Consider the following 220,799-nt stretch of genomic DNA (forward strand, 5'->3'; position numbering starts at 1 on the left):
CGTAGTGCTCCGCGTCGTCCATGAGGCGGCTCACCTCGGTGACGATCCTGTCCTCGTCCGTCCCGATGAGCAGCACCGTGCCGGCCTCGACGGCCTCGGGCCGCTCGGTGTTCTCCCGCATGACGAGCACCGGGCGGCCCAGGCTGGGGGCCTCCTCCTGGACGCCGCCCGAGTCGGTGAGCACGATGCGGCTCACCGCCAGGAGGCGGGTGAACTCCCCGTAGGCGAGGGGTTCCGTGACGAGGACGTTGTCGAGCCCCTCGAGGTGCGGCAGCACCGCCTCCCGGACCACGGGGTTGCGGTGGGCGGGGAGGACGACCAGGTGGTCCGGGCGGTCCGACGCGATGCGGCGCAGAGCGCGTCCGACGCCCTCCATGGCCCCGCCCCAGCTCTCGCGCCGGTGCGTGGTGACGAGCAGGACCGGCCGGCCCGACGACGCGGCCTGCTCGAGACGCGGGTCGGTGAACGCAACGTCCTTGGCGACGGTCGCGAGGAGCGCGTCGATGACGGTGTTGCCGGTGACGGCGACCGTCGCCGCGTCCACGGACTCCCGCACGAGGTTGTCCCGGCTCTCCTCGGTGGGTGCCAGGTGGAGCGCCGCGACGCGCGTGGTGATGCGGCGGTTCGCCTCCTCGGGGAACGGTGAGGCGATGTCGCCCGACCGGAGACCCGCCTCGAGGTGGACCACCGGGAGCTGCCGGTAGAAGGCCGCGAGCGCCGCCGCGGTCGACGTCGTGGTGTCCCCCTGGACGACGACGGCCGCGGGCCTGCGCTCGACGAGCACCGGGTCGAGGCGTTCGAGGACCCGTGCCGTGACCTGGGCGAGCGACTGTCCGTGCTCGAAGACGTCCAGGTCCACGTCGGGGACGATCCCGAAGAGCTCGTTGACCTGGTCGAGCATCTCGCGGTGCTGGCCGGTGACGACCGTGACGACGTCGAGCGCGGTGCTGGCCTCGAGCGCGCGGATGAGCGGCGCGACCTTGATGGCCTCGGGTCGGGTGCCGTACACGACCATCACCAGGGGCTGCATGCGGCACATGCTGCCAGCGGGGCGCGACGGCGGGGAGGTCTCTGCGCGGCGCGGCGGGGCGGCGGGGTGAACTTCACCCACCCCGGGGGGTCCGTGGTCCTCCTCGGGCGCGGTGCTGGTGGGGTCTGCAGCGTGTGGCGGACCGCCGGGCGGGTCGTGGCGTGGCAGCATGACGGCGACCGCAGGGACGAGGGCGTGGGAGCACGATGCGAGCGACGGACGACGAGACGACGGACCGGCCGGACGACGGGGCTGCGCCCCGCACGAGGTCGCGCAGGTCCGCGCGCGGCGCCCGGATGTCGCCGCGGGCGCGGCGCACGATCACGACGGTCCTCGTCGTGCTCGGCTGCCTCGTCGTGGTGCTCGTGGGGCTCGGCGTGTGGGTGGCGCGTGACGTCCTCGCGGTCCGTGACGACCTGACCGTGGCCGCGGACCTCGTCCCCGAGCTGGAGCAGCAGGTCGAGGACGGTGCGCAGGACGAGGCCGCCGCCACGCTGGAGGCCTTGCAGCAGCGTGCTGCGAGCGCCCGCGAGTCGTCGACCGGTGTGCACTGGTCGGTGGTGTCCGTGCTGCCGGTGGCGCGCCCCAACCTGCAGGCGGTGCAGGTGGTCACCGAGGTGGTGGACTCCCTCGCGGTCGATGCGCTGCCGGCGTTCGCGGATGCGGCCCGGCTTGCCGGCCCGGGTGGGTTCGCCCAGACGGACGGGCGGGTGGACCTCGGTCCGCTGGTCGAGGTCGCGCCGCGGGTCGTGGCTGCGGACGCCGCGGTGCAGGCGGGCCTCGACGACATGGTCGCTCTCGACCCCGACGAGCTCGTGGGTCCGCTGGGCGACGCGGTCACCGAGCTCACCGACGTCATGGCGGAGGTGGGGTCCACCACCGCGACGGCGTCGCGGGCGGTGCGGCTCGCCCCGCCGATGCTCGGCAGCGAGGGGCCCCGCCGCTACCTGCTCCTCGTGCAGAACAACGCGGAGCCGAGGGCGACGGGAGGGCTGCCCGGCTCGGTGATCCTGCTCTCCGCCGAGGACGGCCGGGTGACGATCGAGGACCAACGCCCTGCGAGCGAGTTCCAGTCCGACACCACGGTGCTCGACGTCGGCGAGGCGGAGCGCGCCCTCTTCGGCGAGGACCTCGCCCGCAAGATGGCGGACGTGAACTTCACGCCGGACTTCCCGCGTACCGCAGAGCTCGCGGTCGCGTTGTGGGCGCAGAAGGACGACCGGGCCGTCGACGGTGTGCTCTCGATCGACCCGGTCGTCCTCGCGGGGATCATGGGGGCCACGGGTCCCATCGATCCTCCTGTGGGGCCGCGCCTCACGTCCGACAACGTCGTCGACTACCTGATCAACGGCGTGTACCTGGACATCGCCGACCCGGACCAGCACGACGTGTTCTTCCAGGTTGTCGCCGCACAGCTGTTCCAGGAGGTGCTCGCCGGAGCGGGTGAAATATCGAAGATCATCCCCGCTCTCGCACAATCCGCACGTGAAGGGCGTGTTCTTCTGTGGTCCGCCCATCCGGAGGAGCAGGAGCTTTTGGCTCCGACGGTCCTCGGCGGGGAATTGGTGGGAAGCGTCGCCGCAGGTCAGGACGGCGAGAGGCGACCTGTCGTCGGTATCTTCCTCAATGACGGAACTGCGGGGAAGATGGGTTACTACCTCGACCGTTCGGTGACGACCACCGTCCTCGAGTGCCTCGCGGACGGTTCGCAGAGGCTCCGGGTGGACGTGTCCCTGACCTCCACGGCCCCGGTGGATCCGGGGGTTCTGCCCCAGTACGTGACGGGCGTCGGCGGCATCGTGACTCCCGGCGACGTCCGGACGAACCTCCTCGTCTACGCGCCCGACGGTGGCCGCATCGAGGACGTCACCGCAGGTGGGAACCCTGTGGGGGTGCAGTCGCAGCTGCACGAGGAACTCTTTGTCGCCGGAATTACCACCCTATTGTCGCCGGGTGCGTCCCAGACCTTCTCCTACACCATTGTCACGAGCCCGTCACAGGGTGGTGACGTGATCTTGCGCTTTACGCCGGGCCCACGGGATACTCGGACGCAGCTCAGGGGTGCCTCGTGCGCGACATCATGAGGATGATGCGTCTGAGGTCGCACCAGACTGCACGGGCAGTCCACGAACACGAAAATGGGGAATCGCACATGAACCGACGTATCGGAGCCACCGCAGCAGCGGCCGCGGCACTCGTCCTGGCGCCGGCAGCGGCCGCGTCCGCCTACGAGGCGAGCGACTTCGACTCGACCGTGACGGCTACCAGCGTCGCCGCGGGCCAGGCCGTCAACTACTACATCGACGGCCCCGTGGTGAACGACGAGATCACGGTCACCGTGACCTCGTCGCCCACCTCCATCCCCGACAGCGCCATCGCGATCGCCGGTACCGCCACCATGACGAAGGCGACCGACGCCAACGGTGACGCGTCGTTCGCGATCACGCTCTCCGCGGCCGGCACCTACACCTTCACCGCGGTCGACGCCGAGGGTGACGTCATCAACACCCAGGCCGTCGCCGTCGCAGCGGCCGGCTCGCCCTCCGCGACCCTCCCCGTGACCGGTTCCTCGGCCACGCCGCTCGCCCTCGGGGGAGGCGCGCTGGCCCTCGCGGGCATCGGCACCGTCCTCTTCGCGAAGCGTCGCAACCAGGCGCGCATCTGATCCACGGATACGCTTGACGAGGGTCTCCCGGTCACCCGGGGGGCCCTCGTGCCGGTTGCAGGCACCTCAGGCCCGACGACCACAAGGGGGAACTCGTGGACGCTCGCCATCGTAGGTTCGTCGTCCCGATCGGTGTGCTGCTCGCCGTGATCGTCGCCGCCGTCGTGTGGGGCGTGACGCGGGGCGCCAGCGGTCCGCAGGAGCCAGAGGCCGCGCCTCCCTCGCCGGCCCCGTCGCCCTCGGCGTCGGTGGAGCCCTCACCGTCGACCCCGCCCGACGAGGGCCCCGCGGCGGACCCCGCGGTCTACGACCTCGCACCGCTGCCTGTGGTCGACGTCTACGCGGTCCTGCCCGCGCTGCCGCTGGACTCCGACCCGCAGGCTCCCACGCTCGGCGCCGTCACCCCGGCAGGGGTGAGCGCCCCCGTGTTCTCCGAGCCCGGGAGCCCGCCCGTCGCGCAGCTCCCCGCCCAGCAGCAGCACGACGGGACGGTCGTCCCGGTGATCGAGCAGCACGAGCACTGGGCGAGGGTCCTGCTCCCCGCACGGTCAGGGTTGCCGTCCGAGGGCGTCGTGGCCCAGCCGCCCGGGTGGGGCCGCACCACCGACGTGCGGGACATGACGAACGCGGCGTCGGTCGAGGTGAGCCTCGCCGGCGAGGTCCGGATCCTCGCCGGCGACGAGGTGGTGCACAGCACCACGGAGTTCGGGTACGGAGCCCCGGCGACGCCCACACCCCTGGGCCGGACCTTCATCATGACGACGTTCACGAACCCGGAGGCCGCGTACACGCGCGGGCTGCCGATCGTCGCGCTCGCCGTCCAGTCACCGACCCTCGACGGGTTCCTCGGAGCGCCCGTGGCGGTGACCGCGTTCCATTACCACGACACCAGGGAAGGGCCCGTGTCCAACGGGTGCTTGCGGATGGACGAGGACACCATGATCCGGCTCGCGGCCCTGCCGCTCGGTACCCCCGTCCGGATCGTCGCGTGAGGCGCGCACCTGCCGGGGTCCTCCTCGCCGCCGCCGCAGGGCTGCTCCTCGGGGCGTGCGGCCAGGCCGACGGCCCGACGACCACGCCGACGCAGGCCCCGTCCACCCAGAGCGTGGCACCGGTCTCCCCGGGCACGGACGACGCGCCCGCCGACCTCGGCACGCCCGAGGAGTACGCGCAGCAGGTCGTCGACGAGACCAACGCGGCCCGGGAGACCGAGGGCCTCGAGCCGCTCGCCCCGTCGTCGTGCGCCGAGGAGCAGGCCCTCCCGCGTGCGGAGGCCCTCGTCGCCGACGGCGGCGAGCTCGTCCACGCCCCGCTCGCCCCCGTCTCCGCAGCGTGCGAACCGGCCTCCAGGGCCGGCGAGAACCTCTCGCGGGCCGCCGCGTCCGCCGCTGACGTCGTCGACGCGTGGCTCGGGTCGCCCGGGCACCGGTCCAACCTCCTGTCGCCCGAGTTCACCGAGCTGGGCGTCGCGTGCACCCCGATGACCGTCGACGAGGTCGACGAGATGCTCTGCGCCCAGATCTTCCTCGGTCCGTGATGCGGGCCGTGGGGGACGCGAGGGCGCTCGTCGTGGAAGGATCGCGCCCGTGACGGACACGACGGCTGCGGACGCCCAGCCCACCAACGCGATCGACCGGTACTTCAGGATCACGGAACGAGGATCGACCATCGGCGCCGAGGTGCGCGGCGGCCTCGTGACCTTCTTCACGATGAGCTACATCATCGTCCTCAATCCCATCATCCTCAGCACCGTCCCCGACGGCACCGGTGCCTACCTCGGCGGCGGGACGGAGCCCGACCTCGCGGCGATCGCCGCGGTCACCGCCCTCGCCGCGGGCGTCCTCACGATCCTCATGGGGGTGGTCGCGAACTTCCCGCTCGCGCTCGCCGCAGGGCTCGGCCTCAACGCCGTCGTGACCTTCTCCATCGCGAGCCTGCCCGACATGACGTGGGCGGACGCCATGGGCATCGTCGTCCTCGAGGGCATCATCATCCTCGTGCTCGTCCTCACGGGGTTCCGCGAGGCCGTCTTCCACGCCGTCCCCGTGGAGCTGAAGACGGCCATCAGCGTCGGGATCGGCCTCTTCATCGCGTTCATCGGGCTCGTCGACGCCGGCTTCGTGCGGATCCCCGCGAGCCTCGCCACACCCGTCGAGCTCGGGGTCGGCGGCTCCGTCGCCGGGTGGCCGCTCCTGGTGTTCGTCGTCGGGCTCCTGGTCGCCGTCGTCCTCATGGTCCGCAAGGTCCACGGCGCCATCCTCATCGCGATCCTCACGTCCACCGTCCTCGCGGTGATCATCGAGGCCGTCGCGACCGTCGGCCCCCAGGGCACGGACGGCACCAACCCGACCGGCTGGGAGCTCAACTCGCCGGCCGTCCCGGACAGCATCGTCGCGCTGCCCGACTTCTCCCTCCTCGGCCAGTTCTCGCTCTTCGGCTCCTTCGAGAAGATCGGGGTGGTCGCCGTCGTCCTCCTCGTCTTCACGCTCCTGCTCGCGGACTTCTTCGACACGATGGGCACCATGGTCGCCGTCGGCGGCGAGGCCGGCCTGCTCGACGCCGACGGCAACCCGCCGCGCACCCGCCAGATCCTCGTCGTCGACTCCCTCGGCGCGATCGCCGGGGGCGCCGGGTCCGTGTCGTCGAACACCAGCTACATCGAGTCCGCGGCGGGCGTCGGCGACGGTGCGCGCACCGGTCTCGCGTCCGTGGTGACCGGCCTCGCGTTCCTCCTGGCGACGTTCCTGTCGCCCGTCGTCGACATGGTGCCGTTCGAGGCCGCGACGCCCGCGCTCGTGGTCGTCGGGTTCCTCATGGTCATGCAGGTGTCCGGGATCGACTGGAAGAACTACGAGATCGCCATCCCGGCGTTCCTCACCATCATCCTCATGCCCTTCGCGTTCTCCATCACCGCAGGCATCGGTGCGGGCTTCATCGCGTTCGTCGTCATCAAGGTCGCCGTCGGCAAGATCCGGGCCATCCACCCGCTCATGTGGGTCGCCAGCGTCCTGTTCGTCCTCTACTTCGTGCGCGGGCCGCTCGGTGACGCCCTCGGGGCGTTCTGAGAGCCGTGGCTGACCTGGGGGGGACCAGCCGTGCATACCGTCTGACCAACGGTGTGCAGAACTACGCGTGGGGGTCGCCGACGGCGATCCCCGACCTGCTCGGCGTGCCCGCCGACGGGCGACCCGTCGCGGAGATGTGGCTCGGGGCCCACGCGGGGCTGCCGTCCTCGTGCAGCCCGTGCGACTCCGAGGACGCCACGCCCGTGGCGCTGTCCGACCTCCTCCGCTCCGCACCCGACGCGCTCCTCGGGCGGGCCGTCGTCGAGGAGTACGGACCACGCCTGCCCTACCTCCTCAAGGTCCTCGCGGCCGACCGTCCGCTCTCCCTCCAGGTCCACCCCGCCCCTCACGTCGCGCGTGCCGGGTTCAGCCGGGAGAACGCCGCCGGGGTGCCCGTCGACTCGCCGGATCGCAACTACAAGGACGACCAGCACAAGCCGGAGATGCTCCTCGCCCTGACACCCTTCGAGGGTCTGTGCGGGTTCCGTCGCCCCGCCCGCGCCCTGCAGCTCCTGGACGGCCTCGACGGCGACTGCGTCGGGCGGATGCGCGACGAGCTCACGGCCTCGCCCGACGCGCGCGGCGTGCGGCGCGCGTTCGAGGTGGCGCTCGCGGCCCGCGGGACGGACTGCGCGGAGGACGTCGCCCGGACGGCGGCCTCCGTCCGGGCGCGGATCGCCCGCGGCGAGTTCCGGTCGCGCGGCGACCGGACGGCCGTCGAGCTCGCCGAGCACCACCCCGGCGACCCCGGTGCGCTCGTGTCGCTCATGCTCAACCGGGTGTCCCTCGCCCCGGGGGAGGCGGTCTTCCTCGCCGCGGGCGAGGTGCACGCCTACCTGAGCGGCGTGGGCGTCGAGGTCATGGCGAGCTCGGACAACGTGCTCCGCGCGGGGCTCACCCCCAAGCGGGTGGACATCGAGGCCCTGCTCGGCTGCGCGAGCTATGTGCCCCGGCCCCCGGTGCGTCCCGTGCTGCGGGCCGAACCGGGCGGGCTCACCAGGTACGTGGCACCGGCGCAGGAGTTCTCGCTCCTCTACGGCAGGGTCGCCGGCGAGGCGGTCGTCACGCACACCGGTCCCAGGATCCTCCTGTGCCTGGACGGGCAGGTGGAGCTGTCGAACCTTGCCGGGTCGCTCGGGCGGGTGGGGCGCGGGGAGTCCGTCTTCGTGGCCCACGACGCCGGGCACGTCACGGTGCAGGGAGAGGGGACGGTCGTCGTCGCGTTCGTCCCGTGACCGGGTGAAGAGCGCGCGCAGCGGTATCGTTTCCTTAGGTAATGACCTACGGTAAGAACATGTCGATCCCGCCCGATCCTCCCGTCGTCCCCGACCCCGACCGACTCGCGGGCGAGCTGCGCGTCGCCGTCCTGCGCACCGCGCGCTGCCTGCGCAACCAGCGCGGCGAGGCCGACCTCTCCGAGAGCCAGTTCTCCGTGGTCGCCGCACTCGCCAAGAAGGGCCCCATGACCCCCGGGGCCCTCGCCGAGCACGAGCACACGCGCCCCCCGTCCATGACCCGCACCGTGAACACCCTCGTCGAGCTCGGCCTCGTCACCAAGGTCGGCGACACCGAGGACCGTCGCCTCGTGGTCGTCGACCTCACCGACGCCGGCCGTGACGAGGTCGACGAGACCCGACGCCGCCGCGACGCGTGGCTCACCCGCCAGCTCGGCCTGCTCACCGACGACGAACGACGGACGCTCCTCGAGGCGAGCGCCCTGCTTGCACGGGTCGCCACCCGATGAGCCCCACCTTCGCGTCCCTGAGGTACTACAACTACCGGCTCTGGTTCTCCGCCGCGTTCGTCGCGAACATCGGCACCTGGATGCAGCGCGTCGCCCAGGACTGGCTGGTCCTCACGGTCCTCACCGACAACTCCGGCACCGCCGTCGGGGTCGTCACCGCCCTGCAGTTCGCGCCCGTCCTCGCGCTCTCCGCCTGGGCCGGGGTCCTCGCCGACCGGGTGGACCGCCGCAAGCTCCTCATGACCACCCAGGGGACCATGGGCGTCCTCGCCCTCGGGCTCGGTGCGCTCGTCCTCCTCGGCCACGCCGAGCTCTGGCACGTCTACGTCTTCGCCACCCTCCTCGGCTGCGCGTCCGCGATCGACGGCCCCGCACGGCAGACCTTCGTCGCCGAGATGGTGCCCATCGAGAAGCTCTCCAACGCAGTCGGCCTCAACTCGGCGTCCTTCAACGCCGCGCGGCTCGTCGGCCCCGGCGTCGCGGGCCTGCTCATCGCGATGGTGGGGACCGGCTGGATCTTCGTGATCAACGGCGTGACGTTCGCCGCGACCATCGCCGCGATGATGCACATGCGCGTCCGCGAGCTCAACCGGATGCCCGTGGCCTCACGGTCCAAGGGGCAGATCCGCGAGGGCATCCGGTACGTCCGCGGGCGCTCGGACATCGTCGTCATCCTCGTGGTCGTCGGCGTCGTGTCGACCTTCGGGCTGAACTTCCAGCTGACGTCCGCCGTCATGGCGACGGAGGAGTTCGGCAAGGGCGCGGGGGAGTACGGCGTCCTCGGGTCCGTCCTCGCGGTGGGCTCGCTCACCGGCGCGCTCCTCGCCGCCCGGCGCGAGCGTCCGCGCGTGCGCCTCGTCATCGGGGCCGCGTTCGCGTTCGGGGTGGCGACCGGCGCCATGGCCCTCATGCCCACCTACGAGTCGTACGCGCTCGCGAGCATCCCCGTGGGCCTGGCGAGCCTGACCATGATGACCGCCGCCAACACGACCATCCAGATGTCCACCGACCCGCAGGTCCGGGGGCGGGTCATGTCCCTCTACATGGTGGTCTTCCTCGGGGCGACGCCCATCGGGTCGCCGATCGTCGGGTGGATCGCCGAGGAGCTCGGGGCCCGGTGGGCCATCGGCATCGGGTCGATCACCGCGCTGCTCGTGTCCGTGGGCGCGGCGGTGTGGACACGGCGCAGGTGGCGGTACACGGTCCGCTACCAGGTGTTCCACCGCCCGCACGTCGAGGTCATGTACCACGAGGCCGACGACCTGCGGACGGACGGGCCCGAGACGCGGCGTCGGGCGGCGGACCGCCTGGGCGTCCAGGAGGCCAGGGACCGGAGCTCCTCGCGCTGAGCGCGGAGCGGCTCAGCCGTGCTCGACGAGGTGGTCGACGCAGGCGGTGAGCGCCTCGACGTCCGAGGGGTCGATCGACGGGAACATGGCCACGCGGAGCTGGTTGCGGCCGAGCTTGCGGTACGGGTCGACGTCCACCACGCCGTTGGCCCGGAGCGCGGCGGACAGGGCGGCGGCGTCGACGTCGTCGGAGAAGTCCACGGTGCCGACCACCGTGGAGCGGGACGCCGGGTCGGTGACGAAGGGCGTCGTGTACTCGCGGTCCTCCGCCCACCGGTACAGGTGCTCCGCGGACCGGGCGGTGCGCTCCGTCGCCCACGCGAGGCCGCCCTGCTCGAGCATCCAGTCGAGCTGCTCGGCGAGGAGGAACAGGGTGGCGACGGCGGGCGTGTTGAGGGTCTGGTTCGCGCGCGACGACGTCACCGCCGTCTGCAGGGACAGGAACTCCGGGATCCACCGCCCGCTCGCGTGGATCTCCGCGACCCGCTCGACCGCCGCCGGCGACAGGACGGCGAGCCACAGGCCGCCGTCGGACGCGAAGGACTTCTGCGGGGCGAAGTAGTACACGTCGCTCTCGGACACGTCCACGGGCAGGCCGCCCGCGCCCGACGTCGCGTCCACGACGGTGAGCGCGCCCTGCTCGAGGGAGCCGTCGACCCGCCGCACGGGGGCCATGGCGCCCGTGGACGTCTCGTTGTGGGGCCACGCGTAGACGTCCACGCCCTCCGTCGCGCCCGGCAGCACGACCGTGCCCGGGGCGCTCGTCGTCACCAGCGACGGGGCGAGGAACGGGGCACCGGAGGTCGCTGCCGCGAATTTTGCGCCGAACTCGCCGAACGCGGCGTGCGCCGCACGCTCCCGCACCAGTCCGAACGTCGCCGCGTCCCAGAAGGCGGTGGAACCACCGTTGCCGAGCACGACCTCGTACCCGTCGGGCAGGGAGAACAGCTCGGCGACACCGGTGCGCACCCGGCCGACGAGGTCCTTCACCGGGGGCTGCCGGTGCGAGGTGCCCATGAGCGAGCGGCCCGTCGCGACGAGCGCCTCCAGCTGCGCGTCGCGGACCTTGCCCGGCCCGCTCCCGAAGCGGCCGTCACGGGGGAGCAGGTGGGCGGGGATGCGGGGTGCGGTCGGGGTCACGAGGCACAGGATACGCGTCCGTCCCCAGCCGGACCGGGGCGTCCCGGCGGGAACGATAAGGTGGGACCCGGAGACCTGCGTCGGCTCCCGGTGGGCTCCGGCCGTGCCGGCTCGGCGCTGCTGCGGGGCCCGGCGCCGCCGCGGGCCGGCCCCACCTGACGCACTGGAGGAACGCGTGAGCGACCTGATCGACACCACCGAGATGTACCTGCGGACGATCTACGAGCTCGCCGAGGAGGGCATCGTGCCGCTGCGCGCACGCATCGCGGAGCGCCTCGGCCACTCGGGGCCGACGGTGTCGCAGACCGTGGCACGGATGGAGCGTGACGGGCTCGTGGTGGTCAGCGGCGACCGTCACCTCGAGCTCACCGAGGTGGGCTACGGCAAGGCGATGCGCGTCATGCGCAAGCACCGGCTCGCCGAGAGGCTCCTCACCGACGTCATCGGTCTGGACTGGGAGTACGTGCACGACGAGGCGTGCCGCTGGGAGCACGTGATGAGCGACCGCGTGGAGAAGCGCCTGGTGGATCTCCTCGACCACCCGCAGTTCTCCCCGTACGGGAACCCGATCCCGGGTCTCGGCGAGCTCGGGGAGGTGGCCGAGCCCGGCGGGTTCCTCGACGGCGTCATCCCGCTCAAGGCGTTCCTCGCGGCGCGCTCGGCCTCCGGCGGGGTCGACGCCGACGCGGTCCTCGCGCGGGTCGCGCGCCTCGGGGAGCCGCTGCAGACGGACACCGAGCTCCTCGCCCGGCTGTCGTCCGCGGGCGTGGTCCCGGGCGGGTCCATCACGGTGGAGCGCACCGAGGACGGCACCGGGATCGCGGTGACGTCCGAGGGCGCCGAGGTCGTCCTCGACCTCCCGGACGAGGTCTCGCGGCACATCTTCGTCGACGCCTGAGAGGACCGTCACGCGTGCAGAACGGTCACACGTGATCGGAGCGTGACATTCCCCCGGTACGTGGGGTACGGTCAGCATGCTTCGGCGGGTGAAATTTCGACGGAGTACGTGTGCGGAACGCCGAGCCTTGTCACCGCGCTCGTTCTACTACAACCCGTAGGCAAGGACGGGGGACCCACATTCGGGTGCTGCTCGCAGCATCCTCGGGGTGAAGCCACCGGACCTCGGTCCGGAGGCCGGGTGTTTCTCCTACCCGAACCCGACAGCTGACCTCGTAGGCGACTTGGAGAGAACGTGACCACTAGCACCACTCGTGCCCGTCACCGTGCGGCACGGCGTCCGATCACCCCGCTGACCACTCTCGCGAGCGCTGCGACGGAGAACGCTGCCGTCGTCGGCCGCCGGACGGCTATCGTCGCCGCCTCCTCCGGGATCTTCGTGTCCCTTCTCGGCTCCGCCCCGGCGTCCGCCGAGGTCGGCAGCTCCGTCGACGTGTCCGCCCTCGCCACGGAGGCCCGCACCGCGCTGAGCACGGCTCCCGCGGTAACCGTGGCCGCCGACGCGTCGTGGACCATCGAGCAGACGGACCTCGCGGTCACCCCCGCGCCCGAGCCGGAACCGGAGCCCGAGCCCGTCCGTGAGGCGCCCGCAGCCTCCCGCACCGCCGAGCGCACCGCGATCCCCACGACCGGCGAGACCGCCGCAGCCGTCGAGGTCACGCAGGCCGCAGCCGAGATCCCGGCCTCCGCCGCAGGCTCGGCCATCATCGACATCGCCGGTCGCTACGTGGGTGTCCCCTACGTGTCCGGCGGCTCCACCCCGGACGGGTTCGACTGCTCCGGCTTCACCGCGTACGTGTACGCCCAGGCCGGCATCTCCCTGCCGCGCACCTCCACCGCGCAGCGCGACTCGGGGACCATCGTGTCCCGCGACCAGGCGCAGCCCGGTGACCTCATCTACTCGCCCGGCCACATCTCGATCTACGCCGGCGGCAACACCCAGATCGACGCCCCGCGCCCCGGCAAGACGATCCAGTTCCGTGACATCTGGCAGTCGAACCCGGTGTTCATCCGCATCGGCTGACCATGCCTCACCTCGCACGACGACGAGCCCGGACCACCACGTGGTCCGGGCTCGTCCGTGTTCCGGGGTGTGTCATGCTGGGCGTTCTCGGCGTCATGAGAGAGTAAAGTCGGAGCAAGTGAACGCCCTGATCGACGACCCCAGGGAGACATGACATGACCAGGTCCGCAGGCATCCTCGTCGGAGTCGACGGCTCCGCCGCGAGCCTCCACGCGCTCGACTGGGCGACGTCCCTCGCCACACGCAGCGGTCAGGCCATGACCATCGTCTGTTCGTACTCCCTCCCGTCCTTCGCGGCGGCCTCCCTCGACGGTGGGTACGCGGCGCTCGACGACTCCGCCATCCAGGACGGCGCCAAGGTCGTCCTCGAGGAGGCCGTCGACCGCGCAACCCGCGCTGGTGTCACCGTCACCCCCCGCATCGCCACCGGCGATGCCGCCGGGGTGCTCGTCGAGATGTCCAAGGACTTCGAGCTCGCCGTCGTGGGGACACGGGGCCGTGGCGGGTTCGCCGAGCGGCTCCTCGGGACCGTCTCGTCGGCGCTCCCCGCGCACGGCCACTGCCCGACGGTCGTCGTCCCGCTGCGCAACGACGACGAGGGCCGCTCCTCGGCGGCCGACGCCGGGTCCGCCCCGCAGCGACCGCGGTGGCGCCGCGACCCCGAGCACCCGGTGCGACGCATCGTCGTCGGCGTGGACGGGTCGCCGTCGGCCGCCGGTGCGCTGCACCACGCCGTGCGTCACGCGCAGACGTGGGACGCGGAGCTCGTCGCCGTCGCCGGCGTGCCGGTGGGGTCCGGGGCCGGGCTCCTCGCGTGGCTGCCGGCCGCCATCGACCACGAGCAGGTCCTCGCCGACGTCGCGGCCGGGCTCGACGCGATCGTCGACCCCGTGGAGGCCGAGCACCCGGGCGTGACCATCCGACGCATCGTCCTCGACGGGACCGGCGCGGAGCTCCTCACCGAGTTCTCCTCCGCGAGCGACCTCCTCGTCGTCGGGTCGCGTGGCCGCGGCGGCTTCGCCGGTCTGCTGCTCGGCTCCACGAGCCAGGCCGTGCTGCACCACTCGGACTGCCCCGTCCTCGTCGTGAACAAGCACTGCGACCAGGACGCCTGAACGAGCACCGCGACCAGGACGCGTCGCGGGATCCCGCCCAGCGCAGGAGCTCAGCTGCGCGTGCGGTAGATCCGCATGGTGATCGGCGCGAAGACCGCGGTCATCACCGCGGACACGACGAGCACCCACAGGACGTCCCCGAAGGTCGCGGTCCCGCCCATGAGCCCACGGATGGCCGTCACCAGGTGCGTCACCGGGTTGACGTCGACGAACGCGCGCAGCACCGACGGCATGGTCGCCGGGTCCACGAAGATGTTCGACGCGAAGGTCAGTGGCATGAGCACGAGCATGGACACCCCCATGACGGCGTTCGGGGTGCGCATGAGCAGGCCGAGGATCGTGAACACCCAGCTCAGGGCGAACGCGAACACGAGGAGCAGGCCGATGGCCGCGAGGGTCCCGAGCGCGCCGCCCGCGGGCCGGTAGCCGAGCGCGAGCCCCAGGGCGAGGGTGACCGCGGACGCGATGGTGTACCGGACCGCGTCGCCGAGGAGCGGTCCCACGATGGGCGCCGGGCGCCAGATGGGCAGCGAGCGGAAACGGTCGAACACGCCCTTGGTGATGTCCGTGTTCAACGTGAAACCGGTGTACACGGTGACGACGAGCACCGTCTGGACGATGATCCCGGGCAGGAGGAAGTCCAGGTAGGTGGAGGTGTCCCCGGCGATGGCGCCACCGAACAGGTACGTGAACATGAGCGTGAAGATCACGGGGGTCAGCGTCACGTCGAAGAGCTGCTCGGGTACGTGCTTGATCTTCAGCAGCGCACGCCACGCGAACGTCAGGGTGGTGCTCAACGCCGAGGGTCGAGCGGGCCGCTCGCTCAGGGAGACCGCCGCCCGCAGCGCGGAGGGGGAGGGGCGGGCGGCGACCAGGTCGTCGGCAGGACGGGCGGTGCTCATGACGCCTCCGTCGAGAGCTCGGGTGCGGTGGGGGAGGGCGGGTCCGTGGGTTCGCCGGTGAGGGCGAGGAACACCTCGTCGAGGCTCGGCTGCCCGAGGGAGAACTCGGGGACGTGGATGCCGGCGTCGTGCAGCCGCGGGAGGATGGTGTGCGCGCGGGCGCGTCCCTCGGGGGACGAGTCGACGCGGGCGGAGAGCGCGTAGGTGTCGGCAGGCAGGGTGACGACACCGATGTCCCCGGCGTCGTCCCTGATGGGTGTGCCGTCGTGGAGGGCCTCGGCGACGATCCGCGCGGCGTTCTCCCGCTGCGCCGCGTCGGCGAGACGCAGGTGCACCGTGCCGGAGCCGACGGAGCTCTTGAGCTCCGACGCGGTGCCTTCCGCGATGACCCTGCCGTGGTCGATGACGGCGATGCGGTCCGCGAGCTGGTCCGCCTCGTCGAGGTACTGGGTGGTGAGCAGGACGGTGGCGCCGTCGGCGACGAGCACGCGGACGATGTCCCACACGTCGTTGCGGCTGCGCGGGTCGAGGCCCGTGGTGGGTTCGTCGAGGAACAGCACGACGGGGCTCATCACGAGGCTCGCCGCGAGGTCGATGCGTCGCCGCATGCCCCCGGAGAAGGTCTTCACCTGGCGGCCTGCGGCCTCGGTGAGCTCGAACGCGCCGAGGAGGTCGGCGGCGCGCGCCCGCGCGGCGGGCCTGCTGAAGCCGTAGAGGCGGGAGAGGACGACGAGGTTCTCGGTGGCGGTGAGGTCCTCGTCGACGGAGGCGTACTGGCCGGTGAGGCCGACGAGGCCGCGGACGGCGTCGGCCTCGGTGACGACGTCCCTCCCGAGGACGCGTGCGGTCCCGGCGTCGGGGCGCAGGAGGGTGGCGAGCATCCGGACGGCGGTGGTCTTGCCCGCCCCGTTGGGGCCGAGGACCCCGTAGACGGTGCCGGCGCGGACCGAGAGGTCGATGCCGTCGACGGCGCGCGTGGTGCCGAAGTGCTTGACGAGGCCGTGCGCCTCGATGGCGAGCTCTGTCATGCCGACATCGTCCACCTGCGGGCGTCCCGCTGGCTACACCTTTCCTACGATCCGTCAGGAAAGTGGTCTGTCGGGAGGACGCTCGGGTCGCCCGACGCGCGGTCCGGTCAGAGGGCGGAGAGGACGTCCGCGAGGTGCTCGAGGCCGTCGTCGAGGTCACGTTCCGCGATGGTCAGCGGTGGGGCGAGGCGCAGCGTCGACCCGTGCGTGTCCTTCGCGAGCACACCGCGCTCGAGGAGGGCCAGGCACACGTCGCGCCCCGACCCGCGGGTCTCGTCGACGTCGATCCCCGCCCAGAGCCCGGCGCCGCGGACGTCGACGACGAGCTCGTCCGCGACGAGGTCGTCGAGGCGCGTCTGCATGCGCTCGCCCAGGCGGCGTGCCTCCTCGACGACGCTGCCGTCGGCGAGGAGCTCGACGACGGCGAGGCCCACCGCGCACGCCAGGGGGTTCCCCCCGAACGTCGAGCCGTGCGTGCCCGGGGTGAAGACGTCGAGGACGTCGGAGCGGCCCACGACGGCGCTCACGGGGACGATGCCGCCGCCCAGGGCCTTGCCGAGGGTCACGAGGTCGGGCTGCACGCCCCACAGGTCGCACGCGAGGGTGGTGCCCGTGCGTCCGAGACCGGACTGGATCTCGTCGGCGACGAGGAGCACGTCGGCGTCGTCGCACAGCGCCCGCAGGGCGGGCCAGAACCCGGGGGGTGGGACGACCACCCCGGCCTCGCCCTGGACGGGCTCCATGAGGACGGCGACGGTGGTCTCGTCGATCGCGGCGGCCACCGCCTCGACGTCACCGAAGGGCACGACGCGGAAGCCGGGGGTGTACGGGCCGTAACCTGCCCGGGCCTCCTCGTCCGTGGAGAAGGACACGAGCGTGGTGGTCCGGCCGTGGAAGTTGTCCTGCGCGACGACGACGGTCGGCTCGGTGATCCCGCGGCGGTGGCCCCACTTGCGGACCGCCTTGATCGCGGTCTCCACGGCCTCGGCACCGGTGTTCATGGGGAGCATCATCGGTTCGCCACGCAGGGACGGCCCGACGAGGGCGCACAGCGCAGACGCGAACGGATCGAGGAGGTCGTGCCGGAAGGCCCGTGACGTGAGGGTCACCCGACCCAGCTGGTCCTGGGCGGCCGCCACGAGCTGCGGGTGCCGGTGCCCGAAGTTCAGCGCCGAGTACCCGGCGAGGAGGTCGAGGTACCGGTGCCCGTCGTCCCCGGTGACCCACGCCCCCTCCGCGGTGACGACCGTCACCGGGAGGGGGTCGTAGTTGTTCGCCAGCCTGCCGTGCGCCCCCACGCCCGTCATGGTGTGCTCAGCGCCCGCGGAGCTCGAGGGTGCAGCACTTGGCGCCACCCCCACCGAGGAGGAGCTCGGACGTGTCGACGCCGATCGCGTCGTAGCCGCGCTCGGTGAGCTGCGCCATGAGGCGCGTGGCGCGCGGGTTGAGGACCACGTGCTGCCCGTCGCTCACACCGTTGAGGCCGAGGACCACGGCGTCGGCCTCGCTCGCGCGCACCGCGTCGGGGTAGAGCTCGGCGAGGACCTCCTGGGCGGCGGGGGAGAACGCCTCCGGGTAGTAGGCGATCTGACCCTCGGGCGACGTGCCGCGCTGGTTGTCGGTGCTGACCGGCTTCCCGTCGGTGCCCTCGAGGACGATGATCGCCGTGTCGAGGTGGTAGAAGCGGGGGTCGACGAGCTCGAGGGTGACGACCTCGCGGTTCCACAGGCGGGCCGCCTCGGCGTGGGCCGTCACGGACGTGCGGAACCCGGTGCCGGCGAGCACGCGGGGGCCGACGGTGAGGATGTCGCCCTCGCCCTCGTTGCGCTCCACCGCGTCGTGCACCTCGTACCCGCGGTCCGCGAACCACTGGAGGAACGCCGGTCCCTCGGGCTGGCGCTCGGGGTACGTGAACCGTGCGCCGTAGACGATGCCGTCGACGACGGTGGCACCGTTCGCGGCGTACACCATGTCCGGCAGACCCTCGATGGGGTCGATGTACTCGATGGTGTGACCGAGGTCGAGGTACGTGTCCCGCAGCGACTCCCACTGCTTGACGGCCAGAGCGGTGTCCGTGGGGTTGTGCTTGTTCATCCACGGGTTGATCTCGTAGCTCACGGTGAAGTGCTCGGGCCGGCACATGAGGTAGGTGCGCGTCGTCATTCTGGGGGCTCCCGGGGTGTCGGAGGGTGATGCTCGTGGTGAGAGGGTACGCCGCGTCGGATCTCGCGTGCGGCGCGCCAGAGGGCGAGGGTGGTCATGCCGAGGAGGGCGGGGGCCGCCGCAGCCCGCGTGAGCGCCGCGGGGACCGGGCCCGCGAGGTGCACGTCCTCCCACCAGGTGACCCGGCTCGAGGTGGGCGTCACGGGTGCGGCGCTGATGCCCGCGACCCCGAGGAGCAGGGGGCCGACCTTGCGCAACGTCGTGCGGAGCATCGGCGGACCGTCGCCGTCACGGGGCGGGACGGTGTCGAGGGTCGTCACCCGCATCCGGTCGACGATCCCCGGGGTGCTCACCATGGTGAACTCCGCACCGACGGGCAGCGGGCCCGGCGGGTGGTCGGGGAACGTCCCACTGGTCAGCGGGATCCACCGTCCGTGGTGGCGCGGGTCCGCGAGGAGCGCGAACGCCTCGTCCGCGGGCAGGGGCACCACGCGGGAGACGTGGACGGGCCGGCGGGTCACTAGCCCTCGATCACGGTGGGCCGCACGAACTCCGCGGGCGGGGGACCGAAGGCCTTCGTGGCCTGCTCGACGACGGTTCGCGCCAGCGCCCGGCCGCCGGTGATGCCGATGACGGCGCCGATCCCGAAGGGGATGATCCGGCCGACCGTCAACGAGCCCTGCTTGACGAGCTGCCGCTTGACGAACCGCTTGGCGAGCACCCGGTTGACCTGCTTCAGGGTGCTCCGCGGCATGGTGGTGAGCAGCGCCGTCCCCCACGCGTTGACGGACCGGCCCGACGCGTCGGTGACGGCCTGGGCGCCCGAGTCCCCGAGGACCGTCGCGAGGAGCAGCGCGCGGCGCCGCTCGACGTCGTGCACCTCGATGCCGTGGACCTCGGCGACGGCCAGCGCGTACGCCGACGACGCCGCGAAGAACGTCGCGACGTCACCGCTGCTCAGTGCGAGGCTCACGCCCGTCCCGATGCCGGGGACGGCCGCGGCGGCACCTACCGCCCCGCCGGCGCCCTGCATGACGCGCACGTACTCCTTGCCGAGGAGCTCGATGATCCGCTCCGGCGTCGCCTCCGGGTTCCGGCGTCGCAACGCGTCGACGTGCCCCCGGATGGTCGCCGACGGCATGGTCACCGCACGGTCGAGGGCGGCATCGATGACGGGGGTGCGGTACGGGGTGACGCTCGCGGCCACGCTGTGCCTCCTGGGGACGGGTGGGGACTCGTGACCCTGGCGGGTCAGTCGTGCTGGTCGACGGAGTCGATGCTCAGACTGACGGTAGCCCCGCTCGTGAGCGTCCGCCCGACGGTGCACGCCTGGTCGATGGCCCTGCGCACCACGGTGAGCAGGCGCTCGCGGGACTCCTCGTCGAGCCCGCTGAGGTCCACCTCGAGGCGCTCGACGAGCTCCGGGTAGCGCTCCTCGTCGGCGTCCTTGGCGCCGGAGACGTGCACGACGGACTCGAAGTCGTCGCCGAGGCGGCGGGCGAGCGGCGCGTCGGAGGAGAAGGCCGTGCACCCGGCGAGGGCGATCTTCAGCAGCTCTCCCGGGGTGAACGTCCCCGGGACGTCCGCCCCGCCGAGCTCGACGACGCCACCGCGCTCAGAACGGCCGACGTAGCGGCGCGTCCCCGTGCGCTCGACGTGGAGGGCCGGCTGCGCGGCCTGCGCGCTGGCGGTCGGGTCGACGGCGGTGCCGGGGGAGGAGGGGGACGTGGGCGGCGGGGTCTGCGGCATGCGCCGATTCTGCCACCGGGCGCTGACCGTGTCGGGCCCGCTGGTAGCGTGACCCGCCGATCCGCTCGTGGCACTGCCGCGGGCACGAGGCTCAGGGAGGGGCACCTGTGGGGCGTCCGGTGAGGATGCACGCCGACGAGCTCGACATCGACGAGGAGCTGGTGGCCGCGCTGGTCGCCGACCAGCTCCCGGCCTGGGCCGACCTCCCGGTCGCACGGGTGCCGTCGTCCGGGACCGACAACGCCATGTTCCGGCTGGGAGACGAGCTGGTGGTCCGCCTGCCCCGGATCCCGTCGGCGGCCCGCCAGGTGGCGAAGGAGCAGCGGTGGTTGCCGCACCTCGCCCCGTCGCTGCCCCTGCAGGTGCCGGTGCCCGTCGGTCTCGGGCGCGAGAGCGAGGCGTTCCCGCTGCCGTGGTCCGTGTACCGATGGCTGGACGGCGTCGACGCGACGGTCGCGCCTCCCGACGACCTCGAGGCGGCCGCGGAGGTGCTGGGGCGCTTCGTGCGCGCGCTGGAGGGGGTCCCGCTCGCCGGTGGGCCCGTGTCGTTCCGCGGCGGGCTCGCGTCCGCGAGCGATGAGGGCACGCGGGAGGACATCGCCCGTCGGGGTGACGCCGGTGCGCTCGACCCTGACCTGGCCTTCGCGTACTGGGAGCACGTCCTCACGCTGCCGCCGTGGACCGGTGACGCGGTGTGGGTGCACGGCGACCTGCTGCCCGCCAACCTGCTCACGGTCGACGGGCGGCTGAGCGCGGTCATCGACTTCGGCGGGTGCGGCACGGGCGATCCGGCGTGCGACCTCATGCCCGGCTGGACCGTGCTCGACGCGGACACCCGGCAGGTGTTCCGGGAGGCGAGCGGCGCCGACGACGGCACCTGGGCGCGAGGCCGGGCCTGGGCGTTCCGCTTCGGTGTCGGCGCCTGGGACTACTACGAGGTGACGAACCCCGCCCTCGCCGCGGTGGGCAGGCGCGCTGCGCTCGAGGTCCTCGACGAGGTGCGCGGGTGGCCCCTCTGAGAGGGCTGACGGGTCTGACGGGTGGTGCTGGTCCTGCACTGTGCGCCCGGGCAGATTCGAACTGCCGACACCCGCTTTAGGAGAGCGGTGCTCTATCCCCTGAGCTACGGGCGCGGGGAGCGCCTCAAGGTTACCCGACGTCCTCCCGTCGGCCATGCCGCCGGTTCTGCCCTGGTATGCCCGGGAGCGGCGTGTCATCATGGTCGCGCCGAGGATGATCTCGAACTCGTCGACCCGAGGTCATTGACTCTGGGTATGTGAAGGTGCATCATTTTCTTTGACAGCGCGTGCCGCCTGCCCCCTGCGCGGCACGCGCTGTTCTCATGTCCGGTGACAGCCCCCGCCCGCTCGCCGCCGCACCTAGAGTTGGCGTCGTGGACGACGTGACTGACGAGGCTGCGCGCGATGCCGCCCTCCTGAGCGAGCTCGTCGACCCGGGCGCCCGGCAGATCCTCGAGGCCGAGGATCCCTGGCAGGCGTACGAGGTGGCCAACGCGCTCTTCCCACCCCTGGTGCATCAGACGATGACGCTCTGCGGAGGCATGTTCATCGCCTGGGCGGAGCTCGTGGACGTGTTCGAGACAGGGAAGACGCCCGTCGCGGACGCCCATGCCGCTTTGCGTCGTGCTGCCGCCGAGTGGCTCCGGAGGACCGGCCCTCCGACGGAGGAGCACGTCCGGCGCTGGGTGTCGCTCGCGGGCGACGAGGTCGCGTTCCTCTTCGACAGGGACGGGACCTTCTGGCAGGGTCCTCGGGCCTGACGCGACCCCACCCACCTCACCCGCTCCGCGCACGGCGCGCCACGAGGCCATTCCACGACGTTCCCGTTAGCGTTCCAGGGTGACTGTTCCCGATCGCACCAAGGCGGCGGGCACGCGGAGTGCCACGCCGGACGACCCGACGAGCACGCCCGCCGGCACACCGCAGTCCACGGAGGGACACGCCGACATGAACGACGCACACGCGGCGACGCCCGTCGAGGAGCACGACCACCCGAGCACGCCCGTCGCGGTGCCCACCGTCGTCCGCGCCCCCAGCACCGGCGACCTCGTCGCCGCAGCCGTCGACCGGTGGCGCGCCACCCTCGTCTCCCTCGCCGGTGGGTCCACCCTCGCCGACATCTCCCTCCTCGGCGACGCCGTCCTCGACCTCACCGCCGCGCACCCCTCCGGCATCGCCCAGCTCTTCGCCGGGCGCAGCACCCGCCTCGCCAACGTGTTCCGCGAGGGCGGCTCCCTGCCCGTCGCCCGACGCCGCGCCCGGGCCGTCGCCCAGCGCTCCCAGGAGCAGGCCGAGCGCTACGGCATCGCGCCCACGTACCTCGCCATCGGCGTCGCCACATGGACCGAGTACGGCGACGACGACACCAACGACGACGTCGCCGCCCTCGCCCGCGCCACCGGCAGCCGCAGCCTCGCCCACGACAGCGTCTACGACGACACCGCCATCGCCGACGCCCGTCGCCGCGGCCGCACCGTCCGCGCACCCGTCCTCCTGCGTCCTATCACCATCCACGCCCGCGGCGGCGGCGAGACCGACTTCGAGCTCACCCTCGAACCCAGCGCCGAGATCAACCCCGTCCTCTCCCGCGCCCTGCGCTCCCGGGGCGCCCTCCTCGACCCCGGGGCCCTCGCCCGCGGCGCCTTCACCGGGTCCGGGTTCGACCCCTCCACCGCGCTCGACCGCATCAACGCCCTCGGCACCGCCGTCCTCAACGACTTCGCGCTCGCCGACAAGCTCCTCGTCGGGACCTTCGTGCACCCCGGGCAGATGCTCGTCGACGACCTCGACGACCTCTCCGCAGGCCTCGAACGTCACGAGATCGTCGCCGCCCTCGCCGGGGACGTCCCCGCCGCCGAGACCCTCGCCCACCCGCTGCCGGCGCCGCGGCCCGGCGACGCCGAGCCCAACATGGAGCGCGGCGTCGGCGATCTCGACCCCTCCGGGCGCAACGTCCTCGACGCCCTCGCCACCGGCAGCCACCTCTTCATCGACGCCCCCGTCGGCGCCGACTCCACCGGGGCCGTCGCCGCCGTCGTCGCCGAGGCCGCAGCCATCGGCCGCAGCGTCCTCTACGTCCCCGGGCACCGCCGCGCCGCCGACGCCCTCGGGCTGCGCCTCGCCGAGCTCGGGCTCGACGACCTCGTCCTCGACGTCACACCGCACCCCAGCTGGCGCACCGCCGTCTCGCGCCGTCTCCTCGGGGCCATGACCCTCGAGGCACCCCAGGTGGACGCTGCCGCGCTCGTCGACCTGCGCCTCCAGCTCGTGGAGACCCGCACGCGCCTCACCCGCATGATCGACGGCCTCCACCAGCAGCGCGAACCCTGGGGCATCTCCGCCTACGACGCCCTCCAGGCCCTCGCCCGCCTCACCGCGGGCCGCCCGGCCCCCGGGACCACCGTGCGCCTCGACGCGCCCACCGTCGCCCGCGTCGGCGCGGTCCGGCCGGACGCCGGCGAGAAGCTCGTGCGCGCCGCCGAGCTCGATGCCTTCACGCTCCGCCCCGCGTCGACCCCGTGGTACGGCGCGAGCATCGCGACGCAGGACCTCGCAACCTCCACCGTCGAGCGCATCGAGCGCCTCCTGGGCACCACCCTCGTCGACCTGCGCCAGCACATCGAGACCGTCGTCGACGACACCGGCCTCGTGACCCCGCGCACCGTCACCGAGTGGGGCGAGCAGCTGAAGATGCTCGGCGGCATGCGCTCCACCCTCGACGTCTTCCAGCCCCTCGTCTTCGAGCGCACCGCCGACGACCTCGTCGCCGCCACCGCCACCCGGCAGTGGCGGACCGAGAACGGCGTCGAGATGAGCGGCCTCCACCGCCGTCGCCTCGTCAAGCGCGCCAAGGACATGATCCGCCCCGGCACGCGCGTCCCCGACCTCCACGCCGCGCTCCTCCAGGTGCAGCGGCAGCGCGAGGCGTGGGCCGCCCACTGCCCCGGCGGCGGCTGGCCGCGCCTGCCCGAGGGACTCGCCACCATCGAGGCGACCCACGACTCGGCCGTCACCGACCTCCTCGCCCTCGACGCCGTGCTCGCCACCACCCCCGGCGGTGCCGGCCTCGCCGACCTGCCCCTCGGTGACCTCGCCGAGCGGCTCCAGCGCCTCCTCGACGACCGCGCCGCGCTCGACACCCTCCCCGAGCGCACGGTCGTCGTCCGCGAGCTCGCAGGCCTGGGCCTCGGGGAGCTCCTCGACGACCTCTCCCGGCGACGCGTCGACGGTGCGCTCGTCGAGGCCGAGCTCGACCTCGCGTGGTGGAGCTCCGTGTTCGAGCAGATCCTCGCCGCCGACCCCTACCTCGTCGAGGTCGACGGCTCGAGCATCGCGGCCCTCGCCGACCGCTTCCGCCAGCTCGACACCGCGCACGTCCGGTCCCTCGCCACCCCCGTCCGCGCCGCCGCGATCCAGCAGCTCCACGGCGCGCTCCGCGACAACCGCGAGCAGGCCGAGGGCCTCTTCGCGCTCCTCGTCGACGAGCAGCTCGCGAGCGTCCGGACCGCCATGGACGACTACGGCGACGTGCTCCGCAAGCTCCGCCCCTGCCTCGTCGCCACCCCCACCCTCGTCCCGCACCTGCTGCCCGCGCACCGCACCGTGGACCTCGTCATCCTCGACGCCGTCCAGCACCTGCCCGTCGAGTCCGTGATCTCCGCGATCGCCCGCGGCCGCCAGGTGGTCGTCGTCGGCGACCCCCGCTGCGCCTCGGGGGAGGCCGTGCGCCAGCTGGCCGAGCTCCTGCCGACCGTCGCGCTCGCCGGCGACGCGTCACGCCGCGACCCGCAGCTCACCGCCTTCCTCGCCGAGCACGGCTACGAGGGCGTCCTGCACCCCATGCCGCTGCCCTCCACCGAGCAGCTCGTGACGTTCGACGCCGTGGACGGCGCCGGCATGCCGGACTCCGCGTCCGGTGCCGTGGAGTCCACCCAGACCGAGGTCGACCGCGTGGTGGACCTCGCCATCAACCACGCCCTCGACCACCCCGAGGAGTCCCTCGCGATCATCGCCGGGTCACGCGTCCACGCCGACCGCATCCGCGAGGCCGTCCTCGCGCAGGTCCGCCAGAACGCCGGACTCGCGACCTTCTTCGACCCCCGGCGCCGGGAGCCCGTGGTCGTCGCCGACCTCATGGGCGTCGCAGGACTGTCCCGGGACGCGGTGATCTTCTCCGTGGGCTTCGGCCGCACCCCCCACGGGCGCGTCCTGCACCGCTTCGGGGACATCTCCGGCCCCACCGGCGACGCGCTCCTGCTCAACGCGATCGGTGCGTCCCGTCGTCGCCTGTCCGTCGTGAGCTGCTTCGGCAGCGCGGACCTCGACCCCGACCGGCTGCGCGGCGCGGGCGCGCAGCTCCTGGGGTCCCTCCTGGAGTTCGCCGAGCACCGCCGCACCACGACGACCGTCCCCGAGGACACGGAGACCGCGAGCCAGCCCCACCCGGACCGGCTCGTCATCGACCTCGCGGAACGCCTCTGGCGGACCGGGCTCACCGTCGAGACGCAGCACGGCGCCCCGGGCGGGGAGCAGATCCCCCTCGTCGTGGGCCACCCCGACCTTCCCGGTGAGCTCCTCGTCGCGGTCCTCACGGACGACGACGCCTACACGGCCGAGCGCAGCGTCCGCGTCCGCGACCGGCAGCGTGCCGAGCGCCTCGAACGCCTCGGGTGGCACGTGGTCCAGGTGTGGTCGGTCTCGCTGTTCCTCGACCCCGAGCGCCAGGCCAACCGGGTCCGGGAGGCCGTCTTCGAGATCGAGGCGCGCCGCCGCGCCGCACGCCAGCCTGTCACGGGTGCGCTTCCCGTGATCGGGCTCGCCGCAGGGCCCGTGGTCGACGACACCGACCTCACGGGGGACGACCTGGTCGACCCGTCCGCGCCTGTGCTGCCCGGTGTGCCGTCCACGCCGACCGGGCAGGTCCGGCCCGACGGCGACACCGACGGGCCGACGGGTGAGGCGGACGGAGCAGGCTCGGCCGCGCTGCCGTCGCCGCTGGCGCGCACCGCGCGGCCCGACGTCGAGATCGGCCTCCCCATCGCCGCGTACGGGGACGACGAGCTCGACGACCTCGCCGCCTGGATCGCGTCCGACGGGGTGCGCCGCACCCCGGACCAGCTGGCCGCCGCCATGCGTGACGAGCTGGGGATCCGCCGACGCTCCCAGCGCGTGGACACCGCGCTGGCGAGCGCGGTCAGCCGGCTGCTCGGCTAGTGGGCGGCATGGACGTCGCGGACGCTGGTGACGAGCGACCCCCTGGTGTCTCCCGACGCCGCGGTCACCGTCGTGCGGTCCGCCAGGGCACCGAGCAGGGAGCGGTGCCGGGCGTGAGCAGCGACGAACGTCCCTCGGGGTGGTCGGAGCCCTCGGCAGAAGGGCGGGACGACAACGACGAGAGGCTCGTGCGCGACGTCCCGCCCCACTGGTGAGGCTGGGTCAGTAGCCGGTCGGCGGTGCCGGCGGCGCCTTCGGGGTCGTGGTCTGGCCGGGCCCGCGACCGCTCTGGGCCGCGAGGAGGTCGCGGATCTCCTGGAGGAGGATGACGTCCTCGGCGGGCGCCTGGGGCTCTGCGACCTCGCCGCGCTTGCGCAGGCGCTGCAGGTGGTTGATCGGCAGCACCACGAAGAAGTAGACCGCTGCGGCGATCGCCAGGAAGTTGATGAGCTCGCCGAGGATCAGACCGAAGCTGAACTGGGCGTTGTTGATCTCGAAGGACATGGTGCTCGCGAGGTTGGGCTTGCTGAAGAGCATCGCGATGAGCGGGTTGATGAAACCGTGGACGAGGCTGTCGATGACGGCCGCGAAGGCGGCACCGATGACGATCCCGACCGCGAGGTCGATGACGTTGCCGCGGGTGATGAACTCCTTGAAACCGTTGAGCACGTTCTTCACAGGGGGTCCTTTCGGAAGGTGGCCCGAGCCGGGGCGGAGGGGGGCGCCGTGCGGCGATCCGGACGGAACGGGCGTCGAGCGCGGCCGATCATCCCACGACGACCGCGCTCAACGCACCCTTTCCCACGGCGGCCGCCAGGTAGGACGCCTCCTCGGCCGTGACCGCGACGAGGAGGATCGTCTCCGGGACGGCGGTGTCTCCACCGAGGTCCAGCCCACCGGTGCTCTCCGGCGACGGTGCGCTCGGTGTCGGGACCACGAGGGCACCGCGCGCGAGGTGCACCGCCGGCGTGGCGTGCCCCGCGCCGTCCCCCGGCACGGGGACAGGGTCGGGGGAGAGGGCAACGAGGTCCGAGGCGGGCTCGGGAGGTGCGAGGAGGTCCACCCGTGTCCCCGGCGTGAGCATCCCCACGAGCGCCGGGTCGGCGAGGCGGACTGCGGCGATCACGCGCCCCGGAGGGGCGACGAGATCGGGGGGGACGAGGAGCGACGAGCCGAGGACGGTGCCGGGGGCGACGTCGACGGCGAGCGTCCACGACAGCGTGCTCCCGGCCCCGGGAGCTGCTGCGCTGTCGGGACCGGTGAGGTCCGCCATGCTCAGGGCGTCGTCGGCGACGAGGTCGACGGGAACGCGCACGGTGCGGACGTCGGACGGGCGGACGACCGACCCGGCGGTGAGCTCGCGGTCGACGACGAGGACGTCGTGGAGGTCGGCGGCCGGTGGGCGCAGGGCCGCGACCGCCGCGGCCGCGGCCGTTCCCCACAGGAGGGCGGCCATGAGGAACCGTGACCGCCATACCGCCGACCGCCACCTGCGGCGCACGCGGGGACCGCGCAGCGGTGGCAGAGGGCCGGTCGGGACGAGCGGGAGCGCGAGGGAGGACATGCCCGGACGCTACGAGTCCGCTCCCCGGCACACGGTCGAGGCGGCGGCTCCCTGTGGATCAGGGGTGCGGCTCAGCGCCCTGTGGGCGAGCGCGGGCGGTCAGCCCGCGGTGGCCGGGGCGCTCGAGGAGGACGACGTGGTCGACGAGGTCGACGAACCGCTCGACGAGGAGCCCGAACCTGACGAGGTGCCCGAGTCCTTGGACGCGGATCCGCTGCTCCCGGACGAGGCGCCCGAGTCCTTGGGGCCGGCGTCCTTCGAGGAGGACTCCTTCGAGCCCGAGTCCTTGGAGCCCTCGGAGGAGGACCCGGACGAGGTGCTCCGGGTCTTCGACGAGTTGTCCGTGCGGTAGAAGCCCGAGCCCTTGAAGACGACACCGACGGGGGAGAAGACCTTGCGCAGGCGGCCCTCGCACTCGGGGCACACGGTGAGCGCGTCGTCCGCGAACGACTGGTGGATGTCGAAGCTGTGGCCGCACGCGGTGCAGGTGTACGCGTAGGTGGGCACGGGATCTCCTCGGGGACGTGCTGGGGCGGGGCGAGCGATCTGGCACTCGCGAGTTCGGAGTGCTAATCATACGCGAGGGCCGACCCCTCGATCACGGCCGGGCGCACGAGCAAGTAGTCTCGCACCGTGTCCCGTCGCCATGTCATCGCCCGCCGCGCCCTCGTCGGGGTCGCGGTCGTCGTCGTCCTCGCCCTCCTGGCCGCCGTCGTCGCGGTGGTCGTCGTCGCGCGCCAGCCGCTGCCTCCTACGGGCGGTGAGCTCTCCGTCCCGTCGCTCGAGGCGCCGGTCCGCGTGGTCCGTAACGAGCAGGGCGTCCCGGACATCTACGCCGAGAGCGCCACGGACCTCTTCACGGCGCAGGGGTACGTCCAGGCGCAGGACCGCTTCTTCGAGATGGACTACCGGCGCCACGTGACGTCCGGCCGTCTGGCCGAGCTGGTGGGTGACAACCCCGACGCGATCGCGGCCGACAAGGTCATCCGGACGTTCGGCTGGCGCAAGGTCGCGGAGGAGGAGTGGAAGATCCTCGACCCGCAGACGCGCGCCTACCTCACCGCCTACGCCAACGGTGTCAACGCGTACCTCGACGGCCGGGCGACGGGCTCGGTCGCGGTCGAGTACACCGTCCTCGGGATGCAGGTGGAGGTCGGGTCGCCCGAGCGCTGGGACCCCATCGACTCGCTCACCTGGCTCAAGGCGATGGCGTGGGACCTGCGCGGCAACTACGACGCGGAGCTCGGCCGCGCCCAGGCGTTCGCGAGCGTGGGCAGCGTCGAACGCGTCGAGGACCTCTTCCCCGCGTATCCCGACGAGGTCAACCCGCCCATCCTCGACGCCGCGGCCGGGGCCGCCAACCTCGACGCCGTCCTCGCCGCCCAGGCGGCCGAGGCGCAGGCTGCCGCCGAGGCGGCGGCAGCGGCCGAGGCGGCCGACGACTCGGGAGCGTCCACCGTCGCGAGCCCGTACGCCGGGACGGAGACCGCGTTCGATCAGGCCATCTCCTCCGCGGTCGAGGCGATCGACGCGGTCCCCACGCTCGTCGGCGAGGGTGAGGGTGTCGGTTCCAACTCGTGGGTCGTCTCGGGCGAGCTCACCGACACCGGTGCACCGCTCCTCGCCAACGACCCGCACCTGACCCTCGGGGCGCCGAGCATCTGGTCGCAGGTGGGGCTGCACTGCGAGGAGGTGAGCACCCGGTGCCCGTTCGACGTCTCCGGCTTCTCCTTCGCGGGCTTCCCGGGCGTCATCATCGGCCACAACGACTCGCTCGCGTGGGGCATCACGAACCTCGGGGCCGACGTCACCGACTTCTTCGTGGAGCGTGCCGACGAGACCACGTACGAGCGCGACGGCCTCCGGGTCGAGTTCGAGACCCGCACGGAGACCATCAAGGTCAACGGGGGCGAGGACGTCGTCATCGACGTCCGGTCCACCGTCCACGGGCCCGTGATCTCGGACGTCCTGCCCATCGACGCGGCCGAGGACACCCCCCTCCAACCCCCGTCGGACGCCGCGTCCGACTACGTCGTCTCGCTCGGGTGGACGGCGCTCACGCCGGGCCTGACCGCGGAGGCGATCTTCGCGATGGACCTCGCGAAGACCGCCGAGGACATCAAGGCCGCAGCCACCCTCTTCGAGGTCCCGTCCCAGAACATCGTCTTCGCCACCACCGACGGGCACATCGGGTACCAGGCCCCGGGGCGCATCCCCGTGCGCGCCGAGATCCCCGGTCCGGTGCCCTCCGACGGGACCTGGCCCCGCCCGGGCTGGGACAGCCGCTACGACTGGCAGGGCTGGGTGGACCCCGCGGCCATGCCGTCGGTCCTCGACCCGGCGGAGGGCTTCATCGTGGCCGCCAACCAGGCCGTGGCACCGCAGGGGGCCGGGCCGTTCCTCGCGGCCGACTGGGACTACGGCTACCGCTCCGAGCGCATCCGTGAGCTCCTCGAGAGCGAGATCGACCGCGGTCGCAAGATCAGCGTCCGCACCATGACCGCCCTCCAGGCGGACACGTACAACCCGTACGCCGAGGTCCTCGTCCCCACGCTCCTCGAGCAGGACATCGACAACGCCTTCGAGCGCAACGGCCAGGACCTCCTCGTCGACTGGGACTACTCGCAGGCGGTCGACTCCGCCCCTGCGGCCTACTTCGCGGCGGTGTGGGTCGAGCTCCTCGACCTCACCTTCAACGACGAGCTCCCCGACGCGGCCTCCCCGACGGGCGGCAGCAGGTGGCTCGAGGTCGTGCGGACCCTCCTGGACGAACCCGAGAGCCCGTGGTGGGACGACCGCACCACCGTCAACGTCGTCGAGACCCGCGACGAGATCCTCACGCAGGCCCTCGTCCGCGCGCGGTCGTCGCTCACCACCTCGCTGGGGCGCGACGCCGACGAGTGGGAGTGGGGCAAGCTCCACCGCCTCGCGCTCGAGCACCCCGTGCTCGGCGGCGAGGGTGCGCCGAGCGTCCTCCACGGGTTCGTCAACCCGGGAGCAGTGGAGATGCCGGGCGGGTCGTCCATCGTCAACGCCACGTCGTGGGACGCGTCGTCGGGGTCCTTCAACGTGACGTCCGGTCCGTCCATGCGCATGGTGGTCGACCTCGCGTCCCTCGACCGGTCGACCTGGGTCGTGGTCACGGGCACGTCGGGGCACCCGGCGAGCGACCACTACGACGACCAGCTCGAGGCCTGGGCGGCCGGCGAGGCCTTCCCGTGGGCGTACTCGGAGGCCGCGGTATCGGCCGCTCAGGCGGACGAGGCGACGCTCACGCCGTGAGCCAGAACCACTCCGTCGGGGTCGCGATCCCGTCGACCCGGTGGTCGTGGTCCTCGAACGGCAGCGGGCGGTCGTCGGCGTCGTAGACCTCCTCGGGGAAGACGAGCGCCACGACCTTCACGCCGTCCCGCATGTGCGCGAGGGCGCGGTCGTACCAGCCGCCGCCCTGGCCCAGGCGCGTGCCCGAGGTGTCGACGGCCAGCGCGGGGGCGATGACGACGTCCGCCATCTCGAGCGCCGCGGGGCCGAGGGACGGCGTCCCGGGCTCGGGCGGGCGCCCCGGCGCACGCTGGGTGAGGTCGTCGGGCCCCGCGTACTCGGCCCAGTCGCGCTGCAGGCCGGCGCCCAGGACGGGCAGGAGGATGCGCGTGCCGAGGTCGTCGAGACGCTGCAGGAGCGGCAGCGTGCCGGGCTCGTGCGCCCGGGCCGCGTACAGGCCTACGCAGCGCGCGGCCCGCACCTCGGGGATCGTGAGGACGACGTCGGCGAACATGCGGGCCGCCTCGTCGCGTCTGCGTTCGCTGCGTCCTTCGCGCGCCGACCGGACGGCCCCGCGGAGGGAGTTCTTCGCGTCCTCGACGTCGAGGGAGCCGTGGGGCGGGTAGGGCTGACGTGTGCCGCTCATGGTCAAAGTATCTCAAAGAAAAGGTCGGCTCGGGTCCTCCCGGTGGGGGAGATTCACCGCCGCTGATCTGCACTAGCCTGTCCTGCATGACTTCAGCCGCACGTCAGGGAGTTCTGCGATGAGGAGCGTGCAGGACCAGCTGGCGGCGGTGCTGGCCGTGGCTCGGCCGGTGCCCGCCCTCGACGTGGTCCTCACCGACGCTGCCGGCTGCATCCTCGCTGCGGACGTCGTCGTCACCGAGGACGTCCCTGCGCGCGCGGTCGCGACGTGCGACGGGTACGCGGTGCGTGCCGAGGACGTCGCGGGTGCGGACCCGTCCCGCCCGGTGTCGCTGCCGGTGGTCCACGACGTGTGGTCGGCGGCCGACGAGCCCTTCCGCCTGGTGCCGGGGCAGAGCGTCCTGCTGGGCTCGGGTGTGCCCCTCCCCGTGGGCGCGGACGCCGTGGTCCCCGTGTGGGCGACCGACCGTGGGACGGCGCGGGTCCGTGTCACGACGCCGTTCGCGGCAGGCTCCAACGTCCGCCTGCCGGGAGCGGACGTGCGGGCGGGCAGCACGGCGCTGCGGGCCGGTCAGCGTCTCGACGCCCGGAAGCTGTCCCTGGCGGCGAGCCTGGGGTACGCCCGCATCCGCGTCCACCCCGCCCCGCGCGTGGTCATCGTCCCGGTGGGCGACGAGCTCGTCCCGCCCGGGTCGTTGCGCCCGGGTGTCTTCGACGCGAACGGCCCGTCGTTGCGGACCGCCGTTCAGGACGCGGGAGCGGTGGCCATCCAGGTCGCGCCGGTGAGCGACGACCGCTCGACGCTCCGGGAGGCCATCGAGGACCAGCTGGTGCGCGCCGACCTCCTCATCACGACCGGGGGCCTGAGCGAGGGGTCGCACGACACGCTGCGGGACGTCCTGTCGCCGCTGGGCACCGTGCGGTTCGACCACCTCGCGATGGTCCCGGGGCGCAACCAGGGCTTGGGCACCCTCCGTGCAGGCTTCGGGGAACCGGGGGAGCAGGGTGTCCCCGGGGACACGGTGCCCGTGTTCTCCCTCCCGGGCGACCCGGTGGCCGCGCAGGTCTCGTACGAGGTGTTCGTCCGGCCCGCCCTCAGGGCCATGGCGGGCTACACGGAGATCTACCGCCCGTCGGTGGCGGCCCACGCGTCGGTCGGGTGGCGCAGCCCGCAGGGCGTGCGGCAGTTCGTGCCGGCGACCCTCGTGGGGTCGCCCGACGAGGGGTACCACGTGAGCCCCGTGGGCGACCCGACGCGCCTCGACGAGCTCTCCGTGGCGGGCCTCGCCCAGGCGAACGCCCTGGCGGTCGTCCCCGAGAACGAGTCCGAGGTGCGCTTCGGCGACCGCGTCCACTGCCTGGTGCTCGAGGCGTGAGCCCCTGGTGGTCCGGGTCGTCGACGTGGCCGGTGACGCTCCGCGAGAAACCCGGCGACGGCGCCCCGGTCACCGGGCTGACGCTGCGCCCGCTGCGCCGGTCCGACGCGGACGACTGGCTCGCGCTGCGTGCACGCAACGCCAGGTGGTTGGACCGGTGGGAGGCGACCACCCCGGAGGACCTCGGCGGCGACCGCCGGCCGGGGAGGACGCGCTGGCAGCGCGCCGGGAGGCCGCCGACGTTCGCGGAGTACGTCGCGGCGCTCACGCGTGCCGCGAACGACGGGTCGACGCTGCCCTTCGCGATCGAGCTGCACGGCGAGCTCGTCGGCCAGCTCACGGTCTCCTCCATCACCTACGGGTCGTTGTGCTCGGCGAGCATCGGCTACTGGGTGAGCGAGCACGTCGCCGGCCGGGGGGTGGTGCCCACCGCGGTGGCCATGGCCACCGACCACTGCTTCTTCGAGCTCGGTCTGCACCGCATCGAGGTGAACATCCGTCCGGAGAACGCGCCGAGCCTGCGCGTCGTCGAGAAGCTCGGTCTGCGGGACGAGGGGGTGCGTGTCGCGTACCTGCACATCCAGGGCCGGTGGTGCGACCACCGGACGTTCGCGCTCACGGCGGAGGAGGTCCCCGACGGCCTCCTGGCCCGCTGGCGACGCGCCCACCAGGGGTGACGGCGCGTCGGCCGGCGGTGACGCTCCGTGCTCGGTCCGGTCCTGCTCCCGGGCGCGGCCCGGGGCCCTCGTGGCAGAATCACATCGATGTCACTTGCACCCCCGACACACCGCGCGGCGTGCGCTCCCGGTCCGAGCGCCTCGCCTAACGTCGTGGTGTGGACTCACCAGCCGGCATCGTCGTCCTGGCAGTGGTCGGTCTGTGGTTGGCCTATCTGGTCCCGCAGCGGCTGCGTCAACGACAGCAGATGGCCGACTCGCGGGTCGACGACCGGTTCTCCGGGAACCTGCGGGTCCTCGCCGTCGCGACGGCGGGCGGGCCGCGGGTCACCTCGGCGGGTCTGCCACAGCGGACGACGAAGGCTGTCGTCCACCTCTCGCACGGCGACCGCGCGTCGTCGGGCACCTCTGCAGCACCACTGTTGACACCGCCTCACGGCATGACCGTGAGGCCCCGGCGCCGCCCCACGGAAGGAGAGCAGGACATGGAGCGACCAGACCACCCCTCCTCCCAGGCGCTGCCGGTGCGCGAGGCCCTGCACGAGCGTCGCGCCGCCGCGGCACGGCGCCGGGCGATGCTCACGGCGGTCCTCCTCGTCCTCAGCGTCGCCGTGGGGGCGCTCGCCGCGCTGAGCGTGCTCAGCGCGTGGCTGGTCCTCGTCCCCGCCGCGCTGCTGGGTACCGTCCTCGTCCTCGGCCGCCGCGCGGTGGTGGGCAACCAGCGGGCCGACGCGGCGTGGGAGGAGCGCGAGCTCGAGCGTCGTGCCGCCCGGGCCGCAGCGGCGGACCGCCAGCTCCACGGCCGTCCGCCTGCTGTCGGTCGCCCGACCGTCACGGGGCGCGCCGTCCACGGCTCGCAGTCCCACACCCAGATCATCGCCCGCGTCCGGACCGGCGAGGACGTCACACGTGGCGACGACCACGACCACGGCGGCCCGGATCACGTGGCGTCCGCAGCAGACGCTCCGGCGACGACAGCGGGCGAGGTCGTCGTCGAGCCGTCGTCCACCGCCAGGACGGGTGACGCGGTCGTCGTGCAGGACGAGGGCCCTCGCCCCTCCGCGGGCGTGGTGCAGCCCGAGGACGCGGGCCACGCGCCCCTCGCTGCGACAGGGACAGACGGGCCGGACGAGTGGCAGCCCGTCCCCGTGCCGCGGCCTGTCTACACGATGAAGGCGGCCGCGCAGCGTTGGGAGCCGGCGCCGCTCACCGCCGAGATCCTCCAGGTGACGCAGGCGCGCCTCGCCGAGCTGGCCGTCGGCCACGACGACGTCGCAGAGCCTCAGCCTGCTGCTCCCGCCGCTCCGGCCCGCACGAGGGGTGCCGACAGCCTCGGGGTGAACCTCGACTCCGTCCTCGCCCGACGCAGGGCTGCGGGGGAGTAACGTCCGTGTGCGGAGCACCCGTCACGTGGTGCTAACCTAGGTAGCGCTTCACAGGCTCCGGTCTGAGGAGCGGAGGGGCTATGGCGCAGTTGGTAGCGCGCTTCGTTCGCATCGAAGAGGTCAGGAGTTCGAATCTCCTTAGCTCCACCACAGCATCACCGAGGCCCCGACCGGCACCGCCGGTCGGGGCCTCGCGCGTTGTAGGGCGGGGGCGCGTCAGCCGGTGGGGTCCTCCTCCCAGCGGAGGATGTCGCCGGGCTGGCACCGCAGGACGCGGCAGATGGCGTCGAGCGTCGAGAAGCGGACGGCCTTGGCGCGGCCGTTCTTGAGGACCGCGACGTTCGCGGGAGTGATGCCCACCGCCTCGGCGAACTCGCCGACGGACATCTTCCGTCGGGCGAGCATGACGTCGAGGTCGACCACGACAGGCATCAGATGACCTCGTCGAGCTCGGCCCGGTCGTCGATCGCCGTGCGGAGCAACCGCCGCATGACCCCCATGAGCAGCGCGAGCGCCGCGCCGCCGGCCACGCACACGGCGAGGAGCAGCACGACGCCGGGCCCGCCGGTCCGCAACACGGCGAGCACGTGCACGAGGACCGCGGCGGACAGCGCCGAGACGCCGACCGCGCTGGCGATGACCACGTCGACCCACCGCACCGCGGCGTCACCGAAGACCTCTCCCCGCTCGACGAGGGAAAGCAGGCGCCAGACCGCCGCACCGGCGACCTCTGCGCAGAGGATCGCCAGGATCGCCGCCACCGAGTACGGCACCACGAGGTGCTCGACCTCCGGTGCGGTGCGGGCGACGTCGGACGCCATGATCGGCATCTGCACCTGGTAGAGCAGCGCGACCAGCAGCAGGACGACGAGCGCGACGCGGAGGGCGATGAGCACCGATCTGTTCATGCATCGATCGTCGATGGAGATCTATCGAAAGTCAATAGATCAGCGAGGCCATGGTCATCGTCTCCGGACGTCCTCAGGGACATACGGGGGACAGCCCCCTGATCATCGCCGCGCTACGCACGTACCGTCGGAGGAGCTGCCGGGACCCCGCCAGCGTCACCGACGACGAGCGGACGACGATGACAACTGTCCTCGACACCACCGAGACCATGTCGCCCCGTGACCGCCAGGTCAGCGACTTCTCTGCCCTGACGCGCACGGTCCAGGAGACCGGCCTCATGCGTCGGCGCTACGCCTACTACTGGGGACGTTTCGCGCTCCTCGTCGGCCTCCTCGCCGGTGCCGTGGCCGCGATGGTGCTCCTCGGCGACTCGTGGTGGCAGCTCGCCGTCGCCGCCGGCCTCGGGGTCCTGTTCACCCAGTTCGCGTTCCTCGGGCACGACGCCGCCCACCGGCAGATCTTCAAGTCCGGGCAGTGGAACGACTGGGCGAGCCTCGTCATCGCCAACCTCTTCGGAGGCATGAGCTACGGCTGGTGGCTGCACAAGCACTCCCGCCACCACGCCAAGCCCAACGTCGTCGGCACGGACCCCGACATGCTCAACGGCGTGCTCACGTGGGAGACGGAGACCATCACCAAGCCCAAGACGGGCATCTGGGCGTGGCTCGCCGCGAACCAGGGCTACTGGTTCTTCCCCCTGCTCCTCCTCGAGGGCCTCAACCTCCACGCCAACGGGATCAAGACCATCCTCGGCAAGGGACCCGTGAAGCGTCGCGGCATCGAGATCACGTTCGTGGGGATCCGCCTCGTCGGGTTCGTCGTCGCCGTCTTCCTGCTCATGCCCGTCGGTATCGGCTTCGCGTTCCTCGGCGTCCAGCTCGGGGTGTTCGGGTTCCTCATGGGTGCGTCGTTCGCCCCCAACCACAAGGGCATGCCCGTCGTCGGCCCCGACGTGAAGATCGACTTCCTGCGCCGCCAGGTCCTCATGAGCCGCAACATCACCGGCGGCCGCTGGATCGACGTCTGGATGGGCGGCCTGAACTTCCAGGTGGAGCACCACCTCTTCCCCAGCATGCCCAGCCCCGCGCTGCGCCAGGTGCGCCCCCTCGTCATGGAGTTCTGCGCCGAGCGCGGCATCAAGTACACCGAGACCTCGCTCATCGAGTCCTACCGGATCGTCGTCGAGTACCTCAACCGGGTGGGCCTCGCCGCGCGCGACCCCTTCCAGTGCCCCCTCACCGCGCAGTTCCGCTCCGCCCGCTGACCGCACGCGGCACCCGCGAGCCCTCGACGCCCGTCCTCCCCCTCAGGGGAGGGCGGGCGTCGGTCGCGTGAGGATCTCCGCGCCGTCCTCCGTCACCGCGACCGTGTGCTCGCTGTGCGCCGTCCGGCAGCCCGTCGCGCTGCGCAACGTCCACCCGTCCGCGTCGGTGACGAGGTCGGCGGTGTCCGCCATGATCCACGGCTCCAGCGCCAGGAGCAGGCCCGGGCGCAGCACGTACCCGCGCCCCGGCCGCCCCGTGTTCGCGACGTGCGGGTCCTGGTGCATGGTCGACCCCACGCCGTGCCCGCCGAACTCCGTGTTCACCTGGTACCCGGCCTCGCCCAGCACCGTGCCGATCGCGTGCGAGAGGTCCCCGACCCGTGCGCCGGGACGCACCGCCGCGATCCCCGCCGCCAGGGCGCGCTCCGTCGCCGCGATCATGTCGAGGCTCTCCTGCGGTGCCGAGCCGCCCACCACGAAGCTCACCGCGGAGTCAGCGACCACGCCCTCGAGCGAGACGGCCAGGTCGAGGGTCACCAGGTCGCCGTCGGCGAGGTCGTAGTCGTGCGGGAGCCCGTGCAGCACCGCGTCGTTGACCGACGTGCAGACGTGGTGCCCGAACGGTCCGCGGCCGAACGACGGCGCATAGTCGACGTAGCAGGACTGTGCACCGGCGCCGTCGATCATCTCGCGCGTCCAGCGGTCGATCTCCAGGAGGTTGGTGCCGACCCCGGCCCGCGACCGCAGGCTCTGGAGGATGTCGGCGACGAGCGCGCCGGACCTCCGGGCCCTCGGGAGCTCGGTCGGGCTGAGGATCTCGATCATGCGGTGCCTCCAGGGGTGCCGGATAACTATCCCGGTCATACTATCCCGGGTTAGGATCGGCCCATGGTCAGGACGCCGCTCACGCCCGCAGAGATCGAACGAGGCCAGCGCCTCGGTGCTGCTCTCCGCCGAGCACGGGGCGCACGGCCCATGCTCGACACCGCGCTCGAGGCGGGCATCTCCCCGGAGACGCTCCGCAAGATCGAGTCCGGCCGGGTGGCGACCCCGGCGTTCACCACCGTCGCGGCCGTCGCCGCCGTCGTCGGGCTCTCCCTCGACGAGCTCTGGGCTCAGGTGACGCTCAGCATGGAGGACGGGCCGGTGTCCGACGGGCGGACCCGCATCGCCTCGTAGGTCAGATCCAGCTGTCCAGCCACATGTGGGCCTGCCAGAACCAGTACGGGACCTCCATGCCGGTCCACAGCGGGTAGAAGAAGACGCTCGCCGCGAGGACGCACCCGAGGACCACTCCCACGGCGCGTCGGTACCGACGGCGTGCGACCTCGCCCCGGTCCTCGACCAGCTCCCAGCCGAGCGCCACGACGTACGCGAGGGACAGGTACATCCACGGCGCGAAGGCGATGACGTAGAACGTGAAGACCGTGCGCTCGGTGAGGAACAGCCACGGCACCCAGCCGGCGATGACTCCGGACAGGACGGCGCCCGCCCGCCAGTCGCGCAACCGGACCAGCGCCCAGATCGCGACCAGGAGCCCGAGGGTCGCGAGCCACCAGATGAGCGGGTTGCCGATCGACGTGATCGCCCGGGCGCACTCCTCGGCCCCGCAACCGCCCTCGCCCATGGTGGTCTTGCGCCAGTAGAACGACGTGGGCCGCCACTGGATCAACCAACCCCACGGGTTCGCCTCGTACGTGTGCGGGTTCGTCAGCCCCGTGTGGAACTCCCACATCTTCGTGTGGTAGGCCCACAGGGACTCGAACGGACCGAGCCTGCCCGAGATCGCCTCCGGTACCCACGACGGGTACTCGACGGGGTGCTTGCCCGCCCACCACCGGTTGTACGACCGGGAGTCGGCGAACCACCCGGCCCACGACGCCAGGTACATGACGAGCACCGTCGGGAGCACCACGGCCATCGCTGGGAGGGCGTCGCGCACGAGGGCCGCGACGGGCCACGCGCGCACCCCGATCGTGCGGCGCGCCGTCGCGTCCCACGCCACCGACAGGACGCAGAGCACGGCGACGAAGTACAGGCCGGACCACTTGGTGCCGCACGCCAGCCCCAGGGCCACCGCCGCCGCGAAGCGCCACCAGCGGAACCCCGTCGTCGGGCCCCACCTGCCGAGACCTCGCCCGGAGTCGACGAGCACCGCCGCGCGTTCCGCGAGCCGCCGCCGCGACCACTCGCGGTCACGGACCAGGCACGCGAAGGCCACGAGGACCCACAGCATGAGGAAGCCGTCGAGCAGGCCCGTCCGGGCGTGCACGATCGCCACCCCGTCCAGCGCGAACAACGCCCCGGCGAGGATGCCGGCCGCCGTCGACCCGAAGAGTCGCCGTGCCGTCCGGGCGAGGAGGAACACCGCCACGGCGCCCAGGACGGCAGCGGACAGCCGCCACGCCCACGGGTTCTCCGAGCCGCCCAGGCGCATCCCGACGGCGATCATCCACTTGCCCAGCGGCGGGTGCACCACGTAGTCGGGCCGCGCCACGTAGATGTCCTGGTTCCCCGACTCGAACGCCTCGTTCGGGTCGTCCGGCCAGTCCGCCTCGTACCCCAGGGTGAGCAGGGTGTACGCGCCCTTGACGTAGTACGTCTCGTCGAACACGAGCGTCCTGGGGTTGCCCAGGTTCACCAGGCGCAGGACCGCGGCCACGAGAGCGACCGCCAGCGGCCCCGCCCACCCCCAGAACCGGTCCGACGCCGTCGAGCCCAGCGCGAGGCTGCGCCGCGAGAAGAGGTCGCGCACCATCCGGCTGCGCGTCGACTCCGCACCCGCCTTCACGAGGTCTGGGCGACCAGCGCCACCGACACCGCGCGCACCCGTCCCAGCGGTCGCAGGAGCCGCAGCCGTCTGCCCGTCGTCGGTCCTGTCGCTCCCGGTCACGCCAGTCATCGTAGGTGACGTCCTTCACACCTGGGCCGCCATGGCACGCTTGGACGCATGACCGGCCGCCTCGTCCTCGCAGCGACACCCATCGGAGACGTCGAGGACGCCTCGCCGCGCCTCCGTCGCCTCCTCGTCGAGGCCGACGTCGTCGCCGCCGAGGACACCCGACGCCTGCACGCCCTCGCCGGACGCCTCGACCTGCGCCCCGGCGGGCGCGTCGTGAGCTGCCACGAGCACAACGAGACCGCCCGCGCCGACGAGCTCCTCGACGTCGTCGAGGGCGGTGGCACCGTCCTCGTCGTCACCGACGCCGGGATGCCCAGCGTCTCCGACCCCGGGTACCGGATCGTCGCGCGCGCCATCGAGCGGGACCTGCCCGTCACCTCGGCCCCCGGACCCAGCGCCGTCCTCACGGCGCTCGCCGTGTCCGGGCTGCCCACGGACCGCTTCTGCTTCGAGGGGTTCCCGCCGCGCAAGCCCGGCGAGCGGGCCCGCGCGTTCCAGGCCCTCGCCGACGAGCGCCGCACCATGGTCTTCTTCGAGTCGCCGCACCGCGTCGACCAGACGCTCGCCGCCATGGCCCAGGCCTTCGGCGACGACCGCCCGGCCGCGGTGTGCCGCGAGCTCACCAAGACGTACGAGGAGGTCCTGCGCGGCACCCTCGGCGACCTCGCCGAGCGCACCGCCGCCGAGCAGCTGCGCGGCGAGATCTCCGTCGTCGTCGCCGGGGCGCCCGACCGAGAGCCCGCGTCCACCGCCGACCTCGTCGCCGAGGTCCTCGCCCGGGTCGACGCGGGGGAGCGCCTCAAGGAGGCCGTCGCCGACGTCGCGACCGCCACCGGCGCCGTGAAGCGGGACCTCTACGCCGCGGCGCTCGCCGCCAAGCCTGGGCGCTGACCGCAGACACCGAACCCGCCCGCCCCAGGTCTATCGAATCGATCCGATCCTGCGGGAGGATGGTCCTCATGACCCGCACCCGCACGCCCGTCGAGGAGTGGTACGACGGCACCCACCCCGTGCGGACCACCGTCCGCCTCTTCTCCGACCAGCGGTGGAGGATCCTCGGCGCCGCCCTCGCCTATGCCGTGAAGCACTCGCCCGTGTGGGTCATGCCCGTGCTCACCGCCGAGGTCATCGACATCGTCGTCGAGGAGCGCCCCCTGTCCGAGCTCTGGTTCGTGGCCGCGTTCATGACCGTGATCATCGCGCAGAACCTGCCGCTCACCGCCGTGTACGTGCGGTTCCTGTCCCACTCCGTGCGAACCGTCGAGACGAACCTGCGCATGTCCCTGGCGCGGCGTCTCCAGGAGCTGTCCATCGGGTACCACCGGCGCACGAGCGCCGGCGTGCTCCAGGCGAAGATCGTCCGCGACGTGGAGAACGTCGTCGAGTCGTCGCGCCAGACGTTCGACTCGTCGATGGGCGCCATCACGACGCTCGCCGGGGCGCTCGTCCTCACCGCGGTCCGCACCCCGGAGTTCCTCCCCGTCTTCCTCCTCGCCGTCCCGGCGTCGGCGGCCCTCGTGGTCACCATGCGCAAGCGCATGGTGAGCCGCAACGCCGACTTCCGGCGGCAGGTCGAGGCGATGTCCGCCCGGGTGAGCGAGATGACGCACCTCATCCCCATCACCCGCGCGCACGCCCTGGAGCACCGCGAGCTCGACCGCCTGGACTCGACGCTCCTGGGCGTCCGCGAGGCGGGGATCCGGCTCGACGTCCTCAACGGGCGCTTCGGGGCCCTCGCGTGGATCACGTTCCAGCTGTTGTCCGTGGCGTGCCTCGTGGGAGCGGCGTGGGCCGCCTACACGGGCCTCTTCGACCTCACGCCCGGCGACGTCGTCATGCTCTCCGCGTACTTCGTGCAGCTCACCGGGTCCGTGACGGTCCTCATGACCCTCGCACCCATCATCACCAAGGGTCTCGAGTCGATCCGGTCCATGGGGGACGTCCTGTCCGAGCAGGACCTCGAGCGCAACGAGGGCAAGGAGCAGGTCACCGAGGTGCGCGGCGCCGTGCGCTTCGAGCACGTCGCCTTCCGGTACGACGACGCCACGGCGCCCGCGATCGAGGACCTCACCCTCGACGTGCGCGCGGGGGAGACCATCGCCCTGGTGGGCCCCTCGGGCTCCGGGAAGTCGACGGTCCTCAACATGGTCATCGGCTTCCTCGCGCCCACGTCGGGGCGGATCCTCGTCGACGGTCACGACATGGCCGGCCTCGACCTGCGCACGTACCGCAGGCACCTCGCCGTCGTCCCGCAGGAGTCGCTCCTCTTCGAGGGCACCGTCCGCGACAACGTCACGTACGGGGACCACGACCTCCCGGACGACGTGGTCCGCACCGCCCTGGACGACGCGAACGCCCTCGGCTTCGTCGACGAGATGGGCGGCCTGGACGCCGTCATCGGCGAGCGTGGCTCACGGCTCTCCGGCGGGCAGCGCCAGCGCATCGCCATCGCCCGGGCGCTCATCCGCAACCCCCGCGTCCTCGTGCTCGACGAGGCCACCTCCGCGCTCGACGCGACGTCCGAGCGCCTCGTCCAGGGTGCCCTCGAGCGCCTCATGGCGGGGCGCACGACGTTCGTCGTCGCCCACCGCCTCTCCACGATCCGGGGGGCGGACCGGATCGCCGTCATGGAGGCCGGGCGGGTCGTCGAGGTCGGGTCGCACGGCGAGCTCGTCGCGGCCGGCGGGGCCTACGCGACGCTGCAGACCTGACGCTGCAGACCTGACGCTGCAGACCTGACGGTCAGGCGGACGTGCTGGGCGCCAGGTGCACCCCGGCGGCCCGCAGCTCCTCGCGCGCCTGCACGCCCAGCTCCTCGGAGACCGGGGCCGTGAGATCGGTGAGGACGCGGGTGGCCAGACCGAGGGCGTGCGCGTCGAGCGCCGTCGCCTTGACGCAGTGGGACTCCGCCAGACCGACGACGTCCACACGGGTGATCCTCGCGTCGAGGAGGATGTCGGCGAGCAGGCGCCCCTCGCCGTCGCGCCCCTCGAAGCCCGAGTAGGCCGCCTGGTACTCGCCCTTCTTCACCGACACCTCGGGGACCATCGCGGACAGCGCCGGGTGGAGCTCCGCCTCCGCCGTCCCCGCGACGCCGTGCGGCGGCCACGAGTCGACGAAGTCCGGGGTGTCGCTGAAGTGGTCGCCCGGGTCCACGTGCCAGTCCTGCGTGGTGACGACGAGGTCGTAGTCCGGTCGGTGCTCCGTCGCGTAGAGCGCGATCGCGCGGGCCACGTCGTCGCCCCCGGCGACGGGCAGCGCGCCGCCCTCGCAGAACGTCGGCTGCACGTCGACGATGATCAGCGCGCGGTGGGTGAGGTCGCCTGTGCTCGTCATGGGTCCACGGTAGTCCGCGCCGCCGCGTTCCGCGGGCCGGTCGCCCTCCTGCCGCGACCGTGCGGCGGCGATAGTGTGCACGCATGCCTCGTGAGATCGAGTTCCGCCGCATCCCCGGTCTGCCGCCGTACGTCTTCACGATCATCGACTCCCTCAAGCTCGAGGCGCGCCGCGAGGGCCGGGACGTCGTCGACCTCGGCTTCGGCAACCCGGACCTGCCGAGCCCCCAGGTGGCGGTGGACAAGCTCGCCGAGGCAGCGCTCAACCAGCGCAACCACCGGTACTCGTCGTCCCGGGGCATCCCCAAGCTGCGCGAGGCCGTCGCGAGCCTCTACCAGCGACGCTTCGGGGTGACGCTCGACCCCGAGACGCAGATCATCTCCACCATCGGGGCCAAGGAGGGCTTCAGCCACCTCATGTGGGTGCTGCTGCAGCCCGGGGACAGCGCCATCGTGCCCACCCCCAGCTACCCCATCCACATCTGGGGCCCGTACTTCGCCGGCGCCGACGCGCGGCAGGTGCCCATCGGCGACGGGACCGACGCGTCGGGGTTCATCGACCGCGTCATGGAGGCGTGGGAGCTCGGCTGGCCCAAGCCGCGCGTCGTCGTCCTGTCCTTCCCGCACAACCCCACCACCACGGTCGCGTCCCTCGAGGACCTCCAGCGACTCGTCGACTGGGCGCGCGAGCGCGACGTCGTGCTCGTCCACGACCTCGCCTACGCGGACATGACCTTCGACGGCTTCACGCCCCCGTCGATCATGCAGTGCGAGGGCGCCACGGAGGTCGCCGTCGAGCTGTACTCCATGACCAAGTCGTACTCCATGGCCGGGTGGCGCGTGGCGTTCCTCGTCGGGCGCAGCGACGTGGTGGGCGCCCTCGGCAAGCTCAAGAGCTACCTCGACTACGGGACGTTCCAGCCCATCCAGATCGCCGCGACCGTGACGCTCAACGAGGCCGTCGACTTCCCGCGCGAGGTGTCCGACGTGTACGAGTCGCGCCGCAACGCCCTGTGCGACGGGCTGCAGCGCATCGGCTGGCCGGTGGAACGGCCCGGCGGAACCATGTTCGTGTGGGCGCGCATCCCGGAGGCCTACCGCGAGATGGGGTCCATCGAGTTCGCCCGGCACCTCGTCCACGAGTGCGACGTCGCCGTGTCGCCCGGGGTCGGCTTCGGGGCGGGCGGTGACGAGTACGTGCGCTTCGCGCTCATCGAGAACGAGCACCGCATCGGTCAGGCCGTGCGGGGCCTGAAGAAGGGGCTGACGCGGCTGTGAGGGCGATGCGCAGCACGCGGACCGCGCGCGTCGCCGGGGTCGTGGCGGTCGCCCTGGCGCTCGCCGCGTGCGGCGGGGACGACGACCGGGCGGCGGAGCCCACGGGCGGCTCGACGTCCGCAGGGGCCACGACGGAGCCCGCGGAGGACGCGCCCACCGACGCCGCCGGCGAGGGGGACACCGGTGAGGACGGCGACCGCACCGTCCCCGAGGTCCCGCTCGTCACCGCGGACGTCGCCGAGGTCGTGGCGACCGGGCTCGCGGCCCCGTGGGGTCTCGCCGAGCTGCCCGACGGGGCGTGGCTCGTCACCGAGCGAGACGACCGCAGGCTGCTGCGCGTGACCGACGGTTCCACGACGCCGGTGACGGGGGAGGGCGCGGACGACCTCGCCGAGCTCACCGTCACCGACGGTGAGGGCGGGCTCCTCGGGGTGGCGGTCTCACCGACGTTCGACGAGGACGGCCTCGTCTTCCTCTACCGGACCGCGGAGGGCGGCAACCAGGTGCTCCGTGGCGAGCTCCAGGGGACGCGGCTCGGAGCGCTCGAGGTGATCCTCGACGCCGTCCCCGCGGCGGCCACGCACGACGGCGGGCAGGTCGCCTTCGGGCCCGACGGCCACCTCTACGTCTCGACCGGCGACGCCGGGTCGCCGCGACTCGCCCAGAACCCCGACTCGCTCGCCGGGAAGATCCTGCGCATCACCCCCGACGGGTCCGCGGCTCCCGGCAACCCGATCCCCGGATCACCCCTGTGGTCCCTGGGGCACCGCAACGTCCAGGGCCTCGGGTGGTCCGAGGACGGCCGGATGTTCGCGTCCGAGCTCGGGCAGAACACCGCCGACGAGCTCAACCTCGTGGTCGCCGGCGGCAACTACGGGTGGCCCGACGTCGAGGGCGTCGGTGCGGAGGCGAGCACCGCCGCCGGGTTCGTCGACCCTCTCGTCACGTGGGACACCGCCGAGGCGTCCCCCAGCGGGCTCGCCGTCACCGGCGAGGGCGTGTACCTCGCCGCGCTGCAGGGCGAGCGTCTGTGGCGCGTCCCGCTGGCGGCCCAGGGCGTCGGGCAGCCGCAGTCGCTGCTCGAGGGCGGCACCGGTCGGGTCCGCACCGTGGTCACGGGCTCCGACGGCGACCTGTACGTCCTCACGAGCACCACCGACGGCCGTGGCGAGCCCGGCCCAGACGACGACCGCCTGCTCCGCGTCACCGTCGACGACTGACGGCGTCCCGTCGGTGGAACCCTGACCTCCACCGGGCGCGTGACGCCCTAGCATTGCCCCATGGCCCACGACGAGAACGCAGCGCCCGCCGGGGCGCAGAGCTTCTACCTCACCACCCCGATCTTCTACGTCAACGACGCCCCGCACATCGGGCACGCGTACACCACGGTCGCGGCCGACGTCCTCACCCGCTGGCACCGCCAGCGTCAGGAGGACGTGTGGTTCCTCACCGGGACGGACGAGCACGGGCAGAAGGTCATGCGGACGGCGGAGGCTCACGGGGTCACGCCGCAGGAATGGGCCGACCGCCTCGTGGAGAGCGCCTGGGAGCCGGTGCTCACCACCCTCGACGCGCGCAACGACGACTTCATCCGGACCACGCAGCCCCGTCACACGGAGCGGGTCCGGTCCTTCATCCAGAAGCTCTACGACGACGGCGAGATCTACGCGGGCTCCTACGAGGGCCCGTACTGCGTGGGCTGCGAGGAGTACAAGCTCCCCGGTGACCTCGTCGACGGGACCGGAGACCTCGAGGGCTCGAAGCTGTGCCCCGTCCACGGCAGGCCCGTCGAGATGCTCTCCGAGCAGAACTACTTCTTCCGCATGAGCGCCTACGCGGACCGCCTCCTGGCGCTCTACGAGGAGCACCCGGAGTTCGTGCAGCCGGCGAGCGCCCGCAACGAGGTCGTCGGCTTCGTCAAGCAGGGCTTGCAGGACCTGTCGATCTCCCGGTCCACCTTCGACTGGGGCATCCCCATCCCGTGGGACTCCTCCCACGTCCTGTACGTGTGGTTCGACGCGCTGCTCAACTACATGACCGCCGTCGGGCAGGGGTCCGCGGACCCCGCGGACGCGGAGAAGTTCGCGCGGACGTGGCCCGCGGACGTCCACCTCGTGGGCAAGGACATCCTCCGGTTCCACGCCGTTATCTGGCCGGCGATGCTCATGGCCGCCGGGCTGCCGCTGCCGAGGACCGTCTTCGCGCACGGGTGGCTCCTCGTGGGCGGCGAGAAGATGAGCAAGTCCAAGCTCACCGGCATCGCCCCGAGCCAGATCATCGACCACTTCGGGTCCGACGCCTTCCGGTACTACTTCATGCGGGCCATCCCCTTCGGGCAGGACGGGTCGTTCTCCTGGGAGGACCTCTCGGCCCGGTACAACGCAGAGCTCGCCAACGGGTTCGGCAACCTCGCCTCCCGGGTCGCCGCCATGATCGGCAAGAACTTCGGGGGAGCCCTGCCCGCCCCCGGGTCCCCGACGGACGCCGAGGAGGCGCTGCAGGCGGTCGCCACCAAGGCCGTCGCGGACGCCGAGGACGCGATCGACCGCATCGCACCGCACGAGGCCATCAACGCGATCTGGACCCTCGTCGACGCCACGAACATGTACCTCACGGAGCAGGAACCGTGGAAGGTCGCCAAGCTCCCCGGGGAGACCGCCGGCGGAGCGGGTGTGGAGGGCGGTCGCCTGGCGACGATCCTCGTCACCGCCGCCGAGGCGCTGCGCGTCCTCGCGGTGCTCCTCAACCCCGTGGTCCCCAAGGCCGCGACCGGCCTGTGGACGCTCCTCGGCGCCGAGGCCGCCGTCGGCCCGCTCGACGCCCAGGACGTCCGCACCGTGGCTCCGTTCGGGCAGCTCCCCGCCGGGACCACCGTCACCAAGGGCGACGCCCTCTTCCCGAGGCTCGAGGACCCCGAGGAGATCCCCGGCGCCCCCACCACGGCCTGACGTGGCGAGGCGCGAGCGCGACCGCAGCCGCCCCCCGGCACCCGAGCCGCTGCCGGGGGAGGTCGTCGACAACCACACCCACCTCGACTCCGTCGGCCACGTCCTGCCCGACGGGATCCCCGTCCCCGGGGTGGCCGAGCTCGTCGCGGAGGCCGCCGCCGTCGGGGTCACCCGCATGGTGCAGGTCGGGTGCGACCTCCCGGCCGCCCGGTGGACCGACCGCGTCGTCCGCGAGCACGACGCGCTCCTCGGCGCCGTCGCCATCCACCCCAACGAGGCGCCCCTCCACGCGGGCGTCCGGGACGTCGGGCCCGACGGGCTGCCCCCGGCGCCCCAGGAGCACCACGACGTCGACCTCGACACCGCGGTCGCGGAGATCGCGGACCTCGCGCGCGGCAACGAGCGCATCCGGGCGATCGGCGAGACCGGCATGGACCTCTACCGCACCGGTGCTGCCGGGCTCGACGCCCAGCGCAGGTCCTTCCGTGCGCACGTCGCGCTCGCCAAGGAGCTGGGCCTGGCCCTGCAGATCCACGACCGTGACGCGCACGCCGAGGTCCTCGAGGTGCTCGCCTCGGACGGGGCGCCCGAGCGGACCGTGTTCCACTGCTACTCCGGGGACGCCGGGATGGCGCGGTTCTGCGCCGAGCAGGGCTGGTACCTGTCGTTCGCAGGGCCCGTGACGTTCTCGGCGAACGACGGGCTCCGCGAGGCGCTGCGCAGCGTGCCGCTGGGGCAGGTGCTCGTCGAGACCGACGCCCCGTACCTCACGCCGCACCCCTACCGGGGGCGGCCCAACGCCCCGTACCTCGTGCCGGTCACGGTGCGAGCCGTCGCGGACGTCGTCGGGGTGGACGTCGCGACGGTGTGCCGGACCGTCACGCAGACGTCGGAGGCCGTCTACGGGCGGTGGTGACCCCACCCGGCCGGCAGTTCATGGAGAGTTCGTGAGAGGTCGGGCCGATCGTCACCCGGGGGATGATCCGTGGTCGGCGCTCCGCTACGGTTGACCAGCCCCCACCCACAGAGGAGAACGACCCGCCCGTGACCGTGACCCTGCGCACCGGAGGCGTCCCCGGCGTCGCCCGCACCGTCGCGCACGCCCTCGTGCTCGTGTCGGTGGCGGCGGGCACCACGACGATCACGGCCATGCACAAGACGGTGACGATCGAGGTCGACGGGGACCAGCGCACCGTCTCCGCGTTCGGGCGCACGGTCGAGGACGTCCTCGCCGGCCACCGGGTCGAGGTCGCGGCCGACGACCAGGTCTTCCCGTCGGTGCAGAGCTCGGTCTCCGACGGAGACCTCATCGTCGTCCGGACTGTGCGCATGGTGGAGGTCGAGATCGACGGCGAGGTGCAGACGATCGCCTCGACGGCCCTCACCGTCGGCGAGATGCTCGAGGAGCTGGGGCCCCGCACCCGGGGTGCGGCCGTGAGCGCGTCGCGCTCGGACGCGCTCGGACGGGACCGCCTGCGGATCTCCACGCTCAAGGAGGTCTCCGTGGCGATCGACGGCGGCACGAGCAGCATGGAGACGGCCGCGGGCACGGTGCGCGAGGTCCTCGAGTCCGCGGGCGTGGTCCTCAACCCGGGCGACGTCGTGGACCCTGCGCTCGACAGCGTCCCGGTCGACGGCGGCGTCATCACCGTGGGCCGGGCCGCGAGCTCGACGGACACCACGACGGAGGCGCTGCCCTTCGAGGTCGAGGAGGTCGAGGACCCGACCCTCGTCGTCGGCCAGCGCGTCGTGTCCCAGACGGGGCGCGTGGGCCAGGCCGTGACGACGTACGACGTGACGCTCGTCGACGGCGTGGAGACCGCACGCACGGTCCTGGCGCAGCAGGTCACGGTGAGTCCTCGCAACGAGGTGGTCAAGGTGGGGACGCTCGACCTGCCCGACCCGTCGACGGTGGTCGTCGACCCCGGGTCCGCGCGGGCGCTCGGACAGTCCATGGTCCTCGAGCGCGGGTGGGGCGCGGAGCAGTTCACGTGCCTCGACTCGTTGTGGACCAAGGAGTCGAACTGGAAGGTCACGGCCGAGAACGCGTCGAGCGGCGCCTACGGCATCCCCCAGTCGTTGCCCGGCACGAAGATGGCGTCCGTCGCCGACGACTGGCGCACCAACGCGGCCACGCAGATCACGTGGGGGCTCGGGTACATCGAGGGCCGCTACGGCACACCGTGCGCGGCGTGGGCGCACTCGCAGCAGAAGAACTGGTACTGACGCACCGGTCGGTGATCCGCGGACCGGGTGAAAAGCGCGACTCGCCGACGTCGTGAGGGCTCCGTCCTCTTCCGCGGCATTATGCGCCGCAGCGCTCGTGGCCCGTGACCGGACGGACCGGGACGGGCCCGTTCGCCCGCAGCGCAGTCCGCCCGGACCTGTTGGCGGTTGATCACGGATCGGTTACGGTCGACTGTCGCCACGACGCCGAACCGCTCTCCCGAGCGGAGCGCGGGCGGCGCCCGGACCTCAGGCGCACCTCGCGTGCGCCGCTCCACGGCTCGGGCCGACGGCCGGATCAGGACGACCGCGTGGCACCCCGTCGGGGTGAGGGGATTCCCCGCCCACGGTCCTGTGCCCGGGACGCACCACGTCTGGACACCTGTGAAGAACCTCCTGAGCTCCCTGCCCTCCCGCCGCGCACGCGAGACGGACGCGGCACCTCGCCCGAACCGCCGGACCCGCGCCCTCGTGACCGGTGGCGTCGCCCTGGCCCTCGTCGGCGCCGGGTCGGCCGTGTACGCGACGGCGCACAAGACCGTGACGCTCGACGTCGACGGCGAGATCCAGACCGTCACCACGTTCTCCGGATCCGTCGAGTCCCTCCTCGAGGAGAACGGTGTCACGGTGTCCGACGGCGACGTCGTCGCACCGTCCGGCAACGCGAAGCTCTCGGAGGGTTCCGACGTCGTCGTGCGCTACGCCCGCGAGATCACGATCATGCAGGACGGCGAGACGAGCACCACGACCACCACCGCCGTCGACGCCGACGAGTTCCTCGCGGCCTTCGCCGACCGGGGCGACGCCGTGCACCTCGTCGCCTCCCGCTCCGACTCCGCGGGGCGTGCCGACATCGGTCTGCGCCTGTCCCTCGACGGGCCCGTGACGCTCCGGGTCGACGGTGAGGACACCGAGGTCGAGGACGGCAGCGTCGGTCTCCCGCAGATCCTCGAGGACCACGACGTCACGCTCGGCACGCTCGACCGTCTGTCCGTCCAGCACCTGCCCACCGAGGCCGCGCTGGCCGCGCAGGCACGCGCCGAGAAGGCCGGGAAGGTTGCTGCTGAGGAGGCCTCGTCGGCCGGGACCGCACCTGCCGAGGGCGAGCCCACCGCGGACGCTTCCGCGGCTCCCGAGGCCGGGAAGACCCCGGACGTCATCGAGGACCCGACCGCCGACGAGACCCGGGTGACGGTCGTCATCGAGCGCGTCGTCGTCGCCGAGGAGGCCGTCGAGCACCCGATCCCGTTCGAGTCGGTGACCGAGGAGGACGCGACCCGCTTCGAGGACCTCCCCGTCGTGACGCGCACCGAGGGTGTCGCCGGTGTCCGCACCGAGGTCTTCAGCGTGACCACCGTCGACGGTGTCGAGGAGTCGCGTGAGCTCGTCTCCGACGGCACCACCGTCGAGCCCGTCACCGAGGTCCTCGTCCAGGGCACCAAGGAGCGCCCGGTCGTCGTCGCCCCCAGGCCGAAGAGCCCGTCGACCTCGACGTCCTCCTCGGGTGGTTCCACAGCCGCAGCCCCGGCAGCCCCGGCGCCCGCCGCACCCGTGGTCACCGGTGACGTCTGGGGCCAGCTGGCCCAGTGCGAGTCCGGTGGCAACCCCTCGATCGTCAGCAGCAACGGCCTCTACCACGGCCTCTACCAGTTCTCGGTGGGCACGTGGCAGTCGGTCGGCGGCAGCGGTCTGCCGTCGCAGGCCAGCCCCGAGGAGCAGACCCAGCGCGCCCAGGCCCTCCAGGCCCGCTCCGGCTGGGGCCAGTGGCCGCACTGCTCGTCCAAGCTCGGCCTGCGCTGAGCCCACGACCGTCGGGTCCTCCGTGACCCTCTAGGCTCATCAGTATGAACGACACCCCTGGCGCCCTGCTCGGTCCGGCTCAGATCCGCGACCTGGCAGGGCGCCTCGGCGTCCGCCCCACGAAGACCCTCGGGCAGAACTTCGTGCACGACGCCGGCACGGTCCGCAAGATCGTCCGCTCGGCGGGCCTCACCCCGGGGCAGCGGGTCGTCGAGGTCGGACCCGGCCTCGGGTCGCTCACCCTGGGCCTCCTCGAGGCGGACGTGAGCGTCGTCGCCGTCGAGATCGACCCGGTCCTCGCCGCGCAGCTGCCCCTCACGGTCCGCGAGACGGCCCCCGACCGCGCCGACCGGCTCGACGTGGTCCTCCAGGACGCCCTCACCGTCACGGAGCTGCCCGGACCCCCGCCCACGGCGCTCGTCGCGAACCTGCCGTACAACGTTGCCGTTCCGGTCCTGCTGACGTTCCTCGAGCGCTTCGACAGCCTCGAGCGGGTGCTCGTCATGGTCCAGGCCGAGGTCGCGGACCGCCTCGCCGCACCCCCCGGGTCCCGCACGTACGGCATCCCGTCGGTGAAGGCCGCCTGGTACGCGACCGCGCGCCGCACCGCGACCATCGGGCGGTCCGTGTTCTGGCCGGTGCCCAACGTCGACTCGGCGCTGGTCCTCCTCGAGCGGCGTCCGGCGCCCGTGACGCTCGCCTCGCGCCAGCGGGTGTTCGCCGTCGTCGACGCCGCGTTCGCGCAGCGTCGCAAGACGCTGCGGGGCGCCCTCGCGCAGATCGCCGGGTCTCCTGCGGCCGCCCAGGCCGCCCTCGAGGCGGCGGGCGTCGATCCCGGGGCGCGCGGTGAACGGCTCACGGTCGAGGAGTTCGCACGGATCGCCGAGGCGCTCGATGCCGCCGGACCTGGCACAGTGGTCCCGTGAACCCTCCCTCGTACCTGAGCAGCGTCGCCACCCGCGGCCCCGCCGTTCGCGTCCGGGCGCCCGGCAAGGTCAACCTCTCCCTGCACGTCGGCAGCCCCGGGCCCGACGGGTACCACCCGCTCATCACCGTGTTCCAGGCCGTCTCGCTCTACGAGGACGTCACGGTGACCGCCGCCGACGAGCTCACGCTCTCCGTCACCGGCCACGGCGCGGAGCTCGTGCCCCTCGACGGCACGAACCTCGCGCTGCGTGCCGCCCACGCCCTCGCCGAGCGCGCGGGCGTCGACCGCGGCGCCGACATCGAGATCGTCAAGGGCGTCCCCGTCGCCGGGGGCATGGCCGGCGGGTCCGCCGACGCGGCCGCGACCCTCGTGGCTCTCGACGCCCTGTGGGGCACGGGCCTGACGCGCGACGAGCTGACCGACCTCGCGGCGGGGCTCGGCTCCGACGTGCCCTTCGCGCTCCACGGGCACACGGCCGTGGGCACCGGTCGTGGGACGGCGCTCACCCCCGCCATGGTCCGCGGCGAGTTCCACTGGGCGTTCGCGCTGCGTGCCGAGGGGCTCTCCACGCCCGACGTGTTCCGCCGCTTCGACGAGCGCGCCGGGGGACTGGCGCACGAGCTCGACGTCGAGACGGACACCGACGTCATGGCCGCCCTGCGCGCGGGGGACCCAGCCCGCCTCGGGCAGGCGCTGAGCAACGACCTCCAGGACGCCGCCGTGGACCTCGCCCCGGACCTCGCCGGCACGCTCGACGCCGCGACGTCCGCCGGTGCGCTCGGCGTCGTCGTCTCCGGCTCCGGCCCCACAGTGGCCGCGCTCGCGCGCAGCCACCAGCACGCCCTCGCCATCGCGGCAGCGATGACCGCCGAGGACGCGTGCGAGCAGGCGGTGTGCGCCTCCGGCCCTGTGGCCGGCGCCCGCATCGTCCCCTGAACTCCACGAACACCGATCGAGAGAAGCACATGGCTCACCTCCTGGGCGCCGACGGCCTGCGCCTCGTCGCCGGAACTCGCACCCTGCTGGACGCCGTCAGCCTCGGTATCGACGACGGGGACCGCGTGGGCGTCGTCGGCCCCAACGGTGCGGGGAAGTCGACCCTGCTGCGGCTGCTCGCCGGGACCACCACCCCCGACGACGGGCGGGTCACCCGCGTGGGTGGGCTCGACATCGGCATGCTCGACCAGCGCGACGAGCTGGTCCCCGGCCTGAGCGTCCGGGACGTCGTCCACGGCGACGCCCCCGAGCACACGTGGGCGACGGACTCCCGCATCCGGTCCGTGCACGCCGGCCTGCTCGCCGACCTCGACCTCGAGCAGAGCGCCGACGCGCTCTCCGGCGGGCAGCGCCGACGCGTCGCGCTCGCCGCGCTGCTCGTGGCCGACCACGACGTGATCTTCCTCGACGAGCCCACGAACCACCTCGACGTCGAGGGTGTCGCGTGGCTCGCGGAGCACCTGCGCGACCGGTACGCGCGCCCCGGGGCGCGGGGCGCGCTCGTCGTCGTCACCCACGACCGCTGGTTCCTCGACGCGGTCTGCACGCGCATGTGGGAGGTGACCGGCGACGGGACCGGGGCGGTCGAGGGCTACGAGGGCGGGTACGCCGCGTACGTCCTCACGCGCGCCGAGCGTGCGCGGTCGGCGGCGGTCTCCGCCGAGAAGCGCAACAACCTGCTCCGCAAGGAGCTCGCGTGGCTGCAGCGCGGCGCGCCCGCCCGGACGTCGAAGCCGAAGTTCCGGCTGGACGCCGCAGCCGCGCTCATCGCCGACGAGCCCGCCCCGCGGGACCAGCTCGAGCTCACCCGCATGGCGACCAAGCGCCTCGGCAAGGACGTGCTCGACGTCGAGTCGGTGACCATGCGGGTCCCGTCGGCGGACGGCCGACCCGACCCCGAGGGGCGCGTGCTCTTCGACGACGTCACGTGGCGCCTGGGCCCGGGGGACCGGTACGGGATCGTCGGCGTCAACGGTGCCGGGAAGACCACGCTCCTCAAGCTCCTCTCCGGCCGCGCCGAGCCCGACGCCGGCCGGGTCAAGCGTGGCAAGACCATCGACGTGGCCGAGCTCACCCAGGACGTCGACGAGCTGGACGACGTCGGGGGGTTGCGCGTCCTCGAGCTCATCGAGCGCGAGAAGCGCACCGTGGCCGTCGACGGCAAGGAGCTCACCGCCGCGCAGCTCGTGGAGCGCCTGGGCTTCACGCGTGAGCGCTCCTCCACGCTCGTCCGCGACCTCTCGGGCGGTGAGCGTCGACGTCTGCAGCTCCTGCGGCTGCTCGTCGGCGAGCCCAACGTCCTCCTCCTCGACGAGCCGACCAACGACCTCGACACGGACACCCTCGCCTCGCTCGAGGACCTCCTCGACGGGTGGCCCGGCACGCTCATCGTCGTGTCGCACGACCGGTACCTCCTCGAGCGGGTGTGCGACCGTCAGGTGGCGCTCCTCGGTGACGGCTCGCTCCGCGACCTCCCTGGGGGCGTCGAGCAGTACCTCGACCTGCGCCGCGCCGCCGTCGCAGGTGGCGCGGCTGCTGACGGGACGCCGTCGTCCGGGGCGCCCGGAGGCGCAGCACCGAGCGGGGCAGCACCGGCCGAGCGGCCGAGCGGTGCCGAGGTGCGGGCGGCCAAGAAGGAGATCAACCGCATCGAGCGACGCCTCACGAAGATCTCCGAGCTCGAGGCGCGCATCCACGAGAAGATGGCCGCCCAGGCCACCGACGTCTCCGCCGTGACCGCGCTCGACGCTGAGCTCAGGGTGCTCGCCGACGAGAAGGAGACGCTGGAGACCGAGTGGCTCGACCACGCCGAGGTCGCGGGCTGACCGTCGCCCGCCCGGTCGAGCGGGCGACCTCCGGACGGCGGTCCGTGCTGCTCAGGTGAGGCTGTCGAACTGCGCCACGAGACGGCGCAGGAGGTCCGCGATCGCGGGCTGGTCCTGCGCGTCGAGGACGGACAGCACCTGGTGCTCGACGTCGAGGAGGTCGCTGAACGCGGCGTCCACGCGTTCCCCGCCCTCCGTCGTGAGGTGGACGAGGACGCCGCGCCGGTCGGCGGGCGAGGGCTGCCGCACCACGAGGCCCCGCGTCTCGAGGCGGTCGATGCGATTGGTCATGGTGCCGCTCGTGACCATGGTCTGCGTGACGAGCGTCCCCGGGGAGAGCGAGAACGGCGCGCCCGCACGGCGCAGCGCAGCGAGGACGTCGAACTCCCACGGCTCGAGGTGGTGGCGTGCGAACGCCCCGCGGCGTGCCGTGTCGAGGTGCCGGTCGAGGCGGCTCACCCGGGAGAGGACGGCGAGCGGCGTGACGTCGAGGTCGGGGCGGACTCGACGCCACGCCGCGATGATGCGGTCGACCTCGTCCTCGTGCGGCTGCTCGGACTCCATGGTCCGAGATTACTTGACGTCAAGAGACCTCGACGACGGTGCCGGACGTGGTCAGGCCGCGCGGAACGCGTCCTCGATCCGGACGCGGCTCCCGGTGACGAGCGGCGACGTGGACGGCAGGTAGGAGAGCCAGAGCACCAGCGGGTTCTCCGAGGCCCAGGGTGCCCCCGTAGGACTTGGACAGCCTGTCGATCTCGAGAGCGGGCATGGTGCTCCTCGTCGGGCGTGCGGTGCCGTGTCAGGTGCGGGCGGCCGGCGCGTCCCGGTCGTGCCGATCGTCCCGGTCGGGCCGGTCCGGCCGGTCGGGTGCGGTGGCGCGCAGGGCCGGCTGCTCCTCGAGCCCGGAGAGGCCGTTCCACGCGAGGTTCACGAGGTGCGCGGCGACCTCGGCCTTCCCGGGGCTGCGCGCGTCGAGCCAGTGCTGACCGGTGAGCGCGACCATGCCCACGAGCATCTGCGCGTAGATGGGCGCGATCCGCGGGTCGAGGGCGCGCCGCTGGAACTGGTCGGCGAGGAGGTGCTCCACCTGGGTGGCGACGTCGCCGATGAGGCTCGAGAACGTGCCGGTGGCCTGGGCGACGGGCGAGTCGCGGACGAGGATGCGGAACCCGTCCTCGGACGTCTCGATGTAGGTGAGCAGCGCGAGGGCGGTGCGCTCGAGCAGCACCTTCGGGTGCCCACCCGCCGTGAGGGCACCGGTGAGCGCCGCGGTGAGGCCCTCGATCTCCCGGTCCACCACGACCGCGTAGATGCCCTCCTTGCCCCCGAAGTGCTCGTAGACGACCGGCTTGGAGACCTGCGCGCGCGACGCGATCTCCTCGACGCTCGTGCCCTCGAACCCCTTCTGGGCGAAGAGCGCCCGGCTCACGGCGAGCAGCTGCTCGCGGCGCTCCTTGGCCGTCATCCGGGACCGGGGGGAGCGTTTGCTGTCGGAGGCCACCCGACCATCATGCCGGACGTCCTGCGCGGACGTTTGGTGCTCGTCGAAATCCTGGCAGAATGAGCGGCGGACCCGCGGGCCCGGCGGTGACCGTGCCGCACGCACGAGCCGTGCGGCGGCCACGGGACCCACCGGTGCACCGGTGTCGTTCCGCCTTGGTGTAATCGGCAGCACAAGGGTTTTTGGTGCCTTTAGTCCAGGTTCGAGTCCTGGGGGCGGAGCTGCGTCACGTACCGTGATGCGCAACAGCAGATGATCTCGAGCACCCGGGAGTCCTACGTGACCACCGCTCAACCCGCAGCCGTCGTCGTCCTCGCCGCAGGGGAGGGGACGCGGATGCGGTCTGCTACCCCCAAGGTCCTTCACACCCTCGCGGGGCGCACCATGCTCGGGCACGCCCTCGCCGCCGCCCGGGGGCTCGACCCCCGGCGCGTCGCGGTGGTCGTCCGGCACGAGCGGGACCTCGTCGCCGCGCACGCCACGAGCGTCGACCCCTCCGTCCTCGTCGTCGACCAGGACGACGTTCCCGGCACCGGTCGCGCCGTGCAGTGCGCCCTGGGTGTCCTCGACGCCGCAGCGCACGCCCAGGCCGCGCAGGCCGGCATCCCCGAAGGCGAGGAGGGCCGCGGCGTCGGCGACGGCGTCCAGGGTGCCGTCGTCGTCATCGCCGGCGACGTGCCGCTGCTCGACTCCGAGACCCTCGCGCAGCTCCTCGCCGCGCACACCGCGGACTCCAACGCCGTCACCGTGCTCACCACCGAGGTGGACGACCCCACGGGGTACGGGCGCATCGTCCGTGACCCCGGCACCGGCGAGGTCCTGTCGATCGTCGAGGAGCGCGACGCCGACGACGTCCAGCGCGCCGTCCGCGAGATCAACTCCTCGATCTACGTCTTCGACGCCGCCGTCCTGCGCCACGGCCTCGCCAACCTCGGGCGGGACAACGCCCAGGGCGAGGTCTACCTCACCGACGTCCTCGCGATCGCCCGGTCGCAGGGCGGGGCGGTCCGTGCGCTGCGCACCGACGACCCCGTCCTCGTCGAGGGCGTCAACGACCGCGCCCAGCTCGCCGTGCTCCGCGCCGAGCTCAACCGCCGCGTCCTCGCCGACTGGATGGCCGCGGGCGTCACCGTCGTCGACCCCGCCACCACCTGGGTCGACGTCGACGTCGAGCTCGAGCGGGACGTCACCCTCCTGCCCGGGACCCAGCTCCACGGGACCACGGTCGTCCGCGAGGGCGCGACCGTCGGTCCCGACACCACGCTCACCGACGTCGAGGTCGGCGTCCACGCGACCGTCGTCCGCACCCACGGCAGCAGCTCCGTCATCGGTGACGACGCCACCGTGGGCCCCTTCGCCTACCTGCGCCCCGGCACCGTCCTCGGCACCGCCGGGAAGATCGGGACGTTCGTCGAGACCAAGAACGCCACCATCGGGGACGGCTCCAAGGTGCCCCACCTGTCCTACGTGGGCGACGCCACCATCGGCGAGCACACCAACATCGGCGCCGCCACGATCTTCGTCAACTACGACGGCGTGAAGAAGCACCGCTCGACCGTCGGCTCGTTCTCGCGCACCGGTGCCGACAACCTCTTCGTCGCGCCCGTCCACCTCGGCGACGGCGTCTACACGGCCGCGGGCTCCGTCATCCGCAACGACGTGCCCTCCGGCGCGCTCGCCGTCTCCGCCGGGACGCAGCGCAACATCGAGGGCTGGGTGGAGCGTCGCCGTCCCGGCACCGACGCCGCCCACGCCGCCGAGCGCATGCGCCTCGAGACGCAGGGCGACGCCTCGACGCTCGGCGCCCAGGCGCGCGCCGAGCGCGCGCTCGCCGACCACCAGGCCACGCTCCCCGTGCCCAGCCCACCGACCGCCACCCCGGACCAGGCAGCGCCGTTGCCTGCGACGGGCGGCACCACCGAAGGACACCGCGACTGATGACCACCGGAATCGTCTCCCCCGACGGCGAGAAGCGCCTCGTCTTCGTCTCCGGGAGGGCTCACGCGGAGCTCGCCAAGGACGTCGCCCGCGAGCTCGGCACCGAGCTCGTCCCCACCACCGCGTACGACTTCGCGAACGGCGAGATCTACGTGCGCTTCGGCGAGAGCGTCCGTGGCGCCGACGTCTTCGTGCTCCAGTCGCACACGGCTCCGATCAACCAGTGGATCATGGAGCAGCTCATCATGGTCGACGCCCTCAAGCGGGCGTCCGCGAAGACCATCACCGTGGTGCTGCCCTTCTACGGCTACGCGCGCCAGGACAAGAAGCACCGTGGGCGCGAGCCGATCTCCGCGCGCCTCATGGCGGACCTGTTCAAGACGGCCGGCGCTGACCGCCTCATGAGCGTGGACCTCCACACCGCCCAGGCGCAGGGTTTCTTCGACGGCCCCGTCGACCACCTGTGGGCCATGCCCATGCTCACCGACTACGTGCGCACCCGGGTGGACGTCTCCAACGTCACGGTCGTGTCGCCCGACGCCGGCCGCATCCGCGTCGCGGAGCAGTGGGCCGCGAAGCTCGGTGACGCCCCGCTCGCGTTCATCCACAAGACCCGCGACGTCAACGTGCCCAACCAGTCGGTCGCGAACCGCGTGGTCGGTGACGTCGAGGGCCGCAGCTGCGTCCTCGTCGACGACCTCATCGACACCGGTGGCACCATCGCCGCCGCGGTGAAGGTGCTCATGGACGCCGGCGCCAAGGACGTCATCGTCGCCGCGACCCACGGCGTGCTCTCCGACCCGGCGGCGCAGCGCCTCCAGGAGTGCGGGGCGCGCGAGGTCGTCGTCACCGACACCCTGCCGATCGCCCCGGACAAGGCGTTCGACAAGCTCACCGTGCTGTCCATCGCGCCGCTGCTCGCCCGGGCCATCCGCGAGGTGTTCGACGACGGGTCCGTGACGTCCCTGTTCGACGGGAACGCCTGACCCGCGGGGTTCGACGCGACCCGCCGTCGGCGGGTACAGTAGCCAGGTTGCCTCGGCGAGGGACGTCTGACGGGCCGGATCACCGGTTCGTGCAAGCCCAGCGATGGGCCAGATGGTCAGCAGACCTCCGTTATCGACTGGGCGGTCGCTCCCGCGCGTCCGTCACGTGTCCCGCGCCGATGCAGCCGCCCGTCACCCGGAGAGGTCGCTTCCGATCCTCAACCCCTCCGGATGACAGCCGACGGTCTCCCACTGGCTGCCGGCCCATCAACATCCCTGGAGTTCCACGTGTCTGAGATCAAGCTCGCCGCCGAGGCCCGCACCGAGTTCGGCAAGGGCGCCGCCCGCCGCATCCGCCGCAACGACCAGATCCCCGCCGTCCTCTACGGGCACGGCACCGCGCCGCTGCACGTGACGCTGCCGGGTCACGAGACGATGCTCGCGCTCAAGCACGCGAACGCGCTCTTCCGCATCGACCTCGACGAGACCTCCGAGCTCGCGATCGTCAAGGACGTCCAGCGTGACCCGGTCAAGAACGTCATCGAGCACGTCGACCTCCTCATCGTGAAGACCGGCGAGAAGGTCAGCGTCGAGATCGCCGTGAACGTCGTCGGCGAGTCCGCCCCCGGCACCATCCACATCGTCGAGAACCAGACGCTGTCCATCGAGGCCGAGGCGACGCACCTCCCCGAGTCGATCGACGTGTCCATCGCGGGCCTGCCCGCCGGGTCGTACGTCCGTGCCGGTGACGTCGCGCTCCCCGAGGGCTCCGTCCTCGAGGGCGACGCCGAGCAGACGATCGTGTCGATCACCACGCCGCAGGACAACTCCGCGGACGACGCGGCTGCCGCCGAGGTCGCCGCAGGGCAGTCCGCCGCCGCTGCTGCCGCCGCGGACACCGCAGCCGGCCTCTGACGCCACGCGCCGCCGCCCTGTGCGGCGGTCGGAGCCCGCTCCAGGAGCGCCCGGTACCGTATGGTGCCGGGCGCTCCGGCGTTCCCGAGCGCCCCAGACCCAGACAAGGACCTGACCTCCCATGACCGATCAGCTGTGGCTCGTCGTCGGCCTCGGCAACCCCGGCCCCCAGTACGCCGGGAACCGCCACAACGTGGGCCACATGGTGCTCGACGTGCTCGCCGGACGGACCGGCGCACGGTTCAGCACCCACCGTTCGCGGGCCGCCGTCGCCGAGGCGCGGCTCGGTGTCCTGCCCGGAGGCGTCCCCGGGCCCCGGGTCGTCCTCGCCAAGCCGAGCACCTACATGAACACCTCCGGTGGGCCCGTCGCCGGGCTCGCCCAGTACTTCCAGGTGGCGCCCGACCACGTGCTCGTCGTCCACGACGAGGTCGACATCCCCTTCGGTGACGTCCGGTGCAAGTCCGGGGGCGGCGAGGGCGGTCACAACGGCCTGCGTGACATCACCAAGTCGCTCGGCACCCGGGACTACGTGCGTGTCCGCGCCGGGGTCGGGCGTCCTCCTGGTCGCATGGAGACCGCCGACCACGTCCTGCGGGACTTCTCGGGGAGCGAGCGCAAGGAGCTCCCGTTCCTCCTGGACGATGCGGCCGACGCCACGGAGATGATCCTCACCGAGGGTCTGCTGGCAGCGCAGGGCAGGTTCCACGCCCCGCGGGACGGTCGCTGAGAGGGCTCGTCCCGCCGCCGCGGGAGAGGTGCATGCGCGTCCCACCTGCGGTGACACGTCCCCGGGGGTGCCGCAGGGGCGCCATGTAGCGCTACGCTCTGGCGTCATGGGGGAGGGCGGCGCCCGGACGGCGCACAGCAGCGGACCGGGCTCCGTCGTGCCCTCGGGGCGCGACGGCGAGGTCGTCGTCGAGGTGGAGCGGCCCGGGTCACCCGTGCTGTTCGGCGTGTGCGCCATGGCGGTCGCCGCGGCGGCCGTCGCTCTCCACGTCGATCTCGTGTCCCTCCACTCCGCGGGGGTCCTGTACTACCGGTGGGGCGTGAGCAGCGTCGACGTCGAGGTGCTGGCTCTGGCCGCCTCCGTCCCGGCGCTCGTCGTCGCGGTGTGCGCCCTGCTCCCGCCGGCCGTGCGTCTGGTCCGTCCCACCTGGGCCCGCGTGGCGCTCGGGACGTTGTGCGCCGTGCTGGTGACCGCCGGCGCGTTCGCGGCGGGTGGTCTTGCCATGTACACGGCGGTCGTCCAGGGACGGGACATGGTCCTCATCGCGTCGCCCGACGAGGACCGCACCCTTCTCGTGCACAACCGGTCGGTCCTGCACGCCGGACGCCACGACCTGTACGAGGGGGTCGGTGGCGGGCGGTTCGAGTCGCGCGCCACCCTGCGCACCGCCGACGGGTACGACCCGTTCATGCGGCGCGACTACACGATCGACTGGCACGACGGCTCGGCGACCCTCGCCTACCGCGACGACGCGGGGTGGCACGAGGAGGAGGTCGCTCTCGCGTCGCCGCTGGTGCCGTGACCCGCGGGCCGCGGGCCGGTGGTCTCAGCGCACGGAGCGCCAGATCTTCGCGTGCTCCAGGGCGCTGCGCTCCCACGTGAACCATCGGGCGCGTCGCCGTGCCCGGACCACCATGCGGTCGACGGCCGGGTCGCCGCTCGTCGCGAACACGACGCCCTCGGCCAGACCCCGTGCCGTGGGTGCCACGAGGATCCCGGTGTCACCGACGATCTCGGGCAGGGCGCCCGTCGCGGCGGCGACCACGGGTGTGCGGGCGGCCATGGCCTCGAGCGCCGGGAGCCCGAACCCCTCGTGGAGCGACGGGACGACGACGGCGAGCGCCCCGGCGACCAGTCCCGGGACCGACGCCGGTGGGACGCGCCCGGCGAGCAGCGTCCCGGGCATGCCGGCGAAGAGCCGTGTGCGCTCGGGGTGACCCTGGCCGGTGAGGACGAGGCCGAGGTCGGGTCGTGCGGACCGGATCGCGGGCCACGCCTCGGCGAGGGCGGCGAGGTTCTTGCGCTGCGACGCACCGCCGGCGTGGAGCACGTAGGGTCCGGTGACGCCGAGCGACGCGACGTACGCGGAGGGCACGCGGTCGGCGTCGAAGAACTGCTGACCGACCCCGTGACGGACGACGTGGGGTTCGTCGATGCCGAAGAGCTCGGCGACCTCGTGGGCGGTGTACCGGGAGACGCAGATGACGGCGGCCGCGCGTCGGACCTCCTCGGTGGCGGCGCGGACCGGGGCGCCCTCGTCGGGGAACTGCCAGGGGGCGACGTCGTGGATGGTGAGCACCTCGCGGTGCGGGGCCGGGGGGAGCCTGAGGTCGGTGCGGTGCACGACGGCGTCGTGCGGGTAGAGGGAGAGGCCGGCCATGGCGCGGGACCGGGGCGACGCGCGGGTGAGGTAGCCGAGGGGGAGCCGCGCGGTCCCGGCGAGCGTGGACCGGAGACCGCGCACGACGGTGCGCTCCACGGTCCACGGGTCGTGGAGCCCGGGGGCGGCCGCGCGCAGGGCGTCCTGCGCGCGGGCCGCGATCTCGCCCTCGTACGTCTGGGCGCCGCGCGGCACGTCGACGGCGACGGTGGCCAGGACGAGGCGCGACGAGGGGACGAGGGACGGTGAGGGCAAAGGACCACCAGCTCCAGGTCGACCGGACCGTCGGGGGCTCGACGTGATGCCCATCATGCCGGACGCGGTGCCAGGAGGCCCGGGGAACGGGCGCGGGCGGGTGCGGGGCGTCGTACGCTTGGCTGGACGCCTGGGTCTGCCCGACCCGGGCCTCTTCGCGTGCCCGGCTGTCGTCCGCCCGGCGCGTGGAGCACCTCGACCGTCGAACCAGAGGACACCATGAATCTCACGGGAATCCTGTCGGCGCTGCTCGCCGACCCGGCTGCTGCGGAGGCCGTCGACCGCGTCCGGTCCCGGGGCTTCCTCGACGTCGTGGGGCCGGCCGGCGCGCGGCCGCCGCTCCTCGCGGCGATGGCCGGGTCGCGGGCGGGCGACGGGGCGGTGCCCGGCACGGCGGCGGGGTCCCGTCCGCTCGTCGTGGTCACGGCGACCGGGCGCGAGGCGGACGACCTCGCCGCGGCGCTGCGCTGCTACCTGCCGTACGACGACGTGGCGGTCCTCCCGGCGTGGGAGACGCTGCCGCACGAGCGGCTCTCGCCGCGCTCCGACACGGTGGCCCGACGGATCGCGGTCTTCCGTCGGCTCGCCCACCCCTCCGCTGACGGGGGGATGACCGGCGAGATCCGCGTGCTCGTCATGCCGGTCCGGGCGATGCTGCAGCCCGTGGTGGACGGTCTCGGGGACCTCGAGCCGGTACGCCTCGAGGTGCGGGACCGCGCGGACCTCACGACGGTCGCGGACCGTCTCGCCGCTGCGGCGTACGCGCGTGTCGACATGGTCGAGCGCCGAGGTGAGTACGCCGTGCGCGGCGGGATCCTCGACGTCTTCCCGCCCACGGAGGACCACCCGCTGCGCGTGGAGTTCTGGGGCGAGGAGGTCGAGGAGATCCGGTGGTTCGCCGTCGCGGACCAGCGCAGCCTCGAGATCGCCGATCACGGCGTGTGGGCGCCGCCGTGCCGGGAGATGCTCCTCACCGACGAGGTGCGCGACCGGGCTGCGGCGCTCGTGGAACAGCTGCCGGGTGCTCAGGAGATGCTCGACAAGATGGCCGCGGGCATCGCGGTCGAGGGCATGGAGTCGCTCGCGCCGGCCCTCGTCGACGCGATGGTCCCGGTGCTGGACCTGGTGCCGGACGACGCGCTCGTCGTCCTGAACGACCCGGAGAAGGTGCGCCGACGCGCCCACGACCTCGTCGCCACCACCGAGGAGTTCCTCGCCGCGGCCTGGACGTCCGCCGCGGCGGGCGGTGCGACGCCGATCGACCTCAGCGCGGCGTCGTTCGCGACCATCGAGGAGGTGCGGGACCACGCGGCCCGCCGCGGCCTCGGGTGGTGGACCCTGAGCCACTTCGGGCTCGACGACCCCTCCACGCCGGACAGCGGCGCGGAGGACGGGACGGCCCCGGGCGTGTCGGGGCACGACCTGGCCGACGTGGACGTCCTGCGCCTCGGCGCACGGGACGTCGAGAGCTACCGGGGCGACGTCCAGCGGGCCCTCGACGACGTCCGTGGTCTCCAGCTCGCCGGGTGGCGTCTCGTGCTCACCACCGAGGGTCACGGGCCGGCGAAGCGCATGGTCGAGCAGCTGGGCGCGGCGGAGACCGCGGCCCGCCTCGTGGGCGAGATCCCCGGCGAGCCCGAGGGTGGCGTCGTCCTCGTGACGCCCGCCCCGGTGGGCCCCGGGTTCGTCGCGCCGGAGCTGCGGCTCGCCGTGTTCTCCGAGTCGGACCTCACCGGGCGTGCCGGGTCGTCGACGCGCGAGATGCGCAAGATGCCCTCGAAGCGGCGCAACGTCGTCGACCCCCTCCAGCTGCGGGCCGGTGACTTCGTCGTGCACGAGCAGCACGGGGTGGGACGGTTCGTCGAGCTCGTCCAGCGCACCCTCGGCGCGGGGTCCGGTGCCGCAACCCGCGAGTACCTCGTCATCGAGTACGCGAGCTCGCGCAAGGGCCAGCCCGGCGACCGCCTGTTCTGCCCCACCGACCAGCTGGACCAGGTGACCAAGTACACCGGGGGCGAGTCGCCGTCGCTGAACAAGATGGGCGGTGCCGACTGGGCGAAGACCAAGGGGCGCGCCAAGAAGGCCATCAAGGAGATCGCGGGCGAGCTCATCCGCCTGTACTCGGCGCGCATGGCGACCAAGGGGCACGCGTTCGGCCCCGACACCCCGTGGCAGCGCGAGCTCGAGGACGCGTTCGCGTACGTGGAGACGCCCGACCAGCTGGCGACCATCGACGAGGTCAAGGGCGACATGGAGAAGACCGTCCCCATGGACCGCCTGGTGTGCGGCGACGTGGGCTACGGCAAGACGGAGATCGCGGTGCGGGCCGCGTTCAAGGCGGTGCAGGACGGCAAGCAGGTCGCGGTGCTCGTCCCCACGACCCTCCTCGTCCAGCAGCACTTCGACACGTTCTCCGAGCGGTACGCCGGGTTCCCCGTGGTGGTCAAGGGCCTGTCCCGCTTCCAGACGGACGCGGAGGCCAAGGAGGTCGTCGAGGGGCTCGCGGACGGCTCCGTCGACGTGGTCATCGGCACCCACCGTCTGCTGTCGGGGTCCATCCGGTTCAAGGACCTCGGGCTCGTCGTCGTCGACGAGGAGCAGCGCTTCGGGGTGGAGCACAAGGAGACGCTCAAGCAGCTGCGCACCAACGTCGACGTGCTCGCCATGAGCGCCACGCCCATCCCGCGCACCCTGGAGATGGCCGTCACGGGTATCCGGGAGATGTCGACGCTCGCGACCCCGCCGGAGGAGCGCCACCCCGTCCTGACGTACGTGGGCGCCTACGAGGAGAAGCAGATCTCGGCGGCGATCCGCCGCGAGCTGCTCCGCGAGGGCCAGGTGTTCTACGTCCACAACAAGGTCGAGTCGATCGACCGGACGGCCGCACGCCTCGCGGAGCTCGTCCCGGAGGCCCGTGTGCAGGTGGCGCACGGCAAGATGGGTGAGCACCAGCTGGAGCGCGTCATTATGGACTTCTGGGAGAAGAAGTTCGACGTGCTCGTGTGCACCACGATCATCGAGACGGGGCTGGACATCTCCAACGCCAACACCCTCATCCTCGAGCGGGCGGACATGCTGGGCCTGTCCCAGCTGCACCAGCTCCGCGGCCGGGTGGGGCGTGGTCGGGACCGGGCGTACGCGTACTTCCTGTACCCCGCGGAGCGGCCGCTCACGGAGACGGCGCACGACCGTCTGGCGACCATCGCGGCGAACACGGACCTCGGGTCCGGCATGCAGGTGGCCATGAAGGACCTCGAGATCCGCGGCGCGGGGAACCTCCTCGGCGGCGAGCAGTCCGGGCACATCGCGGGGGTGGGCTTCGACCTCTACGTGCGCATGGTGGGCGAGGCCGTGGCGTCCTTCCGTGGGGAGAAGGAGGAGGAAGCCCCGGAGGTCACCATCGAGCTCCCCGTGGACGCCCACCTGCCCCACGAGTACGTCGCCCACGAGCGCCTGCGCCTCGAGGCGTACCGGAAGATCGCGGCGGCGCAGACGGCGGCGGACCTCGACGACATCCGCGCCGAGCTCGTCGACCGCTACGGTCCGGTCCCGGAACCGGTGGCCGCGCTGTTCGACGTGGCGGCGTTCCGCAACCACGTGCGCGCCGCAGGCCTGTCCGACGTCACCGCGCAGGGCAAGTTCGTGCGGTTCGCGCCCGTCGAGCTCGCGGAGTCCGCGCAGCTGCGCCTCAAGCGCCTCTACCCGGGGACGGTCCTCAAGCCCGCGGTGCGCACCATCCTCGTCCCGTTCCCGACGACGGCCCGCATCGGGGGACGTCCGCTGCGCGGTGCGGAGGTCCTCGCGTGGGCGACGGAGCTCGTGGACGCCGTCATCAAGGGCGACGTGTCGGCAGCTGTGGGGGTCGGGACGGCGTCCCGGCGCTGACGGGTCCTGGTCCCGGTCCCGGGGGCCCAAGGTCCTGGGCTCGTGAGTGTCTTCCGGGGCACCATGGGCACGTGACCTGCCCGACGAGGGGACCTGAGACGTGAGTGGAACAGCTGACCCGGCCGTGACGGTCGGCGTGCTTGCCGAGGCAGACCTGGGGGAGCGCAGGGTCGCCCTCGTCCCCGAGATGGTGACGAGGCTGGTCGACGCCGGTCACCGCGTCGTCGTCCAGTGGGGCGCCGGTGCGGGTGCGCACCTGCCCGACGGCGAGTTCGTCGCGGCCGGTGCCGAGGTCGTCTCCTCGAGCGACGTGCTCGCCGCCGCCGACGTCCTGCTCGCCGTGAACCGGCCACCGGCCGCGGTCCTCGCCGCGCTCCGGGAAGGGACCGTTCTCCTCGGGCTGCTCGGAGCGCGCGGGGACCGCACCGAGCTCGACGCGCTCGCCCGGCGTGGCGTGCACGTCCTGAGCCTCGACCTGCTGCCCCGCACCCTGTCCCGCGCGCAGACCATGGACGCGCTCACCTCGCAGGCGTCCATCGCCGGGTACCGGGCGGCGATCGTGGCCGCGGAGGCCTACCAGCGGTACTTCCCGATGATGATCACGGCCGCGGGCACCGCCCGTCCTGCGAAGGTCCTCGTCCTCGGAGCGGGCGTCGCCGGGCTCCAGGCCATCGGGACGGCGCGTCGGCTCGGTGCCCAGGTGTTCGGGTACGACGTGCGGCCCGCGGCCCGCGAGGAGGTCACGTCGCTCGGTGCCCAGTTCCTCAGCACCCCGCTCGACGCGGAGCTCGCCGCCGCCCAGGCGGAGGCGAGCGCGGCAGGTGCCGCGGAGGGCGGCTACGCCCGCGCGCTCACCCCGGAGGAGTCGGCGCGGCAGCAGGCCGAGCTCGCCGAGCAGGTCGCAGGCTTCGACGCCGTCATCACCACCGCCCAGGTCCCCGGAGGACGCCCGCCCGTGCTCGTCACCGCGGCGACCGTCGCCGCGATGCGCCGCGGCTCGGTGGTCGTGGACCTCGCGTCCGGCCCCTCCGGCGGCAACGTCGAGGGGTCGGTGGCGGGGGAGCGGACGCTCACCGAGTCGGGGGTGACCCTGATCGGGGCGCCGAACCTGCCCGGTGACATGGCCGCGGCGTCCTCCGCCGCATACGCGCGGAACGTGGTGGCGGTGCTCGGCGCCGTCGTGAGCGACGGCGCCCTCGCGCTGGATCCCGACGACGAGGTCGTCGGTGCGCTGCTCGTGACCGTCGACGGGGCGACGGACGACATCGCGGACGAGACCGCGGACGACTCCATGGAGGTGAACGCATGAGCCCCGAGCTCCTGAGCAACCTCGGGTTGTTCGTCCTCGCGCTGCTCGTCGGCTTCGAGGTCATCAGCAAGATCCCCGCCACGCTGCACACCCCGATGATGTCGGGTGCGAACTCGATCCACGGCGTCGTCCTCGTCGGCGCGGTCCTCCTCGCCGGCGTCGCGGACAGCCCCGCCGGGTACGTCCTCACCTTCCTCGCAGCGGCGTTCGCCGCGATGAACGTCGTCGGCGGCTACGTCGTCACCGACCGGATGCTCGGCATGTTCCGGGCGAAGGCCCCCGCGCGGCCCGCAGCGGCCGGCGACGGGCAGCAGACCTCGGAGGTCGCACGATGAGCACCACCGCAGCCCTCGTCGGGCTCGTCTACCTCGTGGCCGCGACGACGTTCGTCCTCGGCCTGCACCTCATGCGCTCGCCGGCGACGGCGCGCCGGGGGAACCTCCTGTCCGCGGCCGGGATGACGGCGGCTGTCGTCGCGAGCGTGCCTCTCCTCCTCGACCACACGAGCGAGATCGGCGGGAAGGTGCTCGTCGGTGCGGTCGTCGCCCTGGTCGCGGGGACGGTCGTCGGCGGTGCCGCCGGGTTCGTCAGCGCCCGCCGCGTGAAGATGACGGCCATGCCGCAGCTCGTGTCCGTGTTCAACGCGGTCGGCGGCGGGGCCGCCGCCCTCGTCGGCGCGGTGGAGTTCGCGCGGGCCGTCACCGAGTCGCGGGCCACCGCCGGGTTCGCGGTCCCCGTGGTGCTCGACGTCATCATCGGGTCGGTGACGTTCTCCGGCTCGATCATCGCCGCGGGCAAGCTCCAGGGCCTCGTGTCGGGCGCACCGGTGTCCTTCCCCGGGTCGCGCGCCCTGACGATGCTCAGCACCGTGGTGGCGCTGGGCGTCGGTGTCTGGGTCGTCGTGACCCCGAGCACGTGGCTCCTCGTCGTGGTCGTCGTCGCGTCCCTCGTCTTCGGGGTGCTCATGACGCTCCCGATCGGCGGGGCGGACATGCCGGTGGTCATCTCGCTGCTCAACGCGTTCACCGGGCTCGCGGTCGCGATGGCCGGGTTCGTCGTCGACAACGAGATCATGATCATCGCCGGTGCCCTCGTCGGGGCCAGCGGTGCGATCCTCACCCAGCAGATGGCCGACGCCATGAACCGGTCCGTCCTGTCGATCATGGTCGGCGGGTTCGGCACCGGTGATGCCGCGGGCGACGCGGCCGCGGGCGCCGGCGGCCAGCAGTCGGTGCGGCGCATGGACGCCGACGACGTCGCGATCCAGCTCGCCTACGCCCAGAAGGTCGTCGTGGTCCCCGGGTACGGCCTCGCCGCAGCCCAGGCGCAGCGCGAGATGGGCGAGCTCGGCTCGCTCCTCGCGTCGCGCGGGATCACCGTCTACTACGCCATCCACCCGGTGGCGGGACGCATGCCGGGCCACATGAACGTGCTCCTCGCGGAGGCCGACGTCCCGTACACCCAGCTCAAGGAGATGGACGAGGTCAACCCGGAGTTCGCCACGGCGGACGTCGCCCTCGTGGTCGGGGCGAACGACGTCACCAACCCGGCCGCCCGCCGCCCGGGGAACGCCATCTCGGGCATGCCCATCCTCGACGTCGACCACGCCCGGTCCATCGTCGTCATCAAGCGGTCCCTCGGTCACGGGTACGCAGGGCTCGACAACGAGCTGTACACGGACCCCAAGGCCGGGATGCTCTTCGCCGACGCCAAGAAGGGGCTCACCGAGCTCCTCGCCGCAGTGAAGACCACCGTGGGCTGAGCAGCGTGGAAGCATAGGGCTCATGTCGTCCGACCCCCAGCAGCTGTTCCCCGGGAAGCTCTTCATCAGCACCATCCTCGAGGCCCTCGAGACGAAGACGGCGCTCTCCGGGCGGCTCGTCCAGCGGTACCTGCAGCGCGCCGCCATGGCGGGGATCGTCATCGGGGTGCTCTACGCGAGCAACTTCGCGGTGGTCGCGGCGTTCGACGCGGTGGACATCGGCCCGGGGAGCCTGCGGTCGCTCGGGCGCATCGCGGGGGCGCTGCTGTTCGGGTGGGCGCTCGTCTTCATCTACTACACGAAGTCCGAGCTCCTCACGTCGAACATGATGATCGTGTCCATCGGGGCGTACCACCGGCGGACGTCGTGGAGCAAGGCGCTGCGGCTGCTCGGCCTGTGCCTCGCCGGGAACTTCCTCGGCGGCGCTCTCGTCGCGCTGCTCCTGCGGTTCAGCACCCTCACCGACGGTGCGGCGGGCACGGAGATGACGGCGGCCGTGGACCACAAGCTGTCCTACATCACGGACGGCGCGGCCGGCATGGGTGACCTGCTCGTCCGCGCGATCCTGTGCAACTTCCTCATCAACATGGCGATGCTCCTCGTCTACAACGGGCTCATCAAGGACGACCTCACCAAGAGCCTCGCCATGATCGTCGCGGTCTTCATCTTCGCGTTCCTCGGGCTGGAGCACTCCGTGGCGAACACCGTGCTCTTCACGATCGTGGGGTTCGGTGAGGGGATCGACGTGGGGCTCGCCGCCGCGAACGTGGGCATAGCGCTGGTCGGCAACTTCCTCGGAGGAGGGGTCCTCATCGGCTTCTACTACGCGTACCTCAACGACGACGTGCGGTACCTCGCACGCCGGAGCCCGCTCGACGACTGATCGCCCACGACGGCGCTCACCGTTGCAGGTTCGGGGGTTCCGGCGGGTCGAGAACGCCCTGACCAGGACCTCTCCTCGCAACGTTTTGCAGATCTTGCCAGACCGTTGCACCGCGTCTGGATCGGGTACTAACGTCCAGGTCTGTCGCCCTTGCGACGGTGCCACGACGAGGTGGCACCGCGACACGAGGCCCCCGCCCCGGCGAGGACCTCCGGCGCAGACCACCCCACGGAGGAACTCGATGACGAGACAGCCCGCCCGAACCCCGCGCCCGCACGGCGCACCCCGCCCACCCGTGACCGGACGTCGACCGTTCGTCCGGTCGGTCGCGCTCCTCGCCGCGAGCGCGCTCGCGGCGGCCGGGCTCGCGACCGCCGGGGTCGCCGCACCAGCCACGGCCACGGCGACGGCCGCGGCTCCGACGGTCCAGTCCGCCGTCGTCGGCCGGCCGACGGTGCCCACCGCACCACCCGCGGTCCCCGGCAGGGGCAGGACCGCGGTGGTCCTGTTCCAGTGGACGTGGAATTCCATCGCCCGCGAGTGCACGAGCACCCTCGGCCCCGCCGGCTATGCCTACGTCCAGACCTCGCCGCCGCAGGAGCACGTGCGCGGCCCCCAGTGGTGGACGTCCTACCAGCCCGTGAGCTACCGGATCGAGTCCAAGCTCGGCACGCGCGCCGAGTACCGGGCCATGGTCCAGGCGTGCAACGCCGCCGGGGTGCGCGTCATCGCCGACGCGGTCGTCAACCACATGAGCGGGCAGTCCGCCGGGGGCACGGGCTGGGCCGGGACCCGGTTCCAGCACTACGCCTACCCGGGCCCGGAGGGTGGGTACGGTCCGCAGGACTTCAACGCCTGCCGCCGGGACATCGCGAACTACGGCGACCGGTGGGAGGTGCAGAGCTGCAACCTCGTCAACCTCGCCGACCTCGACACGGGGTCGAGCTACGTGCGCGACGAGATCGCCGCGTACCTGAACGACCTCATCGGCCTCGGGGTCTCGGGCTTCCGCATCGACGCGGCCAAGCACATGCCCGCCGCCGACCTCGCGGCCATCAAGGGCCGGCTGGCGAACCCGAACATCTTCTGGGTCCACGAGGTCATCGGTTCCCCGGGCGAGCCCGTGCAGCCGTCCGAGTACCTGTCGAGCGGCGACTCCCACGAGTTCGGCTACGCCCGCACCCTGGCGAGCAGCTTCGACGGTCGCATCTCCTCGTTGCGCACCCTCGGATCGGGCCTCCTGCCCTCCGACCGGGCCGGTGTGTTCGTCGACAACCACGACACCGAACGTGACACGCACGGCACGATGAACCACACGTGGGGAGCGAAGTACAGGCTCGCGAACGTGCTCATGCTCGCCCACCCCTACGGCTGGCCGAGCGTGCACTCGGGCTACCGTTTCACCGACCGTGACGCGGGCGCGCCGCAGGAGGGCGACGGCGGGGTCCGCGACGCCGTGTGCGGCACCACGACAGGGACCTTCACGTGCGCGCACCGCTGGCCGGAGATCAAGAACATGGTGGGCTTCCGCACCAGCGTAGGTGACGTGCCGCTGACCGACTGGTGGGACGACGGCGGCAACCAGATCGCCTTCGGTCGCGGGGACCGCGGGTTCGTCGTCATCAACAACGGGGCGTCCTCGATGACGAGGACGCTCCAGACGTCGCTCGCCGCCGGAAGCTACTGCGACGTCGTCGCCGGCGACGGCTGCACCAGGACGGTCACGGTCGACGGGTCGGGCCGGACCACGGTGACCGTGCCCGCGTACGGCGCGCTCGCCCTGCACGTCGGCGCCCGTGCGGGCGGTGGGACCACCCCGCCTCCGGCGACCTCGACGACGGTCTACTACTCGACGACCGCCGGGTGGTCGGGCTACAACGTCCACTACCGGGTGGGCAGCGGGAGCTGGACGGCGGTGCCGGGCGTGGCGATGGCCCCCGCGTGCACCGGCTGGGTCTCACGGACGATCCCGACGTCCGGGGCGGCGGTCACCGCGGCGTTCACGGACGGCCGGGGCAGGTGGGACAACAACGGCGGGCGGGACTACACCCTGAGCGGGGCGACGGCCGCCGTGCGCGGCGGGACCGTGACGACCACCGACCCCTGCAGGTAGTCCTCCTCGTGCGGACGGGGGCGCGGTCGCGCGTGACCGTGCCCCCGTCCGCGGGCAGGATGGACCCATGACCGACCCCTTGCGCCACCTCGTCGACGTCATGGACCGCCTCCGTTCGCCCGGTGGCTGTCCGTGGGACGCGGACCAGACCCACGAGAGCCTCGTCCGTTACGCGCTCGAGGAGACGTACGAGCTCGTCGAGGCCGTCGAGACGGGCGACCGGGCGGGGATGCGCGAGGAGCTCGGCGACGTGCTCCTCCAGGTCGTGTTCAACGCCCGGGTGGCGAGCGAGCACCCGGACGAGCCCTTCGGCATCGACGAGGTGGCGTCCGACCTCGCCGCCAAGCTGGTCCGCCGTCACCCCCACGTGTTCGGCGACGACGAGTACGTGGACCACGAGACCCTCCGGGTGAGCTGGGACGCCATCAAGCGCGAGGAGAAGGGCCGCGCGTCGGTCCTCGAGGGCATCCCCCTCGCGCAGGGCGCGCTGTCCCGGGCCCAGAAGGTCGTGTCCCGCGCCGAGCGCCTCGAGGGTACCGCCGGTCCGGCGGTCCCGGAGCCGGTGGGGGACACGCCGGGGGCCGTCGCCGACGACCTGCTCGCCCTGGTCCGCCGCGCGCACGCCCTCGGGGTGGACGCCGAAGGTGCCCTCCGCGAGCGGGTGCGCGCCCTGGAGGCCGAGGTGCGGACGCTCGAGGCGGGGACGCGTCCGGAGGAGTCCCCGACGAGGGGTCCCATAGGCCAAACATCCTGAACCGGTCGGCCGGGTTCCCGTAGGCTGGGGCGGTAAACCCCGACGTCTTACCAAGGAGCAGATGTGGCCAGCATCGAAGTTGTGTACGCACGCGAGATCCTCGACTCGCGCGGCAACCCCACCGTCGAGGTCGAGGTCGTCCTCGACGACGGTTCGTCCGCCCGCGCGGGTGTGCCCTCCGGTGCGTCGACCGGTGCGTTCGAGGCCGTCGAGCGTCGTGACGGCGACAAGGCCCGGTACCTCGGCAAGGGCGTCCAGCAGGCCGTCGAGGCCGTCAACGAGCAGATCGCTCCCGAGATCATCGGCCTCGAGGCCGAGGAGCAGCGCGAGCTCGACGCCACGCTCATCGCCCTCGACGGCACGCCCAACAAGGGCAAGCACGGTGCCAACGCCATCCTCGGTGTCTCGCTCGCCGTCGCCCAGGCCGCCGCGGAGTCCGCGGGCCTCGAGCTCTTCCGCTACGTCGGCGGCCCCAACGCCCACGTCCTGCCCGTCCCGATGATGAACATCCTCAACGGTGGGTCGCACGCCGACTCCAACGTCGACATCCAGGAGTTCATGGTCGCCCCCATCGGCGCCACGACGTTCCGCGAGGCGCTGCGCACCGGTGCCGAGGTCTACCACTCCCTCAAGTCCGTCCTCAAGAGCGAGGGCCTGTCGACCGGCCTCGGCGACGAGGGCGGGTTCGCCCCGAACCTCTCGAGCAACCGCGCCGCGCTCGACCTCATCCTCGTCGCCATCGAGAAGGCCGGCTTCAAGCCCGGCGTCGACGTGGGCCTCGCGCTCGACGTCGCCGCGACCGAGTTCTTCAAGGACGGTGCCTACCAGTTCGAGGGCACCGCGAAGACGCCGGCCGAGATGGTCGCGTACTACCAGCAGCTCGTCGCGGACTACCCGCTCGTGTCCATCGAGGACCCGCTGAGCGAGGACGAGTGGGACAGCTGGGCCGACCTCGTCGCGACCACGGGCGACAAGGTGCAGATCGTCGGTGACGACCTCTTCGTCACCAACCCGGAGCGCCTCGCCAAGGGCATCAAGCTCCGCTCGGCCAACTCGCTCCTCGTCAAGCTCAACCAGATCGGGACGCTCACCGAGACCCTCGAGGCCGTCGAGCTCGCGCAGCGCAACGGCTTCACCGCCATGGTGTCGCACCGTTCCGGCGAGACCGAGGACACGACGATCGCGGACCTCTCCGTCGCGACGAACGCCGGCCAGATCAAGACCGGTGCACCCGCGCGCGGCGAGCGCATCAACAAGTACAACCAGCTCCTGCGCATCGAGGAGAGCCTCGGCGACTCCGCACGCTACGCCGGCGCGACGGCGTTCCCCCGCTGGAACGCATGACGTCCGTCCCCGTGAGGGGACGTGCGTGACGGCCTGACCGGCCCGCCCACGATGCCCGGGCCCCGCGAGGGGTGCCGGGCATCGTGGTGTCCGGGGACGATCTTGTGTGAGCCGTGTGTACGTCCGGCGAGTCGACGAGCGAGGGTCTCGGGGAGCAGGGGAGAATCACGTCGTGCCCCCGTCCTCGCGTCCTCCGGCCCCCCGCCCCTCGGGCGACGGTGCGGCTGCGCGCAAGAACCCCCGCACGGGCTCGGCCCCCCGCACCGGTTCGACCCCCCGCAGCGGGTCCAAGCCCGCCGCGCCCCGCCCCAGCCGTCCACGCCCCGACGCTTCTCGCGCGGACCAGGCCACGTCGTCGACCCAGAAGCAGTCGCCCCAGAGGCAGTCGAACCAGAAGCCGTCGGCCGCGAAGCCCGCGTCTCCCAGGCCCGCCCCCCCGAAGGTGACCCCCACGGGCAGGACGTCGGGCGGTCGGACGACGAGCACCGCACGGAAGCCGTCGGCGGGGCCGTCGTCCACCCGTCCGTCAGCGACGCGCGGCGCGGGCGCAGGCACCGCGCCGCGGGGGCGGCGACCGGCGGACCGCCCCCGCGGGTTCCTCCGCGTCCTCACGGTCCGGGCGGCCGTCCTGCTCCTCGTGACCCTCGTGGGGGTCGCCCTCGTCCTGCCCACCGCGGTCCAGTTCCTCAAGCAGAGGGCGGAGATCCGCGCGGACCGGGAGGAGGTCGCCGAGATGCGCGCGAGCAACGAGGAGATGGCGAACGAGCTGAGCCGGTGGGACGACGACCGGTACGTCGTCGCCCAGGCGCGCGAGCGCCTCACCTTCGTCTTCCCCGGCGAGACGCCCTTCCGGGTGATCGACCCCGAGGTCGTGCCCGTCGAGCCCGACGCCACCGCGGGTGCGCCCCTCGGCCCGGGAGCGGTGACCTCCGGCATCGAGGAGGACACGCCGTGGTTCGAGTCCGTCTGGCAGAGCGTGGAGATCGCGGGCAGCGGGCACGAACCCACGCCGTGACTCGGGGGACAATGGTCCACGAACCCCGCCCAGCAGCGATTGGACCGCGCACGTGACCGACCACGCCATCCTCCCCGACCCGCAGCGCGTCACGGACCGCGACCTCGAGGTGCTCGCCGAGCAGCTCGGCAGGGTGCCGCGCGGCGTCGTCGGGATCGGCGCCAGGTGCGTCTGCGGCCGCCCCCTCGTCGTGCGCACCGCGCCGCGCCTCGACGACGGGACGCCCTTCCCGACGACGTACTACCTCACCAGCCCCGGTGCCGTCGCCGCGGCCAGCACGCTCGAGGCGAACGGTGTGATGCGGACCATGTCGCAGCGCCTGCTCGAGGACGACGAGCTCGCCGCCGCGTACGCGCGGGCCCACGAGCACTACCTCGCGCAGCGAGAGGAGCTCGGGCACGTCGAGGAGATCGACGGGATCTCCGCGGGCGGCATGCCCACCCGCGTCAAGTGCCTCCACGTGCTCGTCGGGCACGCGCTCGCCGCCGGGCGCGGGGTCAACCCGCTCGGCGACGAGGCGCTCGACCTCATCAGCGACACCTGGCGTCCCGACCGCTGCACCTGCTGACCGGGTGACGTGGGAGGTGGCAGGCTTGGCGCATGACCTCCCAGCCCGTCTCCCGCTCCGCAGCTTCTCCCGCACCCGGCTCCGTCCGCGTCGCCGCGATCGACTGCGGCACCAACTCGATCCGTCTCCTCGTGGCCGACGTCGACCCGGCGACGGGCACGCTCGTCGATCTCGACAGGCGCATGGAGGTCGTCCGCCTCGGCCAGGGGGTCGACCGCACGGGGCGTCTCGCGCCGGAGGCCCTGGCGCGGACGCTCGACGCCACCGCACGCTACGCGAAGGTGTGCCGGGAGCTGGGTGTGCAGCGGACCCGGTTCGTCGCGACGTCGGCGTCCAGGGACGCCGAGAACCGTGAGGACTTCGTGGACGGTGTCGTCGCGGCGCTCGGGGTCGAGCCCGAGGTGGTCTCCGGCGACGAGGAGGCGGCGCTGTCCTTCCGTGGTGCGACGAGCGTCCTCGGGGGCGATCACCCGGCCCCGTACCTCGTGGTCGACCTCGGTGGTGGGTCCACCGAGCTCGTCCTCGGCCGAGAGGCACCTGAGGCAGCCCGCTCGACGGACGTCGGGTGCGTTCGCATGACCGAGCGGCACCTCGTGAGCGATCCGCCGACGGCGGAGGAGGTCGCCGCGGCCCGCGCGGACGTGCGGGCCGCTCTCGACGAGGCGGCCCGGACGGTCCCGCTGGGGAGGACCGGGACGCTCGTCGGGCTCGCGGGGTCGGTCACGACGGTCACGGCCCACGTCCTCGGCCTGGAGCGCTACGACAGGGACCGGATCGACGGTGCGGTGCTGTCGGTGGACGACACGCTCGCGGCGTGCGAGGACCTGCTGGCGCGGACCCGCGAGGAGCGGGCCGCGCTCGGGTTCATGCACCCGGGTCGCGTGGACGTCATCGGTGCGGGGGCGCTCGTGTGGTCGGAGGTCGTGGCGCGCGTACGGGACGAGGTGGCGGCGTCCGGCGGTGCTCTCACCGACGTGGTGACGAGCGAGCACGACATCCTCGACGGCATCGCCTGGAGCCTCGTCTGACGTGACCCGACCCGCCGCTGTAGCGCGGTCTGGCCGGTAGTGCGCTTTACGGAGTACTGTGTGTCGTGCGACAGCGTTCCCTGCCGTCGCGCGGCGCCCAGGGGTGGGGCGCTGGTCGCCGCCGACCACCCGGAGGTCCCATGGACACCACCCAGCTGCTCAAGGGGGTCCTCGACGCCGCCGTGCTCGCCGTCCTCGACGACGCCGACGGGTACGGGTACGACGTGGTGCGCAGGCTGCGCGCCGCAGGGTTGGAGGGCGTGGGTGACGCCTCCGTCTACGGGACCCTCCGACGCCTCTACGCAGGCGGGTCCCTCACCACCTACGTGGTGCCCTCCGACGAGGGTCCGCACCGCAAGTACTACGGGATCAACGCGCACGGGCGGGCCACGCTCGAGACCCAGCGCGCCGAATGGCACGAGTTCTCGAGCGCGATGACCGCGCTCCTGCTGACCGAAGGAGAAGCGCGATGAGCGCCGCCGTCCTGCCCGACCACGTCTCCGCCTACGCGTCGGAGGTCCGCCGTCACCTCGCGGACCTCCCGCACGAGCACGTGGACGACCTCACCGACGGGCTGGAGGCCGACCTCACCGAGGCCGTCGCGGACGCCGCGGGCGCCGAGGGGGATGCTGCGGCCGTCGACCTCGCGGCGAGGTTCGGCCACCCCGAGGAGTACGCGGCCGAGCTCAGGGCGGCCGCAGGCCTGCCGGAGCGGCGCCCCGACGAGGCTGCTGGCCGTCCGACCGGTGGGCGTGTGCGCAGGTCCGTGCGGTCGATGATGGATGACGTCGAGTCCGCCGTCGAGGAGATGACCAACCAGGTCTGGTGGCCGTGGGTGCGGGACCTGGCGCTGGCGCTGCGGCCCGTGTGGTGGGTGGCGCGCGGGTGGGTCCTGTTCAACTGCGTCGCCGTCGTCCTCGGTCTCGGTGGCGGGCCGGTCCCGGTGGTCCTGCCGGCCGACCCGTTCGGTCTCCTCGTGCTCGTGGTCCTCGTGCTGACCAGCGTCCAGCTCGGGAGGGGGGAGTGGCGACTGCCGGCTCGTGCCCGATGGGTGATGGTCGTCGTGTCAGCCGTCGCCGCCGTCGTGCTCCTCCCGATGCTCGTCGCGGCAGGGTCCGCCCGGACCGACGTCCGTATCGAGGAGATCTACTCGCAGGCCTCTCCTGACGACGGCGTCTACCGCGACGGCGAGCCCGTCCGGAACCTCTTCGTCTACGACGCGGACGGCGAGCCCGTGGACGGTGCGCGGATCCTCGACGACGCGGGGCGCCCGGTGGAGGTCGAGCGTGGCGAGGGCTACGACCCGGAGACCGACGTGACCACGTACCTCGAACCGCGCCTCGACGCCTCGGGCCGTGAGGTGTGGAACGCCTACCCCCTGTGGTCGTGGACCAGTGACGAGGGGACGTGGGACGACGATCTCGGCATCGTCCGGCCCGAGGAGGGAGCAGCGCCTCCTGCGCTTCCCGTGCCGCGGCTCGCGCCCCTGCCCGCTCCCGACGTGGACGCCGGTGACGACTCGGGGGACGAGGCGCCCTGAGGGGCCCGCGAGGTGTCTCGGAAGGGCGCTGCCGAGGGCGATCGTCCGTGTGCCCGGGATCACCTCGGCCACGTTTCGCCGGACCAAAGGCCCGGTAATACGATGGAAGCATGCCTCAGACTGACCTGACCACGGATTCCCCTGTCCACGTTGACTCGGCGGCGTCCGGCGCGGCCGCCCCGTCGCGCCCCCGCAAGGTCCCGCGCATCGTCGTGCTCGGTGGCGGGTCCGTCGGGCTGTACGCCGCGAAGCGCCTCCGCAAGCGCCTCGGGCGCCGCGAGGCCGCGATCGTCGTGGTGGACCCCCGTCCCTACATGACGTACGCGCCGTTCCTCCCCGAGGTCTCCGCCGGCTCCATCTCGGACCGTGACGTCGTCGCGCCGCACCGGCGCGCGCTCAAGCACGTCGACACCCTCCAGGGTCGTGTCACGAACATCGAGCACGGTGCCCGCAAGATCGAGATCACGCCGGAGGAGGGGGACGCGTACGAGATCACGTACGACCACCTCATCGTCGGCCTCGGGTCCGTCGCCCGCACGCTGCCCATCCCCGGCCTCGCGGAGCAGGCGATCGGGTTCAAGAACGTCGAGGAGGCGGTCGCGGTCCGCAACCACATCCTCAACCGCATCAACCTCGCGAGCTCGACGTGGGACCCGGAGCTGCGCCGCAGGATGCTCACCTTCACGTTCGTCGGTGGTGGCTTCGCGGGCATCGAGGCCATGGCCGAGACCGAGGACATGGCACGCGCCGCCGTGAAGAACCTCCCCGGCGTCGACCAGTCCGACATCCGCTTCGTGATGATCGAGGGCACCGACCGCATCCTTCCCGAGCTCACGCTCGAGATGGCGAACTACGCGCTCGACGAGATGAAGAAGCGCGGCATCGAGTTCCACCTGTCGACGTTCCTCAGCTCCTGCGTCGACGGTCACGTCGTGACGTCCACGGGTGTCGAGTTCGACTCGGACACCATCGTGTGGACCGCCGGGGTCAAGGCGAACCCGGTGCTCGGCACGTCCGACCTCCCGCTCGACAAGATGGGCCGCCTCCAGGTCCTCGCGACCCTGCAGGTCGCGGACGACAACGGCACCGTGGTCCCAGACGCGTGGGGTGCCGGCGACTGCGCGGCCGTCCCCGACCTGTACAACCCGGGGAAGTTCTGCCCGCCGAACGCCCAGCACGCGATCCGCGAGGCCAAGGTCCTCGCGGACAACCTCTACGCGACGCTCCGCAGCGAGGACGTCGAGGAGTACAAGCACAAGAACCTCGGTACCGTCGCCTCGCTGGGTCTCCACAAGGGTGTCGCGATCCTCTTCGGGAAGATCAAGCTCAAGGGCTTCCCGGCGTGGCTCATGCACCGCATGTACCACGTGGCCGCCATGCCGACCGCGAGCCGCAAGATCCGTATCACCACCAACTGGATCGGGACGTGGCTTCTGCGCCGCGAGGTCGTCTCGCTCGGACCCATCCACGACCCGCGCGCCGAGTTCCGCGCCGCGTCCGCTGCGCCGCCGGCGAAGAAGGGCGAGGAGAAGAAGCCGGACGAGAAGAAGTCCGACGACTCCAAGTCCGACATGGACCGGGCGCCCGAGCACCCCACGGGCACCGACGAGGCACCCAAGGCCTCGGCCGTCATCCCGGGCGAGTCGCCCGACGACTCGGTCCAGCCGGGCTGACCTGCATCGCTCAGCGGGAGCGCACCGACACGGTGCGCTCCCGCTGTCGTTCCCGGAGGACATAGGGTCTGAGGTGCACCGGCCGCGCCTCTTGCACCCGGTGCGCGCCCCCATAGCCCAATCGGCAGAGGCATCCGACTTAAAATCGGCGCAGTCAGGGTTCGAGTCCCTGTGGGGGCACCACGAACCGTTCCGGTCCGCGGCGATGTTCGTCGAGACGCTTCCCGAGGAGGCAGAGATGCCCAGTGCGATGAGTGCCGCGCGCAGATCGACGTTGGACAGGTTCTTGCGGATCTATGAGCCCGGATCGGTGGGGTCCTGGGTGAGTAGCACGGGCGAGACTCTGCTCCACTGTGCGTTGCAGAATGGGCAGCCCGAGAACAGGGTGGCGATCGCCATGCATCTGCTCGACGACAACGCCGATCCCGCCGCGCTGATCCTGCCGGAGCGCTACACGACGCTGCATCTCCTTTTCGCGCACAACGTTCATGACGTCGAGGCTGAAGTGCCTCTGTTGAAGCGACTGATCAGTGGCGGCGCTGATGCGAATATCGTCGCCGGGCGAGGGTGGGGAACGCCTCTGCAGACGCTGGCTTCACGGTTGAAGTTCAGCGACGAGGAGCTGGAGCCCTTCTACGACGTCCTCTTCGCTCAGCCGGACCTTGACCTCCTGCGCGAGGGAGAATCAGGACGATCCACGCTGGAGAGCGCGCGGCTGATGGCGAACGACCGTCAGAAGCTGGCGGAGCGGATGGAAGACTACCTCCACGCGCACGGCCAGAGTGGCCCCGACAGCTGAGGGGGCGCATCACGAGCTACCCGGAGTTCATCCTGAAGGCTGGGGCGTGCCTGCGCGCTCGAGCCCGCCCTGATCGGCATCTACGACATCCCGGTCGGGTCCGACCTGCAGATCGTCGACGAGGGACAAGGGATCCGCATCGTCGAGACCGCGACAGGCCGCGAGATCCCGCTGGAGATCCGCGAACGAGGATGGGCGTCGCACGCGGTGGCTTGCGGCCGTGGGATCCCGGCGAAAATTGGCAGAACTACTCTCCCCAGGGCACATAGCCACTCATGTCAGGGATTTGGGCAACATTCAGCGGCTCTTCGACATCGGTGCTGAGCTTCCAATCGCCATCCTGCCATACCAGTTCATAAACTCCTGAGGCGAAGATGGCCCGCCCGCCGCTCGAGGTGGTAATAGCCAGATCGATGCGGGCAGAGTCGCCATCATACTTGAGGACGCGAAACCCCACGAGCTTGGTGCGGCCTTCACTTCCTTCAGCAGGGCCCATCTCGGCTGTCAGTTGGTCGCGATACTTGCCTTCCGCGAGAACGTAATCAGCCCACTCCATCGACGTGGCAGCGTCAGAGCCCTGGGTGATCGCATTTGCTGACATGAACAGGGCCCCCGAGGGCGAGCGTTGGAAGCACGTGCGGATTCCGTTCTCGGCGCTGTCGGCCGGGCCGAACTCCTCGGACGTCGGGTAGGCCGTCGTTCCCTGGTAGTGCCACTCGGCGTCTGGGGCGGCGGTGAGGGTGCCTTCCAGCTCTTCACCGTCTAGGCCGCACACGCTCGCGTCCTCCGCGACGTCAGTGCCCGCTGAGGGGTTCACGGTAGGGGCGGCGCGATCGCTCGTGGTCGTGGTCGTAGCAGGCTCCGCTGTGTCGGCGCCCCTTGTCGCCATGTTCGCCACCACGACGACACCGGCCACGATGAGCGCGATGACGGTGACGGCCGCGACGACGAAGCTCGGGCGGTAGTGAGGGTTCTTCTCGGTCATTTCGTCAGCCATGATCGACTTTCTCTCAGGATCCAGTGGTTTTCGTGAACCAGGCGACCGGCTCCGATGACGTCGGTCCAGCCTGGCATACCTGCTGAACGGATGACACGGGAGCGTACCGGACGGCGCACTCCCGTCGTCGTCCCCGGAGGACGTATGGTTTGAGGTGCAGCGGCCGTGCCTCTGGCACCCGTGCGCGCCCCCCGTAGCCCGGTCGGCCGAAGCATCCGACCTACAATCGACGCGCCGGGCTTCGACTCCGTGTGGGGCCACCACAAGCCGTTCCGGTCCGCGGTGATGTTCGTCAAGACGCTTCCTGGGGAGGGAATGTTGCCCAGTCTGATTACTGCTGCACGCAGATGCAGTCTGGACGAGTTCTTGCGGATTTATGAGCCCGGTTCGGCGCAGTCGTGGGTGAGCGGAACGGGTGAAACGCTGCTCCACTTCGCGCTGCAGAACGGAGAGCCCGCGAACAGGGTTGCGATCGCCATGCGCTTGCTCGATGATAACGCCGACGCTGCAGCGCTGGTACCGCCGGAGCAATACACGACGTTGCATCTATTGTTTGCTCACAACTCCCACGACTTCCAGGCCGAAGCGCCTCTTTTGGAACGACTGATCGCTGGGGGTGCCGATGTGAACATGGTCGCCGGGCGAGGGTGGGGGACGCCCCTCCAGGCGTTAGCCTCGCTGGGCAAATACAGCGACGATGAGTTGGAGCCCTTCTACAACGTTCTCTTTGCACGACCCGGCCTGGATCTCCTGCGCGCGGGCAAATCGGGCCGAAGTACACTCGAGAGTGCGAAACTGCTGGGACCCAGACGTCAGAACCTGGCGGCGCGGATGGAAGACTATCTCAACGCGTACGGCATCACTACTGAAAACAGCTGAGGAGAACGCACGATGACGAGCTACCCGGAGTTCATCCCGAAGGCCGGGGCGTGCCTGGTGTCCAAGAACGCGTTGTCGAGGGCCGGGCGCGTGCGGTGGATGGTGCGTGTCCCGTCGCAGGCGCCGGTCGACAACGGGTGGCGGATCTTCAGTCACATCGACTCCCAGGAGTACCTCGCCGACACGAGCAACCTCCAGATGACCGACTTCAATGCCGTCTGCGCGCTTGAACCGGCCCTGATCGGCATCTACGACTTCCCGGTCGGGTCCGACCTGCAGATCGTCGACGAAGGTCAAGGGATCCGCATCGTCGAGACCGCGACGGGCCGCGAGATCCCGCGGGAGAACTTCTACGTCCCGCCGACGATGCGCGCGGACGGGTGACCCAGGTCCAGAGGGATGCAGCAGACCGGATCACAGCGATGAGCGCCCCCAAGGTGTTGTGGCTCATCGCGATCGTCTCGGGGTTCTTCCTTGCCGGGGCCCTCGTCGCTCTTGGCTACGAAGCCGACCGGGAGAACACCGGTGGGCAGGTGGGCCCTGGTGAGATCTCGTTGCTCGTGGTCTTCCTCGTCGCGACGTCCGCGGCGGTCCTGACCACGGTGCGCCGCCGACGGCACCTCCGTCCCACGGGGCCGGCCATCTCGCGCGCGGAGCTCGCCGTCGCGCTCCTGGGGCTCGTGGCCAGCGTCGTCGTCCTGCCGGCCGCGCTCCTCGCCGTGGGCGTGCTCGTCCGCGTCGTGCACCGGGCTCTGCAGACCGAGGACGCCACCACCTGACGCCCCGCCGCCGGACCGGGCCGGAGTGGTACCGGAACGCGTTCGCATGGACGTCGGCGCTCCGTCGGTGCACACTCGGGGCATGGCTACCGAGCGACCCAGCGTCCTGTTCGTCTGCGTGAAGAACGGGGGCAAGTCCCAGATGGCCGCGGGCCTCATGCGGGCTGCCGCCGGCGACGCGGTCGACGTGTTCTCCGCAGGCACCCACCCCGGCGACTCCCTCAACGCCCAGTCCGTCGAGGCGCTCCTCGAGATGGACGTCGATATCCGCGACCAGCGACCCCAGGCGATCGACCCTGTCCTCCTCGCGAGCGTCGACGCCGTCGTCGTCCTCGGCTCCGAGGCGCGCGTCGACGCCCCTGTCGGCGTCACCGTCGAGACGTGGGAGACCGACGAGCCGTCCGAGCGCGGCATCGAGGGCATGGAGCGGATGCGCCTCGTGCGCGACGACATCGCCGGCCGTGTCGCCGACCTCCGCACCAGACTCGGACAGACGCTGTGACCGAGGACGAGGGCGCGTCGCCCTCGGAGCAGCCCTCGGAGTCGTCCTGGTCCGTCGTCGTCATCGAGGACGACCTCGACGTCCGCACCCTCGTCGCCAACCTCCTCGAGCGCGCCGGCGTGACCGTGCACACCGCCGGGACGGGGGCCGCGGGCGTGGACCTCGCGGCGCGCCTCGACCCCGACCTCGTGACCATCGACCTCGGGCTGCCCGACATGGACGGCTACGAGGTCGCCGAGCTGCTCCGCGGGCCCGACGGCACCCGCCCCAGGTTCCTCGTGCTGTCCGCGCGCGCCGAGGAGATCGACGAGGACCGGGGCGCGGCCGTCGGCGCGGAGGCGTACATCGCCAAGCCCTTCCGGCCCAAGGACCTCCGCGAGAAGGTCCTCGAGATCCTCCGCGGCTGACCTCCCGTCGCTCAGTGGCCGCGCCCCGGGGTGACGCGCGGCAGCGTGACGCGGACGGTGGTCCCCACCCCGAGGACGCTCTGCACGTCGATGTCCCCGTGGTGACCGTTGACGATGGCCTTCGTGATGACCAGCCCCAGACCGACGCCGGGGATCGCGGCGTCGCGCGCCGAGTCCGCGCGGAAGAACTTCGTGAAGAGGTTCGTGAGGTCGTGCGCGTCCATCCCGATCCCGGTATCGCTCACGGTGATGGTCGCCCCGGTCTCGTCCGCGTGCACGATGACCCGCACGGTGCCGCCGCGCTCCGTGTACTTCACGGCGTTGGACAGCAGGTTGTCGATGACCTGGGAGATCCGGGCGTGGTCCGCGTGCTGCGTGGGTGTCGGGTCGATGTTCTGCTTGATCGTGATGCCGGCCGTGTCCGCCCGGGGCCGGAAGGACTCCACGGCCCGCTCCACGAGCTGGTCGATGCGCACGTCGGACATGCGGAAGCGCAGGGCCCCGGACTCGGCCTGGGCCGTGGTGAGGAGGTCCGAGACGAGCATGAGGAGCTGCTCGGCGTTCCTCGAGATCACCGTCATGTCCGTGAGCACGGAGCCCGGGAGCTCGTAGTCGCCGTCCTCGTGCCCGTCCTGGATGAGCTCGAGGTACCCGATGATCGACGTGAGCGGGGTGCGCAGCTCGTGGGAGACGGTCGCCACGAAGCTGTCCTTCGCGGTCATGGCGTTGAGGATGTCGGTGATGTCGTAGAACGCGATGACGGACCCGTCGGGCGTCCCGTCGTCCGCGAAGATCGGGCGCGACGTCACGGAGATGGCGCGGCGCTCCATGCGGTCGTCGCCCACCCACATCCGGAAGTCCGTGACCATCTCGCCGCGGATGGCGCGCATCACTGGGCGCTCCTCCGGCGGGACCGGTGTCTCGCCGTCCAGCTGGAAGAGGACGTGGCCGCGCTCAGTGGGGTCCGGGTTGTCGTTCGGTGACGCGAGGGCGTGGATGTCGCGGAGCTTGCGGTTGTAGAGGACGTCATTGCCGTCCGAGTCGACCGTGAGGAGCCCGATCTCCACGGTGTTGAGGACGGTCTCGAGCAGCGCGGACGTCTTCCGGCTGGCCCTCTCCTGGGCGGTGAGCAGGACGCTCTGCCGTCGCCAGTGCTCGGTGAGGATGGCGACGGTCCCACCCATCATGAGGACGATGAACGGCAGCATGAGGATGCGCAGCGCGAACTGCAGGCCGGTGGTGCTGCCGACGAGGACGTCGGGGACGAGGAGCACGAGGAAGCTCGCGAGGGTGGCGATGGCCACACCGCGCCAGCGGTACGCGGTGGCCAACCACACGACGGGGAACACGACGAGCAGCCCGAGGGTCGCGATCTCCTGGAGCACGGCGTGCCGGGCGAGGCCGATCGCCACGTAGTCCAGGGTGGGGATGAGGAGCGCGTACGGGCTGCGCAACGACTTCCAGGGCACGGCGAACGCGAGGAGCGACGCGACGGCCGCGACGGCGAACCCCGCCATGTAGGCGGGGTCGAGGAAGAGGTGTGTCGCGAAGATCCCGACCGCGATCGACACGATCGTGAAGGTCAGCGCGAAGGGGATCTGGTGCGCCGAGACCGCCGCCCGGGGGGAGCGGCCCACGGCGCGCGTCAGCCGCTCGTACACGCCCGGGTCGAGATCGCCGTCGGCGGAGAGGTCCCCCATGCGGCGAGTGTAGGTGTGGCGTCGTGCCGTCGCCCGGTTGTGCGGCCGTGTGTCGCTCAGGCGTCGCGGCGGCGCAGAAGGACGACGGCGGCCGTGGCAGCGACGGTGGTCCACACGAGGAGGACGGCGTAGCCCTCCCACGGGGAGAAGGAGTTGTACCCGGGGACGGAGAACACGGACTCGGCGGCGTTGGGCAGGTACGCGGCGGCGTCCTTGATCCACTGCCACGGGATGAGCGGCAGGAAGATGGGGAGGATGAGCACCAGCGCGACGACGACGGAGATGCCCGCCGCGGTGCTCCGCACGACCGTCCCCACCGCGAGGGAGAAGACCGTCATGGTCGCGAGGTAGAGGGCGCCGCCGAGGAGCATGCGGGCGACGTGCGTGTCCCCGAACGTCGAGTCGAGGCCCTCGGACGCGAGGAGGGGTTGTGCGACGACGAAGGCGAGGACCATGGAGACGGCGGCCACGAGGAACGCGACCGTGCCGTAGACGAGGGTCTTCGCGGCGAGGGCGGGGACGCGGGTGGGTGCCGCGGTGAGCGTCGAGCGGATCATCCCGGTGCTGTACTCGGACCCGATGGCGAGGACGCCGAGGACCACGAAGACGAGCTGTCCGAGGAACACCCCGAACACGGCGGCGGTCGCCCCCACACCGGTGCTGAGGTCGAGTCCCATCTCGGCGCCCGGCACGCCGCCGGCCGCGCGGACCTGCTCGGTGATGCCGTACGCCATGAGCGCGGCGAAACCCACGAGGACGACCACGGCCACGGACAGCGACCAGACGGTCGACCGGACCGACACGAGCTTGATCAGCTCGGAGCGGACCAGGCGAGGGAACGTGACCCTGCGGTCGGCGCCGCCGGCGGTGGCGCCCTTCCTCGGGCTGGTCGGTGAGGTCACGAGGGGCTCCCTGCGTCGGGGCGGGCGGTGGAGTGGTACTCGACCGAACCGGCGGTGAGCTCCATGTACGCCTGCTCGAGGGTCGAGCTGACGGGTGTGAGCTCGTGGAGGACGACACCCTCGCGGGAGGCCAGCTCGCCGACGCGGGCGCTGTCGACGCCGGTGACCGTGAGGAGGTCCGGTGCGGCGGCGGTCACGGTCGCGCCCTCCTGCTCCAGCAGCGGGATGAGCTGCGTGGCCCCGGGGCTCCGGACGCGGACCGCGGTGCCCGAGGCCGCCCCGACGATCTCCGACACGGGGGCGTCCGCGAGGATCCGCCCGCGCCCGATGACGACGATGTGGTCGGCGGTGAGCGCCATCTCGCTCATGAGGTGGCTCGACAGGAACACCGTGCGCCCGCCGTCGGCGAGCTCGCGCACGAGCCCGCGGACCCACAGGACGCCCTCGGGGTCGAGCCCGTTCACGGGCTCGTCGAGGATGAGCGTCCGGGGATCGCCCAGGAGGGCCGCGGCGATCCCGAGGCGCTGTCCCATGCCGAGGGAGAACCCGCCCACGCGGCGTCGGGCGACGCTCGCCAGGCCCGTCATGTCCACGACCTCGTCGACGCGGGCGCGCGGGATGCCGTGCGTCGCGGCCATCGCTCTCAGGTGGTTGCGGGCGCTGCGGCCGGTGTGCACGGCCTTCGCGTCGAGCAGCGCCCCGACCTCGGTGAGCGGGGAGCGGTGCCGTGCATAGGGCGCCCCGTTCACGGTGACGGTCCCCGCGGTGGGCCGGTCGAGCCCGACGATCATCCGCATGGTCGTGGACTTCCCGGCGCCGTTGGGCCCGAGGAAGCCGGTGACGAGGCCGGGCGAGACGGTGAACGTCACGTCGTCGACGGCGGTCTTGTCCCCGTACCGCTTGGTGAGTCCTCGAACCTCGATCATGGTCGCTCCGTCCGGTCGACGAGGTGCGCCCCACGGCTGCGGCGCACCGGTCGTGCACCCCCACCGTAGGCCCGGACGGGCGTCGTGGGGAACGGCCGCGAGGTGGAGGCCGAACCCTCCCGGGGCGGGGAGGTCGTCGACGATCGGCCAGCCCTGGGAACAAGGCCCGGAGACCGCTCGTTGGGTAGAGTTGGAAGGACATCCGGCCAGCGAGACCCCCTCGGCTGGCGCCGCGAGAGCGACGTCGGACCGGAACCGCGACCAGGAGGCACGAGTGGGAAGCCCAGTATTTTCTCGGAGCAACGTCTTCAGCCCGAACGCGAGCCCCGCGGCCGGGACCCAGCAGTACGGTACGCAGCCGCAGTACGGCCAGTACACGGCCGGGCACGCCGGCATGGACGCCGCGAGCATGAACAGCATGTACGACGCGCCGTCGGCGACCACCGCCCAGACGGGGCGCCTGACGTACGACGACGTCATCATGAAGACCGCGGGTCTCCTCGGCATCATCGTCGTGGTCGGGGCCATCACGTGGTTCACCGCACCGGAGCTGTTCTTCTTCGGTGCGATCGCGGGCCTCGTCCTCGGCCTCGTCAACGCGTTCAAGAAGAACCCGAGCCCTGCGCTCATCGTGGCCTACGCCGTCGCCGAGGGTGTGTTCCTCGGCGGGATCAGCGCGTTCTACGAGGCGCAGTTCGACGGGATCGTCCTCCAGGCGGTCGGTGCGACCGTCGCGACGTTCGCCGCGTGCCTGTTCCTCTTCCGGTCCGGTCGTGTGCGCGTGACGCCGCGGTTCACCCGCTGGTTGATGTTCTCCATCGCCGGGTATCTCGCGTTCTCGCTCCTCAACCTCGTCTACGTGGTGTTCCTCGGCGGCGACGGCTGGGGCATGCGGAACGGACCGCTCGGCGTGATCATCGGCCTCGTGGCCGTGGGCCTCGCGTCGGCGAGCCTCATCGTCGACTTCGACGCGATCCAGCGCGGCGTGCGCAACGGCGTCCCCGCGAAGTTCGCGTGGACCGCGGCGTTCGGCCTGGTCGTCACCCTCATCTGGCTGTACCTCGAGTTCCTGCGTCTGCTCGCGATCTTCCAGAGCGACTGACCGCTGGGGTCCCCGTAGTCTGGGGGCTCACCACCATCGAGGAGAGGTAACCGACCCATGTCGATCGAACTGCCACAGGCCAGCGGAGCATTCGGCGAGAAGCCGCAGCTGACGTTCCCCGCGTCGGGCGCCCCGGAGGGCCTGCAGGTGCAGGTGCTCTCGGAGGGTGACGGTCCCCAGGTCGCCGCCGGTGACAACATCGTGGTCCACTACCTCGGCCAGTCGTGGGGCGGGGGAGTGTTCGACAACTCCTACGACCGCGGTGCGACGATCGACTTCCCCATCGGTATCGGGGCTGTCATCGGTGGCTGGGACCAGGGGCTCGTGGGGCAGAACATCGGCTCCCGCCTGCTGCTCTCGATCCCGCCGGAGCTCGGCTACGGCGAGCGCGGCGTCCCGCAGGCCGGCATCGCCGGCGGCGCGACCCTCGTGTTCGTCGTCGACATCGTCGACGTCGCCTGAGCGGACCAGCACCGCACGAGCGCAGCACGGACCCGCAGAGTCCGTGAGGAGGCCGCCGCCCCCCTGGGTGCGGCGGCCTCCTGCGTGCCCAGGGCGTAGCCGACCTCATCCGCAGGGCCCAGGTGGTGGGCGCGCATATCCGACCTGGGAGTGATGCACCGCGCGTGGCGTCCGCGAGACGCTGGACGGGTGCTGACGATCCGACGTGCCCTCGTGGGCCTCCTCACCCTGGCCACCGCGTCGGTGCTCTCGGGCTGCGTGAGCGCCGACCCGTGGGAAGAGGTGTCACCGGTTCCCGTCGACGCGGACCCCGTCGTCCTCGCCGAGCAGGCGTCCGAGCAGGCCGAGACCCTCGGGCGGCTCCTCCAGGAGGTCGAGGCGCGGTTCGCCCTCGAAGCCCCCGACCTCGAGATCCTCGACGCGGGGACACCGGCCGAGGACGTCGCGACGGTGCTCGCCGAGACCGTCCCCGTGAACAGCCAGGCACGGGCTTTCCTGTGGTCGCACGCCGAGTACGTGGAGCAGCAGTGGTCCCGGGACGCGCCGGCCCGCGAGGTCATGGTCGTCGCCGGCGACGCGGAGGTGCTCGGGGTGGCCGGCGGTGACCCCGTCGCGTCGGTTCCCGTGCGCACCACGTACGTCCTCGACGACGGGACGAGTCACGAGACGGCCGTCGACTACGCGGTGTCGTGGCGGGAGACGACGACCTCGGGGGAGGTGCGCCTCATGACGGTGCGCCCGCTCTACGAGGACGACGACGTCGCCGCCCTGGACAGCGGGGCAGGACGGGGGTCGCCGCTCGGGGCGGTCCACGACTACGTGCGTGCCGTCACCCACGGGTCGAGCGGCACGATCGACCGTTTCGAGGGGACGGTCCGGACGTCCGAGGAGCTCCGTTCGGCGCTCAAGGACCGTCTGCTCGCCGTCCCGCGCTACACCCCGGTCGAGGTGCCCTGCGCCCGGATGGGCAGCACGCACGTCGTGTACCTCGTCCAGGACGGCGCGGACGAGCTCCTGCGCTTCGACGTGGACGTCTCCGGGGACGACCCCGTGCTGGTCCCGTACCTGTGACGCGGTCGGTACGGTGAGCGCATGAGATATGCGGACCACGTGAGCGAGCTCGTCGGCGACACCCCTCTCGTGCGGCTGGGCACCGTGACCGAGGGCCTCGCTGCGACGGTCCTCGCGAAGGTCGAGTACATGAACCCCGGCGGCTCCGTGAAGGACCGCATCGCCCTGGCCATGGTCGAGGCGGCCGAGGCCTCCGGCGAGCTCCGGCCGGGCGGCACCATCGTCGAGCCGACGAGCGGCAACACCGGCGTCGGCCTCGCCCTCGTCGCGCAGCGCAAGGGCTACCGCTGCGTCTTCGTGTGCCCGGACAAGGTGTCGGTCGACAAGCGGGACGTCCTGCGCGCGTACGGTGCCGAGGTCGTCGTGACGCCCACGGCCGTCGCTCCCGACCACCCGGAGTCCTACTACTCCGTCTCCGACCGCCTCGTCACGGAGATCCCCGGGGCATGGAAGCCCAACCAGTACGCGAACCAGAACGGACCGGCCAGCCACTACGCCACGACCGGTCCGGAGATCTGGGCCGACACCGAAGGGCGGGTGACGCACTTCGTCACCGGCGTCGGCACCGGAGGGACCATCACCGGGACCGGCCGGTACCTGCGTGACGTCTCCGCCGACCGTGACGGTGGCGAGGTCCGCGTGGTCGGTGCCGACCCCGAGGGCTCCGTGTACTCCGGCGGGACGGGTCGCCCGTACCTCGTCGAGGGTGTGGGCGAGGACTTCTGGCCCTCGGCGTACGACCCGGCCGTCCCGCACGAGATCATCGCCGTCTCCGACGCCGACTCGTTCGCGATGACCCGTCGCCTCGCCCGGGAGGAGGGCCTCCTCGTCGGCGGGTCGTGCGGCATGGCCGTCGTCGCCGCCCTGCGTCTCGCCGCGCGACTCGAGGCGGAGGACCCGGCGGCCGCAGCCCGGGCCGTGATCGTCGTCCTGCTCCCCGACGGCGGCCGGGGATACATGTCGAAGATCTTCTCGGACGCGTGGATGCGCTCGTACGGCTTCCTCGACGCGGAGCAGGGCGTGACCGCCGGTGACGTCCTGCGTGGCAAGTCCCGGGAGATGCCGTCCCTGGTCCACACGCACCCCACCGAGACGGTGCGCGACGCCGTGGAGATCCTCCGCGAGTTCGGGGTCTCGCAGATGCCCGTGGTCCTCGCGGAGCCGCCCGTCGTCATCGGTGAGGTCGCCGGGTCGGTGAGCGAGCGGGAGCTCCTCGACGCCGTCTTCTCCGGGCGGGCGGCGCTCACCGACACCGTCGAGAAGCACATGGCCGACCGCCTGCCCATCGTCGGGGCGGGGGAGAGCGTCGACGAGGTCCGTCGCGTCCTCGAGACCCACGACGCGACGATGGTCGTCGAGGACGGCAAGCCCGTGGGCGTCCTCACGCGCCACGACCTCCTCGGGTACCTCGCGAACTGACCGCTGACTGACACGGCCCGGGCCCGCGGCTAGGGTGGTCGGGTGATGAGCTCCGAGCACCCCGACTGGTCCACCGCGGGCTTCGCGACCCGCGCCATCCACGCCGGCCAGGATCCCGACGCCACCACGGGCGCCGTCGTCCCGCCCATCTACCAGGTGTCCACGTACAAGCAGGACGGGGTGGGCGGGCTGCGCGGCGGGTACGAGTACTCGCGCTCCGGCAACCCCACCCGCACCGCTCTCGAGGAGGCGCTCGCGTCCGTCGAGCTCGGTGGCCGGGCGTTCGCGTTCGCGTCCGGCCTCGCCGCCGAGGACACCCTGCTGCGCGCCGTGCTCCGCCCGGGCAGCCACCTCGTCATGCCCGACGACGCGTACGGCGGCACGTACCGCCTCGTGGCACGGGTCCTGGCCGCGTGGGGCGTGGACCACACCCCCGTCGACACGTCGGACCTCGCGGCCGTCGCCGCCGCCATCCGGCCCGGCGTCACCGGCGCCGTCTGGGTGGAGACCCCGTCCAACCCGCTGCTCGGCGTGAGCGACATCGCGTCCCTCGCGGACGTCGCGCACGCCGCCGGCGCGCTCCTCGTCGTCGACAACACCTTCGCGACGCCCGCCCTGCAGCGCCCCCTCACGCTGGGCGCCGACGTCGTCGTGCACTCGACCACCAAGTACGTCGGTGGGCACTCGGACGTCGTGGGCGGCGCCGTGGTCACAGCGACCGGTGCCGTGCTGCCCCTCGGGGCGACGGGACCCACCGGATCCCAGTCGCTCGCCGACGCCGTGGCGTTCCACCAGAACGCCGTGGGCGCCGTCGCGGGCCCGTTCGACGCCTGGCTCACCCTGCGCGGGCTGAAGACCCTCGGTGTGCGCATGGACCGGCACAGCGCCAACGCGGCGCGGATCGCGACGTTCCTCGAGGAGCACCCGGCCGTGGGCTCCGTGATCTACCCCGGCCTCGAGTCCCACCCGCAGCACGCCATGGCGAAGGCGCAGATGTCGGCCTTCGGCGGCATGGTCTCCTTCCGGACCGGCACGCTCGCCAAGGCCCTCGACGTCGTCGACCGCACCCGGGTGTTCACGCTCGCCGAGTCCCTCGGCGGGGTCGAGTCGCTCATCGAGCACCCCGGGAAGATGACGCACGCGTCCGTGGCAGGGTCTGTCCTCGAGGTCCCGGACGACCTCGTCCGGGTGTCCGTCGGCATCGAGGACGTCGACGACCTCCTCGCGGACCTCGACCAGGCCCTCGCGTGACCACGGAGCCCGCCGCCGCGGGCACGTCGTCGACGGTCACGGGAGTGGCGAAGGTGTCGATCGTCTACTGCACGCAGTGCCGCTGGCTCATGCGGGCCGCGTGGATGGCGCAGGAGCTGCTGAGCACGTTCTCCGACGAGCTCACAGAGGTCGCCCTCGTCCCCGCGACCGGGGGCGTGTTCCGGATCTCCGTGGGCTCGGAGACCATCTGGAACCGCAAGACCGACGGCGGCTTCCCGGAGATCACGCACCTCAAGCGCCTCGTCCGTGACCGCGTCGCCCCGGGGCGCTCCCTCGGTCACTCCGAGGCGACGGCCACGCCCGACGCCTGATCAGTTGCGGCCGGAACGCTCCGCACGCTCGGCCTTGTCGGCCTTCGCCGCGATCTTCGCGTCACGCTCGGCGATGCGCTCCTCCTCCTCGCGCACCTGGGCCTGGACGGCGCGCTCGCGGACGAGCCAGTCCGGCTCCTCCTCGCGCAGCTCGTTGATCTGCTCGGTCGTGAGGGCCTCGGTCACACCGCCGCGGGCGAGGCCGGCGATGGACACCCCGAGACGTGCCGCGACGGTGGGGCGCGGGTGCGGGCCGTTGCGGCGCAGCTCGGACAGCCACTCCGGGGGGTCGGACTGCAGGGTGTTGAGCTCCTCGCGGGACACGAGGGACTCCTGGAACTCCTGCGGCGTCGCCGGCAGGTACACGCCGAGCTTCTTCGCCGCAGTCGCGGGCTTCATGGTCTGGGGCGTCTTCGGCGGGGTCATGCGCCCAGGATATCGGTCGGGGCCCGGGTAGCCTGACCCCGTGAGCCCTGACGACAACCCCACCGCGCCGCCCTCACCCGACGGGCGCCGCTTCCGGCTCGGGTTCGTCCCCGGGGTCACCCCGGCCAAATGGGTCTCGGTGTGGCGAGAGCGCCTGCCCGACGTCCCGATGGACCTCGTCCCCCTGCCGGTCCTCGAGGCGGACGCAGCGGTCCGAGAGGGGACGGTGGACGCCGCGCTCCTGCGGCTGCCGGTGGACCGTGAGGCGCTCAGCGCGATTCCCCTCTACGAGGAGACCCCCGTCGTCGTCGTCCCCAAGGACCACGTGGTGAGCGCCTTCGACGCCGTGCCCGTGGACGACCTCGACGACGAGGTGTTCCTCCACCCCCTGGACGACCGCCTGGGGTGGGCGCAGCTGCCCGGGAGGCCGGCCGCTGAGCGCCCGGCGACGACGGCCGACGCCGTCGAGCTCGTCGCCGCGGGCGTCGGGCTCCTCGTCGTCCCCCAGTCCCTCGCCCGGCTGCACCACCGCAAGGACCTCGTGTTCCGCGAGGCCACCGGTGCCCCTACCTCCACGGTGGCCCTCGCGTGGGTCGAGGACCGCACCACGGACCTCGTCGAGGAGATGATCGGCATCGTGCGGGGCCGTACCCCGAACAGCTCGCGGGGACGTGGGACCCAGCAGGACGCCGACGCACCCACGAGAGCGGCCCCGTCGAAGGGCGCACAGGCGGGCAGGGCCAAGCCGCAGAAGGCAGGCGCCCGGTCCGCGGCCGCGCGCGCGGCTACGGACCGCCAGCAGGCCGCCGCACGGAAGGCCGCCGCGAAGAACAAGCCCCGCGGCGGCAAGCGCGGCAAGCGGTGAGCCGCCTCCGTCAGGCCGACGGCACCGAGCAGGCGACGCCGGTGGAGTGGACCGGGCAGTAGCCGTTCGGGTTCTTGTGCAGGTACTGCTGGTGGTAAGCCTCCGCGTAGTAGAAGGGGCCGGCGTCCTCCGCGGACCTCAGGTCCGTCGTGATCTGCCCGAAGCCACGCTCGGTGAGGCTCGCCTGGAAGACCTCGAGCGTCCCGCGGGTGGCCGCCTCCTGCTCCGGCGTCGTCCAGTAGACCGCCGACCGGTACTGCGTCCCCACGTCGTTGCCCTGACGGAACCCCTGCGTCGGGTCGTGCGACTCCCAGAACGTCCGCAGCAGGTCGACGTCGCTCACGACCGTCGGGTCGTAGGCGACCATGACGGCCTCGGTGTGCCCCGTGAGCGCGGTGCACACCTCCTCGTACGTCGGGTGGGGCGTGAACCCACCCTGGTACCCGGCCGCCGTCGTCACCACGCCCGGCAGCTGCCAGAACTCCTTCTCCGCACCCCAGAAGCACCCGAGACCCAGGTACACGACGCGCGTCCCCTCGGGCCACGGGCCCGCGAGGGGCGTGCCCAGCACGGCGTGCGTCTCGGGGACCGTGTACACGGGGTCCGGCCGGCCGGACAGGGCGCGCTCGGGGGAGACCATCGTGGTCTTCAGGGACGAGCCGAACAACGAGCCGAACATGCGACCTCCAGGTGGACCGTGCCTCCGCGGGGCGGTGACCTGCACGGCTCTCGCTCACGCAGGGCGGACGTCACAGGACAACGCGCCGGGTGTCCGCCCTGTTCCCGGCGGCGACGCACCGTAACCTGTCCACTGAGACGCCACCGGGACCCCGCCATGTGGCACAGGACGCGTGGGGCAGGCGCACCACGGACGACGAGGAGACGCACCGCATGGAAGCTGGACCGGGCGAGGAGCCCGCCGCCGCACCGCAGACCGGCCCCGTCGACAGCCGTGCCGTGCGGGTGACGAGCGAGAAGCTCGGGACCAGCGCGCAGGCCCGCACCCGGACGCCCGCTGCCGACAGCGTCGCGGGCAGCGTGCAGGCCGCCGCCGCGTGGTCGTGGCGGTTCCTCGCGATCGCGGCCGCCGTCGCCGTCATCGTGTGGGCAGTGTCCTACCTCAAGGTCCTCGTGATCTCCGTCGCGATCGCGCTGCTGCTCACGGTGCTCCTCCAGCCGCTCGCCGGGTTCCTGCGCACCCGGCTGCGCTTCTCCGCCGTCCTCGCGTCCGCGACGTCCGTCGTCGCGCTCATCGGCGCGGTGGTGGGGCTCGTCGTCGTGGCAGGGCGGGAGATCACGCGCGGCCTCGCCGACCTCAGCGACCAGGCCGTCCAGGGATTCCAGCAGCTGGTGGACTGGCTGGCCGACGGGCCGCTGCAGATCGACAGCGTGACCCTCGACGCCTACTGGGAGGAGCTCCTCGCGACGGTCCAGGAGAACTCCTCCTCGCTCGTCTCCGGGGCCCTCGTGGTCACCTCCACCGTGAGCCAGGTGTTCGTCGGGACGCTCATCGCCCTGTTCTGCACCCTGTTCTTCCTCATCGACGGCCGCCGCATCTGGACGTGGCTCGTCGGTCTCCTGCCCCGCCACACGCGCGAGCGCACGCACCAGGCGGGCCGACGCGGACTCGTCACCCTCGCGTCCTACGCCCGTACCCAGATCCTCGTCGCGTTCATCGACGCCGTCGGCATCGGTGTCGGGGCGGCGATCATCGGGGTCCCGCTCGCGCTCCCGCTGGCCGTGCTCGTCTTCATCGGCTCGTTCATCCCGTTCGTCGGTGCCATCGTCACCGGCTCCATCGCCATCCTCGTCGCCCTCGTCGCCAACGGCTGGGTCGCCGCGTTCATCATGCTCGGCGTCGTGCTCCTCGTGCAGCAGATCGAGGGCAACGTCCTCCAGCCGTGGCTCATGGGCCACGCGGTGTCCCTCCACCCCGTCGCGGTCCTCCTCGTCGTCACCGGCGGGACGCTCGTCGCGGGCATCGGCGGGGCGCTGTTCGCCGTGCCCATCGCGGCCGTCCTCAACACCGTCGTCCTGTACTTCCACGGGCACGACAAGTTCCCCGAGCTCGGCTTCGAGGACCACGTCGCGATGAGACCCAGCGGTCGCCGCGCGATCATGATCACCTCGGCGGAGCGACACGTCGGCGGGGTCCAGGGCTGGCGGCCCGCACCCGGCGACGACGACGGTCGCGACCGCCTCGCCGCGACCGCCGAGGCGGGCCGCGCCGCGCTCGACAAGATCCTCTCCCTGAAGAAGCGCTCCAAGGACGGCACCGATGGCACTGCCAGCACCGACGGCGCTGCCAGCACCGATGGCACTGCCAGCACCGACGGCACTGCCAGCACCGACGGGTCCGACGAGACGGATCCCCTCGGTGCGGCCGAGGACCGGGCGAAGGACGACCGCGAGCGAGAGCCCGGCGATGAGCGGTGACGTCCCTGCCGGGCACCCCGTGCCCGACGTGACGATCGAGAGCATCCAGGACGCCGCACGGATGCTCGACGGCATCGCCACCGTCACACCCGTCGAGCCCAGCAACGCCCTGAGCGCCGTCGTCGGGACGCGCGCCTATCTCAAGTGCGAGAACCTCCAACGCTCCGGCTCGTTCAAGATCCGCGGCGCCTACGTGCGCATGGCACGGCTCACCGACGAGGAGAAGTCCCGGGGCGTCGTCGCCGCGAGCGCGGGCAACCACGCCCAGGGCGTGGCCCTCGGCGCACGACTCCTCGGCATCAGGTCCGTCGTCTACATGCCCACCGACGCCGCGCTGCCCAAGGTCGCCGCCACCAAGGACTACGGCGCCGAGGTGCGCCTCGTCGGCACCAGCGTCGACGACGCGCTCGCCGCCGCACGCGACGAGGCCGACCGCACCGGTGCCGTCCTCATCCACCCCTTCGACCACGCCGACATCGTCGCCGGGCAGGCCACCGTCGCCCTCGAGATCCTCGAGCAGGTGCCCGACGTGCGCACCGTCGTCGTCCCCACGGGAGGCGGCGGGCTCACCGCCGGGGTGGTCGCCGCCATGGCCGCCCTCGCCCCGCACGTGCGCGTCGTCGGCGTGCAGGCCGCGCGCGCCGCGGGCTACCAGGTGTCGCTCGCGGCGGGGACCCCCACCCGCACCGTGCCCCTGTCGACCATGGCCGACGGCATCGCCGTGAGCACACCGGGCGACGTGCCCTTCGGCATCATCCACGCGGGCGGTTGCGACATCCGGACCGTCACCGAGGAGGACCTCTCCCGTGCGCTCCTCTTCGTCGCCGAGCGCGCCAAGCTCGTCGTCGAGCCGTCGGGTGCTGCTGCCGTCGCCGCGCTCATGGCCCACCCCGAGGAGTACGAGGGGCCCGTCGTCGCCGTGCTCTCCGGCGGGAACGTCGACCCCCTCGTCCTGCTGCGCGTCGTCCGCCACGGACTCGCGTCCGCGGGGCGGTACCTGCAGGTGCGTGTGCGGCTCGTCGACAGGCCCGGGGCGCTCGCGGCGCTCCTGCAGGACCTGGCGCACCACGGGGGCAACGTCATGCACGTCGACCACGTCCGGACGGGCGTGGACCTCGCGATCGACGAGGTCGAGGTGACCATGCAGGTGGAGACCAAGGGGCCGGAGCACCGTGCGAGCCTCCTCGACTTCCTCCGCGGTGCGGGGTACCGGCTCACCGAGCACTGACGGCACCAGGGCGCCTGGGGTGCGGGGCCGCCCAGGGCGCCGACGGCGACGCCCGGATGCAGCAACGGCGGTCACCGGGTTCCCGGTGACCGCCGCTGTGTGCCGCGGGTGTGCGCGAGGTCAGCCCGTGTAGGGCTTGGCGTCCGTGACCTCGACGGAGATCTCGTTGCCGTTGGGCGCCGTGTAGCTGGCCTTCTCGCCGATCTTCTTGCCGTTGATCGCGGCACCGAGCGGGGACTTCTCCGAGTACACGTCGATGTCCGTGGTGTCGGCGATCTCCCGCGAGCCGAGGAGGAAGACCATCTCGTCGCCGGCGACGAGCGCCGTGACGACCATGCCCGGCTCGACGACACCGTCGTCGGGCGGGGTGCCGATGCGGACGCTGCGCAGCTTCTCCGTGAGCTCACGGATGCGTGCCTCGTTCTTCGCCTGCTCCTCGCGTGCCGCGTGGTAGCCGCCGTTCTCCTTGAGGTCCCCCTCGTCGCGAGCCGCCGCGATGCGGTCGGTGATGTCCGCCCGGCCCTCTCCGGTGAGGTGGGCGAGCTCGGCCTGGAGTCGGTCGTGCGCCTCCTGGGTCAGCCAGGTGACGGTCGTCTCGGTCACAGGTCGCTCCTTCCTTGCGTCGGACACGGGCGTGTCCGTGATGGGCGTCGTCGACGGTGCGTGCGTGCGCTGCGGTCCGGCCCTGACGACGCGCCTCGGCACGGGCCACGCCGCGGGACCCCGGAGGGGTACGCGCACGGAGTCCCGGCTTCGGTGCTGCTGCCGTCGATCGAGGCGGAGCACGCAGACCAGCCGGGGCACCGCCCGGGTCAACGTCTGAATTGATCAGTATAACAACTGGGGCTCTCGCGATGAGTGCGTGCGCGCGGGTCAGACGTCCGAGCGGAATCCGTTCACCTTGTGGGTGCCGTCGCAGAACGGCTTGATCGCGGACGCGCCGCACCGGCACAGGGCGACGGTCGAGCGCCGGGGCTCCACCCTCTCGCCGTCCGCGTCGAACAGCTCCACGTCGCCGCGGACCAGGAGCGGCCCGTCCGGGCACAGCGTGATCGTCGTGGAGGACGCCCCTCGGGGGGCCGTCGGCTCGTCGGCCGTGGCTGCGCCAGGCGGCGCGTCCTGCGACGAACGGTCGGGGACGGCGCGGATGCTCGCGCGGCTCACCGCGTCACGCACCCTGGAGGAGCGGTTGCGCCGACCGGTGGGTGCGCAGCGACGACTCTCCTGCGGACCAGCGCTCGATCATGCGCTCACCGGACCACCCGTCGACGGTCAGGCACGCCGCCGCACCGAAGAGGATGTCGGGGAGGAGCGCGGGCTCCGCCTCGGCGAGGCGTCCCGCGAGGTCACGGCCGGCGATCTGCTCGTGGACGGCGTCCGCCTCGACGTGCTCGTCGAAGTACTCGGTGGCGCCAGGGCCGAGCCCGACGCGCTGGAGACCCGTGCTGTAGAGGCGGCAGGGGATGGACGACGTCATCTCGTACGCCGCGAGGTGGCCGACGATCGCGCCCCGCAGGCGGCGCTGGAGGCCGAACATGGACATCATGTTCACGGGTGCGAGCGTCGAGGCGGGGACGTCGTCCAGGTAGGCGCCGTACGTGTCGTCGAGGCCCGCCTCGCGCATCGTCTGGGCGAAGAGCGTCGAGTGGACGCGCTCGGGGCGGCCGCCGCCGTACTCGTCGGTCTGGATCTCGACGAGCGCCGCCTTCGGGGCGCCGCTGAGCCGTGGGATCGCCCACGTGTGCGGGTCGGCCTCCTTGAGCTGGTAGACCGAGCGGTGCATGAGGAGCTCGTCGACCTGATCCCGGGTGGCGCGCTTGGCCACGAAGCGGGCGACGCTCGGTCCGGAGTCCGCCGCCGCGAGCTCGAAGAGGGTGGCGGCGACCTCGGACGCCGTGGTGGCCGAGGTCTCCGGGACGGTCACGCGGGAGCGGAGCTCGGCCTCGAACGGTGCTTCGATGTGGCGCCGGGCGTCGATGACCGACGGGTGCCACTCCCATGCGTCGTCGACCCCTGTGAGACCTCGGTGGTGGAGCTCGTACAGGCACAGGAGCGTGACCTGGACGTCGTCGTCGTCGACGAGGTCGGAGCGTCCTGCGACCTCGTCCTGCGTCGTCCGGGCGAACGCACGGGCTGCGGCGTCGTCCACGTCGCGGGTGAGGAGGTCGAGGAGTGCCGTGCTCAGCGGTCCACGGGGACTCGGCAACGGCATGGTGAGGGCTTGATCGAGCACGTGCTGCTCCTGTTCTGCGCGTGCCTGCCCGCCGCGGGGCGGTGGTGGCACGCAGGGGGAAAGGCCGACGCGGTGCGGCGGCCCGGACGGGGACGGGCCGTGGGCCCGTCCCCGGTGCCGTCAGGAGACGGCAGGGCCGGACTCGTCGCTGCCGGAGAGCTCCTTGATGAAGCCGTGGCAGCGCTCGGCGCGCTCGGAGTCCTGCGCCATGACCTCCTCGAAGAAGGTCGCGATGTCCTCACGACCCGCGTTGCGTGCGTCTCGCACGTACTGGCCGTAGTCGTGCCCAGCCTTGAGCGAGTGGTACTGCACCGAGATCAGGTCGAAGGTGACGTCGTCGAAACCGGTCTCTCCCGTTGCCATGGGTCCTCCTCGTGGTGGATGCGATGGTCGCAGGACCTGGTCGGGCGGCTGTCGCCTGTCCCGACGGGTCCCGGGCTCTCCTGGGTAGGAGATCGTTACCGCGCCGCGTCTTGACGCCAGTTCTCACACGCTAACCCGACGTGCGGGGAGCGGCACCTGGAACGTCGGGGGCCCCGCCGAAGGGCACGGGGCGTGCGTTCGTGGACGGGGCGTGGCCTTGAGCGCGCGCCCCGTCCACGAGAGCACGCCCCGTCGGCCGACGGCGCGCCTGGGACGCTCGAGGGTCCCGCGTCAGTCGGCGATTCGGCAGGAGTCCACCACTGCCGTGACGGCCTCCTCGGGCCTCGCGATCATCGACCTGTACCGGCGCCGTCGTGCAGCGGCGCGTGCTCGGCCGGTCGTCAGTCGTCGGTGAGGAGTGTGCGGCGTTCTTCGATGGTGAGGGGGTCGGTGGTGGTCGTGGTGGTGGCGGTGCCGGGGATGGGTTGGTAGGTGGTTCCGGCGTCGAGGGAGTATTCGCCGGTCCATGTGGTGGTCAAGGTGATGGTGTACGTCCCGGTGGTCGTGTAGGTGCGCGCCACGGTGTGGTCGGGGTACGGGTTGCCGGGGTCCGTGGTGACCAGGGGCGTGGACCCGTCGCCGAAGTCCCACGTGAACGACGCCGGTGTGGCGCGCACCCGCACCGGTTGGCCCAGGATCGTGGTGTCGAGGATCTGGGGGGTGTTGTCGGTGTAGGTGATGGTCGCGATGTTCACCAACGACACCAGGGTCGGTGGTTGGACCTGCACGGGGGACGCCGTCAATGGCAACGATCGGAAGTCGACCTCGGTCACGGTGACTGGGATGGCACCGGCTTCCGTCAGGCACGTGGCCAGGCTCACCTCCTCCACCACCCAGTCCTCGCCCTCACGAACCTCCCGCGCAATGGGGTCCAGCTCGAACCCCAGTTCCGGATCACACTCCCGCAAACCCTCCGCCATCCCACCTATGGGACACATGATGGAACCCGCCGCACCCCCGATTCCACAATCCGCAGCGACCCACCGCACATTTGGATCCCTAGGGACTGGAGCCGTCGGATTCGCGAGTAGCGCGTCCTCGGTCGCTTCTGTCCAGATGCCGAAAGTGCTTCCGTGCGCATGCGAGTTGAAGCGGCGATCATCTGGTCCTGGGAGTTCTGCTGATAACGTCAGGAATGACAATATGAGCGCAAGAGGAGTCGCCCCTCTCATGTCAGGATCCGCTTGACATATCGTAGAGAACCCACTCTTCTTCCTTATAGACGAAGGCGTGTATCTCGAGAGGGCCAGGTGAGAATGTCTGGATGATCTGTCCACCTGGGTCTAGGACGTAACCTTCTGCCTGGTCGGCGTCGAACTGGACCTCGTAGGCCCGGGTTCCCTCCACGCGGGTGACAGCCGGTTCCTCGTTCCAGGCGATTACTCCACCAGTTGTTCTTTCACCCCTCCTTTGTTCCTCTGCTACGTCCTCCGTGACCTTGGTGCAGAAGTTGCACGAAGGTCCACTTGCTTCGGACCACGCGGTGAGGTCACCTGACTGGAGCGTGTAGGTGTAGAGCTCGAGGAAGTACCCCGCCGCGGCCTTGGCGGCTTCCTCGTCGATGCCGTTCATGGCGGCGGGGCGCTCGGGGGGCTGAGGTGCGGGGGTTTCGGTCGGTTCCGGTGTGGTGGGTGCCGCCTCGGTGCTCGTCGTCGCGGCATCGCTGGGTGTGGGTGCGGGGTCGTCGGTGCACCCGGTCAGGACGAGGACGGCCGCCGTGAGCAGGGCCCAGCCGGCGGGTCGTCGGGTGGTGCGCGTCGTCCTGCGGTGAACACTCATGCGCAGGACCCTAGAGGGCGAGGGCGATGCGCCGCAGGAGAGGCCCTGTCACCTGTGGACAACCCCGGGGTGCACAACCTCCGGACCGACAACAGCCTGATCGATCATCACCGACCCCGCTCAGACGCCCCTTGGGCAGGACAGAGAGGGCTCACAGCGCTCACGGGGCGTGCTTACGTGGACGGGGCGTGCGCTCGAGGCGCCGCATCGTCCACGAGAGCACGCCCCGTCGGGTCGCACGAGGTTGAGCGGGTCGCAGGTCCAGAGGGGTGCGCGGATGCGTTGCCGACGAGTGCCCGGGAGGGGCTCCCGGGTCAGTCGGCGATTCGGCAGGAGTCCACCACTGCCGTGACGGCCTCCTCGGACGTCGCGATCGTCGTCGTGTACCGGCGCTCCGGGGCGTCGGACGGGCCGATGGTCACGTCCTTGGTGCCCACCTGGGCGTACCCGGCGTTCATGGCGTCGAGGGTGCAGACGACGGTGGCGTCCTGGGGTTTGGCGACGTCGAACCGGATCTCCACCTCCTCGCTGCTCAGCACCGAGAACCCGAAGGTCTTGCCACGCACCCCGTCGTCGGACGGGCCGAACGCGAGCCACGCCGCCCCCGCCACGCCGCAGGCGAGGAGGATCGCCCCGACCACCACGAGCGTCCGACGTCGGGGAGCCCGGGGTGCCCCGTAGCGGTCCGCGAGCCGAGCCGCGTCGTCCGGCCCGTGCTGCGGGCCGGTGGCGCCCGACGCGCGCGGACCCCCGGCGCTCTCCGGACCGTCGGCCTGGGCGGGGTGGTGTGCGGGGCGCTGCTCGGTCACGGGGACGCCTTTCCTGGTCGACCGTCCGGAGCTGGCGCGAGCGGTCCGCCCCTGGGTGGGATCATGGGGTGTCGTTTGATTATTGTCGTGTTCGCGCCGCAGCCGAAATCTGTGCCGTCGGACGATCGAGGAGGAACCGGTGACCACTCCGCCGTTGCGGCTCATGGCCGTTCACGCGCACCCGGACGACGAGTCCAGCAAGGGCGCGGCCACCACCGCGAGGTATGCGGCGTCGGGCGCAGAGGTCCTCGTGGTCAGCTGCACGGGCGGTGAGCGGGGGAGCGTGCTCAACCCCAGCTACGGACGTCAGATCACGGACCTCGAGGAGATGCGCCAGGTGCGCACCGTCGAGATGGCCGCTGCCGCGGAGGCGCTCGGCGTGCAGCACCGGTGGCTCGGGTTCGTCGACTCCGGGCTCCCCGAGGGCGACCCGCTGCCCCCGCTGCCCCCGGGGTGCTTCGCGCTGACCCCGCTCGAGGAGGCAGCGGCCCCGCTCGTGGAGATCGTGCGCGAGTTCCGCCCGCACGTCATCACCACGTACGACCCGACGGGCGGCTACCCCCACCCCGACCACATCATGTGCCACCGCGTCGCCAAGGAGGCGTTCGAGACGGCCGGTGACCCCGAGCGCTACCGCGACCGTGGCGCTCCCTGGACGCCGCTGAAGCTGTACTACAACCACGACTTCTCGATGACGCGGATCCGCACCATGCACGAGGCCATGATCGACGCGGGCCTCGAGTCGCCGTTCGGCGACTGGGTGGAGTCCCGTGCCGCCCGGGAGATCCCCGAGCGCGAGGTCACCACCCGGATCCCGTGCGCGGAGAGCTTCCCGGCCCGGGACGCCGCGCTCGTCGCGCACGCCACCCAGATCGACCCGGACGGGTTCTTCTTCGCGACGCCCCGCGACCTCGAGGCCCAGGTGTGGCCCGTGGAGGAGTACGAGCTCGCGGCGTCCCGGGTGGCGACCACGCTGCCCGAGGACGACCTGTTCGCCGGGATCGCCGGCGACGAGGGCGGCGCCCCGTGATCGCCCCGGGTGTCCCGGTGGCCGTCGTCCTGGGCGAGGGTGGGTTCATGCTCGAGGGCGACCTGGAGCCCGGCAGCACCGAGACGCAGGCGCCGACGCCGGCACCGATGCGTGAGGACCTCGAGGAGACGGACGTCTCGCCGGGACTGCCCGGCTTCCTCGCGATCTTCGCCGTCGCGCTCGTGACGGTCGCGCTCCTGCTGTCCATGACCCGCAAGCTGCGACGGGTCAACCACCGGGCGGGCGCGGAACCCACCGTCACCGCGACGTTCGAGGACCGCTCCGCGCCAGGCCCGTCCGGCGAGGCCCCAGGGTCAGGCACCGCGGGCCCCGCCGACCCCACAGGGAACCCGGGCGAGGACAGGCGCTGACGTGCGGGTGACCGTCGGGCAGGTGGAGGTCTCCGCCGACGCGGGGGCCAACGTCGTCGTGGCCCGGTCGGTCGTCACCGAGGGGGCGCGGCTGGGGGCGGACCTCGTGGTGCTGCCCGAGTACGCGAGCGCGTACGACCACCGTGGTGTGGGCCCCGCCCACGCGCAGCCCTTCGACGGTCCCTTCGTCCGCATGCTCGAGGAGGAGTCGGCGGTCGGTGGGCTGGTCGTGGTGGCGGGCGTCGTCCTGCCGTCGCGCAGTGAGGGTGACGACCGGGCGAGCAACGCCGTCGTCGTCGTGGACCGCGGCACGGTGGTGGCGACGTACCGGAAGGTGCACCTCTACGACGCCTTCGGCGGGCGTGAGTCCGAGCGCCTCGAGCCGGGGGACCCGGCGGCCCCTGCGGTCGTCGTCGACGTCGCGGGGCTGCGCCTGGGCGTGATGACGTGCTACGACCTGCGGTTCCCCGAGTCGGCCAGGCGCCTCGTCGACGCCGGGGCGCAGGTCCTCGTCGTCCCGGCGGCGTGGGTGGACGGGCCCCTGAAGGCCGACCACTGGCGGACCCTCGCGCAGGCGCGCGCGATCGAGAACGTGTGCGCGGTCGTGGCCGTCGGGCAGGCGGGCAAGGGCCTCGTGGGCCGGTCGTTGGTCGTCGGGCCCGACGGGCAGGTGGGCCTCGAGCTCGACGAGCGTGCAGGGGTCCGTACCGTCGACGTCGACCCGGACGCCCTCGTGGCGGCGCGCGATCGCGACGCCACCCTCACGAACCGCCGCTACGTCGTCGTCCCGCGCTGACGAGGCACGCCTCGACGCCTGCGGTTCAGGCCGCGTCGAGCGCGGCGACGAGGATCGCCGCGTAGTGCGTCCCGTAGCCGATCACGGTGAGCACGTGGAAGATCTCGTGGAACCCGAACCAGCGCGGGCTGGGGTTCGGTCGCTTGAGGGCGTAGACGACCGCGCCCACGGTGTACGCGAGGCCCCCGACGGCGACGAGCCACACGATCACCGGCCCGTTCTCGGCCTGCCAGAACTGCGGCATGTAGCCGACGGCGACCCAGCCGAGCGCCAGGTAGATGGGCACGTACACCCACCGGGGCGCGGAGAGCCACACGATGCGGGCGGTGAGCCCCACGAGCGCCCCTGCCCACACGACGACGAGGAGGGTCGTCGCGGTGCGCTGCGGCAGGAGGAGCACGGCGAGCGGCGTGTAGGTGCCGGCGATGATGAGGAAGATGTTGGAGTGGTCCGCGCGGCGCAGGAGCGCCGCCACCTTCGGTGACCAGGTGCCCCGGTGGTAGACGGCGCTCGTGCCGAAGAGCAGGATGGCGCTGACCCCGAACACGGTGGTGGAGACCTTCCCGGCGACGGGCGGTGCGAGCGCCACGAGCACGATGCTCGCCACGAGGGCGAGGGGGAACGTGCCTGCGTGCACCCAGCCGCGCAGCCGCGGCTTCACGGCGTCGGCGACGCTCTCGGCGGCGTCCTTGAGGTGGTCGACGGCGCCACGGTCGTCGTCCGTGGTGTGGGGCGCCATGAGGTCTCCTCGCGGTGGTGGGTCTGTGGGCACGACACTAACCTACGGGTCCGTAGGTTACGAACGTGCTGGTAGGGCTCCTGCACGGGGCCGGGCGCGGCTCCGGTACGGTTGGGACATCGACTCACCACACGGAGGACCCGCGTGCGCATGCCCCACCTGCTGTACGGGCTCTACGAGAAGCGGCTCGCGGCATCGCTGGACACGCGGGCGACCCCCCGCCATGTCGGGGTGATCCTCGACGGGAACCGTCGGTGGGCGAAGTCCTTCGGCGAGCCCGCGGCCACCGGCCACCGCCGCGGCGCGGACAAGATCCAGGAGTTCCTCGGGTGGAGCGAGGAGCTCGGGGTCGAGGTCGTCACCCTGTGGATGCTCTCCACCGACAACCTCTCCCGCTCGGCGGACGAGCTGGGGGCGCTCCTCGACATCATCAAGGACGCGGTCTGCGAGCTCGCGAGCGCGGGACGGTGGCGCCTACGGGTCGTCGGGCGCCTCGACCTCCTGCCCGACGAGGTCGCGCAGACCCTGCGGTCGGCACAGTCGCGGACGGACGCCGTGGACGGCCTCCACGTGAACGTGGCCATCGGGTACGGGGGGCGGCACGAGATCGCGGACGCCGTCCGGTCGCTCCTCAAGGAGCGCGCCGCGCAGGGCGAGTCGCTCGAGGAGATCGCGGCCAGCATCGACGTGGAGCACATCGCCGAGCACCTCTACACGCGGGGCCAGCCCGATCCGGAGCTCATGATCCGAACCTCCGGCGAGCAGCGGCTCTCGGGTTTCCTCCTGTGGCAGAGCGCCCAGGCGGAGTTCTACTTCTGCGAGGCGTACTGGCCGGACTTCCGGCGGGTCGACTACCTGCGCGCCCTGCGCGCGTACGCGACACGGGAGCGCCGGCTGGGCCGTTGCGGGTTCCCGTGGGGGGGGGGGGCGCCGGCCGCTCAGGGGTCCACGACGGTGAGCAGGCCGTGGGCCCCGCGCTCGGCGTCGACCATCGAGTGGGAGACGAAGGGGTAGGTCCCTGCCTCGGGCAGCTCGAGCTCGACGAAACCGCCCTGGGCGACGGTGAGCCCCAGGGCCTGGGCGCCTCCACCCGCGGCAGCCGACTGGGTGCCGGGGCGGAGCGTGTAGACACCCTCGTGGAACACGGTGTCGAACTGCCCGCCGACGACGTGGAACGACGTGCCGCGGCTGGGTCCGGCGGCGAGCACCCAGATGCGGACCCGTTCCCCGACGCGTGCCTGGAGCGGCGCGTGGTCGTACTGGTTCGCGTAGCCGTTGAAGACGACGAGGTCGGGGGCCTCGGCGGCGATCTTCGCGGCGTCGACCTCGCCGCCGGGAGCGCCGAGGTACAGCTCGGACTGGACGAGGACGTACTCGCGGTCCACGGGGGCCAGGCCGTCGGGCTCGATGACCACGGCACCGAACATGCCGTTGGCGATGTGCGCGCTCATGGGCATGGTGCTGCAGTGGTACATCCAGATCCCGGCGCGGGTCGCGGTGAACGTGTACTCGAGCGTCTCCCCGGGGGCGATGGTGCGCATCGGCCGGTCGGGCGCGAGGGCGCCGGCGTGGAAGTCGATCGAGTGACCGATGCTGCCGTCGTTGACGAGCGTCACCTCGAAGCGGTCCCCGATGCGCCCGTGCAGGGTGGGCCCGGGCGCCACCCCGCCGAACGTCCACAGCGTCTGTGTGACCCCGGGCGCGACCTCGGTCAGCTGGTCGGAGACGTCGAGCCTCACGCGGTGGGTACGGGTGCCGTCCGCGGCAGTGGTGGTCGTGGGGCCGTCGAGCGGGGGGAGGGTCGCGTCGTAGGGGTCGACGCCTGGGCCTGGCTCGTCGGTGGTCCCGAGGAGGGCAGCCGCGTCGTCGGGCGCACCTGCGGGACCGGGCGGCTCGCCGTCGGCGTGCCCATCGTCGGTGTGCCCGGCGTGCCCGGCGTGCTCGCCGGCGTCGGCGAGCGGCTGCTCCCCGGTGACGTCGATGCCGAGGACCATGCCCATCTGCCGGTGCCCCACCACGCTGCACCACCCCTCGAGGTCACGACCCACGACGTCGACGACGAGCGTGACGGTCGCCCCGGGGGACAGGCGGCCGGTGGTGTGGCCGCTGTCGAGCGTGAGGTCGTGGACGTCGGTGTCGACGTTGGTCACCTCGATGACGAGCCTGTCGCCGGCGGGGACGGTGATGCTCGCGGGCTCGAAGCGCATGGCGTGCGCCTCGACCCGGACGGTGGTGGTCCGCCCGGAGGCGACGGTGGTGCTGTCCGACGCGGCGGGTCCGAGCCCGGCCGCGGCAGGATCGAGCGCGACGCCTGCGGCGACGGCGAGGACGAGCGACGCCGTGGCGAGGGCTGCGGCACCCGTGCGTCGGCGCTCCGGGGCGGCGGGCTCGGCGGGCACCGGGGTGCGCCGGGCGACGTCGGTGGCCGGCGCCTTGGCGTCACCGTCGCCGCGGCGCACCCCGCGCACGGCTGCGACGAGCAGCACGACGGTGGCCAGCGCGCTCCCGAGGACGAGCATCGACGCGACGGCCCGGACGAGGCTCGGGACGGGCAGGACGCACAGGAGGAGCCCGCCCTGGAGGAGGACGAGCCGCACGGTCGCCCCGCGCTCGACGGTCGCGACGGACGCCCGCACCCGCGCGGGGCCACCGCCGAGGACGACGGGGCCCAGGGACGACAGCGCGCCGAGGAGGACCTGGAGGGCGAACCCGACGACGAGGGGGACCGTCGCCACCCCGACGCGGCCTGCCGCCTGCGTCCACGTGCCGGCCGTCCCGACCCCGACGGCCAGGGCGACGAGGCCGCCGAGGAGCCACGCGCACGACCACGCCACGGAGAGCGCCGGGAAGGTCCGCGGCGGAGCCGACCTGGCGGCTTGGGCCAGAGGCCGACCGGCCACGCCCAGCCCTGCGAGGTAGACCAGGACTCCGGCCGCAGCGACGAGGGCCAGCCCGCCCAGGGCGCCGCCGACGACCACGGCCAGGCCGGTGAGCAGCACGGGCAGGGCCCGGCGGGTCGCGCGCTCGGCCCCGTCGGGCACGCGTGTCCGCAGGATCGTGGGCCACAGGGTCAGGAGGGTGCCCACCACGGTGAGCGCCACGAAGCCGAGGAGGTTGATCGCCCCGTGGGCGGCGACCACCCGTGAGTGCCACGTCTCGTCGAGCCCGCGGGCGAGCAGAACGCCGGCCGCTGCGCCGAGGGGGAGGAGGCACGACGCGGCGACGTAGTAGCGGATCGTGACCGTGAACCTCCCGGCGAGGGTCCCGGCGGACCGCACCTGCAGGGCGAGCGCAGCGCCGTGCGCGGCGACGACCCCACCGACGAGGGCCGCGCCGACGAGCGTCATGGTCCACCGGCCGGTGAGCACACCGGCGACGACGAGGACGACGGCGGCCTGGAGGGCCACGAGCCGTGCCGCCGCCCACCGGCGGGAGCGGTCCGTCACGCGCCGTCGCAGGAGCGCGTCGGTGAAGTGCGCGCTCCACACGAGGATCGCGGACGTCACCGCGCCGAGCAGGAGGAGGTGGACGAGCAGCCACCCGGCCTCGGGTAGCGCGCGGTGCGCGAAGGCGACGACGACCGTCGCGAGCAGCCAGCCGAGGACGGGCACGTTGGCGCGCAGGTGCCGGCGGGTGCGCGCGCCCGACGCGGCGCTCACGTGTGCACCGCCGACGTCGTGCCCAGGGGTGTCGCCGGGACGGTCCGTGGCGCTCTGCCGCGTGTCCCGCGGACCGCCGAGGCGGCGGCGACCACGACGAACAGCAGGACCGCGACGACGTTCAGCGCGCCGCCGGCGGTGTGCGCACCGGGCAGCCCCCACGCGTCCCCGCCGACGACCCGGACCACGAGAGACGCGTGGAGCAGCCCCGCAGGGAGGAGCATCACCGGGTGGTACGGGAGGCGCACGGTGAGCACGGCCGGGAGGATCACGGGTGCGTGGGCCATGATCATGGAGAGGGTGAAGCCGAGGAACACGGCGTGCACCACCGCGTCGTAGGCCGGCCCCTCACCGACCCGGCCGAGGACGAACCACGTGGCCCCCGCCGCGGCGAGCCACGCGTACCCCGCGAGCAGGCACACCGCCATGAACCGGGGGAGCCCCGTGGAGCGCACGGTCCGCCGGGCGACGTCGTGCACCGTGAGCCACCCGACGATCCCCAGCAGCGCCGCCCCGAGGAGGGGCGTCCCCACGGCGGGCCACAGCACCCCGGCCGTCACCCCGACGACGAGCGCCAGGCAGAGCGCGAGCACGGTGTCCACCGTGCCGCGCGCGAGGAGGACCACGCGAGCGAGCTCGAGCCGCTCGCCGACGATCGTCAGGACGATGAACCCGGCCAGCCAGGGCAGCACGTCGGGTACGGGCACACCGGTCGCCCAGAGGAGCGCGCCGCCGGTGGCGAGCGCCGCCCCGAGCGCCTGGACGACGACGGCGTCGTCCCGTCCGCGCAGGTACAGCGGGACGTAGAGCGCACCGAGCGCGAGCGAACCGCACACGAGAGCCGCCTGCCCGACGCCGAGGGGGAGCGGCGAGAGGAGCGCGAGCCCGCCGCTGCCGAGGAGGACGGGCGCCAGGTAGCCCCAGGTGCGTCGGAGCGCGACGGCGCGCTCGAGCGCGACGAGGGTCCCCACGAAACCGAGGACGAGGAGCACCCCGTGGACGACGGGCAGCCGATCGGTGGTCACGGGTGCGGGCAGGCCGAGGAGCAGGAGGGCCGCGTCGAGGCCCGCGAGGAGGCACAGCCCGGCGGGCAGCGCGAGCAGCAGCCGGCGGCTCATGCGCGGGCGGTCGGGAGGTCGGCGGGCAGGTGGAGGCGGCAGGCCCCCCGTTCGGAGAAGGGGTGCAGCGAGGTTCCCTGGGAGGGGGCGCCGAGCTCGTCGAGGAGGCCGCGCGCGAGACCGAGGTGCACGCCGCAGACGACCTCCGGGTGCTGGTGCGCCGCCTCGAGGAGGGGGCAGCGACGGAGCCGGACGTCGGTGGCGTCCGTGGTCGTGTCGACCTCGGGGTCGAACCCGAGGGAGTCGAGGACGGTCACCAGACGGTCCAGGGGGCGCGCCGCGTCGCCGTCGTCCGGGCCGACGTGGGTGCGTGCGAGGTCGCGGCCCCATCCGGTGCCGGCGGTGGTCGCGTCCTCCGCGGGGCTGCTGCTGGTCCGGGCGATGTGCCCGGCGAGCGCGGCGGCGAGGCTTGCGTACTCGCGGGCGTCCTCGGACAGCCCGGCGCGGGCGGTCGCCCGGTAGAGCCAGGCCGGGCGTCCCCGGCCGACGGCCTCGGCGCGCTCCCGCTCCACCTCGCCGACGGCGACGAGCGCGTCGAGGTGCTCGCGGACCGTGTTGGTGTGCTGGTGCAGGGCGGCTGCCACCGTGCCGGCGGTGCACGGCTCGGGCTGGTCGACGAGCTGGGCGAGGACGTCGGACTGCGCCCGGGTGAGGCGGACGCGGCGTCGTCCGGAGAACCGTGCGGGACGCGGTCCGAGCGGCTCCTCCGGGAGGAGGGCCACGAGTCGGTTATTTTCCACGGGATCGAGTGTATTAAAGTCCGCTGCACCCGCCTAGGACGATGGCCCTGCAGGCACGGCCCCGTCGTCCCCACCCCGACCGGAGGTCACCGTGACCGCACACCAGCCCGCGCACCAGCCCGCACCGCAGCCCGTCGAGATCGAGCCGCGCCCCGACGCGCACCGCTCCTCGGGCGCGGAGGGCGGGTCCGGCTGCGCCTGCGGCCACGAGGCCGAGGCGCTGCCCGAGCTCGACGCCACGGCGATCCCCCACGCGCTCCGGCACGCCACGATCTTCGGGGCGCTCGGCTCCCTCGCGCCCGGGGCGGGTCTCGTCCTCGTCGCGCCGCACGACCCCCTCCCGCTCCTCGCCCAGCTCGAGGACCGCTGGCCGGGACGGTTCGACGTCGTGCGCACGGAGACAGGCCCCACGGTCTGGCGCCTGCGATTCACCCGCACCCGGGGATGACCGCCGACGGTCACCGTCACGACGTCGGTCACGTCCCGGCGTCGTGACAGGCTGTCGGGTCAAGGTCACACCGGAGCCCCGCGTCCTGCCGGAGAACCTTCGGCGCCCTGGTGGGATGATGTGGGGTATGGCTCCCAGCACCGAGACCCCGCAGGCCGCGCTGCCCTACGACGCGCTCCTCCTCTACTCCTTCGGAGGACCCAACAAGGCGGAGGACGTCGTGCCGTTCCTGCGCAACGTCACCGCGGGCAAGGGCATCCCCGACTCCCGCCTCGAGGAGGTCGGCGAGCACTACTACGGCTTCGGTGGCAAGAGCCCCATCAACGAGCAGAACCTCGCGCTCAAGGCCGCGATCGAGGCCGAGCTCGCCGCGCGCGGCATCGAGCTGCCCGTGGTCTGGGGCAACCGCAACTGGGAGCCGTACACCCGCGACGCCCTCGACGAGCTCAAGGCGATGGGCGCCTCACGGGTCGTCGCCCTCGTCACGAGCGCCTACTCGTCGTACTCCGGGTGCCGCCAGTACCGCGAGGACCTCGCCGTGACCCTCCAGGGAGCGGGCGACCTCGACGAGGAGGGGTCCACGAGCGTGCAGTTCGACAAGGTCCGCTCCTACTTCAACCACCCCGGCTTCGCCCAGGCGAACGTCGACGCGATCGTGGACGCGTACCGCGAGCTCGCCGCCCGCGACGGTGTCACCGCCCAGGACGCGGCCGGCGCCACCCTCGTCTTCGTGACCCACTCCATCCCGGACACCATGGAGGCCGCCTCCGCCGTCTCCGGCGCCACATACTCCGAGCAGCACCTCGACCTCGGTGCCGTCGTCGCCGAGCGGGTCGAGGCCGAGCTGGGCCACCCCGTCACGTGGACGCTCGCCTACTGCTCCCGCTCCGGCCCGCCCACCCAGCCGTGGCTCGAGCCGGATGTCAACGACCTCCTCGGCCAGCTGTCCGAGGCCGGGACGAAGGCCGTGGTCCTCTCACCCATCGGGTTCGTCTCCGACCACATGGAGGTCGCATACGACCTCGACACCGAGGCCCTGGCGACCGCTGCCGAGCTCGGCCTCGCCGCGGTGCGGGCCGGCACCGTCGGCACCCGTGCGCCCTTCGTGGCCGGTCTCGTCGACCTCGTCCTCGAGCGTGCGGCGCTCGCCCGCGAGGAGGACGTCGTCGAGGCCGCCGTGGGGAACCTCGGCGCCTACCGCTCGGTGTGCCGACCCGGCTGCTGCCGCAGGCGCGACGGCGAGGACAGCGGCGTGCCCGCGCTGTGTAGCGTCGGTCTCTACACCTGACGTCCCCGGCGGCCCAGCCCGTCGACGTACCCGCACCCCGCACCCACCGAGAGAGAAGGACATGACCGACAGCACCCACGGACACCACCGCGCCGACACCGACGAGGTCGTCGACACGACCGACATCAACTCCACCGTGCGCTACGCCATGTGGTCCGTGTTCTCCACCGTGCAGACCCTGCCCACGGACGACGTCGAGCGCCGCGCCCTCGTCGACGACGCCCTCGCGGCAGTCGGCGGCGCGTCGAGCGGCACGGACACCGAGCTCACGGTGCGCGGCTGGTACGACGTGGGCGGCCTGCGGTCCGACGCCGACCTCATGGTGTGGTGGCACGGGCCCACCATCGAGTCCGTGCAGGGCGCCTACCAGCGGCTGCGCGCCTCCGACCTCGGCCGGCACCTCGAACCCGTGTGGTCCGTGGCGGCCCTCCACCGCCCGGCGGAGTTCAACCGGGGGCACGTCCCGGCGTTCATGGCCGACGAGGCCCCCGAGGCGTACCTCTGCGTCTACCCGTTCGTCCGGTCCTACGAGTGGTACCTGCTGCCCGCTGCCGAGCGCAGCACCATGCTCCGGGACCACGGGATCGCCGCCGCCGGGTACAAGGACGTGCGGGCCAACACGGTCTCCGCGTTCGCGCTCGGGGACTACGAGTGGATCCTCGCCTTCGAGGCCGCCCGCCTCGACCGCATCGTCGACCTCATGCGGGACCTGCGCGACACCGAGGCGCGGCGCCACGTCCGGGAGGAGATCCCCTTCTTCACCGGGCCGCGCACCGATCTCCACGCGTGGGCGGACCGTCAGCCGCTCGCCGACGACTGACGGTCCTGCCCCGGCCGGTCAGGGCCGACGACGCGAGGTGATCAGGGGTAGAGCCCGCGGATCTGGTGCGCCTCCGCGACCCTGCGCACGCCGATGGCGAGGGCAGCGTCGCGCAGGGTGACGCCCTCGCGGCGGGCCAGCCCGGCGACATCCTCGTACGCCGACCGCATGCGCCCGCCGAGCTTCTCCTCGATCTCGGCGAGCGTCCACCAGTACGCCTGGTTGGCCTGCACCCACTCGAAGTAGGACACGACCACACCGCCGGCGTTCGCGAGGATGTCCGGCACGACGACCGTGCCCTTCTCCGCGAGGATCCGGTCGCCGTCCGCCGTCGTGGGACCGTTCGCACCCTCGACGACGAACCGCGCGCGCACCGAGGGGGCCGTCGACGAGTTGAGGACCCCGTCCACCGCGGCGGGGACGAGGACGTCCACGTCGAGCGCCAGCAGGGCCTCGTTGTCGATCGGGTCGCTGGCGTCGAACCCCTGCACCGTGCCCGTCTCGGCGACGTGGTCGACGAGACGCTGGACGTCGAGCCCGGTGGGGTTGGTGATGCCTCCGTGCTCGTCGCTCACGGCGATGACTCGCGCGCCCTCGGCGGCGAAGATCGACGCCGCGTGCGCGCCCACCTTCCCGAAGCCCTGGACGGCGATGGTCGCGCCCCGCAGGTCGTGACCGGCCTCCACGAGCGCTGCCTGCGTCACGTGCACCACGCCGCGCGACGTCGCCGTCGGGCGACCCAGCGACCCGCCGACCGCGAGCGGCTTGCCGGTGACCACGGCGGGGATCGTGTAGCCCTGGCTCACCGAGTAGGTGTCCATGACCCACGCCATCGTCTGCTCGTTCGTGCCCATGTCGGGCGCCATGATGTCCCGCTCCGGACCGATGACCGGCATGATCTCGCTCGTGTACCGACGGGTGACGCGCTCCAGCTCGTCCTGGCTGTACTCGCCGGGGGTGATGCCCACACCACCCTTCGCGCCACCGTAGGGCAGCTCCACGACGGCGCACTTCCACGTCATGAGCATCGCGAGGGCACGGACCTCGTCGATGTCGACGCTCGGGTGGTACCGGAGCCCGCCCTTGCCCGGCCCGCGCGACACGTTGTGCTGCACCCGGAACCCGTGGAACAGCTCGGTGGTGCCGTCGTCCCGGCGGAGGGGCACCGCGACGTTGATCTCCCGCCGTGGGGTGGCGAGCATCTCGTGGAGCCCCGGGCCGTAGCCGAGGATGTCGACTGCCCCGGCGAGCTGCCCGAGGGCGTTCTGCCAGGGGGTGGGCTGCGCGCCGGTGGGCGCGGTCTGCTGGTCCGGCGCGGGGATCGCGCTCGTGGCGCTCCCCGATGCGGGCTGGGTGTGCGTGGTGGTCACGTGTCCTCCGTGGTCGGTTCCGACGCCGTCAACCTACTCGCCGACGCCGCCTTCCGTCTCGGGCTGCGTCCCGAGGCGGTCGATCCGTGCGATCTCGTCAGCGGTCAGGGTGAGGTCGAGGGCCCGGAAGTTCGACTCGATGCGCGACGGGGTCACCGACTTGGGGATGACCACGAAGCCGTGGTCGACGTGCCAGCGGAGCACCACGTGCGTGGGGTCCACCTCGTGGGCCGCGGCGACCTCCGCGAGGACCGGGTCGTCGAGGTCGGTGCGCTTGAACGGGCTGTACCCCTCGAGGACGACGCCGCGCGCGCCGAGCTCCTGGGCGACCGTCGCGTCGTAGTCCTTGGGGCTCCACGGGATCTGGTTCACGGCAGGGGTCTCCCCGGTGGCCGCGACCAGCTCGTCGATCTGCGCCACGGAGTAGTTGCTCACCCCGACGGACCGTGCGAGGCCCTCGTCCCGGAGGGAGAGGAACTCCGACCAGGTCTCGGGCCGTGCCTCGCCGTTCGGCGGCCAGTGGACGAGCCACAGGTCGACGTGGTCGAGACCGAGGTCCGTGAGGGACTGCTCGAGGGTGCGTCGCTCGTCGCCCGCGTTGTCCGGGGGGAGCTTGGTGGTCACGAAGATCTCGCCGCGCGGGACGCCGGAGTCGGCGATGGCGCGACCGACCTGGGTCTCGTTGCCGTACCCGGTCGCGGTGTCGATGTGTCGGTACCCGGTGCGCAGCGCGTGCAGGACGGACGTGTATGCGTCGTCGCCCTCCGACTGCCAGGTGCCGAAACCGAGGAGCGGGATGTCTCCGCCGCTCAGGGGTGTGCTGGGGCCGTGTACTGGTGTGTCCATCACCTCAGTGTGCCCTCGGCCTCGCGACAGCGCACGAGATCGGGAGCGGCGTCCAGGTGCGCGGCTCAGGTCGAGGAGCGCTCGACGAGCTCGGGGAGCAGGACGATCTCGCTCTGCGTCCGGCTCACCGTGCGGAAGCCCTCGAGGTCCGGGCTGAACGCCTCGTCCGTGAGGATCCCGAGGGTCGACAGGAGCTCCTCGGTCGCCGCCCGCGCCATCCGGACCACGGGGTTGCTCACGGTCGTCAGGGCCGGGACGGTGCCCTCCGCGACGCCGAGGTCGTCGTAGCCGACGACGGCGACGTCCCCGGGCACCGACCGTCCGTGCTTGGCGAGGACGCGCAGGGCGCCCACGGCCATGAGGTCCGACGCGGCGAACACACCGTCGATGGTGGGGTCCGCCTCGAGGATCGCCTCCATGGCGCGCACTCCCGCGGCCGTGGTGAAGTCCCCGCGCTCCACGGGCCCGTCGGGAAGTCCTGCGGCTCGCAGGGCCTCCCGCCACCCCTCGAGCCGGTCCTCGCCCGCAGTCATGTCTCCGGGACCGGCGATGTGCGCGACGTTGCGGCACCCGCGCGACACGAGGTGCTCCGTGGCGAGCCGTCCTCCGGCGAGGTTGTCGACGTCCACGAAGCGCAGACCGGACAGGAGCCGGAACGGTCGCCCGACGAACACGGCAGGCAGCTGGGACGCCACGATCGCCGTCTCGAGGTCGTCCTTGCGGTGGTGCGAGACGACGATGGCACCGTCCACGTGCCCGTTGCGCAGGTAGCGGCCGAGGCGGGACGTGCTCTCTCCCGGCTTGGCGATGAGGAGCACGAGCTGAAGGTCGGAGTCCTTGAGGGCCGTGTTCATGCCCCTCAGGGTCGCCGCGAAGAAGGGGTCGTTGAGGACCCGCTCGTCGGGTTCGGGCACCACGAGGGCGATGGAGTTGGTGCGGCGCGTGACGAGCGAGCGCGCCGCCCGGTTCGGGATGTACCCGAGCCGGGCGATCGCGTCGTCGACAGCGGCCTGTGCCTCGGGAGAGACCCGTGAGCCACCGTTGATGGCCCTCGACGCCGTGGAGCGTGACACTCCGGCTTCCTGCGCCACCTCTTCCAGCGTGGGGATCTGCGTACTCATGGTTCTCCTCAGGACCGACGACGTCGTCGGTCCGTCGACGGGTCGTGCGTGGTCAGGCCGGGGCCGCTCCGCGCGTCTCGAGCGTGTTCGTCCTGGCGACCTCCGCGTACCAGCGGCCGCTCGCCTTGACCGTGCGTGACTGGGTCTCGTAGTTCACCCGGACGATGCCGAAGCGCTTGTGGTACCCCCATGCCCACTCGAAGTTGTCCATCAGCGACCAGGCGAAGTACCCCCGCACGTCGGCGCCCTGCTCGATGGCGTCGTGCATCGCACGCAGGTGCACATCGTAGAACGCCAGCCGGTCCTGGTCGTCGACGTGGTCGTCGGCGTCGGCCACGTCGTCGTAGGCGCAGCCGTTCTCGGTGACGTAGAGGCGCACGCCGGCCGGGCCGGTGTAGTGCTCCTGGAGGCGCAGCAGCACGCGCGTGAGGCCCTCGGGCTGGACCTCCCAGCCCATGGCCGTGGTGGGCAGCCCGCGCGGGTGGACGTGGACGCCGTCCGCGGCCGGGTAGGGCGACCGCGTGGGCCGCTCGGTGGGCGCGACGCCGTCGAGCGCGGCGGGCGGTGCCGTCCGGCTCACGGCCTCGCCGTGGTAGTAGTTCACGCCGAGAGCGTCGATGGGTGCCGAGATCGTCTCGAGGTCCCCGTCGCGGACGTGTGCGAGGAACCCGTCGGCGAGCCCTTCTGCCTCGAGGTCCTCGAGGAGGTCCACGGGGTAGGCACCCTTGAAGATCGGGTCCGTGAACACCCGGTTGATCTGCGCGTCGATCCGCCGTGCGGCGTCCACGTCGCCGGCGTCGGCCGGGTCGACGGGGTCCGCCACGGTGAAGTTCAGCGTGATCCCGAGGTCGAGGGACGCGTCGCGCGACCGCAGCTCACGGACGGCCTGCCCGTGGGCGAGGAGCAGGTGGTGAGCGGCCGCGAGGCCGTCCGCAGGGGACTGCCGGCCCGGGGCGTGCGCCCCGGCCGTGTAGCTCACGAACGACGCGCACCACGGCTCGTTGAGCGTCGTCCACACCTTGACGCGGTCACCGAGCGCGTCGTGGACGGTGCCCGCGTACTCCGTGAAGAGGTCCGCGGTGTCCCGGTTGGTCCAGCCGCCCTTCTCCTCGAGGGCCTGCGGGAGGTCCCAGTGGTAGAGCGTGAGCCACGGGAGGATGCCCTTGTCGAGCAGGTCGTCGACGAGACGCGAGTAGAAGTCGAGCCCTGCCTGGTTGATGCCGGCGCGCCCGCTCACCCCGTCGGGGCGGATCCGCGCCCACGACGTGGAGAAGCGGTACGCACCGATGTTCATGCTCCGCATGAGCTCGACGTCGTCCGCGGACCGGTTGTAGTGGTCGCACGCGACCTCACCGTCGTGGCCGTCGATGACCGCGCCGGGAACCCTCGCGAACGCGTCCCAGATGGAGTCGCGTCGCCCGTCGACGTGGGCGGCGCCCTCGATCTGGTAGGCGGCAGTGGCCGCCCCCCAGACGAAGCCGTCGGGGAAGCGCAGGGCGCCCGGGGAGGCGTCGTGCGCGGTCGAGGGCGCGCTCGTGGTGGTCGAGGTGGTGGTCATCCCTTGACCGCTCCCTGCATGATCCCCGTGACGAGGTGACGGCCGGCGAAGATGAACACGATGACCAGCGGTGCGGTCGACAGGAGGACACCGGCCATGATGAGCGAGTAGTCCTGGAAGTAGCTCGCCTGGAGCTGGCGCAGGACCAGCGGGAGCGTGGGGTTCTGGTTGTTGAGGATGATGGACGGCCAGAAGTACATGGTCCAGCTGCCGATGAACGTGAAGAGCGCGAGCATCGCCGCCGCCGGTCGTGCCGCGGGCATCGCGACGTGCCAGAAGGTGCGGATCATGGACGCGCCGTCGACGCGCGCGGCCTCGATGAGCTCGTAGGGCAGGGCGCTCTCGAGGTACTGCGTCATCCAGAACACGCCGAACGCGGTGACCACGCCGGGGAGGATGACCGCGATGAGCTTCCCGGACCAGCCGATCTCCGACATCACGATGAACAGCGGGACGATGCCCAGCTGGGTGGGGACGGCCATCGTCGCGATGACGAAGACGAGGAGCGGGCCGCGCCCGCGGAACCGCAGCTTGGCGAAGGAGTACCCGGCGAGCGTCGAGAAGACGACGACGGCCACGGCCTGCGTGACGGCGACGATCGTCGAGTTCACGAGCCCCTTCATCAGCGGGATGTTCGACTCGAAGATCCGCTGGAGGTTCGCGAAGAGGTTCCCGTCCGGGACCAGGCCCGGGATGGGGTTCTGCGAGATCGTCACCTGGTCGGAGGAGGCGAGGAGGAACGAGTAGACGAACGGGTACGCCGAGATGAGGAGCACGATCCCGAGGATCGTGTAGGTGACCCACCCGGGGCGACGCTCGGCGCCGCCCACGCGGGAACGGCGACGGCGTGCGGCGGACCGGGCCGCGCCCTTGCCTGCGGTCTGGGCGATGACGGGGACCGAGCTCATCGTGCCCTCCTGGAGTTCTTGCGTGCCTTGGCCTTGGCCTGGGCGCCGTCGGACGAAGAGATCTTGGTCGTGATGAAGAAGTTGATCATCCCGATGACGATGATGATGAGGAAGAGGATCCAGGCGACGGCGGCCGCACGGCCGAAGTTCTTCTGGTTCCCCCACCCGATGTCGTAGAGGAACATCGTGATGGTCATCCACTGACGGTCCGCGCCACCGAGGCCGGTCGGGTCGAACACGCGGGGCTCGTCGAAGATCTGGAGCCCGCCGATGGTCGACGTGATGACGACGAAGATGATCGTCGCGCGCAGCTGGGGGATGGTCACCGACACGAACTGGCGCAGGCGCCCGGCACCGTCGATGATCGCGGCCTCGTACAGCTCGCGGGGGACCGCCTGCATGGCGGCGAGGAAGATGAGGGTGTTGTAACCGGTCCAGCGGAAGTTCACCATGGTCGAGATGGCGAAGTGGCTGGCGAGGACGTCGGCATGCCAGCGGACGGGCTCGATCCCGACGTAGCCGAGGACCTCGTTGATGAGGCCGTACTGGTCGGCGAAGAGGCGACCGAAGATGAGGCCGACGGCCACGGGTGCGACGACGTAGGGGAGGAGGACACCCATGCGCCAGAACGTCTTGGCCCGGATGTTCGCGTCGAGGAGGGCGGCGAGCACGATCGCGATGAGGACCTGCGGGACCGACGACAGCAGGAAGATCGAGAACGTGTTGCGCAGCGACTTCCAGAAGTTGGGCTGTCCGAAGACGTCGACGTAGTTCTGCAGCCCGACGAACTCGCCCTGACCGGTGAGCAGGTGCCACTGGTGGACGGAGACGACCGCGGTGTACACGAGCGGGAAGAGGCCCGTGATGGCGAACAGGATGAAGAACGGCGAGATGTACAGGTACGGGGAGAGCTTGACGTCCCACTTGCCACGCCGCTGGTTGAGCGCGATGCGCTTCGCGGTGCGTTGTGAGTCGGGGGCGGGCTTCGGTGGGGACAGGACAGCCATGGGGATCCTTCTGAGATGCGCGGGGGAGACCGGGGGCTCGCGCGGATGAGCAGAGGTGTGACGCCGCGGGCGTCGGCCTGATCGGGTGATCCGGCCGACGCCCGGGGCGGTCCTTCAGGTGGTGACTGGCTCAGGCGGTCCCGAGACTCAGAAGCCGAGGTTGGCGACCTCGGAGACGGCCTGGTCCCAGGCGGCCTGGGGGTCCTGCGAGCCGTCCACGTCGACACGCGTGATGGCGTCCTGGACGGTCTGGTGGATCGCGAAGTAGTTCGCGCCCTTGAAGGGCTGGGCGATCTCGTCGAGCGCCTTGGCGCGGCTCGAGAAGATCTGACCCGTCGGGGCCTCGTTGAAGAACTCGTTGGTCGCGGCCTGGAGCTCCTCGGAGTCCTGGGCCTCGATCTGGCTCGGGAACGTCCCGGCGTTGCCGAACGCCTTGATCTGCTGCTCAGGGGCGGTGAGCCACTGTGCGAGCTTCGTGGCCTCCTCGACGTGGTCGCCGGTCGCCGGGACGGTCAGGAACGACCCGCCCCAGTTGCCGCCGCCGCCGGGGAAGACGTCCGCGATGTCCCAGCCGGTGACGCCACCGGAGCGCTCCTCGATGGGTCCCTGCATCCAGGCGGGGCAGAGCATCGTCGCGAAGCCGTTGTTCTGGAACGCGTTGTCCCAGTCGGGCGTCCACTGCGTGAGGCCCGCGGAGAGGGTGTCGGAGGCGGCGAGCAGCTGCTCGTAGATCGCCTTGACCTCGGTGTTGGAGGCGAGGTCGGTGGGCTCACCGGTCTCGGGGTCCTCGTAGGCTGCCTCGACCTGGCCGATCATGCCCTGGAGGGTGGCGACGGAGGAGTCGAACCAGGGGACGTCGGACGCTGCGGCGAAGGTCTCGCCGGCCTCGAAGTAGTCCTCCCAGGTGCCGTCGGCGCCGCCGAGGAACTCGGCGACGGACTCGCGGTCGGAGGGCAGGCCGGCGGCCTCGAAGAGGTCGGCGCGGTAGCAGATGGCCTCGGGGCCGATGTCCGTCCCGTAACCGATGAGCTTGCCGTCGGGCGTGCGGCCCTGGTCTTCCTTCCAGCCGAGCCAGCGGCCCTCGACGGCCGGGTCCTCGAGGTCCGCGAACGCGTCGGGGATCTGGGAGAGCTCGGGCATCCAGTCGATCTCGATGCCCTCGATGTCGGCGAGGCCGTCACCACCGGCGGCAAGACGCGTGGTGAGGTTGGTCCGGGCGTCGCCGGACTCGGCGGCCCGGGTGTGCTCGATCTTGACGCCGGGGTTGGCGTCCTCGTACTCCTTGAGGAGCTCGTCGGTGTACCCGAAGTCGTTGAAGGTCGCGACGGTCAGCGTGATGTTGCCGTCCGCGTCCGTGCCGCCGTTGTCGTCGTCGCCGCCGGAGCAGGCCGAGAGGGTGAGCGCGAAGATGGACGCGCCCGCGACAACTGTGGTCAGCCGTCGGTTGCGGGTAGAACGGGTCATGTCGAGGACTCCTTTGTCGACGGTGGCGGCACCTGCGCCGCGCAGTCCGGTCTGTGACGATCGCGAGCGGGCACGGGGGTGAGCCTGCTCGTCCTGCGGCACGGTGACGCTCCCCAGGATTGGGAGCGCTCCCATGCGTCAGGCATGATCCTGATGGGAGCGGTTCCACATGTCAAGCACCGTCCCCGCCGACTGCGCTGCAAGCGTTGCAGAAATCGCAGAACCGCAGGTCAGAAGCCTGCAGCCATGCGGGCCTATGCGGAATCGTTACGTGCGACACAGTGCCCTCCGCGCCGGAGGCGGCGACGTCAGACGGCCCCGTCACGTCCCAGCCACGTCGCGAGGTGCACGGCCTGCTCCTGCAGCGCGCGCTCGATCGCGTCGGCCGCGGCCTTCTCGACGGCCGCACCGAACAGCGGGACCGAGGACCGCACCTCGCCCGCGTACGTCATCACGGAGGCTCCGTCGTCGGCCGGCGTCAGGCGCACCGTGCCTGTCATCATCACCGGCGCTCCGGTGATCTCGACCGCCACCGTCGCATGGCGCTCGCCCTGCCCCGCCTCCGGTGCGGCGGCCCACGCCTCTGCCTGCCGGATCTCCAGCTCGGTGCCCACGAACGAGCGGACGTGCGGGGGGATCTGGTCGCTCGCGATCGTCCGGCGCACCGCGGACGTCGCCGACCCGTCGGCCCCCGCGGTCACGTCGACCTGGACGAGGCGGGACCCGGTGCGCTCGGCCGTGAACCGGATGAAGTCCTCGTCCGTCACCGCAGCCACCACCGCGTCGGTCGTCGCAGGAAGGTGCAGGTCGATGCTGAGGTCCATCAGGGTTCTCCTTCGCGGGTGTCCTACGGGCCCGAGCCTACCGAACGGCACCCCTGCGGAGAGTGCGTACGCTCGTGGACGTGTCGACAATGAGTGATCTCGTCTCCAAGCACAGCACCCTCGACGCGGTGGAGGCCGAGTGGTTGCACCTCCTCGTGGGGGACTGGCAGCTCATCTCGGACCTCGCGTTCGCCGACCTCGTGCTGTGGCTGCCGACCTCGGACGGTGGCTTCGTCGCGATCTCGCAGTGCCGTCCGAGCACCGGGGCGACCGTCCACTACGACGACATCGTCGGGACCTTCGCGCCCGAGGGCCTCCGCCCCCAGCTGGAGCGGGCGATGGTCGAGGAGCGCACCCAGCGGTCGCGCGAGCCCCGCTGGTTCGGCACGTACGCGGTGCGGGAGGAGGCCGTCCCCGTCGTGCACGCCGGCCGTCCGGTCGCGGTCGTGGCGCGGCAGACGAACCTCGGCAGCGGGCGCACCCCCAGCCGGCTCGAGCTCAACTACGTGGAGGCCGCCGACGACCTCATGAGCATGGTCGCGTGCGGGGACTTCCCGTCCCCCAACGCCGCGACGGGCCCGCGCCGCGGCGCGCCGCGCGTGGGGGACGGTCTCATCCGCCTGAACTCGGAGGGCGAGGTCCTCTACGCGAGCCCCAACGCACTGAGCTGCTTCCACCGCCTCGGCGTCATCGGGGCCCTCGTGGGCGAGTCCCTCATCGAGGTGACCGCCGAGCTCATCGAGCACAAGATGCCGGTCGACGAGTCGATGCCGCTCGTCGTCATGGGACGCGCGCCGTGGCGGACGGAGATCGAGTCGCGGGGTGTGTGCCTGTCGGTCCGTGCCGTCCCGCTCACCGACCGGGGCAAGCGCATCGGTGCGGTGCTCATGTGCCGCGACGTGTCCGAGCTGCGCCGCCGGGAGCGGGAGCTCATCACCAAGGACGCGACCATCCGGGAGATCCATCACCGGGTGAAGAACAACCTGCAGACCGTCGCCGCGCTGCTGCGCCTCCAGGCGCGGCGCATGAAGGTCCCGGAGGCCAAGGAGGCGCTCGAGGAGGCCATGCGACGGGTCGCGACGATCGCGCTCGTCCACGACAGCCTGTCGCAGACGCTCGACGAGGAGGTGGAGTTCGACGTCATGGTGGGGCGTGCGCTGCGGCTCGCCGCCGACGTCGCCTCGGCCGACGTGAGCGTGCGGACCGTGGCCAGCGGGTCCTTCGGTCTGGTGCCCGCCCAGGACGCGACGGCGCTCGCCCTCGTGCTCACCGAGCTGGTGACCAACGCGGTGGAGCACGGCCTGACGACCACCGGTGGCGGGACCGTGGAGATCCGTGCGGCTCGGGACGGCAACGCCCTGTCGGTCACGGTGTCCGACGACGGGTGCGGGATGGCGGACGGGCATCAGCCGGTCGGGGGGCTCGGCACCCAGATCGTGCGGACGCTCGTGACGAACGAGCTCCAGGGGTCGATCGAGTGGCGGCCGCGGGACGGCGGCGGCACTGAGGTGGCCGTGTCGATCGAGCTCCGCGGCGTCCGGTCCTGACGCTCCTCCGGGAGGTGCTGGACGCACGGGAGCCCCGCACCCCTCGAAAGGGGGCGGGGCTCCTGGCGTGTCTCGCCGCTCTGCGGCGACCGGCCTCAGCTCGCGCGGCGGGCGCGGGCGGTGCGGCGCTTGAGGGCGCGGCGCTCGTCCTCCGAGAGGCCGCCCCAGACGCCGGCGTCCTGTCCGGACTCGATGGCCCACTTGAGGCAGGTGTCGACGACGTCGCAACGGCGGCAGACAGCCTTGGCCTCGTCGATCTGGAGGATCGCCGGGCCGGTGTTCCCGATGGGGAAGAACAGCTCCGGGTCCTCGTCGAGGCAGGCTGCGCGGTGACGCCAATCCATGGGCACTCCTAGGCAGGGGGGAACCAAGCCGATGGGTACGGGGGCTTGGTGGGGTGTGTAACTGCTGGTAACCAGTTCACACCTCGTGGGACGGCTGCACAAGGGTTACGGGAAGGTTTCCTCTGGGTGACGGCTGAGGTCTTCGTCACATCTGTGGTCGGAAGAGGGTCGAGTCTGGGGTATAAGGGACGGCCGGTGCGGTGTTCTCGGCGCGGGATTCCGCGGTTCCTGGGTGAAGCGCGAGTGTGTGCTCCGCGACGCTGCTCGGGCGGGTGTCACGAGCAGCCCTCCGCTTCAGATATTCTCCTGGCACCTATGGACACCGACGGGCCTGGATCCTTCTTCCGCTCATGCGCGACGCCCGGGGTGGCGCGGTGAGCGGCTCGACCGGTGCCCGCGACGGAGGGGACCGCCACGGTCTCGCCGGTTGGTTCCGGTTCCCACGGCCGCGGGCTGCGCTCCTCGCCTCCGTGGTCCTCGCCCTCGAGGCGCTCGTGCTCGTCGCCCTGGCGGTCCGGGGGATCGTGTCGCTCGTGCACCCGCAGGGCGACGGGTCGGTCCCGGTGGCCGTGGCCCTCGTGGTGTGCGCCGGGCTGGCCGCCTGGGTGCTCCTGGCGGGCGCCTGGGCGATCGGGCTGGGCCGCTCGTGGGTGCGCGGGATCGCCTCGACCGTCCAGATCCTCGGTCTCCTCGTCGCCGTGAGCTTCTTCCAGGGTGGGCTCGTCGCCCTCCCGAGCGCCATCGCCGTGGTCTCCGCGGCCGGCCTCGTGGGACTCTTCGCACCGTCGGTCGTCGAGTTCACGCGCCGCGAGGGATCACCCTTCGACGAGGACTGACCGCCGCGGGATCGCCACCTGGAGCGGGACGATCGTGGAGCCCTCCACGAGCACACCACGTCCTGGGACTCGGACCTGCGGGTCCACGTGCCAGGCGAGGTCGACACCGAACACCTCGGCGCTGCCCTGGGCGGCCGGGTCGAGGACCAGGCCGCGCCGCCGGTTGCGGAGCTCGGCGACGAGTCCCCGGAACGCTCCGGCCGCGGTGCCGGTCGCGCTCGAGGCCACCACCCGGAGCGTGGGCAGCTGGCCCAGCGTCGCGTGGAGGGCGTCGACGGCAGCCGGGGCGGCGAGACCGAGGGCGTCCAGGTCGTCGAGCACCACCGTCGTCGGACGCGTGCCCCCGGCCTGCCGCGCCGCCTGGAGGATCCCCTCCAGGAACTCGGCGGCCGCGGCGGGTCCGTAGCTCTCGAGCGCCGGTACACCGGGAACGGCGACCGCGGACTCCCGCGACGCGACCCCCAGCAGGTGTCCGTACCTCCTCGCGTGGTCGGCCACCACCTGGAGGGCGCTGCTCCGGCCGGAGCCCGGTGGGCCGCACACGAGCATGTGGCTCCCGGCGGGAAGGCCGACCGGGAGGCCGTGGTCGCCCCCCGCACCGAGCGTGACCGTACGGCGTCGGCTCTCCTCGTTCTCGGGCTCCACGTCCAGCCGGACGGTCCGGGGGAGCGGCAGCAGGCGTGTGGGCTCCTCGACGGGCGCGTCCGACCGTGGTGGGTCGGGTGGGAGGGCCACCTGACAGTGGGCGGGCCCGTGCTCGGTGAGCACCACCCCGCGGCCCGGGGCTCCGCCCTTCCCGGCGAACGCCGCCGGGATGCCGAGGAAGGTGTCGTCCGCGCGGTCGCGGCCCGCGAGGTGGAGGCGCACCCCGACGAGCGAGGACACGCTCGAGGCCGGCGGGTTCGCCGCTGAGACCGCGACCAGGACGCCCCGCGCGGGGCCCTCCCGCAGGACGCTCACGAGGAGGTCGACGCCGGCACCGCGACGCACCATGCCGAGCGCCGTGAGGGCGTCCTCGAGCCCGTCGACGACGACGAGGTGCCGGGGCGTGCCCTCGTCGGTCACCCCCGCCCTCGCCCCGGAGGGCGCAGGCGTCTCGGCGAGGAGGACCTGCAGGAGCCGCGCGAGCCGGCGTGGGTCCGAGCGGTCCACCCACGTCCCCGTCCCCGCGGTCCCCGGCGCCAGACCGAGGTCGTCGCGGCCCACCACGTGGACCGTGGTCCCGCGCAGCGCGGCCGCGCGGGCCACCGTCCGCAGGGTCGACGTACGCCCGGTCCCCGCCCGCCCGAGCACGAGGAGGTGCCCTGCCCGCACGTCCCACGACCACGTCCCGTGCTGCTGCGCGTCGGGCTGGTCGACGAGCGCGACCGGGAGTCCGGCCGCACCGGTCACCCCGGGCAGGGAGTCCCACGCCACCCGGGTGGGCAGGGCGGGCGTCCACGGCACCCTGGGCGTGCCGGTGCCCCGGGCGGTCGCCGCCGAGCGCGCTGCTGCGACGAGGAGGCCCACCTGGTCCACGGGAGCCCGGGCCGCACGCTCCGGTTCGCCGAAGGACGACCACGCGGCGCGGGACGGTGCGGACGGGACCCGCCCCCATGCCGGGGCAGGCGTGATGCTCGCCCCGCGCTCCGACGGAGCGCCCGCCGCGTAGAACGTCTGCACCGCCTCCGGCTCGTCGAGCCCGCGGCGGAGCAACGCCCGCCCCGGGTGTGTCGCGCTGATCCTCGCGGCCCCCGGGTGGTCGATCACGTCGGTGGAGTCTGCGTCGTCGACGACGCGCAGCGCGATCCGCAGGGAGATGTTGGCGCGCATGTCCGCGGTGATCGCCCCGCTGGGGCGCTGCGTGGCGAGCACCAGGTGGATACCCAGCGACCGCCCCTGGGCGGCGATCCGCACCAGGCCGGGGATGAAGTCGGGGTGGTCGTCGGCCATCGCCCGGAACTCGTCGACGACGACGAGGAGCCGGGGGAACGGCTCGTCGTCAGGCCCCGCGAGGTCGCGGTAGGAGCCCAGGTCCCGGGCGCCCACCGCCGCGAAGGCACGCTCCCGGCGCCGCAGCTCGGCGCGCAGCCCGGCGAGGGCGCGTCCCGCCACACCCGGGTCGAGGTCCGTCACCTGCCCGACGACGTGGGGGAGCCGGGCGCACGCACCCAGGCTCGCCCCGCCCTTGTAGTCGACGAGTGCGACGGCGAGCGCGTCCGGCGGGTACGTGAGTGCCAGGCCGAGGACGAGGGTCTGCAGGAGCTCCGACTTGCCGGCGCCCGTCGTGCCGGCCACGAGGGCGTGCGGGCCGTCGCGCAGCAGGTCGACGGTGACCGGCGCACCACCGGGCCCTGTGCCGAGCGGGACGACGAGCGACGAGGAGGGCGCATGCTGCCAGCGCGCGGCGATCCCTCGGGGAGTGGTGGCCGCGCCGAGGACGTCGATGAGCGCGACCGATCCGGGAAGGTCCTCCTCGAGAGGCGGCGACCCGTCGCGCCGGTCACCGGCCCGTGCGGTCACCGCGGGCCAGCGCCCCCGGTCCGCGAGCCCCGCGACGCTGCGTGCGTACTCCTCGAGCCACGCGGCGTCGGGTGCCTCGAGAGGGCCCGTCCGCGGCCGCCGCCCCGGGGCGCTCCACCGGACGCTGCCCTGCGCGACGTCGGCGCGGGTCGTGCACCAGGACGGGACGTGGTCGCCGGCCGCGACGAGGAGCACCGTCGACCCGGGGTGCGCGGCGCACCACGCCCCCAGGCGTGCGTGCAGCTCGGGGTCCTCGGTGGCGTCGACCACGACGACCGCGGTCCCCGGAGGCACGGGCAGCGGTGCCGGGGGTGCCTGCCCGGTACAGCCCGGCAGCCAGCGCGCCCACTCCCAGTCCGGCGCCCGGTCGGGCTCGTGGACCACGGTCACCGGCCCGGCGTCCGTGGCGTGGAGGTGCGTCACGAGGCGTCCGACGACCGCGAGGACGTCCGGCCGGTCGCCGACGACGGCGACGCAGGACCCGGCCGGTCCGGCGGGGAGCCGCGACCGCTCGACCGGTCGGACAGGTGGCCCGACGGGACGGTCCCGCGGTGCCGTGAGCGCGCTCGCGGCCACGGCGGTGGCGAGGTCCGCCGGGTGCAGCCCGTCGGTGGCGGCACCCGCGTCGTCGGGGGGTGCGGACCGTGCGGCGCGGCCCCGCAGCAGCGCCGGGCCGAGCACGGCCAGCGGGCCGACGACGGCGAGGAGGATGAACAGGGGGTTGCCGAGCGCGACGGCGAGGACGACGGACCCGATCGCGGGGACGGCGGCGGCTGCGATCGTCGGGCCGGTGATGCCGTGCCCGGCGGCCCGGTCGGAGCCCGACGCGCTCTCCGGGGGCTCGAGGAGCGCGTCGAGGGTGACGTCCTCGAGGGTCGGTGCATCCCTCAGCTGGAACGTCCGGGGCGCAGGACCGGTGACGTGGATCCGGTCGCCCGGGTGCCACCGCCGCCAGGACCGGCGGACGGGCCGGGAGCGGCGGCCCGCACGGGACCGGACGTGGTGTGCGCCCGGTGTCGCCCTGGTCGGACCGTCCGCCCGTACCTCGACGACCACGGGGTGCCGTCGGGTGGACCGCAGCCGGACGGAGAGTCCGGTGCCGTCGAGGAGGTCCGGCTCGTCCGGCCGACGGAGGCGACCGCACCCCGGTCCGGCGAGGACCGCCACGTGGACGGATCCCTCGAGCGCGCGCTCGGTCGCGCTCGGCCGGGACGGCGAGGTCCGCAGGGTGGCACCTGCCACCAGCGGGGGGTGCCCGACCACGTGGTGCTCGTCGAGGCGCCGGTCGGTGACGTGCAGCGCGGAGTCGAGGAGCTCGGCGCGTCCGGTGCAGGCGGCGAGGGCGGGCCTGAGGTCGGACAGGGGGAGCCCGCGCGGGACGAGGACGTCCTGGCCGGGGTGGACGGTCACGCGGACCGTCCCGTCGGCGGTGGAGGGAGACGGTGTGGGGTGCACGCCCTCATGGTGCGGGAGAGCCCGGACGTACGGCGCGGGCCCGTGGACGATGAGGATGACGTCCTCCGTCCACAGGCCCGCGCTCGGCTCTTCCCGCGGGAAGCCGCGGCAGGGGTGCCCGGACGACGGCTCACTCCACGGCGAGCGCCTCCACCGGGGAGGTCCGTGCCGCGGTCCGGGCTGGCAGCACCGAGGCAGCCAGCCCGGCGGCGAGAGCCACCACGAGGACGAGGGTGAGGTCCCGCCACGGCACGGTGAGGGTGACGTCAGCGAAGGTCCCGAGCGCGATCACCGAGCCGAGCCACCCGTACACCAGCCCCAGGAGCACCCCGAGGAGCGCCCCCACACCGGCGATGAGCATCCCCTCGACCGCGAGCGTCGCGCGCAGCTGCCTGCGGCTGAGCCCGATCGCCCGGAGGGTCGCCGACTCCCGGCGTCTCTCGATGACCGACAGGGCGAGGGTGTTCGCGACACCGATGAGCGCGATGATCACCGCGATCGCGAGCAGCCCGACGATGACCGCGAGGAACGTGTCGATGATCTCCTGCATCGTCGCCCGTTCCACCGCCGCCCCGGAGATCTCCACGGCGGTGTCCGAGAACACGCCACGGATGTCCGTGACCGTGTCGGTGGTGGCGTCGAGGTCCACCAGCCGCACCCACGCGTGGTCGACCACGGTGCTCGTGTCGAGCGCGGCGAGGGTGGCCGGGGTCACGAGCGCCGCGTACCCGGGCACGTCCACCTCGCGCACCGTGAGCTCCCGCTCCCCGTCCGGACCGGTCACGGTGACCGTCGCACCGTCGGTGATCTCCCCGTACCCGACGTTCCACGGGAGGAGGATCGTGTCGTCGTCGAGTTCGGAGAAGAGCTCCGACGCCCGGACGGCGTCGGCGGCGTCGGCGGCGCTCACCCCGCGCACCGTGGCGGTCGTCTCCGACTCGCCCACGACGAGGTCCGCGTCGGTGCTCTCCAGACGGGTCACGTGAGCCACCCCGTCGAGCTCGTCGACCTCGGCGAGCGTCGCGGCGGGCAGTGCGGCGTTGCGCTCCTCGGTCTCGTCCCACGTCTGGCTGCCGATGGAGACGTCCACCGGGTACGTGTCGTCGAGGGTCCCCGTGAGGGACGTCCGAGCCGTGGCGGCACCGACGGACATCATCGCGACGAGCGTGACACCGATGAGCAGCGCCGTGCTCGTGGCCGCGGTCCGGCGCGGGTTGCGCCCGGTGTTCGCCGCGGCGAGGCGCGCGCTCACACCGCTGCGGGCGAGGACGGCCCCGATGCGGCTCACGACACCCGGAAGCCAGAACACGGCACCGAGGAGGATCCCCACGAAGGACACCGCACCACCGGCGATCCCGATGACGAGGGCGATCTCGACGTTGCCCCCACCCCTCCTGCTCAGCAGGAGGGCACCCACGAGGGCGACCGTCCCGCCGACGACCAGGAGCAGCGAGGCGGCCCCGCGGAGCTTCCCCGCGCGACCCGTGAGGGCAGGGGCGTCCGCAGGTCGCAGCGCGGCGAGCGGAGCGACGCGCGTCGCCGCCCGGGCGGGCACGAGGCTCGCGACCACCGTGACGGCCGTCCCGATGAGCACGGGCCACAGCAGCGACGCGACCGTCACGGCGATGGTCCCCGGGACCGGGATGCCCACGTCCATCCGCCCGACGACCACGAGCGCGACCTGCACCAGACCCGCCCCCAGGACGAAACCGGCGACCGAGGACACGATCCCGAGGATGAGGGCCTCGAGGGCCACCGACGCGCGCAGCTGCGCCTTCGTGGCGCCGACGCACCGCAGCAGGGCGAGGACCCGGGTCCGCTGCGCGACGAGCACCTGGAACGTGTTGGAGATGACGAGCGCCGCGACGAGCAGCGAGATCGCCGCGAAGCCGAGGATCACGCTGGTGAGGACGTTCGCCCCGCTGGTCAACGAGGAGATCGCGCTCGCAGCGGCCTCGTCCTTGGTGAGCACCTCGTAGCCGTCCGCGACCTCCGCCTCGACGGCGGCACGGACCTGGGCGACGTCCGCACCGGGCTCGGCGAGGACGAGGACGGTGCTGAAGATCTTCTCGGAGTCGTTGTTGTGCTCGAGCGTCTCCTCCAGCGCCTCGTCCGTGAGGACCGCTGCACCGCCCTGGGTGGCGAACGCCCCGTACGGGTCGTCGACGACGCCCGTGACCGTGAGGTCCTGGGTGCTCGACACCCACTCGCCGCCGTCCTCGTCGTCGGGGTCCGGCACGAACGTCTCGACCTGCTGCTCGACGGTGCCGCCCACGCTGGCGTTCAGCAGCTCCAGCGTGCTGGCGGGCAGCGCCACCTCGACGGCCGACCCGGGGAACCGGCCCTCGGTGACCGTGAGCGGCTGGAGCGCAGGGTCCGGACCCACACCGATCGCGGGTTGGAAGACCTGCGACGTGCCGGAACCGAGGGTGAGGTACGCGTTCTGGCGGCCCGCGACCGCCTGGACGCCGTCGACGTCCCCGAGGGCGTCGACCTCCTCGGCGGTCAGCGACTCCGGAGCGGAGTAGGGGTCGGTGACGACCACCGCGAGCGTCGCGTCGGCGTAGGCCGCAGCCACGGAGTCGTAGCTCGCACGCTTGAGCACGTCCCCGGCGAGCAGGGTCGCGGCCACGAACGCCGTGCCGATGACGATCGCGATCCCGGCCGCCGTGAGCCGCCCGACGCTGCGACGCATCTGGGCGAGAGTGATCCTGATCATCGGCCGGCCACCTGCGACTGCGTGCCCTGGGCGGTCGACTCGAACGTGCGCAGCGCGTCGAGGCCCGCGAGCACCGACTCGGGAGTCGGGTCGGCGATGTCACCCGCGATCCGCCCGTCCGCGATGAGCACCACCCGGTCCGCGTACGCCGCGGCCGCCGGGTCGTGCGTGACCATGATGATGGTCCGGCCCAGCTCACGTACCGACCGGCGCAGGAAGCTCAGGACCTCCGCACCCGACCTCGAGTCGAGGTTCCCCGTCGGCTCGTCCGCGAACACCACCTCCGGCCTGGCGATGAGCGCCCGCGCGATCGCCACCCGCTGCTGCTGCCCGCCCGACAGCTCCGAGGGACGGTGGGCGAGCCTCTCCGACAGGCCCAGCGTCTCCACGAGAGTGCCCAACCATTCCTTGGTCGCGGCGTCCACCTTGGCTCCCGCGAGGGTGACCGGCAGCGTGATGTTCTGCTCCGCCGTGAACATCGGCAGCAGGTTGAACGACTGGAAGACGAACCCCACCCGGTCCCTGCGCAGCCCCGTCAGCTCGTTGTCGTTCAGCTGCGTCACGTCGGTGTCACCGATGAACGCCTGCCCCGACGACGCCGTGTCGAGACCTGCGAGGAGGTGCATCAGGGTGGACTTCCCCGAGCCCGACGGACCCATGATCGCCGTGAAACGACCGGCGGCGAAGTCGACGTCCACCCCGTCCAGGGCACGCACCGTCCCCTCGCCGCGTCCGTAGAGCTTGGTCAGCGCGCGGGCGCGCACGGCCGGGCTCGTGCCGGCGTCGGGCTGGTCAGGGCGGTAGACGGTCGTGTCCACGAAGATCTCCAAGGTCGAGTGCGCACCGTGCATGTCTGGTCGCCGGGGAGCAGGGGGCTGCCTCCCCGACGCACCGACGACGCTACCGACGCCACCCGTGCCGCTGCGTCGGACCCCGGGCTGGTCCCTCCACCAGGCCGTCATCCCGTGGGGGGAGCCGCCTCGACGCAGGTCCTCCGCCCGTGGACGGTCACTCGCCCGGCCGCACCAGCCCTGCCTCGTAGGCCGCGACGACGGCCTGCACACGGTCCCGCGCGCCGAGCTTCGCGAGGATCCGACCCACGTGCGTCTTGATCGTCGCCTCGGCGACGAACAGGTCCCGCGCGATCTCCTGGTTGGACCGGCCCCGCGCCATGAGGACGAGGACCTCGCGCTCGCGGTCGGTGAGCCCGTCGACGGCGGACGCCTGTCCGGAGTCGACCAGCTGCTCCTCGGGCAGGGTCGTGACGAGGCGGTCCAGGAGGCGCCGGGTCGTGGACGGCGCGATGACGGCGTCGCCGGAGTGGACCGTGCGGATCGCCGCGAGCATGTCCTCCGGCTGGGCGTCCTTGAGGAGGAAGCCGCTCGCCCCGGCCCTGATCGCCTCGAGGGCGTACTCGTCGAGGTCGAAGGTCGTGAGGACGATGATGCGGGGGGTGCGGCCGGTGGGAGCCGCGCTCCAGGCCTCGGTGAGACGCGCGGTCGCCTCGAGCCCGTCGAGGGTGGGCATGCGCACGTCCATGAGGACCACGTCCACGACGTGGTCCGTGAGCAGCCGCACGGCCTGCGCCCCGTCGCCGGCCTCGAGCACGACCTCGAGGTCGGGCTGGGAGTCGATGACCATCCGGAACCCGGCGCGCAACAGCTGCTGGTCGTCGACGATGGCGACGCGGATGGGCGCGCTCGCAGGGGTGTCGTGCATGGTCGGGGAGCTCCTGTCCGGTCAGTCCCGCTGCTCGGGCAGCGGGAGGTCAAGCATCACACGGAAGCCGCCGCCGGGACGGGGACCGGTGACGACGGTCCCGCCGAACATGGCGGCGCGCTCGCGCATGCCGAGGAGGCCCTGCCCGGCGCCGTCGCTGTCGGCCGACGCGCCCCGGCCGTCGTCGTCGACCTCGAGGCGGACGCCTGCCCGGGCCCAGGTGAGGACGACGGTGACGCCCGGGTCGGGCCCGGCGTGCTTGAGGATGTTGGTGAGGGCCTCCTGGCAGATGCGGTAGAGCGTCAGTCCGGTGCCCGGCGGGAGCGTGCGGGCGGTGCCCATCCGCACGAGGGAGATCCGGGTGCCCGACGCACGCACCTGGGCGACGAGGCTCTCGATGTCCCCTGCTGCGGGCTGCGGGGTGCGGTCCGCCGTGAGCGCCGCCCCGTCGTCCTCGTCGTCGCCGTCGGAGCGGAGCACCCCGAGCAGCCTGCGCATGTCGGCGAGGGCGGCGCGCCCCGTCTCGCCGATGGTCGTCAGGGTCCGTCCGGCCGCCTCCGGGTCGGTGGTCGCCATGTACCGGCCCCCGTCGGCCTGGGCGATCATCACCGAGAGGGAGTGGGCGACGATGTCGTGCATCTCGCGGGCGATGCGGGAGCGCTCGGCGGCGGTGGCGATCTTCGCCTGCTGGTCACGCTCCACCTCGAGCCGCAGCGCGCGGTCGCGCAGGGCGTTGATGGTGTCTCGTCTGCCGCGCCGCACCAGGCCGAAGGCCCAGGTGGCGAGGAAGAGGGACCCCACGAAGAGCGACGTGATGAAGACGAGCACGACGATGTCCCCGGTGATCATCCCCATGAACACGCCGAGCATCATGCAGCCGACGAGACCGGACGCGATGGCGACCAGGTGGGCCCACCGCGGCCCGTACACGGTCACCGAGAAGAGCGCGACGAGGACGAGCATGTCCGCAGGCATGAGGAAGGGCAGGCCGAGGAGCTGGTGGAAGAGGGTGGCGCCGTACACGAGGGCGACGGACAGGACCGGGTGCGACCGGCGGATCGCGAGCGGAGCGACCACGAGCGTCGAGAGCACGGCCACGGTCCAGCCGTCCCGACCGGTCTCGAGCGACGTCGTGTCGTTGGGTGCCAGGGCCACGGTGAGCGGGACGACGACGAGCAGCGCGAGGCTCGTGCCCACGGCGTCCACGAGGGTCCTGCGGTCCTCCATCCACCGCCCGACGGCGTCGTACCAGTTCATCGCGCCAGCGTAGGCGGGCCGCGGCCGTGGGCGCGTCAGACCGGGGGAGGACTCGCGGGTCGAGGAGATGGTCCGCGAGGGTGATTCATGACCTAGCATGGGCGAATGACCCACGTACTTCTGGCAGAGGACGACCCGGCGATTGCCGAACCCTTGGCCCGTGCCCTCTCTCGCGAGGGGTACAACGTCGTTGTGCAAGGGACCGGTCAAGGCGCGATCGACAACGCGTCCGGAGCGGACCTCGTCGTGCTCGATCTCGGCCTGCCTGACATGGACGGCCTCGAGGTCGCCCGTGCCATCCGCGGGCAGGGGCTGACCACTCCCGTGCTCGTGCTCACCGCCCGCGCCGACGAGGTGGATCTCGTCGTCGGGCTCGACGCGGGGGCCGACGACTACGTCACCAAGCCCTTCCGGCTCGCCGAGCTCCTCGCGCGGGTCCGGGCGCTCCTGCGCCGCACCCACGGCGACCCCACGGAGGCCGAGGAGCTCCAGGCGCAGGACGTGCGGGTCGACGTCGCCGCGCACCGGGCCTTCCAGGGCGACCGCGAGCTGCACCTCACCACCAAGGAGTTCGAGCTCCTGCGTGTGCTCGTGCAGGGTGCGGGGACCGTGGTCGTGCGGGACACCCTCATGCGTGAGGTCTGGGGGTCGGAGCCCATCGGCTCCACCAAGACCCTCGACATGCACGTGTCGTGGTTGCGCCGCAAGCTCGGGGACGACGCGAACTCCCCGCGCTACATCACGACGGTCCGTGGGCTCGGGTTCCGTTTCGAGTCGGGTGAGCACTGAGCGCACGCCCAGGTCCTGGGCGCCGTCCGTGACCCGTCCTGCGCGGACCCGACCTGCCCGGACCCGACCGACCGGAGGCACGCCCCATGCGTCGTAGGGTCCTCGTCGCGACGGTCTCGGCCGTCGCGGTCGCCGTCATCCTCCTCGGTCTGCCGCTCGGCATCCTCGGGGGACGGCTCGTCTACGACACGGAGATCCGCGCCCTCAACCAGCGCACCTCCGAGCTCGGGCGGTTCGTCGAGGGACGCCTCGACCGGGGCGAACCGATCACGCAGGACCTGCTCGAGCGGTACGTGGGCGGTGAGGACGGCCGCCTGCTGGCGTACGTCCTCGTCATCACGCCCGACGGCACCCAGACCACCGCAGGAGAGCCCGTCGAGGGGCGGGTCGAGGAACGGCCCATCCGGACCCAGTCGAACGCCCTCGTGTTCGTCTCGGTGTCCTACCTCCAGCTCGTCCTGCGGAGCGTCCAGATCGTCGTCCTCGTCATCGCGGCGGCCATCGTGGCCTTCGGGGCAGGGATCCTCACGGCCGTCTGGCAGGCCAACCGGCTCGCCGCGCCGCTCGTGTACCTCGCGGCCTCGGCGGAACAGCTGGGCTCCGGGCAGGTCCGACCACGCGTCGAACCGTCCGGCGTGGAGGAGATCGACCTCGTGGCCGCCGAGCTCGCGCGCAGCTCTGACCGCATGGCGGGACGCCTGGCCGCGGAGAGACAGTTCGCGTCGGACGCGTCCCACCAGCTCCGCACGCCCCTCACGGCGCTGTCCATGCGCCTCGAGGAGATCTCCTACGCCGCGGGCGACAACGAGGAGGTCAAGGAGGAGGCGCGCATCTCCCTCGAGCAGGTCGAGCGTCTGGTGCAGGTCGTCGACGACCTCCTCGGGCGATCGCGCTCGACCGGTGGGACCACCGAGGCCGTGCACCTCGTCGAGGTGGTGCAGCAGCAGGAGGAGGAGTGGGCGCCCACCTTCGCGCAGCACGGGCGCAAGCTCGAGGTGGACGTCTCCCCGGAGGTCCACGTCCTCGCGACGCCGGGTGGCCTCGCCCAGGTCCTCGCGACCCTCATCGAGAACTCCCTCAAGCACGGTGGAGGCACCACGACCGTGAGGGCCAAGCCCTCGGGTCCCAGCGGGGCCATGGTCATCCAGGTGTCCGACGAGGGCCCCGGCGTTCCGGACGACCTCGCGCCGCGGATCTTCGAGCGTGAGGTGACGTCGGGCAACGGCACCGGTCTCGGTCTCGCGCTCGCCCGTGACCTCGCGGCCGCGGACGGAGGGCGCCTCGAGCTCTCCCAGCGTCAGCCCCCCGTGTTCTCCCTCTACCTCGCGGGCGTGCCCCGCACCATGGACCCCGACGTCGTCCTGCCGCGCGGGATGGCGATCTCGAGCAGGAACCGCCGTCGTCGCGTCTGGTGACGGGGGTCAGCGGGCGGGTGCTCCAGGTGCCGTGAACACCCAGCGCCGGTAGGCGAGGTACCGGAACGCCGTCCCCAGGACGAGGCCCACGCCGTTGGCCGAGATGTTGTCGGCGAGCGGTGAGGTGAGCCCGAGGACGTAGTGCGAGATCCCCAGGCACGCGACCGCGATGCCCATCCCGGCCACGTTGACGAGGACGAAGACAGCGAGCTCGCGGACGTGCTGTTCCGTCCGTCGACCGGAGAACGTCCAGTACCTGTTGCCCAGCCAGCTGACGAGGGTCGCGACGGCCACCGACACGACCTTGGCGGTGATGGGCTGCTCCTCGAGGAGCGCGCCGGGTCCGAACCTCAAGAGGTTGAACAGGCCCACGTCGACGACGAACGCGACACCGCCGACGGTCCCGAACCGGACGAGCTCGACGAACCGGGCGACGAGTGCGGCGCGGCGCGAGCGAGCGCTCGTGGCGCCACCGGGTGCACGCCGCTCCCCGACGTCCGTTGTCATGGAGGAAGGTTATCCCGCAGGCCGACGGAGGCGGCCCGGCGTCCGCGTCGAAACCTTTAGGCGAGGGCCGCTCCCGCCGTGCAGGTCGACTAGGGTGATCGCTTGTGGCAGCACCGGTGATCACAGTGATAGGTGGCGGGCAGCTCGCCCGGATGATGGTTCCGGCGGCGGTCCGCCTCGGCGTGCACCTACGGGTCCTCGTGGAGGACCCCGGCACGTCCGCGGGCCAGGTCGTGGCCGACGCCCCCGTGGGGGCGGCCTCCGACGAGGCCGCCGTGCGGGCCGCGGCGGAAGGGTCCGTCGCCGTGACCTTCGAGCACGAGCACGTGCCGGATCCTGTGCTCCAGGCGTTGCTGTCGGACGGACGGTCCGTGCAGCCCGGCCCGGAGGCGCTCTCCCGGGCGCAGGACAAGATCGTCATGCGCCGCACCCTCACCGACCTCGGGGTGCCGTGCCCACGCTGGGCGGCGCTCTCCCGCGACACCGCCGAGGCGCGGCGCGAGCTCGCCGATTTCCTCGCCGGATCCCCGGACGGGTCCGCCGTCGTGAAGACGTCCCGCGGAGGGTACGACGGCAAGGGGGTCCGCGTGGTCTCGTCCGTCGACGACGTCGTCGACTGGTTCGAGGGCGTGGAGGCGGGTGGTCCGGCGCTGCTCGTCGAGGAGAAGGTGCCGTTCGTCCGTGAGCTCGCGGTCCTCGTCGCGCGTCGCCCGAGCGGCGAGACGCGGACGTGGCCCGTCGTGGAGTCCGTCCAGCGGGACGGGGTGTGCTCCGAGATCATCGCGCCGGCGCCGGGGATCACGGCCGACGAGGCGCGTCGGGCCGACGAGGTCGCCGTGGCGATCGCCGAGGGCCTCGGTGTCACGGGTGTCCTCGCGGTCGAGATGTTCGAGGTGGCGGGAGCAGGGCCGGACGGCACCCCGGGGGTGCTCGTCAACGAGCTGGCCATGCGACCGCACAACTCCGGGCACTGGACCATCGACGGGTCCGTGACCAGCCAGTTCGAGCAGCACCTGCGGGCCGTCCTCGACCTGCCCCTCGGTGACACCGCGGCGACGGCGCCCTGGACGGTCATGGCGAACGTCCTGGGCAGCACCCTGCCGGACCTCACCGACGCTCTCCCCGGCGTCCTCGGGTCCTTCCCGGACGCGCGGGTCGAGCTCTACGGCAAGGCCGTGCGCGAGGGACGCAAGCTCGCGCACGTGAACGTCCGTGGTGACGACCTCGACACCGTCCGGCGCCGGGCGCAGCAGGCCGCCGCGGTCCTCCGCGGCGAGTGAGTACCAGGACGAACCCCCACCACGGCGCGGCTCCGGCCTCGCCCCCCACCACGAGGAGCACACGATGACCAGCGCGACCGTAGGGATCGTCATGGGGTCCGACTCGGACTGGCCCGTCATGGAGGCCGCCGCGACAGCACTGGGCGAGTTCGACGTCCCCGTGGAGGTGGACGTCGTCTCGGCGCACCGGATGCCGACGGAGATGATCGAGTACGGTCGCCAGGCCGCCGGCAGAGGACTGCGCGTGATCATCGCGGGCGCCGGTGGCGCGGCGCACCTTCCTGGCATGCTCGCTGCGGTGACCCCGCTCCCGGTGATCGGGGTGCCCGTGCCCCTCGCGCATCTTGACGGCATGGACTCGCTGCTGTCGATCGTGCAGATGCCCGCGGGTGTGCCGGTGGCGACGGTGTCCATCGGTGGGGCGCGGAACGCGGGGCTCCTCGCGGCACGAATCCTCGCCTCCGGCACGGACGACGAGGCGGTCGCCCTGCGGGACAGGATGGTGACGTTCCAGGAGGACCTGGGCGACCAGGCCCGCGCCAAGGGCGCACGGCTGCGGGCGGGACGTGAGCGCAGGACGGGGTTCGGCGTCTGAACCACGCCGGCCGGCGGCGGGGGGACCTGGTCTCCGGCCGGGACGCGTCGACTACTGCGGCATTCCGCCGACGGTGCCGGCGGGCAGGTCGCCGTCGCGGACGTCCGTCCAGAACTGCGGTGTCGCCTCGGGGTCCAGCAGGATCGTGGAGCCTACGCCCCCGGGGCGGTAGTCGGGGTTGCTGATCGGCGGGGTACCCGTGACCCCGTCGGCGCCGTTGGCGTCCCGGAACGCGAGGGCGAGCCGCCCGAGGTCGATGATGTTCGTCTCCTCGTCGGTGCTCACCGCTCCGAGACCCGACCCGACGAGGTCCACCTGTGCGCCGGGCTTGAGGAGGAGCGACGGGTCCTGGAGCTTCGACGTCACCGCCCCGATGACCTGTCGCTGTCTCTCACCACGCCCGATGTCGCCCGTGATGTCGGCGTAGCGCATCCGCGAGAACGCGAGCGCGGTGGTGCCGTCCGCGGTGCTGCAGCCGGCGGTCCACACGAGGCCGCTCATGGGCTCGTTCACGTCGTAGTCGAGGCACAGCTCCACGCCACCGACGGCGTCGACGATCTGCTCGACGCCTCCGAAGCCCACCTCGACGTAGTGGTCGACGGTAAGACCGCTGAGACCTTCCACCGTCTCGACGAGCAGCGGCGCACCACCCCAGGAGTAGGACGAGTTGAGCTTGCTCGCGCTGTTGCCCGGGATCTCGGTGTACGTGTCACGGGGCAGGCTGATGAGGGAGGTCGTCCCGGTCTCGGGGACGTGGAGCAGCATGATCGTGTCGGTGCGGGCCCCCTCGGTGCCGTCCTCGCCGACGGTGCCGTCGGCCCGCGAGTCGGAGCCGGCGAGGAGGTAGGTGGTGCCGACGGTGTCGGGTGCACCGGAGAGCGCCTCGATGTGGTTGATCTTGCCGTTGGCCCAGATGAGGAGCCCGATGGGCCATGCGAGGGCGAGGACGAGGACGAGGACCAGCCCGATGCCGATGATCCGACCCCAGCGCGGACGCACGCGCCCGGGCGCGTGCGGTGCGCCGGGCGCCGGAGGACCGCCGGGCCGGGTGTTCTCGCGCGACGGTCCGCCGGGACGCGGGGCGCGTGCCACTGGTGCCGCTCCGCGGCTCGGGGGAGCGGCGCTCGGTGCGGGGCGTCGGATCTCGTTCCGCTGCTGTGCGCTCCGACGGGGTGCGACGGCACCTGGGGCGGCGTTCGCGGGCGTCGCGGACCGGGACGGGGGGGCCTGCCGCGGGGCGCGTGCTGGTGCGGGGCGGTCGGACGGCGCGAACGACGCGGGCTGCGCGGGTGAGGGCGCCGGGCTGCGCCCGGCGGGCCGGTCGTGCGTGGGGATGCGGGGCTCGCGCGGCGGGCGAGGAGCCTGCGGGGACGGTGCTCCGGGCGAGCTCTCGCCGACCGGGATCGCCTCGTCCGCGGCCCCGGGCCGGGAGGGGCGACCGGACTGGGGGGTGAAGCTCGGCGGGGTGACGCGACGCCCGGAGGGCTGCTGGTTGGGGACCATGGAGGTGAACGCTCAGCAGCCGTCGATGACGGTCGCGGCCGACGTGACGCCCTCGGGCGTCTCGGGGGCCGGGGCGGGTGCCGTCGGTTCGACGGGTGTCTCGACGACGTCGGGCGCCTCGGGCGCGGGGGCAGCGGGGTCGGGTGATGGTTCCACGGGGACGACGGGTTCCACGAGGGGGGTGTCGGATGCGATCTTGCCCCAGATCGTGTCTGCCTCCGACGTCATGACGACGCGGTTGTGGTCGGAGGGGGCCTCCATGATGGGGATCGTCATGAACGTGATGTTGTTCTTGTCGATGCCGCGCAGCGCGAACGCGAGGCCGGACAGGTTCTGGATGGATGCGAGCTCGGGGCTCGCTGTGATGGACGAGGTCGCGGCGTTGAGGAACGGGAGCAGCGACGAGGGGTCGAGGAGGGTGTTGCGGTCGAGCACGGCGCTGGCCGTGGCGCCGAGGAGCTCCTGCTGGCGGTCGATGCGCTTGAGGTCCGAGCCGTCCATGTTCGTCCCCTTCCGGGCGCGGGCGAGACCGAGGGCCTGCGCGCCGTTGAGGGTCTGGTAGCCGGCGGACAGGTAGAGGCCGGCATCGGGAGACTCGATGTTCTCGGGGATGCACATGGGGACGCCGCCGATGGAGTCGATCATCGACTGGAATCCTGCGAAGTCGACGAGGGCGAAGCCGCTCAGGGTGACCCCGGTGACCTCCTGGACGGTCTTCATGGCGCACCCGACGGCGGAGGTGATGTCCCCACCGTTGTCCCAGCCGATCGCGAACGCCTTGTTGAACATTGCGTCGGACTGTGCCCAGGTGGTGGTCCCGTCGGTCATGGTGCACGACGGGATGTCGACGAGGGTGTCGCGGGGGATGGAGACGAGCTCGACGCGGGAGCGGTCCGCGGAGATGTGCATGACGATCGACGTGTCCGACCGCATCCCCTCCTCGACGCCACCGATGTCCGCGTTGACGCCCGAGCGGTCGTCGGACCCGAGGAGGAGGATGTTCAGCGGGGTTCCCGCGTTGGGGTCGACAGGGTCCGGCTGCGCCTCGCCGGCGTCGCCGAGGAGCGCGCTCACGTCGACCGACGTGATGTTCCCCTGCATGGTGTAGTAGACGGCCCCGGCCCCGGTGGCGACGAATGCGAGCGCACCCGTGAGGACCAGGCCGAGCGTCCGCATGAGGCGGTGCGACCGGCGGAACCTCGCGTGCGCGGGGAAGCGCTGCTCGGAGAGCGCCTGCTCCTCGCGGATCTCCGCGCGCGAGCGCGATTCGGTGGGGGTCACAGTCGGCAATCCTAGGGCGCGACCTGGTGGGTGCGAAGAACGTCGCGGGACAGCGCGGTGGAGGGATTGTGGAGATCACTTGCCCTCAGGGGCAGATTTTCGCCCCTTGCTCACCCTCCGGAGGAGTGGTCCCGGGGGTGGCCGACGGCGTGTCGGACGTGGTGGGGGCGCCTGTGCCGGGTGCTTCGGCCGACGGTGGCCGGGCCGCAGGAGGAGCTGCTGCGGTGTCGGGCGCCAGGGCGACCGTGGTGGGGACGTCGTCGCGGACGGCGGCCCACAGCACGTCCGCCTGCGACGTCCACTCGACGCGGTACCGGTGGGTCGGCGAGTCGACGACGGGCACCTGCGTGAAGGTGATGGCGGCGGGGTCGATGTCCTTGAGGCTCAGGGCGATCCCCGCGAGCTCGAGCCCGGAGCCGAGGTCGGAGCTCACGGTGAGGGACTGCGTGACGGCGCTGACGAACCCGGTGAGCCGGGGCAGGTCCGAGACGAGGTCCTTGTCGAGGGCGGTCGACGCCATGGCGCCGAGGAGGGCCTGCTGCCGGTCGATGCGCGACAGGTCGGACGCGAGCTCGAGGCCCCACCCGGTCCCGGACCGGGCGCGGGAGAGCTGCGTCGCCTGCGTGGCGTCGAGCACCTGTGGTCCTGCGGGCAGGGTCAGACCGCCCGCCTTCGGGGAGGAGACGGGCTCGGGGATGCAGATCGACACGCCGCCGAGCGCCTCCACCATGGACTGGAACCCTGCGAAGTCCGCGACGACGATCCCGTCGAGGCGCACACCGGTGAGCGATTCGACGGTTGTCGCGGCGCACGCTGCAGCCGAGGCGACGTCACCGCCGGTGGCCCACCCGCGGGCGAATGCGCTGTTGAACATCGCCTCCGGCGCGGCTCCCGTGATGCCGTGGGTCGTCTGGCAGGCGGGGATGTCGACGAGCGAGTCCCGGGGGATGGAGATCATCTCGACGCGAGAGCGGTCGGCGGACAGGTGCATGACGAGGGTCGTGTCGGACGCGACCCCGTCGTTCTCGCCACCGAGGGCGGCGTTCTCACCCTCGCGGCTGTCGGAGCCGAGGAGCAGGACGTTCATCGGCAGGCCCGCGCGGGGGTCGGACGGGTCCGGGGGTGGCGGTGCGGGGGGACGGTCGGTGCCCATGAGGGTCTCGACCTCGATGCGCTCCACGTTCGAGTCGAGACGGACGTACGTGGCCCCGGCCGCGACGGCGCCGGCGGTGAGCATCCCCGTCGCGGCGAGGGCGGCGACCCGGAGCACGGGCCTCCGGCGGGGTCCTCGCCGGTGGCGCCTCGCAGCTGTCATGCGTGAACGTTAGCGGCGTGCCCGGCGGGGTCTGGGGACGGAGTGTGCGTCTCCCGTGAACATCACGCGTCCTCGGGCATCTCGGGCTCCTCGGTGAGGCCGTGTCCCTGGTCGGCCGCACGGGCCTCCGCGAGGGTGAGCTCCCGGGTGAGGGCCGTGATCTGCCGCGACATCCGGTTCATGCGCCGGTGGCTCGTGGAGATGTAGCTGAGGAAGGCGATGACGAGCGCGTAGAGCAGGAGGTCCGCCCCACGTCCGACACCGACGGCGTTGGCGATCCGGGACAGCCCCTGGGGGAAGAGGATCGAGGCGACGGCGGCCGTGATGAACACGACGAGGCCGAGCCGGCGGATCGCCTGGTGCCGTGCTCCCGCGGTGGAGCGGGTGAGCAGCAGCGTCACGACCGCCACTGCGACGAGGAGGATGACCTGGATCAGCAGGGTGTTCCCGTTCATGTCTCTCCTCTACTTGAACAGCAGGTCGACGAGGATGTTCACCGAGTTCCACACGGACTGGCCCTTGCTGCGGGAGTAGTCGGTGTAGAGGACGTGCACCGGGTGCTCCGTCCACGGCAGGCCGGTCCGCCCCAGCTGGAGCACGATCTCGCTCGCGTGGGCCATCCGGTCCTGCGTGAGGTGCACCTGGCGGGCGGCGTCCACCCGGACGGCCCGCAGGCCGTTGTGCGCGTCGGTGAGGCGCATGCCGGTCGACTGCTTGGTGAACCACACGGCGAAGGTGAGGACCACGCGCTTGACCGCGCCGGGCCGGGTGCGTCCGTCGAGGAACCTCGACCCGAAGACGATGGCCGCCTCGCCCCGGGCGATGACGTCCACCATGGCGCGCGCGTCGGCCACCTGGTGCTGGCCGTCCGCGTCGAAGGTCACGACGGACCGGACTCCCGGCTGCTCGCACGCGTAGCGGATGCCGGTCTGCAGGGAGGCGCCCTGCCCGAGGTTCGTGGCGTGGGTGAGGACGCGGGCCCCGGCCGCGCGCGCCGCGTCGCCCGAGCCGTCGGTGCTGCCGTCGTCGACGCAGACGACGTTGGGGAACGTCCTCCGGGCCTCGCGGACCACCTCGCCGATGACCGAGGCCTCGTTGTAGAGGGGGACGACGAGCCAGTCGTCGGGGTACCGTGCGCCGTCCTCGTCGGGCAGTGCCGTAGCAGCAGGTCCGGCGGGTTCTCGCATGTCGCCATTGTTGCACCCGGGTTCCGTTAGGCTCGAGAACGTGCCCGGACGCCTGGTTCGCGCGCACCGACCAGGGGACGGAGCAACCATGCCGGTGAGGATCGCCGAGTCTGCCGACGTGGACCCGCGCGCCCAGGTGGGCGACGGCAGCCAGGTGTGGCACCTCGCCCAGGTGCGTGAGGACGCCGTGCTGGGCGAGCGCTGCATCGTCGGGCGCGGTGCCTACGTCGGCACCGGCGTCCAGGTGGGCTCCGACTGCAAGATCCAGAACTATGCCCTCGTGTACGAGCCCGCGTCCCTCGCCGACGGGGTCTTCGTCGGCCCCGCGGCCGTCCTCACCAACGACCAGTACCCGCGCGCCATCAACGCCGACGGGTCGCTCAAGAGCGCGTCGGACTGGCAGGCGGTGGGCGTCGAGGTGGGACGCGGGGCGTCGATCGGCGCGCGTGCCGTGTGCGTCGCGCCCGTCCGGGTGGGGGAGTGGGCGACGGTGGCGGCCGGCGCCGTCGTCACCAAGGACGTCCCGGACTTCGCCGTCGTCGCCGGTGTCCCCGCCCGTCAGGTCGGGTGGGTCGGCCACGCCGGTCGGCCGCTCGAGCAGCTGGACGACGGACGATGGTCCTGCCCTGCGACAGGCACGGTGTACGAGGCTGTCGGTTCCACGTTGAGAGAGGTCGTGTGAAGGTGAACCAGTCACTCATCCCCGCCGCGAGGCCCATCATCGGAGACGAGGAGCGGGAAGCGGTGGACCGGGTGCTGCGCAGCGGCATGGTGGCCCAGGGGCCGGAGGTCAAGGCCTTCGAGGCCGAGTTCGGCGAGCAGCTCGTCGGCGGGCGCGAGTGCGTGGCCGTGAACTCCGGCACCGCCGGCCTGCACCTCGGCCTGCTCGCGTGCGGCATCGGGCCGGGCGACGAGGTGATCGTCCCGTCGTTCACCTTCGCCGCCACGGGCAACTCCGTCGCCCTCACCGGGGCCACCCCCGTCTTCGCGGACATCGAGCCCGACCACTTCTGCCTCGACCCGCGCTCGGTGCGCGAGTCCGTCACCGAGCGGACGCGGGCCATCATGCCCGTGCACCTCTACGGGCACCCGGCGGCGATGGCCGAGCTCCGCGCCATCGCCGACGAGCACGACCTCCTGCTCTTCGAGGACGCTGCCCAGGCGCACGGCGCTCGCCTCGACGGAGCCCCGGTCGGGACGTTCGGCGACTTCGCCATGTTCAGCCTCTACCCGACCAAGAACATGACCTCCGGCGAGGGCGGCATGGTCTCCTGCGGCTCGCCCGAGGTCGCCCGGCAGCTGCGCCTCCTGCGCAACCAGGGCATGGAGGTCCAGTACGCCAACGAGATCGTCGGCTTCAACGCCCGGATGACGGACCTCCACGCAGCCATCGGGCGCGTCCAGCTCACCAAGGTGGGCGGGTGGACGGATCAGCGCCGCGCCAACGCGGCCGTGCTCGACGCCGGTCTCGCCGACGTCGACGGCGTGACCACGCCTCCCGTGAAGGACGGCGCCACGCACGTCTACCACCAGTACACGATCCGCGTCGCCGAGGACCGCGACCGCGTGGTCCAGGCCCTGCGCGAGGAGCACGGCGTCGGGTCGGGCGTCTACTACCCGATCCCCAACCACCGTCTCCCGTCCCTCGAGAGGTACGCGCCCGGCCTCGACCTGCCGCGCACCGAGGAGGCCGCCCGGCAGGTCATCTCGCTTCCTGTGCACCCGTCGCTCACCGAAGGCGACCTCGAGCGCGTCGTCGAGGGTGTCCGCGCGACCGTCCGGGCAGGTGCCTGATGGCCGCCACCGCAGGCACCGCCCTGCGCGCCGGACTCATCGGCCTCGGCGCCATGGGGCGCCACCACGCCCGAGTCCTGAGGGAGACGCCCGGCGTCGACCTCGTCGCCGTCGCCGACCCGGGGGGCGACCCCCACCGGGTCGCCGGCGGGCTCGAGGTCCTCCAGGACGTCGAGTCGCTCGTCGCGGCAGGTCTCGACATGGCCGTCGTCGCCGTCCCCACCGTCTACCACGAGGGCGTGGCCCTCGCGCTCGCCGAGGCGGGCGTCCACACGCTCATCGAGAAGCCCGTGGCCGACACGAGCGAGGCGGGAGCGCGGATCGTCGAGGCGTTCGCGTCGCGCGGCCTCGTCGGCGCCGTCGGGCACATCGAGCGGTTCAACCCGGCCCTGCAGGAGCTCCGCCGTCGTCTGGCGGCCGGCGAGCTCGGGGAGATCTACCAGATCGTCACCCGGCGTCAGGGACCGTTCCCGGCGCGCATCGCCGACGTGGGCGTGGTCAAGGACCTCGGCACCCACGACATCGACCTCACGTCCTGGGTGGCGCAGAGCCCGTACGAGACGATCAGCGCGCAGGTCACGTACCGCAGCGGGCGCCAGCACGAGGACATGGTCCTCGCGACCGGGCGCCTCGCGAACGGGATCGTCGTCAACCACACCGTGAACTGGTTGTCGCCGATGAAGGAGCGCGTCACCGTCGTGACGGGGGAGCGGGGAGCGTTCGTCGCCGACACCGCCAGCGCCGACCTCACTTTCCACGCGAACGGCACGGTCGCCACCCAGTGGGACTCCATCGCGGCCTTCCGCGGCGTCTCCGAGGGCGACGTCATCCGGTACGCCATCGCCAAGCCGGAGCCGCTGCGCGTGGAGCACGAGGCGTTCCGCGACGCCGTCCTGGGGGTGCGCCACGACGTGGTGACCCTCGAGGAGGGCCTGCAGACGCTGCGCGTCGCGGAGGCGATGATCACGTCGTCGAGCACGGGCACCGTGGTGCAGCTCGGCGCACCGGGGCAGGCACCGGGCGGCGCGTGACCCGCGTCCTGCTCGTCTCACGGATCTTCGCCCCCGAGGCCGCGGCGGCGTCGTTCCGGCTGCGCGCCCTCACCCGAGCCCTCGACGCCGCCGGGGCGCGAGTCACGGTGCTCACGTCCCGCACCCCGCTCGGGGACGACGCGGGCACGCCCGACGGTGTCCCCGTCCGGCGGTGGCCCGTGCTGCGCGACGCCGACGGGTACGTCCGCGGGTACGTCCCGTACCTGACGTTCGACGTGCCCGCCTTCTTCCGGGTGCTCCTCGCCCGCGGCGTCGACGTCGTCGTCTGCGAGCCGCCGCCCACGACGGGCACCGCGGTGCGGGTCGCGTGCGCCCTGCGCCGCATCCCGTACGTGTACTACGCGGCGGACGTGTGGTCCGACGCCGCCGGCACGACGGGCGCCCCGGCCGTCGTGCTGCGGGTGCTGCGCGCCGTCGAGAGGTGGGTGTGGCGCGGCGCGGCCGGGGTCCTCTCGGTGTCGGCCGGGGTCACCGGTCGCCTCGCCGAGCTGGGCGTCACCGACCGCGTCCACGAGGTGGGCAACGGCATCGACACGGACGCCTTCGCGCTCGAGGGCGACGTGGCGTGCCTGCCCGACGCGGACGGCCCCTACCTCGTCTACGCCGGCACCGCGTCGGAGTGGCACGGGGCCGGGGTCCTCGCCCGCGCCATGACCACCGTCCACGAGGTGCGACCGGACGCGCGTCTGGTGTTCATCGGCCAGGGCGCCGAGAAGGCCGCCATCGCCGCGGAGTGCGCATCCCTGCCCGACGGCGTGGTCCGCTTCCTCCCGCAGGCCCCGCCTCAGGACGTCGCGCGGTGGTTGCGGGGCGCGGTCGCGAGCCTCGCGAGCGTGCGGCCCGGCCGCGGCTACGACTTCTCCTTCCCCACCAAGGTCTACGCGTCCGTCGCGTGCGGGACGCCCGCCGTGTACGCCGGTGTCGGACCGGCACGCGACCTCCTGCGGGACCACGACCTCGGCCACGCCGTCGACTACGACGCGCAGGAGGTCGCAGCCGCTGTGCTCGAGGTCCTCGACCGGGCCGCCCGCGAGACGCCGCAGGACGTCGCGGACCGCCGGGCACGGCTCGGTGCGTGGGCCCGGGAGCACGCCTCCCTCGCGTCCGTGGGCGCTCGCGCTGCCGACGTCGTCCTCCGCGCCGCCCGCGAGTCCCGCCCGGCGACCCGCCGGGGGCCCGCCACCCGGGACGGGTAGGCTCGCCGCATGTCTGCTCTGTGGCGCACCGTGCGGGACATCCTGCCCGTCCTGCCCGAGGGGAGCCGCCGCTTCCTCGTGACGTTCGCCCTGCTCTCGGGGGCGTCGTCCATCCTCGACGTGGTCGCGCTCGGGCTCCTCGCCCTGTGCCTCGCCCCGATGGTCGGCGAAGGCTCGATCGACCTCCCGGTCCTGGGCACCCTGTCGGAGCCGGCGGACTTCCAGCCAGTGCTGATCGTCGTGTGCCTGCTCATCGTCGGCAAGTCCGTCTTCCAGGTGACCCTCCAGTGGTTCGCCACCCGGCGCTTCGCGACCTTCGAGCTCGCCATCAGCCGCGAGCTCCTCCGGGGCTTCTTCGCGTCCCCCTGGACGGACCGCCTGCAGCGCAACTCCACCGAGCTCGTCCGGTCCACCGACGTGGGCGTCGCGACCACCGTCTCCGGTGTCCTCATCCCCTTCGCGATGCTCGCCGGCGAGCTGTGCACCTTCGTCGCGGTCCTCACGGTCCTCACCGTCGCCCAACCGCTCATGGCCCTCGCGACCGTCGTGTACTTCGGGATCATCGGCGCCGTCCTCCTGCGCTGGGTCCTCGCCAAGTCCGTCCAGGCCGGCCGCGTCAACCGCAGCCACTCCACCCGGTCCGCGCGGCTGCTCTCCGAGATGGTCCAGTCGCTCAAGGAGATCACCCTCCGCGGCCGCTCCGACGCGGTCGGCGAGCTCGTCCTCGGGGTCCGCCAGCACAGCTCCCGGGCACGCGCCAACATGTCGTTCCTCGCCGTCGTGCCCCGGTACGTCCTCGAGGCGGCGCTCATCGGGGGCTTCGCGCTCGCCGCGGGCATCGGGTACCTCACCGGCGGGCCCGACGGGGCGCTGAGCTCCGTGGCCCTCTTCGGGGTGGCGGGGTTCCGCATCATCCCGTCGCTCACGCGCTTCCAGGGCATCATGTCCCAGACCTCGGCGGCGCTGCCCTTCGCGCAGACCGCCATCGAGGACATCCGGCGGGGGCGCGCGTACATCGACGCCCGGCAGGACGGGCCGCCGCAGGTGGCCGTCCCCGACGACGCGGCGGACCTCGTCCTCGACCGCGTGACCTTCACCTACCCGACGGGCGTCGAGCCCGCGGTCCGCGACGTCTCCCTCACCATCCCCTTCGGGTGCTCCGTCGCGCTCGTCGGCGCCTCCGGGTCGGGGAAGTCGACGCTCGTCGACGTCGTCCTCGGCCTCCTAGAGCCCTCCGCGGGCGAGCTCCGCGTCGGCGGGGTGCCACTCGTCTCGGCCCTCGACTCCTGGCGCTCCCGCGTCGGGTACGTCCCGCAGGACGTCTCCCTCTTCGACGCCACCGTCGCCCAGAACGTCGCCCTCGAGTGGGACGACGCCCTCGTCGACAAGGACCGGGTCCGCGACGCGCTGCGACGCGCCCAGGCGCTCGACGTCATCGAGGCCCGCGGCAAGGGCATCGACTCGCCCGTGGGGGAGCGCGGCCTCGCCCTCTCCGGCGGGCAGCGCCAACGCATCGGGATCGCCCGCGCCCTGTACTCCGACCCCCTCGTGCTCATCATGGACGAGGCCACGAGCGCCCTCGACACGAGCACCGAGGCCGCGGTGACGAGCGCCATCACGGAGCTCCGTGGTGAACTGACACTGGTGGTCGTCGCGCACAGGCTCTCGACCATCCGGCACAGCGACATCGTGTGCTTCATGCGGGACGGCGAGCTCGTCGCCCACGGCACCTTCGACGAGGTGGTCGCCGCAGAGCCCGACTTCGCGCGGCAGGCCGCCCTCGCGGGCCTGTCGCCCACCTCGCCCGGGGCCGCCGACGCCGCCCCGCCCGAGAACAGCAGCACCTGACCAGCACCACCCTGAGGAGCACCACCGTGAACCACCCGGCCCAGCAGGCCTCGACGGCCACCCGCCCGGGGGGTCGACGGCCGCGCGTCGCGGTCCTCGTGTACAACGACTGCCATGCGGACACCCGCGTCCTCAAGTCCGCAGCGACCCTCGCCCACGCCGGTGCCGACGTGCGGATCTTCGCGGTCGCCCGGCCCGCCGCCGGGTACCCCGTCGGGGTGCAGCGCCTCGACTCCGGGGTCGTCCTCGAACGCCTCCCGCTCTTCGAGCTCGCTCGGGCGCTCGAGCCTGCCGCCCGCGTCTACCGCGTCCTCGCCGGGCGAGGCGCACCCGCGGCCGTGGGCGTCACCGAGGACCCCCTCCGTGACGCCACCGGCGGGCCCGCCGACCGCCAGGCCGCACAGGTGGGACCACCCGCCAGGCCGGCCGCCCCCGCGTCGCTGCGGACCCCGACCCTCGCCGACCGTGTCCTGCGGTCCCGCGTCGCCAAGGTCCTCCTCAAGCCCCTCGGAGCCGTGATCCTCCACTCCTACTGGCGGCACGCCCGCAAGGCCGTCACCCGCTGGGGCCCCGACATCGTCCACGCCAACGACGGCAACACCCTCCAGCCCGCCATGGCCCTCGGCCGCACCCTCGGTGTGCCCTACGTGTACGACTCCCACGAGCTGTGGACGCAGCGCAACGTCGCAGGCCCACGCCCTCTCGCCACGGTGGTCGAACGACGGATCGAGACCAGGGGCATCCGGCGCGCCGACGCCGTCGTCACCGTCTCCCCGAGCATCGCCCGCTACCTCCAGGACACCTACGGTCTCGCGGAGACGCCCACCCTCGTCCGGAACGTCCCGCCCGCCGCGCAGGCCACGAGCGACCCCGCCGACGGTCGCCTCCGCGCCCTCGCAGGCCTCGCGCCCCACCACAAGGTCATCGCCTACGGAGGCCGGATCACCACGAACCGGGGCCTCGAGGAGACCATCGCTGCGCTCGCAGCCCTCGACGACGACGTCCACCTGGTCGTCCTCGGCTACGGAGCCCCGGCGTACCTCGCGGCCCTCGAGGCGCACGCCACGGGCCTCGGCGTCCGCGACCGCATGCACCTCGTCGGGAAGGTCCCCTCCGCCGAGGTGTCGGCCGCCCTCGCCGACGCGGACGCGTCCGTGGTCTTCGTGCGGCCCACGTGCCTGAGCTACCTGTGGTCGCTGCCCAACAAGCTCTTCGAGTCCATCCACGGCGGGCTCCCCGTGGTCGCCGCCGACCTGCCCGACACCCGACGCATCGTCGAGGAGCACGGCGTCGGGGAGGTCTTCTCCTCCGACGACCCCCAGGAGATGGCCCGCACCATCGCCCGCGTGGTCGCCCACCCGGAGCGATACCGGGCGGCCGCCCGGCTCGCGGCCGGCGAGCTCACGTGGGAGCGTGAGGCCGAGCGGCTCCTCGACGTGTACCGCAGCGCCCTCGGTCCCGCGTGGCACGGAGCCCTCGACCCCCTCCTCGACCGGGAGGACGCAGCATGAGACCCACCGTCGTCGTCCTGTCCTTCTCACCGATCGCGCGTGACCCGCGCGTCCTGCGGCAGGTGCGTCTGCTGTCCGCGGTGGCCGACGTCGTCACGTGCGGCTACGGCCCCGCACCTGAGGGCGTGACCCGGCACGTCGAGGTCCCCGAGCGGCTCGCACCGTGGCGCTCCAGCCGCGTGGCCGTGCCCGTCCTGCTCGCCCTGCGACGCTTCGACCGTCTCTACTTCGGGTCCGAGCGCATCCGCTTCGTCCTCGAGCACCTCCCGCCCGGGTCCATGGACGTCGTCATCGCCAACGACGCCCTCGCAGCGCCCCTGGCGCTCGCGCTCGAGCCCCGCGCGGGCGTGCACAGCGACCTCCACGAGTACGCGCCCAGGCAGGGCGAGAACCGCCTCGTGTGGCGCGTCCTCGTCGGGCCGCTCATGCGGTGGGCCTGCCGCGCGGTGCGGGACGTCGCGTCCGTGACGACGGTGGCGCAGGGCATCGCGGAGGAGTACCGGCGCGAGTACGGGTTCCGGGCAGACGTCGTGCCGAACGCCACGGCGTACCGTGCGGACATCGCCCCCACCCCCGTCGAGTACCCGGTCCGGCTCGTGCACATCGGGGTCGCGGGGCGCGCCCGGTCGCTCGAGACGATGATCGACGCCGTGTCACTCGTGGAGCGCGACGCCCCCGGGTCCGTGACCCTCGACGTGGTCCTCGCCCCGGGTGACCCCACGTACATCACCGAGCTCCGTGCCCGGGCCGATGCCGTCCCCGGGGGCGTCGCCCGCGTGCTGCCGCCGGTGCCGTTCGACGAGATCGTCCCGCTGCTCGCCACCTACGACGTGGGCGTGTTCGTCTGCCCCCCCGTGACGTTCAACCTGCGGCACGCACTGCCGAACAAGCTGTTCGAGTTCGTCCAGGCGCGGCTCGGCGTCGTCGTGGGGCCGTCTCCCGAGATGGCCCGGGTGGTCCACGACCACGAGGTCGGGGTCGTGGCGGACGGGTTCGGGGCGCAGGAGACGGCGCGTGCGCTCGCGACGCTCACGATCGAGCGCGTGGAGTCGTTCAAGGCGGCGAGCGACACGGCCGCGGAGCTGCTCAGCGCCGAGCGGCTCTCCGCTCCCTGGCTGCGCGCCGTCGAGGACCTCCTGGGTGCGGAGGACGGGACGGCACGGGACGATGGCCAGGTGCCTGCCGCCGATCCTGCTCCCGCTCCTACCGCCGACGTGACCCGAGAGGAGGACCGGTGACCCGGATCCTCTGCATCTCCCTGTCGCCCCTCCGGTCCGACGCCCGCGTCCTGCGCCAGCTGTCCGTGCTCGCCTCCCACGGGCACGTCACGAGCGTGGGGTTCGGTCCCGCGCCCGACGGTGTCGACGAGCACCTGCGGGTGGCCGACGGCGCGGCGACGCTGCCGCAGACGCCGCGGGGCGTCGTCCGTCTCGCGCTCCGCCGCTTCCGCGCGGCCGAGCTCGAGGCGCCCGCCGTGCGCCACGCCCTCGAGCTCCTCGAGGGGCGCACGTTCGACCTCGTGGTGGCCAACGACGCGCGGGTCCTCGACCTCGCGCACGCCGTCGCCGCACGCTCGGGTGCGCCGGTGTGGGCCGACATGCACGAGTGGGCCCCGGAGGAGCGCACGCACGTGACGTCCTGGCGGCTGCTCGTCGCTCCGTTCATGACTCACCTGTGCCGGACGTACCTACCGCGCAGCGGAGCCGTGACCACGGTGTGCGGGTCCATCGCCGACCTGTACCGCGAGCACTTCGGGGTCGACGCGGCCGTCATGCGCAACTCCTCGCCGTGGAAGGACCTGCGCCCGTCGGACGTGTCGCCGGACGTCGTGCGCCTGGTGCACAGCGGGGCGGCGATCCACGGGCGAGCCCTCGAGACGATGATCGACGCGACGCTCGAGCTCGGCGAGCGGTACACGCTGGACCTCTACCTCGTGCCGGGCGGCGACGGAGGGAAGTACCTGAGGGCGCTCCAGGCCCGAGCGGCGGGCTGCGACCGCATCCGGTTCCGGGACCCCGTGGCGCCCGCAGACCTCCCGTCGACCCTCAACGCGTACGACGTGGGCGTCTTCTGGATCCCGCCGACGCACACGAACGCGCGGCTCACGCTGCCCAACAAGTTCTTCGACTACGTCCAGGCTCGCCTGGCGGTCGCGGTCGGCCCGACCGTGGAGATGGCGAACCTCGTGGAGCGCTACCGGCTGGGCGTGGTGAGCGAGGACTTCTCCGTGGCGGCGTGCGTCGCGTCGCTGCGGTCGCTCGACGTCGCGGCGGTCCGCGGGGCCAAGGCTGCGGCGGACGTCGCGAGCGCAGAGCTGTCGTTCACGACCGACGCGCTCGTCGCGGACCGGATCGTCGCGCGGCTGCTCGGCTGACCCGTCGTCCGCCCGCTCGCGGGCCGGGCCGCTCGGGTGTTCCTCGCACGGAGCGACGGCAGTGCGAGGAGCCAGGGTGCGCGGGTCCGGAGGGCCCTGTCGTGCAGCACGAGGGGGAGTGCGACGCCCACGACGGTGAGGACGGGGACCACGAGGACGACGACGCCGAGCCCGGTGAGCGTCTCCGTGCTCGGGGTGCGCGCGCCGTCGGGCAGGGCGTGCGCCGCCCAGAGGACCAGGTGGATGAGCACCGGGTGGATCAGGTAGACGGGCAGGGTCCGGGACGCGACGGAACGGGCGAGGTCGGCGAACCGGTCGGAGAGCAGCCCGCTCAGGGCGACGGCGGCCACGATGCCGGCCGCCGACAGCACGGGCCGCCACGCGGACGTGGCGGCGTCGGTGCCGACCCACGAGGAGACGAGCGCGAACGCCGCGGTGCCCGCGACGAGCGTCGGGACGCGGGGGAGGGTGGCGACTCGTCGGACGGCGCCTCCGGCGAAGCAGCCGACCATGAACCAGAAGGCGTTGAGGCTCCACCGGGAGAGGCTCGCGACGCTGCTCGGCTCCCATCCCTCCGCGACGGCCCACGCCGTGGTCGCCGGGGCGAGTAGGAGGGCGACGAGGGAGACGGCCACGAGCGTGGGCCCGTGCTCGCGAAGAGCACGGGCGAGGAGGAAGAAGCCGACGAGGGCGGGCAGGTACCAGTAGCCTCCGCCGAACCGCGCCGCCCCACCGAGCGTGCGCAGCACGAGGTCCCCGGGGGACCCGGGGTCCCTCGCGAGGCCCACGAGCACGGCGAGCACGACGCTCCACAGCGCGAAGGGCCAGAGCAGGTCGCCGACGCGGCGCCGCCACACAGCGGCCCAGGGGCGTGCGAGGGCGCGGGCCGCGAGCATCCCCGAGACGAGGAAGAACAGGGGCATGCGGACGGGGACGAGAGTCTCGCTCACCGTGGACCACACCGTGAGCGCGGGGTGCGTCACCGTCGGCAGGAGATAGGTCGAGACGGCCACCGAGGCATGGTGGAGCACGACGAGGACGATCGCCAGGGCCTTGGCGACGTCGAACCAGGGGGTCCGCCCGAGGAACGGGAGGGCGGGGGCAGCGTTGGTGGGCATCGGTACCATCGTCCCATACATGGGACGAATTCCTGGAAAACGTCCCCCTCGTCACAAGGGCCGCCCAGTATGCTGGCGAGTCGGAGCGCCGCCGGTCCCGGTGGCCGGGACGAAGACGAGGTTGTTGTGCGTATTGCCGTCGTGGCACTCGGAAAGATCGGCCTTCCCCTCGCGGTGCAGTTCGCCGACCAGGGGCACGAGGTGGTGGGCGTCGACGTCAACGCCGAGGTCGTGGACCTCGTCAACGCCGGCACCGAACCGTTCCCCGGCGAGGCGCACCTCGCCGAGAAGCTCGCCGAGCTCGTTCCCGCCGGGCGGCTGCGCGCCACCACGGACTACGCCGACGCGATCCCCGGGGCGGACGCCGTGGTCCTCGTCGTCCCGCTGTTCGTCGACGAGGAGACCGCCGCCCCCGACTTCGGGTGGATGGACGCCGCGACCACGTCGCTCGCCGCGCACCTCACGTCGGGCACGCTCGTGTCCTACGAGACGACCCTGCCCGTGGGCGTCACCCGGGGTCGGTGGAAGCCCATGCTCGAGCAGGGCTCCGGGCTCACGGAGGGCGTCGACTTCCACCTCGTCTTCTCGCCCGAGCGGGTCCTTACCGGGCGGGTTTTTGCCGACCTGCGCAAGTACCCGAAGCTCGTGGGTGCATTGAGCCCCGAGGGGGCGCGCCGGGCGAAGGACTTCTACGAGGCCGTCCTGACGTTCGACGAGCGCCCCGACCTGACGCGCCCCAACGGCGTGTGGGACCTCGGGTCCGCGGAGGCCGCGGAGATGGCCAAGCTCGCGGAGACCACGTACCGCGACGTGAACATCGGGCTCGCCAACCAGTTCGGTGCGTTCGCCGAGAAGGTCGGCATCGACGTGCACGCGGTCATCGAGGCCTGCAACTCCCAGCCCTACAGCCACATCCACCGCCCGGGCATCGCGGTGGGCGGGCACTGCATCCCGGTGTACCCGCGCCTGTACCTGTCGGTGGACCCGGACGCGTCGATCGTCCGCGAGGCGCGTGCCGTGAACGCGGCGGTGCCGGAGCGCGTCGTCGCGCAGGCGGAGACACTCCTCGGGTCGTTGGACGGTCTGCGCGTCGTGGTCCTCGGTGCCGCGTACCGCGGGGGAGTGAAGGAGACGGCCTTCTCGGGTGTCTTCGCCACCGTGGAGGCGTTGCGCGCACGCGGTGCGCGCGTCGTCGTGCACGATCCCATGTACTCGGACGACGAGCTCGCGGCCCTCGGTTTCGACGCATACCACTATGGCGAGGCGGCGGACGTGGGCGTGGTCCAGGCCGACCACGCGGAGTACCGGACGATGACGCCGACCGAGCTGCCGGGGTTGCGCCTGCTCGTCGACGGCCGCCGGGTCACGGACCGTGCCGTGTGGGCCGGGGTGCCGCGCGTCGTCATCGGCGAGGGCTCGCCGGCCTGACGGAGGGCGGGCTCCCCGTCCGCCTGTGCCGTGAACGTGAGGAAGGCCCCGGAGCTGGTGCTCCGGGGCCTTCCTCGTGCGGGCTCTGGGCTCGTGCTCGCTCAGTGGCCGGCTGCGGCGTACTTCGCCTCGGTGGCGGCCTTCGCGGGGCGCCACCAGGCCTCGTTGGCCTTGTACCACTCGACGGTAGCCTCGAGGCCGGAGCGGAAGTCGGTGTAGCGGGGCTCCCAGCCGAGCTCGGTGCGCAGCTTCGAGGAGTCGATGGCGTAGCGCATGTCGTGGCCCGGACGGTCCTTGACGTGGTCGAAGTCGTCCTTGTCGAAACCGAAGATCTCGAGGAGCGTCTGGACGACCTCGAGGTTGTTCTTCTCGCCGTCGGCACCGATGAGGTACGTCTCGCCGGAGCGGCCCTGGTCGATGATGGCCCACACGGCCGAGTTGTGGTCCTCGACGTGGATCCAGTCGCGGACGTTCTCGCCCTTGCCGTACAGGCGGGGCTTCACGCCGTCGACGAGGTTGGTGATCTGCCGCGGGATGAACTTCTCGATGTGCTGGTACGGCCCGTAGTTGTTGGAGCAGTTCGAGATTGTCGCCTGGATGCCGAACGAGCGGGCCCACGCGCGCACCAGGAGGTCGCTGCCCGCCTTCGTGGACGAGTACGGGCTGGACGGGTTGTACGGGGTCTCCGCCGTGAACTTCGCCGGGTCGTCGAGCTCGAGGTCGCCGTACACCTCGTCCGTGGAGATGTGGTGGTACCGCACCCCGTGCTTGCGGACCGCCTCGAGGAGCGTGTAGGTCCCGATGAGGTTCGTCTGCACGAACGGCCACGGGTTCGACAACGAGTTGTCGTTGTGCGACTCCGCCGCGAAGTGCACCACGAGGTCCGACTCGCCCACGAGACGGTCGACGAGCTCGCCGTCCGTGATGTCGCCCTCCACGAGCGTCACCCGGTCCGCGACCGGCGCCAGCGACGTCCGGTCACCCGCGTACGTCAGGGCGTCGATCACCGTGACCTCCACGTCCGGACGCTCCCGGACGGTCTGGTGGACGAAGTTCGAGCCGATGAAGCCGGCTCCGCCGGTGACGAGCAGACGCATGGGTTTCCTCCTGGGTGGGTGTGTCGGCTGCAAGCGTACCGAACGGGCATGTCAGTCGACCTGCGTGCCCGGCGTCCTCGTCGCGGGACGCTACCCTGTACTGACCGTGAATCACAGAGCCTGGGGCGAGAGCCTCGAAGGTCCAGGGGAGAACCGCGCGTGACCGTGTACGAAGCAGTCGTCGATCCGTCCGACGCGAACCTCAGTCACTCCTTGATCCTCGAGCAGGTGGGGCGGGACAAGAAGGTCCTCGACGTCGGGTGCGCATCCGGCTATCTCGCCGAGGCGCTCGTGGCCCGCGGGTGCGCCGTCAGCGGTGTCGAGTTCGACGAGCGAGCCGCTGAGGTCGCACGGCCGCACCTGGAGCGGCTCGTCGTCGACGACCTCAACACGCTCGTGCTGTCGGAGGTGTTCGCAGGCGAGCAGTTCGACGTCGTCGTCTTCGGCGATATCCTCGAGCACCTCCAGGACCCTGCTGGGACGCTCCGGTCGGCCGTCGCGCTGCTCGCTCCTGGTGGATCGATCGTCATCTCCATCCCGAACGTGGCGCACGGCAGCCTGCGACTGGCGCTCCTCGGGGGCGAGTGGAACCCGACCGACCGGGGCCTGCTCGACGCCACCCACATCAGGTTCTTCACCTACACGACCCTGGTCTCCATGGTCGAGGGTGCGGGGCTGCAGGTCGACGAGGCGCGGTCCACGGTCGCGGACGCGCTCGCGACCGAGGTCGCTGTGCCTACCGGCATGCTCCCGCCGGAGATCGTCGACTGGGTGCGCCGTCGGCCCCTCGCTGACGCTTACCAGTTCGTCATCCGTGCGAGCGTTGTGCCCGCTGACGGTGTCCCCGCGGGCGCGCCGCGCGTCCGACCCGCGATCGAACCCCCCGTGGTCAATGATCACTTCCACCAGCAGGCCGCCCTCGTCCGCGAGGAGAAGCAGCGCATGCTCACCATCCGCGACCACATCATCGGTCTCGAGGCGGAGGCAGGGGTCACGCGGAGGCGGATGACGCAGCTCGAGGAGGAGAACCGCGAACTACGCGGTGAGCTCCTGCAGGTGGCTCAGGACCGTGCCGAGATCTACCGGTCGAGCACGTGGCGCATCGGAAAGGCCGCGATCTCGCCCGCGACGATCGTCAAGAAGGTGCTCGGCCGATGATGCAGGCAGTGACCTTCTCGATCATCACGCCTGTCTACAACACTCCGTCCGACGTTCTCTCCGACACGATCACGTCGGTGCTCGACCAGACCTACGCGGCCTGGGAGCTGCTCCTCGTCGACGACGCGTCCACCAGTCCTGCTGTCCGCGAGGTGCTCGATAAGGCCGCGGCCAAGGACTCTCGGATCCGTGTCGTCGCCCGCGAGTCGAACGGTGGGATCGTCGCGGCGTCCAACGACGGCCTCCGTGAGGCGAACGGTGACTTTGTCGCCCTGCTCGACCACGACGATCTGCTCACCCGGGATGCGCTCCAGGTCGTGTCCGAGGCCCTTGCCGAAGACGTCGACTACGTCTACTCGGACGAGGACAAGGTCGACGAGTCGGGACGCTACTTCGATCACTTCGAGAAGCCGGACTGGTCCCCGGAGCGTCTGCGCCACCAGATGTACACCGGCCATCTCTCCGTCATCCGGACGTCCTTGGCGAGGGAGGTCGGCGGGTTCAGGCAGGAGTTCGAAGGCTCGCAGGACCATGACCTCGTCCTGAGGGTCACGGAGCAGGCCCGGCGGATCGTCCATATCCCGGAGGTGCTCTACCACTGGCGGGTGGTCCCTGGTTCGGCGGCTGGGGACCTCGAGGCGAAGCCGTACGCGTGGGCAGCGGGCCGAGACGCGGTGCAGGCTCACCTCGACCGTGTGGGGATCGCCGGTACCGCGGAGCTCGGTGACGCTCCTGGTCTCTACAAGATCCGTCGAGCAGCCAACCCCGACCGCATGATCAGCGTCATCATCCCGACTCGTGGCGGGACCGGACTCGTCTGGGGGGAGCGGCGGTGCTTCGTCCTCGAGGCGGTCCGGTCGCTCCTCGCGCACACGAGCCACGAGAAGCTCGAGATCGTCGTGGTCTACGACATCCCCACGCCGCAGGCCGTCCTCGACGAGCTCAAGGAGATCGCCGGCGAGAAGCTCGTCCTCGTCCCGTTCCACGGTGAGTTCAACTTCAGCAAGAAGTGCAACGAGGGCTTCCTCGCATCGACCGGCGATATCGTCGTTCTCCTCAATGACGATGTCGAGGCGATCAGCGACGACGTGCTCGAGACGCTCGTGGCCCCGCTGGAGGAGCCCGACGTCGGTCTCACGGGTGCGCGGCTGCTCTTCTCCGACCGGACCCTTCAGCACGCGGGTCACGTCTACTACAAAGATGTTATTCACCACTCGTACTTCATGTGGCCTGACGACGCGTTCGGCCCGTTCTCGGCGCTCCGGTTGAACAGGGAGGCTTCGGGGTTGACGGGAGCATGCATCGCTCTGCGTCGCGAGGACTACGAGTTGATTGGTGGTATGGCAGAGGATCTGCCTCTGAGCTTCAACGATGTCGACTTTTCCCGGAAACTGCGCCATGTGGGCTATAGGCTCGTGTGGATGTGGGAGGCAGCGCTCTTCCATTTCGAGTCGCAAACACGAGACCCCCGGGTCAAGGAGTCAGAAGTGACTTACCTCTTCCGTCGGTGGGACACGCCGGACCGCGATCCGTACTCAGCAGATGGGGCCGCCGGGTACGTCTGGTGAGAGTGAAACGAACGCGGCAGCATGCTGCAGTAGAACCAACTTCACCATGGACTGAGCTCGTTTACACCAGACTTGTCGACGTGCTCTCGAGCCCGTGGGTGCTCGTGACTGCAATGGTGCTCTTCGCCGCGCAGGCGGCATGGGTGGCGCTCGCAGCTTCGCCGGTCATCTATGACGAGCATTATCATGTCGCAGCGATCGATGCTTTCAGCCGTCGATGGACGCCGTTCATCGACCAGACCGTTGCAGACGGGCCGCTCGGGGACGCCGAGCGTTATGGCAGCTACCTCTACCACTACATGATGAGTTTCCCGTGGCGGCTCACGGGTGCGGCGGGTCTCAGTCCAGAGCACAGGATGCTGGTCATCCGACTCATCACGGTGGTGATCGTGACGGGCGCGCTCTATGCGTGGTGGAGCTTCTTCCATGAAGTGGGAGCTAGCCCTGCTGTCGCCAACGTCGCTGTCGGAATTGTCAGCGCGACTCCGCTCATCGTCTTCCTGGGGGGGTTTGTCAACTACGACAACGCACTCTTCCTGGTCGTTCCGTTCTTCTTGAGGAGCGCCGCGCGCCTAGCGATGGCGGAGAGGCTTCTCGTCTCCGAGTGGTTGAGATTTATCATCATCGCTGGTGTCGGCTGTCTGACGAAGTACACCTTTGTTCCACTTGTTCCTCTTGTGGCACTCGTCGTGCTCATCCAGCAGGTCCGTGTCGTTCGGAGAGGCCGGACGGAGGAGCTGCAGGGCTACATCTCTGCCCCGAGGGATCGCCTCTGGTGGGGTCGCCTTGCCCTCATCGGGGGAGCAATCCTCTCTGTCTGTCTCGTGGCGGAGCGATACCTGATGAACGTCGTGCGTTATGGCTCGGTCGTCCCCGACTGTCTTGCGGTTCACGAGCTCGACCTCTGCCAGATGCACCCGCCGTGGGCGCGAAACATGGAACTAGACGCCGCATTCGAGGACCGGCCGGGGACGATGAACGGTGCGTTCAGCTTCCTCACCGGTCACTGGGTTCCGATCATGCTGAAGAACATGACGTGGTATGGCACGGTGTCGGGCGATGGGATCGTCCAATCACGTGGGCCAGCGATTACAGGCGTGATCCTCTATCTGGCGATCCCTGCGCTCCTGGGCGTGCTTGTCCTGGCGGGAGGTTATCTCCTTCGGAGCCGGGCGATCCGCATGGTGGTCGGGACGAGCGTGCTGTATGTGATCGTCCTCTTCGCCTTGAACTACTCGGACTTTCTGCGGATGGGGGTCGCCATCGGTATTGCAGGTCGGTACGTCCTCATACTCCTTCCGATAGTCATCGGTCTCGCCTGCATCGGCGCAGCGAGGCTGCTGGGAGGTGAGTCGCCGCCTCCCGCGAGCCGAGCCACGAAGGTCGTGCTCCTAGGAATCGTGCTGCTGCTCTGCACCCAAGGCGGCGGTGCGACGAGCTTCTTCTGGAGTGTTGACGAGGCCTGGTTGAAGCACCCAGAGGGGCGGAGTGGTCAGGTGACGATGCTCATGCACTCGGTCGTTGAACGTCTGATCGTTCCGGATTCGGCTGTCGTGGATCCTCGTTTCGCGGGCTGACGACTGCTCCAGCGCGGTGTCGCCTCCGCAGTCGATCGACGACGACGCTGCTCGCAGCGGGTGATGTCAGGCGTTTTCGCCTACGTCCGAACGTCGAATGAGGCGTCGATGTGCAGGGGCCCGAGGCTGGGAGCATCGTCGATGATCGAGAACTGGGCCGCATCCGGAACGTGGTGGATCTCCCTGCCGTCGAGTCCGGTGAGCGTCGTCTGTACTGTGTACTCTCCGGCACCCAGCGGGAGGTTCGAGAGGTGGTACTGGTAAAGGCCGGTTCCCTGCATGCTGGGAACAGCGGCTTCCATGAGTTCGGTCGTCGTCTTCCACAGAACCGTGCCGAGAGTGGTCGCGACCGCCACGCCGATGCTGAAATCCGTGACTGTCCCTTCCGTGTGAGCCTCCATGAGGACCGTCATCGAGTCGCCGTGTCGTAGCTCGGGGTTGAGGACGACCCCGCCGTCGGTGTGGAGTGCGATTCCGGTGAACCGCGCCATGGGCCGGTCGAGCGTCTCCCGCTCGAGGAGCTGCTGGCGCTCGACCTCCTCCTGGCGAGCCTCCTCAAAATCGGCTCGAAGAGCGCGGAGCGCTTCCCTGGGCGTACCGTCGGTGACGATGTTCCCGTGCTCGAGCACGACCGCTCGGTCGCAGAACTCGGCGACCTGGTCGAGGCCGTGGGTCACCATGACGATCGTGCGGCCCTCGGCCTGGAACTGCCTGATGCGTTCCAAGCACTTGCGCTGGAAGGGCTCGTCCCCGACGGCGAGGACCTCGTCCACGAGCAGGATGTCGGGGTCGACGTGGACGGCCACCGCGAATGCGAGCCGGACGTACATGCCGGACGAGTAGAACTTCACCTGTGTGTCGATGAACTTCTCGATCCCTGAGAAGTCCACGATCGCGTCGAAGTACTTGTCGATCTGCTGCTTGGAGAGTCCGAGAATCGAAGCGTTCAGGTAGACGTTCTCGCGCCCGGTCAGGTCCGGGTGGAACCCCGCGCCGAGCTCGAGCAGGGCGGCGAGCCGTCCTCGGATCCGGACTGTGCCTGAGTCTGGCTGGAGGATGCCCCCGATCATCTTGAGCAGGGTGCTCTTGCCGGAGCCGTTGGGTCCGATGAGACCGATCGTCGTGCCGGAGCTGATCTCGAGGTCGACGTTCCGCAGAGCCCAGAACTCCTCCTTGTGGAGGTTGGAGCGCCCGAAGTTCACGACCCGTTCCTTGAGCGACTTCTCCTTGCGGATGACGAAGTGCTTGGAGAGGTTCTCGATCTCAATGACGGTGGTCATCACAGCTCCTGTGCGAAGTTGGCCTGGAGGCGCGCGAAGACACGCTGGCACAACCAGACGAGGGCGAGCCCGACCAGGACCGCGATCATCATGCGCTCACCGAGATGGTCGGGCACCGGCTTGCCGTCCCCGGAGACCCAGAAGGTCTGCTGGAAGCCGAGGATCGCCAGCGTCACCGGGTTCGCGAGGTAGAGCTCGTGCAGGAACGTGCTCATGGTGCCCTCGCCGAAGGATCGGACGACCTGCCCCGTGAACAGCTCCCACGAGTAGACGATCGGGGACACCCAGAAGAAGATCATGATGAAGATCTCGACGAGGTACTGGATGTCACGGAGGTATACGTTCCACGCGCTGAGGAGCAGCGCGAGCGCTGTACCGAAGAGGACGAGGATGAGCAGCGCCGGGATGAAGTAGCCCCACCGTGCGCCCGTCGGGAAGTGCCCGGCCACGATCGTGGCTGCCAGGAGGATGACGAGCTGGATCCCGAAGTTGAAGAGTCCTGACCCGATGGCGCTGAGCGGGAACACCTCCCGCGGCAGGTAGACCTTCTTCACCAGGCCCGAGTTCGCCACCACGGAGGCTGTGCCGGCGCTCACCGCCTCGGAGAAGAGCCCCCACGCGGTCAGTCCGGTGTAGATGAAGATCGCGAAGTCGGGGATGTCCCGCGCGGCGCCGAGGAACTTCCCGAGCGCGATGTAGTAGATGAGAAGCATCGCGATGGGGCGCATGAGGCTCCACACGAACCCCAGCGTGCTGTCCTTGTACCGAGCCTTGAGCTCTCGGCGGACGAGCATGCCCAACAGCTCTCGCTGCCCAAGGATGTCCCTGATCGAGGAGAGAGTGCCCGAGGCGAACCCGAGTCGTGGACCGGCGGTGCGTAGCGGTTCCTTCGCGAGGGCGGCAGCACGGTCCTCGTACGGTGTGGTCATGATGTCCTTCGTGTCGGAGCAGGCCCCCTGCGCGCCACCTGGGTCGGGTGGGACAGCGACAGTCACAATACCGAATGTCCGGGTGCGCTCCGTCCGCCCCGATAGGATGGCGTCGCCCGCAGCGCGGGCCAGCCGAGCGACTCTGCCCCCCCGAGCGCTCGCCGCTCTGACTCCCAGGAGGATGTGTGTCTTCGAAGCCCGGTTCCATCGCCGCACCCAAGGAGGGCCTGCAGCGCGGACTCGTCTCGGTGATCCTTGTGAACTACAAGGGCTCGGAGGACACGATCACGTGCCTGCGGTACTTCGACGAGGTGGACTGGCCGCGCGACCGCTTCGAGCTCATCGTCGTCGACAACGACTCCCAGGACGGCAGCGTGGAGAGGATCCGTGCGGCCGTCCCCGCTGCGAAGGTCGTCGATGCGGGCGGCAACACCGGGTTCGCAGGTGGTTGCAACCTCGGTGTCGCGCACTCGCGGGGCGAGTACGTCGCCTTCATCAACAACGATGCCCGCCCTGACTCCGGCTGGATCCGTGCCGCTGTCGAGGCCTTCGAGTCCGACGCCACCATCGGCGCCGTCGCGAGCAAGGTCCTCGACTGGGACGGCGAGCTCGTCGACTACGCCGACGGCTCGCTCACCTGGTACGGCATGGGATACAAGCGGGAGGCGGAGCGCCCGGACTCCCCCGAGTACGACGTCCCGAAGGACGTCCTCTTCGGGACCGGGGCGGCGATGTTCGTCCGCGCCGACCTGTACCGCGAGATCGGCGGCTTCGACGAGCGCTTCTTCATGTTCTACGAGGATGTCGACCTCGGGTGGCGCCTGAACATCCTCGGGCACCGCATGCGCTACGTCCCCACGTCACTGGCGTTCCACAAGCACCACGTGACCATGAAGAAGTTCGGCAACTTCCGTGAGACGTACCTCCTCGAGCGCAACGCCCTCATGTCCATGTACAAGAACCTCGACGACGAGTCCCTCGCCAAGGCGCTCCCCGCCGCCATGGCTCTCGCGATCCGTCGCTCGCTCGCTCGCACCGAGACCGATGCGACGGCCCTCGACCTCCAGCGGTCGCCGGGAGGGGACGACGTCGGCACGCTCGAGATCCAGAAGATGGCCCTCACCGGCAGCTACGCGATCGACTACTTCACCGACAACCTCGACACCCTCATGGAGAGCCGCGCAGAGCTCCAGCGTCTGCGACGCCGAGCAGACCGGGAGATCTTCCCGCTCTTCCGCCACGCCATCGAGCCCGCCTACGCCATCGAGGGGTACAACAGCGCCCACGACGTGCTCGTCGAGGCGTTCGGCGTCGCCAAGCACTTCACGTCACGCAGCCGCATCCTCGTCGTCACGGGGGAGCCCCTGCTCGAGCGGATGGCCGGCCCCGCGATCCGCGCCTGGGAGATCGCGTCGGCGCTCGCGGGCGACCACGACGTGCGACTGCTCTCCACCGCGGGCGCCAAGGTGACGAGCCCCGACTTCGAGGTGATGTACCAGGCGGGCCCGAAGCTCGAGAAGATCACCGACTGGGCCGACATCATCATCTTCCAGGGCTTCCTCCTCGAGGGTGCCCCATGGCTCAAGGACAGCAGCAAGATCCTCGTCGCGGACGTGTACGACCCCATGCACCTCGAGCAGCTCGAGCAAGCACGGGACCTCGGCGAGGCAGGCCGCGCCCGATCCATCCGTGAGACCAGCCGCATCCTCAACGAGCAGCTCAAGCGCGCCGACTTCGTCCTCTGCGCGTCCGACAAGCAGCGGGACTTCTGGCTCGGGCAGATGGCCGGCCAGGGGCGCGTCAACGCCCTCGTGTATGACGAGGACCACAGTCTCGACTCCCTGATCTCCGTCGTCCCGTTCGGCATCGCCGACGAGGACCCCGTGCAGACCCAGCACGCGATCAAGGGCGTCGTCCCCGGTATCGGCGTCGACGACAAGGTCATCATCTGGGGTGGTGGGGTCTACAACTGGTTCGACCCGCTCACCCTCATCCGCGCCGTGGCGCGGATCGTCGAGCGCCACCCCGAGGTCAAGCTCTACTTCATGGGCCTCAAGCACCCGAACCCAGGGGTGCCCGACATGCAGGTCGCGTGGGAGACGCAGAAGCTCGCCGAGGAGCTCGGGCTCACCGGCAAGCACGTGTTCTTCAACACCGGCTGGGTGCCGTACAACGAGCGAAGCAACTACCTCCTCGACGCCGACCTCGGGGTCTCCACGCACTTCCACCACATCGAGACCGCGTTCAGCTTCCGCACCCGCATCCTCGACTACCTGTGGGCCAACCTGCCGATCGTCGCCACAGGTGGGGACACCTTCGGGACCCTCATCGCCGAGCACAACCTCGGACGGGTCGTCGGTCCTGAGGACGTCGACGCGTTGGAGGCCGCGCTCAAGGAGATGCTCTTCGACGAGGGAGCGGTCACCGAGGTGCGTGGTGCGGTCCGCGAGTTCGCCGAGGCCTACCGGTGGACGAACGTGCTCGAGCCGCTCGTCGACTTCTGCCGCTTCCCCCGGCGCGCCCCGGACCTCGCCGCGCAGCTCGGGGCGAGCGACCGCGTCGCCCACCCCGCCGACAAGGAGCCGTGGAGCCTCACCCGTGACCTCAAGCTCGTCAAGGGGTACCTCGCCGCTGGAGGACCCGTGGAGCTCTCTCGTCGTGCAGGTGGCCGCGTGAAGCGCCTCGTCAAGGGCACGCCGGGCTGATCCTCAGTCCGCCCGGCCGACGCCCACGTCGTAGACGGGTCGTCGGCCGGCACGACGCTCGCCGGACCACACCGCCCTGCGGCGCTGCAGGGTTCTCGGGAGCAGCCGGACGAACGCGATCAGTGCGCGGGCACGGGCCGCGAGGAGCCGGCGGTCCTCGCTCCGTGCGAGCGTGTGACGGGCGAGGCCCGCGACCTGCCGGGCCGACGACCTGACGACCACCGGCCAGGGAGCGTGTCGCGCGACGACGAGCAGCGAGTTCCGGGTGTTGTAGAAGCGGAACAGCGGGCTGGTGGCGTCCGAGCTCGCGGCATGCTGGTGGTGCGCCACGGCTCCACGGACGTAGTGGACGGACCAGCCGGCGGCCCGCATGCGCCACGACAGGTCGGTGTCCTCGTAGTAGAGGAAGAGGTCGGGGTCGAACGTACCGACCTCTTCTAGGGCCGCTGCCCGGAGCGCGGCAGCTCCGCCGCAGAACCCGAAGACGTCCACGGGGGAGTGCTCGACGTCGGCCGGGACCAGCCAGTCGCGGTCCGTCGCGGCCCCGGAGGCGGTGAGGACGTTGCCGGTGGAGTTGACGAGCACCCGGCCCTGCGCATCCTGGTCTGTGAGAAGAATGCGCGCGGTCGCCGCGCCTACCGCCGCGTTCTCGGGGCGGTCGAGGTGCTCCACGAGGAGCCGGACAGCGTCCGGCTCGAACGTCGCGTCGTTATTGAGGAGGACCGCGTACGGGGAGTCGAGCCCGGCGAGCCCTACTTCGACCCCACCGGCGAAGCCGAGGTTCCGACCGGTGGCGAGGACCCGCACACCCGGGTAGTCCCGTTCCAGGAGCGCGACCGTCCCGTCGGTGGACCCGTTGTCCACGACGACGACCTCGACCTCCCCGTCGGGGAGGTCCTGGGCGAGGAGCGAGTCGAGGCACGGGCCGACGAGGTGCGCACCGTTCCAGGTGACGACCACGGCGCGGACGCGAGGCGGCGTCATCGTGAACCGCCCCGAGTCGTCGCGGCGAGCTCGACGGCGTCGCGGTACGCGGCGAGGTGCGCCCGCGCGCTCCGGTCCCACGTGTACCGGGAGCTGTTACGCACCGCTCCCTCGGCGAGAGCGTCGTGCTCGACCACCGCGGCCCGCACTAGGGCGGCCGCCGTGGCACGAGGGTCCAGGGGATCGACGAGCAGCGCACCGTCCCCGACGATCTCCGCCATCGACGTTCCCCGGGAAGTCACAACCGGCGTGCCGTGAACCATCGCCTCCAGGACGGGCATCCCGAAGCCCTCCCATGTCGACGGGAAGCAGAACACCCGAGCGGAGGCGTACGCCCGTTGGAGCTCGATGTCGCTGAGCCGGCCCAGCACATGGATCCGGTCCACGGGTAGACGGTCGACCGCGGCACGGACCTCGTCGCTCGTGCTGCCCCAGCCCGAGGGACCCACGATGACCAGGTCGAGGTCCGACCCGTCCTCGAGCAACCGCTCGAACGCGTGGAGCAGGACCGGCAGGTTCTTGCGGGGCTCGAGGGTGCCGCACCACAGGACGAACGGGCGGGCCAGCCCGTGCTGCGCGCGGAACGCGTCGGCGGCGTCGGAGGAGACGCGATGCTGGGCGGTGCCGTGCGGGATCACGCGGATCCGATCGGGTTCGATCCCCGCGGAGACACAGTCGGTCCGGGTCGCCTCGGAGGGGACGACGACGATGTCGGCCTCCCGGCGGACGATCCGCAGCGACCGTTCGAAGAAGGCCACACCGCGCGCCGTGAAGTGGTCGGGATTCCGGAGGAAGGCCGTGTCGTGGACCGTGGCCACGAGTGGAGCCGACCGTGGAGGGATCGCCCACGTCGTCGCGTGGACGACGTCATAGCCGGAAGAGGCTTGCCCCCCTGGTCCTGGGACTCGCGGGCGTCGGAGCCTCGACCACGCCTCGTAGAGGACGGGTCGGGGGAGACCGGACGTCTCTAGCGGTGCCGCCGTGAATCGACCCGGCTCGGCGCGAGCGCTACGGGCGGCGATCCCATGAACCTCGATGTCCTCCACCGCGCCGAACGCCGATGCCAAGGCGTCGATGTAGGTTCCGGACCCACCGGGCACCGGCTGCCACAGCTGTTCGACCGTCATGGCGACACGGAGAGGACTGGAGCTCATCGGCACAGCGTAGCGACTGGTCTCGCGAGGAATGGTCGGCACAGCCGCTAGCATGGTGTGGTTGTCCCGCCGACGTGAGAGTGCCATGAAACTGTTCGTCCAAGTGCCCTGCCTCAACGAGGAGACGACCCTGCCGTCCGTCCTCGAGACGATCCCTCGAGAGATCGCGGGGATCGATTCGATCGAGATCCTCATCATCGATGACGGGTCCACCGATCGGACCGTCGAGGTCGCCCGTGCCCACGGTGTGCATCACATCGTCCGGCACACACGGAACATGGGCCTCGCGCGGTCGTTCCGTGACGGAGTCGATTATGCGCTCCGGCACGGGGCGGACATCGTCGTCAACACGGACGGCGACAACCAGTACCCCCAGCAGAGCATCACCGAGCTCGTGCAGCCGCTCCTCGCGGGTGAGGCCGACATCGCGATCGGCGACCGCCAGACTGCGACGATCGCGCACTTCTCTCCTTTCAAGAAGGTCATGCAGCGAGTCGGTAGCGCGGTCGTCAACAAGGCCGCCGAGACGCAGCTTCCTGACGCTGCGAGCGGGTTCAGGGCCTATTCGCGGGCGTCTCTCATCAGGCTGAACGTCGTCACACAGTTCAGCTACTGCATGGAGACGATCATCCAGGCAGGCAACAAGCGTCTGCGTATCGCCAGCGTCCCCATCACCACGAACGCCAAGACGCGAGAGTCCCGGCTCTTCAAGAACATCGGCCAGCACATGGTGAAGTCGGCCTCGGCGATCAGCCGCAGCTACGTGATGTTCAAGCCGTACATGGTGTTCCTCACGCTCGGCGTCCTCTTCGGAGTCCTGGCGCTCGTGCCGTTCGTCAGGTATTTCGTCTTCATGCTCCAAGGGGACGCCAACGGTCACGTCCAGTCACTGGTATTCGGCACAGGGATGCTCGTCGGATCGCTCCTGTCCTTCGCCCTGCTGGTCATCGCTGATCTTCAAAGGACCAACCGGGTGCTCCTCGAGGACACACTCGAGCGGATCAAAGAGATTCAGTACACCCGTCCGGAGCTCCCCGAATCTCCCGCCGGTGTGCCTGTGGCTCAGCCTGTCCTGCGATCGACACCTTCACTCGTGAGCGATCTCGGCGTGGAGTTTCCGGTGGGGGCGCGCGAGGAATAGCGCTCCACCGCCGGCGATGGCGTCGCCGACGGTGAGCAGGACCCGGCTCACCAGCGCCAGGGCCAGAGCATCCGGGACTGAGAGCGCCCCACCGAGCGCGACGACGAGCGCGAGCTCGCGGACTCCCACCCCGGCTGGCGCGAGAATCATGAGGAAGCCGACGAGCCACGCCAAGGCGAAGGCGCCAATGGTCAGGGCGATGCCGGGTGCGCCGTCCGGCAGGAGGTCACGGACGACCACCCATGCGTGGAAGCCGAACGCTACCCACATCAGGGCCGACCAAGCCGATGACGTCAGGAGACCTCTCCATGTGAGGTCAGGCGGGACGATCTCCTTCCGCGTCGCCTTCGCCGCCACGGTCAGGAGTCTTCTGAGCACCGGCGGGGTGAGAGCGGTCACGCCCAGGGGGACGACGAGGAGCACGAACCAGTAGTCGTCCAACGCGTCCTGCGCTGACGTGACGAGGAGCACCGAGGCGACGGAGGCGCTGGTGACGACGCCCACGGCCATGCCCACGAGGGCTCCTGTGGTGCTCCGCACTCGAGAGATGCCACGTTCCTTGGTGAGCTCGACCTGGACGAGGACTGGCCACACGCTGCCGGGCACGTACTTGCCGAGCTGTGAGATGAGGAACACGCGGGCGGCTGCTGCCATGGGCAACGGTGCGCCAACCCCAGCCATCGCGCCGCGCCACGACATCATGTTGGCGAAGAGCGCCACGAGTCCGAGTACGAAGGAGAGGACCACGGTGGTCCAGGCGAGGCGAGACACAGCCTCCATGAACTCGTTGCGCTGGGAGTAGACGGCCGCGACGAGAAGTCCGACGGCGAGGACCCCGAACAGGATCTTGACGGTCTGCCGAACGGGCCGACGGGCACGGCGATCGTCTGGGACTGGAATCACCTCGCTCATGTGCGCTGTCCAGCGCGGGCGCCCGCGAGCCATCTCCACATCGCCGTCACGCCAGGCTCGACCGCCGTGCGCGGGCGCCAGCCGAGAACCGTCCCTGCCAGGCTCACGTCGAGCCACGACTCCCGGAGATCGAACGGCCGGGCCGGGTGGCGGACCACAGAAAGTTCATGGCGGTCGCTGACCGTGCCCACCGCGGCCAGGACCGTCGAGAGACTCGTTGCTTCACCGGAACCGACGTTCAACACAGGAGGCAGGTCCCCCCTGGAGTCGTGAACGGCGAGCAAGAACTCGGTGAGATCGTCTATGTAGAGGTAGTCCCTGAGGATCTCGGGACCTCCGTATACGACGATCTCCCGGCCGTCACGTAACGCCCTGAGCCAGTGCCCGATGACACCCTGGCCTGGCGCAGGGTACTGGCCGGGACCGTACGCATTCGATACCCGAACGACGAGTCCGCGCCCGGTGCGTTCGAGGAGCTCACGTTCGATCGACAGCTTCGCAACCCCGTACGCAGAGGTCGGGACAGTCGGTGACCTCTCGGTGAAGGGCGGCGTGGAAGCGTCGCCGTAGACGGTGCCGCCGGAGCTGAGGAGGACGACGCGGGCCTGTGAGCCGGACGCCATCAACCGGTCGAGAAAGCCGGAGAACTCTGTGCGGTCCCTGTCGATGCGTTCGGGATGCTCTGCAGCGATCTGAGGGTTGATGCTCGAGGCGCACCAGAAGACCGTCGAGGATGCCACCACCTGGTCCCATAGCAGGGTGCCCTCGGCCAGTCGGTCGTGCCGCCCGACCTGGACAGCACTCCGACCCGTCGCGTCGAAAGCCTGCGACAGTGCCGAACCGATGAACCCGGCTGCGCCGACGATCGTCGCGCCAGAGGGTGCCTTCAACATGAATCTCCTGAGTACTCTTGCGGGGTGAACAGCAGACCGCGTCTTCTCGTCCTAGCCTCTACGTTCCCCGCTGCACAGGACGACGGTACCCCAGCGTTCGTGAAGGATCTGGCAGAGCGCGAGGCGGAACACTTCGAGGTGATGGTGCTCGTCCCCCGCGTTCCAGGCGGTGCCCGGAGTGAGCGTATCGGTAGCCTCGAAGTGCGCAGGTTCGCCTTCTTCCCACGTCGATGGGAGGACCTGGCCCACGGGGCGATCATCGAGAACCTCCGCGCGCGGCGCACTCGCTGGCTCCAGGTCGTGCCGTTCTTCGTGGCCGAGGCTATCGCTGTCCGCCGTGCGGTCCGCACGTTCCGCCCCGATGTCATGCATGTTCATTGGATCATCCCGCAGGGAGTGGTGGCGACGTTCGCTGCTCCTCGTGTACCCGCCTTGGTGACTACCCTCGGCGGTGACCTCTACGCCTTGAACTTGACCCCGGTCCGTTGGTTGAAGTCGCTCGTCGTACGCCGCGCTCGGCGAACGACCGTGATGAATGAGGACATGGCGGAACGGGTTCGATCGCTCGGGGCCCCGCGGGAGTCGGTGTCGGTAGTGCCTATGGGGGCAGATCTGGCGGCGATAAGGTTGACGACTCGCGCCGAGCGGGAAGCGGGTGAACAGTTGAAGCTGCTCTTCGTGGGGCGGCTCGTTGAGAAGAAGGGGCTGTCGGTCCTCCTCGGGGCGTTAAAGATCCTTCAGTTGACTACGGTGTCGCTAAGCGTCGTTGGCGACGGTCCGTTGCGAGCAGCGATCGAAGAGGAAGCGAGAGGATTGCCGGTCACGTTCCTGGGACAGCTGGGACGCGCTGAGCTGTCACGAGAGTACGCGACGCACGACGTCGTCGTAGCCCCGTCCGTGCTTGCCTCGTCGGGTGACCAGGACGGCTTGCCCGTCGCGCTGCTGGAGGCGATGGGTGCTGGTTGCGCGGTCGTTGCCTCGGACCTGCCGGGGCTCAATGAAGCGGTGGTCGACGGTGTATCGGGCATGCTCGTTACTCCCGGCTCGGCCGACTCGCTTGCTGATGCGCTCAGGGACCTTGCGCAATCACCTTCTCTGGTCGACGACTTGGGAAGGGCTGCTTCTGTGCGTGCGAACGACTTCTCGATCGATTCTGTGGGAAAGCGCTATGTCGAGATCTTGATGGGAATTCACTCTAGGAAGTAACCAGAATGGCATTGCAGGAGATTGCCGGATTCGGGCCTGAGGGGTAGTTGACTGCATACGCGCAGACAGTGTACGGACCTGGCGGTAGGGTCAACTTCCCGGAGAAACCGTGCAAAGCCCCATTCTGATACACGCGGTCTAGATCGTCGCGACGTTGATCCGCTGTGAAGGGGGTGCCGAACCTGGTGCCCGCGGCGTCAGTGGCATAGACATGCACGCGGAGCGATCCGCTGCTGTCTGCGTCCATGGCCCATCCACCCACGGTTGCACCACCTGCCGTCGCAGTGACCGAGTCGAGGATGCCGATGGGGGCGGAGTTCGGTACCTCTACCTTGCGGCAACCCAGCGGGGTAGCCGGAGCCTGAGGGTCGATCGCTCGGACACAGACCTCATAGGCTCCTGGGATTGTCTCGATGCTTGTGGTGAAGCCGACCGCCGAGCTCGGGACACCGGGCAACGGAGCATGGGCCTTGTCGGCTGTGACGGTTGCAGCGAGGTCCCCGTTCACGAGGACCTCGACCGTTGTCGCGTCCAGGAGGTCTGCGTCCCACGCCCACCCTGCAACGTCGATTCGCGAGCGACTGGGCGCACTGGAGGACGACAGCGTCGCCGCCGTGGAAGTAGCCGACTCCAGAGCTCCCACCGCCGGGCTGTCGAGGACCGTGACCGAACGGCACCCGATGGACGTGGGGTTACCGGACGAACTGTCCAGCGCGGTGACGCAGACAGTGTGCTGACCGTTGCGTGAAGGGATGTCCAGTGCGAAACCATGGTCGGGCCCGAGCCCTACTGATCGTGCGACGTCCGGTCTAGGGACCGAGGCAACCAAGGTTCGGATCGGAACGCCGTCGAGCGCGACGCGGACTGAGATTGGATTCTGCGTGTCTGGGTCGGCTGCCCAACCACTCATGGTGATGATGCCGGCCTTTGTCGACGTCGTTGAGTCGACGTTCCCGATAGGCGGCTTATTGCTCACGACGACGTTCTTGCACCCGATGGATGCGCTGGGACCACCAGAGGTGTCGATCGCGTACGCGCACACCCGATGAGTTCCGGTCGTGGCCGAAACTGATGCACTGAATCCATGATGATCTCCGATCTTGAGAGCGCGTCCTACGTCCGGCCGGTGAGTGTCGGCTGTGACGGCCATCCGAGGCGCCCCGTCGACGTACATGTGCACCCGCACCGGACCTGCCGCGTCGGGGTCGAAAGCCCATCCCGAGATCGTGACGTTGCCCCCTGCACCACTGGCTGTATCGATCAGTCCCCGGGGCGGCGCGTTCTTCGTCGTGATCCCTTTGCACCCGAGGAGCGAGTTCGCTCCGCCGGTGGCGTCGATCCCGTAGACGCACGCTCGGTGGTGCCCCGCAGGGACGGGGATCGAGGTATCGAATCCGTGGTGATCGCCACGTCCCTCTGCTCGGCCGACATCAGGCCTGGACTTGTCGGCGGCGATCGAGGCGCGTGGTGCTCCGTCGACGTAGACATGGACTCGGATCGAGTCCTGGGTGTCGGGGTCGAAGGCCCAGCCTAGGACACGGAGGGCTCCGGGCTCGGCGGCCACGGCATCAAAAGATCCCCGGGGGAGAAGATTCTGGGCAGTGACGCTCTTGCACCCGATCTGTGGGTTGTTCCCACCTGACGCCGCGATGGCGAAGATGCAGACAGCGTGTGTCCCGGCGCCGACCTCGACCTCGACGTCGAATCCGTGCGCGGCTCCATTGCGGTAGGCCGCCTCGACGTCGGGCCGTGACGACGAAGCGAGAGTTGAGAGCTTCGCCTTGCCATTTACATAGACATGGATGCGGATGGGTTCGGAAGTGTTGGGGTCCATCGCCCACCCCTGAAGACGCACCGCGCTAGTCCCGGCCCTGTTGGTGGCTGTGTCGAACACTCCGAAGGGGGCGGCCTTATTCGCTGGGCTCCCGAACCATGCCTTGAAGTACAAGTGGAAGTTCCGGTTGCCGTAGGAGGAGCACGAGTCGCCGGCACCGTAGCCGGCAGCGAGAGCCGCGGAGTTCGGGCGGTACGGCGTGTAGTTGTAGAGGCTCGCGGTCGCCTGGTTCTGGATGTACACGGACGACGACCCGCAGGCGCGGTTGGGGTGGAAGAGGATCGTGTTGGTGCGGCCGGCCCGGTACGAGTAGCTCGTGGGGTTCGCCGCGTACCGCTTGAGCTGCTTCGCCGCGGAGTAGACCTGGTTGGCGAACCCGGCGTACTCAGGGTTGCACCAACCGCCCACGTTGTCGGGGCACCCGAACCCGAGCGCTCGTGAGTACGTGTAGGCCGACTTGCCGGCGCTCGCGGTGATCAGCCCCTGCTCCTTCTGGAGGGTCACGAGGAGCACCTGCGGGTTGATGCCGCAGGCGACGGACACCTTCGCGATGATCGTCGCTGCCGACTCGTTGCTCGTCCCGGCGTAGGGCGCGCGGCACAGGGCGTCTGCGGCGCGGCTCGGTGTCGACTCGCGGTAGCTGCGGATGCACGTGTTGCCCGCGGTGGGCACGCAGTTGGTGCCGCGGACGTTGAGGAACCTCTGGATGTCCGAGGCCGACATCGAGCGGGCGTCGTACATGGCGGCGTCGCTGATGATGTTGCCCGGATCGAAGTCGGTCACCGGTGCGGCCGACGCCGGTGGTGTCACGGTGAACGTCAGCCCGACGAGGAGGCCGGAGAGGAGGGCGAGGACGACGGACAGGGCGATCGGGCGCGGTGTACGCGTCTTCACGGGACAACCACCTCAGCTGGTGCGGACGAGCCGGAGGACGACGCCGACTCGTAGGTGACGACAGCCGTCCAGGTACCACTCGACAGCGCCGAGCCAGGGATGAGGATTCCACCGCAGCTCATCGTCGACGCGTCGAGGAGCGCGGGGATCGTCGCCGTCCTCGTCGTGCTGCCGGACGTCAGCTTGAGGGTGCACGAGCCCGACTCGTCGATCGTGGTGACATAGGCGCTGGCCTCGATCGCCGCGGCCTCGGGAACCCAGTCCGCGAACGTGATGACGACGTCCACCGTCGTCCCCGGCGGTGGCGACGTCGGTTCGCTCGTCGGTTCCTCCGCCGGTTCGGTGTACGCCTCCGTCGGTTCCTCGGTGGGCTCCGGGTCAGCCGTCGACGCGGGCGGCGTCGACGGGTCGGTCTCCGTCGGCGCGGCGGACGTGGGCGACGCGCTCTGCGCGGGCGTCGCTGTCGGCTCGTCGGAGAACGGGCCCCATCCGGTGAGGGCCGCGGCCCCGAGGGCAGCGGCGAGGACCAGCACGACGGCGGTGACGGTGATGACGAGAGGCTTGTGGGAACGCATGATCCTCTGAACTGTGACGGGTCGACGGTGTTTCCCGGAACGTACCAACCGGGTGGGAAGGCGCTCCGGAGGCGCGGCGGACCGGGCGTGTTTATCGCCCGGGCGAATCGGCGCGTCCGCCGTCCGTGACGGCCGACACGTGCTTAGCCTGGGCGCATGCAGGGGAAAAGGAAGCGCGCTCTCGCCGGTTGTGTCACGACGTCGTTGGTCTTGTCCGGATTTCTCGTCGGGTTGCCGGTGGCTGCGGCGGCGGACGGTACCCGGTCCGTCGCCGCCCAGCCGGCCGTGACGACGGACGCCCGGACGGCGACCACGCCCACCGACGTCGAGGAGCTCGAGGTCGACGGTGTCGACCCGGTCGCCAAGGCCGAGCTGGAGCAGGCCGACGCGGCGGTCGGAGACGTCACGGCAGCGGCGGAACCGGACCTCGACCCCGGCCTCGAGGTCCAGGACCCGCTGGGGGTCCTCCCCGACGGCACGACCCCGGCGGCACTCACCGAGCAGCTCACCGTCGACCCCTTCAGCGTGATGGGCGTCACCTGGGACCTCGATCCTGGCCTGCAGGACGTCGTCGTCCAGTTCCGCACGTTCCGTGAGGGGGCGTGGACCGACTGGGGATGGGCCGCACCCGCCGAACTCTCGGTCGAGGACGAGTCCGGCCAGGAACCGCCCACACGAGGAGCGACCGACGCGATCTTCGTGCCCGACTCCACCGGTGTGCAGGTCATGGTGTCGTCGTCCACAGGGACCATTGAGAACGTGAAGATCGTCCTCATCGACCCCGGGGCAGGTCCCGAGGGTGATGGGGCGAGCACCAGCTCGGGAGCACCCACACCAGCGCCCGCTCCCGACGCTGGTGCCGACGCCGAGCCGACCGACCCGTCGCCCACCGCAAACCCCGACACCACCGCACCGACGTCGGACGCCACACCGGAACCCGGCATCGAGCCGACGGAACCGACGGCGCCGGAGACGTCGCCCACCACCGAGGCCCCTAGGGACACGGCGCCGCCCAGCGAGCCCATCGCTCCCGTGCAGCCGGTCGAGCCCGAGCAGCCCGCCGACGCCCGCACCGCGGAGATGACCGTCGAGCCCATGAGCGCAGCGCTCCCGGCCGACGCGCGCGCCCTCGCTCTAGCGACGGCCGTCATGCCGCAGCCGCGCATCGTCACGCGAGCCCAGTGGGGCGTCGGTGCGCCCGTCTGCTCCGGTGGGTACAGCGCTGCGACGCTCGCGGCCGTGGTGCACCACACCGCGTCGTCCAACAGCTACACGGCGGCTCAGGTCCCCGGCCTGCTCCGCGGCATCTACGAGTACCACACGCGCCCAGAGGCGGCAGGTGGCCGTGGGTGGTGCGACGTGGGCTACAACTTCTTCGTCGACAAGTTCGGCACCATCTACGAGGGTCGTGCCGGAGGCATCGACCAGCCCGTGATCGGTGTCCACGTCGGCGGGTTCAACTCGCGCGTCATCGGGGTCTCCGCGATCGGGAACTACCAGGACGCACCCGTCTCGGCAGCCATGGCGGAGTCCATCAGCCAGATCATCGCCTGGAAGTTCACGCAGCACCGAATCCTCGCGAACGCGAACGTCACTCTCGTCTCCGGCGGCGGGGCCACAAAGTTCCCAGCGGGAACATCCGTGACCTTCAACACGATCTTCGCTCATCGGGACTCCCAGTCCACGGCATGCCCGGGAATCAATCTCTACAACCGGCTCGGGGACATCCGTAATCGTGTCGCGGCGCTGTCCAACCAGGTGGTGAGGGAGTCGCCCATCGGGTCCTGGGACGTTGTCCGAGGTGGTAACAGCTCCGTCCGGGTCGCGGGCTGGGCTCGAGACCCTGACACGACCGGCGCGATACAGGTCGAGGTCTTGGTCGACGGACGAAAGGCCGCTACCTTCTCGGCGGACCAGCAGCGTGCCGATGTCGGTAGGCACGGCTACGACGCTCAGGTTCCAGCAGCCGCAGGAAAGCGAGTCGTGTGCGTGAGGTATCTGAACCAGGGAGGCGGCTCGAACGTCCATGTTGGGTGCCGCGAGGCCATGGTTCTGGCGTCGAACCCGGTCGGAGTGATCGACACCGTCTCGTCGACGTCGTCGACGATCTCGTTCTCGGGGTGGGCGCGAGACCCGGACAGCACGTCCCCGATCAGGGTCCACGCGTACCTCGATGGGCGTCCTATGCTCGCGATCTCCGCAGATCAGCCCCGTGCGGATGTGCAGAAGTCGGCACCGAACGAGGCGGGCCCCCGACATGGATTCTCCGGCAGCATGCCGGCCCGCGCAGGGAAGCACACGGTGTGCCTGTACGGAATCAACGTGGGTCCCGGGTCGAACACGGTGCTCGGCTGTCGTGACGTCGTCGTGCAGAACAAGGTGCCCATCGGTGTGATCGACCGTGCCGAACCAGTCGGTACAGACGGTATCCGGGTGTCAGGGTGGATGCTTGACCCAGACACGGATGCGTCGATCTCAGCACACTTCTTTGTGGACGGTCGTCTGGTGCGGGGCGTGCTTGCGTCCGAGGACCGGCCGGACGTCGGGCGTATCCACGGACGAGGATCCGCCCATGGATTCGACGTGGTCATCCCGGCCACTGCCGGTAAGCACGAGGTGTGCGTCTTCGCCATCGACTCGAACGGAGGCGGGAATCCACGCATCGGCTGTCGGACGGTCACCGTGACCAATGCGGTGCCGATCGGCGTGATCGACGCCGTCTCGGCGTCGCTGTCACGGGAGGTTCGGATCCACGGCTGGGCCCTCGACCCCGACACGTCCGATCCGGTGCGAGTGCACGTCTACGTCGACGGCATTCCGACACAGGGCCTGACGGCCGACCGGATGAGGTCGGACATCGGACGGATCTACGGTCTCGGGCCGATGCGCGGATTCGACACGTCGATCCGTGTCGACTCGGGGCGACGTGTGGTCTGTGCCTATGCGATCGACGCGAGCGGCGGCCGGAACGCGCTGCTCGGATGCCGCACAGTCGTGGTCCCTTAGCACACACCGCGGAACAGTCATTCGACCGAGATTCGGAGCCGGTCGGGGCGACGATCGGGAGCGTGTCGCCTGTGGGGCGACCCGGGTGCCGCTTTGGACGTCGGCGAGCTCTCGCGGGTCTCGTCAGCGGGGGCGACGGCTCATCGCTGACGAGACTCCACGAGTCCGTCGGGTTCGCTGGACGACGACCTTACGGCTGTGAGGTGGTCGTGATGCATGACCGGGTAGTAGAGGTGACGAGCAGTCCCCACGCGAGCCCGTAGAGCACCGTGAGCACGAGGGCAGGGACGGGTGTCCAGCTCAGGGGCTCGGCGAGGACCCATCCGCCGTCGAAGCCTGCCGCGTACCGGTGGAGATTCACGTAGAACGTGATGGTCTGGACCGTGACGAGGATGGTGCCCACCGTGGCGATGACGTTGAGCGTCAACCACCGCGGGAGCGCGTGGTCCTTGCCGGAGACGGCGACCGCGCTGAGGAGCAGGACACCGATGGCGACGGGCAGCACGTAGCGGCCCTGCCAGAAGAACCCGATCTTGTCGGCCTGCACCGCATGGATGACGACAGGCATGGCGAACGTCCCGGCGGCGACGATCGCCACGACGCACCGGTCGCGGGCCGTGCCGGCCGCCCACCCGAGGACCACGAGCACGCCGGCGCAGGTCACGAACAGGTAGATGACCCACTGCGGAGCGCCCACGTCCAACCAGCCGAGTGCGACGAACAGCTGCTCGACGTACGCGCTGGTCAGGCCGAGCGTCTTCATGATGTTGTCCCTGAGCGGGATCCCCACGTCGCCTGACCCGGACGGGAGCGAGTCGGCGCCGAGGATCCACAGGGTCCCGAGGGCGCACGCCAGGATGCTCGCACCGAGCGCCCACCAGGTGCGACGGTCCGTGACGAGGTCGACGGTGCGTCGGAGGGGTGCGCTGAGGATGCACGCGACGAGGATGACGACCACGAGCATGGGGCCCAGTCCGCGAGCGTTCGCGACGAACACGGCGCCGACGACGACCCCGAGGAGACGGATCGTGCGAGCCGACGGATCGGGCGACCGGAGCAGGGCGAGGAGGGAGACCCACAGGAGGACGGCGCCGGTGACCTCGACGGACTGCGGGTTCACGGAGCCCAGGAGGTTCACGACGGTGGGGGTGACGCACAGCAGGATCGCGAGCCCCACCCAGGTGCGGAGCCGCGTCCCGGCGACGACCGCGACCGCGAAGGCCAGCAGCGCGGACGAGAGCAGGGCCGACACGAGCCTCATCGCGTACACGGTGTGCTCGCCGTCGGGGAGGAGCACCGGCCAGCCGACCAGCGCGTAGTAGAGGGGGTTGTAGTTGATCGCCGACGTGGCGACGATCTCGGGTGCGTCGGTGTCGCCGGACAGCTCCTGCTGGCAGTCCGCGGGCTGGTTCGGTTGGAAGGCGAAGCAGTTGGGGTAGAGCGCGAGCTGCGTGTAGAGATGAGGCAGCTCCACGAGGCCGATGCCCGTCGCATCCCCGTCCTCGCTGAGGTCCTCCGCACCGCGCACCGTCGCTGCAGCCTTGACCACGTGCGCGGGTTCGTCGACGGACGCCATGAGGGGGTTCGAGAGCGCCCAGAGGCCGCTGACCGCGAAGAACGCGGCGAAGGCCCACCAGAACGAGCGGCGCGGGGTGGCCCGGCCGGACGTCAGGAGACGCCTGGCCCAGCGGGGGGCCTCGCCCTCCACCGGCTCCGGAGCGGGGTCAGATCGGTTCTCGTCGACTGCGGTCACGCCGTGGTCCTCCTTCTCTCGACGATGCGGCGCGCGCCCTTCCAGTAGGCCCGCAGGACGGATTCCAGGGGGGACGCAGCGCTGGGCAGCGGTGTCTGTGCGGGGTCGAACGTGTCGGTGACGAGTCGGGTCAGCGCCCCGTCGGGCACGGTGCGCGTGGACTGCACGAGCGCTCTGCGGGACCGGACCCACCCGACGTGCGTGAGGATCCACCACCACCCCTTGGCTTTCTGCGCACCCCAGCCCTGGAGGCCGGCGACGATGGCGATGGCCACCTCGAACCCGAGGAGCGGGAGTGCGAGGACCGCGAGGGTCCGGGCCTCGTGGCAGGTGAGGAGCAGCAGGAGCCGGTTGCGCTCGACGAGGTACATCTTCAAGGGGCTGCGGGAGAACTCGTAATGGTGGAGGGCTCGTGCGTGGGGGAGCACCTCGACGCGCAGCCCTCGCTGCCAGCACCGCCAGCTGAGCTCCATGTCCTCGACGTAGGCGAAGAACTCGTCGGGGAACCCCCCGAGGTCCTCCCAGACGGTGGTGCGGAGCATGAGGCACGCGCCGCTCGCCGACGCCACCTCGCGAACCTCCGTGATCTCGGCTGCCGGGCGTTCCATGCTCCCCGCCCAACTGAGCCCGAGGACGTGCAGCGGGTTGCCCGCGGAGTTCACGAGGTCAGGTGTGTCGGCGAGCAGGATGGTCGCGCCCGCGATGCCCACCCCGTCGTCGACGAGGTGGGCGGCGAGGGCAGCGAGGGTCGACGGCTCGACGACCGCATCGCTGTTCACCAGGGCGAGGAACGGTGCGCGGGCGTAGGCGGCACCGTGGTTGACCCCGCCTGCGAAGCCGAGGTTTCTGCCCGGCGCGAGGACGCGCACGCGAGGATCCTCGGGAACCAGCGCGAGGGCTTCCGGCGCGGCGCCGTTGTCGACGAGCAGCACCTCGACCTCCACCCCCTCGGAGGCGAGGACGGCCGACACCGCGTCGTGGAGGTACTCCTCCGCGCCGTATCCGAGCATGATCACGCTGACACGTGGTCCGGTCATCCGTCGACCTCCGTCGTGGGGCGGGCAGGGGTGGGTTCCGCGCGCCAGGCGCGCACCCGCACGACGAGCGCGGCGGCGAGCACGACGAGGGAGACGGCCGACCCGACGCACAGGGCGAGGGCGACCGTAACGGGCAGCGACCACGGCCCGGCGAGCGTGACGAGCGCCGCGACGACGCCGACGGACCAGCCGACGGCCGTCGTCCGCTCCTGGTGGTGGGCCAGCAGGGCCTGCGCGCAGACCTGGGCGAGCATGAACAGCCCGCCCGAGACCGCGACGAGGACGAGCGGCCCCGTCCCGATGGTGAACTCCGGCCCGTAGATGAGGCGCATGACCCAGTGCCCGAGGACGGCGACGCCTCCGACGCCCGCCACGGCGAGCCCGGTGGTCGCGAGTGACGCGCGGCGCACCGTCGCGGAGAACTCGTCGGCCCGGCCCGCCGCCACGAGGGCCGCCAGGGCGGGCAGGAAGACGGCCTGGATCGCGGCGAAGAGGAACAGGGGGATGCGTGCGACGGTGACCGCGGCGACGAACCGCCCGCTGAGGTCCTGCTCGGCGGCCGTGGCGAGCCACGCCATCGCGACGGGCCCGAGGTTCGCGAGGAGCTGGCTGGACGTCGACGAGGCGACCAGACCGGTCATGCCGGTCGTCGCGTGCTCACCGGTCCGGTCGCTCCACACACGGACCAGCGTGCTCACGGCGACGGTGAGGAGCGTCGCGGCGAGGGGCGCGGCGACGAGCACGAGCCCGTAGCCGAGGCGTGACCCGGAACCGGACGCGAAGAGCACACCGGCGGCGAGGATGCGCACGAGTCCGTCCACGGCCAGCTGCATCCCGTACCTCGAGAAGCGGTCGGTGCCGGCGAGGACCCCGCGGGCGAAGTAGGCGACGCCCTGGCCGAGCAGCCCCAGCACCACCACGACCACGATGTCGCGCGCGCCCGCGAACAGGCGGTCGGCGATCCATGGAGCACCGACGAGCCCGACGACCACGACGACTGCCCCGGCGAGCACGGCGTAGCGGACCATGCCGCCGAGGTGCGACCCAACCTCGCGGCGGGCACGCCCGGCGGACAACCGACGGCTCGTCTCCTGCTCGAGGGGCTGGAAGAGACCGATGCCCACGGCGTTGAGGATCGTCCAGGCCACCGCCACGGGTGCGGAGCCCGCCGGCCCGAGGTCACGACCCACGAGGGCCAGGAAGACGAAGTTGGCGAGGCCGAACACCCCCAGGCCGGTGGCGACCCAGAGCATGGACCGGTCAGGGGTGGCCCGCGCGGGCTGGACGGGCTCGGTCACCCGTCGTCGCGGACGTCGGCAGGTGCGCGGACGACGTCCACGAGGGCCCCGCCGAGACCGGCATCCGGGACCGGGTCCTGCACGGCGGACGGGAGGGCTGGTGCGCTCGCGGGTGACGCGGCGGGCGAGGAGCCGACGCGCGCCGCGAGCTCCTCGACGTCGTAGCGCAGCAGGCTGATCTCCTCGGTGAGGGTGCGGCTCTCCTCCTCGAGCATCGTGATCTCGACGCTCAGCTGGATGCAGACACCGAGCAGGACGACCAGGGCCAGCGCGAACAGCAGGTTGCTCGGCGTCCGGACACCGACCACGGAGGCGACGGCCTCGACCGCGCCCGGGAACGCCCCGAGGACGCACACGCCGAGGGCGAGGAGGATCCAGGCCGTCGCGTACTTCTCCCGCAGCCGCCTGCGCCGCAGGAGCACGACGAGGAACACCACGAGCGCGACGCACGCGGCGAGGGCGAAGTAGTAGCCGCTCATGCGTGGCCTCCGGCCGCCCGGTGGGCGGGTCTGGTGAGCGCGATGACGAGGGCGAGGACCGCACGCCCGAGGAAGATGGCTGCCTTCGCCGGGTTGTGCGACGGGGTCCCCGCGACTCGGGGGCGCATCTCCACGCCGATCTGCCGGATGCGCAGTCCCGCACGGGACGCGATGACGAGGGACTCGATGGTGTCTCCGAGGTACTCGGCCGGGTAGTCCACGGAGAAGAGGGCGATGGCCCTGCGGTTGGAGGCCTTGAACCCGGACGTGGTGTCCGTGAGGCGCGTCTTCGCGACGCGGGACAGGGACGAGGACAGCAGGCGCATCGCCCAGCGTCGGGGGCCCCGGACCGCGTACGTGCCGCGCCCGGCGAAGCGTGCGCCGATGACGACGTCGGCCTGCTCCGTGCGGAGCGCGTCGACGACCCGCAGGACGTCCGCCGGGTCGTGCTGGCCGTCGGCGTCGACCTGGACCGCGACGTCGTAGCCGCGGCGCGCGGCGAACTTGTAGCCTGCCCGCATGGCGCCGCCGACCCCGAGGTTCAGCGGGAGGTCGAGGACCATGGCGCCCCCCTCGCGTGCCACCTGGGCGGTCCGGTCGGTCGAGCCGTCGTTGACGACGAGGAGGTCCGCGCCGGGCAGCGCCACCTGCAGCTCCGCGAGGACCCGCGGGAGCGCGTCCTGCTCGTTCCAGGCAGGAAGGATCACCAGCAGCGTCGAATCAGGTCCCCCGGTCACAACCCGTAATCCTAGCCCTCGCCGCGGGTCGGCAGGCGCACGAGCCGTCTACGGTGGGACCCGACCACGCACACCCTGCCGCTCCCGCCGCACGTCCGGGACGGCCCTGTCGATGAGGAAGTCCATGCGCGTTCTCCTGGATGCCACCGCTGTCCCGGCCGACCGGGGAGGCGTGGGCCGCTACGTCGACGAGCTCGTCCCCGAGCTCCTCCGTGCCGGGGTGGACCTGGTCCTCGCGGTGCAGCAGAGGGACGTCGACCACTACGGGCGCATCGCGGCCGGTGCTCGGATCGAGGCCGCTCCGGCGGCGACGGAGCGTCGCCCCGTGCGGATGCTCTGGGAGCAGACCGGTCTGCCCGCGCTCGTGCGGTCCGTGGGTGCGGACGTCCTCCACAGCCCGCACTACACGATGCCCGTGCGCGCCGGGGTGCCCGTCGTCGTGACGCTGCACGACGCGACCTTCTTCACGACTCCCGAGCTGCACCTGAGGTCGAAGGCGGTGTTCTTCCGGTCCGCGATCCGCGGTGCGAGCCGTCGTGCGGCGGCGCTCGTCGTCCCCTCGCGTGCCACGCGCGACGAGGTGCTGCGCCTCGTCGGGGGCGACGCCGACCGGTTCCACGTGGCGTACCACGGGGTCGACCACGGGCTCTTCCGCCCCACGAGCGTCGAGCAGCAGGCGGCGGTCCGTGCGTCCCTCGACATCGGGGACGCACCGTACGTCGGGTTCCTCGGGACGCTGGAGCCGCGCAAGAACGTGTCAGCCCTGATCCGGGCGTGGGTCCGGGCGTGCGAGGACCGCACCGACCCGCCCGCTCTCGTCCTCGCGGGCGGCAGGGGCTGGGACACGCAGATCGACGACGCGATCGCGCAGGTCCCGGACCACCTGGTCGTCCGCCGCCCCGGCTACCTGCCCCTCGAGGACCTGCCTGCCTTCCTCGGCGGGGCCACCGTCCTCGCGTACCCGAGCCTGGGCGAGGGTTTCGGGCTCCCCGTCCTCGAGGCCATGGCGTGCGGCGCCACGGTGCTCACCACCCGGATGCTGTCACTGCCCGAGGTGGGCGGCGACGCCGTCGCGTACTCGGGCACGGACGACGCGTCGATCGCGACCGAGCTCACCTCGCTGCTCGACGACCCGGCCCGTCGTACCGATCTCGCGGGGCGGGCCGTCGAGCGTGCCCAGGGATTCACCTGGGCCGAGGCGGCACGCACGCACGTGGCTGCCTATGAGGCGGCCGTGCGCGCGCGCCGCTGACCGTCAGGCCCCGCGCAGCGACGCCAGGTGCGCCTCGACCTGCTCGAGCGTGGGCAGCAGGCCCTGGGCCGCCGCTTCGGAGAGACCCGGGGCAGCGACGTCCTTGTCGGACAGCAGCGGCTCGAGAGGCTCACCGTTGCGGCCGACCTTCGGCCACTCGATCCCCACCTCGGGGTCGAGCGGGTGGATGCCGTGCTCGCGGCCGGGCGAGTAACCCGTCGAGCACAGGTAGAGCACCGTCGAGTCGTCCTCGAGCGCCATGAACGCGTGCCCGAGGCCCTCGCCCAGGTAGATGGCGCGGCGGTCGGTGTCGTCGAGCAGCACCGAGTCCCACGTCCCGAAGGTCGGGGACCCGACGCGGATGTCTACGACGACGTCGAGCACGGCACCCTTGGCGCACGTCACGTACTTCGCCTGCCCAGGAGGGGTGTCCGCGAAATGGATGCCACGGAGGACCCCCGCCGCCGACACCGAGCAGTTGGCCTGCTGCAGGTCGAGGGGGTGGCCCAGGGCCTCCCCGAACTTCTCGGCCTTGAACCACTCGAGGAACACGCCCCGGGGGTCGCCGAACTGCTTGGGGGTGATCTCCCAGGCGCCGGGCACTGCGAGTTCGCGGTATTCCACGTCGGTCGCTCCTTCACTGTCGCTGCTCCGGCGGGTGGTCGCCGGTCCGTGACGATCCTAGAGGGCGCCTCTCCGACGGCGCCCGGGCCCGCACCGGGGCACTACGCGCTCGCGGGTGGGCCGTCGACTAGAGTTGCCGCGTCGACCGTGGCGAGTCCGTCGCTCACCGGCGACCCACCCCGAAGGAGTCCCGTGCGCTGGTTGGTTGTTGGTGCGAACGGCATGCTCGGCCAGGATCTCGTGTCCCTGCTCCGTGACCGCGGCCACGCCGTGGACGCCGCGGACCGCGCCGAGCTCGACATCACCGACCCCGCGAGCACCGACGCCGGCCTGGTCGGGTACGACGTCGTGGTGAACTGCGCGGCGTGGACCGCCGTGGACGACGCGGAGACGCAGGAGGCGGCCGCCTTCACGGTGAACGCCGTGGGACCGGCGAACCTCGCACGCGCGGCGAGGTCCGCAGGCGCACGCCTCGTCCAGATCTCCACCGACTACGTCTTCGCCGGGGACGCCGACCAGCCGTACGCCGAGGACGCGCCTGCCGCGCCCCGCTCCGCGTACGGGCGCACCAAGGGCGCGGGGGAGTGGGCCGTCCGCGCCGAGACCGACGACTACCTCGTGGTCCGGACCGCGTGGCTCTACGGCGCGCACGGCGCGTGCTTCCCCAAGACCATGGTGCGGCTCCTCGCGGACCGCGACTCCCTCACCGTGGTCGACGACCAGGTCGGCCAGCCCACATGGACCGTGGACCTCGCCGACCTCGTCGTGCGCCTCGTCGAGTCCGGCGCGCCCTCGGGGACTTACCACGGGACGTCGTCCGGGCAGGCCTCCTGGTTCGACTTCGCGCGCGCGGCCGTCGCGTCCGCGGGCCACGACCCGGAGACCATCCAGCCGACCACCAGCGCAGCCTTCGTCCGTCCTGCGCCGCGCCCGGCGTACTCGGTCCTCGGCCACGACGCGCTGACGGCGGCCGGTGTCGAGCCCATCGGCGACTGGACCGAGCGGTGGCAGGTGGCCTCGTCGGAGGTCCTCCGAGAGGTGTGACCCGTGACTCCTGCTGAGGAGAGCCTGCGTCCGGTCGGCAGGCCGCTCCTGCGCGGTCGGCGCAACAGCCTCAACCTGTTCCGCCTCGTCCTCGCGCTCGTCGTCCTCGTGTCGCACGCGTACCCCATCGCCGGGCGCCCTGAGCCGTCGTGGCAGGGCGAGCACCTCGGGACGTGGGCGGTGGCCGGGTTCTTCATGATCAGCGGGTACCTCATCACCGCCGCACGGCTGCGCACGCACTTCTCCGAGTACCTCGTCCACCGGATCGCACGGATCTTCCCGGCGTTCGTGGTCAGCCTGGTGGTGACCGTGGTGCTCGTCGCACCCGTCGGGTACCTCCACGCGAACCGCACCCTCGACGGGTACCTGACCACGCCGAACACGCCGTTCAACTACGTGTTCTCGAACCTGCTCCTGCGGATCCCCGACTTCTCGGTCGCAGGGACGCCCACGGGCGTGCCCCTTCCCGGCGCGTGGAACGGGTCCTTGTGGACCCTCTACTACGAGTTCCTCTGCTACCTGATCATCGGTCTCGTCATGCTCTGGCCGCTCGCCAAGCGGTCCGTGGTCCCTGTCGCCGTCCTGTTCGTCGCGAGCGTCGCCGCCCACGCCAACCTCGACGCCCTGCTGCCGTACCTGGGTCCCAACCCGGACCTGCTCTTCCTCGCCCCCCTGCTGCCCTACTTCCTCGGCGGGGCGCTCGTCCACCAGCTCCGTCAGACGATCCCGGGGACGTGGCCGGTCGGGGTGGGCTCCGGTGTCGTAGGCCTCCTGCTGATCGTCCTCGTGCCGGGGTGGGGCGGTCAGGTTGCGGCGCCGCTGCTCACCGTCGCGACGCTCTGGCTCGCGTCGGTGGTCCCGTCCCCAGAGCTCCTGCGACGGCACGACGTGTCCTACGGCGTGTACATCTACACGTTCCCCGTGCAGCAGCTGCTCGTGCTCGTCGGGCTGCACCGGTGGATGCCCGCCTACCTGGTGGTGACCACCCTGCTGGTCCTCGTCCCGGCGGTGGCGAGCTGGTTGCTCGTGGAGCGTCCCGTGATGACGCACGTGCGCACCTACGACACCCGGCAGGTACGGGCCATGGCCCAGGAGGAGCCGGCGATCTGACGACGCAGGGCCCGGTCCCGCACACCAGGTGCGGGACCGGGCCCTGTCGTCGTGATCCGCGGGGCTGCTAGTCGCGGTCCTCGAGGAGGCTCAGGAGGTACGCGCCGTACCCGGACTTCACGAGGGTCTCGGCGCGGGCGCGGAGCTCGTCGTCGGAGAGGAAGCCCTGGCGCCACGCGAGCTCCTCGGGGGCGCCGACCTTGAGGCCCTGGCGGTGCTCGATCGTCTTCACGTAGTCGGACGCCTCGACGAGGGAGTCGAACGTCCCGGTGTCGAGCCATGCCGTACCGCGGGGGAGGACCTCGACCTGCAGGCGCCCCTGCTCGAGGTAGACGCGGTTGACGTCCGTGATCTCGTACTCGCCACGTGCCGAGGGCTTGAGGTCACGGGCGATCTCGACGACGTCGTTGTCGTAGAAGTACAGGCCCGGGACGGCGTAGTTGCTCTTGGGCTCCGAGGGCTTCTCCTCGAGAGATAGCGCGCGGCCCTTCTCGTCGAACTCCACGACCCCGTACGCGGTGGGGTCCGCGACCCGGTACGCGAAGACCGCGCCGCCGTCGATGTCCGTGAACCGCGAGAGCTGGGACCCGAGGCCCTGGCCGTAGAAGATGTTGTCACCGAGGACCAGGGCCGAGGTGTCCGTCCCGATGAAGTCCGCGCCGAGCACGAAGGCCTGCGCGAGCCCGTTGGGCTCGGCCTGCACCGTGTACTCGATAGAGATGCCGAACTGGCTGCCGTCGCCGAGGAGACGGTGGAACTGCTCCGCGTCGTGGGGCGTCGTGATGATCAGGACGTCCCTGATGCCGGCCGCGATGAGCGTCGACAGCGGGTAGTAGATCATCGGCTTGTCGTAGACGGGGACGAGCTGCTTGCTCACACCGAGGGTGATGGGGTGGAGCCGGGTGCCGGACCCGCCGGCCAGAATGATTCCGCGCATGGGACAACAGTGTGCCTCATCAGGGCCTTCCGGACCTAGACGCCGGATCGGGCCTGCCGCACCTCGGCCCTCTCCCTGAGCCGGAGCGCTGCACCGCCGAGCGTCCGCAGCGGCCAGTGGTACGGGCGGGGGTACCGATGGTGGAGGTAGGTGCGCGCGCTCTCGTGGTGCGCCCGGATCATCCGTTCCGGCTTGGCCTTCCACGAGACGCCCTGCACGTGCGTCACGCGGGCCTGGGGGACGTAGAGGTTCGCCCACCCTGCGCGGCCCAGGCGCTCGCCGAGGTCGAGGTCCTCGAAGAACATGAAGTAGCGCTCGTCGAAGCCGCCGACCGCGTCGATCGCCGTCCGCCGCAGGAGGAGGCACGCGCCGGACAGCCAGCCCGCGGCGCGCTCCTCCGTCCCCGCGTCCTCCTGGGCGTCGCGGTACGCCCGCGACCAGGGGTTGGAGCGCCACAGGCGGCCGAGCAGGGCGTGGCCCACGCCCTGCCGCAGCGACGGCACCGCACGGGCGGAGGGGTAGAGGGTGCCGTCGGAGTTGAGGAGGGCGGGACCGAGGGCCCCGGCTTCGGGGTGCGCCTCGCCCGCGGCGAGGAGCGTGTCGAGGGAGCCGGGCGTCCACACGAGGTCGGGGTTCGCGACGACGGCCCACGGGGCCCGGCTCGTCCGCAGGCCGGCGTTGGACGCGGTCCCGTAGCCGACGTTCCCACCGCCCTCGAGGACGGTCCCGCCGAGCCGTGCCGCGACCGCGTCCGCGAGCGGGCTCGGGTCGCCGTTGTTCACGACGACGAGGTCGACGGGGCGGGTCGTGGCGGTGGCGAGGGAGGTGGCGAAGTCCTCGAGCTCGGGGCCCGGGTTGAAGACGACGCACACGACGAGGACGGGTTCCGGCGAGGGGGCTGCGGGAGAGTTGCTCATGGTGCGATCAGGGTAGTCGTCCCCGGCGTGCCGCCGACGTGGAGATCCTGTGCCCACGACGACGCAGGCGCAGGTCACGCCACGCCGGGACCAACGGTGCCCTCACGGCGTGCGATCTTCGATAGGTTGGGCGTCACGCTCTCGAAAGGACATATCGTGCGTCTCTCAGTCATCGGATGCGGGTACCTCGGCGCGGTCCACGCGGCCTGCATGGCCACGCTCGGCCACGACGTCGTGGGCATCGACGTCGACCCCCGCAAGATCGACGCCCTGTCCCGGGGCGAGGCCCCGTTCTTCGAGCCCGGACTGCCCGAGCTCCTCGCCGAGGCCATGGCCACCGGTCGCCTGACGTTCTCCACGGACATCGCCGACGCAGCAGGTGCGTCCGTGCACTTCGTCTGCGTGGGGACCCCGCAGAAGGACGGCGAGTACGCCGCGGACCTGCGCTACGTGGACGCGTCCGTGACGTCGCTCCTGCCCCACCTGTCCGCGGAGGATCTCGTCGTGGGCAAGTCCACGGTGCCCGTGGGCACCGCGGCGCGTCTCGCCGCCCTCGTCGAGGAGGTCGGGGCCTCCCTCGCCTGGAACCCGGAGTTCCTCCGCGAGGGGTACGCCGTCAAGGACACCCTCACGCCGGACCGCTTCGTGTACGGGGTTGCGCCGGGCGACGCCGGGAAGCGCGCCGCCGACGTCCTCGACACCGTCTACGCGCGTGCGCTCGCCGACGGCACGCCGCGCATCGTCACCGACTACGCGACGGCCGAGCTCGTCAAGGTCGCGGCCAACTCGTTCCTCGCCACGAAGATCTCGTTCATCAACGCCATGGCCGAGCTGTGCGAGGAGACCGGCGCGGACGTCACCCAGCTCGCCGACGCCATCGGGCACGACGAGCGCATCGGGCGTCGCTTCCTCAACGCGGGCCTCGGGTTCGGGGGAGGGTGCCTGCCCAAGGACATCCGGGCGTTCATGGCGCGCGCCGGTGAGCTCGGCGCCGACCAGGCGGTGGCCTTCCTCAAGGAGGTCGACGCGATCAACGGGCGCCGCCGGGTGCGCATGGTGGACCTGGCCCGCGAGGTCAACGGCGGGTCGATCAAGGGACGCCGGATCGGCGTCCTCGGGGTCACCTTCAAGCCGAACAGCGACGACGTGCGCGACTCCCCGGCGCTCGACGTCGCCGTGCAGCTCGCGCTCCAGGGTGCGGACGTCGTCGTCACGGACCCCGAGGGCATCGCCAACGCCCGCGGACGCTACCCGGACCTCACGTACGTGGAGACCGTCGAGGAGGCCGTCCGGGACGCCGACTCCGTGCTGCTCCTCACGGAGTGGAAGGAGTACCGGGACCTCGTCCCGTCCGCCATCGGTGAGCTCGTGGCGCACCGCACCATCCTCGACGGGCGCAACGCGCTCGACCCGACGGTGTGGCGCGACGCCGGCTGGTCCTACCGCGCGCTCGGGCGCCCCTGACCGGTCCGTCCACGACCGTCCGACCACCGCCGGGCCCGGCGCGCCGACAAGCGCGCCGGGCCCGCGTCGTTCACGCGCGGTGCGTGACCCGCTCGGTCTCGACGAGCCGGTCCGCCCGGGCCGGGTCCGCCGCGAGCTCCGCAGCGACGTCGGGGGCGAGGACGACGACCGAACCGTCCCGGTGCCAGCTCGCGAGGGCGGTGCGCAGAAGAGTTCCCGTCGTCCTCGCCGTCGCGTCCTGCAGCGCGAGGAGGAGCCGCCCGCCCCGGGTCTGCGTCCCGTCGTCGGTGGAGGCGCTCCCCTCGGGGGACCCGTCGTGATCGGCCCACCCCAGGAGGTCGGCGTGGCTCACCGTGGCCGCGACGCCGCCCCCGACGAGAGCGTCTGCCGACGGGTCGTGGGGCGGCAGGTAGCCGACGGTGTCCCCGTAGGTCATCACCGCGGCCGCGGCGTCGATGGCCCCGCGCGGGAGGTCGCCGTCGAAGCGGCGGGCGAGGGCGGGGAGCGAGACGACCACGAGCGCGGCCCGTCCGGCGGCCCGACGCCCCGGGACGTCGGTGACGACGACGTCGCCGGGCGCACCGTCCGCCCCGAGCCGGACGGTCGCTCCGCTCTGCCAGGTGCCGAGCGCCCACACGAGCGTGCGCCAGTGCGGCGGGAGATCGACGTCGACCACGGTGCCGGGCTCGGCGTCGAGCTCCTCGACGAGCAGGTTGGTGGTCTTCGCCACCCAGTTGGCGAGCACCGCACCCGAGAGCTCCACCCGCTCGCCGTCGGTCCCGTACCAGGTGAGCCGGGGGCGACCGGGGTCGGCGGCGAAGTTGTTCAGGACGGTCTGGAGCGATGTGGTGGAGGCTGGCATGGCCCCAGCGTAGACGCCCGCCCGGGAGGGTCGACCCCTCGGGAGCCGCAGAATTTCACCCGCCCTGAGCGGCCCAAACAGCACAACTCGGCTTGACTCCCCGGTGTGACACGCGTGTAATTTCACCTAGCGGTCAAGGGCTCGAAACGGTGCAGAAGTTGTGCAGTTCAGTGAAGATCTGTCCAGTTCGGCGTCTGTCCGCGACCCTGTGAAGCAAACTTTTGACCAGACCTTTTGACCACGACGACGGACGACGGAGGGGGCTACAGACATGTGGAACCTGCTCGACGAGGACGGGCCCTTCCCGTCCGACGCCCAGCAGCCGGGAGACGCCCCGCAGATCGCCCCCATCCTCCCGCTCTTCGGGTCGCTGGACGACGAGGCGCCCGCCGGTTGGCAGGAGCGAGCGCTGTGCGCCCAGACCGACCCGGAGGCGTTCTTCCCCGAGAAGGGCGGCTCCACCCGCGAGGCCAAGAAGGTCTGCGTCGGGTGCGAGGTCCGGTCCGAGTGCCTCGACTACGCGCTCGAGAACGACGAGCGGTTCGGCATCTGGGGCGGTCTCTCCGAGCGTGAGCGACGCAAGCTGAAGAAGCAGGCCATCTGAGAGAGCCTCCGAGGGCGGTCCCGGGTCACCGGGGCCGCCCTTCGTCGTCCCTGCCCGCGCCACGCCGCGCCGAGGGAGGCCGTTTGGGCCCGGCGTGAGGCACCATGGTCGTCGGTATGACATCTCCGGACCAGGCGCCCCCGGCGCACACGCCCCCCGAGCAGGCCCGCACCGGGTCGGTGACCGCCGTCGTCGTGACGCGCGGCACCACCCCGTACGTGGCCCACACGCTCGACGCCCTCCACGCCTCGACCATGCAGCCCGCGCGCGTGGTCGTCGTCGACGTCTCCGCGTCGGACGACCAGGGCTTCGACCTCGAGGTCGCCGACGGCACGACCGTCGTCCGCGCCCCCGGGGCGCGGACCTTCGGGGCCGCCGTGAGCGCTGCGGTCTCCGACGCGTCGGTGACCACCCCGTGGCTGTGGCTCCTCCACGACGACAGCGCGCCCGAGCGCGAGGCACTGCACCATCTCCTGCGGGCCCTGGAGCACACGTCGAACGTCGCGCTCGCGGGGGCCAAGCAGGTGCGCTGGGAGGACCCCGACGAGCTCATCGAGGTGGGCTTCACCACGTCGCGGAGCGGTCGCCGCATGACCGGCGTCGAGCCGGGGGAGCTCGACCAGGGCCAGCACGACGGCCGCGAGGACGTCCTCGCCGTCGGCCTCGCGGGTGCACTCGCCCGGACCGAGGTGTGGGTGGCGCTGGACGGGCCCGATCCCACCTACGGGCTGTTCGGCGACGGCCTCGACCTGTCCCGCCGCGCCCGCCTGGCCGGGCACCGGGTCATCGTCGTCCCCGACGCCGTGGTCCTCCACGCGCAGGGGTCGCTCACCGGTGTGCGGGACGTCCTCGGGTCGGAGCACGACGACGCGTCGACGGCCGACGAGGACCGCTCCGTGCCGGTCGGGGGTGGCCGCTCGACGCTCGCCCGCAGCGACCGGACCTTCGGGGCGCGGCTGCGCTCCCAGCTCTACTACCTGGCGACGACCGTGTCCGGCTGGGTGCTGCCCTTCTTCCTCGTCGCGTCCGTCGTCGCAGGGCCGCCGCGCGCCCTCTACCGCATCGCCGTGAAGCAGCCGGGACAGGCCCTCGACGAGATCTGGGCGCCGCTGTGGCTGCTGGTCCGCGTCGGTCGCGTCCTCGGCGCGCGGCGTCGCATCGCGCGGACGTCCGTCGCCCCGCGCAGCCTGCTCACCCCCCTCACGGCCTCCACGCGCGACGTCCTCGGTCAGCTGCGGGACCGGCGGCTGGCGCACTCGGCGCGCCGACGGGCGTCCGCCGGGTCCCGCGAGCTCGACGCCGCGGAGATCCGCCGGGCGGCCACCCGACGGCGGTTCGCGCTCGCCGGCGTCGTCGCGCTGAGCGTGGCCGCCACCGTGGTGGCCCTCGGGCCGCTGCTGAGCACGGTCGCCGACGGTCGCATCGTCGGTGGCGCCCTGCTCCTCGCGAGCGGCGGGGCGGGCGACGTGTGGGACGCGGTCACCAGCGGGTGGGTGCGCGACGGGCTCGGAGCCTCGGCACCGGCCGACCCCCTCCTCACCGCCCTGCTGCCGCTGACCGTCCTCGTGGGGTCGGACCTCCAGCTCGCCGTGAACCTCGTCGTCGTGACCTCCCTCGTCCTGTCCGGTGTCGGGGCGTGGTTCGCGTCGGGCGCGGCGACCCGGTCCGTCCCGGTGCGGTTCTGGGTGTCGACCGTGTGGGTCGCCGCCCCGCCGCTCCTGCTGGCCGTGGGGGAGGGGCGGCTCGGCGCCGTCCTCGCCCACGCCGCGCTGCCGTGGTTCGCCCTCGCGACGGCCCGCGCCGTCGGGGTGCAGCGCACCGACACGTGGGGCGCCCTGCGCATGCGATCCCAGGAGCGCGCCGAGGCCCGCCGACGCGAACGGCTCCAGCACCGTGCGCTGCAGCGCGCCCGCGAGGGCCGCTCCCTCCCCGGGGCGGAGGTCCCCGTAGGACGCGTCCGCCTCCGCGAGCCCGAGCGCAGGACGTCGTCGTCCATCGCGGCGTTGGGTGCGGCGGGGCTCGTGTTCGCCGTGGTCGTCCAGGGAGCGCCCGTCCTCCTCGTGCCCGGCGTCGTCGCCCTCGCGATCGTCGCGGTCGCCGTCCCACGGGACGGCAAGCGACTCCTGCTCGTGCCGCTGCCCGCGCTCGCCGTCTTCGGCCCCGTCCTCGTCCGTGCCGTCGCCACCTGGCAGAGCGGCGGCTGGCGGATCCTCCTCGGCGACCCCGGGCTGCCCCTCGGCTCCGACGGGACCGACGCGTGGCGACAGCTCCTCCTCGTGCCCGTGGACCCGGCGCCGTCCTTCGCGACCGACGGCGCCTGGAGCACGGTGTGGTCCGTGACGCCCTACCTGCTGGGCGCCGTGGTGCTCGTCGCCGCGGTCGTCGGACTCGCCCGGAGCGGGGGACGCGGCGTCGGGGCGCGCACGGCGTGGTGCGTCGTGCCCCTCGGTCTCGGCGCGGCCCTCGCTTCGTCCGCCACGGCGGTCGCGGTGGGCGACGGGTCGACGGTGAGCGGGTGGCCGGGATCCGGTCTCTCGCTCATGCTGCTCGCCCTCCTCGTCGCGGGCGCGCTCGGCGTCGACGGCCTGAGCGACAAGGCCCTGCGGCACACCTTCGGGTGGCGCCAGGTGGCGATCGGTCTGCTCGCCGTCCTCGTGGGCGCCGTCCCCGTCCTCGGGCTCGCCGCCTGGGGGACCGCGTCACGCACCGGCGCGGGGCTCGAGATCCTCGCCCTCGACGGGCCGGTGGTCCCTGCCGTCGGGCAGCAGATGCAGACGTCGGCCCGTCAGGCCCGGGTCCTCGTGCTCGAGACCCGCGACGACGGCGCCCTCACCTATCAGCTGCTCCACGACGACGGCCCCCAGCTCACCGACTCCTCGGTCGTCGTGAACGTCGCCACCCTCGGTGGACGGCCCGACGACGTCGCCGACCTCGTCGCCGACCTCGCCGCGGGCGCCGACGGTGACCAGGCGGAGCGCCTGGCCGACCTCGGTGTCGGTGCGGTCCTCGTCCCGTCCTCCGACGCGCTCGAACGAGCCCGCCTCGTGGGGCGCATCGACACGGTCGCCGGCGTCCAGCGGATCACCGAGAGCGACACGGGCACCATCTGGCGCGTCGCCCCGCCGGGGGAGACGGCAGTCCCCGCCGCCTGGGCGCGGACGTACGTCCCCGGCCCCGGCGGTGCCCTGACGGCCACCGGGGTCGTCGACGCCCAGGACACCTCCGTGCGGACGACCGTGCCCGACGGGGACCCGGACCGGGTCCTCGTCCTCGCCGAGACCGCAGCCCCCGGCTGGACCGCGGAGCTCGACGGAGTCCCGTTGCGGTCCGTGGAGTCCGACGGCCGGCAGGCCTTCGCCCTCGGTCCCGACGGAGGCGACCTCACCGTGGGGTACGAGCGGGCCAGCCGCACCCCGTGGTTCGTGCTCCAGGGCATCGTCCTCACCGTGTCCGTCCTCCTCGCGCTCCCGGTGCGCCGACGACCACCCGGAGGTGTCCGATGACCGTCCGAACCCGTGAGCAGCTGCAGCGCAGGGCGACGCGGCGGCGCCGCACGTGGGCGGTGCTCTCCACCGTGGTCGCCGTGGGGACCACCGGCGCGCTCGCCGCGCTCGGCAGCACCGTGCTGCCCACCCATGTCCCCGACGAGGCACCCGGGACGTCGGTCGCGATCTCAGGCTCGACGACGACCCTCGTGTGCCCGGCACCGGTGGCGCTGCCCGACCCCGACTCGACGGACGACGAGGGCTTCAGCCCCACCCCAGTCGACACGACGACCACCCTCACGACCGCCGTCGTGGACGACGGCACGACGGGCGCGGTCGTCGCGCTCGACGCCGCGGACGACACGGACGGGACGGGCGCGGTGGCGCCGGACGCCGACGGCCCCGGCTCGTCGTCCGAGACCGTCGACGACGCGGCCGTCCTGCGCGCCGAGACGGACCCGGCGGAAGGCACCGACGGGCTCGCCGCGGCGAGCGTCGCGTCCACGACCGCCGCCGGTGACCTCCAGGGGGTCGCGGCCTCGGCCTGCCGCGCCCCGGGCATCAGCCAGTGGCTCGTCGGCGGGGGCACCGAGCTCGGGTCGAGCACCCGGCTCGTCCTGCAGAACCCGAGCCGCACCCCGGCGACCGTCACCGTGACGGTGTGGGGGGCCTCCGGGCAGCTCGACCTCGCCGGCCCGTCCACGTACCTCGTGCCGCCCGGGTCCCAGTCGTCCACCCTCCTGGAGGGCCTCGCCGCCGAGGAGCGTCGTCCCGTGGTGCACGTCGAGACCTCGGGCGCGCTCGTGACGTCCTACCTCCAGCACAACGTGCTCGAGGGGCTGACACCCGCCGGGGTGGACCTCGTCACGGCCGGGGGCGATCCGGCCACGGCCCAGGTCCTCGCCGGGCTCTCCCTGGAGGAGTCCGAGGTGGGTGACGACGACGTGGCCTCCGTGCGGGTCCTGTCGCCCGCGGACGACGGGACGGCGACCGTGCACGTCCTCGGTGCCGACGGCCGGCACGTCCTGCGCGGCGTGGAGACCATGGACCTCGTCGCGGGGCGGGTCGAGGACCTCAGCCTCGCGGGTCTTCCCGCCGGGACGTACACGGTGCTGGTGCAGGCCGACGTCCCCGTGGTCGCAGGCGCCCACTCCACCCGCGAGGGCTCGGCGGACCCCGAGCAGCCGCTCGTCGGGGTCCCCGTGGACCGCGCCTGGGTGGCCTCCGGCCGACCCGAGGCGCAGGTCCGCAGCGTCGTCGCGATCCCGGACGGGCTCACGGGGACCGCGGTGCTCACGCCGCTGCCCGCGGCGCTCGACGGGACCGCGGACGTGGTCGGGGACGTCCCCGTCGTCTACACCACGGACGAGGTCGCCGACGAGGCGACCACGGGGGGCGCGGCCGAGACGGCCGAGGCGTGGACGCCGACGGAGGTGGCCGAGCTCTCCGCGTACGCGGCGGACGGCACGCTCCTCGGGACACGTCCCGTCGAGGCCGCGCCCGGGCAGGCGGTGCGGATCGACCTCGCGGACCTCGGCGACGAGCCCGTCGCCACCGTCGTCCTCGTGCCGTCGTCACGCACCGACGACGTCGTGGTCGACTGGGCCGTCGTCCTCGCCGACCCTGACGTGAGCGGCGGCATCGCTGTCCTCGAGCCCACACGACCCACCGCCGACGAGGAGACCCTCGTCGTGCGCAGGTCGCCCGCGGTGGGCCTGCCCACGGCGCGGTGAGGGGACGCCGCGCTCAGCCCAGGTCGCGGTAGTGCGGGTCGATCTCCTCGGGGGACCGGGCCAGCAGGTGCGCCACCTGCTCCACCACGACGTCGCGCACCAGCTCGACGACGTCCGACGGGCCCACGGCCCTGTTCTCCACGGGGCGCCTGTACACCACCACCCTGCCTGGCTGGCCCGACTCCGCGGGGAAGTACCGGCCCATCGGGACGCCACCCGTCTCCCAGGGCGACGGGTCGGACGGCGGGACGTCCTCCACCGCGAACTCCGTCCCGGCGAGCTCGCGCCCCCAGGCCTTCTCGAGCCGTTCCACGGTGGCCAGCACGGCCTCGTCGAACCGCTCGGCGCGCGTGCGGTAGCCGGGCGCCGCCACCGGCAGGAGCAACCCACGGACACCTCGCCCACGCCTGTCGCGGCGGCTGCGGCGTGCGGGTGCGCCACCCGGGCGCTGCTCCCCGTCGGCACCGCCGGCACCGACGGGGAGCAGCGAACCCTGCCCCGGGTGTCCTGAGCCCTCGTCCCGCCCGGTGGTCTCGTCCATGCACATCACCCTAGCCGCGACGGACACACCCCTACCTGCACGGCGTGGGATGGCCCGGAAGGCGGGCGGGCGATGTACCGTCCTCTCGTGAGATCAGTGCGTCAATGCTCCCGAACCGCCTGTGCGCGTGCCGCAGTGGCGACCCTCACCTACGTGTACTCGGACTCCACGGCGGTCCTCGGGCCCCTCGCCCTCATGGCCGAGCCCCACAGCTACGACCTGTGCGAGGTCCACTCCGGCCGACTCACCGCCCCCCGCGGGTGGGAGGTCGTCCGTCTCTCCTCTCCCACGACCGAGCCCGGCCCGTCCCAGGACGACCTCGCCGCCCTCGCCGACGCCGTGCGCGAGGCGGGCAGGCCCCGGCACCTCGCCGACCCGGCCCCCGTCCAGGACGGGGAGGTCGCCCGTCGGGGCCACCTGCGGATCCTGCGCGGCGAGGGCTGACCCGTGCCGGCCGAGCCACGTCCACGTCCGCGACGCCGCAAGGCGGTCGAACCCGAGACGCCGCTCGGCTCGCTGAGCCAGCCCCGCGGCCCCGTCCCCGGTCCTGCTCTCTGCCCGGCGTGCTCCTCCGGCTCGCTCACCCGGCTCAGCCTGCCCACGCGGAGCGCCGTGCCGGCCGTGTTCGTCTCCTGCCACGACTGCGAGCGGTCCGGCTACTACGCGGCCGACGACGGCCGCGAGCTGAGCAGGGCGACGGTCCTCGGCGAGGCCGGGAGCGAACCGGACGCGCCCACGCCCCCCTCGACGTCACCGGCAGCCCCGGAGGGGCTGGACCAGTAGGCTTCCCTCCATGGAACCCACCGCGCGACCGGCTCAGCCGGTGACCTCGGACGCGTCCGCCCAGCCGGTCGACCTGTCCGGTCTCATCAAGTCCTACGACGTCCGGGGCACGGTACCGAGCCCCTTCGGTCCCGACGTGGCCGAGGCGATCGGTGCAGGCTTCGCGACGGCCGTGGTCATCCCGGACGCGGGTGACGCGGGCGACGCGACGCCCGCTGCGCTCGAGACGCCCACCACGGGCACCATGGGTCGCCCGCGCGTGGTCGTCGGGCACGACATGCGCGAGTCCGGTCCGGCCCTCGTCGAGGCGTTCACGCGCGGGCTCACCGCGGCGGGGATCGACGTCGTGAACATCGGGCTGTGCTCCACCGACGGGCTCTATCACGCGTCCGGCACGCTCGGCGTGCCCGGGGCCATGTTCACCGCGAGCCACAACCCCGCCGAGTACAACGGCATCAAGCTGTGCCGCGCTGGCGCGAGGCCGGTCGGCCAGGACACGGGGCTGACGCGGGTCCGAGAGCTCGCCGAGCAGTACCTCACGTACGGTCTCCCGGGTCCCGCGACCCAGCTCGGCCAGGTGACCGAGCGCTCGATGCTCGCCGACTACGCGGCGTTCCTCCGGGGGCTCGTCGACATCTCGGGTATCCGGCCTCTCAAGGTCGTCGTCGACGCGGGCAACGGCATGGGCGGCCACACGGTCCCTGCCGTGCTCGGCACCGAGGCCGGTCTTCCCGCGCTGCCGCTGGACGTCGTCCCCCTGTACTTCGAGCTCGACGGCTCGTTCCCCAACCACGAGGCCAACCCGCTCGAGCCGGCCAACCTCGTCGACCTCCAGGCGGCCGTCGTCGAGCACGGCGCGGACATCGGCCTGGCCTTCGACGGCGACGCCGACCGGTGCTTCGTGGTCGACGAGCAGGGGCGTGCCGTGAGCCCGTCCGCCATCACCGCGCTCGTCGGTCTGCGCGAGGTGGCCCGCGAGCAGGCGGAAGGTCGCCAGCCCACCGTCATCCACAACCTGATCACGTCCGCGGCCGTCCCGGACCTCCTGGGCGCCGCGGGCGCCACCGTGGTCCGCACGCGGGTCGGGCACTCCTTCATCAAGGCGACCATGGCGGAGCACCGTGCCGTGTTCGGGGGCGAGCACAGCGCCCACTACTACTTCCGCGACTTCTTCTTCGCCGACACCGGCATGCTCGCCGCGCTGCACGTCCTCGCCGCCCTCGGGGAGCAGCCCCACCCGCTCTCCGCCCTCGCCGAGATGTACGAGCCGTACGTGGCGAGCGGCGAGATCAACTCGCGCATCGACGACGTGCCCGCGGCCCGGGCGCGCGTCGTCGAGGCGTACGTGACGCAGGAGGGGGCCGGGCCGGTGACCGTCGACGAGCTCGACGGTCTCACCGTCTCGCACTGGGACTCCCACCCGCAGTGGTGGTTCAACCTGCGGGCCTCGAACACGGAGCCGTTGCTCCGGCTCAACGTCGAGGCGGCGGACGAGGACATCATGGTCAAGGTGCGCGACGACGTCCTGTCGCTCGTCCGCGCCGAGGAGACCACCGACGAGGAGCAGCGATGACGACCACCGGACGCGGGGACGCCCCCCGAGGGCCCTTCCCTCTCGACCCGTGGGTGCGCAGCATCCTGCGCTGCCCCGCCTCGGGAGCCGAGCTCGTCGACGGTTCCGGCCCGCTCGGCGAGCCCGAGCTGCACTCCACCGCGAGCAGCGACCCGCTGGCCTACCCGGTCCGCGACGGCATCCCCGTGCTCCTCGTCGAGGACGCCCGCCCCCTGTAGGTCGCGGGCGCTTCGGCGCCCGGAGGAACTGGGCGTACCGGCGCCCCTGCGCCACCCCCTGCACGTCCCCACCACACACGAGCTGGAGCTCCCATGTCCGCACACGGCGGGTCCAAGGCGATCATCGCGGCGCTGGTCGCCAACCTGGGGATCGCGGTGACGAAGTTCGTCGCCTACCTCCTCACGCACTCCTCGTCCATGCTCGCGGAGTCCGTCCACTCGCTCGCGGACTCGGGAAACCAGGCGCTCCTTCTCCTCGGGGGACGCCGTGCGAAGCGGGCGCCCGACGAGGAGCACCCGTTCGGGTACGGGCGCGAGAGGTACATCTACGCCTTCATCGTGTCGATCGTGCTCTTCAGCGTGGGTGGGCTGTTCGCCCTCTACGAGGCGTACCACAAGTGGTCGGACCCGCACGGGATCGAGTCGTGGCACTGGGTGCCGGTCACGGTCCTCGTCGCGGCGATCGTCATGGAGTCGTTCTCGTTCCGCACGGCCATCCAGGAGTCCAACCTGGTGCGCGGAAAGCAGTCGTGGACGCAGTTCGTGCGGACCGCGAAGGCGCCCGAGCTCCCGGTGGTGCTCCTCGAGGACCTCGGTGCGCTCGTCGGGCTCGTCCTGGCCCTGGGCGGCGTGAGCCTGACCCTGCTCACGGGCGACGGCCGCTGGGACGCGGCGGGGACCGCGTGCATCGGCGTGCTGCTCGTCGTCATCGCCGTGGTCCTCGCGCTCGAGACGAAGTCCCTCCTGCTCGGCGAGTCCGCCACCCCGGACCACGTCCGGGCCGTGCGCGCGGCGCTCGTCGGGCCCGGCGTCTCCTCCGTCATCCACCTCAAGACCCTTCACCTCGGCCCCGAGGAGCTGCTCGTCGCGGCGAAGATCGAGGTCGCGGGCGAGCAGACGGCCGCCGCGGTCGCCGATGCGATCGACGCCGCGGAGACCCGGGTGCGCGCGGCGGTGGACCTCGACCTGCAGATCTACCTGGAGCCGGACCTGCGCAACGTCGTGCAGGCCGCCTGACGTCGTCCTCGCTCTCGTCCGCGCAGCCCCGGACCCGGTCCGGCCGGGACCTCCGACGCCGCCCCGTGCCTCGTGCTCGGGGCGGCGTCGTGCGTCCGGGCATCGGTCGGCGCACGGTCGGTACACGGTCCGCATCGGGTGAAATCGGGCGATCCGGGCTGGAGGGCCGGTCCGGCCGGTGGTCGGGCCCGGGCGGACGGGTGATAAAACGTCGCGGCGCTGTGACCTGCGGCGCGATGGCGCCGCCCCGAGGAACTGTCGTCAAAGAATAACGTACCCCGGTCCAATGACCATTGTTCAGTGAATTCAGGTAGGTGAGGCATTGCTTCTTCGTGCGTGCCGGAGAGGGTGCGTAGGAACACCTGAAACCGCTAGATGCTGCGGATCTCACGCCGGCCGCGGCCGTCTTGCCACGTACCTGACGAGGCTGGGTGGAAGATGTCTGAACTCTGGGAAAATTCGGGGAGAGATGCTGCTCGCGCGTCGGACGTGAAATACGCTGGGTGCCAATTCGGGTTCGTCCCGGATGTCCCAACAGGCCGATTGCTGGCCGCCACCGATGTCCCTCTGACGGAAGCAGTCCTCATGCTCAAGAAGATCCTCGTGGTGCTGACGGCAGCCCTCGCGCTCGTCGTCGCCCCGCTCGCCACCTCATCAGCGACCGCCGTGGACTACCCCGCGTCGGTCTACACCTCGACCTCCCTCCAGGTGCAGCCTGCCTGGCCCGGGTTCGCGCCGGTCGCGAACGTCCGGGTGGCCGCCGACGTCGGCACCCCGACCGGAATGGTCACGGTCTCCGTCTTCAACCGGGACGGGATCGCCGTGAGCACCCGTACCGTCTTCCTCAACAACGCCGGGGACGACAGCGGGTGGCCGGGATCGGCCTCCGTCTCCGTCCAGCTGCCCTCGGACTTCGAGGCAGGTCGCTACACCGTCCGTGCCCTCTACCAGGCCACCGAGGGCAGCGAGTTCCTCAACAGCCAGAGCGCGCTCAGCGGTCTCGGGATCGCCGGCCCCGCCAGTGCGTGGGACCGTGCCCCCCTGCCGCAGCGTGACGCCCTCGGCGCGGGCGTGTCCCGCTAGCCAGCACCACCGGTCCGCCGGGTGACCTGCCGCCCGACGGACGACGAGGGCCGGGTGTCGTGATGACACCCGGCCCTCGCCGTCGTTCTCAGGAGGTGGGGATCAGCCCTCCGCGGCTGCCTTGAGGTCCTCGACGAAGTCGGGGTTCTCCTCGAGCCACTGAGCGGCCGACTCGTCGTTCTGGGTTCCCTCGTTCTCGTTGAACATGAGGTTCTCCAGGGAGAAGAGCTGCTCGTCGGTCAGCGTGAACGCGGCGATCCAGGACGCGACGGTCGGGTAGTCCTCGGCGAACCCGGTGCGACCCACGGTGTGGATCTCCTCGGCGTCGCCGAGGGCGCCCTCGGGGTCCTCGAGGTCGCGGATCGGGTACTCGTCGTACGCCCAGTGCGGGCGCCACAGGGTGACGGCGACGTTCTCGCCGGCGTCCGTCGCCCCCTTGAGCTCGGCGAGCATGGTGGGCGTCGAGGAGATGACGTAGTCCATCCCCTCGAGCTCGTACGTCGGGATGACCTCGTCCTCGGTGATGCGGGTGAGGCCTGCGCCCGCCTCGATCCCCACCAGACGGTTGCCGTAGGCGTCCGCGTTCTCGGCGAGGTCGGCGAGCGACGTGGCGGGGGAGTCCTCGTTCACGGCGATGGTGAGCTTCGCGTCGTCGTACCAGACGCCGAGCTGCTCGAGGTCCTCGCCGTACTGCTCGAGGTAGTCGGCGTGCGTCGCGGGCAGCCACATGTCGAAGTTCACGTCGTAGTCGCCGCCGGCGACGCTCGTGTAGACGATGCCCGGGTCGGCGACCTCCGCCTCGACGGTGTAGCCCTCCTCCTCGAGCATGACCTTGAAGAGGTGCGACACGGCGATGCCCTCGTCCCACCCGGAGTGGATCCCGATGGACAGGTTCGTGAGGTCACCGTTCTCCAGGCGGGGGGCGTCCTCGTCGGTCGCCTCCGACGAGTCGGAGGAGCAGGCTGCCAGGCCGAGGGTGAGCGCGAGCCCGGAGGCGACGATCGTGGTGCGGCGTGCGGTGCGGTTGAACATTGTTTCCTTCCTGCTGGCAGCGGGTCCTGATGACTCGCCGCCGTGGGTTGGCGGGTGGTGCGGGCGACGCCCCGGCCCGCCGGGCCTGGGCGTGAGGTTCAGGACGGGCTAGGCGGAGGCCTTCGACGCCCGGGCGATGCTCGACCGGTCCCCGAGCGCCGAGGTGACGCGGTCGAGGAAGATCGCGAGGATGACCACGGAGATCCCGGCCTCGAAGCCGAGCGCCACGTTGACGCGCTGGACGGATCCCACGACCTCCTGGCCGAGACCGGGGGCGCCGACGAGGCCGGAGATGACGACCATCGACAGCGAGAGCATGATGACCTGGTTGACCCCGGCCATGATCGTGGGCATGGCCAGGGGGAGCTGGATCTGGCGCAGGATGCGCCCGTCGCTGGCGCCGAAGGCGTGGCCGGCCTCGACCACCTCCTTGTCGACCTGCCGGATGCCGAGCTCCGTGAAGCGCACACCGGGGGCGAGGGCGAAGATCACCGTGGCGACGAGCCCGGGCACCACGCCGGCGCGGAAGATGAGCACCGTCGGGATGAGGTACACGAACCCGGGCATGGTCTGCATGAAGTCGAGGACGGGACGGACGACCCGGGACACACGGTCGTCGTGCGCCGTCCAGATGCCCAGCGGGATCGCCACCGCGAGCGCGATGGCGGAGGCGATGAGGACGAGCGCGAGGGAGAGCATCGCGTTGTCCCACTGGTCGACGGCCTGGATGACGACGAACCCGAGGAGGGCGGTGACGGCCAGTCGCCAGCCCTTGGCGAAGAACGCGAGCGCGGTGAGCGCGAGGGCGACCCACCAGAACGACGGGGTGGTGAGGACGGCCTCGAGGAGGTCGTAGCACCACAGGAGGGCGTCCTTGACGTGGTCGAAGAGGTCGCGGAACGTCGTGGTCATCCAGTCGACGGCGTCGGAGACCGCGTCGCCGAGGGGCAGGCGGGGGATCCCGGAGGAGGCGAGGAGGGTCATGACGGGGTCCCTTCGTCGGTGGTGGCGTCGTCGTCGGCGGAGGCGGGGACCATCGCCTCGAGCAGGGCGACGCGGGGGACGACGCCGAGGAGTCGGCCGTCGTCGTCGGTCACGGGCACGGGGAGGGTCGACCCGGCTGCGGGGCCGAACATCTCGGAGAGGGGCGTGTCGGGGGAGACGGTCTCGAGCGGGTGGACGAGCTCCTCGATGCCCTGGGCGCCGGCACGCTGCGCGGTGACGACCTCGTGGTCGTGGACGACGCCGCGGAACGTCCGGGCGCGGTCGACGACGTAGGCCGAGGAGACCTGCGCCTCGCTCATGGCGTGCAGGGCCTGACGGGGGCCGCCGGTGAGGGGGGTGACGGCCGCGGGGCGGCGCAGGAGGGTGGAGGCGGTCAGGACGCGGGTGCGGTCGACGTCCGCGACGAACTGGGCGACGTAGTCGTTCGCGGGGTCGGAGAGGATCTCCTCGCTCGTGCCGATCTGCACGATGCGGCCGTCGCGCATGACGGCGATCCGGTCGCCGAGGAACATCGCCTCGTTGAGGTCGTGGGTGATGAAGATGATCGTCTTGCCGAGCTTGTGCTGGAGCTCGACGAGCTGTTCCTGCATCTCGCGGCGGATGAGGGGGTCGAGCGCGGAGAAGGCCTCGTCCATGAGCAGGACGTCGGTGTCGGCGGCGAGAGCGCGGGCGAGCCCGACGCGCTGCCTCATCCCGCCGGAGAGCTGGGAGGGGAGGTGGTGCTCCCAGCCGCCGAGGCCGACGAGCTCGAGCGACGTCATCGCCTTCTCGGTCCGCTCGGCCCGGCCCACGCCCTGGATCTCGAGCGGGTAGGCGGCGTTGTCGAGGACGGTGCGGTGGGGCAGCAGCGCGAAGTGCTGGAACACCATGCTCACGGACGTCTGGCGGACCGTGCGGAGCTCCTTGGCGGAGAGCGTGGCGAGGTCGGCGCCGCCCACCTCGACGGTGCCCGACGTCGGCTTCCACAGGCCGTTGAGCATGCGGATGAGGGTGGACTTGCCGGATCCGGACAGGCCCATGACGACGAAGATCTCGCCGGGCGCCACCTCGAAGCTGGCGTCGATGACGGCGGCGGTGCCGTGCTTGGTCACGTCGTCGCGGCCGGCCCCGTCGCGCAGGGCGCGCACGGCTTCCTCCGGGCGGCGTCCGAAGACCTTGTAGACGCTGTCCACTCGTACTGCGGTCACTAGTCACCTCGTTCAGGGCCCACCGGTGGTGGGGTGGGCTGCGGGCCTGCACGGACGTGGTCCGTGGCACGGTCGGGCCGCCGACGGGTGTCGGGTGGCTCCGGAGCCGCACGGCCGAGCCTCGGGCCGGGGATCGCGGGCAGGAGGGGTGTGCACGACGGGTCGTGTCCACGCTCGCCGCGCAGGAGGGCCGCGTACCGGGGGCTCGGTCAGGCCAATCGGTCCTTGATCGGTCAACTACCAGGTTGCCTCATCCGAGGGACGAGGTCGACCGTGTCATGACCCGGAGCGCCCTGTCCGAGGACGTCCCTTTGCCCGGAACCCCGCGCTGACAAGCATCTCGGCATGCTCAGGAATCGTTATGCCCCTGTGACCTCGGATGCTCACGCGAAGTCTGGTATGTCCGGAACATTGCTATCTGCCTCTCGCTGGTCGTCGCCGCACGCTCGCGTCGAGGCGTCGTACCCTGGAGGTGACCCGTCACGTCTGAGCTCGGAGCGCAATGACCACCCAGGCCACCCAGTCCGCCACGCCCGCACCCTCCGCCTCGCGGTTCGACGAGGTCCCCGGCCGGTACAAGGTCCGCGACCTCTCCCTCGCCGAGTCCGGGCGCCACCAGATCCGGCTCGCGGAGCACGAGATGCCCGGCCTCATGGCGCTGCGCGCCGAGTACGGCGAGAGCCAGCCGCTCCGCGGTGCACGCATCGCGGGCTCGCTGCACATGACGGTCCAGACGGCCGTCCTCATCGAGACGCTCACCGCCCTCGGTGCCGAGGTGCGCTGGGCGTCGTGCAACATCTTCTCCACCCAGGACGAGGCGGCGGCCGCGATCGTCGTGGGTCCGACCGGCACGCCGGAGGACCCCCGGGGCGTCCCCGTGTTCGCGTGGAAGGGGGAGACCCTCGAGGAGTACTGGGAGTGCACGGAGCAGATCCTCGTGTGGCCCGTCACGGACGACGCCACCCCCACGGGACCGAACATGATCCTCGACGACGGCGGGGACGCCACGCTCCTCGTCCACCAGGGCGTGGCGTACGAGCGCGTCGGGGCCGTGCCCGCCGACACGCGACCGGGCGAGCCCGACCACTCCGACGAGAACAACGTCGTCCGGGGGCTGCTGCGTCGCACGCTGCAGGACGACCCGCTGCGGTGGTCGACGATCGCCGAGCAGATCCTCGGCGTCACCGAGGAGACCACCACCGGCGTGCACCGCCTCTACCAGCTCGCCGAGGCCGGCCGGCTCCTGTTCGCCGCGATCAACGTCAACGACTCCGTCACCAAGTCGAAGTTCGACAACAAGTACGGGATCCGGCACTCCCTGCCCGACGGCATCAACCGGGCCACCGACGTCCTCATGGGCGGGAAGGTCGCCTTCGTGGCCGGCTACGGCGACGTCGGCAAGGGCGCGGCCGAGGCGTTCCGCGGGCAGGGCGCACGCGTGGTCGTGAGCGAGATCGACCCCATCTGCGCCCTCCAGGCGGCGATGGACGGGTACCAGGTGGTCCGGATCGAGGACGTGCTCGACCAGGCGGACTTCTTCATCACCACCACGGGCAACAAGGACGTCATCACCGCGGAGCACCTCGCGGGGATGAAGGACAAGGCCATCGTCGGGAACATCGGGCACTTCGACAACGAGATCGACATCGCCGGCCTCGCCGACGTGCCGGGTGTCTCGCGGACGGAGATCAAGCCCCAGGTCCACGAGTGGACCTTCCCGGACGGACGGTCGATCATCGTCCTGTCCGAGGGGCGCCTGCTCAACCTCGGGAACGCCACCGGCCACCCGTCCTTCGTCATGAGCAACTCCTTCGCCAACCAGGTGATCGGACAGATCGAGATCTTCACCAAGGCCGGCACGGACGACGGCTACGGGCGCGAGGTCTACCGCCTCCCCAAGCTCCTCGACGAGAAGGTCGCCCGTCTCCACCTCGACGCGCTCGGCGTGCGTCTCACCGAGCTCACCAAGTCCCAGGCCGAGTACCTCGGCATCGACGCCGCGGGGCCCTACAAGGCCGAGCACTACCGGTACTGACCGGCACTCAACGGCGCTGACCGGTCCGGCAGGACGAGGACCAGGCCGGACCAGGACCGGACCAGGCCGGGGACCAGGACCGGGGCAGGCTGCCCCGGTCCTGGGGACGTCCCCCGTGCGCCGCGGCGGCCCACCCCCTGGGCACGAGGACGACGGGTGGACAGGATGAGGGCATGGTGACGGACGTGCACGTGAGGGAGCCACAGGCGGCGGCCGGGGACGCGCAGGCCGGCCTGCGGCGTCGACGTGCCGTCCGGCCGCTCGAGGACGTGGGTTTCTGGCGGGGCCCGTTCTCCGCCAGGACGTGGCGCGAGCTCGGCTTCCTCCTCGTCGTCATGCCCTGGTCGGTGGTCGGCGCCGTCTACGTCGTCGTGATGATCGCGCTCACCGCGGGGCTCCTCGTCACCGTCGTCGGCGCGGGCTTCGTGCTGGGCGGCATGGTCCTCGGGGCACGCGGGCTCGGTGCCCTCGACCGAGGCCTCGCGCGCGGCATGCTCCGTGCGGACATCGCGTCCCCACCCGCCTTCAGGCCGCGCCGAGGGCTGTGGGGGTCCATCTGGGCCATGGTCTCCGACGGCGCGGGGTGGCGGGCGGTGGCGTTCCTCGTCCTCCAGTTCCTCCTGTCGCTCGCGACGCTCCCGCTCGCCCTGACGTTCCTCGTCACCCCCCTCGGTGCGATCACGCACTGGATCTGGGGCCCGTACCTCCCGGCGTCCCCGGGCACGGACGGCGAGATGCACCGTGGTGCACAGCTCGGCCCCTCGTTCTTCGTGGACACACCCTCCCGGTACGTGGCGTTCGCGCTCCTCGGCGTGCTCCTGCTGTTCGTCGGGTCCGCCGTGGTCCGCGGCCTCGCCCACCTCCACAGGATCCTCGCAGAGGCCCTGCTCGGTCCCACCGCGGCGAGCCTGCGCGTCGCCAGCCTCGAGCACTCCCGCGGAAGGGCGGTGGAGGACGCGGACCTCACGCTGCGCCGCATCGAGCGGAACCTCCACGACGGGACGCAGGCCCGGCTCGTGGCCATCGCCATGCAGCTCGGCGAGGCCAAGGAGCAGGCGGTGTCCTCCGGGACGCCGGAGGAGCTCACCGACCTCATCTCCGCCGCCCACACGGCCACCAAGGAGACCCTCGTCGAGCTCCGGGAGCTCGCGCGCGGCATCCACCCGCCGGCCCTCGACAACGGTCTCGCGGTCGCGCTCGAGACTCTCGGGGCACGCAGCCCGCTGCCCGTCACCGTCGACGTCGACCTGCCCGGCCCGCCGGCCCCCCGCCCCGCCGAGGCCATCGAGACCATCGCCTACTTCTGCGTGACGGAGCTCCTCACCAACGCCATCAAGCACGCGCGCGCCACCGCCGTCCACGTCCGCGTCACCGCGAGGGACCGTACGCTGCACCTCGTGATCAGCGACGACGGCGTGGGCGGGGCGGCCATCCTCGTGCCCGACGTGGCGGGCCACCACAGCGGGCTCGTCGGCCTCGCGGAGCGGGTGCGCTCCGTGGACGGCGACTTCGCGCTGTCCAGCCCTCCCGGGGGCCCCACCGTCGTCACCGTCGTCCTGCCGCTCCACATCTCCTGAAGGGCCCCGCGTTGCGCATCCTCATCGCCGAAGACTCCGTCATCCTCCGGGACGGCCTCGTCGCGCTCCTCACCCGCCGCGGTCACGAGGTCGTCGGGGCCGTCGGGGACGGTGCGGAGCTCCTCCGTGCCGTCGAGGACCTCGCACCCGGTGACGCCCCGGACGTCGTCGTCGCCGACATCCGCATGCCGCCGACCTTCACGGACGAGGGCCTCCAGGCGGTCCTCGCCATCCGGACCGCACGTCCGGAGCAGGGGGTCCTGCTCTTCTCCCAGTACGTGGAGAGCAGGTTCGCCACCCAGCTCCTCACCGGTGACGCCCGTGGCGTCGGGTACCTGCTCAAGGACCGTGTCGCCGACGTGTCGGACTTCCTCGACGCGCTCGAGCGCATCGCGGCAGGCCAGACCGTGCTCGACCCCGAGGTCGTCACGCAGCTCATGGGGGCGTCGCACAAGGACGACGGGCTGTCGCGGCTCACGCCACGCGAGCGCGAGGTCCTCGAGCTCATGGCGCAGGGGCGGTCCAACTCGGCCATCGCGGAACGTCTCGTGCTGTCCTACGGTGCCGTCGAGAAGAACGTCTCGGCGATCTTCACCAAGCTCGACCTCCCGGTCGACGCGGGGGACCACCGACGCGTCCTCGCCGTGCTGCGCCTGCTCAACGCCTGAGCCCTCCTCAGCGAGGGCGTCCCGCGGCGACCTCCTCGAGGACCCGCTCGTCGCCGGCGTAGATGCCCTCCGCGCGCGGCCAGTGCACGACGACGTCCGTGAAGCCGAGCGACTCCGCGCGGTCCACCTGCCCCCAGAAGTGCGCGGCGCTCGACAGGGCGTACGTGTGGGAGTCGATGCTCAGGTACCGGGGGTGGGCGTCGGCGGGCAGGCCCGCCTCGGCGAGGGTCCGGGTGTAGCGGGCGGAGAGGACCTCCAGGGAGGACCACCAGTCCTCGAGGGTCTCCTGCTTCTCCGCGCCCGTCGTGGCCCACCCCTCGCCGCGGCGGACCGCGACCTCCATGGCGCGAGGCCCGTTGGCAGCCACGAGGAACGGCATGCGGGGGGTCTGCACGCTCCCCGGCACGTTCCGCGCCTCCTCGGCGGTGTAGAACCGGCCCGAGTGCGATGCCAGGGGCAGGGTGAGGAGCATGTCGAGGACCCGGACGAACTCGTCGAGGCGCTCCACCCGCAGGCGGGGCGTGAGCACCGGTGACCCGAGGACGGTGGCGTCGAAGCCCAGCCCGCCCGCGCCGACACCGAGCAGCATGCGGCCGTCGCTCATGTCGTCGAGCGTCATGAGCTCCTTGGCGAAGGGCACGGGGTGACGGAAGTTCGGTGACGCGACCCACGTGCCGAGGCGGATGCGGGAGGTCACGAGCGCCGCGGCCGCCAGCGTCGGGACCGTCGCGAACCACGGCTCGTCGGCGAGCGAGCGCCACGCGAGATGGTCGTACGTCCACGCGTGGTCGAACCCGTACTCCTCGGCGCGCTGCCAGATCGGGGCCGCGTCGGACCATCGGTACTGGGGCAGGACGACCACTCCGAGGCGCATGCCCCGAGCCTACGCGGTCGTCAGGACGGGTCGGGGATGCCGTAGGGCAGGCGCCGGACGGCCTCTGCCTGCTCCGACGCGAGCGCGTGCGTGCGCTGCGCGCGCACCCAGTCGCGGTCCCGTCGCTCCGCGAGGACGGCCATGCAGAACTCCTCCGGGTGGGTCCCCGCCGGGGGTGGCGGGGCGACGTACCGGGAGAGCCGGGTGGCGAGGTCGCTCCCGACACGGGCCCGCGACGCGGGGTTGAGTGAGCCGACCCGCCCCAGGAACTGACGCACGGCGAGGGCCAGCCCGTCGGGCAGGCGTCGCATGTCGGCGTGCTCCGCCCAGGCGGCGAGCCGCGGGGGCATGACGACGTGCGCGAGGTCCTGCCGACCACCGCGGACGCGCACCGCGTACGTCCCCGCGAGCATGTCCCCGACCCGCCGTCCCTTCGTGTTGCTCAGGGACGCGATGAGCGCCACGGACCCGAGGGTGAGCCACAGCTCCCCGACGCCCGCGAGGGCACGGACGAACGCGTGCCGGAAGCGGACGGGTCCGCCGTCGTCCCGCACGACGCGGATGCCCGCCGCGAGCTTGCCCAGCGACCGGCCACGGGTGAGGGTCTCGACGGTGGTGGGCACGATCACCATGACGGTGACGAGCACGGCGATGAGCACGGCCGGCGCGAAGTCCTGGCCGGAGACGAGGACGGTGCCCACGGCCCCCCAGAGGAGGAGCGCGAGGACCAGGGCCTGCGCCGCGAGATCGAGGAGGCTGCCGAGCATGCGGGTCGCGAACGACGCAGGTCTCGCGTCGAGGACGACGCCCTCGCCGATGACGATCCCGCCGTCCATCCGACCTCCCGGGTAGCGGGCGCGAGGCCCGTGCGTGCGCGGCTGCCCGCCGTCACCTGTCGTATGGCAGGGTATCGTCCGTGGACCTCGACGCCTTCACCGCAGTGCACGAGCCGCAGTGGCAGCGTCTCGCGGACCTCTCCCGCCGACGCCGGCTCTCCGGGTCGGAGGCCGACGAGCTCGTGCGGCTCTACCAGTCGGTCGCGACGCACCTGTCGACCGTGCGTTCCGCCGCGCCCGACCCGGCGCTCGTCGCACGACTCTCGGACGTCCTCAACAGGGCCCGGACCCGGATCAGCGGGGCGCACGAGCCCGCGTGGCGTGACGTCCGCACCTTCGTCGTGGAGTCGGCGCCCGCGGCGCTGTACCGCCTGCGCTGGTGGATCCACGGTGTCACCCTCGCGTGCGTGCTCCTCGCGGTCGTCGCAGGCGTGTGGGTGGCGTCCACGCCCGAGGGGCTCGCCGCGGTGGGGCCGCCGAGCTTCCGTGAGGCGTACGTCGACGAGGCGTTCGCCTCGTACTACGACCCCGGTGCGGACTTCGCGGCCGTCGTGTGGACCAACAACGCGTGGATCGCCGCCCAGGCCGTGGGGTTCGGGATCAGCGGCGTGTGGCCGGTGTTCGTGCTCGTCCAGAACGCCGTCATGGTCGGGGCGATCGGCGGCATGATGGCCCACTACGGCGAGCTCGGGCTGTTCCTCCAGCTCATCCTCCCGCACGGCCTCCTCGAGCTCACGGCGATCTTCGTCGCCGGTGCGGCCGGGCTGCGGCTCTTCTGGACGCTCGTGGAGCCCGGCCACCGGTCCAGGTCGCGCGCGGTCGCCGAGGAGGGGCGTGCCCTGTTCACGGTCGCCATCGCCCTCGTCGTCGTCCTCGGGGTCTCGGGCCTCGTCGAGGGCTTCGTCACCGGGTCCACGCTGCCGTGGTGGCTGAAGATCGTCATCGGCGCCGTGGTGCTCGCCGCGTTCTGGACGTACACCCTGGTCCTCGGCCGCCGCGCCGTCGCGGCCGGCGCCACGGGTGATCTCGACGCGCGGCTCGCCGGGGACGTCCAGCCCGTGGCCGGCTGATCAGGCGACGAGCAGGTACAGGGCGGGGGCCGCGGTCACGAGGACCATCGAGACGACGACGGCGATCGCCACCCGTCGGGTGCGACGTTGGCGGGACGAGGAACCGTTCGGGGTGAGACGCATCAGAGCCTTCCTGCTGCCTTGAGGGCGAGGTACGTGTCCGCCAGGCGTGGTGCGAGGTCGTCCGGCGAGGCGGCGACCACCTCGACGCCCCGGCGGTTGAGGACCATTGTCGCTGCTCCGCGCTCGAGCTCGGCACGCTCGGCGGCGGCCGCGTCGAACACGGCGGCCGCGTCCTCGCGAGAGGAGCGCAGGTCGGCGACGTCGGGGTCGTCGACGGAGGCGAGCACCACCTGGTGGGACCCGGTGAGCTGGTCCACGACGGGGAGGATCCCGTTCTCGACGGCGGACGGGTCGAGGGTGGACAGGACCACGACGAGGGCGCGCTGCGACAGGCGTTCCTGGACGGCCCCCACCAGCCCGGCCCAGTCGGCCTCGACGAGCGACGCCTCGAGCGGGGCCATGGCGTCGGCGAGCGCGGGCAGCAGCCGCGGTCCGGCGGCCCCGGTGACGCGGGCGCGGACGGCGCGGTCGTAGGCGAGGAGCTCGACGCGGTCCCCGGCGCGGGCGGCGAGGGCGCCCAGGAGGAGGGCCGCCTCGATGCTCGCGTCGAGGCGCGGCTGGTCGCCGACCCGCGCGGCGGACGTGCGGGACGTGTCGACGACGACGAGGACCCGGCGGTCGCGCTCGGGGCGCCACGTGCGCACCACCATCTCCCGCCCGCGGGCGGACGCGCGCCAGTCGATGGACCGGACGTCGTCGCCGATGACGTACTCGCGCAGGGAGTCGAACTCCGTGCCCTCGCCGCGGACCTGGACGGCTGCCCGGCCGTCCATCTCCCGCAGCCGTGCGAGGCGGCTGGGCAGGTGCTTGCGGGAGGCGAACTCCGGCAGCACGCGGAGCGTGCCGGGGACGGGACGGGACCGCTGCCGCCCCGCGATCCCGAGCGGGCCCAGGGTGCGGACGGTCACGAGGTCCGCGGTGCGGTCCCCGCGCCGCTCGGGGACGAGCGGCGTGACGAGGCGTCGGGACTCCCCGGGTGGGACGGACACGGGGTGCCGGTCCGGTCCGGCACCGGCGGAGGGTGGCCACGCGTCGCGGACGACCCCGCGCAGCGGGCGGCTCCCGGCGTTCGTCGCCACGAGCGTCGACCGGGTCCGTTCGGTGAGTCGCACGGCCCGCGGGAGGTCGCGGTGCACCTCGAGGGCCGACGGGTCGGCCGCCAGGCGCGCGTCGACCACGCAGACGACCACGACGGCGAGGGACCACAGGAGGACGGCTCCGGTGCTCTGCGTCCACACGGCAGGGACGCACCCGATCGCGGTGAGGGCGACGGCGCGCCAGGTCAGGACCATCGAGCGCCCGTCAGCGGGGGACGGGCACGGACGCGAGGACGGTGCTCAGCACGCTCTCCGCGCTCACGCCCTCGAGCTCGGCCTCCGGGCGCAGCTGCACCCGGTGGCGCAGGGTCGGGTGGGCGAGCGCCTTGACGTCGTCGGGCGTGACGAACGACCGCCCGGAGAGCCACGCCCAGGCGCGCGACGTCGCGAGGAGCGCGGTCGCCCCGCGGGGGGAGACGCCGAGCGACAGGGACGGCGACTGCCGGGTGGCCCGGCACACGTCGACGACGTACCCGAGGACCTCGCGGGAGACCTCCACGGCGGCGACCTCCTGGCGGGCGCGCTCGAGATCCTCGGCGGTGGTCGTCGCCCGGACACCTGCCGCCGCGAGGTTCCTGGGGTCGAACCCGGCGGCGTGGCGTGCGAGGACCTCGATCTCCTGGTCCCGCTCGGGCAGGGGGAGGACGAGCTTGAGGAGGAACCGGTCGAGCTGGGCCTCGGGGAGCGGGTAGGTGCCCTCGTACTCGACGGGGTTCTGCGTGGCGATGACGAGGAACGGGTCGGGCAGCGGCAGGGGCTCGCCGTCGACGCTCACCTGACGCTCCTCCATGGCCTCGAGCAGGGACGCCTGGGTCTTGGGCGGTGTCCGGTTGATCTCGTCGGCGAGGAGCAGGTTGGTGAAGACGGGGCCCTCACGGAAGCTGAACTCCGCCGTCCTCGCGTCGTACACGAGCGACCCGGTGATGTCGCCGGGCATGAGGTCGGGCGTGAACTGGACGCGCTTGGTGTCGAGGTCCAGGGACGCGGCGAGGGTGCGCACGAGGAGCGTCTTGGCGACGCCCGGCACGCCCTCGAGGAGGACGTGCCCGCGGCACAGCAGGGCGATGAGCAGGCTCGTCACGGCGGCGTCCTGCCCGACGACGCCCTTGGCGACCTCGTCACGGACGGACGCGATGGTGGCGCGCAGGTCGGCGCTGGGGGTGGCAGCCTGCGGCGTGGAGCCGTAGGTGGCCGGGACGGGGGACTCGGGGGTGCTCACGGGCGGTGAACCTCGCTCTCCAGGTGGTCGAGATCGGTCGCGAGGCGCGTCAGCTCGACGTCGCCCGCAGGGGGTGGTCCGTACAGGAGCGCGCCGACGTCGGCGGCGGGCCGGTCGGCCGCCCGGGCGACGGTCGCGACGAGCGCGTCGGGCCCGGTGGTGCGTGGCAGTCCGAGGCGCTGCGCCATGCGGTGCGCGGCCCCGGCGCGCAGCGCTGCGCCGGCGTGCGCGTGGGCGCGGGCCTGGCGGTAGAGGCGTCCGCGGCCCACCGTCGTCTCCGAGGCGCGGACCGTCACGGGCAGGTCCTCCGACGCGAGCCGGCCCAGCCGACGGCCGCGCCACAGGGCGGCGACGAGCACGACGAGCCCGAGCTGGAGGGCGAGGGGCCCCGCCCAGGGCGGCAGGAGACCGGCGATCCCCGGGTCCTCCTCGACGGTGGTGGGTCGTTCCGGGACGAGCCACACGAGGTCCGGGTGCTGCCCGAGGAGGCGCAGCCCGAGGGCGGCGTGCCCGTCGGTGGTGACGGCATCGTTGGTCAGGGCGGTGGCGTCGTCGAGGACGCGGACGTCCCGCCCGTCCTCCTCGAGGACGGCGAGGTGCCCGGCCCCTGAGTCGTCGACGAAGCAGAGGGTGGCGTCGGTGGCGTCGTCCGTCAGCCGGAAGGACGTGCCGGGCGAGGTGAGGCTCCCGGCCGCCAGGGCGTCGGGGTCCGTGCACGCGGCCGTGCGTGGTGCGGTGCCGGGGGAGCGGCCGGCGTGCTGCAGCTGCGGGGTGACGGTGGCGAGCAGCTCGACGCCGGGCCCCACGAGCACGAGGTCCGCCCCGGTGTCCGCGAGCGAGCGGGCGACGTCCGCGTCCAT

Annotated in this window: 198 protein-coding genes, 4 tRNA genes, 1 pseudogene and 1 riboswitch (1 of these 204 running past the window's edge); of the genes and pseudogenes, 114 read left to right on the forward strand and 89 right to left on the reverse strand. The window is 71.9% G+C overall.

Annotated elements, in window-relative coordinates:
• Positions 1-1,030 carry the 5' portion of a non-hydrolyzing UDP-N-acetylglucosamine 2-epimerase gene (gene wecB / locus JAV76_RS06280; protein WP_198733181.1) on the reverse strand. Its footprint begins 137 nt before the window's first position, so only the first 1,030 of its 1,167 coding nucleotides appear in the window; the start codon lies at positions 1,028-1,030; its stop codon lies off the left edge, out of view.
• Positions 1,031-1,236: 206 nt separating this feature from the next.
• On the opposite strand from wecB, the gene JAV76_RS06285 reads away from it, so the two are divergent.
• The 8 genes from JAV76_RS06285 (at position 1,237) to JAV76_RS06320 (ending at position 9,853) form a co-directional block, all read left to right on the forward strand.
• Positions 1,237-3,114 (forward strand): DUF4012 domain-containing protein, encoded by a 1,878-nt coding sequence (locus tag JAV76_RS06285; RefSeq protein ID WP_198733182.1) that lies wholly within the window; start codon positions 1,237-1,239, stop codon positions 3,112-3,114.
• A gap of 68 nt (positions 3,115-3,182) precedes the next feature.
• Positions 3,183-3,695: an LPXTG cell wall anchor domain-containing protein gene (locus tag JAV76_RS06290; protein WP_198733183.1), complete on the forward strand. Its 513-nt coding sequence runs from the start codon at positions 3,183-3,185 to the stop codon at positions 3,693-3,695.
• 95 nt (positions 3,696-3,790) lie between these two features.
• Entirely contained in the window at positions 3,791-4,687 is an 897-nt protein-coding gene (locus JAV76_RS06295) for a L,D-transpeptidase family protein (protein WP_198733184.1), read from the forward strand.
• The gene (locus JAV76_RS06300) at positions 4,684-5,232 is read left to right on the forward strand and encodes a CAP domain-containing protein (protein WP_198733185.1); all 549 of its coding nucleotides are present in this window, start codon (positions 4,684-4,686) and stop codon (positions 5,230-5,232) included. The genes JAV76_RS06295 and JAV76_RS06300 overlap by 4 nt, the downstream gene beginning before the upstream one ends.
• A gap of 49 nt (positions 5,233-5,281) precedes the next feature.
• Positions 5,282-6,760 carry an NCS2 family permease gene (locus JAV76_RS06305; RefSeq protein ID WP_198733186.1) on the forward strand — a complete coding sequence of 493 codons (1,479 nt, stop codon included), beginning with the start codon at positions 5,282-5,284 and terminating at the stop codon, positions 6,758-6,760.
• A gap of 5 nt (positions 6,761-6,765) precedes the next feature.
• Complete coding sequence (manA, locus tag JAV76_RS06310; RefSeq protein WP_198733187.1) at positions 6,766-7,995, forward strand: mannose-6-phosphate isomerase, class I; 1,230 nt, start codon at positions 6,766-6,768, stop codon at positions 7,993-7,995.
• Between the two features lie 41 nt (positions 7,996-8,036).
• Positions 8,037-8,504, forward strand: a complete 468-nt coding sequence (locus tag JAV76_RS06315; protein ID WP_307844033.1) for a MarR family winged helix-turn-helix transcriptional regulator — start codon at positions 8,037-8,039, stop codon at positions 8,502-8,504.
• On the forward strand, positions 8,501-9,853 hold the full coding sequence (locus tag JAV76_RS06320; protein ID WP_198733188.1) for an MFS transporter: 1,353 nt from the start codon (positions 8,501-8,503) through the stop codon (positions 9,851-9,853). Before JAV76_RS06315 ends, JAV76_RS06320 begins: the two co-directional genes overlap by 4 nt.
• Before the next feature lie 12 nt (positions 9,854-9,865).
• On the opposite strand, the gene serC is transcribed toward JAV76_RS06320, so the two are convergent.
• On the reverse strand, positions 9,866-10,993 hold the full coding sequence (gene serC / locus JAV76_RS06325; RefSeq protein ID WP_307844034.1) for a phosphoserine transaminase: 1,128 nt from the start codon (positions 10,991-10,993) through the stop codon (positions 9,866-9,868).
• Positions 10,994-11,168: 175 nt separating this feature from the next.
• Between serC and JAV76_RS06330 the strand changes: the two genes are divergently transcribed.
• The 3 genes from JAV76_RS06330 (at position 11,169) to JAV76_RS06340 (ending at position 14,089) form a co-directional block, all read left to right on the forward strand.
• Positions 11,169-11,891 carry an iron-dependent transcriptional repressor DtxR gene (locus JAV76_RS06330; RefSeq protein ID WP_198733189.1) on the forward strand — a complete coding sequence of 241 codons (723 nt, stop codon included), beginning with the start codon at positions 11,169-11,171 and terminating at the stop codon, positions 11,889-11,891.
• A gap of 126 nt (positions 11,892-12,017) precedes the next feature.
• A riboswitch (cyclic di-AMP (ydaO/yuaA leader) is annotated at positions 12,018-12,187 on the forward strand.
• Positions 12,186-12,974: a C40 family peptidase gene (locus JAV76_RS06335; RefSeq protein ID WP_198733190.1), complete on the forward strand. Its 789-nt coding sequence runs from the start codon at positions 12,186-12,188 to the stop codon at positions 12,972-12,974. It overlaps the preceding riboswitch by 2 nt.
• Before the next feature lie 155 nt (positions 12,975-13,129).
• The gene (locus JAV76_RS06340; RefSeq protein WP_198733191.1) at positions 13,130-14,089 is read left to right on the forward strand and encodes a universal stress protein; all 960 of its coding nucleotides are present in this window, start codon (positions 13,130-13,132) and stop codon (positions 14,087-14,089) included.
• A 50-nt stretch (positions 14,090-14,139) separates the two neighbouring features.
• Here JAV76_RS06340 and JAV76_RS06345 read toward each other — a convergent pair whose 3' ends face one another.
• The 7 genes from JAV76_RS06345 to JAV76_RS06375 all read right to left on the reverse strand — a co-directional run bounded on the left by JAV76_RS06345 (position 14,140) and on the right by JAV76_RS06375 (position 19,931).
• Positions 14,140-14,991, reverse strand: a complete 852-nt coding sequence (locus JAV76_RS06345; RefSeq protein WP_198733192.1) for an ABC transporter permease — start codon at positions 14,989-14,991, stop codon at positions 14,140-14,142.
• Positions 14,988-16,019 carry an ATP-binding cassette domain-containing protein gene (locus JAV76_RS06350; RefSeq protein WP_198733193.1) on the reverse strand — a complete coding sequence of 344 codons (1,032 nt, stop codon included), beginning with the start codon at positions 16,017-16,019 and terminating at the stop codon, positions 14,988-14,990. The genes JAV76_RS06345 and JAV76_RS06350 overlap by 4 nt, the downstream gene beginning before the upstream one ends.
• A 107-nt stretch (positions 16,020-16,126) precedes the next feature.
• A complete protein-coding gene (gene rocD, locus JAV76_RS06355) occupies positions 16,127-17,326 on the reverse strand; it encodes an ornithine--oxo-acid transaminase (protein WP_198733194.1) in 1,200 nt (399 codons plus the stop codon).
• Between the two features lie 7 nt (positions 17,327-17,333).
• The gene (ddaH, locus tag JAV76_RS06360) at positions 17,334-18,182 is read right to left on the reverse strand and encodes a dimethylargininase (RefSeq protein ID WP_198733195.1); all 849 of its coding nucleotides are present in this window, start codon (positions 18,180-18,182) and stop codon (positions 17,334-17,336) included.
• Positions 18,179-18,703 (reverse strand): SRPBCC family protein, encoded by a 525-nt coding sequence (locus JAV76_RS06365; protein ID WP_198733196.1) that lies wholly within the window; start codon positions 18,701-18,703, stop codon positions 18,179-18,181. The genes ddaH and JAV76_RS06365 overlap by 4 nt, the downstream gene beginning before the upstream one ends.
• Positions 18,703-19,389 (reverse strand): hypothetical protein, encoded by a 687-nt coding sequence (locus JAV76_RS06370; RefSeq protein WP_198733197.1) that lies wholly within the window; start codon positions 19,387-19,389, stop codon positions 18,703-18,705. Before JAV76_RS06370 ends, JAV76_RS06365 begins: the two co-directional genes overlap by 1 nt.
• 44 nt (positions 19,390-19,433) lie before the next feature.
• On the reverse strand, positions 19,434-19,931 hold the full coding sequence (locus JAV76_RS06375) for an OsmC family protein (RefSeq protein WP_198733198.1): 498 nt from the start codon (positions 19,929-19,931) through the stop codon (positions 19,434-19,436).
• A gap of 125 nt (positions 19,932-20,056) precedes the next feature.
• Here JAV76_RS06375 and JAV76_RS06380 point away from each other — a divergent pair, with 125 nt between their 5' ends.
• The gene (locus JAV76_RS06380; protein ID WP_230401980.1) at positions 20,057-20,950 is read left to right on the forward strand and encodes an aminoglycoside phosphotransferase family protein; all 894 of its coding nucleotides are present in this window, start codon (positions 20,057-20,059) and stop codon (positions 20,948-20,950) included.
• Between the two features lie 41 nt (positions 20,951-20,991).
• Here JAV76_RS06380 and JAV76_RS06385 read toward each other — a convergent pair.
• Positions 20,992-21,064: transfer RNA gene (locus tag JAV76_RS06385), tRNA-Arg, on the reverse strand.
• A gap of 260 nt (positions 21,065-21,324) precedes the next feature.
• Between JAV76_RS06385 and JAV76_RS06390 the strand changes: the two genes are divergently transcribed.
• Both JAV76_RS06390 and JAV76_RS06395 read left to right on the forward strand, forming a co-directional pair.
• Positions 21,325-21,711: a hypothetical protein gene (locus JAV76_RS06390; RefSeq protein WP_198733200.1), complete on the forward strand. Its 387-nt coding sequence runs from the start codon at positions 21,325-21,327 to the stop codon at positions 21,709-21,711.
• 79 nt (positions 21,712-21,790) lie between these two features.
• Positions 21,791-26,164, forward strand: coding sequence for a PDDEXK-like endonuclease domain-containing protein (locus JAV76_RS06395; RefSeq protein ID WP_307844036.1), 4,374 nt, complete (start codon positions 21,791-21,793; stop codon positions 26,162-26,164).
• Between the two features lie 222 nt (positions 26,165-26,386).
• On the opposite strand, the gene mscL is transcribed toward JAV76_RS06395, so the two are convergent.
• The 3 genes from mscL to JAV76_RS06415 form a co-directional block, all read right to left on the reverse strand.
• Positions 26,387-26,842 (reverse strand): large conductance mechanosensitive channel protein MscL, encoded by a 456-nt coding sequence (mscL, locus tag JAV76_RS06405; protein ID WP_307844037.1) that lies wholly within the window; start codon positions 26,840-26,842, stop codon positions 26,387-26,389.
• A gap of 88 nt (positions 26,843-26,930) precedes the next feature.
• On the reverse strand, positions 26,931-27,728 hold the full coding sequence (locus tag JAV76_RS06410) for an SAF domain-containing protein (RefSeq protein WP_198733201.1): 798 nt from the start codon (positions 27,726-27,728) through the stop codon (positions 26,931-26,933).
• Between the two features lie 99 nt (positions 27,729-27,827).
• A complete protein-coding gene (locus tag JAV76_RS06415) occupies positions 27,828-28,235 on the reverse strand; it encodes an FmdB family zinc ribbon protein (RefSeq protein ID WP_198733202.1) in 408 nt (135 codons plus the stop codon).
• 126 nt (positions 28,236-28,361) lie between these two features.
• Between JAV76_RS06415 and JAV76_RS06420 the strand changes: the two genes are divergently transcribed.
• Positions 28,362-31,010 carry a penicillin acylase family protein gene (locus JAV76_RS06420; RefSeq protein ID WP_198733203.1) on the forward strand — a complete coding sequence of 883 codons (2,649 nt, stop codon included), beginning with the start codon at positions 28,362-28,364 and terminating at the stop codon, positions 31,008-31,010.
• Here JAV76_RS06420 and JAV76_RS06425 read toward each other — a convergent pair.
• A complete protein-coding gene (locus JAV76_RS06425) occupies positions 31,000-31,635 on the reverse strand; it encodes a 5-formyltetrahydrofolate cyclo-ligase (protein ID WP_198733204.1) in 636 nt (211 codons plus the stop codon). The two genes, JAV76_RS06420 and JAV76_RS06425, sit on opposite strands and share 11 nt — an antisense overlap.
• Before the next feature lie 118 nt (positions 31,636-31,753).
• Here JAV76_RS06425 and JAV76_RS06430 point away from each other — a divergent pair, with 118 nt between their 5' ends.
• From JAV76_RS06430 to JAV76_RS06445, 4 genes are all read left to right on the forward strand, one after another.
• Positions 31,754-33,010, forward strand: a complete 1,257-nt coding sequence (locus tag JAV76_RS06430; protein WP_198733205.1) for a molybdopterin molybdotransferase MoeA — start codon at positions 31,754-31,756, stop codon at positions 33,008-33,010.
• Positions 33,007-33,687 (forward strand): GNAT family N-acetyltransferase, encoded by a 681-nt coding sequence (locus JAV76_RS06435; protein ID WP_372403246.1) that lies wholly within the window; start codon positions 33,007-33,009, stop codon positions 33,685-33,687. Before JAV76_RS06430 ends, JAV76_RS06435 begins: the two co-directional genes overlap by 4 nt.
• Before the next feature lie 158 nt (positions 33,688-33,845).
• On the forward strand, positions 33,846-35,072 hold the full coding sequence (locus JAV76_RS06440) for a hypothetical protein (RefSeq protein ID WP_198733206.1): 1,227 nt from the start codon (positions 33,846-33,848) through the stop codon (positions 35,070-35,072).
• A 74-nt stretch (positions 35,073-35,146) separates the two neighbouring features.
• Positions 35,147-35,222 (forward strand) — tRNA-Ala (locus JAV76_RS06445).
• Positions 35,223-35,288: 66 nt separating this feature from the next.
• Here the strand turns inward: JAV76_RS06445 and JAV76_RS06450 are convergent.
• Together JAV76_RS06450 and JAV76_RS06455 are read right to left on the reverse strand one after the other, a co-directional pair.
• Positions 35,289-35,504 carry a helix-turn-helix domain-containing protein gene (locus tag JAV76_RS06450; protein WP_198733207.1) on the reverse strand — a complete coding sequence of 72 codons (216 nt, stop codon included), beginning with the start codon at positions 35,502-35,504 and terminating at the stop codon, positions 35,289-35,291.
• Positions 35,504-35,980 (reverse strand): DUF2975 domain-containing protein, encoded by a 477-nt coding sequence (locus JAV76_RS06455; protein ID WP_198733208.1) that lies wholly within the window; start codon positions 35,978-35,980, stop codon positions 35,504-35,506. The genes JAV76_RS06450 and JAV76_RS06455 overlap by 1 nt, the downstream gene beginning before the upstream one ends.
• A gap of 179 nt (positions 35,981-36,159) precedes the next feature.
• On the opposite strand from JAV76_RS06455, the gene JAV76_RS06460 reads away from it, so the two are divergent.
• Complete coding sequence (locus JAV76_RS06460; RefSeq protein ID WP_198733209.1) at positions 36,160-37,245, forward strand: fatty acid desaturase family protein; 1,086 nt, start codon at positions 36,160-36,162, stop codon at positions 37,243-37,245.
• Positions 37,246-37,287: 42 nt separating this feature from the next.
• On the opposite strand, the gene map is transcribed toward JAV76_RS06460, so the two are convergent.
• A complete protein-coding gene (gene map, locus JAV76_RS06465) occupies positions 37,288-38,070 on the reverse strand; it encodes a type I methionyl aminopeptidase (RefSeq protein WP_198733210.1) in 783 nt (260 codons plus the stop codon).
• 63 nt (positions 38,071-38,133) lie between these two features.
• Here map and JAV76_RS06470 point away from each other — a divergent pair, with 63 nt between their 5' ends.
• Positions 38,134-38,424 (forward strand): helix-turn-helix domain-containing protein, encoded by a 291-nt coding sequence (locus tag JAV76_RS06470; RefSeq protein WP_198733211.1) that lies wholly within the window; start codon positions 38,134-38,136, stop codon positions 38,422-38,424.
• Position 38,425: 1 nt separating this feature from the next.
• Here the strand turns inward: JAV76_RS06470 and JAV76_RS06475 are convergent, their stop codons facing one another.
• On the reverse strand, positions 38,426-40,147 hold the full coding sequence (locus JAV76_RS06475) for a dolichyl-phosphate-mannose--protein mannosyltransferase (RefSeq protein ID WP_198733212.1): 1,722 nt from the start codon (positions 40,145-40,147) through the stop codon (positions 38,426-38,428).
• A gap of 48 nt (positions 40,148-40,195) precedes the next feature.
• Here JAV76_RS06475 and rsmI point away from each other — a divergent pair, with 48 nt between their 5' ends.
• Positions 40,196-41,038, forward strand: coding sequence for a 16S rRNA (cytidine(1402)-2'-O)-methyltransferase (rsmI, locus tag JAV76_RS06480; RefSeq protein ID WP_198733213.1), 843 nt, complete (start codon positions 40,196-40,198; stop codon positions 41,036-41,038).
• 68 nt (positions 41,039-41,106) lie between these two features.
• A complete protein-coding gene (locus JAV76_RS06485) occupies positions 41,107-42,858 on the forward strand; it encodes an ABC transporter ATP-binding protein (protein WP_198733214.1) in 1,752 nt (583 codons plus the stop codon).
• 31 nt (positions 42,859-42,889) lie between these two features.
• Here the strand turns inward: JAV76_RS06485 and JAV76_RS06490 are convergent, their stop codons facing one another.
• Positions 42,890-43,483: an isochorismatase family protein gene (locus JAV76_RS06490; RefSeq protein WP_198733215.1), complete on the reverse strand. Its 594-nt coding sequence runs from the start codon at positions 43,481-43,483 to the stop codon at positions 42,890-42,892.
• 83 nt (positions 43,484-43,566) lie between these two features.
• Between JAV76_RS06490 and JAV76_RS06495 the strand changes: the two genes are divergently transcribed.
• The 9 genes from JAV76_RS06495 (at position 43,567) to JAV76_RS06535 (ending at position 55,484) form a co-directional block, all read left to right on the forward strand.
• The gene (locus JAV76_RS06495) at positions 43,567-44,760 is read left to right on the forward strand and encodes an aminotransferase class I/II-fold pyridoxal phosphate-dependent enzyme (RefSeq protein ID WP_198733216.1); all 1,194 of its coding nucleotides are present in this window, start codon (positions 43,567-43,569) and stop codon (positions 44,758-44,760) included.
• A 5-nt stretch (positions 44,761-44,765) separates the two neighbouring features.
• The gene (locus JAV76_RS06500) at positions 44,766-45,980 is read left to right on the forward strand and encodes a PQQ-dependent sugar dehydrogenase (RefSeq protein WP_198733217.1); all 1,215 of its coding nucleotides are present in this window, start codon (positions 44,766-44,768) and stop codon (positions 45,978-45,980) included.
• 60 nt (positions 45,981-46,040) lie between these two features.
• Entirely contained in the window at positions 46,041-47,708 is a 1,668-nt protein-coding gene (gene metG, locus JAV76_RS06505; protein ID WP_198733218.1) for a methionine--tRNA ligase, read from the forward strand.
• 1 nt (position 47,709) lies between these two features.
• Positions 47,710-48,624 (forward strand): TatD family hydrolase, encoded by a 915-nt coding sequence (locus JAV76_RS06510; protein ID WP_198733219.1) that lies wholly within the window; start codon positions 47,710-47,712, stop codon positions 48,622-48,624.
• Positions 48,625-48,752: 128 nt separating this feature from the next.
• Positions 48,753-49,934 carry a resuscitation-promoting factor gene (locus tag JAV76_RS06515; RefSeq protein ID WP_307844041.1) on the forward strand — a complete coding sequence of 394 codons (1,182 nt, stop codon included), beginning with the start codon at positions 48,753-48,755 and terminating at the stop codon, positions 49,932-49,934.
• Positions 49,935-50,318: 384 nt separating this feature from the next.
• Complete coding sequence (locus JAV76_RS06520; protein WP_307844043.1) at positions 50,319-51,734, forward strand: resuscitation-promoting factor; 1,416 nt, start codon at positions 50,319-50,321, stop codon at positions 51,732-51,734.
• A 44-nt stretch (positions 51,735-51,778) separates the two neighbouring features.
• Complete coding sequence (rsmA, locus tag JAV76_RS06525; RefSeq protein ID WP_198733221.1) at positions 51,779-52,660, forward strand: 16S rRNA (adenine(1518)-N(6)/adenine(1519)-N(6))-dimethyltransferase RsmA; 882 nt, start codon at positions 51,779-51,781, stop codon at positions 52,658-52,660.
• Positions 52,657-53,598 (forward strand): 4-(cytidine 5'-diphospho)-2-C-methyl-D-erythritol kinase, encoded by a 942-nt coding sequence (locus JAV76_RS06530; protein ID WP_307844044.1) that lies wholly within the window; start codon positions 52,657-52,659, stop codon positions 53,596-53,598. The genes rsmA and JAV76_RS06530 overlap by 4 nt, the downstream gene beginning before the upstream one ends.
• Before the next feature lie 29 nt (positions 53,599-53,627).
• Positions 53,628-55,484 carry an ABC-F family ATP-binding cassette domain-containing protein gene (locus JAV76_RS06535; RefSeq protein WP_198733222.1) on the forward strand — a complete coding sequence of 619 codons (1,857 nt, stop codon included), beginning with the start codon at positions 53,628-53,630 and terminating at the stop codon, positions 55,482-55,484.
• A gap of 51 nt (positions 55,485-55,535) precedes the next feature.
• Here JAV76_RS06535 and JAV76_RS06540 read toward each other — a convergent pair whose 3' ends face one another.
• Positions 55,536-56,048, reverse strand: a complete 513-nt coding sequence (locus JAV76_RS06540) for a MarR family winged helix-turn-helix transcriptional regulator (RefSeq protein ID WP_198733223.1) — start codon at positions 56,046-56,048, stop codon at positions 55,536-55,538.
• Positions 56,049-56,286: 238 nt separating this feature from the next.
• The gene (locus JAV76_RS06545) at positions 56,287-56,952 is read right to left on the reverse strand and encodes a TetR/AcrR family transcriptional regulator (RefSeq protein WP_198733374.1); all 666 of its coding nucleotides are present in this window, start codon (positions 56,950-56,952) and stop codon (positions 56,287-56,289) included.
• 185 nt (positions 56,953-57,137) lie between these two features.
• Here JAV76_RS06545 and JAV76_RS06550 point away from each other — a divergent pair.
• From JAV76_RS06550 to JAV76_RS06575, 6 genes are all read left to right on the forward strand, one after another.
• Positions 57,138-57,209: transfer RNA gene (locus JAV76_RS06550), tRNA-Gln, on the forward strand.
• A 31-nt stretch (positions 57,210-57,240) separates the two neighbouring features.
• Positions 57,241-58,926 carry a bifunctional UDP-N-acetylglucosamine diphosphorylase/glucosamine-1-phosphate N-acetyltransferase GlmU gene (gene glmU / locus JAV76_RS06555; protein ID WP_230401942.1) on the forward strand — a complete coding sequence of 562 codons (1,686 nt, stop codon included), beginning with the start codon at positions 57,241-57,243 and terminating at the stop codon, positions 58,924-58,926.
• A complete protein-coding gene (locus JAV76_RS06560; protein WP_198733224.1) occupies positions 58,926-59,912 on the forward strand; it encodes a ribose-phosphate diphosphokinase in 987 nt (328 codons plus the stop codon). Before glmU ends, JAV76_RS06560 begins: the two co-directional genes overlap by 1 nt.
• A 288-nt stretch (positions 59,913-60,200) precedes the next feature.
• Complete coding sequence (locus tag JAV76_RS06565) at positions 60,201-60,827, forward strand: 50S ribosomal protein L25/general stress protein Ctc (RefSeq protein ID WP_198733225.1); 627 nt, start codon at positions 60,201-60,203, stop codon at positions 60,825-60,827.
• A 121-nt stretch (positions 60,828-60,948) separates the two neighbouring features.
• Positions 60,949-61,557 carry an aminoacyl-tRNA hydrolase gene (pth, locus tag JAV76_RS06570; RefSeq protein ID WP_198733226.1) on the forward strand — a complete coding sequence of 203 codons (609 nt, stop codon included), beginning with the start codon at positions 60,949-60,951 and terminating at the stop codon, positions 61,555-61,557.
• 106 nt (positions 61,558-61,663) lie between these two features.
• Positions 61,664-62,359, forward strand: a complete 696-nt coding sequence (locus JAV76_RS06575) for a hypothetical protein (protein WP_198733227.1) — start codon at positions 61,664-61,666, stop codon at positions 62,357-62,359.
• 24 nt (positions 62,360-62,383) lie between these two features.
• Here the strand turns inward: JAV76_RS06575 and JAV76_RS06580 are convergent, their stop codons facing one another.
• Positions 62,384-63,472: a glycosyltransferase family 4 protein gene (locus tag JAV76_RS06580; protein WP_230401943.1), complete on the reverse strand. Its 1,089-nt coding sequence runs from the start codon at positions 63,470-63,472 to the stop codon at positions 62,384-62,386.
• 219 nt (positions 63,473-63,691) lie between these two features.
• On the opposite strand from JAV76_RS06580, the gene mfd reads away from it, so the two are divergent.
• The 8 genes from mfd (at position 63,692) to eno (ending at position 75,522) form a co-directional block, all read left to right on the forward strand.
• Positions 63,692-67,357 carry a transcription-repair coupling factor gene (gene mfd / locus JAV76_RS06585; RefSeq protein ID WP_198733228.1) on the forward strand — a complete coding sequence of 1,222 codons (3,666 nt, stop codon included), beginning with the start codon at positions 63,692-63,694 and terminating at the stop codon, positions 67,355-67,357.
• Positions 67,358-67,493: 136 nt separating this feature from the next.
• Positions 67,494-68,666: an NAD(P) transhydrogenase subunit alpha gene (locus tag JAV76_RS06590; protein WP_198733229.1), complete on the forward strand. Its 1,173-nt coding sequence runs from the start codon at positions 67,494-67,496 to the stop codon at positions 68,664-68,666.
• Complete coding sequence (locus tag JAV76_RS06595) at positions 68,663-69,001, forward strand: NAD(P) transhydrogenase subunit alpha part 2 (protein ID WP_198733230.1); 339 nt, start codon at positions 68,663-68,665, stop codon at positions 68,999-69,001. Before JAV76_RS06590 ends, JAV76_RS06595 begins: the two co-directional genes overlap by 4 nt.
• A complete protein-coding gene (locus tag JAV76_RS06600) occupies positions 68,998-70,428 on the forward strand; it encodes an NAD(P)(+) transhydrogenase (Re/Si-specific) subunit beta (protein ID WP_198733231.1) in 1,431 nt (476 codons plus the stop codon). Before JAV76_RS06595 ends, JAV76_RS06600 begins: the two co-directional genes overlap by 4 nt.
• A gap of 22 nt (positions 70,429-70,450) precedes the next feature.
• Positions 70,451-71,311 carry a formate/nitrite transporter family protein gene (locus JAV76_RS06605; protein ID WP_198733232.1) on the forward strand — a complete coding sequence of 287 codons (861 nt, stop codon included), beginning with the start codon at positions 70,451-70,453 and terminating at the stop codon, positions 71,309-71,311.
• A 241-nt stretch (positions 71,312-71,552) separates the two neighbouring features.
• Positions 71,553-73,424 (forward strand): carbohydrate binding domain-containing protein, encoded by a 1,872-nt coding sequence (locus JAV76_RS06610; protein ID WP_198733233.1) that lies wholly within the window; start codon positions 71,553-71,555, stop codon positions 73,422-73,424.
• A 67-nt stretch (positions 73,425-73,491) separates the two neighbouring features.
• A complete protein-coding gene (locus JAV76_RS06615; protein ID WP_198733234.1) occupies positions 73,492-74,178 on the forward strand; it encodes a nucleoside triphosphate pyrophosphohydrolase in 687 nt (228 codons plus the stop codon).
• A 63-nt stretch (positions 74,179-74,241) separates the two neighbouring features.
• Positions 74,242-75,522 (forward strand): phosphopyruvate hydratase, encoded by a 1,281-nt coding sequence (eno, locus tag JAV76_RS06620; RefSeq protein WP_198733235.1) that lies wholly within the window; start codon positions 74,242-74,244, stop codon positions 75,520-75,522.
• A gap of 165 nt (positions 75,523-75,687) precedes the next feature.
• Here the strand turns inward: eno and JAV76_RS06625 are convergent, their stop codons facing one another.
• The gene (locus JAV76_RS06625) at positions 75,688-76,041 is read right to left on the reverse strand and encodes a hypothetical protein (protein WP_198733236.1); all 354 of its coding nucleotides are present in this window, start codon (positions 76,039-76,041) and stop codon (positions 75,688-75,690) included.
• Between the two features lie 118 nt (positions 76,042-76,159).
• On the opposite strand from JAV76_RS06625, the gene JAV76_RS06630 reads away from it, so the two are divergent.
• The 8 genes from JAV76_RS06630 (at position 76,160) to JAV76_RS06665 (ending at position 82,145) form a co-directional block, all read left to right on the forward strand.
• Entirely contained in the window at positions 76,160-76,537 is a 378-nt protein-coding gene (locus JAV76_RS06630) for an FtsB family cell division protein (protein WP_198733237.1), read from the forward strand.
• A gap of 52 nt (positions 76,538-76,589) precedes the next feature.
• Positions 76,590-77,105: a DUF501 domain-containing protein gene (locus tag JAV76_RS06635; protein ID WP_198733238.1), complete on the forward strand. Its 516-nt coding sequence runs from the start codon at positions 76,590-76,592 to the stop codon at positions 77,103-77,105.
• 32 nt (positions 77,106-77,137) lie between these two features.
• Complete coding sequence (locus tag JAV76_RS06640; RefSeq protein ID WP_198733239.1) at positions 77,138-78,133, forward strand: Ppx/GppA phosphatase family protein; 996 nt, start codon at positions 77,138-77,140, stop codon at positions 78,131-78,133.
• Positions 78,134-78,273: 140 nt separating this feature from the next.
• Entirely contained in the window at positions 78,274-78,606 is a 333-nt protein-coding gene (locus JAV76_RS06645) for a PadR family transcriptional regulator (protein WP_198733240.1), read from the forward strand.
• Positions 78,603-79,673: an HAAS signaling domain-containing protein gene (locus JAV76_RS06650; protein WP_198733241.1), complete on the forward strand. Its 1,071-nt coding sequence runs from the start codon at positions 78,603-78,605 to the stop codon at positions 79,671-79,673. The genes JAV76_RS06645 and JAV76_RS06650 overlap by 4 nt, the downstream gene beginning before the upstream one ends.
• 110 nt (positions 79,674-79,783) lie before the next feature.
• Complete coding sequence (locus JAV76_RS06655) at positions 79,784-81,346, forward strand: NAD(P)/FAD-dependent oxidoreductase (protein ID WP_230401944.1); 1,563 nt, start codon at positions 79,784-79,786, stop codon at positions 81,344-81,346.
• Between the two features lie 106 nt (positions 81,347-81,452).
• Positions 81,453-81,529, forward strand: a tRNA-Leu gene (locus JAV76_RS06660).
• A 22-nt stretch (positions 81,530-81,551) separates the two neighbouring features.
• Complete coding sequence (locus JAV76_RS06665) at positions 81,552-82,145, forward strand: ankyrin repeat domain-containing protein (protein WP_198733242.1); 594 nt, start codon at positions 81,552-81,554, stop codon at positions 82,143-82,145.
• A 247-nt stretch (positions 82,146-82,392) separates the two neighbouring features.
• Here the strand turns inward: JAV76_RS06665 and JAV76_RS06670 are convergent, their stop codons facing one another.
• On the reverse strand, positions 82,393-83,142 hold the full coding sequence (locus tag JAV76_RS06670; RefSeq protein ID WP_198733243.1) for a DUF8175 domain-containg protein: 750 nt from the start codon (positions 83,140-83,142) through the stop codon (positions 82,393-82,395).
• Between the two features lie 285 nt (positions 83,143-83,427).
• On the opposite strand from JAV76_RS06670, the gene JAV76_RS06675 reads away from it, so the two are divergent.
• The 5 genes from JAV76_RS06675 (at position 83,428) to JAV76_RS06695 (ending at position 85,709) form a co-directional block, all read left to right on the forward strand.
• On the forward strand, positions 83,428-84,021 hold the full coding sequence (locus JAV76_RS06675; RefSeq protein ID WP_198733244.1) for an ankyrin repeat domain-containing protein: 594 nt from the start codon (positions 83,428-83,430) through the stop codon (positions 84,019-84,021).
• A gap of 12 nt (positions 84,022-84,033) precedes the next feature.
• Positions 84,034-84,405: a DUF2185 domain-containing protein gene (locus JAV76_RS06680; protein WP_198733245.1), complete on the forward strand. Its 372-nt coding sequence runs from the start codon at positions 84,034-84,036 to the stop codon at positions 84,403-84,405.
• Positions 84,406-84,443: 38 nt separating this feature from the next.
• Positions 84,444-84,800: a hypothetical protein gene (locus JAV76_RS06685; RefSeq protein ID WP_198733246.1), complete on the forward strand. Its 357-nt coding sequence runs from the start codon at positions 84,444-84,446 to the stop codon at positions 84,798-84,800.
• A gap of 82 nt (positions 84,801-84,882) precedes the next feature.
• A complete protein-coding gene (locus JAV76_RS06690) occupies positions 84,883-85,302 on the forward strand; it encodes an arsenate-mycothiol transferase ArsC (protein WP_198733247.1) in 420 nt (139 codons plus the stop codon).
• A complete protein-coding gene (locus JAV76_RS06695; protein ID WP_198733248.1) occupies positions 85,299-85,709 on the forward strand; it encodes a response regulator in 411 nt (136 codons plus the stop codon). Before JAV76_RS06690 ends, JAV76_RS06695 begins: the two co-directional genes overlap by 4 nt.
• 11 nt (positions 85,710-85,720) lie before the next feature.
• Here JAV76_RS06695 and JAV76_RS06700 read toward each other — a convergent pair whose 3' ends face one another.
• From JAV76_RS06700 to JAV76_RS06710, 3 genes are read right to left on the reverse strand one after another with little or no spacing between them, the layout of a single operon-like run.
• On the reverse strand, positions 85,721-87,409 hold the full coding sequence (locus JAV76_RS06700) for a sensor histidine kinase (RefSeq protein ID WP_198733249.1): 1,689 nt from the start codon (positions 87,407-87,409) through the stop codon (positions 85,721-85,723).
• A 56-nt stretch (positions 87,410-87,465) separates the two neighbouring features.
• Positions 87,466-88,311 (reverse strand): ABC transporter permease, encoded by an 846-nt coding sequence (locus JAV76_RS06705; protein WP_198733250.1) that lies wholly within the window; start codon positions 88,309-88,311, stop codon positions 87,466-87,468.
• On the reverse strand, positions 88,308-89,237 hold the full coding sequence (locus JAV76_RS06710) for an ABC transporter ATP-binding protein (RefSeq protein WP_198733251.1): 930 nt from the start codon (positions 89,235-89,237) through the stop codon (positions 88,308-88,310). Before JAV76_RS06710 ends, JAV76_RS06705 begins: the two co-directional genes overlap by 4 nt.
• A 274-nt stretch (positions 89,238-89,511) precedes the next feature.
• On the opposite strand from JAV76_RS06710, the gene JAV76_RS14885 reads away from it, so the two are divergent.
• The 6 genes from JAV76_RS14885 to JAV76_RS06740 all read left to right on the forward strand — a co-directional run bounded on the left by JAV76_RS14885 (position 89,512) and on the right by JAV76_RS06740 (position 94,874).
• Entirely contained in the window at positions 89,512-90,339 is an 828-nt protein-coding gene (locus JAV76_RS14885) for a Bax inhibitor-1/YccA family protein (RefSeq protein ID WP_307844046.1), read from the forward strand.
• 57 nt (positions 90,340-90,396) lie between these two features.
• Positions 90,397-90,801: an FKBP-type peptidyl-prolyl cis-trans isomerase gene (locus JAV76_RS06720; RefSeq protein WP_198733253.1), complete on the forward strand. Its 405-nt coding sequence runs from the start codon at positions 90,397-90,399 to the stop codon at positions 90,799-90,801.
• Positions 90,802-90,990: 189 nt separating this feature from the next.
• On the forward strand, positions 90,991-91,872 hold the full coding sequence (locus tag JAV76_RS06725) for a hypothetical protein (RefSeq protein WP_198733254.1): 882 nt from the start codon (positions 90,991-90,993) through the stop codon (positions 91,870-91,872).
• A 21-nt stretch (positions 91,873-91,893) separates the two neighbouring features.
• Complete coding sequence (locus JAV76_RS06730; RefSeq protein WP_198733255.1) at positions 91,894-93,291, forward strand: cystathionine beta-synthase; 1,398 nt, start codon at positions 91,894-91,896, stop codon at positions 93,289-93,291.
• A gap of 45 nt (positions 93,292-93,336) precedes the next feature.
• Complete coding sequence (locus JAV76_RS06735) at positions 93,337-94,542, forward strand: cystathionine gamma-synthase (RefSeq protein ID WP_198733256.1); 1,206 nt, start codon at positions 93,337-93,339, stop codon at positions 94,540-94,542.
• Positions 94,539-94,874 carry an Rdx family protein gene (locus JAV76_RS06740; RefSeq protein ID WP_307844047.1) on the forward strand — a complete coding sequence of 112 codons (336 nt, stop codon included), beginning with the start codon at positions 94,539-94,541 and terminating at the stop codon, positions 94,872-94,874. The genes JAV76_RS06735 and JAV76_RS06740 overlap by 4 nt, the downstream gene beginning before the upstream one ends.
• Here the strand turns inward: JAV76_RS06740 and JAV76_RS06745 are convergent, their stop codons facing one another.
• Positions 94,875-95,300 (reverse strand): DUF5997 family protein, encoded by a 426-nt coding sequence (locus JAV76_RS06745; protein ID WP_198733257.1) that lies wholly within the window; start codon positions 95,298-95,300, stop codon positions 94,875-94,877.
• Positions 95,301-95,340: 40 nt separating this feature from the next.
• On the opposite strand from JAV76_RS06745, the gene JAV76_RS06750 reads away from it, so the two are divergent.
• Positions 95,341-96,165, forward strand: a complete 825-nt coding sequence (locus tag JAV76_RS06750; RefSeq protein ID WP_198733258.1) for a LysR substrate-binding domain-containing protein — start codon at positions 95,341-95,343, stop codon at positions 96,163-96,165.
• Positions 96,166-96,175: 10 nt separating this feature from the next.
• On the opposite strand, the gene msrA is transcribed toward JAV76_RS06750, so the two are convergent.
• On the reverse strand, positions 96,176-96,844 hold the full coding sequence (gene msrA / locus JAV76_RS06755; protein WP_198733259.1) for a peptide-methionine (S)-S-oxide reductase MsrA: 669 nt from the start codon (positions 96,842-96,844) through the stop codon (positions 96,176-96,178).
• Between the two features lie 212 nt (positions 96,845-97,056).
• Between msrA and JAV76_RS06760 the strand changes: the two genes are divergently transcribed.
• Together JAV76_RS06760 and ilvA are read left to right on the forward strand one after the other, a co-directional pair.
• Positions 97,057-98,601: an AI-2E family transporter gene (locus tag JAV76_RS06760; RefSeq protein ID WP_198733260.1), complete on the forward strand. Its 1,545-nt coding sequence runs from the start codon at positions 97,057-97,059 to the stop codon at positions 98,599-98,601.
• Positions 98,591-99,829, forward strand: a complete 1,239-nt coding sequence (ilvA, locus tag JAV76_RS06765; RefSeq protein WP_198733261.1) for a threonine ammonia-lyase — start codon at positions 98,591-98,593, stop codon at positions 99,827-99,829. The genes JAV76_RS06760 and ilvA overlap by 11 nt, the downstream gene beginning before the upstream one ends.
• A 120-nt stretch (positions 99,830-99,949) precedes the next feature.
• Here the strand turns inward: ilvA and greA are convergent, their stop codons facing one another.
• From greA to JAV76_RS06800, 7 genes are all read right to left on the reverse strand, one after another.
• Positions 99,950-100,432: a transcription elongation factor GreA gene (greA, locus tag JAV76_RS06770; RefSeq protein WP_198733262.1), complete on the reverse strand. Its 483-nt coding sequence runs from the start codon at positions 100,430-100,432 to the stop codon at positions 99,950-99,952.
• A gap of 270 nt (positions 100,433-100,702) precedes the next feature.
• Complete coding sequence (locus JAV76_RS15240) at positions 100,703-100,993, reverse strand: CDGSH iron-sulfur domain-containing protein (protein ID WP_307844049.1); 291 nt, start codon at positions 100,991-100,993, stop codon at positions 100,703-100,705.
• Between the two features lie 4 nt (positions 100,994-100,997).
• Entirely contained in the window at positions 100,998-102,041 is a 1,044-nt protein-coding gene (locus JAV76_RS06780) for an iron-containing redox enzyme family protein (RefSeq protein WP_198733379.1), read from the reverse strand.
• A gap of 141 nt (positions 102,042-102,182) precedes the next feature.
• The gene (locus JAV76_RS06785; protein ID WP_198733263.1) at positions 102,183-102,425 is read right to left on the reverse strand and encodes an acyl carrier protein; all 243 of its coding nucleotides are present in this window, start codon (positions 102,423-102,425) and stop codon (positions 102,183-102,185) included.
• A 401-nt stretch (positions 102,426-102,826) separates the two neighbouring features.
• Positions 102,827-103,306 (reverse strand): PKD domain-containing protein, encoded by a 480-nt coding sequence (locus tag JAV76_RS15110; RefSeq protein ID WP_307844050.1) that lies wholly within the window; start codon positions 103,304-103,306, stop codon positions 102,827-102,829.
• 352 nt (positions 103,307-103,658) lie between these two features.
• Positions 103,659-104,264, reverse strand: coding sequence for a DUF6318 family protein (locus JAV76_RS06795; protein WP_198733265.1), 606 nt, complete (start codon positions 104,262-104,264; stop codon positions 103,659-103,661).
• Positions 104,265-104,578: 314 nt separating this feature from the next.
• A complete protein-coding gene (locus JAV76_RS06800; protein ID WP_198733266.1) occupies positions 104,579-105,073 on the reverse strand; it encodes a DUF4307 domain-containing protein in 495 nt (164 codons plus the stop codon).
• Positions 105,074-105,236: 163 nt separating this feature from the next.
• Here JAV76_RS06800 and mca point away from each other — a divergent pair, with 163 nt between their 5' ends.
• The 3 genes from mca to JAV76_RS06815 are packed head-to-tail and all read left to right on the forward strand — an operon-like array spanning position 105,237 to position 107,270.
• A complete protein-coding gene (gene mca, locus JAV76_RS06805) occupies positions 105,237-106,103 on the forward strand; it encodes a mycothiol conjugate amidase Mca (RefSeq protein ID WP_230401993.1) in 867 nt (288 codons plus the stop codon).
• Positions 106,100-106,474, forward strand: coding sequence for a hypothetical protein (locus JAV76_RS06810; protein WP_198733268.1), 375 nt, complete (start codon positions 106,100-106,102; stop codon positions 106,472-106,474). Before mca ends, JAV76_RS06810 begins: the two co-directional genes overlap by 4 nt.
• Before the next feature lies 1 nt (position 106,475).
• Complete coding sequence (locus JAV76_RS06815) at positions 106,476-107,270, forward strand: nitrilase-related carbon-nitrogen hydrolase (RefSeq protein ID WP_198733269.1); 795 nt, start codon at positions 106,476-106,478, stop codon at positions 107,268-107,270.
• 25 nt (positions 107,271-107,295) lie between these two features.
• On the opposite strand, the gene trhA is transcribed toward JAV76_RS06815, so the two are convergent.
• Entirely contained in the window at positions 107,296-108,009 is a 714-nt protein-coding gene (trhA, locus tag JAV76_RS06820; RefSeq protein ID WP_198733270.1) for a PAQR family membrane homeostasis protein TrhA, read from the reverse strand.
• Between the two features lie 144 nt (positions 108,010-108,153).
• Here trhA and JAV76_RS06825 point away from each other — a divergent pair, with 144 nt between their 5' ends.
• Complete coding sequence (locus tag JAV76_RS06825; protein ID WP_198733271.1) at positions 108,154-109,023, forward strand: isoprenyl transferase; 870 nt, start codon at positions 108,154-108,156, stop codon at positions 109,021-109,023.
• Here the strand turns inward: JAV76_RS06825 and JAV76_RS06830 are convergent.
• The 3 genes from JAV76_RS06830 to JAV76_RS06840 are packed head-to-tail and all read right to left on the reverse strand — an operon-like array spanning position 108,948 to position 113,526.
• Positions 108,948-111,668 carry a multicopper oxidase domain-containing protein gene (locus JAV76_RS06830; RefSeq protein WP_198733272.1) on the reverse strand — a complete coding sequence of 907 codons (2,721 nt, stop codon included), beginning with the start codon at positions 111,666-111,668 and terminating at the stop codon, positions 108,948-108,950. The genes JAV76_RS06825 and JAV76_RS06830 overlap by 76 nt on opposite strands.
• Entirely contained in the window at positions 111,665-112,786 is a 1,122-nt protein-coding gene (locus JAV76_RS06835) for a DUF8744 domain-containing protein (protein WP_198733273.1), read from the reverse strand. The genes JAV76_RS06830 and JAV76_RS06835 overlap by 4 nt, the downstream gene beginning before the upstream one ends.
• Positions 112,783-113,526, reverse strand: coding sequence for a helix-turn-helix transcriptional regulator (locus JAV76_RS06840; protein WP_198733274.1), 744 nt, complete (start codon positions 113,524-113,526; stop codon positions 112,783-112,785). Before JAV76_RS06840 ends, JAV76_RS06835 begins: the two co-directional genes overlap by 4 nt.
• A gap of 91 nt (positions 113,527-113,617) precedes the next feature.
• On the opposite strand from JAV76_RS06840, the gene JAV76_RS06845 reads away from it, so the two are divergent.
• The 3 genes from JAV76_RS06845 (at position 113,618) to hemQ (ending at position 116,082) form a co-directional block, all read left to right on the forward strand.
• Positions 113,618-113,974, forward strand: coding sequence for a DUF2249 domain-containing protein (locus tag JAV76_RS06845; protein ID WP_372403264.1), 357 nt, complete (start codon positions 113,618-113,620; stop codon positions 113,972-113,974).
• Positions 113,975-114,092: 118 nt separating this feature from the next.
• Positions 114,093-115,262, forward strand: coding sequence for a ferrochelatase (locus JAV76_RS06850; protein WP_372403286.1), 1,170 nt, complete (start codon positions 114,093-114,095; stop codon positions 115,260-115,262).
• Between the two features lie 61 nt (positions 115,263-115,323).
• The gene (hemQ, locus tag JAV76_RS06855) at positions 115,324-116,082 is read left to right on the forward strand and encodes a hydrogen peroxide-dependent heme synthase (RefSeq protein WP_198733276.1); all 759 of its coding nucleotides are present in this window, start codon (positions 115,324-115,326) and stop codon (positions 116,080-116,082) included.
• Positions 116,083-116,123: 41 nt separating this feature from the next.
• On the opposite strand, the gene JAV76_RS06860 is transcribed toward hemQ, so the two are convergent.
• From JAV76_RS06860 to JAV76_RS06895, 8 genes are all read right to left on the reverse strand, one after another.
• Positions 116,124-117,404 (reverse strand): Glu/Leu/Phe/Val family dehydrogenase, encoded by a 1,281-nt coding sequence (locus JAV76_RS06860; RefSeq protein ID WP_372403288.1) that lies wholly within the window; start codon positions 117,402-117,404, stop codon positions 116,124-116,126.
• An 81-nt stretch (positions 117,405-117,485) separates the two neighbouring features.
• The gene (locus JAV76_RS06865) at positions 117,486-118,298 is read right to left on the reverse strand and encodes an aldo/keto reductase (protein WP_198733277.1); all 813 of its coding nucleotides are present in this window, start codon (positions 118,296-118,298) and stop codon (positions 117,486-117,488) included.
• A 65-nt stretch (positions 118,299-118,363) separates the two neighbouring features.
• On the reverse strand, positions 118,364-119,419 hold the full coding sequence (locus JAV76_RS06870) for a LacI family DNA-binding transcriptional regulator (protein WP_198733278.1): 1,056 nt from the start codon (positions 119,417-119,419) through the stop codon (positions 118,364-118,366).
• Positions 119,420-119,471: 52 nt separating this feature from the next.
• Entirely contained in the window at positions 119,472-120,977 is a 1,506-nt protein-coding gene (locus JAV76_RS06875) for a GH1 family beta-glucosidase (protein ID WP_198733279.1), read from the reverse strand.
• Positions 120,974-121,885 carry a carbohydrate ABC transporter permease gene (locus tag JAV76_RS06880; RefSeq protein WP_198733280.1) on the reverse strand — a complete coding sequence of 304 codons (912 nt, stop codon included), beginning with the start codon at positions 121,883-121,885 and terminating at the stop codon, positions 120,974-120,976. Before JAV76_RS06880 ends, JAV76_RS06875 begins: the two co-directional genes overlap by 4 nt.
• Complete coding sequence (locus JAV76_RS06885) at positions 121,882-122,892, reverse strand: carbohydrate ABC transporter permease (protein ID WP_198733281.1); 1,011 nt, start codon at positions 122,890-122,892, stop codon at positions 121,882-121,884. The genes JAV76_RS06880 and JAV76_RS06885 overlap by 4 nt, the downstream gene beginning before the upstream one ends.
• Positions 122,893-123,039: 147 nt before the next feature.
• Positions 123,040-124,356, reverse strand: coding sequence for an ABC transporter substrate-binding protein (locus JAV76_RS06890; protein WP_198733282.1), 1,317 nt, complete (start codon positions 124,354-124,356; stop codon positions 123,040-123,042).
• 308 nt (positions 124,357-124,664) lie between these two features.
• Complete coding sequence (locus JAV76_RS06895) at positions 124,665-125,180, reverse strand: DUF2505 domain-containing protein (RefSeq protein WP_198733283.1); 516 nt, start codon at positions 125,178-125,180, stop codon at positions 124,665-124,667.
• An 89-nt stretch (positions 125,181-125,269) separates the two neighbouring features.
• Here JAV76_RS06895 and JAV76_RS06900 point away from each other — a divergent pair, with 89 nt between their 5' ends.
• Entirely contained in the window at positions 125,270-126,727 is a 1,458-nt protein-coding gene (locus JAV76_RS06900) for a sensor histidine kinase (protein WP_198733284.1), read from the forward strand.
• 95 nt (positions 126,728-126,822) lie between these two features.
• Here JAV76_RS06900 and JAV76_RS06905 read toward each other — a convergent pair whose 3' ends face one another.
• On the reverse strand, positions 126,823-127,071 hold the full coding sequence (locus JAV76_RS06905) for a WhiB family transcriptional regulator (protein WP_093183738.1): 249 nt from the start codon (positions 127,069-127,071) through the stop codon (positions 126,823-126,825).
• Between the two features lie 374 nt (positions 127,072-127,445).
• On the opposite strand from JAV76_RS06905, the gene JAV76_RS06910 reads away from it, so the two are divergent.
• Positions 127,446-127,907 (forward strand): hypothetical protein, encoded by a 462-nt coding sequence (locus tag JAV76_RS06910; protein WP_230401947.1) that lies wholly within the window; start codon positions 127,446-127,448, stop codon positions 127,905-127,907.
• Here JAV76_RS06910 and JAV76_RS06915 read toward each other — a convergent pair.
• From JAV76_RS06915 to JAV76_RS06935, 5 genes are all read right to left on the reverse strand, one after another.
• Positions 127,887-131,864 (reverse strand): FtsK/SpoIIIE domain-containing protein, encoded by a 3,978-nt coding sequence (locus JAV76_RS06915; protein ID WP_198733286.1) that lies wholly within the window; start codon positions 131,862-131,864, stop codon positions 127,887-127,889. The two genes, JAV76_RS06910 and JAV76_RS06915, sit on opposite strands and share 21 nt — an antisense overlap.
• 130 nt (positions 131,865-131,994) lie before the next feature.
• Positions 131,995-134,583 (reverse strand): ABC transporter permease, encoded by a 2,589-nt coding sequence (locus JAV76_RS06920; protein ID WP_198733287.1) that lies wholly within the window; start codon positions 134,581-134,583, stop codon positions 131,995-131,997.
• The gene (locus JAV76_RS06925; RefSeq protein ID WP_307844052.1) at positions 134,580-135,401 is read right to left on the reverse strand and encodes an ABC transporter ATP-binding protein; all 822 of its coding nucleotides are present in this window, start codon (positions 135,399-135,401) and stop codon (positions 134,580-134,582) included. Before JAV76_RS06925 ends, JAV76_RS06920 begins: the two co-directional genes overlap by 4 nt.
• Before the next feature lie 190 nt (positions 135,402-135,591).
• A complete protein-coding gene (locus JAV76_RS06930) occupies positions 135,592-136,302 on the reverse strand; it encodes a response regulator (RefSeq protein ID WP_198733289.1) in 711 nt (236 codons plus the stop codon).
• 21 nt (positions 136,303-136,323) lie between these two features.
• Positions 136,324-137,559 carry a sensor histidine kinase gene (locus tag JAV76_RS06935; RefSeq protein WP_198733290.1) on the reverse strand — a complete coding sequence of 412 codons (1,236 nt, stop codon included), beginning with the start codon at positions 137,557-137,559 and terminating at the stop codon, positions 136,324-136,326.
• A 105-nt stretch (positions 137,560-137,664) separates the two neighbouring features.
• Here JAV76_RS06935 and JAV76_RS06940 point away from each other — a divergent pair, with 105 nt between their 5' ends.
• A complete protein-coding gene (locus tag JAV76_RS06940; protein WP_198733291.1) occupies positions 137,665-138,348 on the forward strand; it encodes a response regulator transcription factor in 684 nt (227 codons plus the stop codon).
• 86 nt (positions 138,349-138,434) lie between these two features.
• Positions 138,435-139,763, forward strand: coding sequence for a sensor histidine kinase (locus tag JAV76_RS06945; protein WP_198733292.1), 1,329 nt, complete (start codon positions 138,435-138,437; stop codon positions 139,761-139,763).
• Positions 139,764-139,769: 6 nt separating this feature from the next.
• Here the strand turns inward: JAV76_RS06945 and JAV76_RS06950 are convergent, their stop codons facing one another.
• Positions 139,770-140,270: a GtrA family protein gene (locus JAV76_RS06950; protein ID WP_198733293.1), complete on the reverse strand. Its 501-nt coding sequence runs from the start codon at positions 140,268-140,270 to the stop codon at positions 139,770-139,772.
• 104 nt (positions 140,271-140,374) lie between these two features.
• On the opposite strand from JAV76_RS06950, the gene JAV76_RS06955 reads away from it, so the two are divergent.
• Both JAV76_RS06955 and purE read left to right on the forward strand, forming a co-directional pair.
• Positions 140,375-141,550 (forward strand): 5-(carboxyamino)imidazole ribonucleotide synthase, encoded by a 1,176-nt coding sequence (locus JAV76_RS06955; RefSeq protein WP_198733294.1) that lies wholly within the window; start codon positions 140,375-140,377, stop codon positions 141,548-141,550.
• A gap of 64 nt (positions 141,551-141,614) precedes the next feature.
• The gene (purE, locus tag JAV76_RS06960; protein ID WP_198733295.1) at positions 141,615-142,145 is read left to right on the forward strand and encodes a 5-(carboxyamino)imidazole ribonucleotide mutase; all 531 of its coding nucleotides are present in this window, start codon (positions 141,615-141,617) and stop codon (positions 142,143-142,145) included.
• 51 nt (positions 142,146-142,196) lie between these two features.
• Here the strand turns inward: purE and JAV76_RS06965 are convergent, their stop codons facing one another.
• From JAV76_RS06965 to JAV76_RS06985, 5 genes are all read right to left on the reverse strand, one after another.
• Positions 142,197-143,648, reverse strand: a complete 1,452-nt coding sequence (locus JAV76_RS06965) for an LCP family protein (protein ID WP_198733296.1) — start codon at positions 143,646-143,648, stop codon at positions 142,197-142,199.
• A 12-nt stretch (positions 143,649-143,660) separates the two neighbouring features.
• On the reverse strand, positions 143,661-144,929 hold the full coding sequence (locus JAV76_RS06970) for an LCP family protein (RefSeq protein ID WP_198733297.1): 1,269 nt from the start codon (positions 144,927-144,929) through the stop codon (positions 143,661-143,663).
• 85 nt (positions 144,930-145,014) lie between these two features.
• The gene (locus JAV76_RS06975; RefSeq protein WP_198733298.1) at positions 145,015-146,244 is read right to left on the reverse strand and encodes an LCP family protein; all 1,230 of its coding nucleotides are present in this window, start codon (positions 146,242-146,244) and stop codon (positions 145,015-145,017) included.
• Positions 146,245-146,306: 62 nt separating this feature from the next.
• Positions 146,307-146,699 carry a DUF2304 domain-containing protein gene (locus JAV76_RS06980; RefSeq protein ID WP_230401948.1) on the reverse strand — a complete coding sequence of 131 codons (393 nt, stop codon included), beginning with the start codon at positions 146,697-146,699 and terminating at the stop codon, positions 146,307-146,309.
• 9 nt (positions 146,700-146,708) lie between these two features.
• Positions 146,709-147,431, reverse strand: coding sequence for a glycosyltransferase family 2 protein (locus tag JAV76_RS06985; RefSeq protein WP_198733299.1), 723 nt, complete (start codon positions 147,429-147,431; stop codon positions 146,709-146,711).
• An 88-nt stretch (positions 147,432-147,519) separates the two neighbouring features.
• Between JAV76_RS06985 and JAV76_RS06990 the strand changes: the two genes are divergently transcribed.
• Genes JAV76_RS06990 through JAV76_RS07025 form a run of 8 tightly spaced genes read left to right on the forward strand, consistent with a single transcriptional unit; the run spans position 147,520 to position 157,206 of the window.
• Entirely contained in the window at positions 147,520-148,113 is a 594-nt protein-coding gene (locus tag JAV76_RS06990; protein ID WP_198733300.1) for an acyltransferase, read from the forward strand.
• A gap of 2 nt (positions 148,114-148,115) precedes the next feature.
• A complete protein-coding gene (locus tag JAV76_RS06995; protein ID WP_307844054.1) occupies positions 148,116-149,225 on the forward strand; it encodes a DegT/DnrJ/EryC1/StrS family aminotransferase in 1,110 nt (369 codons plus the stop codon).
• Positions 149,225-150,256, forward strand: a complete 1,032-nt coding sequence (locus JAV76_RS07000; RefSeq protein WP_198733302.1) for a Gfo/Idh/MocA family protein — start codon at positions 149,225-149,227, stop codon at positions 150,254-150,256. The genes JAV76_RS06995 and JAV76_RS07000 overlap by 1 nt, the downstream gene beginning before the upstream one ends.
• On the forward strand, positions 150,253-151,473 hold the full coding sequence (locus JAV76_RS07005) for a glycosyltransferase family 4 protein (protein ID WP_198733303.1): 1,221 nt from the start codon (positions 150,253-150,255) through the stop codon (positions 151,471-151,473). Before JAV76_RS07000 ends, JAV76_RS07005 begins: the two co-directional genes overlap by 4 nt.
• Positions 151,474-151,482: 9 nt before the next feature.
• Positions 151,483-153,321, forward strand: coding sequence for an ABC transporter ATP-binding protein (locus JAV76_RS07010; RefSeq protein ID WP_198733304.1), 1,839 nt, complete (start codon positions 151,483-151,485; stop codon positions 153,319-153,321).
• A 26-nt stretch (positions 153,322-153,347) separates the two neighbouring features.
• Entirely contained in the window at positions 153,348-154,832 is a 1,485-nt protein-coding gene (locus JAV76_RS07015) for a glycosyltransferase family 4 protein (RefSeq protein ID WP_198733305.1), read from the forward strand.
• Positions 154,829-156,070 carry a glycosyltransferase family protein gene (locus JAV76_RS07020; RefSeq protein ID WP_198733306.1) on the forward strand — a complete coding sequence of 414 codons (1,242 nt, stop codon included), beginning with the start codon at positions 154,829-154,831 and terminating at the stop codon, positions 156,068-156,070. Before JAV76_RS07015 ends, JAV76_RS07020 begins: the two co-directional genes overlap by 4 nt.
• Positions 156,067-157,206 (forward strand): glycosyltransferase, encoded by a 1,140-nt coding sequence (locus tag JAV76_RS07025; protein ID WP_198733307.1) that lies wholly within the window; start codon positions 156,067-156,069, stop codon positions 157,204-157,206. Before JAV76_RS07020 ends, JAV76_RS07025 begins: the two co-directional genes overlap by 4 nt.
• Positions 157,207-157,361: 155 nt before the next feature.
• Here the strand turns inward: JAV76_RS07025 and JAV76_RS14905 are convergent.
• Positions 157,362-158,345 (reverse strand): annotated as a pseudogene (locus tag JAV76_RS14905) (acyltransferase family protein); the annotation flags it as partial.
• 105 nt (positions 158,346-158,450) lie between these two features.
• Between JAV76_RS14905 and JAV76_RS07030 the strand changes: the two are divergent.
• Positions 158,451-159,752, forward strand: coding sequence for a nucleotide sugar dehydrogenase (locus JAV76_RS07030; protein ID WP_198733308.1), 1,302 nt, complete (start codon positions 158,451-158,453; stop codon positions 159,750-159,752).
• A gap of 101 nt (positions 159,753-159,853) precedes the next feature.
• Here the strand turns inward: JAV76_RS07030 and rfbB are convergent, their stop codons facing one another.
• Positions 159,854-160,849: a dTDP-glucose 4,6-dehydratase gene (gene rfbB, locus JAV76_RS07035; RefSeq protein WP_198733309.1), complete on the reverse strand. Its 996-nt coding sequence runs from the start codon at positions 160,847-160,849 to the stop codon at positions 159,854-159,856.
• 159 nt (positions 160,850-161,008) lie between these two features.
• Here rfbB and JAV76_RS07040 point away from each other — a divergent pair, with 159 nt between their 5' ends.
• The 3 genes from JAV76_RS07040 (at position 161,009) to JAV76_RS07050 (ending at position 165,152) form a co-directional block, all read left to right on the forward strand.
• A complete protein-coding gene (locus tag JAV76_RS07040; RefSeq protein WP_198733310.1) occupies positions 161,009-162,007 on the forward strand; it encodes a methyltransferase domain-containing protein in 999 nt (332 codons plus the stop codon).
• Positions 162,007-163,575, forward strand: coding sequence for a glycosyltransferase family 2 protein (locus JAV76_RS07045; protein ID WP_230402002.1), 1,569 nt, complete (start codon positions 162,007-162,009; stop codon positions 163,573-163,575). The genes JAV76_RS07040 and JAV76_RS07045 overlap by 1 nt, the downstream gene beginning before the upstream one ends.
• A gap of 80 nt (positions 163,576-163,655) precedes the next feature.
• Entirely contained in the window at positions 163,656-165,152 is a 1,497-nt protein-coding gene (locus tag JAV76_RS07050) for a glycosyltransferase family 39 protein (protein WP_198733312.1), read from the forward strand.
• A gap of 80 nt (positions 165,153-165,232) precedes the next feature.
• On the opposite strand, the gene JAV76_RS07055 is transcribed toward JAV76_RS07050, so the two are convergent.
• Entirely contained in the window at positions 165,233-166,354 is a 1,122-nt protein-coding gene (locus JAV76_RS07055) for an ABC transporter ATP-binding protein (RefSeq protein WP_307844057.1), read from the reverse strand.
• Between the two features lie 77 nt (positions 166,355-166,431).
• Positions 166,432-167,361 (reverse strand): ABC transporter permease, encoded by a 930-nt coding sequence (locus JAV76_RS07060; RefSeq protein WP_198733313.1) that lies wholly within the window; start codon positions 167,359-167,361, stop codon positions 166,432-166,434.
• 185 nt (positions 167,362-167,546) lie between these two features.
• Here JAV76_RS07060 and JAV76_RS07065 point away from each other — a divergent pair, with 185 nt between their 5' ends.
• On the forward strand, positions 167,547-170,066 hold the full coding sequence (locus JAV76_RS07065) for a glycosyltransferase (protein ID WP_307844058.1): 2,520 nt from the start codon (positions 167,547-167,549) through the stop codon (positions 170,064-170,066).
• Between the two features lie 3 nt (positions 170,067-170,069).
• Here JAV76_RS07065 and JAV76_RS07070 read toward each other — a convergent pair whose 3' ends face one another.
• Both JAV76_RS07070 and JAV76_RS07075 read right to left on the reverse strand, forming a co-directional pair.
• Positions 170,070-171,050: a glycosyltransferase family 2 protein gene (locus JAV76_RS07070; RefSeq protein ID WP_198733314.1), complete on the reverse strand. Its 981-nt coding sequence runs from the start codon at positions 171,048-171,050 to the stop codon at positions 170,070-170,072.
• The gene (locus JAV76_RS07075) at positions 171,047-172,402 is read right to left on the reverse strand and encodes a glycosyltransferase family 4 protein (RefSeq protein ID WP_307844059.1); all 1,356 of its coding nucleotides are present in this window, start codon (positions 172,400-172,402) and stop codon (positions 171,047-171,049) included. The genes JAV76_RS07070 and JAV76_RS07075 overlap by 4 nt, the downstream gene beginning before the upstream one ends.
• On the opposite strand from JAV76_RS07075, the gene JAV76_RS07080 reads away from it, so the two are divergent.
• Positions 172,290-173,345 carry a glycosyltransferase family 2 protein gene (locus JAV76_RS07080; protein WP_198733385.1) on the forward strand — a complete coding sequence of 352 codons (1,056 nt, stop codon included), beginning with the start codon at positions 172,290-172,292 and terminating at the stop codon, positions 173,343-173,345. The genes JAV76_RS07075 and JAV76_RS07080 overlap by 113 nt on opposite strands.
• On the opposite strand, the gene JAV76_RS07085 is transcribed toward JAV76_RS07080, so the two are convergent.
• Together JAV76_RS07085 and JAV76_RS07090 are read right to left on the reverse strand one after the other, a co-directional pair.
• On the reverse strand, positions 173,292-174,257 hold the full coding sequence (locus tag JAV76_RS07085) for a lysylphosphatidylglycerol synthase transmembrane domain-containing protein (protein ID WP_198733316.1): 966 nt from the start codon (positions 174,255-174,257) through the stop codon (positions 173,292-173,294). The genes JAV76_RS07080 and JAV76_RS07085 overlap by 54 nt on opposite strands.
• Positions 174,254-175,150, reverse strand: a complete 897-nt coding sequence (locus tag JAV76_RS07090) for an NAD-dependent epimerase/dehydratase family protein (protein WP_198733317.1) — start codon at positions 175,148-175,150, stop codon at positions 174,254-174,256. Before JAV76_RS07090 ends, JAV76_RS07085 begins: the two co-directional genes overlap by 4 nt.
• 24 nt (positions 175,151-175,174) lie before the next feature.
• Between JAV76_RS07090 and JAV76_RS07095 the strand changes: the two genes are divergently transcribed.
• Positions 175,175-176,356 carry a glycosyltransferase gene (locus JAV76_RS07095; RefSeq protein WP_198733318.1) on the forward strand — a complete coding sequence of 394 codons (1,182 nt, stop codon included), beginning with the start codon at positions 175,175-175,177 and terminating at the stop codon, positions 176,354-176,356.
• On the opposite strand, the gene JAV76_RS07100 is transcribed toward JAV76_RS07095, so the two are convergent.
• Together JAV76_RS07100 and JAV76_RS07105 are read right to left on the reverse strand one after the other, a co-directional pair.
• Positions 176,346-179,084, reverse strand: a complete 2,739-nt coding sequence (locus JAV76_RS07100) for a hypothetical protein (protein WP_198733319.1) — start codon at positions 179,082-179,084, stop codon at positions 176,346-176,348. The two genes, JAV76_RS07095 and JAV76_RS07100, sit on opposite strands and share 11 nt — an antisense overlap.
• Entirely contained in the window at positions 179,081-179,659 is a 579-nt protein-coding gene (locus JAV76_RS07105) for a hypothetical protein (RefSeq protein WP_198733320.1), read from the reverse strand. Before JAV76_RS07105 ends, JAV76_RS07100 begins: the two co-directional genes overlap by 4 nt.
• Positions 179,660-179,869: 210 nt before the next feature.
• On the opposite strand from JAV76_RS07105, the gene JAV76_RS07110 reads away from it, so the two are divergent.
• Positions 179,870-182,665, forward strand: a complete 2,796-nt coding sequence (locus JAV76_RS07110) for a peptidoglycan recognition protein family protein (RefSeq protein ID WP_198733321.1) — start codon at positions 179,870-179,872, stop codon at positions 182,663-182,665.
• Between the two features lie 190 nt (positions 182,666-182,855).
• Here the strand turns inward: JAV76_RS07110 and JAV76_RS07115 are convergent, their stop codons facing one another.
• The 5 genes from JAV76_RS07115 to JAV76_RS07135 are packed head-to-tail and all read right to left on the reverse strand — an operon-like array spanning position 182,856 to position 187,969.
• Positions 182,856-184,418, reverse strand: coding sequence for a DUF2142 domain-containing protein (locus tag JAV76_RS07115; protein WP_198733322.1), 1,563 nt, complete (start codon positions 184,416-184,418; stop codon positions 182,856-182,858).
• A complete protein-coding gene (locus tag JAV76_RS07120; protein ID WP_198733323.1) occupies positions 184,415-185,455 on the reverse strand; it encodes a glycosyltransferase family 2 protein in 1,041 nt (346 codons plus the stop codon). Before JAV76_RS07120 ends, JAV76_RS07115 begins: the two co-directional genes overlap by 4 nt.
• Positions 185,452-186,753 (reverse strand): lipopolysaccharide biosynthesis protein, encoded by a 1,302-nt coding sequence (locus JAV76_RS07125; RefSeq protein ID WP_198733324.1) that lies wholly within the window; start codon positions 186,751-186,753, stop codon positions 185,452-185,454. Before JAV76_RS07125 ends, JAV76_RS07120 begins: the two co-directional genes overlap by 4 nt.
• Positions 186,750-187,232 (reverse strand): DUF2304 domain-containing protein, encoded by a 483-nt coding sequence (locus JAV76_RS07130; protein ID WP_198733325.1) that lies wholly within the window; start codon positions 187,230-187,232, stop codon positions 186,750-186,752. Before JAV76_RS07130 ends, JAV76_RS07125 begins: the two co-directional genes overlap by 4 nt.
• Complete coding sequence (locus tag JAV76_RS07135) at positions 187,229-187,969, reverse strand: glycosyltransferase family 2 protein (RefSeq protein ID WP_198733326.1); 741 nt, start codon at positions 187,967-187,969, stop codon at positions 187,229-187,231. Before JAV76_RS07135 ends, JAV76_RS07130 begins: the two co-directional genes overlap by 4 nt.
• A 124-nt stretch (positions 187,970-188,093) precedes the next feature.
• Here JAV76_RS07135 and JAV76_RS07140 point away from each other — a divergent pair, with 124 nt between their 5' ends.
• A complete protein-coding gene (locus JAV76_RS07140) occupies positions 188,094-189,221 on the forward strand; it encodes a glycosyltransferase family 4 protein (protein ID WP_198733327.1) in 1,128 nt (375 codons plus the stop codon).
• A gap of 3 nt (positions 189,222-189,224) precedes the next feature.
• On the opposite strand, the gene JAV76_RS07145 is transcribed toward JAV76_RS07140, so the two are convergent.
• Entirely contained in the window at positions 189,225-189,845 is a 621-nt protein-coding gene (locus JAV76_RS07145; RefSeq protein WP_198733328.1) for a dTDP-4-dehydrorhamnose 3,5-epimerase family protein, read from the reverse strand.
• 192 nt (positions 189,846-190,037) lie between these two features.
• On the opposite strand from JAV76_RS07145, the gene rfbD reads away from it, so the two are divergent.
• Positions 190,038-190,889: a dTDP-4-dehydrorhamnose reductase gene (gene rfbD / locus JAV76_RS07150; protein ID WP_198733329.1), complete on the forward strand. Its 852-nt coding sequence runs from the start codon at positions 190,038-190,040 to the stop codon at positions 190,887-190,889.
• A 3-nt stretch (positions 190,890-190,892) separates the two neighbouring features.
• Positions 190,893-191,999 carry an acyltransferase family protein gene (locus JAV76_RS07155; protein ID WP_198733330.1) on the forward strand — a complete coding sequence of 369 codons (1,107 nt, stop codon included), beginning with the start codon at positions 190,893-190,895 and terminating at the stop codon, positions 191,997-191,999.
• Positions 192,000-192,066: 67 nt separating this feature from the next.
• Here the strand turns inward: JAV76_RS07155 and rfbA are convergent, their stop codons facing one another.
• Together rfbA and JAV76_RS07165 are read right to left on the reverse strand one after the other, a co-directional pair.
• Entirely contained in the window at positions 192,067-192,936 is an 870-nt protein-coding gene (rfbA, locus tag JAV76_RS07160; RefSeq protein ID WP_198733331.1) for a glucose-1-phosphate thymidylyltransferase RfbA, read from the reverse strand.
• Positions 192,937-192,971: 35 nt separating this feature from the next.
• Positions 192,972-193,853, reverse strand: coding sequence for a glycosyltransferase family 2 protein (locus JAV76_RS07165; protein ID WP_198733332.1), 882 nt, complete (start codon positions 193,851-193,853; stop codon positions 192,972-192,974).
• Between the two features lie 156 nt (positions 193,854-194,009).
• On the opposite strand from JAV76_RS07165, the gene JAV76_RS07170 reads away from it, so the two are divergent.
• A complete protein-coding gene (locus tag JAV76_RS07170; RefSeq protein ID WP_198733333.1) occupies positions 194,010-195,317 on the forward strand; it encodes a UDP-glucose dehydrogenase family protein in 1,308 nt (435 codons plus the stop codon).
• 70 nt (positions 195,318-195,387) lie between these two features.
• Here the strand turns inward: JAV76_RS07170 and JAV76_RS07175 are convergent, their stop codons facing one another.
• The gene (locus JAV76_RS07175) at positions 195,388-196,179 is read right to left on the reverse strand and encodes a TIGR03089 family protein (RefSeq protein WP_198733334.1); all 792 of its coding nucleotides are present in this window, start codon (positions 196,177-196,179) and stop codon (positions 195,388-195,390) included.
• 271 nt (positions 196,180-196,450) lie between these two features.
• Between JAV76_RS07175 and JAV76_RS07180 the strand changes: the two genes are divergently transcribed.
• From JAV76_RS07180 to JAV76_RS07190, 3 genes are all read left to right on the forward strand, one after another.
• Positions 196,451-196,783 carry a WhiB family transcriptional regulator gene (locus JAV76_RS07180; protein ID WP_230401952.1) on the forward strand — a complete coding sequence of 111 codons (333 nt, stop codon included), beginning with the start codon at positions 196,451-196,453 and terminating at the stop codon, positions 196,781-196,783.
• 116 nt (positions 196,784-196,899) lie between these two features.
• The gene (locus JAV76_RS07185) at positions 196,900-200,286 is read left to right on the forward strand and encodes a glycosyltransferase (RefSeq protein WP_198733335.1); all 3,387 of its coding nucleotides are present in this window, start codon (positions 196,900-196,902) and stop codon (positions 200,284-200,286) included.
• A complete protein-coding gene (locus tag JAV76_RS07190; RefSeq protein ID WP_198733336.1) occupies positions 200,283-202,001 on the forward strand; it encodes a DUF5719 family protein in 1,719 nt (572 codons plus the stop codon). Before JAV76_RS07185 ends, JAV76_RS07190 begins: the two co-directional genes overlap by 4 nt.
• 13 nt (positions 202,002-202,014) lie before the next feature.
• Here the strand turns inward: JAV76_RS07190 and JAV76_RS07195 are convergent, their stop codons facing one another.
• Positions 202,015-202,542, reverse strand: a complete 528-nt coding sequence (locus JAV76_RS07195; RefSeq protein ID WP_198733337.1) for a metallopeptidase family protein — start codon at positions 202,540-202,542, stop codon at positions 202,015-202,017.
• A gap of 87 nt (positions 202,543-202,629) precedes the next feature.
• Between JAV76_RS07195 and JAV76_RS07200 the strand changes: the two genes are divergently transcribed.
• From JAV76_RS07200 to JAV76_RS07225, 6 genes are all read left to right on the forward strand, one after another.
• The gene (locus JAV76_RS07200; RefSeq protein ID WP_307844064.1) at positions 202,630-202,986 is read left to right on the forward strand and encodes a DUF3499 domain-containing protein; all 357 of its coding nucleotides are present in this window, start codon (positions 202,630-202,632) and stop codon (positions 202,984-202,986) included.
• 3 nt (positions 202,987-202,989) lie between these two features.
• Positions 202,990-203,325 carry a hypothetical protein gene (locus tag JAV76_RS07205; protein WP_198733339.1) on the forward strand — a complete coding sequence of 112 codons (336 nt, stop codon included), beginning with the start codon at positions 202,990-202,992 and terminating at the stop codon, positions 203,323-203,325.
• Between the two features lie 10 nt (positions 203,326-203,335).
• Positions 203,336-204,898 (forward strand): phosphomannomutase/phosphoglucomutase, encoded by a 1,563-nt coding sequence (locus tag JAV76_RS07210; protein WP_198733340.1) that lies wholly within the window; start codon positions 203,336-203,338, stop codon positions 204,896-204,898.
• The gene (locus tag JAV76_RS07215) at positions 204,895-205,116 is read left to right on the forward strand and encodes a Trm112 family protein (protein WP_198733341.1); all 222 of its coding nucleotides are present in this window, start codon (positions 204,895-204,897) and stop codon (positions 205,114-205,116) included. The genes JAV76_RS07210 and JAV76_RS07215 overlap by 4 nt, the downstream gene beginning before the upstream one ends.
• Before the next feature lie 93 nt (positions 205,117-205,209).
• Positions 205,210-206,133 carry a cation diffusion facilitator family transporter gene (locus JAV76_RS07220; RefSeq protein WP_198733342.1) on the forward strand — a complete coding sequence of 308 codons (924 nt, stop codon included), beginning with the start codon at positions 205,210-205,212 and terminating at the stop codon, positions 206,131-206,133.
• 585 nt (positions 206,134-206,718) lie between these two features.
• Complete coding sequence (locus tag JAV76_RS07225) at positions 206,719-207,216, forward strand: hypothetical protein (protein WP_198733343.1); 498 nt, start codon at positions 206,719-206,721, stop codon at positions 207,214-207,216.
• Between the two features lie 102 nt (positions 207,217-207,318).
• On the opposite strand, the gene JAV76_RS07230 is transcribed toward JAV76_RS07225, so the two are convergent.
• The 3 genes from JAV76_RS07230 to JAV76_RS07240 all read right to left on the reverse strand — a co-directional run bounded on the left by JAV76_RS07230 (position 207,319) and on the right by JAV76_RS07240 (position 210,440).
• Positions 207,319-208,248: a glycine betaine ABC transporter substrate-binding protein gene (locus tag JAV76_RS07230; RefSeq protein WP_198733344.1), complete on the reverse strand. Its 930-nt coding sequence runs from the start codon at positions 208,246-208,248 to the stop codon at positions 207,319-207,321.
• A 108-nt stretch (positions 208,249-208,356) separates the two neighbouring features.
• Complete coding sequence (locus tag JAV76_RS07235) at positions 208,357-209,232, reverse strand: ABC transporter permease (RefSeq protein ID WP_198733345.1); 876 nt, start codon at positions 209,230-209,232, stop codon at positions 208,357-208,359.
• The gene (locus JAV76_RS07240; protein ID WP_198733346.1) at positions 209,229-210,440 is read right to left on the reverse strand and encodes a quaternary amine ABC transporter ATP-binding protein; all 1,212 of its coding nucleotides are present in this window, start codon (positions 210,438-210,440) and stop codon (positions 209,229-209,231) included. Before JAV76_RS07240 ends, JAV76_RS07235 begins: the two co-directional genes overlap by 4 nt.
• 502 nt (positions 210,441-210,942) lie before the next feature.
• On the opposite strand from JAV76_RS07240, the gene ahcY reads away from it, so the two are divergent.
• The 3 genes from ahcY (at position 210,943) to JAV76_RS07255 (ending at position 214,720) form a co-directional block, all read left to right on the forward strand.
• Positions 210,943-212,475, forward strand: coding sequence for an adenosylhomocysteinase (ahcY, locus tag JAV76_RS07245; protein ID WP_198733347.1), 1,533 nt, complete (start codon positions 210,943-210,945; stop codon positions 212,473-212,475).
• Positions 212,476-212,666: 191 nt separating this feature from the next.
• On the forward strand, positions 212,667-214,052 hold the full coding sequence (locus JAV76_RS07250) for a sensor histidine kinase (protein ID WP_307844065.1): 1,386 nt from the start codon (positions 212,667-212,669) through the stop codon (positions 214,050-214,052).
• Between the two features lie 11 nt (positions 214,053-214,063).
• Positions 214,064-214,720, forward strand: a complete 657-nt coding sequence (locus tag JAV76_RS07255) for a response regulator (RefSeq protein ID WP_198733349.1) — start codon at positions 214,064-214,066, stop codon at positions 214,718-214,720.
• A 7-nt stretch (positions 214,721-214,727) separates the two neighbouring features.
• On the opposite strand, the gene JAV76_RS07260 is transcribed toward JAV76_RS07255, so the two are convergent.
• The gene (locus JAV76_RS07260) at positions 214,728-215,594 is read right to left on the reverse strand and encodes an LLM class flavin-dependent oxidoreductase (RefSeq protein ID WP_198733350.1); all 867 of its coding nucleotides are present in this window, start codon (positions 215,592-215,594) and stop codon (positions 214,728-214,730) included.
• A gap of 20 nt (positions 215,595-215,614) precedes the next feature.
• Positions 215,615-216,430: an RDD family protein gene (locus JAV76_RS07265; protein ID WP_198733351.1), complete on the reverse strand. Its 816-nt coding sequence runs from the start codon at positions 216,428-216,430 to the stop codon at positions 215,615-215,617.
• Between the two features lie 80 nt (positions 216,431-216,510).
• On the opposite strand from JAV76_RS07265, the gene JAV76_RS07270 reads away from it, so the two are divergent.
• Positions 216,511-217,500 carry a stage II sporulation protein M gene (locus JAV76_RS07270; protein WP_198733352.1) on the forward strand — a complete coding sequence of 330 codons (990 nt, stop codon included), beginning with the start codon at positions 216,511-216,513 and terminating at the stop codon, positions 217,498-217,500.
• Here the strand turns inward: JAV76_RS07270 and JAV76_RS15115 are convergent, their stop codons facing one another.
• From JAV76_RS15115 to JAV76_RS07285, 4 genes are all read right to left on the reverse strand, one after another.
• Entirely contained in the window at positions 217,501-217,623 is a 123-nt protein-coding gene (locus tag JAV76_RS15115) for a hypothetical protein (RefSeq protein ID WP_268922192.1), read from the reverse strand.
• Positions 217,623-218,915: a DUF58 domain-containing protein gene (locus JAV76_RS07275; protein WP_198733353.1), complete on the reverse strand. Its 1,293-nt coding sequence runs from the start codon at positions 218,913-218,915 to the stop codon at positions 217,623-217,625. The genes JAV76_RS15115 and JAV76_RS07275 overlap by 1 nt, the downstream gene beginning before the upstream one ends.
• Positions 218,916-218,925: 10 nt before the next feature.
• Entirely contained in the window at positions 218,926-219,867 is a 942-nt protein-coding gene (locus JAV76_RS07280; RefSeq protein WP_230402015.1) for an AAA family ATPase, read from the reverse strand.
• Positions 219,868-219,935: 68 nt separating this feature from the next.
• Positions 219,936-220,799: DUF4350 domain-containing protein (locus JAV76_RS07285; protein WP_198733355.1), on the reverse strand; the 864-nt coding region annotated here is incomplete at its 5' end.

It is taken from the genome of Sanguibacter suaedae, assembly GCF_016342785.1.
GTDB lineage: Bacteria > Actinomycetota > Actinomycetes > Actinomycetales > Cellulomonadaceae > Sanguibacter > Sanguibacter suaedae.

Excerpts from the sequence above, each read along its gene's own strand:
- JAV76_RS06285 (WP_198733182.1), top strand. The coding sequence starts at position 1,237 with ATGCGAGCGACGGACGACGAGACGACGGACCGGCCGGACGACGGGGCT.
- JAV76_RS06290 (WP_198733183.1), top strand. The coding sequence starts at position 3,183 with ATGAACCGACGTATCGGAGCCACCGCAGCAGCGGCCGCGGCACTCGTC.
- JAV76_RS06315 (WP_307844033.1), top strand. The coding sequence starts at position 8,037 with ATGACCTACGGTAAGAACATGTCGATCCCGCCCGATCCTCCCGTCGTC.
- JAV76_RS06320 (WP_198733188.1), top strand. The coding sequence starts at position 8,501 with ATGAGCCCCACCTTCGCGTCCCTGAGGTACTACAACTACCGGCTCTGG.
- JAV76_RS06340 (WP_198733191.1), top strand. The coding sequence starts at position 13,130 with ATGACCAGGTCCGCAGGCATCCTCGTCGGAGTCGACGGCTCCGCCGCG.
- JAV76_RS06345 (WP_198733192.1), bottom strand. The coding sequence starts at position 14,991 with ATGAGCACCGCCCGTCCTGCCGACGACCTGGTCGCCGCCCGCCCCTCC.
- JAV76_RS06350 (WP_198733193.1), bottom strand. The coding sequence starts at position 16,019 with ATGACAGAGCTCGCCATCGAGGCGCACGGCCTCGTCAAGCACTTCGGC.
- rocD (WP_198733194.1), bottom strand. The coding sequence starts at position 17,326 with ATGACGGGCGTGGGGGCGCACGGCAGGCTGGCGAACAACTACGACCCC.
- ddaH (WP_198733195.1), bottom strand. The coding sequence starts at position 18,182 with ATGACGACGCGCACCTACCTCATGTGCCGGCCCGAGCACTTCACCGTG.
- JAV76_RS06375 (WP_198733198.1), bottom strand. The coding sequence starts at position 19,931 with ATGCCGCAGACCCCGCCGCCCACGTCCCCCTCCTCCCCCGGCACCGCC.
- JAV76_RS06380 (WP_230401980.1), top strand. The coding sequence starts at position 20,057 with ATGCACGCCGACGAGCTCGACATCGACGAGGAGCTGGTGGCCGCGCTG.
- JAV76_RS06410 (WP_198733201.1), bottom strand. The coding sequence starts at position 27,728 with ATGTCCTCCCTCGCGCTCCCGCTCGTCCCGACCGGCCCTCTGCCACCG.
- JAV76_RS06425 (WP_198733204.1), bottom strand. The coding sequence starts at position 31,635 with ATGAGCGGCACACGTCAGCCCTACCCGCCCCACGGCTCCCTCGACGTC.
- JAV76_RS06430 (WP_198733205.1), top strand. The coding sequence starts at position 31,754 with ATGAGGAGCGTGCAGGACCAGCTGGCGGCGGTGCTGGCCGTGGCTCGG.
- JAV76_RS06450 (WP_198733207.1), bottom strand. The coding sequence starts at position 35,504 with ATGCCTGTCGTGGTCGACCTCGACGTCATGCTCGCCCGACGGAAGATG.
- JAV76_RS06455 (WP_198733208.1), bottom strand. The coding sequence starts at position 35,980 with ATGAACAGATCGGTGCTCATCGCCCTCCGCGTCGCGCTCGTCGTCCTG.
- JAV76_RS06460 (WP_198733209.1), top strand. The coding sequence starts at position 36,160 with ATGACAACTGTCCTCGACACCACCGAGACCATGTCGCCCCGTGACCGC.
- map (WP_198733210.1), bottom strand. The coding sequence starts at position 38,070 with ATGATCGAGATCCTCAGCCCGACCGAGCTCCCGAGGGCCCGGAGGTCC.
- JAV76_RS06470 (WP_198733211.1), top strand. The coding sequence starts at position 38,134 with ATGGTCAGGACGCCGCTCACGCCCGCAGAGATCGAACGAGGCCAGCGC.
- JAV76_RS06475 (WP_198733212.1), bottom strand. The coding sequence starts at position 40,147 with ATGACTGGCGTGACCGGGAGCGACAGGACCGACGACGGGCAGACGGCT.
- rsmI (WP_198733213.1), top strand. The coding sequence starts at position 40,196 with ATGACCGGCCGCCTCGTCCTCGCAGCGACACCCATCGGAGACGTCGAG.
- JAV76_RS06485 (WP_198733214.1), top strand. The coding sequence starts at position 41,107 with ATGACCCGCACCCGCACGCCCGTCGAGGAGTGGTACGACGGCACCCAC.
- JAV76_RS06490 (WP_198733215.1), bottom strand. The coding sequence starts at position 43,483 with ATGACGAGCACAGGCGACCTCACCCACCGCGCGCTGATCATCGTCGAC.
- JAV76_RS06495 (WP_198733216.1), top strand. The coding sequence starts at position 43,567 with ATGCCTCGTGAGATCGAGTTCCGCCGCATCCCCGGTCTGCCGCCGTAC.
- JAV76_RS06500 (WP_198733217.1), top strand. The coding sequence starts at position 44,766 with ATGCGCAGCACGCGGACCGCGCGCGTCGCCGGGGTCGTGGCGGTCGCC.
- metG (WP_198733218.1), top strand. The coding sequence starts at position 46,041 with ATGGCCCACGACGAGAACGCAGCGCCCGCCGGGGCGCAGAGCTTCTAC.
- rsmA (WP_198733221.1), top strand. The coding sequence starts at position 51,779 with ATGAACGACACCCCTGGCGCCCTGCTCGGTCCGGCTCAGATCCGCGAC.
- JAV76_RS06535 (WP_198733222.1), top strand. The coding sequence starts at position 53,628 with ATGGCTCACCTCCTGGGCGCCGACGGCCTGCGCCTCGTCGCCGGAACT.
- JAV76_RS06540 (WP_198733223.1), bottom strand. The coding sequence starts at position 56,048 with ATGGAGTCCGAGCAGCCGCACGAGGACGAGGTCGACCGCATCATCGCG.
- JAV76_RS06545 (WP_198733374.1), bottom strand. The coding sequence starts at position 56,952 with ATGACGGCCAAGGAGCGCCGCGAGCAGCTGCTCGCCGTGAGCCGGGCG.
- glmU (WP_230401942.1), top strand. The coding sequence starts at position 57,241 with ATGATCTCGAGCACCCGGGAGTCCTACGTGACCACCGCTCAACCCGCA.
- JAV76_RS06560 (WP_198733224.1), top strand. The coding sequence starts at position 58,926 with ATGACCACCGGAATCGTCTCCCCCGACGGCGAGAAGCGCCTCGTCTTC.
- pth (WP_198733226.1), top strand. The coding sequence starts at position 60,949 with ATGACCGATCAGCTGTGGCTCGTCGTCGGCCTCGGCAACCCCGGCCCC.
- JAV76_RS06575 (WP_198733227.1), top strand. The coding sequence starts at position 61,664 with ATGGGGGAGGGCGGCGCCCGGACGGCGCACAGCAGCGGACCGGGCTCC.
- mfd (WP_198733228.1), top strand. The coding sequence starts at position 63,692 with ATGAATCTCACGGGAATCCTGTCGGCGCTGCTCGCCGACCCGGCTGCT.
- JAV76_RS06595 (WP_198733230.1), top strand. The coding sequence starts at position 68,663 with ATGAGCCCCGAGCTCCTGAGCAACCTCGGGTTGTTCGTCCTCGCGCTG.
- JAV76_RS06600 (WP_198733231.1), top strand. The coding sequence starts at position 68,998 with ATGAGCACCACCGCAGCCCTCGTCGGGCTCGTCTACCTCGTGGCCGCG.
- JAV76_RS06605 (WP_198733232.1), top strand. The coding sequence starts at position 70,451 with ATGTCGTCCGACCCCCAGCAGCTGTTCCCCGGGAAGCTCTTCATCAGC.
- JAV76_RS06610 (WP_198733233.1), top strand. The coding sequence starts at position 71,553 with ATGACGAGACAGCCCGCCCGAACCCCGCGCCCGCACGGCGCACCCCGC.
- JAV76_RS06615 (WP_198733234.1), top strand. The coding sequence starts at position 73,492 with ATGACCGACCCCTTGCGCCACCTCGTCGACGTCATGGACCGCCTCCGT.
- JAV76_RS06640 (WP_198733239.1), top strand. The coding sequence starts at position 77,138 with ATGACCTCCCAGCCCGTCTCCCGCTCCGCAGCTTCTCCCGCACCCGGC.
- JAV76_RS06645 (WP_198733240.1), top strand. The coding sequence starts at position 78,274 with ATGGACACCACCCAGCTGCTCAAGGGGGTCCTCGACGCCGCCGTGCTC.
- JAV76_RS06650 (WP_198733241.1), top strand. The coding sequence starts at position 78,603 with ATGAGCGCCGCCGTCCTGCCCGACCACGTCTCCGCCTACGCGTCGGAG.
- JAV76_RS06655 (WP_230401944.1), top strand. The coding sequence starts at position 79,784 with ATGCCTCAGACTGACCTGACCACGGATTCCCCTGTCCACGTTGACTCG.
- JAV76_RS06665 (WP_198733242.1), top strand. The coding sequence starts at position 81,552 with ATGTTCGTCGAGACGCTTCCCGAGGAGGCAGAGATGCCCAGTGCGATG.
- JAV76_RS06670 (WP_198733243.1), bottom strand. The coding sequence starts at position 83,142 with ATGGCTGACGAAATGACCGAGAAGAACCCTCACTACCGCCCGAGCTTC.
- JAV76_RS06675 (WP_198733244.1), top strand. The coding sequence starts at position 83,428 with ATGTTCGTCAAGACGCTTCCTGGGGAGGGAATGTTGCCCAGTCTGATT.
- JAV76_RS06680 (WP_198733245.1), top strand. The coding sequence starts at position 84,034 with ATGACGAGCTACCCGGAGTTCATCCCGAAGGCCGGGGCGTGCCTGGTG.
- JAV76_RS06685 (WP_198733246.1), top strand. The coding sequence starts at position 84,444 with ATGAGCGCCCCCAAGGTGTTGTGGCTCATCGCGATCGTCTCGGGGTTC.
- JAV76_RS06690 (WP_198733247.1), top strand. The coding sequence starts at position 84,883 with ATGGCTACCGAGCGACCCAGCGTCCTGTTCGTCTGCGTGAAGAACGGG.
- JAV76_RS06700 (WP_198733249.1), bottom strand. The coding sequence starts at position 87,409 with ATGGGGGACCTCTCCGCCGACGGCGATCTCGACCCGGGCGTGTACGAG.
- JAV76_RS06710 (WP_198733251.1), bottom strand. The coding sequence starts at position 89,237 with ATGATCGAGGTTCGAGGACTCACCAAGCGGTACGGGGACAAGACCGCC.
- JAV76_RS06720 (WP_198733253.1), top strand. The coding sequence starts at position 90,397 with ATGTCGATCGAACTGCCACAGGCCAGCGGAGCATTCGGCGAGAAGCCG.
- JAV76_RS06730 (WP_198733255.1), top strand. The coding sequence starts at position 91,894 with ATGAGATATGCGGACCACGTGAGCGAGCTCGTCGGCGACACCCCTCTC.
- JAV76_RS06735 (WP_198733256.1), top strand. The coding sequence starts at position 93,337 with ATGAGCTCCGAGCACCCCGACTGGTCCACCGCGGGCTTCGCGACCCGC.
- JAV76_RS06745 (WP_198733257.1), bottom strand. The coding sequence starts at position 95,300 with ATGACCCCGCCGAAGACGCCCCAGACCATGAAGCCCGCGACTGCGGCG.
- msrA (WP_198733259.1), bottom strand. The coding sequence starts at position 96,844 with ATGTTCGGCTCGTTGTTCGGCTCGTCCCTGAAGACCACGATGGTCTCC.
- JAV76_RS06760 (WP_198733260.1), top strand. The coding sequence starts at position 97,057 with ATGGAAGCTGGACCGGGCGAGGAGCCCGCCGCCGCACCGCAGACCGGC.
- ilvA (WP_198733261.1), top strand. The coding sequence starts at position 98,591 with ATGAGCGGTGACGTCCCTGCCGGGCACCCCGTGCCCGACGTGACGATC.
- JAV76_RS06780 (WP_198733379.1), bottom strand. The coding sequence starts at position 102,041 with ATGCCGTTGCCGAGTCCCCGTGGACCGCTGAGCACGGCACTCCTCGAC.
- JAV76_RS06785 (WP_198733263.1), bottom strand. The coding sequence starts at position 102,425 with ATGGCAACGGGAGAGACCGGTTTCGACGACGTCACCTTCGACCTGATC.
- JAV76_RS06795 (WP_198733265.1), bottom strand. The coding sequence starts at position 104,264 with ATGAGTGTTCACCGCAGGACGACGCGCACCACCCGACGACCCGCCGGC.
- mca (WP_230401993.1), top strand. The coding sequence starts at position 105,237 with ATGGCCGTTCACGCGCACCCGGACGACGAGTCCAGCAAGGGCGCGGCC.
- trhA (WP_198733270.1), bottom strand. The coding sequence starts at position 108,009 with ATGGCGCCCCACACCACGGACGACGACCGTGGCGCCGTCGACCACCTC.
- JAV76_RS06835 (WP_198733273.1), bottom strand. The coding sequence starts at position 112,786 with ATGAGCCGCCGGCTGCTGCTCGCGCTGCCCGCCGGGCTGTGCCTCCTC.
- JAV76_RS06850 (WP_372403286.1), top strand. The coding sequence starts at position 114,093 with ATGTGGGGTATGGCTCCCAGCACCGAGACCCCGCAGGCCGCGCTGCCC.
- hemQ (WP_198733276.1), top strand. The coding sequence starts at position 115,324 with ATGACCGACAGCACCCACGGACACCACCGCGCCGACACCGACGAGGTC.
- JAV76_RS06865 (WP_198733277.1), bottom strand. The coding sequence starts at position 118,298 with ATGGACACACCAGTACACGGCCCCAGCACACCCCTGAGCGGCGGAGAC.
- JAV76_RS06870 (WP_198733278.1), bottom strand. The coding sequence starts at position 119,419 with ATGAGTACGCAGATCCCCACGCTGGAAGAGGTGGCGCAGGAAGCCGGA.
- JAV76_RS06875 (WP_198733279.1), bottom strand. The coding sequence starts at position 120,977 with ATGACCACCACCTCGACCACCACGAGCGCGCCCTCGACCGCGCACGAC.
- JAV76_RS06880 (WP_198733280.1), bottom strand. The coding sequence starts at position 121,885 with ATGAGCTCGGTCCCCGTCATCGCCCAGACCGCAGGCAAGGGCGCGGCC.
- JAV76_RS06885 (WP_198733281.1), bottom strand. The coding sequence starts at position 122,892 with ATGGCTGTCCTGTCCCCACCGAAGCCCGCCCCCGACTCACAACGCACC.
- JAV76_RS06890 (WP_198733282.1), bottom strand. The coding sequence starts at position 124,356 with ATGACCCGTTCTACCCGCAACCGACGGCTGACCACAGTTGTCGCGGGC.
- JAV76_RS06895 (WP_198733283.1), bottom strand. The coding sequence starts at position 125,180 with ATGGACCTCAGCATCGACCTGCACCTTCCTGCGACGACCGACGCGGTG.
- JAV76_RS06900 (WP_198733284.1), top strand. The coding sequence starts at position 125,270 with ATGAGTGATCTCGTCTCCAAGCACAGCACCCTCGACGCGGTGGAGGCC.
- JAV76_RS06905 (WP_093183738.1), bottom strand. The coding sequence starts at position 127,071 with ATGGATTGGCGTCACCGCGCAGCCTGCCTCGACGAGGACCCGGAGCTG.
- JAV76_RS06920 (WP_198733287.1), bottom strand. The coding sequence starts at position 134,583 with ATGATCAGGATCACTCTCGCCCAGATGCGTCGCAGCGTCGGGCGGCTC.
- JAV76_RS06930 (WP_198733289.1), bottom strand. The coding sequence starts at position 136,302 with ATGCACGACACCCCTGCGAGCGCGCCCATCCGCGTCGCCATCGTCGAC.
- JAV76_RS06935 (WP_198733290.1), bottom strand. The coding sequence starts at position 137,559 with ATGAACTGGTACGACGCCGTCGGGCGGTGGATGGAGGACCGCAGGACC.
- JAV76_RS06940 (WP_198733291.1), top strand. The coding sequence starts at position 137,665 with ATGACCCACGTACTTCTGGCAGAGGACGACCCGGCGATTGCCGAACCC.
- JAV76_RS06945 (WP_198733292.1), top strand. The coding sequence starts at position 138,435 with ATGCGTCGTAGGGTCCTCGTCGCGACGGTCTCGGCCGTCGCGGTCGCC.
- JAV76_RS06950 (WP_198733293.1), bottom strand. The coding sequence starts at position 140,270 with ATGACAACGGACGTCGGGGAGCGGCGTGCACCCGGTGGCGCCACGAGC.
- purE (WP_198733295.1), top strand. The coding sequence starts at position 141,615 with ATGACCAGCGCGACCGTAGGGATCGTCATGGGGTCCGACTCGGACTGG.
- JAV76_RS06965 (WP_198733296.1), bottom strand. The coding sequence starts at position 143,648 with ATGGTCCCCAACCAGCAGCCCTCCGGGCGTCGCGTCACCCCGCCGAGC.
- JAV76_RS06975 (WP_198733298.1), bottom strand. The coding sequence starts at position 146,244 with ATGACAGCTGCGAGGCGCCACCGGCGAGGACCCCGCCGGAGGCCCGTG.
- JAV76_RS06980 (WP_230401948.1), bottom strand. The coding sequence starts at position 146,699 with ATGAACGGGAACACCCTGCTGATCCAGGTCATCCTCCTCGTCGCAGTG.
- JAV76_RS06985 (WP_198733299.1), bottom strand. The coding sequence starts at position 147,431 with ATGCGAGAACCCGCCGGACCTGCTGCTACGGCACTGCCCGACGAGGAC.
- JAV76_RS06990 (WP_198733300.1), top strand. The coding sequence starts at position 147,520 with ATGCCGGTGAGGATCGCCGAGTCTGCCGACGTGGACCCGCGCGCCCAG.
- JAV76_RS07000 (WP_198733302.1), top strand. The coding sequence starts at position 149,225 with ATGGCCGCCACCGCAGGCACCGCCCTGCGCGCCGGACTCATCGGCCTC.
- JAV76_RS07010 (WP_198733304.1), top strand. The coding sequence starts at position 151,483 with ATGTCTGCTCTGTGGCGCACCGTGCGGGACATCCTGCCCGTCCTGCCC.
- JAV76_RS07020 (WP_198733306.1), top strand. The coding sequence starts at position 154,829 with ATGAGACCCACCGTCGTCGTCCTGTCCTTCTCACCGATCGCGCGTGAC.
- rfbB (WP_198733309.1), bottom strand. The coding sequence starts at position 160,849 with ATGCGTCTGCTCGTCACCGGCGGAGCCGGCTTCATCGGCTCGAACTTC.
- JAV76_RS07045 (WP_230402002.1), top strand. The coding sequence starts at position 162,007 with ATGCAGGCAGTGACCTTCTCGATCATCACGCCTGTCTACAACACTCCG.
- JAV76_RS07060 (WP_198733313.1), bottom strand. The coding sequence starts at position 167,361 with ATGACCACACCGTACGAGGACCGTGCTGCCGCCCTCGCGAAGGAACCG.
- JAV76_RS07070 (WP_198733314.1), bottom strand. The coding sequence starts at position 171,050 with ATGACGCCGCCTCGCGTCCGCGCCGTGGTCGTCACCTGGAACGGTGCG.
- JAV76_RS07080 (WP_198733385.1), top strand. The coding sequence starts at position 172,290 with ATGAAACTGTTCGTCCAAGTGCCCTGCCTCAACGAGGAGACGACCCTG.
- JAV76_RS07075 (WP_307844059.1), bottom strand. The coding sequence starts at position 172,402 with ATGATGAGGATCTCGATCGAATCGATCCCCGCGATCTCTCGAGGGATC.
- JAV76_RS07085 (WP_198733316.1), bottom strand. The coding sequence starts at position 174,257 with ATGAGCGAGGTGATTCCAGTCCCAGACGATCGCCGTGCCCGTCGGCCC.
- JAV76_RS07090 (WP_198733317.1), bottom strand. The coding sequence starts at position 175,150 with ATGTTGAAGGCACCCTCTGGCGCGACGATCGTCGGCGCAGCCGGGTTC.
- JAV76_RS07105 (WP_198733320.1), bottom strand. The coding sequence starts at position 179,659 with ATGCGTTCCCACAAGCCTCTCGTCATCACCGTCACCGCCGTCGTGCTG.
- JAV76_RS07120 (WP_198733323.1), bottom strand. The coding sequence starts at position 185,455 with ATGACCGGACCACGTGTCAGCGTGATCATGCTCGGATACGGCGCGGAG.
- JAV76_RS07130 (WP_198733325.1), bottom strand. The coding sequence starts at position 187,232 with ATGAGCGGCTACTACTTCGCCCTCGCCGCGTGCGTCGCGCTCGTGGTG.
- JAV76_RS07140 (WP_198733327.1), top strand. The coding sequence starts at position 188,094 with ATGCGCGTTCTCCTGGATGCCACCGCTGTCCCGGCCGACCGGGGAGGC.
- rfbA (WP_198733331.1), bottom strand. The coding sequence starts at position 192,936 with ATGCGCGGAATCATTCTGGCCGGCGGGTCCGGCACCCGGCTCCACCCC.
- JAV76_RS07165 (WP_198733332.1), bottom strand. The coding sequence starts at position 193,853 with ATGAGCAACTCTCCCGCAGCCCCCTCGCCGGAACCCGTCCTCGTCGTG.
- JAV76_RS07175 (WP_198733334.1), bottom strand. The coding sequence starts at position 196,179 with ATGCCAGCCTCCACCACATCGCTCCAGACCGTCCTGAACAACTTCGCC.
- JAV76_RS07180 (WP_230401952.1), top strand. The coding sequence starts at position 196,451 with ATGTGGAACCTGCTCGACGAGGACGGGCCCTTCCCGTCCGACGCCCAG.
- JAV76_RS07185 (WP_198733335.1), top strand. The coding sequence starts at position 196,900 with ATGACATCTCCGGACCAGGCGCCCCCGGCGCACACGCCCCCCGAGCAG.
- JAV76_RS07190 (WP_198733336.1), top strand. The coding sequence starts at position 200,283 with ATGACCGTCCGAACCCGTGAGCAGCTGCAGCGCAGGGCGACGCGGCGG.
- JAV76_RS07195 (WP_198733337.1), bottom strand. The coding sequence starts at position 202,542 with ATGGACGAGACCACCGGGCGGGACGAGGGCTCAGGACACCCGGGGCAG.
- JAV76_RS07210 (WP_198733340.1), top strand. The coding sequence starts at position 203,336 with ATGGAACCCACCGCGCGACCGGCTCAGCCGGTGACCTCGGACGCGTCC.
- JAV76_RS07215 (WP_198733341.1), top strand. The coding sequence starts at position 204,895 with ATGACGACCACCGGACGCGGGGACGCCCCCCGAGGGCCCTTCCCTCTC.
- JAV76_RS07220 (WP_198733342.1), top strand. The coding sequence starts at position 205,210 with ATGTCCGCACACGGCGGGTCCAAGGCGATCATCGCGGCGCTGGTCGCC.
- JAV76_RS07225 (WP_198733343.1), top strand. The coding sequence starts at position 206,719 with ATGCTCAAGAAGATCCTCGTGGTGCTGACGGCAGCCCTCGCGCTCGTC.
- JAV76_RS07230 (WP_198733344.1), bottom strand. The coding sequence starts at position 208,248 with ATGTTCAACCGCACCGCACGCCGCACCACGATCGTCGCCTCCGGGCTC.
- JAV76_RS07235 (WP_198733345.1), bottom strand. The coding sequence starts at position 209,232 with ATGACCCTCCTCGCCTCCTCCGGGATCCCCCGCCTGCCCCTCGGCGAC.
- ahcY (WP_198733347.1), top strand. The coding sequence starts at position 210,943 with ATGACCACCCAGGCCACCCAGTCCGCCACGCCCGCACCCTCCGCCTCG.
- JAV76_RS07260 (WP_198733350.1), bottom strand. The coding sequence starts at position 215,594 with ATGCGCCTCGGAGTGGTCGTCCTGCCCCAGTACCGATGGTCCGACGCG.
- JAV76_RS07265 (WP_198733351.1), bottom strand. The coding sequence starts at position 216,430 with ATGGACGGCGGGATCGTCATCGGCGAGGGCGTCGTCCTCGACGCGAGA.
- JAV76_RS15115 (WP_268922192.1), bottom strand. The coding sequence starts at position 217,623 with ATGCGTCTCACCCCGAACGGTTCCTCGTCCCGCCAACGTCGCACCCGA.
- JAV76_RS07275 (WP_198733353.1), bottom strand. The coding sequence starts at position 218,915 with ATGGTCCTGACCTGGCGCGCCGTCGCCCTCACCGCGATCGGGTGCGTC.